Origin of the sequence: Exobacillus caeni (assembly GCF_005747095.1) — a bacterium.
GTDB lineage: Bacteria > Bacillota > Bacilli > Bacillales > Guptibacillaceae > Exobacillus > Exobacillus caeni.
Genome location: NZ_SWLG01000008.1, coordinates 1 through 230,686 on the forward strand (window position 1 = coordinate 1; position 230,686 = coordinate 230,686).

Below are 230,686 nucleotides of genomic sequence, written 5' to 3' on the forward strand. Positions count from 1 at the left end.
TCGTTTTAAAAGATATATGTAGCCGATATAAAATAAACAGGAAAAATTAATTAAACAGCCAAAAGAAAAATCCGAACTGATATAAATTCTGATGAAAGAATTTTGAATCATAGTTCGGATTTTCCTTTGGCTAAAATACTTTTGTCCCAGCCTCATACTTCTTTGAGTTAAGATTCCGTATCGAGCGGATTGTTTATTTTATCATCGTAGACATCAAAATACAGCTGCCCGTTGGTGCCCTTTACACAGTAAAAGATATTATTTAACTGTAGCCCTTTTTTTGTAACCTCGTTAATAACCCAATCCTTTGGAATATTATGCTGCTGCAAATTTTTCCCAACCCATTTTCCGTCCATTATTAATTCGATGGGAAATGCCGAATTCCCTGTCACTATATTTAGATCCTTCACAGTAACATTACGGTAAAGTGGTTTTTTTAAGACTGACAGATGCCCATCTGCTTCTACAACAGCATATTGAACTTCCTCGATATCAAAAACATCCTTTTCTCTAAGACTTTGATTTAATGAATCCATTGTATATTTTAATTTCTTAAGATTTTCTTCTAATATTTTTCCATTTTCGATAATAATCGTTGGCTCACCGGAAAAGAGCGCTCTAGCCTTTCGATTTTTCAATGCAACAATGGTCGACAAATACACCAGGAAACTAAAGAACACAAGAGATATTAAGGCATTCCATGGCTTCATCATCGTATTGAAGGCTAAATTTGCAGAAATCGCCCCCAGGATTAAGGTTGCGATAAAGTCGTGAAGCGTCATTTGGGAAATGGTTGATTTTCCAAGAAAAAAATGCCCTATTACATACAATAAAACAAAAGCAAGGAACGTACGAGATAACACCTCTACTATTTCAATCATAATTTCATTCCTTTTTATTCCATCTACTAATCAAAACTCTTTTTATGTTCTTTCTTTGCTCTTAGTGTTTCAATGGTTACTTTGAGAGAGGAGTAACTTCCAATTGCAGCATAACCATAGAAAAAACCCATAAAGATTCCTGCTACCAGGTTACCGGGATGGCTATAAAAAATCGAGATCGCCAGACCAAAAATAACAGCTACCGTTGGTAAATAGAACCTTGGAACAGTTGTGAACAACTTAATAAGCTCTGTAAGAATCATTACAACAGGAATTGCAAGAACCGCATCCCAAATATTTGTGTGTATTGTCGGAAATTCCATTCAAGTTCCCCTTTATTGAAAATTAATGTTTCTACTTTTACATTCTTAGTCAAATGTAATGACATTATTCAAGCGTTAATCCACAAATATATAAGTAAATCTGCTAGAATAGAGGTCTGGCTTTTTAAGAATGTGTAAGAAGAGGAGATAGTTAATGGCAAATACACTACCGTTTACGATAGCAAAAGACACTAATTTCTTTGAACAGTTAGGGGACTATATCGGGGATGTTTTTTATGATATCTTGCCCGAAAAAGGGTATGAACTACGGGATGAACAAATATATATGGCTTTCCAAATCGAACAGGCCTTCAAAAATAAAGGCACGGTCTTTGCAGAAGCTGGTGTGGGAACCGGGAAAACTTTTGTTTACTTGCTCTATGCCATTTGCTATGCAAGATATATGAGAAAACCAGCGATCATCTCATGTGCGGATGAAACGCTCATAGAACAGCTTGTAAAAGAAAACGGAGACGTCCAAAAACTTGAAGAAGCTCTGGGGCTTAATGTTGATGTCAGACTGGCAAAAGCCCGCGAGCAATATGTATGCATGAGAAAATTAGATCCGTTGTCAACTCGCACAAACGATGAAGACATCTTGCAGGTACATGATGAAATACCAGAATTTGTTTTAGACGGCTCTAGCTCTATGGGATCGTTTGAGCGTTATGGAGACAGAAAAGAATATCCCTGGGTACCTAACGAAAAGTGGGAAAAAATCTCCTGGGATACTCTGCAGCAATGTTCCACCTGCGAGTGGCGACATCGTTGCGGGCAAACGCTAAACAGGAATCATTATCGCCAATCAACAGATCTAATTATTTGCTCACACGATTTTTATATGGAGCATGTCTGGACAAAAGAATCAAGAAAACGTGAAGGGCAGCTTCCTTTATTGCCTGAAGCAAGCTGTGTCGTTTTTGATGAGGGGCATTTATTGGAGTTTTCAGCACAAAAAGCACTAACCTATCGCTTCCAATCCGAAACGTTAACTACCGTATTGACCGGTTATATGAACCAGGATGTGAGGGAAGAGTCCCTTGCTATCATCGAAGACATCCTCGCTCTTCATGATGAATGGTTTGACTTGTTGAGTAAATCAGCAATTCTCTCTGAAGGGTCAAATCGAAAAGAAGTCCCTCGTTCAAAAATAATTATTGGTATGGCGGAAAAGCTTAATAAGCTCGTCCATGAACTTCTCGAACAGCTTGTTTTTGACTCTGAATTGTACGTGATTGAAGATTATCATGTCAAAATCATCGAAGAATACCTGGAGTTCTTCTCCTATGGACTTTCTGTTTTACTAAAAGAAGGGGAAGGCATATACTGGTTAGAGGAAAGTGAAACACAAACATCTTTTGTGATTATGCCTCGCTTAGTAGAAGATATTTTGGAAAAAGAAGTATTTTCGCAAAAGATTCCATTTGTCTTCTCTTCAGCCACTCTATCGAAGGCCGGTGATTTCAATTACATTGCCAGCAGTCTAGGTATTTACGATTATTCTTCATTCACCGTAGAGTCTCCATTTGATTATGAAGAGCAAATGCGAATAATCGGTCACCAGGAAGATGATGAAAAAGATAAATGGAAAAACATTCGAGAAACGTTATTGAAAAAGAAAGGAAAATCCCTCGTTTTATTTTCTACTTCAGAAGAAATGAATCGGTTTAGGCAATGGATCAGCAAACAGCCGATAGAATTTCCAATTTTATTTGAAGGGGACAGGGAGATCAGTGTTACGGTGAAAGAATTCCAACTTAATGAAGCCGCAATACTATGTTCTTATAATCTCTGGGAAGGCTTAGATGTTCCAGGAGAAACGTTAACACAGGTTATCATTTCTTCTTTACCTTTCCCTCCAAACGATCCGGTTTTTAAAGCAAAAAGGAAACACGCAGAAAATGCAAACGAAGAAGTAGATACACCTTACATGCTGCTTCGCTTAAGGCAGGGAATCGGACGTTTGATCAGAACCAGGGAAGACCATGGAATCGTTCATATTTGGATGATGGAAGAACAAAGAGAGCGCTATTTTAATGAAATTAAAAACGTTCTGCCTGTTAAAGTGGATTGGCAGGAATAGAGTGGAAAACGGACTATTGATTAGTCCGTTTTTTTAATTTGAAAATGTTTCCTGCCTTTTTTTACCGGGAATAGATAACAAATACCCTCAAATACAGTCATAAGACAAGGTGGTTTTAAAAGTGTACAAAACACTTTCTTTCGTTACGTTGTTATTTTGGGCCATAGTGGCAGGATGTTCAAACGGCGAAGAACAATCAGGGACAATAAAGGATCCTATTAATGTAGAAGTTTCTGCAGAGCCTGTGGTCAATGAGGATAATAGTATCAAAATTAAAGGAGAAACTAACATACCAGATGGAGCAGAACTATACATTGCAGTCACAAGTAAGGATATAAAATTTAAAGCTGAAAAGAAAGTGATTGTAAAAAACGGGTCTTTTGAAACGGAAAAAATTACAAATGATGGAAAAGGTCTGAAAGAAGGAACATACTATGTTAACGTTACTTTGCCTATCCACAATAAACAACCAGATGACTTTATAAGTAAAGTAGGAAAAAACTATAAAAAGCTCCAGGGTGAGTTAATGGAAGAAGATGAGCTGGGAAAAACGATGTCCTATGAAGAAAAGTTTGTCATAGAATCATAGTTTTGTAAAACAACATTTAGAGGAGGATGAAAGAAGATGGAACAAAAAGCCAATAACAGTTCAATGGCCAGAAACGAAGAAGAAATGAAAATGCTAGGAAAAGAGATGGACGACCTTGATTCCAATAAACAAGTAAAACAAAAAGGAGAATTTCCTGATCCTATTCAATCTGAAACTAACAGGACAAAGGAGTCCAAATAAAAAAGAAAGACTAACATCAATAAAATAACCCATAAAGTAAGCCGCCTAAAAATAGGCGGCTTATTTATTAGTCATCATCGCTTAATTCTTCTTTTACTTCTCCCTTATCCTTTTGGAATTCACCTTTAACCTTATCTTTCTTACCTTCTACTTGCATTTCCGTATCATCGGTTGCATTTCCGACTTGATCTTTTATTTCACCTTTTGCTTTAGAAACAGAGCCTTTCAGTTTATCGCCCAATCCTTTTTCGTCACTCATTACCAACAACTCCTTTTTAAAAAGTTGTTTGATATATTCCCATTGGATTCAGTAATAAAACCTTGACTTATTATTTGAATTATTACAACAGAGAGAGGAAAACTAAAAAGCCTCTATCCTGCAGGATAGAGACCCGGGTTATGATATGAACTTTCTTAAGAAAGTTTATGTCGTCTTCGTTATTTCTACTATAACAGGTTTATTCTCAGCACTTCAATGGATATTTCTTACCATTTCACCTTAAATTTAGAAAAAATAGGTTTAAAATCACAATGGGCAAACAGCATTCTGGTATCTATGGGTTTAAAAATCATATGAAATAGGAAGAAATAATAAGATTTTTAATTTCTAAAAATCTTAAAGCGACAATCGAAAATGAATAATGTTTTAACTTAAAAGGTTTTAGGGAAAATACATGAAAGATATAAATTCCATAAAACTGTGATGTTAGTTAAGGAGTGTATAAGATGTTAAAACTAGATCAGATAAATAAGAGTTTTATAAACGGTGAGTGGACAGAAGGGACCAGTGGAAGAACTGGGGATATTCTAAATCCATTCGATGACTCCGTTATTACTACTGTTAAGTTAGCAACAAAAGATCAGCTCAAAGAAGCATTTGAATCTGCCAGGCATGCCCAAAAAGAATGGGCAAAAACAACTACTGAAGAAAGGAAATCTTATTTGCAAAAGGCGGTTGATTATATAAAAGAAAATAAAGATGATGTTAAAGATCTCGTTATTCATGAATCAGGCGGAACCCATGTAAAAGCAGATGTCGAAATCAACTTGACGATCGGGCTTTTGGAAGAGGCAATCAATTATGCCCATGAATTGCACGATGTGAGGAATGTTGAGGATACGATCGAAGGTAAGGTAAACCATGTCCACAGGCTGCCTTTAGGAGTTATTTCTTCTATATCTCCATTTAACTTCCCGATGAATTTATCGATGAGAACAATCGCTCCTGCTATTGCTTTAGGAAATACGGTAGTTCATAAACCTGATCTACAAACAGGTCTAACGGGTGGTTCGATATTTGCTAAAGCATTCGAGGAAGCTAATCTTCCGAAAGGTGTATTCAATATGATATTAACGGATCTTGAGGAAATCGGTGACGAAATGCTAACGAACCCGATTCCCCGGTTAATCGGCTTCACAGGATCCACTAAAGTAGGGAAGAAAATTGGAGAAATCGCCGGAGGAAGTTTGAAGAGAGTGGCACTGGAGCTTGGGGGAAATAACCCGTTTGTAGTATTATCAGACGCGGATGTAGATCAGGCAGTCGATGCCGCTATCTTCGGAAAATTCATCCACCAGGGGCAAATTTGCATGATCATCAACCGATTGATCATCCACAAGGACCTTTACGAAGAATTTAAACAAAAATTTGTAGAAAGAGCGAAAGAACTACCCTACGGCGATCCTGCAGATCCCCAAACCGTTGTTGGACCGCTTATTAATAAGGAACAGCTAAATAAAGCACTTGGTATTGTCGAAAGGGCGAAGCAAAACGGCACAAATGTTGCTCTTGAAGGAGAAGCCAAAGGCAATGTTCTTTCACCATACGTCTTTTCAGAGGTTGATAATTCAAGTGAGCTAGCCCAAACGGAACTATTCGCACCGATCGCAACTTTGATAAAAGCAGAGTCTGATGAAGAAGCGATTGAAATGGCAAACGATACACAATACGGCTTAAGTTCTGCTATCTTTACAACGAATCTTGATAGAGGAGAAGAATTAGCACTTCAAATCGACAGCGGCATGACACATGTGAATGACCAGACTGTAAATGACAGCCCTATCGCACCATTCGGAGGTAATAAAGAAAGCGGAATGGGAAGATTTGGTTATCCATGGGTGATAGACGAATTTACCGTTACCAAATGGGTGTCACTTCAAACCAAATATAGAAAGTTTCCTTTCTAAAAAAGCAGGGGCAAAAGTCTTAAACCAGAGGGAAATCCGAACTATGATTCAACATTCTTTAATCAGAATTCGAATTAGTTCGGATTTTTATTTTGGCCTTTTTCGTAAAATTTGTTTGTTCTCTTTAAAACGATACTGGTGAACCATGACCCGCTCCATTTAGACTTAAATGTTTTAGAAATGTCCCAGCGTTTCAATTATTTTTTTGTTATATTTAAACGACATAATAGATTAACAGCAGACTGGTTGCCGCTACTGATACCGAAGCGAACAACCCAGTTAAAAGGGGCTTTATTCCAAGTTTCATAAGCTGTTTTATGTTCACCTGCAGACCAACAGCAGCCATCACCATCAGGATAATATATTTGGCTATGTCAGTAACCGAAGCAGAAACCGTTTCGGGTATTAATCCTACCGAATTTATTATACTGACAAGAAGGAACCAGATGACGAACCACGGAAAAGCCTGCTTTAAGGAAGCTTTTGTTCCTTCTCCCTTTTTAGTAAGCATAACACCGAGAATGATAATTACCGGCAGTAAAAACAGTGTCCTTGCAAGCTTTACAGTTGTAGCGACCTGTCCTGCGGCATCTCCATACACGTAGCCGACAGCGACTGCAGAGGAAGTATCATGCACGGCAGTTCCCGCCCAGATTCCAAACTGAGTGGAGGTTAAATGGATCACATGTCCAATAATTGGATAAAGGATAAAAGCAATCAGGTTAAAGAAAACGATAGTAGAAATAGCATAGGCTGTTTCTTCTTCTTTTGAATCCAGAATTCCTTTTACACAGGAAATGGCAGTAGCACCGCAAATGCTTGTTCCAATCCCGATCATTAAGCTTAGCTTCGGATTAACATCAAGCAATTTGCCAAAACCGATTGTCAGCATGATTCCCATTAAAACCGCCACGACCATGATCAGAATTGACTGCTTGCCAACCAGCATGATTTCTGCAAAACTAAGGCTAGCGCCAAGCATTACAATTGCGGCTTTTAATAGTTTTTTTAATGTGAAAGCAAGCCCCGGTTCAAAGACCTGCTTAACTCCAATAAAATTTCGGATACCGATACCAATCATAATCGCAAACAAAATACTGCCTATTAACGGGATCAACATACCCAGAAGCTTTGCAATCGCAGCGATACCTATCAAAAGAAGAACCCCCCAGGTACGGCGGGGGAAATTGTCTATTATTTTTCCATACGTATTTGTTAACACATTTTGCATAAAAGTATAGCTCCTTAAAAAATGCTATTTCTAGTATAATACAAGTTTGAGAGAAAGCCAGTTTACAAGCCTCTTCGCAAACGATGAACAACATAGAAAAGAGCGGCAGGACCTGTCTACACTGCCGCTTAAATCTGGATTACTTTATAAACTGTTTATCAATAAGATTTGAGAAGTCTGGTTGTTCTTTTAAGAATTTTAATTCATAAGAAGAGTTAGCAAACTCTTGGACTGCATCGTCATCTAATTCGGTGGTAAAGCCAATACGTTTCCATGCACTGTCCACAACCGATTTTTCCAGTTTTTGACCAGTGATATTTTCAATATCTTTGATTGTGATTTCTTTTGCTTCTTCAGGATTATCTTCAATAAACGCTGTTGCTTCTTTATGTGCATCTACAATTTTCTGAATTAGTTCCGGATTGTTCTTGATTTCCTCTCCGGATGTCACCAACACAGATGCAGGCAGTGTCTTGCCAAATGAAACTTTATCAGCTTCGATGATTACCTTAGCTCCAGTTTCTTGCTCAAGTACAGATCCCCAAGGTTCAGGAGCAACTGCTACGTCTATCTTTCCTGTTTCGAACATCGCAGCATATTGCGCCGGATTTCCTGTCTGATGGCGCATCGTTCCACCGATTCTTTCAGATTCGATACCCTGTTCTTTCATAAACGTTTCAAACTGAACATCATGAGTACAGCCTACACGCGGTGTGATGAACGTGTTACCAGGAATATCCTCTACTGATTCGATTCCGCTACCTTTGCGTGCTAAAACTACAGTTCCGCCAGTTGAACCTCCGGCAATCATCTTTACATCAGCACCATTGGTATAGTTATTCATCGCTGGACCCGGACCAACAAGCCCTGCCTGGATATCACCGGTTTTTAAGGCAGTCATGAAGGAAGCACCATCAGGAAATGTCTGATATTCGATTGTAATGCCATCACCAAGCTGTTCTTCATAAAAACCTTTTTCTTTAGCTATCATCGCTGGCACGTGGTTAATGTTTGGAAAATATCCGATAACTACTTTTTTAGTTTCACTTTTTCCATTGGTAGATGCATCTGAAGATCCGCACCCCGCAAGAATACCTAATACAGTAACTAGTGTTGTCATTAATAATAAAATTCGTTTCATTTTGTTTCCTCCTTCATTATGAATCAAGTCCCCAGCGACGAATGACTGATTTTTCGATGCGCTGGAAAATTAGCTGATCAACAACTGCGCCAATAACACCGATAATAACCATGACTCCAATAACAAGTGACATATTGCCAAAGTCAGAAGCATACCGCAGTGTATAACCTAATCCAGGACCAGTACTTAAAAGCTCTCCAGCCATCAAGGCACGCCAGGCAAAAGCCCATGCAAGTCGGGAACCAGTAACGAGATAAGGTACAGATGCAGGCAGGATTACTTTTATGAACAAATCAAGGCCACTTGAGCCCATTGTGCGGGCTGCTTTTATATATAAAGGGGAGACGTTTTTAATTCCCACTCGGACATTAAGCGTCATGACAAAGGTTCCCCCCAGTATAACGACAAAGATTATCGCAGATTCTCCAAGGCCAAACCACATGATAGCAAGAGGAAGCCATACTATGCTCGGAACGCTTTGGAAAGCTAAAACGAGAGATCCGATCGTGTCGTCTGCCGTCTTGGATTTCGCAAGTAAGATCCCAAGACTTGTGCCGATAGCAAGTGCAATGGCTAATCCTACAATCAACCTTTTAAAACTTGCGATCAAGTCATAGATAAGTGTCTTATCTTGAATTCCGGTGACTAAAGCTTCAAATACAGAAACAGGGGAGGGAAGAAGTATTTCTGACCATAGACCCGCTTTTGAACCCAGCTGCCATAAACCAATCACGATGACAAAAAATAATATCCGTTTAATTGCTGGTTTCATATGCTAACTCCTCATCCACGACTTTATCGATCTCTTTCTTCAAGAGTCCCATTATTCTTTCCTCAAGCTTAAGCATCCCTTCTTTATGCTCGCCACGGGGACGTGGAAGATCTACATGGATATCAGCCAAAACAGTTCCAGGCCTTGTTCCCATGACTATAATCCGGTCAGAAAGTTTAATAGACTCAGAAATGCTATGTGTAACGAACAGGATCGTTTTCTTAGTTTCGATCCAAATTTGTTCAAGCTGGTCATGTAGGCGGGTTCTTGTTTGTTCATCAAGGGCTCCGAATGGTTCATCCATTAAGAGTACCCCGGGATCCATCGCAAGTGCTCTTGCAATCGCAACACGCTGCTGCATTCCTCCTGATAATTCGTGAGGATAGTGAGAAGCATAGTTGCTGAGTTGAACCATCTTCAAGTGCTCTTTCACACGAAGTTTCGCTTCTTTTTTAGACATTTCTTTTCTCAGCGGGAACATGACATTCTCAAGCACATTCATCCAGGGAAAAATGGCTGCCTGCTGAAAGACCATTCCTCGGTCTTTTCCTGGTTTTGTAACCTTCTTATTATCGACGATTATTTCTCCGCTTGTTGCTTGCACTAATCCAGCTACCATAGAAAGCAACGTTGACTTTCCACAGCCAGAAGGCCCAAGGATGGAAACGAACTCACCTTTCCCAATATCCAGGTCAATATCCTTTAAGACATCTACAGGCAGGTTTTCTTTATTAAGGTATTGTTTATTTAAGTCCTTTATTTGAATAAACATCTAATCATCCATTCTTTAAATCCATAGTTATTTTATCGGTTTACTTTTATAAAGTATAGTAGATAACTTGGAATTGTCAAGAAGTTCACTCCATCCCCTTGCGATAAATGATATTTAAAACCGAGTCATTTAGTTTGATTTAACAGTTATTAGAATACTATTCAGTTGTTTTATTTAAGTGACTAAGAAAGACAGTGATCCTTCTTGGAAATATAAAAGGTTTTCATAAAGGAAATAGAGGGAGAACAGCGAAAGGGATTTCAGTTACTAAATTTGCACTACTTTTTAAAAGAGAGAAAGGAAGAGCCTTTTTGAAAAACGAAGAACTTATTATAGTTGCAAACGGTGTTTCCCATTGGGTAAAGATCGCAGGAGCAGAGCACAATACCATTCCTCTGATCATTGTGCATGGTGGTCCAGGTGGTAACCAACAGTTGATCCAAAAAACGCTGGGTCCAGAGTTAGAAAAGTTTAGTACAGTTATCTTTTATGAACAAAGAGGCTGTGGTAGATCGTCTCGCCCTTGCGATGCGTGGGACTATTCGATGGAAACGATTGTCAGTGACCTTGATTCTATCGTGGATCATCTTCAACTTGATACATTTAATCTGCTGGGAACGTCCTTTGGTGGTGAAATTGCAATGGAATATACAGTTGCCCATCAGGAAAAAGTTCACAAACTTCTCCTGCAAGGTCCTGTGGATGGAAATTGGGAAAGGTTACGATGCATTCAGTTCTTTGGATACCAATTCGTTGCAAAGGGAGAAGCGAAGGGAAAGATCCAACAAATATTAAGCGAAGATGGCACGTATGAAGAACGGAGTGCCAGGGTGAGAGATGTTATCGATCTTTCGACAATCGCCAGGCTTTCCATCTATAAGGAGGAGCTGATCCCTGAAGCGATGAAAGAAATGGAGAAGTTCGAAGGAAATGGTGATTACCATCTGGCGATAACGTCAAGAAAACAGAACAAGCAACCGTTATTAGACAGGATCACTACAATCAAAACGCCGACGCTGATTATAGTTGGCCTTCACGACCGAAACACAGGTATCGAAATGAGCAGGGATATTCATGCTAAAATAGACGGATCTAAACTGGTTATACTCGAGAAAAGTGCACACTACCCAGAAGTTGATGAACCTGAACGCTATATGGAAGAGATCAAACAGTTTATAGAAACACGTGAAGACTTAACACAGGGAGAATGACTGGCCGTCTAACACCATAGCTTTTAGATTTTTTAATAACAAGAGTGCTATCCTCAAAAACCGTGAAATAAGCCAATTTCTGAGAATAACGGAACATATATCCTTTTTCAATCATACAAACAGAAACCGGCTTGCCAACATTGATTGGCAAGCCGGTTTTTAACTTTAGACGGCCTTTTGGTCTTTATGAACTTTTGTGATATTTCCATTGAATTGTAACAGATTGATAATAAGGCAGAACAGAGCAAAAGCAGCTAAAAAAATGAAACCGAGATGATAGTCGCCGGTAATATCTTTTACAATACCAAGAGCGATCGGAGGGAAAAAGCCGCCAAGGCCACCGGCTGCACCAACGATTCCAGTAACAGCCCCCACATTGCCCGGTGCAACTTTCGGTACTAATTTGAATACAGCCCCATTTCCTAAACCTACGAATAAAGCAGCAGATAATGCTCCTACCGTAAACATCGTAAAGTTATTCAACATGATAGAAAGCAAGACAGCAGATGCAAGTATCCCGGCAAATAGGAATGTTAATAATCTTGCAGCTCCCAGTTTATCGGCAATGTAGCCTCCAACCGGACGAATGAAAGTTGCCAGGAACACAAAGCCTGCAGCCCTTGCCCCAGAATCTGCAGCAGATAACCCAAACACACTCTGTAGAAGTGTTGGAAGGTATATGCCAAATGCCACGAACCCTCCGAAAGTTAAGAAGTAAAACAAAGAAAGCACCCAGGTTTCTTTCAATTTTATCACGGAAAGAGATTCTTTTAATGTTTTCGATTCTCCTTTAACCGGATATTCTTTTGTTCCCGCCCAAAAGATTGCCGTTACGATTAAAAGCGCCACAGCAAGAGTATAGAATACCCAGTCAAGACCTAATGCCTGCTCAACTGTTGGGAGGATAAAACCGGCAAGCCCCGTTCCAAGGTTACCGAGTGCTACGAGACCAAGAACCAATCCCTGTTTCTCCGCCGGATACCATTTTGATACATACGCAATCCCGACCGCAAATGTTGTGCCCCCCATACCGATCAAGAAAGCCCAGAACATTAATGAATAATAGGAATGTGAAAGTCCCGCGCCGACCAATGGTATCAGCAAGAATAGCATTGTCATTGTATAGATTTTTTTACCGCCAAATTTATCGGTTAATATTCCCATCGGAATTCGAAAAACCGACCCCAAAATTACTGGAACAGCAATTAGTAAACTTCTTTCAGTTGCTGATAATCCGTATATTTTTTGTATTTCACCCGCAATGGGAGATAAGACAGACCAAGCCATAAAAGAAATCATCATTGCAATTGTAGACAAGATTAAAATACGGCTTCTTCCTCTTAATGTTCTATCCATAATTTCCCCTCCAGATTGTTTGTTACTACTATTGAACCATCTGTAATAAAGCGAAGATGTGACATCACTCACTTTTTAAAACCTTTCATTTTTCCATTTCAAAAATTGTGAGGCGGAAATTTTTATAAAAAATTCTTAATGAGGAAGAATATGTATCAAATCATCAAAGGAGCTTTTACTATGCGGAATGAACATCCTGTTAAACAAACGATCAAACACAAACAAGCGAAAAAAGCAAAAGCGGGAAGAGGACAAAAGCTGCACTGGTGGCAGCTTTCATTAATCGGCATCGGATCGGTTATCGGGGCTGGCTTTTTCCTTGGTACAGGATTGTCTATCGAAAGAGCGGGGCCTTCCGTTCTTATCCTGTATGTTATCGCAGGGATAATCGGTATCATCGTTTTTAGTGCACTTGCTGAGATGTCGGTACATGATAAGGAATCTGGTTCTTTTCGGAAATATGCGAAGCAAGCCTTCGGACACTCTTTTGGTTTTATGAGCGGTTGGATGTACTGGGTATCTGGAATCTTAATCATGGGAAGTGAAATTACAGCCCTCGCTTTATTTACACAATTTTGGTTTCCGAATTTCCCACTCTGGATTCTAATGGCGGTCTATGCTGCAGCAGGATTTGGCATCAATTTACTTGGTGTAAGCAACTTCGGGAAAATCGAATCATTGTTTGCTATCGTTAAAATCTCCACTCTTGTGGCCTTTGTTACATTTGGGGGACTTCTTCTCTTTGGTGTACTCCCACAAGAAACAGCAGTGAGTGATACTACTTTTACAACCTGGTTTCCTAACGGATTCATGGGATCATGGACTGCGATGATTTTTGTCCTTTTTTCCTTTGGTGGCATCGCTATCGTCGGTTTAATGGCTACCGAGCTAGAAAATAGGGAAGAAACCCCAAAGGCAGGCGGTATAATGGTCATCCTTTTAACGATACTCTATGGGATTTCGCTCTTTTTTGTTATCAAGATCGTCCCCTGGAACATGATTAGTGAAGATGAAAGTCCATTTGTTACAGCACTTTCTTCTTTTAACATCCCCTATGTTAGCACGCTGTTCAATGTGATACTAATAACCGCAGCTTTTTCAACAATGGTCGGAGCGTTATTTTCCATTACAAAGGTTCTTGTCTCCCTTGCTAACGATGGTGATGCACCAAAAGGGCTTGCTGTGTTTAATTCAAGAGGCGTAGCAATAAAGTCTCTTGCTGTTAATGCAATAGCCGTTACGGTTGCGATTATCGTCTCGTATGTTTTACCGAATAAAGTGTATGAGTATTTAACAACCGCAGCTGGAATTATGCTTATTTTAAACTGGGCGATGATACTTGGATCTCAAATAAAGAACCGGCCCGAGTATACAATAGAAAAAGAGAAAACACATTTTATAATGATCGGTTATCCATATACTTCTTATCTTGGTATTGCTTTGATCGCTTTAACGATTATCGGGGCTTTTTTCCAGGGAAGTGAACGAATCGGTGTATTGATCAGTTTTGGGATGACCCTATTCATTTTCATCGGCTATTATGTAATGAAGCTTTTTAAAGAGCACAGGTTTAAGGAAGATAAATTGCAGGAAGAGTAAATTAGTACAGGAAAAATTTAAAAAGATGAAAAGAACAGACAAGCCTTTTTATGTAACATCTGCTAAATTCCTTTGCATTCTAACGGGTTAGCATTTAAAATTAATAGAGGATGAAAGAAAAAAAGCTTTCGTCTAATCAGAAAGGTGTCCGTATGGATAAAAAAACAACACAATCGGAAATTTCAAGCTTTGTCGGAAAGTTACTAAGAGACAATTTTGGAAAAGGCCCCGGTTCTGTTTTTGTTTCAATAGCAAAGCCGTACATTACAATATATTTGAAAAATTTTATTTCTCCTATGGAGTCGGTGTTATTAAAACAAGGCCAAAGGGAAACTGTAGAGAGAACAAGAGATCTGCTTATGAATACTCTTATCCCAGAAATCAAAGCACATATACTGGTAACTACAGGGATGCAAATCAACGAGTTCTATTATGATTGGGCCATGCACAACCATGCAGGGATGTTTGTTTGTGTAGCGTCAGAAAGTAATGAACTTGCAGAAGATCCCCCGAATGAATATGACCAGAAAGAACTTTTTGAAAATGAACTGATCAGGGTAAGTAAACGAGTAGAAAAAGCCCCAGAACAAGTTGATTCCTGGGTTGTCAACGCCAGAACACTTATCGCGGAGCGAAAAGGCATCCTGGTACCAATTGAAAAAGAGTTAATTCGTATAGGTAAAGAGGAAACGTTAAAGCTCGCTAAAAGAAGCCTTGAAAAAAACTTTCTGCATAATAACGATCGTTTTGAGGATATTTTAAACACCAAAATTATCGATGTATTTGTTGATTGGAGCTTCAACCAGGATAAAAGCTATACTGTATTCATCTTGAACAAAATTAAATAACGGTGGAAATGAGCTAGACAATAGAGCTAGACATAAGCCGAAAAGGGAAAACCCTTTTCGGCTTTTTTGTTCTTCAAAAATAGAAAAGAGAAATCAGGGGGGAAAAGAATGACTGCATACGATATTCGTCTATCCCATAATAATAAGCAATCGAAAGTACATTCAGAAGACTACGAAACAGTGATTACAATTCTCCAGAGGCTCGAAGAAAATGAACAAGTGACTACAGCGATTAAGGAATCTGAAACAACAAATAATGAACTTATAAGTTTTCAGGCATCCGAAAGCCCGTTGGACACCATTTGCTCTATCGAAAAAGAAAAGCAACTTGTTCATTACATTGATATCTATTTATTCAAAACACTTTGTGAAGCGAATCAGATTCAGATTAACTATTTAAAGTAACCAGCAATCAAATTCTCGCGCATCTTTCTGGCAACACAAAAGTCTAAAATTTAAACACGAACTAAGAACTGGAATAAAAGTTACCGGTTCTTTTTTTATTTTGTAGGTATTTAATGGCTGTTGTTGAATGTTATAATTGAATTTACTTTGATTCAACAAAATACAACGTTATATATATATAAAACATACAGAACGAAAGGGGCAATTAAGGTGAAGTTTTTTCACACAGCAGATTGGCATTTAGGCAAGCTTGTTCAGGGAGTATACATGACGGAAGATCAGCGGGAAATCCTAAAGCAATTCATTGAGGCGATAAAGGAAGAGAAACCCGACGCAGTGGTGATTGCCGGAGATTTGTATGATCGTGCTGTACCGCCGACAGAAGCGGTTAATTTACTGGATGAAGTTCTTGAAACAATTGTCCTGAAGCTAAACACGCCGGTGCTTGCTGTTGCAGGCAACCATGACAGTCCGGGACGCTTAAACTTCGGAAGTAAAATTATGAAAAGCAACGGCTGCCATATCGTCGGTCATCTTTCAAATGATTTTGAACCTATCGTTTTACACGACGAACACGGAGAAGTGCACTTTCATTTGATTCCATATAGTGATCCGAGCATGGTACGGCATTTACTGCAGGATGACGAGATTCGTTCCCATAATGATGCAGCAGAAAAAATAATTGAAAAAATAAAAGTTAAGATGGACCCAAACTGCCGCCATGTGTTCGTTGGACATGCGTTTGTAACTCCTAACGGGGAAGAAAAAGAAAACACGAGTGATTCGGAACGGCCGCTTTCGATCGGTGGTACTGAACATATAAACGCAGGCCATTTCCAGCCATTTCATTATACCGCTCTCGGTCACCTACATCAGGCCCACTATGTTGCAAACGAAAATATTCGATATGCAGGATCTCCTTTAAAATATTCCATTTCAGAAGAGAACCATAAAAAAGGCTACAAGATTGTTGAAATTGACGGGACTGGTAAAGTTTCAGTGGAAAAGCGACTATTAAAAGCTACTCGCGATATGAGAACCATTGAAGCAAAAATGGAAGACCTTTTAAAGCATGATAAAAGTGAGGACTATGTGTTTGTACGCCTGTTAGACGAAACACCCGTTCTATCTCCGATGGAGCAAATTCGTTCCGTCTACCCAAACGCTATGCATGTTGAACGAAAAATACATATCCCTTCTGTAAACTCAGAAGGAGTAAACACTAAGGAACGCCATAATATGGATGACCTCTCTTTGTTCAAAGCGTTTTACCGTGAAGTGAAAGGAAGCGATGTTTCAGTGGAAACAGAAGCGATTTTCAAAGATGTACTTGATGAAATTCTAAAGGACGAAAATGAAACGAAGCGCGAAAACAGGATAGAAAGAACCGTCACAGTATAACACAGAAAGGAGAGAATTCGATTTGAAACCGCTAACGTTAAAGATGACAGCCTTCGGGCCATATAAGAAGACCGAAACGATAGATTTTCACGAGCTAAAGCATAATCGCCTATTCGTTGTTTCAGGCAACACCGGTGCAGGGAAAACAACTATTTTTGATGCCATTTGTTTTGCATTGTACGGTTCGGCAAGCGGTGAAGACCGAAATGATTATAAAATGCTGCGAAGTGATTTTGCCGATGATGATATCCATACTTCCGTAGAGTTTGAGTTTGAGGTTCATAGCCGCATTTATAGGATTTTAAGGCAGTTAGGACATGTGAAACAGGGGAACAAAACAGCAACAGGCGAGAAATACGAGTTTTTTGAAATAATGGCGGATAGAGAAGTTCCTTGTGTTGATAGGCAGATCGTCTCTGAAATCAATAAAAAAGTGGAAGAGATATTAGGTTTAACCCAGGACCAATTCAGTCAAATCGTGATGCTTCCACAGGGAGAGTTTCGAAAACTTTTAACATCGCAAACTGAAAATAAAGAGGAGATTTTACGACGAATCTTTAAAACAGAGCCATACAAACATATCAGCGACCGTTTAAAGGATAAGAAAAAATACGCTGAGGAGCTTTTTAAGCTAGAGTCCCAGTCGAGGGACAACTACATACAAAATATTAGCGCAGCTTTGCCGGAGCGTGAAGAGTCACATTTATTTGCAATTCTTTCCGAGGAACATTACAACATCAATCAGGTGCTTGATGGACTTGAAAAAGAGGCTGCTTTTTATACAGAAAAAATACTACTTGATCGGGAAAAATACGACAAAGCGTTTGAGGCACACAGCAAAAAAACAAACGAATACCATGAAGCAAAAGCATTGAACGAACGTTTTCTGGATTTTGATGAAAAGGAAGAAAGATTAAAGTCTCTAAACGATCAGCAGCCTGTGATAAAAGAGAAAGAAAATACACTTGAAAAAGCAGAACGTGCCGCCAGGATAGAAGTTTATGAAAATAACGCCAAAGAATGGCGCGAAGAGAAAAAAGCGAAAACAACTGCATTGGCGCAATCGAAAAGTGCATTAAAACAAGCGAATGAGCAAACGGAAAAAGCCGAAAAAGATTTTGAAGCAGAAGAGCAACGGAAAGAACAACGGGAAGAAACGGCCAAAAAGCTAGATCGCTTAAAAGATCTGCTGCCTATTGTCCAGGAAATCGATAAAAAGAAAAAGGCACTGACCGATCTGGAAGAAAAAGTTAAACAATTCGAGACACAACTTAAAACGATTGAATACCAGGTAAAATCAACTAAAGAATCAAAGGATCAACTTTTTACTCAGATTAGAGCAAGCGAAAAATCCGTTGATAAGATGCCGGAGAAACAGCAGGGATTAAGCGATCTTCGTGAAAAATGTAAAGTTCTACAGGATTATTTAAAACTCAAAAAAAACCGAGAAGAGTTGAAAAAGGACGTTCAAATAAAAGAAAAGGATTATCAAAGTATCAAATCACAATATACAGAAACCGAAAAAGCCTGGTTAAGCGGGCAGGCTATACTATTAGCCGCCCATTTACATGACGGAGAAGCATGCCCCGTCTGCGGAAGCAAGGAACACCCCGAAAAAGCCAGCACAAAAAGTGGTTACCCTACAAAGGAACAACTTGAAGCAATGAAAAAAAAGCTGGAAGAAAAGGAAGGGGCATACCGAGATGCGTTAGCCCGAATCAATGCAGTTTCCTCCCAGCTTGATGCAAAGGCCGAAGAAGTCACTCAGTACGATGTGGCGTTATCAGATGCAAACGCTGTGTTCACACAGCTGGTCGAACAGGGAAAACAGTTAAAACAAGAAGTGGAAGCGTTAAAGAAAGAACGGGAAGACCTTTCAAAGAAAAAAGAATCCCATGAAAAGCTCGAAAAACAAATCGAAAAGCTAGAAACAAAAAAAGCAGAAGTCGAAAGTACTTTTAACGAACAAAAGTCAGCTTACGCTTCACAAAAAGCCGTTTACGAGGACAACCTGAAAACGGTTCCTGAAGAAATACGCATCTTATCAGAACTGGAAAAGAAAATTAGCGAAACAGAGCGGTTAAAAACAAAGCTCGAAAAAGCCTGGGAAGAAGCGCAGAAGCGACTTCAATTTGCAATACAAGAGCAAACAAAAGCGGTATCTAACGTTGAACACGCCCATAAACAACTCGAGGAAACAGAAAGCAAGAAAGAAAAAACAGAGGAGCAATTTAAAAAAGCTCTCAGTGAAGCTAAATTCGAAACAGAAGAGGCATATCAAACATCAAAGATGCAGGAAGTAAAGCGGCAGCAGCTTAAATCCCAGATCGAGACATTCAAACAGAATTTAGCTACTTTAACATACCAAGTAAATGAACTACAGGTAGCGTTAAAGGAGAAAAAAAGAGTAGACCTATCAGCGATCTCCGAAGAAATGGAACGGTTAAAGCAAGCGTATGAAACAGCATTAAATGCTTTAAACCAATCCAAAGAGTATAAGGAAGAAGCGGTTGAATTAAAAACACACATCATTGAAGCAAATGAAAAAGTTGCCGATTTAGAACAACAGATGAACCGAATTGCCGATCTATATGATATGATACGGGGCCAGAACAGCAAAAAAATCTCGTTTGAAAGGTATCTGCAAATTGAATACCTGGAACAAATAATCGATGCAGCAAACCAGCGATTAAGAAGACTATCAAACGGACAGTTCTATTTGATCAGAAGTGAACGCCAGGAAAGCCGCGGAAAACAGAGCGGGCTTGGGCTAGACGTACATGATGCATACACAGGGCAAACACGGGACGTCAAAACGCTTTCAGGCGGCGAAAAGTTTAACGCTTCCCTTTGTCTGGCACTCGGAATGGCAGACGTTATACAAAGCTTCCAGGGCGGAGTTTCAATCGAAACAATGTTCATCGATGAGGGTTTTGGTTCTTTGGATGAAGAATCTCTTAATAAATCGATCGACACGCTTGTAGACCTGCAACAATCCGGACGTATGATCGGCGTAATATCACACGTTCAGGAACTTAAAGCCGCAATACCGGCGATTCTTGAAGTGAAAAAAACAAAAGAAGGCTATAGTGAAACGAGATTTGTAATAAAATAATTTGTTATGAAGTCAGGAGACTGTACAAACGTACGGTCTCCTTTTTTGTTTTAAGTAAAAATAGTCTAATCGCTTTTAGTTTGTTAGATTATATCACACCAATACGGCGTGGTGTATTTTATACGAGAACTGAAAACCTTTCCATAACAGCAATTACGAAAAAGGGAGTTGAAGTTACAACTTTGTTTACAGTAACTGAAACAAAATATGTTGTAAGGTTATCTTACAATTTTATTGTTTCAGAAAATTTCGAATGCCATAATCATTATTACAAATAAAGTTAGCAAAGGGAGAGTTGAAAGTGGATTCGATTTTTTTGATGAACAACGTCTGGGTAGTTATTGCAGGGATCCTGGTTTTATTTATGCAGGGTGGCTTCATTTTACTTGAAGCAGGATCGACAAGGATGAAAAACGCCGGTCATATTGCCGGTAAAACTATTTTCTCTGTCGGTATCGTTTCACTTGTTTTCTGGGCAGTTGGTTATGGTCTTATTTATGGGGAAGGAAACGCATTCGTTGGACTTTCTAATTTCTTTTATGGTGATTTTACAACGATGGGAGACGGCCTTGCTGCTTCCGTTGATTTCTTTTTCCAATTAACGTTTGCAGCAATCGCATTGACGATCGGCTTTGGAGGTTTTGCTGAACGGGCTAAGCTGTCGGCATATGTTATCTTCGCACTTCTTTTTTCCGTACTGGTGTATCCGGTTGTAGCTCACTGGATCTGGGGAGGTGGATGGCTTGCTGAACATGGTAAACAGGATTTCGCAGGTTCAACAGTCGTCCATTTAACAGGAGCGATGTCAGCACTTGCAGCAACAATAATTTTAAAGCCACGTATCGGTAAGTACAACAAAGACGGTTCTTCAAACGAGATCGCCGGCCATAACCAGGTATTCACTGCACTGGGTGTGTTGATCTTATGGGTAGGCTGGTTTGGTTTTAATGCTGGAAGTACTTTTGGAGTAGATAGTGCATTTTTTGGATATGTTGCACTAAACACACAGCTCGCGGCTGCTGCAGGAGCAGTGGCTGCAATGTTCATCGCATGGGCATACACAGGAAAAGCGGATATTCCGACCACATTGAACGGGGCTCTTGCAGGATTGGTTGCGATCACTGCATCATGTGCTTTTGTTGAACCGTGGGCGGCAGTAATAATCGGTCTTATCGGCGGGCTGATCGTGTTCTTCAGCATGAAGTTCTTCGACAGGGCACGAGTCGACGACCCAATTTTCGCTCTTTCTGTACACGGAACTGCAGGTATCTGGGGAACACTTTCAAACGGTTTTTTTGCGACGCCAGAACTTGCGGAAGCAGTTGGACGACCAGGATTATTTTACGGTGGAGGCTTTACTCAGCTTGGTGTTCAAACCTTAGGAATCGTATCATCAGGGTTATATGCATTTATCGTTTCGTTTGTTATATTAAAAATAATGAACAGTGTGATGGGCGGTATCAGAGTAACAGAGGAAGAGGAAATCATAGGCCTTGATCTGAGCGAACACGGAAGCTACGGATATCCGGAAAGCATGCCAGAACAAGAATCCAAACATGAAAAGCCGGGTGCCTGAGAATGGAAAGTTTAACGACAAGGAATGATCATATGGCGGGTTACCAAAAACTTTGGCAATTAAGAAACGATCAAATTTCTATTGTTTCAAATGATCACAAAAAACTTAATCAGTTTCATGAAGAGTTAATGATGAAGGTTGTCCAAATTGCGATTGACAAAACAGTAAGTGAGCTGGGGCCAATCCCTGCTCACTTTGCTTTTTTTGTTACGGGAAGTGCCGGAAGGCTAGAGCAATCAATATGGAGCGACCAGGACCACGGCATCATATACGAAGAGAAAGAGAATTGCCAGAAATACTTCCTATCATTAGGTAAAGAAATTTCAAAAGGGCTTGAAATTGCAGGATATCCATTATGTCCAGGTAATGTGATGGCTTCAAATCCCATCTGGTGCCAATCTTCAAGCAAATGGGAGAAGCAAATCAGCGAGTGGCTCAATACAGAGACCCTGGAATCCCTCCGTTACTTTTCCACTTTTTTTGATTCCAGGGTTTTGTTCGGCGAAACGAAACTGCTTCATGATCTTAAATCAACAGCTTTTTCTAAGCTTGAAGCGGAACCGAGGCTTTATCTTCGCCTACTGGAAAATGTAAGGCATTATAAAAAGGCACTCGGGCCCTTTGGACAGTTACTTCCTGAACAACACGGCGAATATAAGGGGTATATTGATTTAAAAAAGGCAGTATCATATCCATTTGTTAATGGATTACGACTTCTTTCATTAAAGGAAAAAATTTCATCCCCTTCTACCATTGAACGCTTTAATCAGCTTCCATCGGAATATAAAAGCATTAAAAAATACAAGCCTGACTTCATCGAGCTGCTTGTTTTCCAACTACACATCAAAAAAGACGCTAAAGACTACGAAGACGTCCATTTAATCGATCCCGGTACCATGACAAGGGATGAAAAGCATGTCTTAAAGCACCTGGCAAGAAGCGCGCATAAACTTTTTTCAGAAGTAACTGCAGTTATAGAAAAGGGTGTTGGTGAACTTGATTAATAACATGATCCAATTCTTAAAACAATTGTCAGGAAATCGAGGAGCTAACATTTATTCTTCTACAAGCCAAACAGACCCAAAACAAATTGCATTTATGAGACAAATCGAACGAGAACGAAAAAAGGAACAGGTTCTGGATATACCACTTACCGAATTGAAAATAGTGGTATTCGATATTGAGACTACAGGATTTTCACCTGATCAGGGTGACAGGATTTTATCTATCGGAGCGATAAAAATGAAGGGCAGTAAACTATTAGAAGATGATACGTTTTATTCTCTCGTTTACAGTGAGCAAAGCCCTTCTTTAAAAGTCCAGACTTTAACTGGAATTACACTGGACCAGCTAAATGAAGCACCTAAAATCGAAGAGGTTTTTAAAGCTTTTAATCAATTTGTGCAAGCATCTCCGCTTGTTGCCCACCATAGCAACCATGAAAAGAAATTCATGAGCTATTTTTCATGGACTACCTTGAGAAAAGGGTTTAACAGACGCCTAATCGACACCTCTTTTCTTACCCAAATCGTTAACCCTTCATTGAACTTTGTTACACTTGACGAATGTTGTTCCCATTTCGGGATACCGATCTCCCAACGCCATCACGCTCTTGGAGATGCAATCATGACCGCAAAGCTCTGGGGGGAAAACGTACAGGCTGTTCAGGAAAGGGGCTTTAGAACATTAAGGGATGTATATACTCACCTCGCTCGAAAATAACCCCGATATAGAGAAAAGGAGGCTGCCATTAAGGAAGCCTCCTTAGTAATCAAAGAAAAAGAGAAGGTTGCATATTGGAGTGAAAGGTTCACTTCAGCATTACGATTTCTCCAGACATCATGTAGAGCAGGGTTAATCTTTTCCACGTCCGATTCACTGTTGATTCCGCTTATATCAAATGTTCCAGTCTTCACGAATATACCCCGCTTCTTAAGGAACTTTTTTACCTTTTCACAATAATTTAATCGCATTAAAGCCATACTAGGAACAAAAATCTTAGGGAGGTTTTAATGTGAGGAAACAACTGAAGTTATCTTGCTTTCTCCTTCTTGTTCTCGTCGGATTTCTAGATGGGTGTGCAATAAACGATAACAATAACAATAACTTTGATAATCAACCCGATATCAATAATGTTAATGTAAAAACGCAGAATGAGGATAGATACGATCTAAACGATATCGATGATTCCGACCCGCGTCCAGGGGGTAATAATGATTTTTTGGAAAATGGAGAAATGGATGAGGAAAGACATAAACAGCTTGGACCGCTGCAGAATGATGATGACATTAATTTTAATGACGGGAATGAAAGGGAAACAGCTGATTAAAAATCAAAAAAGCGTGTAAACCTGTACATCGGTTTACACGCTTTATGCTGTTATTTGAATGTGATATACACATGCTCGACAGTATCGATCATCGATAACAAGTCAGAAAAGCTATCTTTGATATCATTTTTTGCCTGGTCTATCTTTTCGTTGTCCTTTGAGATCTCTTTTTTCGCAATTTTTACCGCAAAGTCGAGATGTCTCATACGGCTCTCATCAGAATATCCCGTTGAAAACAGTCCTTTAAAACTATTTGTTTCGGTTTTTGATGTATTAAGTCGAACGTTTAATTCAGGATCAGGTATCGCGATTGACAAAGTTTTAGTTTTCGGATCATATGATACATCATTTTCTGTCACTTTTAAGAGATCACTTCTTAAATCATAAAAAACAAACGCATCCATCTTTACGCTTTTTCCACCGATTTGATGTTTAACTTTATCCCAAAATGAGTTATCTTTATCCATCGTACCAATCTCGATCGGATAGCTTGCTTCATAGGTATTGCTTGTAAGATTTGCTTCTTCATGTATTTTTTCTATCGCAATCTTTCCAACCTTGATATCATCTTCTGAGTCACCGGATACTGCATAAACAGTATCAAGATCATCCTTCGAATATTGGATAAGCTGTAGGGAAACAGCTGTAGCTGCGATACTGAACAAAATTAAAGTCAGAACGGTGGAGATTTTTATTTTCATTAAGATCCTCCCTCAGTTAATCTAACCCCATTATAGAACATAAAACGACAAGTATGGGAAACATTACAAAAAAAGGTAAGGTTTAACTATATCGGAGAAGAGGCGGAGTAATTCTCTAGAGAGTTAAAGTATTTTAAGAAACTCTTTTTACGGCCAAATAGCGATATCACCATCACCGTCCTGTGATCCATACTTATGCAAACATAGCCGTAGATTAGTGCAATTTTGCCATCATCCCAACTGAAAAACGGGTAACATTAGTAGTTATGTCAGATGTTTTTTTAAACTATCCCTTGTATCATTGTCTAGTGTTAAGTGATCACCATTCTCACGAAACGAGGTTTTGTCTTGAAATTAGATGAATACGTTGAATTCTTAAAAACAAACAGAGCAGAGAATTTAAAAAATGCTTACTTGAAGGCAATCAAAGAAAAAAAGAATAAGCAAACAGATGCATACCTTTGCAAACGATGCCCAAAGCAAGCAATATAGCGTTGAGATTAAAACTATGCAGTAAGAAAGAACAGCAGGCCGATCGCCTGCTGTTCTTGTTTCTAAAAAACGTTATATTCGTGCTAAAACTGTAGCGTATTACAATTTGTCATGGTTGTTCGCTTCGTCCTTCACTTCACTCCGGAGCTCCTGCAAGCTATCTTCGCGCCGGTCATTTTTCGCTTCCACCTGCTGATGTTGTACCTCACTATCTGTAAATTGAAGAGACTGTTCTGCTTCTCGCTTATTTTCTACCGTATTTTCAATAATGTGCTGAAGTTTTTCCACCTTTTCATTGTTGTTATTTTGACTTGTCATTGAAAAAACCTCCTTAAGATGTCTTTAGTGTTCGTTTTCCACATGAAAATAGAGTAAAACGTCGTTATAGGGGATGTTACATGATTTGGTAAAATAGTTTTCTCTTCTAAACCAAACACATTGAAAATGCATTACCTTTTTAATCAAAAAACATGTTTGCTATCATAAAACCATATTTAAAGAAGGGGATGAGCAGATAGTGGCAAAAAACGTACGGCTTGGAAAAACAGATCTTTTCGTGAATCCAATCGGCCTTGGAACAAATGCAGTAGGAGGCCATAACCTTTATCCTAACCTTGATGAAGAAGAGGGAAAAGAACTTGTTAGTACAGCTTTAAATAACGGAATAAACTTTCTGGATACTGCTTTCATCTATGGACCGGAAAGATCAGAGGAATTGATCGGCGAGGTGCTGAAAGAAAACGGCAAACGAAATGAAGCCGTCATTGCTACAAAAGGTGCGCATAAGTTCGTTGGGGAAGAAGTGGTCTTTGATAACTCCCCAGCTTTTTTAAAACAAGCAGTGGAAAGCAGCTTAAAACGGCTGAAAACGGACATGATCGATTTATTTTATATCCATTTTCCTGATGAAAATACTCCAAAAGACGAAGCGGTAGGTGCTTTGAAGACTTTAAAAGATGAAGGAAAAATAAGAGCGATCGGTGTTTCAAACTTTTCAATCGACCAGTTGAAAGAAGCCAATAAGGACGGTTACGTAGACGTCTACCAGGGAGAATATAACCTGTTACAGCGTAAGGCAGAGGTTGAGCTTTTTCCATATACGAAAGAACATAACATTTCGTTCGTTCCATACTTTCCGCTTGCATCCGGATTGTTAGCAGGAAAATACAATAAAGATACCGAGTTCAATGATCTGCGCTCAAAAATGCCGCATTTTCAAGGAAAATCTTTTCAACAGAATTTAGAAAAAGTAGACCGGTTGAGGAAAATTGCGAACCGAAAGAATGTAGAAGTCGCCCACGTTGTTCTAGCCTGGTATTTAACCAGGGATTCCATCGACACTGTTATACCGGGTGCCAAGAGAGCAGAACAAGTATTGAATAACTTAAAAACACTCGATGTTCAGTTGACAGAGGAAGAAGTAAAAGAAATCGACCAGATTTTCCAATAATAGAAAAGGAGCTGCGGCTAAAAGCTACAGCTCCTTTTCCATAAATATTTATTTCGCAAAAAAGTTTTCCGTATAGTAGGGTTGAGATTCATCGTTAAAGGCAACGCCGACACCAAGGTATTTATAACCGTCTTTAAGAATATTTTTTCTGTGGCCAAGTGAGTTCATCAGGCCCTCGTGGGCAAAAATACTGCTGTTTTGTCCGTAAGCAAGATTTTCCCCTGCCATCATAAAGGTAATTCCGTCCTCATGCATTCGGTCGAAAGGGGATTGTCCATCTTGATTCTCATGAGCGAAATAATCGTTTTCTGCCATATCATCACTATGGTTCCGTGCTGTTTTTTGAACATTTCCACTCCAGCTCAGGACAGGAAGTCCATGTACTACCCTTGCAGCGTTCGTTAGATCAAAAAGCTGAAATTCGAATCCTTTACGCAGTTCGGGACTTGCATCAGTATAATAACGGTCTTTATTTTGTTCGACTGCTTTATCAATAATTTGAATGGCAGTTACCGTGTTATTTTCGTGCTTGTCATAAAAAACAGTTACATAGCTTCCATCAACTTCAAACACGTCATAGCCGCTGTCTTCCTGAAGCTGGTAAACAACAAAACCTTTTCTTAGCTTTGTCAGAGGTTCTCCAAGTTCTTTGCGAACCGCTTCTTTTGGTGTTTCAAGTTGGATGGAATGGTCGGAAGTGATGAGATCCTGATTGGAAAACAATCCAACTACTTTATCTTCCGCATCATACGCTACCATAATAAAATTCTTATAATTTTTATGATAGGTGGACCATTTAACGCCATATTCATTGAGAGTAGAACGTTGTGCCTGTCCGATTTCACTTTCAATCGCTTGCTTTGTGTCACCAATCTCAATATTATAGATAGAAAAGGAATGTTCAGTAGGATTGGATAACTCAGGTTTCTCGGCCTGTCCAGAATCTGATTGCTGATCATTTTCGGGAAGTTCCTTTAATTTATCACCTACATAACCAACCAGATTATTTAATCTATCATTGAATGTTTCCATCGCTTCTTCATATTCAGGTTTTTCTTTTATGGAATCTATTTTTTTCTTAACGTTTTCCTTCGTTGCTTCGTAGTCAGACTGATCAAGAGAGCTGCCGATATACGGCCAGCCAAGATAAGCCACCAGTATTACAAATAGTAGAAGAAGTAAACGCCTCATAAGATCACCACCATTCTACTTTCATTTTACCCCAAATTAGTAGTCTTAAATTAGAAAGCAGGCATTTTCTAAAATTTTCATTGGAAACCTCATACAGCTTTATTCCAACTAAGATTGAAACATAATAAAAATACAAAAATAGAATTATCTCTCCGTATATGTGGTATTAGAAACTAAGACCAAAAGGGAGGAGTTTGACAAGTGGAGGTTATAACAAAGCTCTTCGGACAGTATAGCTTTTTACAGCTCTGGAATTTCCCCTTACTTTTGTTTTTATTGAGTATAGCTCTTATTTACCGAAAGTGGGATGCGAAAAAAAACAAAAGAGTTTGCTTTTATTGGGCAATCGGCTGTTTTTTTCTTCTTTACGGAACGCCGTTAGCGGTAATTAGTGATCAATACCTTTTTACAGCCAAGATGCTGTTTGAAGGCATTACCTTATTTATCATCTCTCCGTTGCTTTTATTTAGTATTCCAAGAGAACAATTGCAAAATATCGTTTGGAGAATAAGAAAGAGCAAAGCCGCTATGTTTCTCACAAATCCCGTAACAGCATTTCTTTTGTTCTATGGCATTTACTGGATTTATCACTATCCGGCTTTTTCAAAACTCTTTTATGATTCCAGCCTTTTAGAATCTGCTGCCTTTTATATTCTTTTCGTCGCTTCACTTCTGGTATGGCGGCCGGTCGTCACTTTTTTACCTGGATGGCATCCTCTGAAGGAAGGCAACAAGCTTCTTTATCTACTGGCAAATGCAATTGCCCTTGTGTTCGTGACTTCACCGTTACTACTCAGCGATAAGATCTTTTATTCTTATGATACGCTTTTTTCCTGGTCGGCAGTCGATGATGTGCAGGCAGGAGGAGCTATCGTGATGGTTATTCATGAAATTGCTGTTTCTATTATGATCGCCTGGGTAATATCCCAATGGGGGACAAAAGATGGGACGACTGATCCTGTTAACGTTGGCGGCCTTGTTGATAAGTATTATTGGCAGAAAAAACGTCACAAGAACCTGGCAGCCAGCAGTTATAACTGGAACAAGAAAAAATAAGCTGTGTGAGAGAAAATCCCATCACACAGCTTTTTCTATTCCGATTCATTCATTGCTTTTTGTCAGGATCAATTTGATCCAGCGGTTTCACAGCCGGCCCTTCAAGAACTTCACCGTTATAATAAAACCGCGATCCATGGCACGGGCAGTCCCAGGAACGTTCACTGCAGTTCCATTTCACGTCACATCCAAAATGTGTACATGCCGAATTGACAACATGAAGTTCACCATCTTTGTCCTTGTATGCAGCAGCTTTTTTTCCGCCGAGCGAAACGATCGCGCCTTCATCATAACCGAGATCGTCGACTGTTTTTTCAGACAAATCGACCAGGTCTTTCACAAACCTTTTGGCAACATGTGTATTCTCCTTCACAAATTTTTTCACGTTATGTCCTTGATGGGGACGGTCGGGAGAATAGAGATCTGAATATGGATTATCAAAATGAAGTATCCAATCGTGAAGCAGCATTCCTGCTAGCGTTCCGTTACTCATACCCCACTTTCGGTAGCCTGTACCTACAAAAATATTATCATCATCCTTGCTGTACTTTCCGATAAACGGTACTTTATCAAGCGTCTCCGGATCCTGGGATGACCAGCGATAAGGAACGTCTTCAATGCCGAACACCTTATCCCCGAACTCATACAGCTTTTCATAGTTTTCGTCAGTATTGCTCTTATGTCCTGTCGGATGCCCCTGCCCGCCGACGATTACAAGCTGTTCACCATCCAGGCTTGTGTAACGGAGGGAATGCTTTGGTTTGCTAGCACTGATATACATACCGCCCGGGAAGTTTTCTTTAGGTTTTACCGCAAGAGAGTAAGAGCGCTTTGGACGCATGCGAGCAAAATAGAATCCTTCTTTGTCATAAAAAGGGAAGTGGGAGCATACCGCGATATTTTCCCCTGTAACTTTATGTCCGGATTCCGTGATCGCAGAAGGACGATCGCCTTTTTCAATATCCATTACACGGGTGTTTTCAAATACCTGTCCGCCGGCAGCAACGATCTCATCAACGAGTCTTTTTAAGTACTTTACCGGGTGAAATTGCGCCTGGTTCCTCATCACGACCGCGCCTTTTGTTTCTATGTCAAGAGGGAGAGAATCAACAAAACCACCGTCTATGCCCAACTTTTCATATGCCTGGACCTCTTTGTCAATCTTTAGTTTATCTTCTTCCGTTTCTGCAAAAATATAAGCGTCTTCTTCCGCTAAGTCACAATCAATATTTAGATCCACAACTAATTGCCTTACAAATTCGATAGCATCCTGGTTGGACTGGTAATATTGTTTTGCTTTCTCTTCGCCAAACTCCTTGATCAGGTGGTCGTAGATTAATCCATGCTGTGCGGTGAGCTTGGCAGTCGTACGCCCGGTCGTTCCATCCAGAATGTTACCTGCATCAAGCACCGTCACTTTTAGCCCCTGTCTCGAAAGCAAGTAAGCTGTAGTGATTCCAGTAATGCCAGCTCCGATAACAACGGTATCTGTTTTAATATCTGCTGTTAATGGATCGAAAGAAGGTAGTTCTACAGAATCAAGCCAATACGAAGTAAGGTTTTCCGGTATATTTTCTTCCCAACTGTTTTCTACACTCACGTGTTATCCCTCCTATAGATAGTGCGTCTCATGTCCGCTGTACTAGTTTATAAAATGGCTATTCCCGTGCTCGTGGGTAGCAAAACAAAGGGATGCTTCGTCTGGTGGTCTAAAAAGGAGGATGGGGACAGGCAAGATGTACTTAGGACGAAAATTTATACTTTACAAACCTTTGATCGCAACTAAAAACGAGATGCTGGATGCATCTCGTTTTAACAAAGACTAATCTTATTTAGCGAGTTCAGAAAGCAGCTCAAATGAACGGAGACGGTCATCATGATTATAGATTTGCGCCGTTACGATCAATTCATCCGCTTTTGTATCAGCAACGAACTTTCCAAGCTTTTCTTTTACGGTTTCAGGACTGCCGACAACCGCGCCTCCAAGTTGCTGCTCAAGTGCTGCTTTTTCATATGCACTCATCAAACTATCCACGTTTTCAACCGGCGGTTGCAGTTTAGTCGGAGTATTGCGGATCAGGTTTAAAAACGCTTGCTGCAAGGAGGAAGCAAGGAATTCCGCTTTTTCATCCGATTCAGCAACGATTACGTTAACTCCAAGCATCGCATAAGGCTCATCAAGTATATTGGACGGTTTAAAATGGCGCCGATAAAGCTCAAGTGCCGGAAGCGTATTGTTTGGTGAAAAATGACTTGCAAAAGAAAAAGGCAGGCCAAGCTCACCGGCCATCTGTGCGCTGAATCCACTTGATCCCAACAACCAGATCGGAATATCTAGCCCTTCGCCAGGAAAAGCTCGTACACCCCTGGGAGCAGTGCCTAAGTCCGGATCAAAATAGCCCCGGAGTTCTGCTACTTGATCAGGAAAGTCCTCTGCATTTCTTCCAAATCTCCCTCTTAATGCCTGAGCGGTCCGCTGGTCGGTACCCGGGGCACGCCCAAGGCCAAGGTCGATACGGCCTGGATAAAGAGATTCAAGTGTACCGAACTGCTCGGCAATAATGAGAGGCGAATGGTTCGGAAGCATAATTCCTCCAGAACCTACACGAATCGTTGAGGTTTCGCCTGCCACATGGCCGATTACAACAGATGTAGCCGAGCTTGCGATCGATGGCATGTTATGGTGTTCCGCAACCCAGTATCGGTTATATCCCCATTTTTCAGCATGCTGCGCGAGATCGACACTGTTTTCCAATGCATCAGAAGGAGTACCGCCTTCGATAATAGGAGCAAGATCAAGGACAGACAAAGGAATATCTTTAAGTTGTTTTGGTAAATTATTATTTTCAGGCATCATTTCATCTTCTTTCTGCTTTTAATAATTATATTAGGATAAATCCATGACCAATCAGGTACAAGTCCATTTTATCAACTTGCTTTCCGCTATTGAAACAATACGACTTTTAACTTGAATAAGGGACCAGTCTTATATATATTTCTGGATCCAACTATTTTTAAACGAATACTGTAAATGCTATCATTTTATATACAAACATCGAAGCATTTCAAAGGAAGGATGATAAGAATGGGAAATAAGTTGCCTCCAGGACAATTTGAAACAAAAAAATGGCCTGTGCTTCACCAGGGTGATGTTTATAAGTTCGATGAAGAAATATGGAATTTTAAACTTTTTGGAGCGGTAAAGGAAGGACGGTCCTTATCCTTTTCAGAAGTTATGAATTTGCCTAAAACAATATCTACTATTGATATGCACTGTGTGACAACATGGTCAAAATTCGGAACTTCATTTGAAGGAATTGCGCTGCGAGAACTTGTTAACCTGGTTGAACTTGATAAAAATGTTAAATATGTTAAAATATACGGCTATTATGATGGCGATCGCTTCGGTTATTCTGCTAACCTTCCGCTTGATGGCTTATTAGGGGATGATGCATTATTCGTGTTCCGCTGGAAGGACGAAGAAAATGACTGGCAGGACATCACACCAAAGCATGGCTACCCGCTGCGTTTTATACCGCCGGAATCTTTCTACTTATGGAAAGGATCCAAATGGGCATCAGGGATCGAATTTATGAAAGAAGATGATGCAGGTTTTTGGGAGGAGCTTGGCTATTCGATGACAGCAAACCCATTTAAAGAGGAACGCTATCGCTGGGATTGATACCACAACCTTTAGGTTATGAAGAGTTTGAAAGGTTATAGAACAGGGAGGCAATGAATGTTTCATAAAGGGAGCCTTACATTCTCTATAGCTGTCATTGTTTATTTATCTCAAAAAAATAGAATGGTACAATTACAATAACTAAATAATTCTGGTTATGGAGGTCTCTAATGATCACTATTCAATGTACGAAAAAGTTGATAGATAACAGCCCGTTTGAAATTGAACCAGTGAAAGAGGAAACAGATCCATTCTTTTCCTGGCATGCTCATCTTTTCTTTTTTAACCGTAAAAAATGCGTAATAGTTATGAACAATAAAACAAGATATAATTTCGTTCTTTATGGATTGAAAAAGAAAGAATTTGATAATTTTAGTGATCTATTTAAAAGAACACTTACTAAAAATCTTAGAGCAGAACAAATACCAGAAGAACAAATAAAAAAATACATAAGAGAATGTGATTCTTTTATACATACAAAAACCAGTGACCGAAGCATTATAAGCCAGATTAATGAAATATTGTGGTTTGCGAAGGATAGAATGGAAGAAGATAAAATGATGGGAATCGAAACGGATTTCATTGAACTGAACCGTTTCTTAAACGATATTCCGATGACAAAGTTAAATGGATTCCCAAATAATGTTATGTGCAAAGAAATGGAGAGTTTATAAATTCCCGCCTAAAATTAAGTTGAAACAGGTGTTTTTATGAATACGTTTATAGTAGTAGGAGCAGGAATACTTGGAGCATCCACCGCTTACCACCTTGCCAGATCCGGTGTTAAGGTTGTGCTTATCGATCGCAAAGATCCGGGACAGGCGACAGATGCAGCAGCAGGAATCGTTTGCCCATGGCTTTCTCAGCGCCGGAACAAAGTGTGGTACCGGCTCGCCAAAGGCGGGGCGGGTTTTTACCCTTCCTTGATCGAACAACTGAAAGAGGACGGAGAGATGGACACAGGTTACAGCCGTGTAGGAGCAATCAGCCTGCATACGGATGAAAAGAAACTTGAAAAGATGGTGGAGAGGGCACTTAAACGGCGGGAAGATGCCCCGGAAATAGGGGAAGTGACACGATTATCGGCTGAAGAAACAAAGGGGCTTTTCCCGCCTTTATCTGAAGAATACCTTTCTGTCCATGTGAGTGGTGCCGCTCGCGTCAATGGCAGGGCACTAAGGGATGCTTTGATAAACGCTGCTAAAAAGTACGGTGCAGAAGTATTATATGGAGATACAGAACTTGTCTATAACGCCAATTGTGTAACCGGAGTAAAAGTAAGCGAGAAGGCATTTTCTGCTGAAAAAGTAATTGTTACTGCCGGTGCCTGGGCGAAGGAGCTTTTAGAACCGCTTGGCGTCAATTTCTTAGTTTCCTCTCAAAAAGCCCAGATTGTGCATCTTGAAATGCCGGACATCGACACTAGTGAATGGCCGGTCGTTATGCCGCCAAGCGACCAGTATTTGCTTGCTTTTGAAAATGGAAGAATAGTTGTCGGTGCGACTCATGAAAATGATGTCGGCCTTGATTACCGTGTGACTGCCGGAGGACTTCATGAAATCTTCAGTAAAGCCCTCGGGGTTGCGCCGGGATTAGCGAACGCCACCATACTTGAAACAAGAGTCGGTTTTCGGCCGTTCACCCCGGGATTCCTGCCAGTGTTCGGTCAGCTTCCTGAATGGGAGGGAATTTTAGTCGGCAACGGACTCGGTGCATCCGGTCTTACGAGCGGGCCATTTCTCGGATCAGAGTTAGCAAAACTTGCTCTTGGCAAAGAAACTGAGCTTGATCCTGGTGACTATTATATTGCCGGTGCGATTGAACCTGGCGAAGCGAAGTGAATCCGAAAAGAATTTTGTTAAATAAGATATGAGCCACAAGAACAAGCGAGTTAATTATATAAGGGGCGTTCTCCAGAAAAACACACGTACATTCCGTTCGTGTGTTTTTATTTTTTATACGGATGATTTTAAAACAAAATTTATCAGCAAGAGTCCAATCGATAAAATCGTTACCTGCATAAATTATTTTAAACGGGATGAAAGGAGTTGATACCATGAGCTGTTATGGAGGAGGATTTGGTTACGGTGGCGGATTCGCGCTAATCGTTGTATTGTTCATCCTATTGATTATTGTAGGAGCTGCTTACGTTTGGTAATACTAACCGTTAAAATTTAATATCTACAGGGGGAAGTCTTTCCCCTTACATAATATAACCTTACGAACATGCAGAAAGGGCACTGCATGTTTTTTATGTTTGTAGTATTTCTCAAGTAGCAAACTATTAATTGATGGCCAGGAATAGGTCGATTGGACATCAAATTAGAAGAAGGACATTCATAACAGGTGAGATGCCAAAAAAGCATATAAGAGCTTCTGTTATAAGTAACTTTCACTCTGGAAGTAATTTACAACTTTGATCGACCTTCTGTTTTACTGTGTTGTAGAGGGGAATAGTTTTACAAAAGGTGGAGGAGGAACCAAAATGATTTTTTTATTACCAAGCAGAAACAAATCAACAATCGCAATAGAAGTAAGTAGAAGTGTTACGGAAGAAGACAGTAAGTTTGTGGAGAATATTGTTGAAGAGAGGTTCGGTAAGAATGATCCCATAAATGCGTTAGTTATTATTAATGAACTTGATGGAACTTCGCTTAGCGGCATGTTAAAAGGAATAAAGTTTGACATCGACCACTATGACCAGTCCAACAAATTCGCAGTAGTAGCTGATAAAAAGTGGCTTGAAATGTCCGCAAAACTCAGTGATTTGTTACCAAATATTGAAGTGGAGTCTTTTGAACCAAATGAACTAGAGCTAGCCTGGGGTTGGCTAGAATCCAAGTAATATGGGGGATTTTAAAACTTTTCTTATAAACAACCAAAACGATGCTCAGCCATTTTTAAGACTAAACCATTGATACCCGGGCATACTTTTAGTAGTATATATAGTTGAGTCAAAATGTTTAGTTTTGAAAAGAGGGTAATAAATGAAACAATCGATTTATGGGTTGACGTTTGATCAACTAACTGAATGGTTACTAGAACATGGACAAAAGAAGTTCCGTGCACAACAGGTTTGGGACTGGTTATATAAAAAACGAGTCAGACAGTTTTCTGACATGAACAATGTAAATAAAGAGACGATCCAGTTATTTGAAGATAACTTCACTTTATCGACATTAGATATTGAGATTAAGCAAGAGTCAAAAGACGGCACAACCAAATTTTTATTTAAGTTAACTGATGGAAACTTGATCGAAACGGTACTGATGAGACACCACTACGGCCTTTCTGTATGTGTTACGACTCAGGTAGGTTGTAACATCGGCTGTTCTTTCTGTGCCAGCGGCCTATTAACAAAAAACCGAGATCTTACGAGCGGAGAAATTGTAGAACAAATCATGCACGTTCAGCATCACCTTGATGATGCAGGAAATGGGGAAAGGGTCAGCCATATTGTTGTAATGGGTATTGGCGAGCCGTTCGACAACTATGACAACCTGATGGCATTCTTACGTGTTGTTAACTCACAACAGGGCCTTGCGATCGGTGCTAGACATATCACAGTTTCTACAAGCGGTCTTGCGAATAAAATTTACGACTTTGCAGATGAAGACCTACAGGTAAACCTGGCTATTTCATTACATGCACCAAACGATGAACTTCGTACACGAGTGATGAAAATTAACAAAGCATTTCCGCTTGATAAATTAATGCCTGCGATCGATTATTATCTTGAAAAAACAAATCGGCGAATCACATTCGAGTATATTTTGTTAAGAGATGTGAACGACCATAAGGAAGAAGCAAAACAGCTTGCGAAATTGCTTTATAATAAGCGTCACCTCGCATACGTAAACTTGATTCCTTATAACCCGGTCGATGAACATAACCAGTATCAACGAAGCACACCTGAAGACATCATGGAATTCTATGATACCCTGAAAAAGAACGGAATCAACTGTGTTGTTCGCCAGGAGCATGGAACAGATATCGATGCAGCATGCGGACAGCTTAGAAGTAAACAGGTTAAAAAAGCGAAAAGCTCTTAATAAGGGATACCATCAGCCGTTCAAGGGCTGATGGTATTTTTTATTTTTTGTCTCTAATTGTTATTTCTATCCAAATATGACATGAACTTTCTATCTTAATTTCCTGCTAGTTAGTACATCTTATAAACAGCATAGTCATGTTAAGGAGGAATTTAGATGGAAGAACAATGCTTTTACTGCCAGGGTCTTTTAGAAAACGTTTATTACTACGGACAAATCATCCAGCAAGGCGATCATATTGAAAAGCCACTATGCAAAGAATGCTACCATGAATGGCTTGAAGGGATGAAAGGCTGATGCATTAATTTTAAGCCATAAATACAATACAAAAGTAAACCACTATTAACGGGTAGTTTGATAACCAAGCTTCCTGTTTTTTTTAATAGAAGGTATTGGCATACTTTTCCTCTAATACCCCCCTCACTATTCTGATATCATTGAATAAGAAACTTTATTTTTTAATGAAGGTTTCTGGGCTAATCTTAATAAAGTTGATGTTGGATAGAGGATGCATCCCCGAACCACGGATCCATATAGAAGGCATTAAATCAGGAGAAGTCTACATAAATGAGCGGACTATAACAATCGATGAAGAAGCAGCCAATAAATATACAATGGAATTGAACGGAAAACCTATTCAAAACGGGCATAAGGTATCAAAAAACGGACCGTACACGTTAGAGGTTAATGCAAAGCGCTGGTGGAATGAACAAACAGAGTCCATCCAGTTTGAAATAGATAACATACCTCCTGAGAAACCGTCTTTTAAAGAGGAAATAAAAGATGTTTATTTTAAGCAAGCTACATTTAAGCTTAATAAAGAACGAGACGTTAATTATACAATTATGATGGATGGCAAGCCATATGATATTGAAAAGCCTGTTACTAAAAAAGGAAAGCACATTCTTTCAATCAAGGCAGTTAAAGATAATGGCTTGTTTGCTCAGAATGAAGTAAAGTTTGAAATAGACAACCGTACATATTCCAGAGACACTATAGAAACGTTTAAAGGTTTCATTTTTCATAACGAGGACCGCCCGGAAAAAGACCCAAAGATATTAAAATGGAACAAGACTGTTTCGGTATACGTTTATGGTAAACCAACATCCACCGACTTACAGGTATTAAAATCCTATTTAAATAATTTGAGTGAAATTTTACCGATCGATTTAATATACACAGGGAACAACTTTTCAGTGAAAGCTGATTACTCCATACCTATTATTTTTGTACCGACCCATCAATTCAAGGATTATGGATTAAAAGAGAAACTCATTAACGGCACTAACAAGATTGTAGGGTATACAATGCCAACAAAAGACTCTGAAGAAGGACTCCTGAGATCAAACGTGTTAATAGGAACAGATACAAGTCAACAAGTAAGGAAAACAACGATTCTTCATGAGCTAGTCCATTCTCTGGGATTATATGGGCATTTTAAAGAAAATGAAAAAAGTATTTTATATCCCTTTACCAATAATATGGTCACTGACCTTGGCGATATTGACAAAGAAATAATTGAATTGTTATATCGACCAGATATCCTTCACGGAATGGATGAATCAGACGTTGATAAAGTCTTAGCGCCAAGAATTAAAGAATAATAGTGAAATTGTGACAGAAAATATTCTTGTTTTCTTGCCACTAATAGAAATAAAAGTGCTCCTAGAAATCATGGGAACACTTTTCAATTATTTTAAATCTATCTATTTCGAATCTCTTTTAATCGGCAAACGCCTTTTTATACAAGAACAGATAATCTTCTTTCGTAATATCCCTCGCATTACTAGGTGTAGATCCGTTTAAAAAGGCTGATTCAGCTAAGTAATCAAAATCTTCCTCTCTAACTTCTGTAAGTGATGAAAATGCAGGGATAGAGATATCTTTTGCAAGCTGCTTCATTTCCTCAACTAAACGATGTGCTGCCGTTAGCTCTGAATCCTCCGTTGTAGCAATACCTATAGTTCTGGCGATGGTGGCATGCTTATATAAGTCAGCTTCAGCATTAAATTCAATCAGATACGGAAGGAACATGGAATTAGCGACACCATGCGGAGTATCATACAATCCGCCAATCGCCTCCGCCATACAGTGGACTGAGGCAACATCAGCATGGGAAAATGCCATCCCAGCGATAGTTGATCCAATCATCATGTTATAACGTGCTTCTTCATTATCACCGTTGTAAACAGCTTCTCTAAGATAAGGGTAAATATGCTTCATCCCCTGTAAAGCAAGCCCTTCCGCGATCGGGTTAGAAAGCTTACAAGTATAGGCCTCAATCGCATGAACCAATGCATCCATACCGGTTGATGCAGTTAAGTGGGGAGGAAGGCCATATGTCAGTTCCGGGTCTACGATAGCAAGAGCAGGAGCAATATGCACGTCCTTGATTGTAAATTTCGTTTTCTTCCCAGTGTCTGTAATGACAGAAGAACGGGTTACTTCTGCTCCAGTTCCTGCTGTAGTAGGCACTACAACGAGAGGAGTCACCTGTTGAGGAACGTTATCTCTTCCTGCATAATCCTGCGGTTCACCGCCAAGGGTATGTAAGATTGCGATCGCTTTAGCAGAATCTATGACAGAACCTCCGCCCAATGCAAATATGATATCTGCTCCAAAAGCTTTTGCCGCTTCCCCGCCAGCCTTACAATCATAATCTCGAGGATTCGGTTTAACTTGATTAAAGACTTCAGTTTCATAGTTTTCTTTAGCCAGCATAGTTTGTAAACGTTCTGCCAATCCCAACGCTTGAATCCCTGGATCGGTAACAATAAAGATTTTATTTCCTTTCACAAATTGCTTAAGAAAATCCCCGGTCTTTTGAAAAATGCCATTTCCTGTTCGAATAACGGTAGGTAAGTGAAAATCCATCGCTTTCATTTCTTTGACCTCCAATCAGAGATATATAAGCTTTATTATACAATACTTGCCCTCTTTCTTAAGCAGTTGGGCTTGAGTAAGTTAACAAATGGGAAACCAAAATGATTTTGTATTACAATAGAAATATAAACACAAGATGGAGAGATACAGTTTATGAAGCACAGAACGCTATTATTTGATGTAGATGACACACTTTTAGACTTTGGAGCAGCAGAAAAACTTGCGCTTCGACTGCTTTTTGAAGAGCATGGATTCCCCTTAACACCAGAAGTAGAAGAACGTTATAAAAAAGTGAACCAGGAACTCTGGAAATCTTTTGAAAGAGGAGAAATAGACCGTGATGAGGTTGTAAATACCCGCTTTTCGATTTTATTTAAAGAGCATGGTAAAGAGGTCGATGGAGTATTATTGGAAAAAAGCTATCGGTCGTACCTCGAAGAAGGGCATGATCAAGTCCCGGGTGCATTTGAGCTAATTACAGATCTACAGAGGAATTTTGATTTATTCATCGTGACGAATGGCGTTTCAAAGACACAGGATAAAAGGTTGCGCGATTCAGGTTTACATCCGTTATTCAGGGATGTTTTTGTTTCAGAAGACACCGGCTTTCAAAAACCGATGAAGGAATTTTTTGATTATGTTTTCGCAAGGATACCTGAAGTTGATTTAGGACAAACATTGATCATCGGAGATTCTTTGAGTTCGGATATCAAAGGCGGTAACATGGCCGGTATTGATACTTGCTGGTTCAATCCACGAAAGAAACATAACAACACGGATATCATACCAAGCTATGAGATACAAAAACTGGAGGAACTTTATCAGATTTTGGGAGTGAAATAGGAATAAATGTGATAACAATATGAAACCCCGTTGCTTACATAACAGCGCCGGGGTTTTTTGACTTTTACATCAAGAATCAAGTATCAAGAAATGTTTTTCCCTTAATACTATTTAGTGAAAAAATAAATTGCCTTGTTAGTTCAACAGTGTTTTCCAGGTCTTTTAAATCAACCACTTCAAGAGGAGCATGGGTATACCGTGAAGGAATTGAAATCCCGCCAGTTACAATACCTGATCCTGTCATGTGGATTGCACCAGCATCTGTACCAATCCCCATAAAGACTTCTGGTTGAAGCGGAATTTCATAATTTGCAGCAAGATCTTCAAGCAATCCAGTGATTAGAGGATGGGCAATCTGTGATTTATCCATCACTTTTAAACAAGGACCCTGCCCAAGCTTTCTTGTATTCGTCATTAAAACATCACCGGTATCACTTGTAGGAGTCGTATCGATAGCAAGTGCAAAATCAGGATTCACCTCATTTGCCACGACACTAGCACCACGCAAGCCTACTTCTTCCTGTACTGTAAAAGCAAAATGAATATCGCCATGTTCATCGTTTGCATTTAGAGTTTTTAGTAGCTGGATCATCACAGCACAGCCAGCACGATCATCCAGTGATTTCCCCGAAACACGATTACTGCCTTCCGCAAGATAATTCAGTTCGGTTCCATAGCTTATCGGTAGACCGGGCTTTATGCCAAGCTCAGCTGCTTCTTCTACCGAATCCACTCCAATATCGATATACAATTCCCTGTGAGAATTCACGCGGTTTGGATCATCCCACTTCACATAGTGAGCAGATAACGTACCAGTTACACCGCGTATGATCGATTTATTTGTTTTAATTTTAACCGGCTGAGAGAGTAAAATGCGGTCATCATGTCCTCCGACTTTTTCAAAACGTATCAGACCATTATTTTCTATTTTTTTCACTACAAAGCCAACTTCATCCGTATGGGCAGCTAAAAGGAGGGAAGGGTATTCTGGATTTGTCCCTTTCCTGGTGACGATTAAATTTCCTAACGCATCAACTTTCCATTCATCCGCTGTATCCTTGACTTCTTCAAGAATAGATCTTAAAACATCCTGCTCAAACCCGGATGGGCCAACTATATCGCATAATTTTTTTAGAAGATCATACATTTTTTATCCCTCCAAAAAGTGAAAGGGCAGGAGAGCCCTTTCATCAGGATTATTTAGACAATGTTACGTTCGTAAATAAATCATCGTTCATTGGATGTGCTTTAAATCCTTCCACATATTTAGCCTTCGCAAGTGGAGGAGTGGTGTGAACTAGATTTGCCCATGGAGCATCTTTATATAAAATCTCCTGAACTTCTTTATAGATATCAGCACGCTTTTCCTGATCGAGTGTTTGTCTGGCTTTTACTAACAGTTGATGGACTTCTTCACTCTTATAAAATGCTCTGTTATTCGCAGGTACTTCTGCATTTGACTTATCCAGGTTAGGGAAAAGGAAGTTATCAGGATCGGCCATAACTCCAGTCCAGCCGAACAATGCCATCGGATGTCCACCCTGGCTAGTCTTGTCAAGGTAAGTAGCCCATTCATAAGTTACAATTTCAACTTCTATACCGATTTTTGAAAGATCAGATTGTAAAGCTTCAGCGATTTTTTGCGGCTGTGGCAGATATGGCCGAGGATTACTCATTGTCCATAACTGAGTCTTAAATCCATCTTCGTAACCTGCTTCTTTTAAAAGCTTCTTAGCCTTCTCAATGTCCAATTCATATCCTTCAACATTATCGTTATAACCCCATAGGCTCGGCGGTAAAGGATTCTTCGCCACTTCACCAAGTCCACTGTAAAAGGCGTCAACAATTGCTTTTCGGTCGATCGCATAGTTGATCGCTTTTCTTACCTTCACATCATTAAACGGTTCTTTCTCCATGTTGAAGGCCAAATAACCAATATTAAAGCTCGGACGTTCGATAAGGTCAAGTGACTCATTGTTTTTCACACTATCGGCTTTTGATGGATCAAGACCATCCATCATATCGATTTCACCGGTTTGCAGTGCTGTTAATCTAGCTGTGTTATCTGGAATCACCTTGAAAATCAGCCGATCTAGTTCAGGCTTTCCATCAACATAATAATCCTCATTTTTTTCTAAAGTGACGGTGTCATTTCGTTTCCATTCCTTAAACTTGAAAGGGCCAGTACCGACTGGATGCTCATTAAACTTTTCATTATATTTCTTAATCGCATCTGGACTCGCGATACCAAACATTGGAATCGCAAGGTAACTGATGAACGGAGCGGTTTTTTCCTTAAGTTTGAATTCAACAGTCGTTTCGTCGATTGCTTTTACGCTTTCGATCAAATGGTTTTCATCACCTTTAAAACCGCCGTATAAAAATGAATAATAAACAAAGTCACCGCCCTGATGATAAGGATTCTCCTTGTCCATCCAGCGATCAAAGTTAAAAACAACCGCATCTGCGTTAAACTTTGTTCCATCATGGAACTTTACATCGTCTCGCAGTTTGATTGTCCAGGTTAGTCCATCTTCAGACGTTTCATAACCCATCGCAAGCTTTGGCTGTAGTTTCAAGTTGTTATCATAAGTAAATAGCGTTTCATAGATATTGTTGGTGGATCTAATAGATTCACCATCTGTCACGTTAATAGGATCTAGTGAAACTGCATCAGCTCCACGTCCGAAGACTAAGGTGCCTCCTCCGTTTGAAGAATTGTCTTCTGAAGTGCCCGAGGAACTTTCGTTGTTACTGCAGCCAGACAAAACCAAAGCTGCAACCATGATGATACTGAGAAGTACTTTTACTTTTTGCAAATCTATCCCTCCTAATTTATGTATCAGAGGAATTTTAACCCAAATGCTTTAATTTTTCAACACGGTAAAGCGAAAAAATATCAGAAATTTACCAAAAGATACAAAATTTTGTTGTGAATAAGGAAAATAACTCTCATAACTTTCTTTTATAAACTGCCATAACGAAAAACAAATTTAATAGAATAGGACACTAAGTTAAAATTAAAAGTGAAAAGTATACCTACATCTTTTATTTAAGAGAGAAAAGAGGCAGCCGATGAATGTGCAGATCTTATTATTTGAGGGTTTTGATGAACTTGATGCAATTGGACCTTTTGAAGTGCTGAAACGAGCGAATGAATGTGGAGCAAACTTTCAAGTGAAGATGGTGACATTAGGGTTACCGAGAGTGATTGGGTATTATGGCTTAGAAGTGAAGGCAGATGAATATATCAATGAGGAAAACTATCCCGACATCTTGATCGTTCCCGGTGGAGGCTGGAACCACAGAGGAGGAAAAGGTGCGAGAAAAGAAGCTGAAAGTGAAACGATCCCTTCTTTGATCGGAAAGTTTTATAAAGAGGGGTCCATCATTGCCGGTGTCTGTACAGGAGGAATGTTGATGGCCGCCGCAGGAATTGCAAAAGGGCATAAAGCCACGATGCATCATCTTGCCGAAAAGGAAATGGAGTCATATGGTTGCGAAGTAGTGGGTGCACGGGTGGTTGATGATCATGATCTAATTACTGCAAGGGGAGTGACTTCCGGTATTGATCTAGCTTTATGGTTGATAGAACGGTTTGTGGGTTCTGAAGCAGCTTGCCAGGTTGAAAAGAGACTCGAGTATGAAAGGAGAGGGACTGTTTGGAGAAGAAGATAGCATGAAGCGTGGGGATGCACCTTCGAAAAAGAGGGATAAATATTTATAAATATTATTATTTTACCAAAAAACTTAGAACCATGTGAGCAGAGGAGCACACATGGTTCTAATAATACTTACAAATTGTTTTTTAAAGATGGTCCGTTTTCTTGGAGTATTGCTTTTTCCCTGCTTTTCGGTTTTCTTCCATTAAAATATTCTTCTCGTGATTATGTGCGTTATTGTCTCTTGGTTTCTTATCGTCATCTTTAGTGTTGGACATTTTCAGCACTCCCCTCATAGGTTTTCGCTCCTTAGTATTTCCCTGGATGGTAGAATTATGTAAAACCAAAAAGGAGCCAAAGCGGCTCCTTTTTAATAATAAAGCAAGAATCCATAGTGATATTTTTTAAAGTGGGTTAAGTGGAGTTTCATGCAACTCAGGTACTCTCACGTCAGAAACGGGATATTGAAATGTTATCTCAGAAGATTGCTTTGTGACATTGGTTTCAACCTTTTTAAATTCTTCGCTAAGGAAACGTTCAACTTTTTTCCGTCGGCGACCGGCTTTTCTAGCCATGATCAACGCCCTCCTTTTTTAATCATTTAAATTGATTGTAATCGTAAAGGAAATCATCGTTAAAGGAGCCAGAGGAATAGTCTAATGCGTTTGAATCACAGTAATCATCGCCAGCGTATCTTCTCTTCACAATCAACCTTTTGCATTTACTACAGTATGGACTGCCACTCTTAAATACGGAGCGTTCTTGTCCGCAATAAATACAAAAGTCTGTCACACTACATCCCTCCAAAAAATACAAAGTATTAAGATGTACCTTAACTATAAAGAGTGTAACGAAGCAGTTCAACTCTCGAAATAAACCATATTATCTGATTATTTGTAACTTTCAGATATAAAGCGCCTAAAACCGTCTTCTTTCTTAACTTTTCTTTTTTATTGAGGGAAAATGAAGGAGTATCTTATATTATTTAGTAAAGTTATCGGTCTTGGGAACCAGAGGTATTTATCTCTTTTTGTCGAAGCCTATGGAAGAGGTGATTTTTCATGAACATCCATAAAATATTAGTTGTTAGTCCCATGCATAAAGAAATACAAACTGTATTAGAAGAAAAAGGGTTAGGGAAGGCGTTTCGATATTTACCCGAAGAAGAAACAGGTTCTGCTGATCTGGAATGGGCTGATGCTTTTCTTGCTTTTAATACAAAGAATGACTATGACTATTCCAAAGTCAAATGGGTTCACTCGCTTGGCGCAGGTGTGGACCGCTTTTTATTCCAAAAAGACTGGGATGAAGATGTTCTATTAACAAGAACGATTTGTTCCTTTGGCCAACGAATAGGAGAGTACTGCTTAAGTTACATATTAAAAGATATCCAGTACCATAATGAATTTCAATCTTTCCAAGCAGCACAGAAATGGCAGCCGATGACTCCGGCCATGTTAAGGGAACAAAAGGTGCTCATCTATGGAACGGGAGAGATCGGCCAAAAGGCTGCAGAGATTCTTTCTTCTTTCGATGTTAAAGTATATGGGGTCTCACTCAGCGGAAGGCAAAAAGATTTTTTTGAAGAAGTATTCCCGGTTGAAAACCACTTCTCACGATTAAATGAAATGGACTACCTTATTAACACATTGCCGTTGACTAAAAAAACAGAAGGGCTCTTCGATGCTTCTATTTTTGAAAAACTGGATGCAGCTGGTTTTATAAATGTCGGGAGAGGGGCCTCTCTTAAAGAAAGCGCCTTATTGGATGCATTAAAGAATAACCATCTACGTTTTGCGGTACTTGATGTGTTTTCCGAAGAACCACTTTCAAAAGATAGCCCCTTATGGGAACATCCCAGGATATCACTCACACCGCATATATCAGCCGTTACCACAGCAGAAGAGGCAGTAGACTGTTTTGTAGAAACGCTTAAAAACGTAGAGCAAGAAAAACCGCTCAAAAATAAAGTAGATATTTCGAAAGGATTTTAGCCACCTGAAATGAAAGTAGCTAAAGCATAAACAATCTCAAATTATAAAAGGGAGGAGATCATATTGAGTAATCGTGAATACTTGCTTGAACAGATGAACTGGCCAACGATAAAAGAAAAAATTGAAGCAGGAATGGATACTGTTATTATTTGTACCGCTTCTGTTGAACAACACGGCCATCACTTATCTGAACTAACCGACACAGTAATTGGACAGGAAGTTGCGCTTCGTGTTGCCGAAAAGCTAGGTAATGCGCTGGTCTCTCCAGTAATTCGCCCGGGGCTTTCGGAACACCATATGCCAATGGCTGGGAGTATAACGCTCAGGCCGGAAATCTACAGGGGGATAATAGAGGATTTTGTCACAGGCTATAAAAGTCACGGCTTCAAAAAAATCATTATTTTCTCCTCGCATGGCGGCAACTTTAATGAAAATGAAAAAATCGTAAAAGAACTTAAAGAAGTACACCCTGATATTCAATTAAGCAGTGCATTATCACTTACACGGCTGATGGAGCTTATGGCACAGTTTGAAAAGAAATATGGACTGGTTGAAGGAAGCTGCGCGCATGGTGGAGCAATGGAAACGTCCGTAATGCTTCATATCGCACCAAATCAAGTCGATATGGATAAAGCAAAAGCAGGCTATGTCGGCCCAATGACAGAGGAAGTTTTAAACAAGCTGTTTAATCAAGGGATAGTTGGAATTACCGAAGTCGGAATTATGGGCGATCCAACTAAGGCGAAAGCGGAATGGGGCGAATACTTTTTAGATCTCTTTTCGGATGAAATTGTAAAAGCCGTGCGAGATGAATTTTACTTTCAAAATGCCTAATCTATACTTCAAAAGCAAAAAAGTGGGGAAGAGGTGATGGAAATCTTAGCAAAAATGCTAAAAGAATCTAATTATACTGTTGTACTAACTGGCGCAGGGTTAAGTACGGAATCCGGGCTTCCTGATTTCCGTTCCAGTAACGGACTCTGGAATAACCGAAATCCATTGGAACTGGCGACGGTGGACGCAATGGAACATAACCAGGAAGAGTTTATTTCATTTTATCGCCAGAGAATGAAGGCGTTGTTAGACGTTGTGCCCCACGCCGGATATCGTATTTTAGCCGAATGGGCAGATAAGGGAATCATCAAATCCTTTATCACTCAGAATGTTGACGGTTTCCATACCATTTCCGGACATAAGGACGTTGCGCAACTACATGGGACATTAAGAGAGTGCCGTTGCCATAACTGTGGAGAAACTTATCCGATGGAAACCTTCCTGGAGTCTAACGATTTAACATGCGTTTGCGGGGGATTTATCAGGCCATCTGTTGTATTGTTCGGAGAAATGCTTCCCGAAGATGCTATCCACCTTGCAGAGGAAGAAACGAACAATGCGGACTTGTTTATTGTACTGGGTTCGTCATTACAGGTTGCCCCTGCGAACCTATTTCCGCAGATCGCAAAACAGAATGGTGCAAAACTCGTCATAGTAAATATAGAACAAACTCCACTTGACGACATTGCAGACCTTGTCATCAATAAAAGGAAAATTGGTGAAGTGCTGAAAGAAGTTAATGAGTCTATTTGAAGGGAAAATTCTAAAAGGGGAAAGGGGTGAGCAATTGCAAATGCATCCTGCTCACCCCGACTTTATTAATATACTTTATCACCGTTAAAAATAGAGTTCTTTACGACAACGTAATCGACATGGCGAATTGCATCCAGGTTGTCCCCACCGGCATAAGAAATAGAAGATTGAAGATCCTGTTCCATTTCGATAAGAGTATCTTTTAGAGAACCTTTATGTTCCACATACATTTTTTTGCCTTCCACATTTTTTCTTTCCCCTTTTTGAAACTCAGATGCAGAACCAAAGTATTCTTTCACAAGCTTTCCGTCTACCTCAATCGTTTCTCCCGGGGATTCTTCGTGACCGGCAAACAAGGACCCGATCATGACCATGGATGCACCAAATCGAACGGATTTCGCGATGTCTCCATGCGTACGGATGCCACCGTCCGCGATGATCGGTTTACTAGCAGCTTTTGCACACCAGCGAAGAGCAGCTAACTGCCAGCCTCCTGTCCCAAAGCCAGTCTTAATCTTCGTGATACATACCTTACCCGGCCCGATGCCCACTTTTGTTGCATCCGCACCGGCATGCTCCAATTCACGTACCGCTTCTGGCGTTCCAACATTTCCTGCAATAACAAAGCTTTCAGGAAGGTGTTTCTTAATGTGCTTGATCATTTCAATAACTGCATTTGAATGCCCGTGAGCAATATCAATTGTTATAAATTCAGGTGAAAGCTCTTCAGCAGCAACTTGTTCAACAAAGCTATATTCTTCTTCTTTTACCCCAACACTAATTGATGCGATCAATCCGCGAGCTTTCATTTCTTTTACAAAAGAAATTCTCTTCTCCGGTTGAAAACGATGCATGATATAGAAATAGCCATTCTCCGCCAGGAAAGTTGCGATCTTTTCATCGATGATCGTTTGCATGTTCGCAGGTACCACAGGCAGCTTAAACGAATGCCCACCAAGTGTCACGCTAGTATCACACTCAGAACGGCTGTTTACGACACATTTAGCCGGAATTAATTGAATATCTTCGTAATCAAACACATTTTCCATTAATAACACTCCCAAAAACGAATATTAAATTATTAAATTTTAAAAACGTTCGTCCATTAGGTAATTTACATTATTTTTTGACAAAAGTCAAAGTGAAAATAAAGTAAGGGATTAAAAAGCATCTTCTCTACTTATAATCTCTCGTTTTTATAAATTCATCAATCAACTTATTAACTTTTACAACACATCACTTAGTTCTGTATCGGAGTGAATCGCGATCAAAATAACCGCTTTCTGGTCGCCGATGTTTTTCACAAAGTGCGGAACACTGGCATTCCAGCTGAAAGAATCTCCTACTTCTAAAATAAAGGATTCTTCACCCTGTTCAGCCAAGATCTTTCCTTCCAATACCAGATGGCATTCTTCCCCTTCATGTGAATGCGGCTCACCGATAGAGCCTTCAGAAGGAACATCAACAATCATCATCCTTAGACCGCCCCTCGAAGTTAAATGCTGAACTTTTAAGTTATTGTGTAAAGAATTTTTCCTTGAATCTTTTCGTACGACGTGCATTTGTTGTTTTTTTTCTAATAATAAATAGGGTAAGGGAACGCCGAGAAACTCTGCAATTGTACTTAGCGTGTTAATAGAAGGGGAAGTATTGTTATTTTCCACATTACTTATGAACCCTTTCGAAAGACCTGTCCCTTCACTCATTTGAGCAATCGTGATTTTCTTCCTGTTTCTGATCGAGCGGACTTTAGTACCGATATCCAGTGCCATCACCTCAAAGGTTTTCTACTATGAAACATATTTCTATATTAACAAAAATATAATTGACGTTCTACACTCCTTTTGTTAACTTATATATAACAATATTTCATAAAAGAAAACATATAAGGGAGGAATAACTGTTATGATGCCATCTTTTTTTATTGCTCATGGTGCACCATTACTAGCTATCGAAAACAATATATATACTAAATTTTTACATGCTTTAGGCATTGCTTTACCAAAGCCTGTGGCAATTGTGCTTTTTTCTGCTCACTGGGAATCAGCAACACAAAAGGTAAGTGATGTCGAAGATTTTGAGACCATATATGATTTCGGCGGTTTTCCTGCAGCACTCTATCAAATTAAGTATCCTGCGAAAGGTAGCGGGTTAGTCACCAACAAGATTGAGGAAGTCTTTACAAAAAACGAAATACCTTTTGAAGTAGATAACAGGCGAGGACTGGACCACGGAGCATGGGTTGTACTAAACATGCTATATCCAGATGCAGATATTCCTGTCATCTCCATGTCTGTTAACCCGAATCTCCCACCAGAAGCACAATACAAGATAGGAAAATCTTTATCTAAGTTAAGAGAGGAAAATATCTTAATCATCGGAAGTGGCGGGACCGTTCATAATTTTGGAACGATTAAATTTGGCAGCGAGAACGGAGATGCTGACCAATGGGCAGTTGAGTTTGATCAGTGGCTAGATCGCCATATTAATAACTGGGATCTTGATACACTATTCAACTATAAATCCTTAGCACCTGCGGCAGATCTTGCTGTACCACCACATGGAAACGAACACTTTATTCCGATCTTTTATGCGATGGGAGCAGCTGATAACGAAAGAACCGGAAAGTTATTGCATAACAGTTATCGATATGGAAACCTCAGCCACAGTGTATGGCAATTCGGGGTGTGAAGTAATCGGGGAAGGAGTCTAGACTTCCTAAAATCATTATGCAAAGGAAAATGATATACTGTACCTAAAGAAAGACTTGTAGAAGTGTATAAGAACGAAATAGTAAAAAGATATTCAGAAGCAGTATTAGGAGGAAAAATGCATGGAAGGAACAAAAAGAGAGAATATTAAACCCGGTTTGAAAGTAAGGGTAGTCCAAAAACAAGACCAACGGACAGGAAAACTAACGGAAGGTGTGGTTTCCAGGTTACTTACCAAATCTACTACACATCCGCATGGCATTAAGGTCATGCTTGAAAACGGCATCGTGGGTAGAGTGAAGGAAATAGTAGAGTGATTGTTAACAAAAAATAAATTTTCCTCAAAAAGAAGCGTGCAAACACTTTAAGTTTGCACGCTTTGTTCTTAACGTTTATAGCTTCTATTAGGCGGGTTGAACCTTCCGATCCCGAGTTCTCTAGCTTCTCCGTACAAAGATTTGATCAGGCTGATCGTCATGAGCAGCATGATGAACGAGAATGGGAAGGCCGCTGCTATCATGGTATTTTGCAGTGCCTGCAGTCCGCCTGTATAAAGAAGTGCAAGTGCAGTTGCCGAAAGCAGGACTCCCCATGTTAGTTTGATTCCCTTACCAGGTGAAAGAGAGCCGTTAGAAGTCATCATTCCTAACACGAAAGTTCCTGAGTCAGCTGACGTAATAAAGAAGGTTCCGATCAAACAAATCGCCAGAATCGATGCAATCATTCCCAAAGGATAGTTAGAAAAGACACCGAATAACGATTCCTCTGTCGCATACTCTGATATCCTTGCAAGCCCTTCGTGTTCTAGCGAAATCGCTGTTCCACCGAATGTCGAGAACCATAGGAATCCGATAACAGACGGAATAAGCAAGACAGTGAATACAAATTCCCTTATGCTGCGTCCTCGCGATACTCTTGCAATAAAGATGCCGACAAAGGGGGACCATGCAATCCACCATGCCCAATAAAAGACTGTCCAGCCGGTGATCCAGCTTCTAGTATCTTCGTCAAGCGGAGCGATCCGAAAACTCATCGCAGGGAGGTTTTGCAAATAGGTTCCAATGGTATTTGTAAAAAGGTTTAAGATAAACATGGTTGGGCCGAGGATAAACATCACGGCAAAAAGAAGAACCGCAAGCAGCATGTTAGCGTTAGATAATATCTTAATCCCTTTGCTTAAGCCTGACCAGGCAGAATACATAAACAGAACCGTTACTACAGCAACTATTACAAATTGGACGACGATGTTAACAGGAAGACCAAACAAGAACGATAAACCGCCGTTAATCTGCACTGCGCCGAATCCAAGTGTGGTCGCTACCCCGATCACAGTGGCGATAACAGCCAGTATATCAATAATTTTTCCCAACGGACCCTCAGCTTTCTTTCCGAGCACTGGATACAACGTTGCACTGATGAGTCCCGGTTTCCCATGCCTGAACTTAAAATAAGCTAACACGAGTGCGACAATACCGTAAATGGCCCAGGCATGAACTCCCCAGTGAAAATAGGTAAACCGCATCGCGTCTTTTATCGCCTGGTTGGTGCCAGTTTCACCAGTTGGTGAACTGACAGCATAGTGGCTGATCGGTTCAGCCGTCCCCCAGAATACGAGTCCGATTCCCATACCTGCACTAAATAACATCGCAATCCAGGTTGGGCGGGAGAACTCAGGTTCATCATCAGGTTTTCCCAGTTTGATTCGGCCGACAGGGCTGATTAAGAAAAATAAGCAAACGATCACAAAGAAAGTAACTAAAATTAAGTAATACCAACCAAAAGCATTTGATATAAAAGTTTGGATGTTAGCTGTAATCGTCTCAAGAGCATCGGGCATTAAAACACCCGCTAACACCAGCAGAAACATCACCGCTGCTGATACTTTAAAAACAGTTGTTACGTTCTTCACCAAAAAACCCCTTTCCTAAACAACAAAATCTTCTTATTTCCCAAATACATATTTTCATTACCCCAACTGCCGGGTAATAATTCCTTTGTTGCCATGAATAGTTAAACAGGAATAAGTAAAAGAAGTAAAACACGGATGTACCTGCACTTTCTTATTCCTGTACATGAAGGGGATCCTTTTTTACAAACATGTTTAGCTTATTGGTTTGGAGGACAGAAAAGACTAAGAGGAGTTTTACAGCTATTGTAGAAATTACCCACTAAAGTGTGGATCAGAAGCACAACTGAGGTGATAACATTGAAAAAAATCATTTTTCCGGCTATTTTTGTTCTACTTCTTTCCGCCTGTTCAACTGAAAACAACCAGCAAGATGAACAGACAGAGCAGAACGAAGAGGAGGCTACTGAAGTATTTTCAAGACAGGCCGAGGTAATCGCACCGAATCTAAATGTTCCCTGGAATATTAACAAACATGACAATACTTTTTATTTGAGCCAGCGACCAGGAAATATTATAAAAGTCGATGGTACAAACGGAACGAAAACAGAGCAAAATATAGAAGTTACAAAGGATATCCTGCAGACAGGGGAAGGTGGCTTCTTAGGATTTATCCTGGCACCAGATTTTTACAAATCACGTGAAGCTTATGCTTACCATACATATGAACAGCAAGGAGAAGTTCTTAACAGAATCATCGTCCTGAAACTTAATCAAAACACATGGACAGAAGAGAGGATCTTATTAGAGGGAATTCCAGGCGGAAGGATTCATAACGGCGGCCGGATCAAAATTGGGCCAGATGGAAAATTGTATGCTACTGCTGGTGATGCTGGAAACGCTGATAATGCTCAGAACCTTGAAACGCTCGCAGGAAAAATATTGCGGATGAATCTGAATGGGACTATTCCTGCAGATAACCCTTTCGAAGATTCATATGTTTATTCCTATGGCCATCGAAATCCTCAGGGACTCGCCTGGGATACCGATGGAACATTCTACAGTTCTGAACACGGACAGACTGCCCATGATGAAATCAATCTCATCGAACCGGGAAGAAATTACGGATGGCCGGTAATCGAAGGAGATGAAACCGCTCCTGGCATGGTTTCGCCAATCTACCAGACAGGAGATACCACATGGGCGCCATCTGGAATCGCGATCAAAGACAGGAAGATTTATGTATCTAACTTAAGAGGGGAACAAATTCGAATCTTTAATCTGAATGACAACAGCGTGAGTACTTTTTTTGAAAACGCGGGAAGAATGAGGGATGTGCTGATTGAAGGAGATACGTTATATACCATTACGAACAATCGTGATGGCCGGGGAACCCCGAGGAAAGGTGATGACAAATTAATAAAGATTGCAATCGAAGAATGAGTATAAGTATCGGAACAAGGAATAGTTGAAATTATAGTACAATAAACGCAAATTTAACGAAGAACAAACACTAAGAAAAATATCTGAAAATAAAAATAGTTTAGAAAATTTCATTCACCGTATTTAAGTACAAAACTTAAAAAGAAAAAACAAATTATACAACATTATTATTTAAATTTTCAAAATAGAAAAACAACTTAATGGAATCTTTTAAACAGATTCTTTATAATAATGTTGAAAAACATTACTAACAAAAAATGAAAGGATGTGTCAGAATGCAGAAGACGAAGGTGGAAGCCCAACAAACGGTTTATGTGAATGAATTTACGAACGGAATCTTAGACCCTGATAAACCGATGCTCGGACCGGTAAAAGACGGTGGAGATATTATCGCAAATACTACCCCGGGATGCTGGGGACCGATGATCACTCCATGTATCCGTGGAGGACACGAAGTTACAAAACCGGTGTTTGTCGAAGGGGCAGATGTTGGGGACGCAATCGCAATACGGATTAAGTCGATCCAGGTTACATCCGTAGCAACTTCTTCTGGAAATGATAAACCCGTAGATGGCAGATTTCTGGGCGATCCTTTTGTAGCTGTGAAGTGCCCGGGCTGCGGAGAGATGTATCCAGAAACTAAAATCGAAGGAACCGGACCACAGGCGATCCGCTGCGCGAAGTGTAATGAGGATGTCACACCTTTCGTTTTTACTAACGGTTATACAATGGCGTTTGATTCTAACCGAAATGTAGGAGTCACGGTACATAAAGAAGTAGCAGAAGAAATCGCCCGAGATGGCCGTTCCTACATGGCAACACCGGAAAAGTCAGTACAAAATCCTATCGTTACCTTCGCACCTCACGATCTGATAGGGACTATAGCTAGACTACGGCCATTCTTAGGACAGCTCGGCACAACTCCATCCAGGCCGCTCCCCGATTCCCATAATGCAGGAGACTTTGGCCAATTTTTAGTAGGGGCACCACATGAATACGGAATCACAAAAGAACAATTAGAAGAACGCACAGACGGCCATATGGATATTAACCGAGTACGTGAAGGAGCAATCCTTATTTGCCCGGTAAAGGTACCAGGAGGAGGCGTCTACCTCGGTGACATGCATGCGATGCAGGGAGACGGGGAAATCGCCGGCCATACAGCAGACGTCTCAGGTGTTGTTACACTCCAAACGAAAGTAATAAAAGACTTAAAAATAGACGGTCCGATCCTCTTGCCAGTTGTAGAAGACCTGCCATACCTTGCAAAACCAATCACGAAGAAGGAAAAAGAAACTGCTCTGCAGGTTGCAAACCAGTGGGGAGTAAAAGGGCTAGAAGAATCACTTCCCATTTCTTTCATCGGAACCGGAGCAAACTTAAACGAAGCCACAGACAACGGAATGCAACGAGCAGCAGATGCATTTGGTGTAACAGTTCCGGAAATCATGAACCGAGCAACAGTTACCGGATCGATTGAGATCGGAAGACATCCAGGGGTTGTAACAGTAACATTTTTAGCACCGACGATGTATTTAGATAAACTTAATCTGACAGAGTTGATCAAGGATCAGTACCATGAGGCGATAGAATAGTAGGAAGTTTGACACACGGGGCTTTAGAGTCCCGTGTGTTTTTTACTGTAAACTTTTTTGGAGGAATTTAATATCATATCGAAAATAGAGGTTGAGAAAGAGGAAATAGAAACCGTCATATTTAGAGAATGTCAACCTTTACTTTCCAACTACAGTAATACTAAATAGGATAAGAGAATCGGTAGTTGGTGCTTGTGTGTGAGGGAAGTCGATTAGATTTATAAAAAGTAAAATCAAAACCACCAGTGTGAACTGGTGGTTTGCTCTGCGGCTGAAAGCCTTTGTTACCGGCCTTGGCCTTAAAGGCCCACCGAAAGGGTCTCCCACTTGCACCACATTCACTCACTAATTCTAAAGAATCCCTCTATTTCTTTCGGTTTTTCTTCCCAGTAAATGGGTCATACTCTTCGAACAATGTTAACTGGTCAGCCATATAGTCTTCTTTCAGCTGATTTCTAATGTATTCCTGTATTTGTTTTTTATTTCTGCCTACTGTATCGACATAGAATCCTCGGCACCAGAATTTACGATTCCCGTATTTATATTTCAAATTGGCATGTCGATCAAAAATCATGAGACTACTTTTTCCTTTTAAATAGCCCATAAATTGAGATACACTTAATTTTGGCGGGATGCTTACCAACATGTGAATATGGTCCGGACATGCATTTGCTTCGTGTATCTTCACATCTTTCCGTTCACATAAATCCCGAATAATTTGACCTATACTCTTTTTATATTTTCCATAAATAATCTGCCTTCTATATTTTGGGGCGAATACAACGTGATACTTACAATTCCATGTTGTGTGTGCTAAACTGTTCATGTCCTTCATTGGGGACCCCTCCTTCTATGGTGAGATGAAGTGGTCGGGAAACCAACTTTATCCTACCATGAAGTGAGGCTTTTTTATTACCACGCTATAAGCTCTCTGGAACCCCCGGCATAGCCAGGGGTTTTCTAAACCACTAATAAAAAAGTGTTGGGTTTATCCAACACTTTCATTTCTATATAAATAGACACTACTAATATTTATATGATTGACCGCCATCAATAGGAACAACTGCAGCATTAATAAAATCTGCTTGGTCAGATAATAAAAACGCAACTAGGTAACCAATTTCTTCTGGCTTACCAAAACGTTTCATTGGGTTAACACTAACAAATTCTTTTCCGACTTCTTCCCAGTTTTCGCCACCGATTTGTTTGAGAGAACCTTCTACCATTGGAGTCATAATAGCCCCTGGAGCAATGGCTTTAATGCTGACGCCGTATTGTCCATATTCAACACCTGAGTTACGAGTTAATCCTACTACACCGTGTTTACTTGCTGCATACCCAGACTGGTTACCTATTCCACGTATACCGCCAACCGAAGCTGTGTTTACGATGGAGCCAAAACCTTGCTCTTTCATCACTTTTAGGACATACTTCATTCCGTAGAATACACCGTTTAAATTGATACTTACAACACGGTTGAATTCGTCAATCCCATAGTTTTCAGTTTCACTTTGTTTTCCTTCTACACCTGCATTGTTAAAGAAACCATCAATTTTCCCGAACTTATCAACTGTATACTGTACAAATTTTTCAACTTCTTTTTGATCTGCAACGTCCGCTTCTACTACTTCAACTTCTGCTTCAGGAGCAACTGATAGAATTTCTTTTTTACTTTCTTCTAAGCCATCTTTGTTAAGGTCAACCAGTACAAGTTTGGCCCCCTCTCTTGCCACTTGTAGGGCAGATGCTCTTCCTAGTCCGGAACCTCCGCCAGTAACCAGAACTACTTTGTTTTCAAAACGTTTCATTGCACTCTCTCCTTTACTCCTTAATATGATAAGATAATTTTAACCTACCAATTCAAGTGTAAAACAAAGAAACGATGTGCCTCAATCAGTAATAAACGTGATTCTGTTGAGTGAATCAACACTTTTTTAGAAAGTGTTGATTTTTTAATATAAGGAGGAAGCTTTGTATGGAAACAAAGATAAGTTTAGTTTCAAAACAAAGTATAAGAACAAAAGCCCATTTAAAAAAAGCTTTTATTTCCTTAATAAATGAAAAGGGGTATAGTCATGTAACTGTTAAAGATATTGTGAATAGAGCAATGTATAACAGAACTACTTTTTATCTTCATTATTTAGATAAAAATCACTTAACAGAGGAACTACAGGAAGAAATGTTTAATGCAATCAAACGTACTAGCATGGACCGTTACCGAAGAGGAGAGAACATTCCAATCACTAACATGGGCCCTGAATCCTTTGAGTTATTCCATTTCATTTATAAGACTCAAGATTTTTTTAACCTATATTTAAAAAAAGATACCATTCCAGGGTTACATCAAGATCTACCAAAAGCTATTTATGAAATATTAGAAGAACATTTTATATTTACAGCTGATAACTCTGATACAATCAATTCTTCCGAACATAAGCTTTACATGGCGTATGGTACTGCCGGACTCATTACCGAATGGATAAGAAAAAGATATATTACTTCTCCAAACGAAATGTCTCTTCAGCTTATTAACATATTAAAAACATTTGCGGATGGATTTACGATAGTAACAAAATAAATAGTTTTCCACCCATGGGTGATTTTTTAAGTCTTAAGTTTTCCGTTGGGAATTGAATGTTCGATTTCAATAAAAGAGGGTGCGGGTTTTCGAAATAATATGCGTATATGTATGGATAAAATGAGCAGAGGATAAAAAGGAAGATATTAATGCCATTTATAAGCACGATGAATTTGTAGAATTTATAGTTTCTAAGAAAGAATAGTAGGGTTTTAAGGTGCCTCCAACCATGTCAATATTAGACGGGAAAGGGGCACCCTTCTATTTTGATTAAATAACTTCTTTGAAAATACTATTGCCGCTATTTCTGATATAAAAATGGTACTTTGGAGGAATTTAACAATTATTGTCGAAAATGTTGATTAGTAACTTTCCTAACGAGGTGAACCCAATGGATCTTATTGAAATCGAAAAACACTTATTCAAAAACGAATACATAGACCTTGCTTACAATCGCTATTTAAAATTCACACACTCAGAAACCTACGACGAGTCTTATAAACAAGAAGTACTGTCAGAGTTAAATACATATTTTAAAGATATACGCATCGATGAGCAAAGCATTGTAGAGATTTCTAAAAAGTTAAGAGACAGTAACCCACAAACAGGAAGTTTTGTTCATTGGAGTAACACAAGTGATTTAGTTGACTATGCAACAAATCGACCTGCAGAAGTTTCTGCTCTACTGAAACAACTCTACAATGAAAATCTGCCTGTTCAAGAGCGGATCCAGGAGTTCCAGAAATCCGGCAAACAATACAACCCACAGATTAAACTCGGAGCACCGTTGTTTGGCTATCTTCTTGCAGCCAAAAACTATAAAAAGTATCCGATATATAAAGAAGATGTTTTTAAAGAAGTAAAGAAATCTTTTGGAATTGAGAAGAAGTTGGGATTAGTTAGTGCCAATTATCATGATTACTATCAAATTTGTAAGACTGCTTATAATTACCTAACCGATAAAAACCCGGAAATCTCGATGCTGGATGTACAGGATTTCTTCTTTTGTTTGACACAGTATGATGAATTGAAGACTGAGACAGCTGTTGATTACATACAAGCAATAGCCAAACGGCTGCATCGATTTTCTAATGACAGCGAAGATTTTGTAGAAGCAATTAAACAAATGGACATGGAAACATTAAAAGAAAGAAGAGAGTACTATCGAAATACTAAGAAAGTCAATCGGATTAAATTTTTAGCCTTAGATCAGTTTATTGAAAATAAAAAATTAACTGTTGAAGATTTAGAACAGATAAAAGAACAAGTAAACAATGAGTATGATACTAACATTCTACATTCCTGGAGTAACTTCACGATTCTTTTTCAAATATACTATCAACCTATTAAAGCAAAAATCCAACATGAGCTCGCCAATATACACCAGGCTATAAGAAACATTGAAGAGTTTGGAGAACAGGAATTTGCAAAGGATAAGGTACTTAACGGTTTTAGCTGGAATCAAAACTTTGGATGTACAGAATCATGGCTTGCTGTATATCCTGCAGATAAGGAAACTCACAAAAGAGCTGGCCAGTTTTTTATGTCGATTGAAGAAAATAGGATCCGCTATGGTCTGCTATTTGGGACAGAACATCCAAACCACGGTGAAGAAGATCTTGATTCTATTACAGACAGTGAGGAGTTTTCATTTAATCGCTTCAAGGAGAAATTTATTAATGTCTTTCCAGCATATCTAAAAGGGAATGAAGTAAAAAGCCCTAACGGAGGTTCAACCAATAATTCACTTGCGGAACCGTTCAACTTAATTTTTAAAAACCTTGAAGAAGCACATTGGGCATTTGACTTCACACAACAAACTCTTAAAGACCTGGGGGTAGAGGGGCCGGGTGATCCACGGGTTGCAGTTACATATACATACCGTGAATTAGGCGAAGCGCTCCATGTGAACTTTTGCAGATGGTTGTTACTAGGTTTTTATAAAGATGAAGAAGGTAACATTATAGTTCGGATTCCTTTAATGGAAGAAAAGTCGTTAAGCCAGTATCCTGTTTACTACCAGTTCAAGCAGCAGGATTCAGATTCAATAATTAACTGTTACCTAATCCCTTTAAAAGACCTAAGACCTATGGATGCAGCCTTAGAGGAGAATTACAGCAGAGCCTTAACTGTAATCAAAAATCGTTTTGCAACACATACCAAATCACCATATAGGAAACAACACAATTCAAGTGCTTTGGAAATGGGAGTTTTTGATAGAGAAAAAAGAGAAGAGCTATTTAACAATGGATTACATGAGCAGCCTACGGGAGGGTCGATTGAAGAAGATGATGATTATGTCCCGATTCCCGCTCTATCATTTGATCAAGATATCAATATCAATGGACTTCACTTTGAAGAAAAGGACTTCTTACTAAAGCAGATCAAAACAGCCCTTCAAAATGGCAAACACATCATCCTGACAGGGCCTCCAGGAACAGGAAAATCAAAACTGGCAAAAGAGATATGCAATTCATTTGAAGCCGATTATGACATGGCAACCGCTACTTCGGATTGGTCGACCTATGAGACGATCGGCGGATACCGGCCGAATGCAGATGGTACGTTATCGTTTAGTCCAGGTATCTTTTTAAACTGTTTTAAAGACTCGACTACAAATAAGCCGATCAACAAATGGTTGATTATCGATGAAATGAACCGTGCCGATATCGATAAAGCATTTGGTGCTTTGTTCTCTGCACTAACTGGAGATGCTGTCACACTTAATTTCCAGTCTGAGAGCGGCAAGTTGATGTTACTACGTCCGCAAAATGAAGAAAAATCAGTGATTCCAAACGATTATGAATATATTATCCCAAATGACTGGCGATTGATCGGAACGATGAATACGATGGATAAAGCTTCTCTCTATGAAATGAGCTATGCATTTATGAGACGCTTCGCATTTATTCCAGTTGGAGTACCTAGAGAAATCAATGAACATCTTGTTGACTCCTTATTAAGTAAATGGGATTTGCATGACTATCCGTATTCTAACATTCTGGCTGCTGTTTGGGAGCAGATCAACGAGTACCGAAAGATTGGACCAGCGATTGTGGAAGACCTTGCAAAGTATACAATGGTTGACGGTGATTTCACTTCTGCAATCATGTTATATGTACTCCCGCAGTTCGAAGGCTTATTTGAGCACCAGATACTTGAATTTGTTGAACGGCTCGGAAATCTAGATGAAGTGATCGATACAGAAAGGTTACGACTATTTGCACAAGATTTCTTTCACATTTAAGGAGTAATCTATGAAGCGAAATGCTGATGAACTTATCGAAGAAATTAGTGACTTTCTCGTAGTGTACCTAAAGTCAGGAAAAGTCGGGCTGAATTCCTTTATAAAAAAAGCACACCTTGAAATCTCACAGCTGGAGCAACTGCTACAAATCCATTTCTTGTTAAAAGAAGAGGTAAAAGAATTTGTCCGCGAACTGCCATTGATGATCCGGAGATTTAAAACATCAACAAATGTAAAAACAGACACATACCAGGGAGAAGTCAGAGGACAGATCAACTGGCAAAGCACTATAAAAGAGCGATTAAGGTTAAACACTCAGGATAAAACCATCTTTTCTGTAAATGAACGAAACCGGAATTATGCCATAAAGGAAAACCTTATACTGAAAGAGCTCTTACAAACGCTATATTCGATTCTGTTTGAAAAAGTAGATAGTGATTATTATAAAAAATATGAATGGTTCAAGGAATGGGAACCACTTAAAGAGACAGTAGATCATATGGTCCGCAAAAACATTTACTTATCAAGAGTCAATCTAGAAAAGGTAACCGTTACGAACAGAATGATCCAGGAAACTATGAAACACCGAAATCCCTTGTATCGTTCTGCAGCTAACCTTTTGTTTCAGTATAGGCGGCTACTGTCAGGAAAGTTAAACGAGACAGAAGTACAAAAGCTATTGCGAGAAACCTTTGTATTCCCTGAGCAAGAGGACGTTTTATTCGAGCTATACTGGGTGGTTCAATTAATAAAGCACAATTCCCAAAACGCCCAGCTCCAATTAATGGATGGGCGAAACAATCTTGTTGCTCAGTGGAGTGATGAAGAATATTTATATAAGATTTATCATGATTCAACAGGATCAAGTAATTTGAGATTTAACATTTCCGTAGATGAGATAAAGAAAGTGAATCATCCTTTTTTAAAAAGGAAAATCGAATCAATGAACCTTGCCAACCAATTGGCTAAAGAACATTTTGGAAGAGGTTTTGATACTTCTACTTACTGGAGTGGGCGGCCGGATATTATTGTGGAGATTTATAATAGGGAGTCGGATGAACTGAAAAAGGTAGTGATTGGAGAGGTGAAGCATACGAAAAGGGTGGAGTATGCGATTACTGGGCTGCGTGAGCTGGTGGATTATATGAAGCTTGTTAAAGATAGGAATAAAAATAACCTTGAAGAGGCTGTCGAGATTAGAGGAATCCTATTTACCGATAAGATTAAGCAGATACCATTCTCTAACAATAGCATAAAAATTCATCATGATTCTTTTAACGATAATAATGTATCTATCATTTATCTTTAGGCAATTTGTATATTGAATAATGACGTAAAAGTACAAAGTAGAACAAGTTACACACGAGAAATCAGCATATTAGCAGGAATTGATAGACACACAACTTAAAACAATAAGAACCATATTTTTAGGATCATTAAGAATAAGAATTTGGGAAGGAGAAAAGGATATGAGCGTTAGCGTCTATGATAAATTGGAAGCAAAAATATATAAATTAAAAGATATTCTAAGCGAAATTGATACTGAAAATTTGCTTGGGCTAGTTGCTACTGAATTTGGAATCACCTTGGATACTAGCGAAAGTATTTTTAAGAAGACGCAATTAAAATCTCCTTTTAAGCAATACTTATATTTGATTGGCTTAATGCTATCAACAAAAGATAACTGTAAATCATCAAAAAATAATCCTCCAATGGAAAAAATAAAAACTCTCCTTAATGAAATTACAGATTATTATGTAGAATTATTTCTTCCTGTTGAAGGACAAGAAGTAGACGAACGATGGTTAGCATCAAGAAAAATAAGTATGCCCGTATTTTTGAATTATTTTAATACAAACTCCTTAACGTATGAAGAACAAGTTATAGAGAGAATTAGAAACTGGTTTACTCCTTTCGATAAATATATCAAAGAACAAATAGGTATAAGTGTAAATGAACTAATATGTATTTTTACTTTTATTAGGGATAACCTGCAAAAAAGGTTCGATGAGGTACAAGTTTTACAAGGTAAAATGTATGAGGAACGGGAACATTTTTTTGAGTATATGAGAAAAAAGAAGGTTTCATTTGAACAAGCAAAGAAAGAATTGCATCTTCCAAATACAATTAAATTGGGTGAAGAGTTCCAATTAATCCATCAGATTAAGATTGAAGATTTAAAGATAGAGTTTGGAGAAAGTGTAGCAAAGAGTTTTGTCAGTGTTTTTTCAAGAATAAGAGAAGAAAGTGATTTTTTCTATTATACTGAACCAAATCCATTTGAAGCATCTCCTATTTGGAGAAAATCTGATGAAATATTATTTGTGCCAATGTACAAACAAATAATCCATGCGATCCACATACAACTTACTGAGTTATTAGAGAATAGTGAACATAGAACGAAATTTTATAAAAATAGGGACAAAAAATCAGAAGATAAAACCCTAGAAATTTTTCAAGGATTATTTAAGGATTCAGCTACATACTACACCTCTGTTTTTGAAAATAATAAATCCCATAATGAACATGACATACTTATTAAATATGGAGAAACGCTTTTTATAGTAGAAGTTAAAGCATCAAAGGTAAAGGAACCTTTTAGAAACCCCGAAAAAGCTTATAAAAGAATCAAGAGAGATTTTAAAAGCGATGGCGGTATCCAAAAAGGATATGACCAAGGATTGAACTTAAAAAATTTAATATTACAAAACGAAGAAACAACACTATATGATTCAAAAGGTACTGAATTAGTAAAGTTAGAAAAAGATAAAATACAGAAGGTATTTATAATTGTTGTTACCGCCGAAGATATGGGAATTCTCTCAACTAATTTATCCTACTTACTTGAAAAGCCAGAGGAAGAACCTTATGCATGGGCATGTAACTTATATGATTTAGAAACAGCTTTGGATGGGCTTGTCTACACACAAGGTACCATAAGTACGTTTATTCAATACTTGGAGGAAAGAGAAGAATATCATGAATATCTTTTAGCTTCAGATGAATTAGAAATATTAGGCTACTTCTTAGAAAATAGAAGCTTACAAGCATTAAATGCCAATAAAGATAAAATGGTTGGCTTCGCTCCAGATTTTTCAACGATATTCGATGATATTTATTTTGAAAAGAGGGGAATATCTAGAAAACAGTCTAATCAAGAATTAAGACCTGCAATTTATAAAAGTACTAAAAAAGTAACAAATAAAGGCACAAAAAAGAAGAAGCGCAAGCAATCTCGAGATAGCAAGAAAAAAAACAGAAAAAAAAAGAAATAGTAAATACATCTTTAATGGGTCTTCTTTTGTCTTCTATGACAAAGAAATTAGGAGAAATAATAAATAGGCTAATAAAATGATTCTTTTTTATTGGGGACAATACAAGATATGCAGAGAAATAACTCCAAGTAGGATCGTAAAATTTAGGTATTCATAAAAATTTTATGTACATCTAGCATTTATAATCCTCCAATTAATCTTGGAGGATTTTTACATTTTTTGTCGAATTTAATTTTAAAAGCGTCTGTACAAATCTTATAATTGTGAAGTTAATTTCAAAAGCGAGGTACCAATATGATAATTTATAACGAAACTTCGTCTAACTTTCTAATCCATATTTTCGAAAATAAAATCGGATACGTCTTAAAAGAGAATGTATATAAAAGAATGAACAAAGTGGTATCTAACAGTGAACTACAATCCTGGGAAAGATCGCTGCCTCAAATGGCCAAAGTTCTTAGGGATGCAAGATTGGAAAAAGATTCACACGTTTTACTTGAATATAAACTTCCTTCTACCGAAAAGAGAATCGACTTCTTGATCACTGGCCAGGACCAAACAGGTAAAAAGAACGCAATGATTATTGAGTTAAAGCAATGGCAAAAAGCGAAGACGGCAGAAGGTAACGGAATTGTTAAAACACACCTGGGTGGCAGAGAAAGGGAAACTGTTCATCCATCTTACCAGGCATCTTCCTATAAACGTTTTTTACTTAGCTTCAATGAATCATTATATACTGATACATCCATTCAACTTTCTTCCTGTGCGTATTTACATAATTACATACCTAAAACCAATGATGAACCTCTATTAGATCCCAGATACACTGGATATTTAAATGAAGCACCTCTATTCTTTCAATTTGGTGACAGAAAGCTTGCGAAAAGAATTAACAGCTTAGTTTCAGAAGGAAAGGGTGAAGGAATTGCTGATGCAATAGAACACGGCAGGATCCGCCCTTCGAAAAAGCTGGTTGAAACTGTCGGTTCTTTGATTGAAGGTAATGAAGAGTTTATTCTTCTTGATGAACAAAAGGTCGCCTATGAAAAGGTGCTAAACATTTATAACAACCTGAACACAAAGACTGATCAGAAACAAGTTATCATTATTAAAGGCGGTCCTGGAACTGGCAAATCAGTAATTGGACTTAATTTAATGAGCTATTTATTAAAAGATGAAGCTTATGCGGAATATATCACCCCTAATCAGGCATTTAGAGAAATTCTTCGAAAAAAGGTAATCGGCTCTTCCGGATATGTTGAAGTCAGGGACTTATTTAAAGGTTCTGCGTCCTATGTTCATACACCTAAAAACTACTTTGATGTGCTAATTTGTGATGAAGCACACCGATTGAAAGAACAAGGGCATATGAAAAAGAAAATAGAAGGCGAAAATCAAGCAACCCAAATTATCAGATCTTCTAAGGTTAGTGTTTTCTTTGTTGATGACCAGCAAAAAATCTCCAAAAAAGACATCGGAAGCATAAAGTTAATAGAAGAGGAAGCAACCAAACAAGGGGCAGAAACAAACACAGTAGAACTAGAATCCCAGTATCGTTGTTCTGGTTCAGGAAACTATATCTCCTGGTTAGATTCTCTTCTAGGATATAAAGACGAGGATGTTTCGTTAGAAGGAGAGTTTGACTTTCAAGTTGTTTCTAACCCTCATGAACTAACAAAAGAAATTGTTGAAAAACGTGGGGGAAGAATCCTTGCTGGCTATGCATGGGATTGGACAAAAAAATCTTCGGGCGATGGATTGCCAAAAGATGTTGTGATAGAAGAACATGATTTCGCGCTGCCATGGAATGATCCGAATCGAATCGACTGGGCTATTCACCCGGATTGCGCCAATCAAATCGGCTGTATCCATACTGTCCAAGGACTAGAAATGGACTATGTCGGGGTTATAATCGGAAAAGATCTCGGTTATGATCCTGAAACAGATTCACTTATCGTTCGGAGAGAGGAATTTAAAGATAAAGGAGCAAGACCGGCGAAACCAAAGAAAGGGCAGGAAGATCCATTGTTTGATCTTGTTAGGAATACTTATAAAACTTTGATGACTCGTGGAATGAAGGGTTGTTATGTTTATTGTTATGTTGAGGAGTTGGATAAGTATATAAGAGAACAGATTAAACAAAATTAATATTTCCTATGATATAAAATTATTCGACAAGTGACGGGCACCTAACTCTAAGTTCGACCCTTACCACCGGTATCTTTCGATGAAAATGAGAAAATTCAAGAAGTGATAGAACACTCTCAAATGTTCATATACCAATGTTTGTAGGTGTTTTTTGGTTTTGTGGGAATAGGCTGAAAAGGGCATGATTTGAATTTGTTTTACACAAGGATTTTTAATTATTATTTATTATTTAAAGCTGCTTTTATATGTTTGGCGGGCATAACTCAAAAAGAAAATTCACCGAACTATGTTAGTTAAAGGTTTTTAAAAAATTTATCCTTGTATATCTATTGACAATTTTTATAAATACTAGGAGAATATTTTGTAGGAATATAGTGGAAGTTGTCTAATTAAATATCATCTTGTAAAAGCAGAAGTGGCTCTTGAGAGGGGAACCTTCTGCTTTTTTCTTTATCTTAATTAAATTAGACTCATCATTAAACTATGAATAGGGGGGATTTTAGTGATTGATTCATTTAGTTTAAAACAAGTAGCAACTTATGATGAATTTGGAATAAATCTCACAGATTTAAAAAAGATTAATTTTATATATGGAGCAAACGGAAGTGGGAAAACAACTATATCAAACTTTTTATTTGATCCAGATCATGTTCGTTATAACCATTCTTCCTTGAACTGGAAAAACCACATACCTGTGAACATCCTCGTTTACAATAAAGCTTTTAGAGATAAAAACTTTGGAAAGGGAAATATAGATGGTGTCTTTACTTTAGGAGAAGCTACTAAAGAAGAGATTAAACATATTGAGAAACAACAGAATGAATTAGGGGAATTGAAAAACAAGCTTGTTAAGAAGAAAGAAACACTAGATAAACAAATTGAACAAGAAGAACAATTTGGGTTAGATTTTAGAGAAAAAGTCTGGAAAGGTATATATAAAAAGTATGAAAAGGATTTTAAAGAGGCATTTTCAGGTGTAATGAGAAAAGAAGCATTTATGAAAAAAATAATTGAAGAGTTCCAAAGTAATAACGCAAAACATCTATCCTATGACGAGTTAAAAAACAGATCTAAGACTATATTTGGAAAGGTTCCAGAGACACTTTCTATAATACAACAAATTGATTTCAAGAGAATACTTGAAATAGAAAGTAATAATATTTGGATTAAAAAAATAATCGGTAAATCAGATATTGAAATTGGAAAGTTTATTCAAAACCTAAATTTGAATGACTGGGTTAATGAAGGAAGAAACTTTATACAAGATGACACTTGTCCGTTTTGTCAACAAAATACTATTACTTCTAACTTCAAAAAGCAACTAGAAGACTACTTTGATGAATCATTCACTAACCACACTAATCTAGTTAAGTCATATAAAGAAGAATACAACCGGTTGGCTGTAAACCTAATTAACTTTTTACAACAAATTGAAACTAAAGAGAAAAATAATCCGGATTCAAAACTTGATATCGAGACATTTACTTCATATCTAAAAACATTAACAAGTCAGTTTACAACCAACAAGGAAAAACAGAACAATAAAAATAAAGAACCGAGTAGAATTATTGAGTTAATCTCTGTAAAAGATCAGTTAGAAAGCATACAAAAGATAATTATTGATGCAAACGATCGAATTAAGAAGCACAACGATATAGTTGCTAACTATGCTGTTGAAAGGAATAATTTAACAAAGGAAATCTGGAAATATATTATCGGAGAAAATAATGGCGATATTGAAGATTTTATAAAAAAATCTAATGGATTACAAAATGGAATTGACTCTCTAAGGAAACAATTTCAAGATTTAAGGAAACAATATATTGACTTGGAAAGAGAAATAAAAACAGCAACCCAAAATATGACTAGTATTCAACCTTCTATAGACCAAATAAATTTAACACTTAATTCATTTGGATTTGAGAACTTTCAAATTGATTCATCTGAGACAGAAAATAATCAATACCAAATAAGACGTAAAGATGGATCATTAGCCGAGTCAACTTTAAGCGAAGGAGAAGTAACGTTTATAACATTTCTATACTTTTTACAATTAGCAAAAGGCAGCACAGATCAAGATTCAATTACCGATGAAAGAATACTTGTTATTGATGACCCCATTTCGAGTTTGGACAGTAATGTATTATTTATAGTAAGTTCTTTATTGAAAGAAATAATAAAATCAATTAAAAAAGATGAAGGGAATATTAAGCAATTGATGCTGCTTACGCATAATGTTTATTTCCACAAAGAAGTGTCATTTATTGATGGAAGAACTAAAGAATGTGGAGATACATATTACTGGATTTTAAGAAAAAACAACAATGTTTCAACTCTTCAAAAATTCGAGACAAAAAACCCAATACAAAACTCATACGAACTTCTTTGGCAAGAATTGAAAAGCAAAAATAATATCTCAATAGTTACAGTGCAGAATATTATGAGAAGAATCATTGAAAATTATTTTAAATTATTAGGTAAATATGGTGATGAAGATCTGATAAAAGAATTTCCAAGCAAGCAAGAACAAGAGATTTGTAGGTCTCTAATCTATTGGATTAATGAAGGCTCACATACTATTCCTGACGATCTATATGTTGAACATCCAGAAGCTACAAATGAAAAATATTTTAAAGTGTTTGAGAGGATATTTTTCTATATGGGTCATTATGAGCATTATAAAATGATGATGGGAATTCAGGACAAGGAGAAAGTTAAAGAACTAAGTTATTAATTCCAACACCTTTTTCTTTCTTCCTAATTCACTTATTGAAGTATTCAATACAGAGATTAGAGACAATTTTTTTTGCAACCTTTGAAGATCTTACTCAAAATATAGAATCTCTAATGAGCGAGTATATTCTAGGTGAATCTGCGATTTTTATTGTTTAAAACTGATTGAAAAATTGAATCCTATTTATTTGGACAAAGACGAGGAGTGAAATCCTTGTCTTTTTATTTGCCTGCGTGCCCAGCACGCAGTTAGTGGCTAGCCGGTTTAATCCCGGTCCAGGTATAAGGGACATAGGTAAGGGACATAGGGACAGGTACGTTGTCCTAAAGAAAAGCAATAATATCAATGCCTGTCACCTGTCGATTTTTGGCAGAGGATAGGCATTTTTCTTATTTAAACACCAATCATTCCCAAAAATTGTTATAATATTTGGTAATACTATATATCAACCAATATTGCAAGCAAGTAAGGAGGGATTTTGTTGAATCCTACTATAGAATGTCACTATGAGTATGATAAGAAAGTTAGTTTTGCCCTGCAACAGAACCATGTCCCCGTTGTTAAGTTTCTTTCCATCAAAAACACATCTGCTGATTCTCTTTCCAATATAAAAGTCGAGATCACTGCAAATCCGGAGTTTTCCGAAGTCTATTCGTTAAACATTGAAAAGATTGAATCAGACGAAGTTATAGAAATACGACCTGATCTGCAGCTATCCTCTCACTTCCTCAGTGTTCTTGATGAAAGTATTGTAGGAAATCTCCAGTTAACAATTTCAGATGGTGATCGGGAACTTTATAAAGAAAACTTACCGATTGATGTCATGTCTTTTGATTCCTGGCCGGGTTCTTCTGTCTTGCCTGAAATTATTTCAAGTTTTATTACACCGAATCGCCCTTTCGTTAATGATATTGTCAGGCAGGCTGCTTCTATTATGGAAACAAATACAGGGTCAAATGCGATGGACGGTTATCAAAGTGGGGATCCTAACCGTGTACTTGCCCAATTGTCCGCTATTTACTCCGCGATTCAAGCACATGAAATTGCCTATGTAAGTGCACCGGCAAGCTTTGAAGACGAGGGCCAGAAAATTTGTTTTCCTGATCTGATAAAAGAACATAAATTAGGAACGTGCCTTGATCTAGCGTTACTTTATGCTGCATGTGCAGAGGCCGTAGGAATCTATCCTTTGGTGGTGTTCCTGAAAGGTCATGCTTTTCCGGCTTTCTGGCTGAAGGAACAAACGACATATGAAAGTTTTCAAGATGATAAAAGCATTTTAACAAAACATATGGCACACGGAATTAATGAGTTGATAGCAGTAGAATCTACATATCTGACAAAGGAAGATTCAACGTTTAATGAAGCGGTAAAAAACGCAGAAGTTAATCTCGATAAAGTGGATTTCTTCCAATACTTTATCGATGTCAAGAGAAGTAGGATCGGTCAAATAAAGCCAATTGACTTAAAAAAGGTAAGTGGAGATATTGAAGTAGAAGTCAACCAGGAAGAGCCGCTTAACATGCCAAATAAAATGGCTTTTGATCAAGTGGAGGTCATCCCGGAAAAGGAAGATGCCGATCAGCAAGTCCAACAGGAAAGCAAAGTCATCTACTGGCAAAACAAGCTTATCGATATGAGCCTCCGTAACAACCTGTTAAATTATCGTTTGCATACACAGGGCATTCCTGTAGTAACGCCAGACTTATCAAGAACGGAAGACATACTGGCCATGGGCAAAAAAGTCTTTATCAATCCTTTGCCGAATGAGTGGCAAAATAAGGCCAGGGACTTCAGGGAGCAGAAAGAACTTTTGCAATCGAAAATCCTGCAGGGAGATATGCAGAATAACCGGTTACGCTCTACGTTAACGGAGGTTAATCTGGACAAAGAGCTGGTGAAGCTTTACCGAAATGCGAAAAACACGCTAGAAGAAAGCGGGGCTAATTCGCTGTTTGTAGCCCTTGGCTTTTTAAAGTGGTATGAAGAAAAGTCGTACACGAAAGAGCGTTATGCTCCAATTTTATTGCTGCCAGTTGATTTAGTAAGGATGTCTGCGAAAAAAGGATACTATATTCGTGCACGTGATGAAGAAGTGCAAATCAATATTTCACTCATTGAATATTTGAAGCAGAAGTTCGGCATCGATGCTTCGGGCCTTTATGAGATCCCAAAAGATGAACATGGGGCAGATGTGAAAAAAGTATTAACGACGATGCGCCGCCTGATTATGACGATGAAAAGTTGGGATGTGCTGGAGACTGCCAGCATCGGTTTGTTCTCTTTTTCGAAATTCGTCATGTGGAACGACCTTGTGAACAACTCAGAGGAACTAAAGGAAAATAAGGTTGTAAAAAGCCTTATGGAAGGCAACTATTTAGTTGAAACCACGGAATCGATGAATAAGCCCGTAACAACTGAAGTCGATGAAGAAGAGACGATTTATGCTCCTTTAAGCTCTGACAGCACTCAAAAAGAAGCGATACTGGCTACAGGCGCAAACAATAGTTTCGTGCTGCACGGACCGCCGGGATCGGGTAAGTCGCAAACAATCACGAATATGATTTCCCATGCTCTGGCTAATGGGAAGACAGTATTATTTGTGGTTGAAAAAATGGCTGCGTTAAGCGTTGTGCAGAAAAGGCTCGCAGACATCGGTTTAGCAAACTTCTGCCTCGAGGTTTACTCAAATAAAGGGCAGAAAAAAGACATCCTTGCCCAGCTTGAAACTTCTTTTAACGCACAGCATAAAACAAAGGGAACAAACTGGAGTGAGAAATCAGAAGAGATCAAGAAATTAAAGAAAGAGCTAAACAGCTATGTCAAGGACCTTCAGTTTATTTTTGACAAGTAACATGTGGTTTTCCATTATATAATAGGGAGGTTTTAACGATGGCAGAATTAAAATATGAAATAAAAGAAACAATAGCGGTTCTTTCTGAATCACCAAAAGGATGGACGAAAGAATTAAATCTTATCAGCTGGAACGGCCGTGCTCCTAAATACGACCTTAGAGACTGGGCGCCAAATCATGAAAAGATGGGCAAAGGAGTTACATTGACAAAAGAAGATCTAGAGAAGTTGAAGGAAGTGTTAGGTACATCATTCTAGTTCTTGATTTACAAAAAAAAGACAATACCTGTTAACCTGTAACTGACCAGGAGAATACTTCTTTTAATTACCAATAGTAACTATCTCTCAAAAAGAACTTTCCAAAAAAAGTCACAAAAAAACCTCAAAACACTCTAGCCAAACAAAATTAAAAAATGATAAGATGATGTGAGTATTTTTACAGAACCTATAATGCTTCGGAAAATACATCGATTTTAAAGAGTGAGAGAGGCGATTACAGTGTTAGATGTTCTATTGATTTTCCTGGTACAAATAATCTTCGTTCCGATTCTGACCCTGCGTACTGTGTTTATGGTGAAAAATGAAAATAAAAAGGCTTCGGTTGTTGGAGCGCTTGAGGCAGTTGTCTACATCTTTGGTGTATCCCTTGTTTTGACTGGTGAGCAAAGTATTGCAGCGATGATCGCGTATTCTTTAGGCTTTGGAATCGGGATTTATATCGGCGGAATAATCGAAACAAAATTAGCGATCGGTTATACCGCATATAACGTAAACCTCCCTTCGAAAAACCAGGAACTTTTAGACCGATTAAGAAATGATGGTTATGGTGTTACGAACTACACCGGAGAGGGAAGAGACGGCTATCGTTATAAAATGGAAATTCTAACGAAACGTAGTCGTGAAAGAGAATTAGAACTCATCATCGAAATGTATGAACCGAAAGCATTTATCATTTCCTATGAACCTCGTAAATTCAAAGGCGGATTCCTTGTTAAATCCATGAAAAAGCGTCTGAAGAAGAAGCAACAACAAGAACAATCAAGTGCAACTTCTGCTTAACAAAAAAAGCATCATGAAAGTACTATTTATAAACCATCAAGTTACAAACTAGTAGTTTGATGGTTTTTTTATTGAACAAATTTATTAATAAAATAATTACAACTCTATTTGTTTAACAGGTGATAAGATTTTCTATATAATCTGTGTTACATATTAAAAAATTAAAAGTGTTCATACAAGGGAGTACAACTATAGCTTCGAGTAAACACACAGCAACAGGAGGTAAGAAAATGAGTGAACCAGTTATAATTATTGGGGCAGGTATAAGCGGTCTTCGTGCGGCGTCTCTTCTTATTTCAAAGGGCATCGAGTGCAGAGTCCTGGAGGCACGGGGACGAATTGGAGGCAGAGTTTTAAGTGAGACGACCGTGGACAGGCCTGAGCTCGGCAAGTTTGATCTCGGACCAACATGGTTCTGGCCGCAACATGAGCCTGTCATCTCTGATCTTGTCAGAGAACTCGGTTTACAGACATTCGATCAGCACACCGAAGGAGCAATGCTTTTAGAGCAATCAAAGAACGGACCAATACAGCGGCATGTACTGCCAGAAGGAGCTACTGAGAGGTCGGTTCGGTTCAATGGCGGTGTTCGGACCCTTATTGATGCCGTAGCGGATACTCTTCCTAGCGAGATGATCGAATTAGACACGCGTGTAACGGAAATCCGTATGGAGGAAGAAGGAAGAATCACTCTTGACGCAGAGCTTTCCGGTGGAGAGAAGAAAAGTATAAGGGCAAAAGCAGTTATCTTAGCGCTACCGCCCAGGATTGTTGCTAGTCGCATCGCATTTTCGCCTTCTCTCTCTGCTGATCTTATGAGGAGCCTTGTGGACAAGCCCACCTGGATGGCGGGACAGGCCAAGGCGATTGCGATTTACGATCGTCCTTTTTGGCGAGAGGATGGACTTTCCGGCCAGGTAATGAGCTGGGCTGGTCCCTTACAGGAGATCCATGATGCATCACCTGATACAGGTTACGGTGCACTCTTTGGTTTCTTCGGGATGCCCGCAAAGATGCGCCAGGCGCTCGGGAAGGAAAGGGTACTTCAACTTGTCGTAGATCAGTTGACGAGGCTATTTGGTTCATCCGCTGAGAAACCGATTTCTCTCCTTTACAAGGATTGGTCCACTGATTCTGATACGGCAGTTGACGAAGACGCCAGGCCGCTTACCGATTTTCCAAACTATGGCCAACCGGCAAGTAATGGCGCGTGGGAAAATAAGCTTATGTTTGCTGGTACAGAAACCTCACTCGAACATGGGGGACATCTTGAAGGAGCACTTCGATCAGCTGAACGTGCGGTTTCTGAAGTTATGAAGTTATATTGAGCTAATCTATGATAAGCTTAATAAGACGATATACCTCCTCATGAAAAAAGCATATCCCCATATGGATCTGCCTTGTTGCAACCTGTTCATTATAATTATCGTTTTGTAGGCGGTTATTTTAATAGAAAGAATGTAATACCTTGAAATAACAGGGATTTAAACGGTTAGTGAAGCTCGAACAGCAGGCTGTTTTTTGAAAGGTGGGCATACAATGAGCAGGATTGTTTTATCGACTGAGAGTGGAGCGGATTTACCAGGTGATATAGCTGACAAATATAACGTTCATGTGGTTCCGATGCACATCATCATGGATGGAAAGGATTATTTAGACGGTTCTTTACTTGTTAAGGATATTTATGACTACTATGATCGTACCAAACAAATACCATCCACAACGGCCACGAATGTTCATGAGTATCAGGAATTTTTCACGAAGATAAAAGAGGATTTTCCTGATTGTATCATTGTTCATATCGGTTACACGTCAAAGGCATCTTCTTCCTTTCAAAACGCGGTACTCACAGCAAAAGATTTTGAAGACATTTTTTTGATCGATGCTTTGAACGTTACAGGCGGATTAACTGCGATTGTGATGTATGCTGCAGATTTGTTAGAGAAGGAGCCTGCTATAGAACCTGTTCAATTAGTAGAAAGAATAGAATCGATGGTTCCTAAATCAAGACTTGCTTTTATTCCAGGAAGCCTGGATTTTTTAAGAGCGGGAGGACGAGTAAGCAATATTGCTTATCTCGGAGGAGCTTTGTTAAGAATAAAGCCCTGTATAGAACTAGTAGATGGAAAACTGGTTTCGACTAAAAAGTATCGTGGAAAAATGAGCGTCGTTGCTGAAAAACTCATGCAGGATTATTTAAATGAATACAACATTGATAAAGAACAACTTTATCTTATATACTCAGTCGGTCTTGATGAAAGGATCAAAGAGCGGATGGATGAAGTCGCCAGGGAAACTGGATTTAAACATGTAAAATGGATGCAAGCCGGTGCCGTGATTTCCACACACTCTGGTCCTGGAGGGTTCGGAATCGCAGGATTAGAACTTTAGGAACGGATTTATAAAGCGGATGACGTAACCCTAAAAATAAAAAGGTTTAATAGAAGGCCCCGGGCGATTCTATTAAACCTTTTTTGCTTTGACTATGAAGCGAAAATAGACCATCTGTTTAGTTCTGCAATTTTGACCATATCTTCTTTTGGATTGACAAGGATTGGGTTGGTGACATATCTCAACAAGGGAATATCACTTTCGCTGTCTGCATATGCCCAGGTTTCTTTTGGCGGATCCTGTGTTAGGTGTTGCTGTTGCCCCATCCATTCTTGTAATTTTGATACTTTTACATCTCCGTTGACAATTTGTCCGATTTCGCCTGTGCAGAGGCCATTTTGGTCAAATAGTAGTTCTGTGCTTAACACATGTACGTCTAATTCAAGCTCCTTTATAAAAGCTTTAAGAAATGGTTGAAGCGCGCCAGACAATACAATGACCGTATCTCCGTTATTTTGATGCTCTTGAATCTTAAGAACAAGGTCTTTATGTACTTCCGATTTTCCGTATTCGACGAGTTCTTGAAAAAAGAGATCTAATTCTTCCGTTGTTTGCCCCTTAAATGTCTTCGCAAAAGCCCGGAAAAAATCATGCCGAAATTTATTTTTCCCTTTGAGCAAACCGCCGGCTGAAGCCTTCACCAATCCCGCTGATACAACGGCCCATTGCTTTGTGGTGAATCTCTGTTTTCCGACCTGGAACATTGCTTTAAAAGAGTTTCCTTGATAAAGCGTACCATCAAAATCTACAGTGACAATTGCCAATACAGAACACCTCGCTTTTTTGTAAGTATAGGACAGTTGGCATCTTTTGTAAATGAACTGGAAGAATCAGATTTATGTTTAATAGTCCAAAATAGTCCAAACTTATCATGGAAGGTAGGAAGAAAGGTACCCAGGGATAAAAACTTCTCCCTTTGCGTGCTATTCCTTATTTTGGGATACCCTTTATACTGCTTTGCTCGATATCTTAAATAATATTTTCATAGGATGCTTACATGTTTTTAACAATATCCCTCTTTTTTTAATATACACTTAAAACTGCTGTGTTTTAATAGTTTTGTATTAAAAAATTAGGAGGTTATGAAATGAAAAAGCGACTCTCTATCGGACTATCAATGGCGTTAATCGCCTCTTCCTCATTAACTGCAATGGCCCATAATGACTCCAACAAACACGATTTTAAAAACTGGAATAAGAATAACCAAATCCAGAGTGTAGAATTCATATCAATGAAAGCTCCATCAACCATTGAAAATATGGTTAAAACGTATACTGAATCTACTGTTAAAGTTACCTTTAAAGACGGAACTGTTAAAGAGGTCCCGCTAAACTATGATCAGCTTTATCTTACAAAAGACAAGATTGTTGAAAACAAAGGGGAAATGATTCCTGCAGGTACACCGATCGACGTCAATGGCGATCCTATTGTCGATAACAGTATTCCAGAAGACCCATCTTACTTTATTTCGGACGCTCCTGATTCTAACAGCCTTATTACCAAAGGGAACAAAACCTATATGATTTCCCATTTTGAATATGACTCTCAAAATAATGCTGGTGAAGAGGTTTCTGGTCTTCCTGCATCCATGACCCTAACAGAGCTTAATCGTGATAAGAAAACTGGAAAACTTACTGTAGAAAATGCAAAAAAAATTGATTTTTCCGATGTGAATGGATTATGGATACCATGTAACGGATCAACTACCGACTGGGGAACACATCTTGGTTCAGAAGAGTATGAACCAGACGCAAGAGCTTTTGAAAATAAGGAATCTGGTGCTTACAAAGAAGTAAGCAATTTTGCAGAGTATTATTTCCATGATTCTTCAAAAGCAAACCCTTATTTTTACGGATGGATCCCGGAGATCTCTGTTTCAAACAAAGGGGAGACTTCCGTAGTGAAACATTACAGTACAGGTCGCTTCTCTCATGAATTGATGAAAGTATTGCCTGATAACAAAACAGCATTGTTTGGAGACGATGGCGGGAACACAATGATGTTTATGTATGTGGCAGATGAAGAAACGGATTTCTCTGCCGGCACATTATATGCAGCAAAATTTGACCAGACTGGTACTGAAAACGGTGGTTCCGGTAATCTTGATTGGATCAAACTTGGACATGCTTCCGATGAAGAAATTTTGGATCTTATTGAGAGCGGGGTTACTTTCAGTGATATTTTTGAAACTGCTGAGGAGCCTACAGATGGCTTTACTGCAGTCAAGACAAACTCTCATAAAACAGTTGAATATTTAAAAGTTAAGCCAGGAATGGAAAAAGTTGCTGCATTTTTAGAACCGCGCAGATACGGAGCGATTCTAGGTGCTACTGCTGAGTTCAATAAAATGGAAGGGCTCGCTGTAAACGAAGAAGATAGCAAAGCATATGTCGCGATCTCTTACCAAAATGGCAGTATGGAAAAACAGGAAAATGCAGTGCAAGACGACATCCAACTGCATAAGATCGATTCAGGTGTTACTTACCAGCTTAACCTTGAAAAAGACCAAAACGATCACTCTGGTGCTAAAATTCCAAGCAGTTATGTTCCTGCTAGCATGGAAGGATTAGTATTAGGAGAAGACCTTTCATCCCCGGATGAATTCGGAAACACAGCAGATCCTGACAAGGTTGCAAATCCGGATAACCTTAGCTTCTCAGAACAGTTAGATACCCTATTTATCGGGGAAGACAGCGGTATGCATACCAATAACTTTGTCTGGGCTTACAATATGGAAACGAAAAAGCTATCCAGGATTCTTTCCGTACCGGTTGGAGCTGAAGCGACAGGATTAAGTGCAGTTGAAGGTGTAAAAGGATCCAGCTACGTATTAAGTAACTATCAGCACCCTGGAGCCGATCTAGGCGAAAAAGAAATAACTGCAGTGGATAAAGATAAACTAGAGCAAGCGATGAAAGAAACACTTGGTATCATGGAGACTGGCGGGGTTGGTTACATCGCTGGAATCCCGGAAATTAAGGGAAACCAAAAGTGGAACGAACATGCTGCAAAAAACAGGGACAATCATAAAAAACATGAAAACTCTAAAAGAGCATCAGGAAAAAACGAACAGGAATAAGTTAATTAAAAACTATTAGAGAAAATGCCCTTAAGATTGGTTGTTAGAATGCCAACTGAATTCTTAAGGGCATTTTTCGTTTTAGTAGAATGAATACAAAAAGAAACGAATCCCCTGTTTCAAAATAAAACTGGGGATTCGTCTTTTATAAATTATTACTGTTTACTTGCATTGGTACTGTAATAGAACTTTGCAGTAATGGACCCATCTTCATTCTCGACGATGTCTGTAACATTAATGCCAGAATCAGCAGGAATATCACTGTTATCTTTCCAGAAATAGTACGAACCGCTATGAACGTTCTTAGAGTTAGGTGTTAGCTTATCACCAGTCTGGAAGAAGTCACCTGAGTCACCACGGTTCACGTACTTTTCAAGATCATATTTTCCATCCGCCTGAAGAACAGAGAGGCCATAGTGAGTTACAACTGTGCCGTCACTTGCCGTTTGTGACTGGTTGTACTGGAATCGCTTGTTCATCCAGTTCTCAACATTATTTGGACGGAAGCCAGCCGACTGGTAAAGATTGATGATATTTTCATCGACATGCCATGCAACCAATCCGTGGGAGTTTTCACCCTGGCGGATTAGACCTTTGTTAAATCCGCTTTGCTGAACGTTTTCGAACAAGAAATATTCCGTACCATTTGAACCAGGGACTTCCATCTTAACGAGACCATTATCGGCATTTGCCTTATCGATAGAAGGTAAGGTGATTTTTTTCACGCCATCATCTGGTTTAACACTAACAGGATCTGCCCATCCTAAGAAAACTTTGGAGAACGGGTCAAAGTGTGTCGGTGAGTTACCTGAATAGGCAGCAGCATTCGGATAACGCATCCAGGAACCGCCTGCCATCATGGAGTAGTTACCAACGCCTTCAGAAGTGTAAAGTGTGTCATAGAAATCAGGCAAACCAAGAACATGGCCAAACTCATGAGCGTAAACTCCTGTTTGAGCCGGGTATGGACCTTGTTTTAAAGCTTCATCATAACCACCAGTCGCAAGATTATAACCTGCAACGTTACCGCCGATACCAGGCTGGATATTGTAATTATTTACGATAACACCGTCATACGTCATATCTTCTGCAACTGTTTTATTGATCCATTCTGACTGACTCATTCCGGCATAAGCATCCGCTGGTTTACCAGTTTCATAGTATTTACCATAGTAAAGTGCACTTAATAGAGACCATTTATGCGACCAGAACTGTGCAGGGTCACGGCTGAACTCAGCGCCTGTTCCTTCATGGATAACGAATACGTTTGGTACTTCTCCATTTACAGCATATTTAGAGAAGTCAACCTGATCGTCCGCAGCTTTCAAAAGGTCACGGACGAATTCACCTGTGTGAGCGTCACCGTTTTCATTTCCAAGTTTATATTTTCCGCCTTCAGCATACTTACCTTCCTGGTCTAGATAATAGGAAGCACCCTTTGGCATTTCAACCCAAGCAAATTTTGTATTTTCTTTACGCACAAGGTTAACTTGTCCATAACTGGATTCTTTGTATGCATTTTGCATCGTACGATCCGTTGGAACATCCTCACCGCCGTATTTCTTAAATTGCTCTAGTTCATAAGGATTGTATTCAGTTCCGAAAATTAAATCTTCATAGTAATGTGCTGGAACCTGTCCTTTCATGTCTCCAATAGGTTCATCACCTTCAGGATACTTAGCTAAGAGCACAAGAACTGGAACATCGCCTGATGTCTTATTGTAGGCAACATGGTTATCACCGGCCTGCTGGAACTTTGCTCCTTGATTCGCAATTTCTTCAGCAGGATCCGCTTTTGAGACATCCACTCCCAAATTTTTAGCCTTCTCCGCTAATTCAGGAGATGCTCCTACATAATGGGCAAGGTTTAGATCATATTTACTCGATTCTTTTACTACTGGTGTATCACTTGTCTGAAAGCCTGCCAGTGCAACTCCTCCGGCTAATGCAAGGGATAGGCCTGTTTTTGATAGAACTTTTAACAAGAAAGTCACTCCTTTTGTTTATATAAGGAAAATATATCAGAATAATCTGCCTTCAAGCAGAGGAAATATTACTAAAAAATTAAAATTTTTACACAATTTTCACATAAAAAGAAAGTTTTCCACGAATAAAGTCCTATTTTGATCTTTTACTTTTACAAGAAATCTATAAAGGGTTAACTCGTTCTGAAAAAACTTTAAATGTTTTTCTAACCAATATTTAGGCAAAATAAATACTAACAACAAAAGAGGTGATGGAATGAATATATTTGAAGTTGACGGCAAGATAAACAAGGCCAAATTAGCTAAAGATATCCTCGTTCCCGTTTTAGGCGGAATGGTTACTGGGTTTTTGGCTACTAAAAATGCAAAAGAGATTTACAAGAACTTAAAGCAACCGGATTATTCTCCACCTTCCTGGGTCTTTCCGGTAGTATGGACGAGTCTTTATACAATGATGGGTATAGCTAATTACAGAATTTCGCTGAAAGAAAAACCAACAAAGTTAGCAAATGGGCTTTATGACATCCAGTTAGGATTGAATTTTTTGTGGTCATTTCTCTTTTTCAGATGGGGACTACGCGGAACGGCTTTTACTGAGATCGCTGCTCTTTTGACTACAATCACGCTAACCACTTACAAGTATTATCAAAAGGATAAAGTGGCAGGAAGTTTGATGGTTCCCTATGTTCTGTGGGTAGCATTTGCACTTAACTTGAACTATAGTGTATGGCAGCTGAACAAGTCGTAAACTATTTAATATATATAATCTATTTAAACATTAAGAGGGGCTTCTCTTAATGTTTTTTTCATCTTTGTAGGGAACTAAGGGTTGGTTCTTTCTATCCTAATAAAGTAATATTTAATTGAAATACTTTTGTAGTGAAAGGTTGTGCGAAATGAATCAAGATACGTCCTCAAACAAGAAAAAAGCAGTGTCTTTTTTAAAGCTTGTTGCTTCAGGAAAAGTACAAGAAGGATTTCAAAGTTTTGCAAGTTCCGACCTCAGGCATCATAACCCATTCTTTCCCGGGGATGCAGAATCACTTATGTTAGCGATGGAAGAGAATGCATCGGAGAACCCTGACAAGATATTTAACGTTAAACGGGCGATCGAAGAGGGAGAACTCGTAGCAGTTCACTCACACGTTAAACAAAATCGGGAAGACCTCGGAGCGGCTGTTGTCCATATCTTCCGCTTCGAGGATGATCGAATTGTTGAATTGTGGGATTTAGGACAACCCGTACCAGTGAATTCGCCTAATGAAAATGGGATTTTTTAACCGGACTATAAATTTTGAAACACAGCTCGAAAGCCCTTACATATTACTGAGTAAAACAAAAGGAGGATACTAATATGACTGAGAGAAATAAGGAGTTATCACAAGCGCAACGTGAAGAACTACTTAGCACTTTGAAAGCCCGTTTTGAGAAAAACACGAACCGGCATAATGATCTGGAATGGGCTAAAGTACAAGCAAGGCTGGAAACTAACACTGATAAACTGTGGTCTCTCAATGAAATGGAAGCTACTGGCGGGGAACCGGATGTTGTTGGCCATGATAAAAAGACGGATGAATACATATTTTATGATTGTTCAACGGAAAGCCCTAAAGGTCGGAGAAGTGTTTGTTACGACCTTGAAGCACTGGAATCAAGAAAAAAACACAAACCAGACAATAACGCTATAGATATGGCAACTGTAATGGGCATTGAACTTTTAACGGAAGAGCAATACCGGGAGCTACAGAAACTCGGAAATTTCGATACGAAAACGTCGAGCTGGGTGCAAACACCTGCTAACATAAGAAAACTTGGTGGCGCCATCTTTTGTGACCGTCGCTACGACACTGTTTTTGTATATCACAATGGAGCAGAATCTTACTATGCTGCAAGGGGATTTCGTGGTTCGCTAAGAATTTAAATTTGAATTTAGGAATTTAACACCACGATGTGTTCCTCCAAGAAGGAGAGCACATCCTTTTTTATTGAAGTAATAGGAAAGTTGTAAGAAATGGAGGGGCAGTTTGGTGGAAAGAAGTAGCTTCTAAAGTGTTATCCACCATGAGGACGGTTGCATTTCGTTAAGTAGAGAAACAACCGGGCATATTCGTATAATCACGAGGCAGGTGTAGACACTATAGGGGCTTACGTGTGTTAGTGTAGAAGAAAGAACATTATAAATCTGATAGCATTTAAATAAAAAATCCTAATACATGTAAAGGAGGATACGATGACAAAGAGTAAAGAAAGTAATGAACAGGGCTGGAACTTACATACCAGCTATACCAACTTACCAGAAGCATTTTATTCCACTATCAACCTTAACCCTGTAAGTTCACCTGAATTGCCTGTTTTCAATGACTCTCTTGCTAAAACACTGGGATTGAACCCTGATGAACTAAAAAGTGATGAGGGAGTAGAGGTTCTTGCTGGAAACAGGATGCCTGAAGGTTCGATACCCCTTGCTGAAGCATACGCAGGGCATCAGTTCGGTAATTTCACCATGCTGGGGGACGGGCGTGCTTTGCTGATTGGCGAGCAGGTCACACCAGATAAAAAGCGGTTTGACATTCAGCTTAAAGGATCAGGACCAACACCTTACTCTCGTCGAGGTGACGGACGTGCTTCATTGGGACCGATGTTGCGGGAGTATATTATTAGCGAAGGGATGCACGGACTTGGAATTTCAACTTCACGCAGCCTGTCAGTCGTGACAACCGGGGAAAAAATACGAAGGGAGACTTTCGAAACCGGTGCAATCCTAACACGTGTAGCATCAAGCCATCTTCGAGTAGGTACGTTCCAGTATGCTTTGGCCCTCGATGACGTAAAAAAATTGAAAGCACTTGCTGACTATACTATGTACCGTCATTTTCCAGAAATAAAAGATGATGAAGATCCATATTTGTCATTGTTACGAAAAGTGATCGAACGACAGGCTGAGCTAATCTCGCAATGGATGCTAGTTGGTTTTATTCACGGTGTGATGAACACCGATAATATGGCGATCAGCGGAGAGACGATCGATTATGGTCCCTGTGCGTTCATGGATACGTATCACCCTGGAACCGTATTCAGTTCCATCGATGTACAGGGACGTTATGCATATGCAAATCAACCTCCGATAGCTGGATGGAACCTTGCGAGGTTTGCAGAAACTTTGCTACCGCTTTTGCATGACGATCAGGATGAGGCTGTTAAAATCGCCCAGGAAGAGATGGGTGTTTTTACTGATCTATACCGGGAGAACTGGCTTACCGGGATGCGAGCAAAGCTTGGACTATTTAACGAAGAGGAAGATGACCAATCCCTTATTCAAGACCTGTTTAAATTAATGGAAGAGTATAAAGCGGACTTTACGAATACATTCCTTGCTTTAACGTTTGATAAAGAAACAGATGGAGTACAAGTACTGTTGGGGACTGATGAATTTAAAAAATGGAAAGAGCGGTGGAAGGAAAGACTGGGAAGGCAAGAACAATCGATGGAAGAATCCCATGAATTGATGCGGAACCATAATCCTGCCCTGATTCCAAGGAATCACAGGGTAGAAGAAGCACTTGAAGCAGCGGTAGAAAAGGAAGACTACAGCATGATGGAACGGTTGCTAAATGCTCTTTCCAACCCATACGAACACACAACCGAACAAGCAGAATACGCAAAACTGCCGCCAGATTCTGATCGGCCGTATCGTACCTTTTGCGGAACATAAAAAAGAAGGCTTATGCTGTCTGTTTCCTATCCATATTTAACAGGAAGCAGACAGCTTTTTACTTTTATATAGCAATTGTGCACCAAAATCACCTTATCAATTTAGTTATTTGCTATCATACTTTACTCTTACTTTCAGAGATTATCGAAGAAAGAAGCTCGATATCAATCATGATTTCTTTTTTAAGGAATTCATTTTCACACCTTTTATAATCTTCCTCAAGCCTCAGAAGTTCCTTTATGAACATCGCCATTTCAATATAATTGGTCATGTTAAAAATCCTTTCTCTTAAGATGCAAAGCTTTTATACTCGTCTAATAGTTATCTATATGTTGTACAAGTAACTTGTTATTCACAAAATAGAAAAAGCCGAAAAGAACAGGGACGATTCCTGTTCTTTTCGGCTTATGGATGGCACATTTTGTCCATTTCATTACTGCCTAGTTATTTGGTTTCAAGATGAATGCAATCACACTATTATCAAGAATGAAATCCCAGTCGACAAAAACATCCTGTACCCTGGCATCCAGGATAGAAGGGAAGTGAGTATTGTTAATTAACAGTTCTCCTTCTAGTTGTCGTTTTGCCACACGCAGGTTTTCATCAAAGCCAAGTGTGATCAGTTGCTTTTCGATAGGTACCAGAATCCCTTCTCGGATAACGAGCAAGGAACGTGAACTAAGCATATAGGAGTCCACTGAATCAGGAGCTTTTTCAGCCTGTTGGCTGATACTTGCAATTTCTTGATGGACATCTTCTTTTCCAGTGTATTTCCTTCTCGAATCTTCTCCGTCTTCAGGAATAGCAGGACTCACGGCCACAAATATACCTGTTTGTCTGGAAAGATTCCAATCATAATATATATGTTGAATTTCTATATCGGTAATCCCTTTTATTTGTCCCCGGATTTCTGGATCCAGAGACTTCATTAAGTATTCCCGAGTAGTTTTCACAGTTATATCTTGCCCCTGGTCCAATAGCACTTGTTCCGTTGCAGAAAGAAAACCGCTAACATAGACCAGAACATAGGGGTTGGATATGGTCACATGGATCGCTTCAGGACCTTTACCAAATTTATCCCGCAGCAACTTTCCAAAATTATTAGCCAATTTTGTTTGCTGTGCTTTAATATCCATAAGTTTAAATCATCCTCATTTTGTAAGAAAGAAGCATCATATCTTCTGTCCTACTTTTATTTTAATATTTAACATGTTCTATGTAAACTATTAGTCGGCTATATTTAAATTTTCCCGGAAGACATAATAAAAAACGTTTTTTTGAAGCAGGAACTAGTTTTTATTTTTATTATGGAAGCAGATTACACTGTCACTAATTGATAATCGACTATACGAAAAAGGAAACCCCGACAAAAAGGGTTTCCTTTTCTCTTTGAAAACAAGTTGTTTTACATAATCTTCTTCAGAGAATGTTATTGTTCTTTCCGTAATAAAGGCATCGTACAGCAGCGGAAAGATCCGCCAGACTTAATGATTTCAGAAATATCCACCTCAATTACGTCAAAACCTTTATTTCGAAGCTGTTTATTTACTTCTTTATTGACCGGAAGACTGAAGATTTTATTATCGCCGATTGCTAGTACGTTTGTCCCAAGGGTGAATTGTTCACCTTTCGAAACTTCGATTAGATCATAACGAGAAGAAAATAAATCGATATCCACTTTAGTTAATGCTTCAGGATAAATCAATGCTACTTCTGGCGAAATAACATTGAAGACACAGTCCAAATGAAGATAGGTTTCTGTAAAAGGAACGGCCTTCACTTCAAACTGGGTTAACAGGCTTTGCAAACGTTCAACTGCTTTCCGGTTCGTACGATTGCTCAATCCAACATAGATAGTATTGCGGTCAATAATGACGTCTCCGCCTTCAATTCTATCTTCAGCCAGGTTAAAGTAAGAAATTTCTTCATCATCTAGCCATTGTTTTAAAACATCTTCCTCGCCACTTCGAACCTCACTTGCCATTTTAGCAATAAAAACCGTTTGGCCCAATGTAAATCCAATATCCCTTGTAAAAACTTGTTCGGGAAACTTCTCGTGATACGGGAGCAACACCACCTCAACACCCTGGCTCCGCAACTCTTTCACAAACCGGCCATGCTGCTCTACAGCTTTATCAATGTTAATTCCTTCGTTTTTGTATTGCTTTTGGGTCTCATTAATAACATCCCGAATGGTCATATAATGAGGCTCACACAGGACCACCTTCTGTAAGGAATCATACTCACTGTTACAATAGGCTAGCTTGCCTTTATGAGGTTGAGTTTCCATAAACCGCCCTCCTGAAAATATAATTACTATATATCATTACCATTCATTGGGTAAGATATTTGAATTCTGAAAAAGGGAAGAGAAGGGGCTTGAAATTTGATTACACGAACATATGTTTGTATAATTAAATCAGGAATATAATTCCAATAAAAATAGAAGGGAAGGTATTTTATGAAGAAACGGACGATGGAGATTTCTGAAATGATCAGGAAGTATCAGGAGGGGGAGAGTACTACCGTAATTTCAGAGCAGGCAAATGTTTCTCCCAGATATGTTCGACAAGTTTTAACAGATAACAATGTCCAAATACGCCCCAGAGGACATTGGAAGCGGCAGTATAGACTAAATGAACATTACTTTAAGACCTGGTCCAACAACATGGCTTACATACTTGGTTTTTTTGTTGCGGATGGAGTAATTAATAAGGATATGCAGAGTGTCGGATTTGCTCAAAAGGAAAAATATCTTCTAGAAGATATAAAACGAGAATTAAATTCCAATCAACCGCTTTATAAGAATAATTCAAGAGACGTCTATATTCTGATGCTCCATAGCAAGATTTTAAAGGTAGATCTTATGGAGATACATGGAATAACCCCGGCAAAATCAAATGTTGTATCTTTTCCTAATATTCCAGATGAATTTATGCACCACTTTGTAAGAGGTTATTTTGATGGAGATGGACATGTGAATTATGAAAGATATAATGTTAGTTTTGTAGGTGGGTCGTATCACTTCATGGAACAGTTAAAAACAGTTTTAGAAAATCAAAAAATTACTTCCCGAATAAAAGTCAAGGGAAAACATGTACGGCTTTTCATTACTGGAAGAAGAACAATAAGTAAGTTTGCTGATTGGATTTATAAAGACAAAGATATATATTTAAAAAGGAAGTTCCAAGAATTCGAAAAAGAAACTTTGCCTTTAAATTTGTTAAAAGATAGACCATTGAAAAATAATAAAGAAGCAGTTGCAAAAAGAAAAACAGATTTTTTAACTGATTATGCTAAAAACGGTTCTATAGAAACTGCATGCAAGAAAATAGGCATTAAAATAACAACATTTGAGCTATGGTTAAAAAAAGATTCAGTGTTTAAAACTCTTTTTATGGCATTAAATAATAAGAATAGGTTATAAAGAGAGGGTTATTAATTTAACTCCCTTTTCTTTTTGTTTTTTTACGGGTTTACATAATCTAAATTATAGGCACCTAAATTAAGAAAGTGGTTCCTTGTCTCAATTACTAAGTAAACTTTAGATAGTGAGACAAAACAAAAAATTCACTAAATACGTCATTTATTTTGGATTTTATTAAATCATTTAACAACCCAAAAAAATTCGCATCCAGATCAAGATGATCAAGATGCGAAAAATTTTCTAATCATTACTTTTTTCCTCACGATCTTTTCCAACTTCATTATCCAACAACATTCCACGTGCAAACTCAGCTCCAAAATTTCCAGCTGTTGCTGCATCTCTAGGATTTTGATCTGGTAACTCCTTATCGGTTCTTTCATGTTTTTTTGCCACTGTCATTGCCTCCCTTTAAAATTCATTTTTCTTTAAAAGCGCCACTGAATTGTGGCGCTCGTTGACTTTATAATATATTTTTATTGTTGGTTGTTATTTCGGTTAGTTACGTTCCTTACTGCTTTAGCTGTTTGATCTACTGCGTTCATTGCAGCATTCTCAGTTGCTTCAAGCGCATCATGAACAGCATGAAAAGCAGCTCCGGCCGTGTTTTTAATCTTATTTTTTACACCGTTTTGTTGATTTTGTTGATAATTGTTGTTTGCCATATCTTCACCTCCTATACAGGTATTAAGATATGTACTTCCCCTTATTTTATCCCTCCCTCGCTCTCTGGATATTTCCCTAATTATTTCCCATATCTATTTGCATAGTTTTTCTATTTCAACCTGATAATTTATGGTAAAATTTTGGTGATAATAGGCCTTTAAAACAGGAGGTATTTCTTTGAATGTAAAAATACTCCTTCCCATTTCCTTAATATCATTACTGCTACTTGGTAGCTGCTCTCTGGAAACCTCGAAGAATGACGATATAAAAGTTATACCTCACACAGAATATACACCAGATGACTCAATGATTGAGAAATTTAAAGAAATGAAACAAAGTGCTGATGCTGATCAAGCGCTCCATCAAACATACAAAGATTTGCCCATTATTGATGTACATAACCATGATGCCAGCGCAATGCCTCTTGATTATTGGAATGAATACGGAATTGATCGAACAGTCTTATTCGGCAATATATCTGAGCCAGCTGCACAGGTGACAGACAGCGCATCCTGGAATCATTATATAGACCATACAGATCGCATTTTCCCTTCATTTGCAGGTATTCCTTTAGATGAGGAAAATAATATGGAATTTAAAAAGGTTATGAAGGAGCATTTAGAACAGGGATATCTGAATATCGGAGAGATTGTGGCCGCTTCTACATACTCTCGTCTCACCTCTAATCTGAAATGGAAAGCAGAAAACCCTAACTGGGGAAATCTCCCTGGATTATATGAGCTTGCTGAAAAGTACAAGGTACCTGTTTTGCTGCATATCGATCCACCCAAAGGTGCACCGATCGCTCATTTAAAACGAGCGCTGGCAGATCATCCGAAAACGATTTTTATATTTGGTCACGGAAATGTGTTTAACTCACCAGCAAATCTTGCAAAGCTTTTAAAAAATCACGACAACCTCTATATTGATTTTTACGCAGGTTTTACTCGCTATGATAAAGGTAGCAGCCACAAGTTGGAGGATTTTGTTCCAATCATCGAAAAGTACCCGGACCGTTTTATGCTTGGGTCGGATTCAGGTTCAGGTATCGGTCTTTCAGATGGCTATGAAGCCATGTATGAAGTTCTTAATATGCTGGCCCCCGAAACTGCTGTAAAAGTTGCTTATCAAAATTATGAACGATTAATTGAAATTCAACCGCCGACAAAAACACAGATAAGAGAAATTGGAAAACTCACAGATAAGCTCAATATCCAGGATAAAAAGTACAAACTGAATAAGCGAGAGGCTAATGAATTGCTCTTTCAACTCCAAAAGCAAGTAGAAAACCAAACTTCCGCTGAATGAAGAAGTACCATGCCTAACGATTTAAAAGCAATGGTACTTTCTTTTTGTCTTATCCATTCCCATTTTAGAAGGAATCCATCATTTAGAATCGAAGTATTATTACGATGACCGAAATAAAATAAATGAGGTGAAATGTGTGAAGTCCTATTCAATTGACTCGATTCGACAAAAGTTTCCAGCTTTACAATCCAGCGATGCCCCTATTTACTTTGACGGACCAGGCGGAACTCAAATGGTTGAAAATGCAATCCATTCGATGACTGATTATATTACAAATGGCATGGCTAATCTCCATGGCACTTTTGATACAAGTGTTCGCACCGACCAGTTGCTCGATGAAACACGGAAAGCTGCCGCTAACCTGCTGGGTGCAAAACCAAAAGAAATTGCTTTTGGTCCTAACATGACTACCCTCGCCTTTTCGATTGCCAGAAGCATAGGAAAAATGCTAACTAATGAAGATGAAATCATTGTAACGGAGCTAGATCATCGCGCTAACGTTGACCCATGGGTGACACTTGCAAAAGATGTTGGAGCAACAATAAAGTATATTCCGCTTCACGTTGAAACAATGACTCTAGATATGGAGGCTCTAGACGATCTTATAACTGAAAAAACAAAATTAGTTGCGGTTGGAATGGCTTCAAACGTCACTGGTACAATAACAAATGTGAAAGAAGTCATACGCCAGGCAAAACGCGTCAGTGCTTTGACTATAGTGGATGCAGTACATGCTGTTCCTCACTTCCCGATCGATTTCACCGAGCTTGGTGCAGATGTATTGCTATGCTCTGGATATAAGTTTTTTGGACCTCATGTGGGGATTGCCGCGATACAAGAACAATTGTTCGAGAAGCTGGAAACATATAAGCTTGCACCCGCTCCTTCCTACTATCCAGATAAATTAGAGACAGGAACACAAAACCACGAAGGAATCGCCGGCCTTAAAGGGGCGATAAAATTTCTCGAAGATCTCGGGAAGGGCCAGACAACTCGCGAACGTATTGTAGATGGCATGAAACAAATTGATGCTTATGAAGAAAAACTTGCAGCAAAACTGGAAGAATTCTTTAGAACAACTCCTTCAATCACCTTATACCGGGCTGATAAAAATGTTCCTAAAACCCCAACGTTTGCATTCACTGTAAAAGATGCAAATTCAAGGGAAATCACAAAATGGCTTGCCGATCATTACAATATGAACGTAGCAGATGGTGACTTCTATGCTTCCATTATGGCTGAGAAGTTTGATGTTTATAACAATGGGGGTTGGATCCGAATAGGCCTTGCACCTTACAATACGATTGAGGAAATTGAACAATTTATAAAAGCGATGGATAACGTGCTTATTAACAAAACTCTTTCAGAAACCACTTAAAATTATCCGATTCACTACTAAGAGAAACAAAAACAATCAAAGCCTGGACGTATGCACCAGGCTATTTATTATAATGCTTTTTCTTGGTATGGGTGAAGAAATTAATTTGCACCTTTCCCTTTTAAAAAAAGTATTCTGAGTAAATCAGCTGTTTTCTTCCTGCGTTGAAACCTGCCAGGTTATACCGAATTTATCTTTTACTTGTCCATAGGAAGGGCTCCAAAATGTTTGTTGAAGTGGCATCAAAACTTTCCCATCTTGTTGCAACTTTTCGAAAACTTTTTCTGCTTTCTCCGCATTGCTAATCATAACGGCAACCGTGACTTGTTCTCCTATCTGATATGGCTGGCCAGGAAAAGTATCAGAAAGCATTAAGTCTGTATTTCCCACTTTTAAATGAGCATTTAAAACACGGTCTTTTGCTTCAGGAGGAGTTGGAAATTCCGGGTTATCGGGCATGTCCCCAAAAGTTTGTACCCCAAGCACTTCCGCTTCCAGCGCTTCTTCATAAAACTTAACTGCTTCCTGACCGTTACCGTTTAACACTAAGTATGGATAAATCGATAAAACCATGTAGAACCCTCCATTTCACAAGGCTTTAAGTTTAAATGTTATACCTCAAGGAACTAACGATACTCTTTTTGCTTTCTAATGTGCCTTTCCGTAAGTAAAGAAAGATATGCCACTGCGGCCAGGCCAATTCCTCCCATAATAATCGCTACTATACGGGGAATTCCGTTTTTGAAATTAATAAACAATGTTATAAAGCTAAACGCAACAAGAGAAAAAGAAAACCAGTGTGAATACCTTGAAAGAAACTTCCTCATATGTGAATTCTCCTTACTATAAATTCTGCAAAAGGTCAGTTATTCCTTTTTCTACTATTGGATTACTATACTTCTTAATCTTCTTATGAAATTTAAAGAAACGATAATGGTAAATAGCTAAGGTCAGCGAGGATTCACATTAGGAATTGGCAATTTAATCGTGAAAGTAGTTCCTTGATTTTCTTTACTTTCTACTTTAATTTCACCTTTCATACGCTTTACAATCTGGTAGCAGACAGTTAATCCAAGGCCAGTACCCTTTTCTTTTGTAGAATAGTAAGGTCTTCCTAGCAACTTAAGTTGCTCTTTTGGCATGCCACCCCCATTATCTTTTACAGTTATGATAATTTGGCCATGTTTGTTTTCAAGCGCTTTAACCATTATTTCTCCGTTTTCTTTAATCGCCTCGATAGCATTCTTAAGAAGGTTGATCAGTACCTGCTGCATCTCTACCTTTAATCCTTGAATCGAGAGGTTTTCTGCAACATTTTTTTTAATTTTTATACTACTCATCACCGCATATGTCGACATAACTTCCACTGAATCGTTAATAACTTCTGTTAAGCTGAACACCTCGAACTCTTCTGTTTGCGGCTTTGCCAATGAGAGATACTGGTTGATAACTTCCTGTGCCCGATCTAATTCTTTAATTGAAATACTGATAAATGTTTTTTGTTCATTTGATAGGACTTCCCCCTGTAAAAGTTGCATAAAACCTCTTACAGTCGTCATAGGGTTTCGTATCTCATGTGCAACAGACGCAGCCAATTGACTGACAACATTCAGTTTCTCTGCTTTTAACAACTCTTTTTTTATCCTGATTTGCTCCATCCTGTTTTCAATTAAATAAACGATCAGCACAAGGGTTATCCAAATAATTATTGTGGAACTTATCATAAACGGTATTTGCTCCAATTCATTTTCGTAGATCAAGTAGATTGTTCTTGTGAACGGAATTGCTAAATAAAATAGAGAAATGGTCAACAACTTTCCCCGTGAGTCATAGCGACGGTAAAGCTTTGATATAGGAACCAGCAATAAACAAAAAACAGCATAATTGCCGAATAACTTTACAAAAACATGATCAGTGAAAAAACTGACAAGCAGCATCGCCAGAAATGTTAAAAATCCAACTCTGATTCCACCGTATAAAAACGCTATTATAATCGGAATAACTTTAAAGTCATAAACATACCCGCTGGAATAAATAACGGGAAAACCCATTGTGAAAATGAGAATAACAATGTTCATTAAAAGAAACCCTGTGTTAACTCTGTTTGGATCGTTTTCCTTTTCATCACTAAACATTTGGTATAGTAGGATAGTAAACAAAATAAATACCACGTGTAAAATTAAGTGGTGAATAGTCTCTACCATAAAAATATCTCCTTAACACATAAGTGTGAATTGGCAAGTTATACCTATTCATTCGCCACCTTTTCCAAAATATCCTTTTAAACAGACAAAAAACGCGCAATTTAGCGCGTTTCTAATTTTTTTTGATTAAAATCTTTATCCGTTAAAGCTTGCCACTCTTCCTTTAGCAACCCATAAACAACATGATCAACATAATGATCATACAACCATTCTGCGTGTCGAATAAGCCCTTCTTCCTTAAATCCTAACCGCTCTGGAATAGCTCTGCTTTTATAGTTTTCTTTAGCAACTCTTATCTCCATTCGATTCAGTCTAATATCATTGAACCCATAAACAATTAAAGCATTGCATGCTTTAGTCACTATGCCTTTTCCCTGGAACTTTTCTCCGATCCAGTAGCCTATGATTGCTGATTTATTGGAATGATTTATTTCATTAAACCCTATTACTCCGGCAATCGATCCCTTGTAGATCATAGCAACCGTTTTTGGAAAGCCTCCAGTATCTGCAATGCTTTTTAATGTTGCTTCTATAAATGCCTTTGAATCATTTACTTCTTTGTTGTAGTCCAACCATCCCAGCCATTTTGAAAGGTGCTTTCTTGAGGTATCCATCAACTGAAAAAACTCTTCTGCATCATAGGTATTTAATAATCTCAAAGACAAATCTTCATCAATTTTATATACAAACATTTTATCCCCCTCTAGAACTGTCTAACTTGTGTTGTTTATGGTGTATTTAAACACTTGATCGTTTTGTTTCCGAACTCTCTAATATAGTAAAGGTATCCTTCTTTACCATCATAATTGTAGCGTTTATTGAACATCCGAACGACAACAAGGTCTTGTTCCGGAACAACCAGTAGCATCGGCCCTGTAACACCAAGGATCTGGAAAGATCCTAACGGAACATCCTTTCCAATCTCGTTCATTTTTGCATCGAATTCTTTCACAAACCATAAAAACCCGTTTTGAGGAAGTTCCCTGTCTACCATTAAAGGACTTTGGATACCAGTTGCCATTTTGAACACTTCTTTAGGCAAAACTTGTTTTCCATCGATCATTCCTTTTTTCAAATGAAAGTATCCCCAGTAAGCTAGCTCTTTTGCAGAAACATAAAGCTTTTTCGCGTTATCTTTCATCGAATCCGATAGTGGATCTGTTTCCTGCCCGGCTTCCCCAATGACGGATACTAGTTCTTCATCTTTAACAGCGGGCCAACCTGTTCTAGTTAATTGAAGCGGCTGAAAGACCCGTTCCTGAAGTAGACTGGCAAGCGATTTATCAAAAACCCTTTCGACTATTTCAGTAAGCATTCTAATATTGGAATCTTCGTATGCCCAGTTGGTACCCGGGGCAAATCGCCTTATTAATTCTCCGCTTCCGTTTTCCGACAATCCATGTGTGTGTGTCAGCAAGTGACGCAATGTTGTATTAATCACAACGTTTTTATCATAATCAGGCAGATAGTCTAAAACGTTATCATCTATGCTGTTTATCTTCCCTTCAAAAACAGCGAGTGCAACGGCAAAACCTAGATAACTTTTTCGAACAGATGCAACATGGAAGCGTGAATGTTCATCTACCTGTCTTGATGCTTGATTATGAGAGTGTGTGCCTCCATAATATTCCGTTACAACTTGTCCATCATGAATAACGAACACAGCTTCTGCTGAACCACCGTTTAGCTGGTTGATCTTTTTTGCATAATCGACAAGAGAATCAAATTGATCGGTATTAGAATTTGGCAATTGCATAATATGTGAATCCCTTCTATCACTTTCTCCATTCTACCTATTCTGTTCGTTACTCGTAAATTCCTTTATCCATTTCATCCAACATTTACCTGTATAGAAAAGAAAACGGTTACAGATAATGATATCAAGCAACATCAAAACTATAAAAAGACTACACAGGAGGTAATATCGAATGGCAAACAACGCAAGAAATAACAACAATAATGAACTTCTTGTAAGTGGTGCAGCACAGGCGATTGATCAAATGAAAATGGAAATTGCTCGTGAGTTTGGTGTTCAACTTGGAGCGGATACAACTTCCCGCGCTAATGGTTCTGTAGGTGGAGAAATCACAAAGCGTCTTGTAAGAACAGCTCAGCAATCAATGGGCGGGTATGGCCAATAATTATTAAAATAAGTTGAGGAGGCAAAGCATTTTGCCTCCTTATTTTTTTGCCATGTATGGACCAGGAAAAAGTATTATCACTCCCCGTATTCTTCTGCAGCCAACAATCCTTTAACAATAAGAGTCACTCTTTCTTAAAAACAAATCCTTGCAGGTCTCATTTTCCACTTAAATATATTCCGAACTAAAGGATGTACATAGAGTAAACTTTTGTTTTGATATTCTTCATAGCCTTTTTATCTGCATCACAAGTCATTTCCACCCCCATTACTATAGATAACGACAAAAACTATAATGATTTGTTTACATGATGAGTTCCGAAGAGATTCAAATTAAGACAGCTAAATGAACTCTCTTTTCTTCCCGTATAGGATAACATTTTGATGCTATTGATTGTGATAGTAGATTTGCTTAGAAATTTCCAAGCAGGGTATACATAGGTGGGGTATCTTACAGAAAAACGGAGGGAGGTTACTTTCTTATGTCAAACTACAAAAAGAACAGTATTTCTTTAGTGGGAGCAGTTGGCCTTGGGACCGGAGTTATGATCAGTGCAGGTATCTTTGCGCTGCTGGGGCAAGTTGCAGAACTCTCCGGAACATGGTTCCCTCTCATATTCTTTATTGGAAGCATTGTTACAGCTTTCAGTGCCTATTCCTATATTAAGTTGAGCCAGCAATATCCATCAGCAGGTGGTATCGGCATGTTTCTGGTCAAAGAGTATGGAAAAGGAACGATTAGTGCTTCTGCATCTCTTATGATGGCTTTTTCAATGATCATCAATCAGAGTCTGGTAGCTCGTACGTTTGGAACTTATACTCTCCAACTCTTTGAGGGAGAACAGCCAAAATGGTTAGTCCCTTTGTTGGGTGTTGTGTTGGTGGTCGTAGCATTTTTAATAAACATTTCAGGGAATTCGTTTATTCAAACATTTACATCTGGTGCATCGCTAATTAAAATAATAGGACTAGTTGTTTTTGCAGTTGCCGGAATTTGGGTCGCAGATTTTGCACTAGCACCCGCTGAACCTGGAAGTAATCCGCCAGATCCGACTTTTATTAGTTATATAGCTTCGGTTGCACTAACCATTCTCGCTTTCAAAGGGTTTACAACAATAACAAACAGTGGTGCTGAAATAACGAAACCGAAGAAAAATGTTGGAAGAGCAATTACGTTATCGATCTTAATCAGTCTTGTCGTTTATGTTTTATTGGCATCAGCGGTCTCAAGTAATCTATCGATAACCCGAATTATTGAAGCAAAGGACTATGCCCTTGCGGAGGCAGCACGTCCGGCATTCGGTGACTATGGCCTCTGGTTAACGGTAATCCTTGCAATAATCGCAACAGTTACAGGCATTATCGCCAGTGTTTTTGCTGTTTCAAGAATGCTTGCGATGTTAACAAACATGAAGTTGATCCCGCACAGTCACTTTGGAATGCCTGGATCCATTCAGAAACACACGCTTGTCTACACGGTTGCACTGGCAATGATTCTTACCATTGCCTTTGACTTGAGCAGGATTGCTTCCATGGGTGCTATTCTTTATCTCATTATGGATATGATGATCCACTGGGGCGTGTTCAAAAATTTAAGAATAACAGTGAAAGCAAATCCAGTGATTGTACTATCGGCTTTCGTGTTGGACGGAATTGTTCTAGTCGCCTTTATATGGATAAAACTAAAAACTGATTTGCTTGTTGTTGCGGTATCAGTAATCTTTATTATTCTTATCTTTATTGGTGAACGTTTCTTTTTAAAAAATGAAACGCAAAGCACATAATTAACACCAAAGAGGTTCAACCTGAATCCATCGTCTTACTTAATACGTTGGGTTATTCAGAGATGAACCTCTTTAACAACCAATATCTTATTAATAATTTTAGTTGCTATATCCCTGCTGATTGCTGAAGTCTTCTCGCAATCTCCATAAAATCTTCTTCGGAAATCCCGGGTGCGAATTCTTCCGGAATTTCTTCCAGGTTGGGAACAGGTCCTCCCTGCGGAGTACCAACAACCACCTCCAGTTGATCACCGGATCTCGGATCTTTCCCTTTCCATATTTTCGAAACATCCTTATAATCAGTCTGACTAAACGTATAAAGTTTTCGATGGACACCTTGTTCCTCAAATTTACGAGCTGTTTCAAACGCACTGTTATCAAGATTTGGGATTGGAATCAGCTTAGTCATATCAACTCCGGTAGCTATCTTCAAAGCCTTTGCATAAGCAAGAACATGCACCCCACCGCGTACAAGAAGGTAACCGATCATTTCACGCGCAACTTCATTCGTAGTCATTTCATACACACGCATCTTATGGGTTCTAGCTCCACATTCAAGGAAAAAGTTATGAAGTAAGTCCAGAATCAAATTTCCGCTATTAAAAACATAGTCTCCACGCCAGGAATTCCCCATAGAATCTCCGGGAATAGATGTTTGAGCCGTTCCGATGAAATGATACGTATTTCTCAGATCTTTTGCTTCTTGCATAGGAGCAACATTCGGATTGCCGTTAAAAGTTGTACCGGTGAGCATAAGGTTAATCGTTGTCGATACAAGCTCTACGTGTCCCATCTCCTCTGCTGTAACGCTTGCGACCAAATCATAGAATGGCTTGAATTTTTTCTTGTTGCGGAAATTAAATGATTGATACATGTAATTATTTAAAGTAGACATCTCTCCAAATCGGCCACCGAGGAGTTCTTGGACAGCTGCAGCAGCATTCGGATCAGGCTGCTTTGGCTTCGGTAATTCTATCAGCAATTTATTGCTTCGCTTAAACAATAAAATCCCCCCATCATCATAGTTGGGAAAAGGCAATTAATCACTATGATGTATGAGAGGGAATGCTTGTTCTATGACAACTTATTCGGGCATAATCCAGACGATCTGTTGGATTCTTACAAAGAAAAGCGTTCCTTCTGAATCGAGTACAACATGATCCGGCAACACATTTTTCACGATTCCCTTTACATTTCCTCTTGTAGTATCCACAATAATCTTCTGTCCCATGACATTTAGAAGTGTTTGATAAAAATACGGGTCGACCATCGATACCATCGAAGGTGTAGTCTGATATTGATTAGCCACTGGCCTATTGTTATAACTCATGAATAAAGCTCCTTTCCACTCTCATCGGTAAAATGTATGAGGGAAAAGAACAACTCATGATAATTTTTCTTGCCTGCATTTTCACTTAACTTGGGTCGTCTAATTTCGGAATGAAGAAAAGAATAATGAAAAGCAAAACACTTGTACTGATGATCCCTTTCCATGCAAAATGATCCCAGAGCTTTCCGACTGCTGTACTTCCGATTGCTACACCAACGTAGTAATTGATTAAGTAGAAACTTGATGCACCGCTTTTATGATGTGTCGCCGTCCGGCTAACAAGAGCAGCTGCCATCGAATGGGAGATAAAGAACCCTGTACAGATGACTCCAAGACCTATCAAGATGAGCGGGGTATAATGGAAAGCAGTGAGCCATGTTCCGATCGCTAGTAAAATTATTCCTCCGAAAAAAACTTTAGGAAGTCCGACTCTGGAAGAGATTCTTCCCGCAAGGGGTGGTGCTAGTACACCAAGAGAATAGGCGAAATATGTGAACGATATCGTTCTCAACGTCCAACCAAAAGGTTCATCATGTAAATAGAACGGTAAGTATGTCCAGATAGCAGTGAACACCGTTTGCAATAATAGCCCCGTGATAAATAATGGTATCAAGCGAGTATCTTTTAAATGAACAAACATGCCCTTTATATCCGATTTAAGGGAAGCGGGCTTTTTCTCAAACAGTCGTTCTTTCGGCAAAAGAAAGAGAAACAAGAAAATAACGATTACTCCAAAAGCAGATAGAGTTAAAAGTGTCGTCTCCCAATTGAAAAGATCAGTGATATAGCCGGCGAAAACTCGTCCCCCCATTCCTCCAAGGGCATTGCTCGCGATATAAAACGTCATCGCCAGGCTTAAATGGCGTCTATCGATTTCATCCCCCAGGTAACCCATCGCTGCCGCCGGAATCCCTGCGATAAAAAATCCCTGCAAAAAACGAAGAGTGACGATGAAGGTAAAGTATTTTGCAAACGGCATAGCTAATAAAGTAACGACAGTAACGATGAGAGAAAGTATCATAATCGGTCTTCGGCCATACCTGTCAGCCAAAAAACTAAGTACAAAAAGACCTACCGTCATCGTAATAACAGACGATGACACCAACAAACTGGAAGATGTCGGTGTTATATTAAATTCCTTTACAAAAACAGGCAGTAACGGCTGGAAGACATACAAGGTTGAAAATATCAGTAACGAGGCGACAGTAAAGGCAGATATGATTCGCCAAAATTCAGGGTTTTGCTTTGTATATGGCAATACTTTTTCAGGTTGGACATCCATCGCTTTTCATCCTTTTATTATATCGAATACATTATTTTTCGATTTAAAGTTTTAATCTACTGATTCGTTAAAAGAAAAAAAGAAGAAAGGCAAAGAAACCTTTCTTCACACCTCTCCATCTTTTACTTTCTGAAAGCATCTGGGGAGTCTGTTATATCGATTCCCCATACGCATGGCAGATAGAAATAAATGACTATTGTAATAATAACAATAGAAAAGGTATTGAGCCAAAATCCTGCTCGCGTCATATCCGGAATCCTTAAATATCCAGAACCGAACTCGTTTCTGTTTGGATGAACAGCAACAGGTAACATGAAAGCACAGCTGGCAGTTAAACCAGCTGTGCTCATCAATGCATATGTGACTAAAAAAACAGCCGTAGCCAGGGATGCCATGATCGGATATATCAATGTTGCTGTGGCAGTATTTATTCATCGGATATGTGCTTTCACAAAAAATCCGTGATCGCAAACAAGATGATAATCCCTCTACTACATCTGTAACAATTTATTATGTTGTACAGGCCAAAAATTTGCTTTTACTCATCCGTGGCCTTACAGTTGCGATAGATAAATAAATAGAAAGGAATGTCGAGTATGGCACAATCGATTGAAGGTAAAACCGCATATGTGACAGGCGCCGGCCGAGGAATCGGAAGGGCAGCGGCTTTAGAGCTTGCGCGTGAAGGAGTTCATGTAGGTATGATCGCTCGTACGGAAAGCGCACTCGAAAAAGTTGCAGAGGAAGCTAGATCCTTTGGAGTAAACGCAAGTATAGCAATCGCTGATATTTCGAATCTGGAACAAGTAGAAACGGCAATAGGAATGTTGAAAAATGAACTGGGTCCCGCAGATATTTTGATCAATAATGCTGGCATAGGAACGTATGGGCCTTTTTTAGAAATTGATCCAGAAGAATGGAAAAGGACCTTTGAAGTGAATGTCTTTGGAACATACCATGTAACACGCACTGTTCTGCCTCAACTTATTGAAAAAAACGGCGGTGACATCATCACTATTTCGTCCAGCAGCGGCTTAAAAGGGACCGCGAAAAGCACAGCATATAGTGGGTCAAAGTTTGCTGTTCAGGGGACAATGGAAGCCTTGATGCAGGAGGTTCGCAAAAATAACATCCGTGTCATAACACTTAATCCAAGTCTGGTCGCTACAGAGATGACTTTTGGGGAGGAACTTGAAAAAAGCGATAAAGAAAAATACATGCAACCAGAAGATTTGGCGGAACATATGGTTTCCCTGTTAAAATTGCATCCACGTATCTTTATCAAACAGTCTCTTCAATGGGCAACAAATCCATTTTGATGAAATAAACATAAATGTAAATATAAAGATAGAAAAATAGAGAATAGGGCATGCCCATTCTCTATTTGTTTTTAACTAGCTGATTTCCAGTTATATGCTAGTTGTTTAGCGATTTTGTAGAATCTTGTTGCACTTTAAACATCATTAGCCCGCTGATCAGAAAGAATATCGAGCCAACATAGAAAATAGCATGAATGGTAAGATAATCGATTAAAAACCCACTTCCCATCACAGCAAGTGCTGAACACATCGTTGTCCAGAAATGATAGTTCCCGATCAACTCCCCTTGTTTTGATCCTGCTGTAAATTCCGTTAGCATGCTTTTTTCACATGTTTTTTGCATGGCACCCAGAACGCCGAGAAATACTTGAAGCATATATACCTGCAATAATGAACTAACAAGTGGAAGGGTGATAAAGGCAACAGCCATTCCCCAGGCGTGAATAATAAGAAACACCTTGCTCCCCACCTTATCAGAAGTTTTACCGATCCATCGGTGGACCAATGCGGAAGTCAAAGTGAATAAACCATAAGCAAGGCCAAACTGTGCAAAGCTAGAACCGACGTTTTTAATGAACAAAAGATAATACGGAAAAACAATGCTGCTTGAAATCAATGCGATACTTTGAGAAAAAATGAAGATCCTCATTTGCCATACTCCTCATAAAACATATTTACAAAGCGCTCTTCGGGATCTAACTTCCGTTTCATAGAAAAGAATTCTTCTGTTCGTGGATAAGCAAGCTTCATTTGTTCTTTTGTCGGATAAGAGTAATACGGTAAATAGTAGCTTCCTCCATGTTCTAACGTCACGCCGATCATCTTTCGCACCACTTTTTGTGTTTGCTTTTTATCCTCTTCAGCTATTCCTTGATTAATTAACAGTACAAGGGCAAACATATCGTCTTTCGCAAAAGATAAGACAGCATCTTCATTGTGGCCGACATAGCGGATCGTAATATTTACTAGATTAAATTCTTCTTCTGACAATATCCCACGCAAGTCTTCAATATAAGACGAGAACTCATCAACTGGCACAAAGTATTCCTGTAAAATATCAGTGTTCTCTTCATCTTTGTATTCGAGAAACTCCGACTCAGAGCGCATGCTGTTGTTCCTGGAAACATAACTTCCGTCTTTTTTCTCAAAATATTTATTTTGCAGCTTCCAGAACATTTCTTTTCCCCAATCAAAGTCTCTTGAAAGACCGAGCAATGGCTTTGTGAGCCAAGTTCCTCTGTCAGATTTCAGTTCATTATAATTCTTTAAGTCTTCCTGTTTTTCTGCTAATTCATAGTCAGTTACATACATGTCTTTTAGAAAAGAATCCGGAGAGGTTGAGATCCTTGCAAGATGCATGCGAACATTTTTGTTTCCCTTTACGTTTTTCTTAAAATAAGATGGGTAGTCTTTGTAGTCCATTTGTTTTGTTCTCATTTGATATAACTCATCATTCGTCAATTCAATCTCCACGTCCAAGATCATGCCAAACAATCCATAACCACCGATGACTAACGGAAAATATTCACCATTTTCGGTTCTTGATACGGTGATCACCTCGCCGTCTGGTTTTAACAGCCGAAAAGATTTCACCGTTTCAATTAAAGAACCGTTTCTTATATCTCTGCCATGGACGTTAACAGACAAAGAACCGCCAATCGTAAAGATATTCTGCGATTGCATTACCTTTATCGAGAGGCCATAAGGGTTGATCGCTTGTTGGATATCATCCCAGGTTGCTCCGCTTTGCACACGGACTATTTTTTTCTCAGGATCAATTTTCAGAATTTCGTTATAGCCGGTTGTATCCATCACAACCGCGTCTTCGTAGTATGTATGTCCTCCCTGACTATGCATTTTGCCCGCGATCGATACTTTTAAGTCCTTTTCATTCGCTTCTTTTACTGTGTTTATAAAGGATTTCTCTTCATTGCCTTTAACAACTCTCTTGACCTTTACGGGCATCAACCCGCTCACATCACTTATCGTCGATTTGCTATCCGTTTTCTCTTGTGAAACTGAATATAAAAAGAAGCTTCCATATCCGATTAGAAAAAGGATAATAGCTATGTTACTTTTGATTCTCATTAAAGGCATCCCCCTTTACCTTTAAACAGACTTCCTTTATGAGTTCTACCTTTTTGTAAGTGAATGAAATTTATTAAAAGCCATATCTTGATCAAACGTGCTGTACCAGCGATAATCATCTTCGTCTAAAATCCGGTAGTGCTGGCTGATCATGTTTCGTTGAAGTCTAAAGCAACCATGTTTCTCGACCTCAACCCACCATACTTTACCTCCCATCGTCTTTTCCTTTGGCTTTTCGATCGATTCATGGGCAAGGGTTTCTATCATATCTACTGGATCTTCACCCAAAGCATTCCGTAATACTTCGCTGTCTCTAAACAAAGCACATACAGCAACTGTTAGCGTCCAACTAGCTTTTGTTCGTCCTTTTTCTATCTGGACAAGCGTTTTTTTGCTGACACCAAGTAGCTCTGCCATCTTAATCTGTGTTAAGCCGTCTTCCGTACGGATCAGCTTTAACTTTTCACTAATCAGCTTCACAACATCATCCTGAGTCATCAGGACACCTCCCATTTACACCTTATGTGTAATTTTACACCTTTTGAATATTTTTTCAACTCTTCATATTAAAAAAAACACTACTTAAAAAAGTAGTGCTTTAAACTTTATTTACGAAATAACTATTTTTTCACTTCATAGTGCAATTGCGCCATCTGGTTATAACGAGAAATATCTTTTAGCTCCAGGTCGATTTCATAATCTCCCCTTTTAAACAATGGTATGCCTTTACCTATCAATGATGGTGCAATTTGTATATAGATTTCATCGATTAAGTTTTCTTCTAAGAAAGCATGAATTAACTCTCCGCCACCAACAAGCCAAATATTCTTTCCCTCCTCCCTCTTCAGTCTGTTTGTAAGTCCCACGATATCATTGTTAACAAATGTCACATTCTCATTCTTTACAGTCGTTGAACCAGTCATCACATAACATTTCTTCTCTTTAGATGGATAATTGCCATTCTCATGCTCCATCACCCAATCGTACGTTCTTCTCCCGACTATTTCCGTATCAATCGTTTCATGAAATTTTCCGAAACCGTTGTCTCCTTCCCCTTCCATTCTAAACAGCCAATCCAATGAATCATCTTCCGTCGCAATATACCCATCAAGGCTTTGCGCAATGTACAAAACGATTTTTCTTCGTTCCTTCATACTCATCCTCCTCTTTTCACCTTGTAATCTTTCTTTTTGTTATTATAATAAAACCATATAATTCAAATATGACATCTGTTGTCATATTATAAATGAAAGGGGAAATACATTGCGTGCAGACCGATTGATTTCAATCTTACTCTTACTCAAAAAAAGAGGAAAAGTTACAACAAAAGAACTAGCCCAGGAATTAGAAGTAACACAGCGTACGATCCATCGTGACATGGAAGCTTTAATCTCTGCAGGCATTCCCATCTTCTCGGAAAGAGGAAAAGGCGGCGGATGGAGCATAATGGACAACTGGCAAAATCGACTTAGCTGGTTGAAAAACGAAGAAGTGCAATCCTTATTTATCCCTTCTTCTAACAACCTATTAGCGGATCTCGGTTTCAACGAAATCTCAGAGAAAGCCAGGGAAAAGCTGTATTCCTCTGTTCCGTATCAACATAAAGAAGAAGCTATAAAATTATGGGAAAGAGTGTACATTGACACAAGTACCTGGAAGGACAGAACCGAACACCAGGCTTTTATTACGGACATTAAACGTGCCCTGTTCAACGAAAAAAAACTAAAAATTATTTACGAAAAATACAATGGAAAATCAGATGAAAGGATAATTGAGCCCCTGGGATTAGTTTCAAAGGGTGATAAATGGTACCTTGTTGCATTAAAAAAGGGGGAATACAGAAACTATCGAGTATCCAGAATAAAATCGGTTATCATGCTTGATGAAGAATTCACTTATCCATCCTATTTTAACCTTCAAAGCTACTGGAAAAAATCAAAAAAAGAATTTGTAAATAATCTTCCCCGTTATATCGTACAAGTAAAAGTTTTAAGCTCGATAATACCAAGATTAAAATTCACCGGAAAATTTGTGGAGGTTATTGAAGTTGGAAATAATGATATAGACCAATGGCTCCCCGTAACACTAAGCTTTCATTCCGAAGAGGAAGCGGTTGAATACATATTCGGATTCGGAAATAAGATGAAAGTTGCTAATCCCGTACATCTTAAAGATACATTAATCATCATGGCAAAAGATGTTATTGATATGTATAAAGAATAAGATAAACATTAAAAAAGGAAGAGACAGTAGGCTTCTCTTCCTTACTAATAGTCAAGCTCAATAAATCCTGTTCTATGTTATTTTTGTTCAAACGCAAGTCTAATTGCAAAAAAAGCAAAGATAAGTCCCTTTGATTTATTAATCACATTAAACATCCCTGGACGGCTCCACAGTTTTTCACCAAGACGCCCTGCAAGAACAGAAACAACTCCAAAAATGGCAAGGGCCTGGATGATAAACAGCACACCTAACGCGATCATCTGGAGTGGTACATTACCTGATTCAGTAGTAACAAATTGAGGAAGGAAAGCCAGAAAAAAAATCGAAACCTTTGGATTCAACATGTTCATAAATATCCCCTTTTTATACAGGGAGGTAAGGTTGTACCTTTTCACAGATTGCACTTCAGGATCCAGCCTCCCTTCTCTGAATGCCATGACTGCAAGATAGAGCAAATAAATAGCACCGGCATATTTGATCAACTGAAACGCCAGAGTGGATTGATATAGAATTGCGGATATACCTACTGCCGCAGCCGTAGTATGTGCGATTAGTCCCGTGCAAAGTCCAAGCGCCGTTGAAATACCTGCCTTTTTCCCGTATGAGGCACTTTGCGCAAATACGAACATCAAATCCGGTCCTGGTGTTACTGTCAATAACACCGATGCAGCTAAAAAGTAAAAAACCGTTAGTAAATCCATTAGCATTCCTCCGAAAGATTTTAAATTATTAAAAATTTTACTACAATTAATCGATAGTCACAATGCCTGATGAAAAGCCTCCTAACAAGAACCAAAAGCTTTTGGATAAAACTCCAGGTAAAGTCAAAAAACTCATAATAAAGTACATTCAGAAATGACAGCGGTTCCTTTTCTTTTTAAAATAAAAGGGAAGAAACTATGGTTTCTTCCACACAGGACTATGCCTATTCCTTTGGACTGGGAATAGGCCTTTTTCTATTCTTTTTCCAGTGCGAGTTTTAGTCCCAATAAAATCATCACTGAACCGGTCATAAAGTCAAAGAACCTTCCTGTCGATGGCTTTTCAAACCAAACTTTAAATAAATCAAGCAAAAAGACATATAAAAACAGCCAGATAACCAAAAGAACAATATAAGTCATTCCAAGGAGTAAAAATTGCTGGACCGTTTGATCGCCAGGCGTTACAAACTGAGGTAAAAACGTTAAGAAAAACACAGTGATCTTAGGGTTAAGAACATTTGTTAATACACCCTGCAGGTAACAGGATTTCGTCGAAACTACTTGTGACTTTTTCGTAACGGCGATTTCTTTTTGAGCTGTAAAACCTGTTATGAAAGATTTAACACCGAGATAAACCAGATAAGCTGCTCCGATCCATTTAATGGTCTCATAAATAACGGAAGAAGCTGCAAGAATCGCAGAAATTCCAATAATCACGGCACATGTATGAACAAAAATTCCAGTCGCCGTTCCAAGCGCTGTTGTTCGCCCGCTTTTACTGCCAAGTGCAAGCGTGTTTCTGGTCACAAGAACTGTGTCAGCCCCGGGAGTTAAAATTAACGTAACAGCCACCAACACATATAACCAGTAGCTCTCCATCCTTTGTCTTCCTTCCATCTTTTTTTCAACTATTGTATCATCTTCATAAAAAAAAGTTAATTTTTCTCTAATATAATTAAATATTGCTCTTTTCGGGAAAGAGAAAAGTATATATACACCCCCCACCCTATTTTTGAAGAGAAAGGAGCAATATTTTGCAGAAACAACTAACGATAGTCCAACAAAACGATACGCATGGTCACTTTAAACCGCATTTAGAATTTGTTTGGAATGCGAGCGGTTTCGAATTAAAAAAGACAAGGGGAATTGGAACTGCTGCAGGTTATGTTAAAGGTTTAAAAGAAACTAACCCAAACCTCCTTTTTATGGATAGTGGTGATATTTTCCATGGCACCGCGCCTCTCGTACAATCAAAGGGAGATGTTGCCGTTCCTATTCTAAATGCCCTGGAATTGGATGCATTTGTCCCCGGCAATTGGGACTTTGCCTATGGTAAGGAGCAACTTGGAAAGTTAGTCAAAGAACTGGATGCTTCTGCAGTTGCCTGTAATTTGTTAGATGATTCAACAGAAACTCCATTTCTTGAACCATATGTTGTTAAAAAAACTGACAATGGACTAAAGATAGGCGTGATTGGCCTGACGTACCCATATGAAGATAAAATTATGCACAATCATTTTTCAGAAGGATTAATATTCTCAAAAGGATTGGAACAGCTTCCAAAACATATCGATAAGCTGAAGGCCAACGAAAATGTCGATTTAATCGTAGTTTTAAGCCATATGGGCCTCCCCCTTGATGTAAAGCTCTGTTCTGAGGTGAAAGGGATAGATGTTTTATTAAGCGGGCATAGCCACGACCGAACAAGAAAGCCAATTGTTAAAAATGGAACAATCATTATCCAGTCAGGCTCTCATGGCTCGTTCCTGGGTAGATTGGATTTAACAATTGAAAACAAAAATGTGGTGGACTATTCCCACCAGTTCATTTCTTTATATGAACCTTCTATTCCTGATGATCAAACGGTGACAAGCCTTGTCCAGGAATTATTCGAGCCTTATGAAAGAGAGCATAATGAAACGGTAGGCAAAACGGCAACAACACTGCATCGGATGACGTTAGAAGAAGCGCCTATGGACCGCTTGATCACAGATGCATATCTTCATTCGGTCGAAGGAGATATGGCATTATCACATGGATGGCGTTATGGAGTACCGGTAGCTCCGGGAAGTATCACTCTGAACGATTTGTTTCAAATCATTCCAACTAATCCGGAATTATTTACAGTTGAACTCAAGGGTTCAGAAATCTATGACATGTTTGAAGCGAACCTTGATCATGTTTATGCAAGAGATCCCTATAACCAAATGGGCGGCTATGTTCTGAGAACAAGCGGTGTTCGAATGACTTTTAAACCATATAATCCCAGGGGTGCCAGGATACAAACTATCTTTATTAACGGCAGACCTCTTGATGAAAATACAACCTATAAAATTGTTGCGGCCGGCCAACAAACGTTAAAGAAGTTTGAGAAATTGAAGAACTATCAAAACATCCATTCGATCGAAGTATTGAAAAAGTATATAAGCTCCCTTTCTCCAGTAGATGTAAAAATGGGAGACATAGAGTCCGTATAAGAAAAGTTGCTGACTCAAAAGCAAAGTGCCAGGCTCCTCTAACATAGTATCTAGATGAACACTTGTACAAGTTCATCTAAATACTATGCTAACCAGAGAGAGCCAGACACTTATGAGTCAGCAGTTTTTTATAACGTTGTATTAGCAATTTGAAATGCTCAGCGTAAGGACAATATATTTTCTAACGTTTCCTTATTAACGGCTCCTGCAATTACTTTTTCTACATTGCCATCTTTATCAAGAATATAGCTCGTCGGATAACTTTGGATTTGATACACTTTCTCTACTTTACCCTTTTTATCCAAAATGACCGGGAACGTCAATCCGTATTTTTCCACGAACGGATCAACATCCTTCTCGCTGCGTTCTATTTTTGTTAGATTGACCCCGATTATCTCTACTTTATCATTTCCGTTTTCTATGTAGTATTCTTGTAGCTCTGGCAGTTCTTTTTTACATGGGGGACACCATGTAGCCCAGAAGTTAAGTACTACTTTTTTTCCTCTGTAGTCACTTAGCTTTACCTTTTTACCGTCAATAGTCTGTAATGAGAAGTCCGGCGCTTTACTTCCTTCCTTTATCCCGGCTCCATTACTATCAGACAATGAATAACCTTTTATCGCATCATTATTAATTGTGCTGTTATTCATAGGGATACCGCTTATTTCTAGCAGCAAAACAATGGCTAAAATCGCTATGATCGCAAAGGGAAAAATCTTTCTCACTAACAAATCATGACTCCTCCGAACTAATAATATTATCATTTTAAGGATAAACATGATTTGTTAAGAAATGATGAAGTAAAACCTATTAAATAAAAAGAACATATAAATACCATAATGAAACTATACTTAATCCGCTTAACACAAATCCTTCCTTTGAAGATCCTGTTTTTATAAAAATTGGAAAACGAACTCTTATAGGCAAAGGATAAAAGAGCTTGATTCCTCTAACTGTTAAAGCATCCAGGATATAATGGCTGATCATTCCTGCCAATATCCCGTTTTGGACAACATCATTACTTGCCAACGGCAAATAAGATACAAGCCAGTTAACAAAGAAAAGAAAAAATAAGCTATGCGTTACCGTCCGGTGGCCAAAAAAAGCAGCGATCCGTTTGGATAACGCCTTAGTTTTTCTCCCTGCAGTTGAGCCCGGGTGGCATATATCTGGGAGTATGGAGCCTACTAAACTGCTTCCTATTAACAGGAAGCTTTGAGAAATTTCAAGTGAAGTGCCAAAAGAATAATAGTGGACAACAGAACCAATGCAGATGCCTCCAAGTAAATGTGTTTTACCTTCCATTTACTCCTCCCCCTTTCATTCTTAGTTGATAAGATACATAATGATGTTATGGTAAACTAATGAGATGGAGTTTTTAAACGTTGTATTTTATATTGTTAATCTCTTCTTTCTTTTGAAAAGCAGTGTGAAGGTCCACTCCATACACATTGGCAAGTGCAAGAACATAATATAAAACGTCTGAAAGCTCTTCATCTATTGTGCCTTTAATGCTAGATTGTTGGTCATAGCGCTTTTCTTTCCGTATCGCTTCAGATAACTCTCCTACCTCTTCAATCAATTTCTGGAAGTAGCCATGTGCCATTTCAGTGTTAAAATCTTTATCCTTTATGTATGTTTGAAGCTCTTTAAGTGTCATCCTTATCTCTTCCCCTTCTCGTTAAAGAAATAGAGCAGCCGACCGGCTGCTCATTCTTCATTTGTTTCTTTTTCTTCCTTCCATACTTTCGAGACATCACCTGCAACACTCACATCAACAACAAACGAGCCATTGCTGTATCGGTCATTTGATCGCAATGTGGTCGGGTCTACTTCGATGAGTTCTCCTTTTTCTGTTTTAATCATAACAAGGTCATTTTTCGTTACTAGCTTAAGTCCTACCACTCGATGTGGATTGGATTTTAGTTCCCTTAGCATCACTACACCACGGTTCGTACGTGATCCTTGTTCAAATTCGGTTAGCGGCATCTTTTTTACTGCCCCGCGATGTGTTATTAACACAAGATTAGCAGGCACATCTGGTTCAATCACACAGGCACTTACGACATAGTCTTCTTTCTTCAGGTTAATGCCTTTCACTCCTGAAGCACGCTGGCCTACGATATTGACTTCTTCTTCTTTGAAGCGAAGTGCATAGCCTCCATGAGTTGCCACCATTAACTCATTGTTGCCATCTGTCTGATAAACATCTACTAATTCGTCGCCTTTTTTCAGCTTTAACGCCATCAGCGGCTTGGAGTAGCGCTGGGCTTTATATTTTGATAGTTCTGTTTTCTTGACCATTCCCTGTTTTGATATAAATAAAAGGAACTGATCTTCCTTAAATTCTTTTATCTCCATTGCTTCGATGATCTCTTCATCTGAATCGATGCTGATCAGGTTAGCAACATGCTGGCCGAGATCTTTCCACCTAATGTCTGGCAGTTCATGAACAGGAAGATAGAGGTAACTGCCTTTGTTTGTAAATAAAAGTAGCGTATTTGTCGTATTACCTTCAAACATTCTTAGTATACGATCCGTTTCTTTCATGCCAAAGTCTTTTCCGTTGGAGGCAGCATACGAACGAGGGCTTGTCCGTTTCACATAACCATCTTTCGTTACCGTTATGATTACATCTTCAGAAGGAACGGTAACTTCGAGGCTCACTTTAATTTCCTCAATCTTGGCTTCAATCTTTGTCATCCTGTCATCTGCATACTTTTTACGTATAGCGGAAAGTTCCTTCTTAATAACTCCGATCAACTTTTTCTCGCTGTTTAAAATTGCTTGCAGACTCTTAATAGTCTTCGCAAGCTCTTCTGCTTCTTTTTCAAGTGTTGTGATGTCCGTATTTGTTAAACGATAAAGCTGCAATGTAACGATTGCTTCAGCCTGTGCTTCTGTAAATTCATATGCTTTGATCAAATTATTCTTCGCGTCCCTTTTATCTGTGGAAGAACGGATCGTTTTGATCACTTCGTCGAGAATAGAGATAGCTTTGATCAAGCCTTCCACAACATGCTGGCGCTCTAAAGCTTTTCTTAGCTCGAACTCTGAGCGGTTCGTTACAACTTCTTTTTGATGCCCAATATATGCTTTCAAAATCTTTTTTAATCCCATTAGCTTTGGGGTTTTATTATAGATTGCTACCATGTTGTAGTTGTAAGTGATCTGTAGGTCTGTTGCTTTATATAGAAAATTCAAGATTCCGTCTGCATCCGCATCCTTTTTAAGTTCGATAACAAAGCGCAGTCCAGTGCGGTCAGTCTCATCCCGGACTTCAGCAATTCCTTCTACTTTCCGGTCAACGCGAAGTTCATCGATTTTCTTGATGAGATTCGCTTTATTTACTTCATAAGGAATTTCAGTTATTACGATTTGCTGGCGGCCACCGCGCACTTCTTCTACATCAGCTTTTCCACGCAGGATAAACTTTCCTTTACCAGTTTCAAAGGCCTTTTTGATTCCGTCCAAGCCCTGGGCGATACCCCCGGTTGGGAAATCAGGGCCTTTAATATGCTTCATTAAATCATCGACCGAGCAATCCGGCTTTTCCATTTGCATGATTGCCGCATCGATCACTTCCCCAAGGTTATGAGGTGGTATATCAGTAGCATATCCAGCGGAAATACCAGTTGAACCGTTAACTAGCAGGTTCGGGAACCTTGCCGGAAGAACGACAGGCTCTTTTTGAGTGTCATCGAAGTTAGGCGCAAATTCTACTGTGTTTTTCTCAATATCACTGAGCAGCTCAGAAGCTATGGCCGAAAGGCGTGCTTCTGTGTAACGCATTGCAGCTGGAGGATCTCCGTCAACACTACCGTTGTTCCCATGCATTTCTATTAAAACATTACGAACCTTCCATTCCTGACTCATCCTCACCATCGCCTCATAGACCGAAGAATCTCCATGCGGATGGAAGTTTCCGATCACGTTACCAACCGTTTTGGCTGATTTCCGGAACGGTTTATCATGTGTATTGTTATCCTGGTACATCGCATATAAAATACGGCGTTGTACCGGTTTTAATCCGTCCCTTGCATCTGGCAGCGCACGGTCTTGAATAATATATTTACTATAGCGCCCAAAGGCGTCGCCAAGGACGTCCTCAAGCGGCAGGTCTAAAAACTTCTCTGCTTGCGCCAAAGTTACGCCTCCTCAATGACTGAAATATTTTCATTGTCTAAGATATTGGTATCTTCATCGATGCCAAATGCAACATTGGATTCGATCCATTGTCTCCTTGGCTCAACTTTATCACCCATCAATACAGAAACACGGCGCTCTGCACGGGCAACATCTTCAATTTTCACTCTTACAAGAGTACGGGTCTCAGGGTCCATCGTCGTTTCCCAGAGCTGATCGGCATTCATCTCGCCAAGGCCTTTGTAACGTTGAATGGTATAGCCTTTACCTACTTTTTTAATCGCTTCTTTCATGCCGTCTTCATCCCACGCATATTCTACCACTTCTTTTTTGCCTTTTCCTTTGCTTATTTTATAAAGCGGAGGAAGAGCGATATATACTTTTCCAGCTTCGATCAACTGTCTCATATAACGGTAGAAGAACGTCAACAACAATACCTGGATGTGGGCTCCATCAGTATCGGCATCCGTCATGATCACCACTTTATCGTAGTTAATATCGTTAATATCAAAGTCAGGTCCTACACCTGCGCCGATCGCATGGATAATCGTATTGATTTCTTCATTTTTAAAAATATCCTGAAGCTTTGCTTTTTCGGTGTTAATAACCTTACCTCTAAGAGGAAGGATCGCCTGGAAACGTCTATCTCGTCCCTGTTTTGCCGAACCGCCTGCTGAGTCACCCTCTACAAGATAAAGTTCATTTTTAGCAGGGTTCCTTGAAGTGGCAGGTGTTAATTTACCACTGAGAATCGTTTCTTTCCTTTTGCCTTTTTTACCTGAACGAGCGTCTTCACGAGCTTTCCTTGCAGCTTCTCTTGCCTGTGCAGCTTTGATTGCTTTTCGGATCAGCATTTCACTCGTTTGTGGATTTTCTTCAAGGAAGTAAGAGAATTGTCCTGAAACGATTGAATCAACAGCAGAACGCGCTTCACTTGTACCGAGTTTACTTTTCGTTTGCCCCTCGAATTGAAGCAGCTCTTCCGGGATCCTTACAGAAACAATCGCTGTAAAGCCTTCTCTGATATCGTTTCCATCAAGGTTTTTATCTTTTTCCTTTAAAAGGCCTACTTTACGTGCGTAGTCATTCATAACACGGGTGACTGCTGTTTTCATTCCTGACTCATGCGTACCGCCGTCTTTTGTGCGAACGTTGTTTACAAAAGAAAGTACGTTTTCCGTAAAACCATCGTTATACTGAAACGCTAACTCAGCCTCAATACCATTGCTTTCGCCTTCAAAGGAAACGACTTTATGAAGAACATCTTTTTCCTCATTTAGGTACCCGATGAACGCTTCGATTCCTGTTTCGAAATGAAACACTTCTTTCCGGTCATGGCGTTTATCTTCCAGTTCAATTTTTAATCCTTTTAAAAGAAATGCCGCTTCACGGAGACGTTCGGTTAACGTATCGTAATTATAATTTGTCACACTGAAGATAAGTGGATCAGGTTTAAAGTGGATCGTGGTTCCTGTCTTCCTCGTCTTACCGATATTTTCAAGCGTAGTAACAGGTTTTCCGCCGTTTTCAAAACGCTGCTTAAATGTATGGCCATCACGATGAATCGTTACTTCAAGCCATTCAGAAAGTGCATTAACGACGGAAGCACCAACTCCGTGCAAACCTCCACTTGTTTTGTAACCGCCCTGGCCAAATTTACCGCCTGCATGAAGTATAGTTAAAATGACTTCTGGAGTCGGCTTGCCAAGCTTGTGCATTCCAACAGGCATACCCCGGCCATTGTCCGTCACGCTTATACTGTTATCTTCATGAATTGTTACTGCAATTTTATCGCCAAACCCAGCAAGCGCTTCATCAACAGAGTTATCTACGATTTCATAAACCAGATGGTGAAGCCCGCGTGAATCTGTACTTCCAATATACATACCAGGCCTTTTTCGAACGGCTTCAAGTCCCTCGAGCACCTGAATAGTATCGTCATTGTAATCAAACATTGGTTTTGTTGCCAAAAGATCTTGCTCCTTTCAACATCTCTCTACCTATAAGACTACCATAAGCGAACGGATGTTTCCATTTTTTTATCCGATTCGAACTCAGCGATTATAAAAGTATAAAAAAATCCTGCTCTACGGCAGGAAGAGGTTTTATATCGTTCTGATTTTACCCTATAATCTAATTCTGTTCAATCGTTTTCAGAATATGTACGTTTTTCTTTTCATACCCTACCATTACTTCATTGCCCTCTTCGTATGCTTTCCATGTTTCGAAATCAGTTAAGAACGGGGTGTTATCAATGATTAAATAATAATATGGCTTCATTTCTGAGTCGATCTGATCAGTTTTCGTCTCTTCCGGGTTATCTTTTTCATTTTCGTCAGTTTTGATATCGTCGTTAGCTTTTTCTTCTTCCTTAGCGTTTCCACTTACTTCCATAACAGGTTTTTCATACCGGACTATTTTTGCATCTATTTCCCCGGCCGTATATTCAAGGTCATCGTCCCTGTTTTGGTCGAACGCTGTGACTCCTGTTAATAGAATCAAAAGAATTGCGGTAAAGAGCAGTGTCCCTTTTAAATATGCCATCGAGGAAGCTCCTTTCTTTCTACTATGTTTAAAAGTTTACCACAAAACACTTTTTTGAAGGAGCCAATTCCAACTTGCTAAAAAAACCATATATTTTTAGGAGCATGATCTTATCTCTGGAACTTCCTATTCTGCTCTCCAATATGTTGTATTGAAATGCAAATAACCGCATGTCCCAATTACTTTATCAATTTCTTTATCGGCTATCCCAAAAAAGAATTTCAGTCATTTCGTTACTCTCTCAGCTGAATATATGCCAAAACTCTGTTCATTTTAAAGCATTGTAAAGCAGGAAATTTTTTAGGAACTACTTTCACAGTCACATTATCACCCCGCTCGTAAAACTTAAAAGCAAATCTTTTAAAATAGTATGTTTTACCTAGTTCTATACAACTTCCTTATTACCTTTTTGGACTTACCGATATCTAAGAAGTATTTCGCAACCAATGAATTTTTTTGTCTAAAAAACAGGAACTATATTCGTTAGCTCCTGTCTTTTCGCATTCCCCTTTTCAACCCGACAATCATCATTTAAAAACTGAACAAACGTCGTCTCTTGCCCCCTTTATGTGTTTACCCAATACTGACTGCAATCCCTGTTGCGTAACATAAATCCATATTCAATCAAGTAGCGGCGAATCGTTACAAAATCATGAAACATTGCTTTGAGCTTTTCGCTTACTTCTTTTTCTGTGTACACCTTGTCGGGGTCAAAACTTTTCAAAATATGTTGTAAGATAATGATTTTTCGCTTTTCTTTACTCGGAAACTGGCTAAGTGGTCCATCCAGCCCTTCTTTAAAATAAGTTTTCAATACCTTTTCTCTTTCCTGATTTGTAATCGCGTACCGTTCGTCCACCATGGTTGCCCCCCTGTGAATATTGATTAGTTGTTCTTCTTTGTCCTCGTGCTTTTGGCCAAATTCCCTGTTTTCATCTTTGTCGTTTAGCAATTCCATGATGGTGAGGAATACTTTGGCCTGTTTTTCTTTTTCCTTAAGCTTAAAGCGATGTGTACGAATCGTAGAGGTACTCCCTGAACCGAGTTCATTGACAATTTCTTTATCTGATAATCCACTCTTAAAATGGCTAAGGATTTCTTTTTGCAGCTCTGTTAAACCAGTGTATTTCTTATTCATACTCAATAAGTATTCAAACATAGAGCCGTGATCTTCTTTAACATGGTTTTTCACTGCAAGCTCTGCTTCATACAATACGCCTTCAGAAGGATAGATAACCCCTTTTTGAAAGAATTCGTTGCAAACAATACAAATAAACCGCTCATTATGTTCGTCAAAGACATAGCCTCTTTTCAGCTCTTCAACAGAGGCGTTCCAAAATATTTCTTCAGCTGGCATTTTAAATACACTTCCAATCCGTTTATTAATTTAGCAAACGCATTAAATTTTTGTTTATCATATAATAGACATGATACAGTAACGTTTACTAAATAACAATATTATTATACGATCTTACTTTCTAATATATTTACCATCAGCTTAGCTATTTTCTTGGAACTGTAGGATCTATAAGGTTGTTAGTAAAACTTCACTTTCAAACATTGCTTAACTCCGCTATAATCAAGTTTGGTGTACAAAAATTAAAGAGCTTTTTATATAGATTGCTAACTTACCTAAAGTTTTGATTACATCAAGAAAGGTGTTTTTCATGAGTATATTAACGGTTAAAAATCTTAGCCACGGCTTTGGAGACAGGGCTATTTTTGAAGATGTTTCCTTTCGCCTCTTAAAAGGTGAGCATATTGGTTTAATCGGTGCCAACGGTGAAGGTAAATCAACGTTTATGAATATCATCACTAGAAAGCTTGAGCCAGATGCAGGAAAGGTTGAATGGGCTAAAAATGTGAGGGTCGGATATCTTGATCAGCATACTGCACTTGAGCGTGGCATGTCGATCAGAGATGTCTTAAAAAGCGCCTTTCAATATCTGTTCGATCGAGAATCAGAAATGAATCAGCTGTTCGGTAAAATGGGTGAAGCTTCCCCGGAAGAGTTAGAAAAGCTTCTAGAGGAAACCGGAACGATCCAGGACATGCTGACAAATAACGATTTTTATGTGATTGATGCAAAGGTAGAAGAAATTGCTCGTGGTCTTGGCCTTGAAGATCTTGGCCTTGATAAAGATGTGGAAGACTTAAGCGGTGGCCAGCGTACGAAAGTATTGCTTGCAAAGCTTTTGCTTGAAAAACCTGACATTCTGTTGCTGGATGAGCCGACAAACTATCTTGATGAACAGCATATTGTCTGGCTGAAACGTTACTTGCAAGAGTACGAAAATGCATTTATTTTGATCTCCCATGACATTCCATTTCTTAACAGCGTGATCAATCTTATCTACCATATGGAAAACCAGGAGTTGAACCGCTATGTAGGTGACTATGATAACTTCATGGAAGTATATGAAATGAAGAAGCAGCAACTCGAAGCTGCATATAAGAAGCAACAGCAAGAAATCGCCGGTTTGAAAGACTTTGTAGCTCGTAACAAAGCTCGTGTTTCCACTCGTAACATGGCGATGTCCCGTCAAAAAAAGCTGGATAAAATGGATGTTATCGAGCTTGCGAAAGAAAAGCCAAAGCCAGAATTCCGCTTCTTGCCTTCTAGAGCATCTGGAAAAATGGTGTTTGAAACAAACGAACTGGTCATCGGCTATGATAGCCCACTTTCTAAACAGCTTAACCTCCGGATGGAACGCGGCCAAAAGATCGCTCTTACTGGAGCTAACGGTATCGGTAAAACGACTTTACTGAAAAGCATCCTTGGAGAAAACAGGCCTATAGAAGGAAATGTTGAGCTTGGAGATTATCTGGAAATCGGTTACTTCGAACAAGAAGATAAGAGCGGATCAACGAACACTTGTATAGAAGAAGTGTGGCAAACCTTTCCACATTATGGCCAAAGAGAAGTTCGTGCCGCACTTGCAAAATGCGGACTTACTACCAAGCATATCGAAAGCAAGGTACAGGTGCTGAGCGGAGGCGAAAAAGCGAAGGTCCGTTTATGTAAGCTGATCAACAAAGAAACAAACCTGCTTGTTCTGGATGAGCCTACCAACCACCTTGATGTAGATGCAAAAGAGGAGCTTAAACGCGCCCTTAAAGAATATAAAGGCAGCATTCTATTGATCTGCCACGAACCTGAATTTTACCAGGATGTGGTTTCAGATGTATGGAACTGTGAATCCTGGACAACAAAACTTGTTTAAACAACAACACCTCCGAACCTTTCCGGGGGTGTATTTTTTATTGCTTAGTTTAAAAGTTATTATTTCTTATGTTTTTCTTTTTGATTTTTTATTATTTGTTATTTGTTATTTTTAAAATTTAGATCCTGTTTTATTTTAATTTCAAATTTTTTATTTAAATACGGTAATTGAAATTTCAAAAGAAAGTTATCAGGAAAAATCTATGTTAAGTACTAGCTGAAATCTATAATCAATAAAATCCAAAAGTGCATCAAAGACCTTAACTTTCATTTCAAATCCCCAAAATACTCTTCACTTCTCCTATAACTGCTACTCTTCTTAGTTTATACATGGTTAACCCTGCTATAATCTTACTTTTTGGCGTGGATAAAGCAGTTCATAACCATAAAATACCCCCGTCATATAACGGAGGTATTTTCTTATTTAAAATGAACAGCTATATATGCTTCTTCCTCTGTTTTGGTCATAGGCCCTGTTGCTTTCCCGATTGTTCCACCGTTCCATTTCCAGATGGTATTATGGACGGTTACTGCATTGGAAAAGTCCCCTCCACTCCACTGATTTAAAGCATCTTCATAAAACTCCTGATGCTCATACTCATTAGTGGTTCCCTTAACAGTGTTTAGTACTTGAAGCATTTGATCAATTCTTTCCTCAGTAATTTGCATTTTCCCCCATTTCTCACTCGCTTTTACCTTCTGGTGGGTCATCCAATGAAGTAAAGATTGAAACCTATCTTCAGAAGGAACACCTTCCTCATCAATTGAAATCGAATCTGATTCGCTTATCTTTGGTTCATTTGATGTTGAAGTTTCATCCGCCTTTTGCTGTGAATGAGCACTCTTTCCTATTCCATTTACAGATTCTGAAGCCTCCAAAATAGCCCAGTACATTACTCCGCAAGCTATTACAATGATCGTTATGAAAATCAAAAAAAGATTTTTCGTTTTCATGATATTTCACCTCTGTAACTGATTATTTTGAGAGCTAACGTGATTTAAGCGAGTATTGAACAGTTTCGTTTAATTTTTGCAGCCGTTTTACCATTGTTTGATACTTTTGTTTTTTCAATGTTATCAATGTCTGACTGTTTCTGGCGGTCCATCTGCATCCCCCCTGACACACAAATAGACGACTCCGAACCCACAAGGTTCCTTTTTTTATAAAATAATTATGAAATATTTCCCCCATCCTCTTAAAAGATCGAATAAAATTTATTTTAGTATCGTTTCCTATCCCTTCCAAGTGTTAGAATAAGAGAGTTGGTTTTTGTATAAAAACCTTTAATCTACTAGATAGCATCACATACATAAAGGAAGTGTTATAAATGAAAAAGTTCAACCTGGTTATTGCAAGTGCACTACTTGCTTCAAGCCTCGCAGCATGTTCAAACCCGACATCCAGTTCATCCGGAGAAATTGAAAAAGCTGAACAACAAACGGATAACCAAGAACAGAAAAATGCAACAAGTGACCCGAAAGATTCAGGGGAAAAGCCAGCTAATCCGGACAATACTTCGAAAGAAAAACCTGAAGTAGAAGAAAAAGCAAAACCGGTTCAACCATTTGAAGCCCTAGAGCCTGCTAAGGATGCAAAACCTTTAAAACAAACAATGTCCGAGGAAGACTTAGCTAAAATGCCTGTTGTCGAAGCACATGGGGAAGACCGAACCAGAAAAACACCAGTCGGCCAATTGTTAATCGAAGGAAAGACAGATGAAACCGATGGCCCCTTGAAAGATCATCGCCTGGTGACCTTTTATGGACATCCCGACTCTACTAAAATGGGCATCCTGGGCGAGATGCAGCCGGATGCTTTGATGGCAAAGCTAAAAGAACAAACCCAGAAGTATTCGAATGCCGACCCTGCCCATCCAGCAGTTCCTATGATAGAACTTATTACAACTGTCGCACAGCGAACACCGGGGCCAAATGGCCTTTACTACCATATGACCTCTGAAGAAGATATTGAAAAATACGTCCAGCTTGCAAAGGAAAATAATGCACTGCTTATGCTCGATGTTCAGCTTGGCCGGGACAACGCGTTACATCAAGCAAAGTTAGTTGAAAAGTGGTTGAAACTCCCATTCGTGCACCTGGCTATTGACACAGAATTTCACGTTGACGAGGGTCAGACACCGGGAATCGATCTTGGCCAGGTAGATGGTGCCGAAATTCAAGAAACTGTTGAATACGTATCAAAACTGGTGGAAGAAAACAACTTACCTGATAAAGTTGTCCTTGTGCACCAATTTACAGATAAGGCTGTTGCCAATAAACAAGAAATAAAACCTACAGAAAACGTTGAAGTTGCCCTGAATTTTGACGGTTATGGACCGTCTGCAGTGAAGATGTCACTATACCGCAAGTTCGTTCGAAATGACGCAGTTCAATATGGCGGCTTTAAGATATTCTATCAAAAGGACAATCCTGTTCTTACTCCGGAAGAAGTATTAAAACTGGATCCAAATCCGGCCATTATAAATTATCAATAAATCGTTTGAGTAATCTATAAGAAACTTACTATGCAACTAAAGCAATCGGCACAGTCGGTATTCATTTCAGATCAACGGTATTAGTCGTATGCTATAATCAAGCTTCCCTGTCACAATATGATGAAGAATGAACTTTTCAATTTAATCCTTCAAATTAATTATTCAGTAACCAGCAGGAAAAAAAGATACCAGGTTGAAATTATTGAAGTATTTTATTTAATAAAAATGGAGGATATCACATTGGCAGATGAAAAAATTGTAATAGGTGCCGAAACAAAATACCCACTTAATGGAATGTTAAGTATTCCAAATAAAACTAACGGATTACTTCCGGCTGTTGTTTTGATTCATGGTTCTGGTCCAAGTAATATGGACGGAAAAGTAGGAAATAACTATCCTTTTAAAGATCTTGCCGAAGGTTTATCCGCAAAAGGTATTGCAGTTCTACGGTATGACAAGCGAACTTTTGTCTATGGTAAAGAAATGAAAAAGGATACCGGTATATCAGTAAAAGAAGAAACAATTGAAGATGCTATTCTAGCAGCAAATTACTTGCGAAAAGATACACGTATTGATCCAAGCAATATTTTTGTTATAGGGCATAGTATGGGCGGGATGTTAGCTCCTCGAATTGATGCTGAAGGCGGAAATTTTTCCGGAATTATTATTATGGCTGGTTCCCCACGTAAAATGGAAGACATTATGATCGACCAAAATAACACAGTTTTAGATTCACTTAATAAACTTTTAAAATTAGTTGCAAAAAAACAGATTGCTTCATTATCTTCTAAGCTTGCCAACATGTATAACCTTACCGATGAAAAAGCAAAATCAACCAAAATTTTAGGAAACATAAGAGCGTATTACTTTAAAGAAATGGGCGAACATCCAGCTCCTAATTATTTGCGTGAATTGACTAAACCAGTTTTAATCTTGCATGGAGAAAAGGATTTCCAATCATCAGTGGAAAAAGACTTCAATGGCTACAAAAATATATTAAGTGAAAAGCCACACGCTACATTTAAACTTTATCCGAACTTAAACCATGCGTTTATGCCATCTGTTTATGGGGAAATTTTAAAAGCAAAAAAAGAGTATAAAGTTGCACAACATGTAGATAACCAAGTAATAAATGACATTTCTGATTGGATTCACTCAGTAAAGAACGCCCAAATCGCACAAACCTCCAGTCAACAACATACCTAAGAATTTCTCTGAGACAATAAAACGACGTGCCAAAAATGGCGCGTCATTTTTCTATCATTTATTTTCATTTCTAAAAATAGGGTGAATCCGTTGTCGTATATGAAGGCTTTCATTATTAATAATAACGAGTTCATTCATACTTAGAAGGATCAACAACTAAAGTATAAATTAAATAGACGATAAAACAGGCTGCCATCGTCAAAAATCCCCATCCAAGTGTTACTTGCTCCTTTAATAGATAATTGTTACATAATTCAACAGGTGACAGCGTATATACCAATCCCAACCCTACAAACAAGAACGAAAAGAGAATAATAACTGCATTTTTAACAGCTGTAGTAAGCTTCATCCAGCTATCCCGTAACGGAACCCCTGCTAAGAACGGCAGGCTGACAAACTTAAAGATTTCAATCATTTGAACAGAGAGTGCCTCATCCATCGTCCTTGGTAACATCCAATAAAGGTTTATAACAACAAACAGTAATATGCCAGCGATTCCATCTTCATTCCATTTTTCTAAAAAGGCAGGGAATCTTAGCAGAAAAAACTTTCCCATCAAAAAACCAGCAACTATCAATAGCGGCATCTGCATATGCATGTGAAAGATCATAATCGACTCTAACAGATCAGCCACCGGAGGAAGCATCAAGAAAAAAAATAGGATCAAGCCAAAGACCGATTGTTTCATTGATTTACTCCCCCGTTTCTTTAAGTATAGTCAAGACTTTTTGAGCTGCCTCATCGACCTTTTTATAATCCATCACATCGATAAGCTTTCCTTTTTTGTTAACTAAATAAAATGCCGAGTTATGTGTAAAGTTTCCGAAGCCATCTGGAATGACGATCACACCAAACTCCTTTAGCAACATTTCCAGGTCCTTTTTATCAGGAATCCTTGCCATTCGCCATGTCTCACCATCACTATTAAAATAGCCTTTGTATTTGTCCAGCGCTGCCGAAGTATCACGGGCAGGATCAAAGCTTATGCTTAAGAATACAATATCGTCGCCAAGGTACTTTTGTGGTATCTGGCTATATACATGGGACATATTCATTTCTAGTTTTGGACAAACGGTCGAACAGTAAGTATACATAAAGGTGATAAAAACATACTTATCCTTAAATTCTGAGAACGTATAAGTTCTGATCTCACTATCCTCTAACGTTACTGCTGGAAATTCTGGTTTGTTTTCAATCAAACCGTTCACTCTTGCTGTCTCAGAAGTAAAAGCTGTAAATTCATCAGTTCCTGCATAGAGCAAAACGAAACCAAAAATCAGGACTACGATGACCGATATAATTTTTTGCCGGCTTTTGATCATTTCAGATCACTTCCTACAGTCTTCATATTAGTATTGAGGACAAAAGAGATAACTCCACTTGAAGAGTTATCCCTTCTCGTCTTTGATTACCATGTTTTAAATGGCGGAGAACCCGGTGGTGCATTTCCGATAAAGTCTACAAGCGGAATGACATAACCCATCGCGATCAACAGTAGCATCACAACGATCCAGGTTCCCCAGCGTTCTGTCCAGTAAGGTGTTTTCATTTCTTTATCCTCAGCTTCAGCTATCGGGAATTCGGTTTTCCCTTTTGGAGCCCGGAACATGAGATAGAATACAGCATAGACCTGCATGACCACACCGATAATTAAAAGCGTTCCCCCTACTGCAAGAAACATAAGATATGGATTCCAGCTTAAAGCTGTTGCGTTATCAAAATAGGTAGTATAAGAAGTCCGGCGCGGAGCACCAAGTAATCCGACCCAGTGCATCGCTCCAGACATAAACAGCATTCCTGCAGTCCAGATAAGTGTCTGGATAACTCCTAGTTTATTAATTTTCGGTGTCAATGTACGGCCAGAAATATACGGAACAAGCCAGTAACTGATGCCGAAGAAAGTCAGCACGACAGAGGTTCCTACTGTTAAATGGAAGTGACCTACGATCCATAAAGTATTGTGGGCTACCTGGTTCAACTGGTTCGTTGTTTGGGCAATACCTCCTGCTCCTCCAGGGATAAAGGCGATCATAGCAATCATTGGAGCGAGGAATCGTACGTCACCCCACGGCAGCTTCTTATACCATCCAAGCAGCCCGGTGCCGCCTTTTTTCCTTGCTGTACGTTCAAATACGGAAAACATTGCATAAGCAGTCATTAATGATGGAAACGCAATCGCTAAACTCATGAACACGTGCAAATATTTTACTGGTTGTGAAATACCCGGGTCGATGATCTGATGGTGGAAACCACCCGGAATATTCATTACAACTAACAGGATAACGACAACCCTTGTAATGGTATCGCTAAACCTTCTGCCTCCGATTATTTTAGGAACTATGACATACCATGCAGAAACGGCAGTTAAATACCAGATGTTTACGAGTGTATGTCCAAAAGCCCAGAACAGTGTACGGCTCAGCATCACATTAACTGTTTCTGTCCATCCGAAAGACCAGGGGATCAGGGTCAACACTTCGATTGCGACCGGAATACTTCCGAAGAATAAAAGTACAAACACAGCTGTAGCAAAATACGAAAGGATCGGAAGGTTCTGTCCTTTGTTTTGTTTTCTCCAGTGGGCAACATTCATAAATGCTCCAAATGCACACATCCAGACGCCGAGAACGATCAATGTAAGACCTATATAGAAATACGGCGATGCTGCCATAGGAGGATAAAAAGTATATAAGACAGACGCTTCATTCATTAAAATCGGAATGACTGCAAAGACAAAACCGATGATTTTCATCGCAAAGCCGATCCACGCCATCTTTCTTACTTGTGGAAGCAACCCTCCAAGATTATAGGAGAGAGCCGCATAAAAATAACCGATCGTAAAGAAGGCCGTCAATACCACAACTAAAAGTACTCCGTGAGCTGTAAGTATTTGATAATAGTTAAGCCAGTGAGGCAGTTCCAGAAGACCTGCCCGGTTTAATCCCTGGAATAATCCAAGGAATCCTCCTAACAATAATGCTGTGAACGCAACGATCATATAGACCCTGGATATCATCGCATCCTGTAAACTTATCCCTAAAGCTTTATTTTCATTTTTCTTAAAAGGTATTGGTTGAACTACTTCTGCTTTTGCTCCCACAATAACTTCCCTCCCTTATTTAACGATGATCTTCATTGTCATCGCCTGATGCCCTGCACCGCAATATTCATTACATAACACCAGATATTCTCCTGGCTTATCAAATTTTTGCGAAATCTTTTGAATATATCCTGGCGGAACCATTGCATTTATATTTGTTCCTACCACCTGGAAACCGTGGACAACATCTTTTGAGGTTAAGGTAAAATGGACTGTAGAACCTGCTGGAATCTCTATTTCGTTCGGATTAAAACTAAAAATTTGCATTGTCATTACTGCCTCATATTCTTTTTCACCGACTTTTTTAAGACCTGGATTATCAAAAGGAGCAGTTTGATCTACTTTTTGCGGGTCAATCGTTTCCTGGTTACTGGGCGGTCCCATCCCAAGTGCGAATGTCTGATAACCTGTAATGAGCATGAAGCCAAGCAACATTCCAAAACTTATTGTCAGCCAAATGATTTCGGAGCGATGCATCTTCATCTCGTCACCCTCCTATCCTGGACATATACAGCCAGAAGAACAGTACATAGGTAAGAAAAATAACTGCTCCTACAACACCGACTGAAAATATGGTCCCTTTGTTTGATAGTGACTCCGGAGTTTTTGCTTTCTTCTGGTGAGCCATTAAAATCAACCTCCTAAATTGTGGTGTTACAGTAATCTTATATGAGAATTATTTTTAATGGCGTGAGGCGTATCACTTACTTAAAACTTTTTATTTGCATTAAAGAGTGTTTTTAACGAGGCGGAGAAAAAACAAACAAAAAAAACAGAGTACGCGCATCGAGATACTCTGTTCGATAAAAAGCATTTTTACAAAAAAATGCCTTTTATTATATAATTGCAAAGGGGAAAGGAGTTTTTTTATGTGGAAAACCCTTTATGAAGTCTTTTTGTTTTTATGTGTCATACTATCCGTTTCTACAATCTGGTACGATTCTCCCTTTCAAACGGAGATTTTATATAGCACATGGATTGTTTTCTTCTGTGATTATATTGTAATGCTCTATCTTTCTGAAAAAAGATGGGAATATATAAAGAAGCATCCATTTGATTTAATCGCTCTTATTCCTCTTGATTCCATTTTCCAGGGAGCAAAGTTAGCGCGCTTATACAGGCTGTGGCGAATTAAAACAATCGCGAAACGATTTAGTAATCCGATGGTCGGAAAGGCGATGAAGTATACTCCTAAACACTGGTTTTTAACCAGCTTCATGGCTGTTGTTCTTTCTACAATTCCGTTTTATTTCTTTGAACCACTTGTGAATTCGGCAACTGACGCGTTAAAGTGGTCATTCGGATCGATCCTGTTTTTTGGCAACAGTGATGTCGAACCGGAAACGTTTATTGGAAAAGTGTTAATTATATTGCTTACAATTATCGGATTAGTGATGCATGCCTTGATTGTTAAGCTTATGCTTATTAATATTGATCGAGTTAAAAATTACAGACAAAAGAAAAGATCAAAGACAGATGCCGCTTGAAATAACGAACCGGTTCTACGGTTCGTTTTATACCAAGACTTCCTAATCGAATTAAAGTTTTATAGCAGAAAGAACATAGTTCATAATCGAAAAAATTTACCCAGCTATGTTTACTTGTTTCATTAAGATCCTTTTACCATCATATTAAACTTTCGGAAGGTATTTTTGATACCAAGTATCAGCCAATGCTTTTAACTCATCTAAATGCCCCATAAAGCTATGGGTCGCTCCTGAAATCACTTCAAGTCTTGAGCTGGTGGGAAGATAGTCCATTCCTTTTTTGGAGTTCTCTAACAACATCAACTCTTCTTCATCGTTTTTGTTATCTCCATGGATAATCAATACCGGACATTTCACTTTGCTTAACAGCTCTTCTTGGTTAACACTGGCAAAGTCATCTAGCATTTGTTTTTCTATCACTACCTCTGATCTGTAAGGCTCATTTCTCTTTTCTGTTATAAGACTAGTTTCGGCCAGCTCATTCATTTGTTCCATCGTAAAAAATTCATCCCAGTTATAATGCATCGGACCGGTCCCGGCTCCTGACAGGACCATCGTTTCGATATCACCGGAATACGCTTTTAAGCAAACGAGTGACCCGAGGCTGTGCCCGTAAAGCCCGATCTTTCTAAACCCTTTTGACTTTGCATAGTTAATTGCTGACTGAAGATCTTCCACTTCTTTCTCAGCATTTATACTGTCATCATCGCTTTCACCGCAACCAGAAAAGTCAAACGTCAACACATTAAATCCAGATTTATTAAAGGCTTCCGCCAGTAATGGAAATCTTCCTCTTGAATATTTATCGGAGGTAAAACCGTGCGCCATGATGATGCTCGACTTAGATGGTGCAGGATATAAAATGCCTTTTAAAATTTTGCCTCTTCTGTTTTGAAATTCAATTTTTTCCATTTTCACATCTCCACTGTCTATCTGAAATGATCTAGCTTCGATCTTTATGTAACAGAAAAACCCATTTCCCGCTTAAGGTAACGATCTTTGCAGAAAATGGGTTAGATGATCAAAATAAAAATGTTCTTTTAAGAGGAAGGTTATTGGATAACCTTTTGTGCACACATGTATAATTTCTTAGTCATTTCCTTTAAGGTAAATATCAATCGCTTCCTTATAACGCTGATAGTACCTTGGAATGTGGTTGATCAATAACAGTTCGGCATATAAATGGCTCTTCATATTAAAATCTTCAAAATCGATATTCGTTATTTCAACGATTTGTTTTAACCTGTAATTTAATGTATTAGGATGAATATAAAGTTGTTCAGCCGTCTTCTTTGCCTTGCCGTTGTTAGCAATATAAAGTTCTAGAGTCTTAAGAAATTCTGTCTGACTTTCTTCATCTTTTTTTAACAACTCTAACAGTTGCCCATTCACATATTCTTCCGCATTATTTTTTTCATAAATGGAAGCTAAGTAACGGTAAATTCCCAGTTTTGAAAATTCAAATGGGATACGGTTAAACTTTTCGCCTGCAAAATTAGCCGTTTCAATTACTTCTAACGCTTCAAGGAAGCTTTTTCGCATATTGATAAGCTGAGCGTATTCTTTTCCGACACCGATTATTAGCGGAATGTACTCTTGTTCAGTCAAATTTCCCTGAATATGATCGATCAAGTTTCTTGCAACCTCTGTCGGAGTAGATTCGTTTCTTCTATCTTTTCTGATAATCGTCACTGTTTGATATTCCGTTTTCAGGATAAGAAGCCTATCCCTTTTGGAGAAGCTATCAAAGATTTTAGCGACTTTATCTACAAGTACGTTATCCCCCGGTGTTGTAAGCGAAACAACCAGAACGGCAAACTTGTTCGGTAATGACAGATTTTCGATAGCTGCTTCCCTTAGAATCTGATTTTCACTCAAATACTCATGATGCAGTACTTTCCAGAGGAGTTGTTCTTTTTTCCCTTCCTTCTCCTTAGCTTTTGAGTAATATTTATAGATCAGCTTGCCGATATGTGGTGAAATGTCCTGCAAAAATTTCAATTCACCTTCCAATAGAATGTTGTTAGATTCCTGTACCCATATGTATCCCATCGTTTTCCCCCGATGCCTGGCACTGATCACGATACGCTGATAAAAGCCAAGTTCTTCTATGGGGGCTATTCGAATCGGGTCTGGTTTTCTTTCAAGCTGCTGCACGATCCCTTCTTTTTTCAAACGATCAATAATAAAAATAGGACATTTTTTGGAGAGGATAGTTTTTTGCTGCGTCTGGTCGAATTCTTCGTCCTCCGCTGAACTATACGCAAGCAGTTCGAAGTTCTTGTTTTCTATAATTACCGCTTTATTCAAGAAAGAACTGATTAAGTCGGTTGCAGTATTTATATTTTCTACTTGAAAAATTCGTTCTGTGTTTTCCATTTTTTTCTCCTACTTTTTCAATCCTGGCACGTTTCTTCAAAACGATTATTTTGTACCATTATATCCTTTATGAACCAAAAGAAAAAGGAAGAACCACTCTTAAAAAAGAAATCAGATCTAACAGATAGAAAAATTAAAGACGCAGCATTAAGCTACGTCTTTTAACACAGTTGTTTCATTATCCTTAAAACATTTCAGAGATTGTTTTTGCCTGCATGTGAAGGATCAAGTAATCCGGTCCGCCTGCTTTGGAGTCAGTACCAGACATTTTAAAGCCGCCGAACGGATGGTATCCAACGATCGCTCCTGTACAGTTACGGTTGAAGTAAAGGTTACCTACCTGGAACTCATCCTTCGCTCTTTCGATATACTCACGGTTGTTTGTGATCAACGCGCCAGTCAAGCCGTATTCTGTGTTGTTTGCAACTTCCATCGCTTCATCAAAATCTTTTACTTTTGTAAAAGCAACAACTGGTCCAAAGATTTCTTCCTGCTGGATGCGTGCCTCAGGGTCAAGATCTGCGAACACAGTCGGCTGAATGAAGAATCCTTTTGAATCGTCCCCAGTTCCGCCTGCAACAAGGCGTCCTTCTTCTTTCCCGATTTCGATGTAACTCATGATCTTGTCATAAGCTCCCTGATCGATTACAGGTCCCATGTAATTTTCATGGTCAGTCGTATCCCCTACAGTCAGTTCGTTTGTAAGTTCGATTACGCGATCAAGTACTTGATCATAAACGTCTTCATGTACTACAGCACGTGACCCAGCGGAACACTTTTGCCCGGAGAAGCCAAACGCTGAAACAGTGATCGCCTGCGCTGCTAATTCAAGGTCTGCATCCTTTTCAACAACAACAGTATCTTTCCCGCCCATCTCAGCGATAACACGCTTCAGGTGAGTTTGGCCAGGATGAACCTTTGCAGCACGTTCGAAAATGCGTGTTCCTACTTCACGCGAACCAGTAAAGCTGATAAGAGCAGTCTTCGGATGGTCAACAAGGTAGTCTCCCACTTCAGCTCCACTTCCAGGAACGAAGTTAAGAACGCCTTTCGGAAGCCCTGCTTCTACCAATACTTCAACAAACTTAGCTGCTATAACAGGTGTTGCACTAGCTGGTTTCAATAGAACCGTATTTCCTGTAACGATTGGAGCTACTGTGGTTCCAGCCATGATCGCAAATGCAAAGTTCCATGGCGGGATGACAACTGTAACACCAGTCGGCTTGTATACGTAGCGGTTATCTTCACCAGGACGGCTATTGATCGCTTTTCCTTCGCCAAGCTCGATCATCTGGCGAGCATAGTATTCCATGAAGTCGATCGCTTCTGCTGTATCTGCATCCGCTTCTTTCCAAGGTTTACCTGCTTCGTATACAAGGTAAGCAGAGAATTCATGCTTACGGCGCCGAACGATTGCTGCGGCACGGAACAATAGCTCGGCTCTTGCTCTAGGAGTCCATTTTCTCCAGCTCTTAATAGCTTCATCTGCAGCCTGGATCGCTTGCTCAGCAATGTCTTTGTTCGCTTTTGAAACGCGGCCGATAACCTGTTCTTTGTTTGCCGGGTTAACAGAAACGATTTTGTCATCCGTACTGATGCGCTCACCGTTTACAAGAAGATCATGATCCTTGCCAAGTTCCCCTTTCACCTTTTCTAACGCAGCTTCAAACTCTTTTTTGTTTTCCTCAACAGTAAAATCTGTAAATGGTTCATGTTTGTATGGAATCATCTTAAATCCCCCTTAGTTTAATTTATTTATCAAAAATATAAATTGATAGCAATGCTATATATGCTTGAATGCTTTAAAAATTGGTACTACAGAACGATACTTCATTGCTCCCCTTAAAAATGATTAGACAAAATCTTATTTTTAAGAGCGTAATCGAACCAGTCTTGTTGTAAACGTGGATACGTCATGTTCACAAGTTAGAATCCGCTTTTACATAAGAGCCACCGGGAGAGCAAAAACTAGAAATTTGCCAATGCTGAAAGCTATTACTTCTTAAACATCCCCTTCAACACAAAAGCGATATTCGCCGGGCGTTCTGCCAGCCTTCTCATAAAATACCCGTACCAGTCGTTCCCATAAGGGACATACACTCTCATATTATATCCCTCTTTTACAAGCTGATACTGAGTTTCTGTGCGCATTCCGTATAACATCTGGAACTCGAACTGATCCTTGGGAATTTCATGCTCCTTCACTAGCTCTTTCGTATATTCAATAATCGCATCATCATGACTTGCAATAGCCGTGAAATGCCCGTTCAACAGATGTTTCTTTATTAGATGCTTCAGGTTTTCATCCACCTTTGCTTTTTCAGGAAAAGCTACTGATGGCGGTTCCTTATATGCTCCTTTAACAAGCCTTAATCTTGGTGCAAGACGGTCCAGGTCATCAAGATCTTTAGCCGATCTGTACAAATAGGACTGAATTACAGTACCGATATTATCGTATTTCTCTTTTAATACTTTGAATAACTCTAGCGTCTTTCCACATCTTGTTGAATCTTCCATGTCGATCGTAATAAAAACATCATGCTTTTGAGCTTCCTCCATAATCATCTTCATGTTTTCAAGTACAAGCTCTTCACTAATATCAAGTCCAAGTGATGTAACTTTCAATGATAATTGTGAATGGAGATGATGTTTATCGATACTCCTGACTGCTTCAATTACTTCAAGAGTACGCTCTCTTGCTTCTTCTTTGTTGTGTACGAATTCTCCTAAGTGATCTACCGTTGCAAGGAGCCCCTGACTGTTCAGTTGCTGAATCAGTGGAATTGCATCCTCGAACGTTTCTCCGCCAACAACCTTATCTGCTCCAATATGGAATCCCCATTTTCTAGCAAGACGGTTCAACAACTGATTATTTGAAAGGTATAAAAAGAAGCTTTTACTGATCGCTTCCATAGCCACCATCCTTTCCAGGGTACATATTCTAGAAAGAAATTGTTAGAAAACTTTTTCTCTTACAACAACTATACCCGGAGGATGGAAGGGTTTACAACGTGTCGAAAACACAACGTTTCCTGTCCGTTTTTGTGGTTTATCCACAATAGCTCGATAAGTGGTTAATAAAGCCCGCTCTTATAAGGTTTTCTTTTCATTCGCAAAATAAAAAAGCACCCATTATAGAGTGCCTTTCACATAAATAAATGGTTAAATTATTCTCTTCTTGTCTACTTTTAACAAAGTCCTAAAAAGAATATCCGCCCCTACAGCGACATCTTCTTTATCTGACCACTCTTTCGGGTTATGGCTGATACCATCCTTCGAACGAATAAAAATCATGCACATTTCAGCAATCGATGCCATCACCATCGCATCATGGCCTGCACCGCTCGCTAACATATACGGACGAATACCCAATTCTTCCACACTTTCTTTCACCGCATCCATTAATATCGGGGAACTTTTTGCCGGCTTAAGTGTATGGAGCTCCTCGATTTGATAATCTATATTGCGTTGAAGACTTGTTTCGTGGGTGTAATCCTTTATCATGCCGATGATTTTGTTAAGGTTGTCTTCTGAAAGGTCCCTGACATCCAGAGAAAACTCAACTTCTCCCGGAATAATATTAACCCCTCCTGGACTAGCATGAATACGCCCGACTGTCGCAACAGTTCCCTCTTCTGCTGCAGCAATCTCTTCAGCATAGCTAATTATTTTTGCTGCTGCAGCGAGCGGATCCTTTCTTAAGTTCATCGGCGTTGTGCCAGCGTGACCAGCCTCTCCCCTAAGTTTGACACTTAGCCACTTTACTCCAACGATTCCCGTTACAATACCTGCAGGCAGGCTCTCATTCTCAAGCTCTTTCCCCTGTTCGATATGGAGCTCCAGATAAGCTTTAACTGTTGAAGGGTTACGTTCTGCTTTTTCAACCAGTTCCGGATGATATCCCATCTTTTTCATTGCATCTGCAACTGATATTCCATCATTATCTTTTAACCGATGCAGCTCCTGTTGAGACAACTGCCCTGCAATAGCCTGGCTGCCAAGCATTCCTGATGAAAACCTTGCTCCTTCCTCGTCCGTGAATGCAATGACTTCAATTGGCGAGTCTGTTTCAATTTCCCTGTCTTTCATTGTGTGAAGCGCCTCTATTGCAGTCAAGACACCTGCAGGACCATCGAAAAAACCGCCGCTTAGTACACTATCGATATGGGAACCTACGATAATAGCAGCTTCAGAGGGATTCTTTCCATCCTTTCTGCCGATCAGGTTCCCGATCTCGTCTTCATAAACATTCAGACCTGCCTCTGTCATAAGCGAAGAAACGAATTCCTTCGCCTTTTTTTCCTCCGGTGTAAAGGAAAGTCTTGTAATGCCGCCATCCTCATTTCGTCCAATCTTGCTTAGTTCCATCATATTATTCCATAACCGTTCTTTATTAATATCCATATTAGAACCTCCCTTTAGTAACATTTGATATGTTAAGCTTCAAATTAAACAGCTTACACGAACTGCTATCTATCAATCAGTAGAAAAGGAGGCCGCTTAAAGCCTCCTTTAATCACTTAAATAATTCCCTGCGCACGGAGAATGATCTCTGCAATAACCGCCGAACCAAGGAAGGTTCCGATAAATACGAAGCTTGCAACAACAATACTTCTCCACCCTAACTGGACGAAGTCAGTCCAGCTTCTCCCAATCGCTATTCCGGCGTATGCTAGAATCGGCGTTGTAAGAGCTAAGAGATTAACTGATTCTGTTGATCGAATGACCCATTCTGATCCAGGCATCCATGGCATCGAAACAACAATTCCGATTATGCCTATATATGCGACACTCGGCAGCTTCCATGGCAATACTTTTGCAAGTATTAATCCTGCCAGTGCAATTCCTATCAATACTAGCATCCCGGGAATTGCTTCTAATGGAAGAACATCATATCCAATCCAGTTTCCAATTAAAGTAGCAACCCCGAAAATCCCTAATAATAATATCCACTCTTGAACATTCTTCATGTTGGTTATCCCCCTATTTTCTTTTTCATTTTTGGCTGCGGCTGAAGATTGCCTTTCCTGCTTCTTACTCTGTCCAGTGCATTATACAGCTTTACTGTTAACGGCAACCCGATGAAGATACTCATATATAGGCCAGTCGAAAGTGACAACAAGTTACTGGCACCCGCAAAAGCGATAATATCTTTTTCCATCGAAGGAAACGCCGCAATCAGCGAACCGCTTGCAGCTGCCATCATACTGCCACTGCCTATTCCTGAAGCCATCGCAAAAGAAAGAGGGTTCAAAGGTGTTATTGTCGCCAAAAATCCTGATATGAGGCCCATGAAGATCGCGCCGAAAACAGTTCCAAAAATATAAATAGCCATAACCCCTCTGCCTTCAGGGGAATTAAATCCATATTTATCTACAATTAATCCTACGTTTGGCTCCCGCGCAACGGAGTGGGTCATCCCGATGCTTTCTCTTTTCAAACCAAGAAAAACGGCTATCGGAAGCGCCAGGAGAATCGTTCCAAGATTCCCAAATTCCTGCAGCAGTAATGCTGGACCTGCTTCAATAATCTGAGGCAGAGATGGCCCGATGATTACTCCTATCTTTGCGATCAGTAAAGTTACCCCAAGAATAATAAGCGGTTCTGCATTTTTTGCCTGCTTCTCTTTCACAATCGGCGTAAAAAATAAAATAAGTCCAATGACCATCGCGTAAAGCATCGGCAACAGCAGTATTACTCCAGGACCGACTGTAAATTGATGTGTTCCGATCAATTCGGTTAGCACAACAACCGCTAACACAATCGTATGTAAGCGCCAGTCCATCCATATATTTTTTTGTTTTTCATTCACCAATATCCCCTCCTGTTGTTTGAAAACATTGTTTAGAAGTTGTCACACTTTTTAAATGATTCTATTATTCTAGCACTTAGTATACTTTAAGTCCACATTGAAAATACAAGTGTTCTTACCGAAAGAACGATCAGTTTGATTATTGCAGTCTTCTCCTGTTCAAATCTGATATTCTTTTGTTTCAAAAGTTTCTACTAAACTATTTGAATTAGTTTTACTACGAGAGGGGGAAAGCCGTTTTTTAAAATCGCCTGTTCCCGTAAACAATGTTGCACTTGGAGGGAAAAGCAGTTGAGGCAGAGTTCCTTTCCGTGATCAGATCGTTAGCTACTCCACACAAAGCATCACGAAGGTGGCTAATGTCCCATCTCCATTATTCCATCACTAATTGAGGTCATCATATTCTTTATTTTTGACACGGGGCTATTTTTTGAAATTTATAGGTCACTGGTGGGCGTGAAAAACAGCTAAGTAGATACCATGATCAACAATCTTGCTATTGATCCAATCGGCCCCCTTAGATTCTCGCACCTTCCACTTACATCATCCTCTTGTCAATTTCTGTCTCTTTAAATGAATAAAAACCTTATAATTAACACTAAAAAAGGGAATGCCAGGCATTCCCTTTTTTATTTACTAAACCGAAAATTGATCTTTTTTGAAATCCGATATTTTTTCTCGAGTAATATTCCGGTGCCTGTATCCCCATTCAGCCATTTCTTCCAATAGACCGATGACAGACCTTCCGTACGTGGTTAATGAATACTCTACTTCCGGGGGGACGGCCTTATATGACTGTCTATGTACAAGACCGTCCTTTTCCAGTTCCTTTATTTGCTTGATCAATGATTGATGAGGTATCTTGGGAATTCTTTTCTTTAATTCTCCGAATCGAAGGGTTTCTTCATATAACGTAACCAGGATCGCCCATTTCCATTTGCCGCAGATTACATCCAATGTTAGCTTTATATGCTCCATTTTTTCTTTTTTCACTATTTTCCCTCCTGAAGTATATTAAAATATACTACTTTTAAACCTTCTTCACAGCTTATACAATTAATAAAGAGAAGAGTTTGAGTTATAGATTTTTACCCTCAAAATTGCTTCTTTAAGCATTTTTTACTAAAAAAAACAGGGGAATCTAGCTAAAGGGGGATATAATGGGTGATTTTACCGTTATCGAGAAGGAAGTTGAAAGAGTTAAAAACAAAATAATTAAAAAAGTTGTAGTCTCCCGGACAGAAGCCCAAAAAGAAAATCTTTTTTTAAAGAATATGTTTGCGGCTTTTTTAAGCCTTTCTTCAGAATCTTTTAGAGCTTCAAACGAACTTATCGAGAAGCGATTTACCGACTGGGCAGTTGATAACGCTCATAGAGCAATAGAATGTGGTTTAACTCTGGAAAGAATATTAGAACAGTTGGATAAATGTAATGAAGCATTCTGGGAAGCTACAAGCGATGTAGTGATTGAACAAAATATATCAAGAGATAAATACATTAAGAGAGCCCTCTATGTTGGTTCCATGTTGAATAACGGTATTCATTCCTTTACTCTGGCCTACAGTAACCTTTATCAAAAAAAGCAATTGAACGGAAAAAAAATCACTCTAAAGATGAGTGATTTGATTCTGCCTATTACAGAGAAGGCTGGAGTCCTCCCGTTGGTTTTGGACCTGAACACTCAACAAATCTGTATTCCTTTAAAAGAAATAATGGAAAAAGTTTTGCATGAAAGATTGCAAATGTTAATCATCGATTTGTCCGGTATACAAAAAATAAACGCGGGCACAGTCAATGAACTCAACAAAATGATTGCAAGTCTTTCGATACTCGGTGTTAACATAATGCTGACAGGAATCCAACCTGCAACTGCTCAATCCATGCTTAAACTGGAAAAAAACTTTTCAGATGTGACGGTACACAGCACTTTGAAACAGGCAGTGCAGCACATCCTTGTTTAACAATTAAATACGGAAGGATTTACATTAAAAGTATTGTTCTTCTTCTCCAGGGAAGAACACGCCTTCCATTCCTTTAATTGTATAGATGACGATGTTTCTTTTTGTATCAATGCATACGAGAATATAGTCGCCCTTTTTGTCCACTAACCGATGTCCATAAGGCAAGCTGGGATAGTTTTGAATAGTAATCCCCCTTAAATCCACTTCTGAACTGATCCAATCATTGATTCTTTGCTTTGCATCCATCTTTACCCCCATCCTGCTTTTCTTTATCACAGCTGAACTTCCAAATCTCTAGTTTCCGAATTCTATTGGGCGCCTTCCGAATGCATATAACTTTTTATATCGCCAACTGTTATTTGAATACCTTCTTCCTCTACATCCCAAACGTTTTTTTACAATAAAGTTTCAACTTTATATCAATTTTAAAGATAATATGTAAAAAAAGCCAAATTCTGCAATATTGCAAGAACTCAGCTTCTTTTGGTTTAAAGCAACCTTTCTTCTGCCTGCTTAATTTGTTCTAAAACCTGAACCTTGCCCGTTCCTCCCGCACTTTCACGTGCATTCATCACATTTTCAGGATTCAGGACTTTGTAAATATCTTCTGTAAAAAGCGGACTGAACTGATTAAATTCTTCCATTGATAAACCTAACAAATATTTGTTTTGCTGAATTGCATAAAGAACGATCTTCCCGATTATTTCGTGGGCTTCCCGAAACGGAAGTCCTTTGTTTACAAGATAATCCGCTATATCGGTAGCATTTGAGAAGTCTTCTTTCACTGCCTGCTTCATGTTATCTTTCTTCACTGTCATCGTGTCGATCATCGGTGCCAGGAGTTTTAGCGACCCTTCTAGCGTTTCAACCGTATCAAACATTCCTTCCTTATCCTCCTGCATGTCTTTGTTGTAAGCAAGGGGAAGTCCTTTCAATACTGTTAACAGCCCGAACAGATCTCCGTATACCCTGCCCGTTTTTGCTCGTAAAAGTTCAGGAACATCCGGATTCTTCTTTTGTGGCATGATGCTTGAGCCTGTACAGAAAGAGTCATCCAGTTCGATGAATTGGAATTCCTGGCTCGACCAGATGACCATTTCTTCAGATAATCTAGAAATATGCATCATCATGATGGAAGCGTTCGAGAGAAACTCCACAATAAAGTCACGGTCACTCACGGCATCCATGCTGTTCTGGTAAATGTTATCGAAACCTAGCAATTCTGCAGTGCGCTCCCTGTTGATCGGAAATGTTGTACCTGCCAGCGCTCCTGCACCAAGCGGTGAAATGTTCACCCGCTTCAAGCTATCATTCAGGCGCTCTTTGTCTCTTTCAAGCATCCAGAAGTATGCCAGAATATGATGTGCAAAGGAAACGGGTTGGGCACGCTGCAGATGCGTATAGCCAGGAAGAATTGTATCTGCATTATCCTTTGCCTGGTTTAAAATCCCCTGCTGTGTATCTTCTACCAGCCCGATAATTTCTTCTATTTTCCTCTTAAGGTACAAATGCATGTCTGTCGCAACCTGGTCATTTCGGCTTCTCCCGGTATGAAGTTTTCCTCCGATCGGTCCGATTTCGTCGATCAGCAGCTTCTCAATGTTCATATGGATATCTTCATGCTGAACGGAAAATTCCACTTCCCCGTTCTCAATTTTCTTTTCGATCGCTTTTAAACCCTGCTTGATCTTATCAGCATCTTCCTCTGAGATGATTCCCTGTTCCCCGAGCATTTGAACATGTGCAAGGCTGCCCTCTATATCCTCTTTTGCAAGTTTATGATCAAAGCCAATAGAAGCTGTTAACTCTTCAACGAGCTGGTTTGTTTCTTTTGCGAACCGCCCGCCCCATAACTTAGACATCAAAACACCTCCAGGGGTCTGACCCCTCTATTTCTGTGGATAACTTTAAAAATGGAAAACCGGCTGTGTTGCAGCCGGTTTATTTTGCTGTAACTGTTTTCTTCTTGTGCACTTCTGAATGAACTTTTGTTGGCAGTCCCCATAGCTTGATGAAGCCAACTGCTGCATCGTGGTCGAACATATCTCCCTTTAGATATGTTGCAAGCTCTTCATTGTATAAGGAGTGATTCGACTTTCTTCCAACCACCTGGTGATTTCCTTTGAACAGCTTCACACGAATCGTCCCTGAAACCACTTTTTGTGTTTCGTTGATAAAGCCGTCCAGTGCCGATCTTAGCGGTGAATACCATAATCCGTCATAAATGATTTTGGACATCTGCTGATCTACAGTAGTTTTGAACTGGGATACTTCACGAGTTAAAGTCAAAAACTCAAGCTCTTTATGAGCGTTAATTAATATTAATGCACCTGGATTTTCATACACTTCTCGAGATTTGATCCCTACTAATCTATTTTCGATATGGTCGATTCGCCCGACCCCATGTTTTCCTCCAAGCTCATTTAGTGTTTCGATCAACTCTACGAGCGGCACTTTTTCACCGTTCAATCCAACCGGTGCGCCTTCTTCGAAATCGATCTCGATGTATTCAGGAACGTCAGGTGTCATATGAAGCGGTGCCGTCCAGTCAAACGCTTCTTCAGGAGCTTCCGCCCATGGATCTTCTAAAACGCCTGCTTCACATGCGCGGCCCCATATGTTTGCATCGATCGAAAACGGATTCTCCAGCTTGATCGGTATCGGGATGTTCTTTTCTTTCGCGTATGCGATCTCTTCATCTCTTGTCATTCCCCATTCACGAACAGGAGCTACAACTTTAAGATCAGGATTCAGCGCTTGAATCGATACTTCGAAACGAACCTGGTCGTTTCCTTTTCCGGTACATCCGTGCGCAACCGCTACAGCTCCCTCTTCCTCTGCAACTTTTACAAGTAGTTTGGAAATCAAAGGTCTTGACAATGCCGAAGATAATGGATATTTTCCTTCATACAAAGCATTCGCTTTTAATGCAGGTAAAATATATTCATCAGCAAGCATCTCCTTTGCATCGACCATTATCGCCTTGATCGCGCCTACTTCTAAAGCCTTTTTCTTAATCCCCTCAAGATCCTTACCTTCGCCTACATCTAGTCCGAGTGCGATTACATCATACCCATACTTTTCCTGAATCCATTTTATTGAAACGGAAGTGTCTAATCCGCCTGAATATGCTAAAACAATCTTTTCTTTTGCCATGGTTTCTCTCCCCTTTTATCTGCTGTTAATGAATTAATATTTATGATAACGCATTTTTATTCATTTTGCATCAAAAAAATAAAACTTTTTTTATTTTTTTTCCATTAATAGCTTGAGAATGGCTTTTTGGGCATGCAATCTGTTCTCTGCTTCGTCGTATACAACGGAGTGAGCGCCGTCTAAAATACCCGCTGTGACTTCTTCGCCTCGGTGTGCCGGCAGGCAGTGCATGAAGATAAAATCGTCTTTTGCATGCTTGCATAATTCTTCATTCACCTGATATTCCTGAAAAATTGGAAGCCTTTCAGCCAGCTCTTCTTCCTGCCCCATGCTCGCCCATACATCAGTAACGATCACGTCTGCTCCTTCAACTGCCTTAACCGGATCATTTACAAGCTCGATCACGGCATTTGCTTTGTATCCATCTTCAATCGCCTTCTGCATAATTTCGTCTTCGGGTTCATAGCCTTCCGGACTTGCAACGGTAAGATTCATCCCCACTTTTGCTGCACCTTCTATCAAGGAGTGGGTCATGTTGTTATCACCGTCACCTAGATAAGCCATTTTCAAGCCTGAAAGCTGGCCTTTATGTTCTAAAATGGTCAAAAGGTCGGCCATAACCTGCGTCGGATGGTGTGTATCGGTCAGGCCGTTGATAACAGGCACATCAGCTGCCGCAGCGAATTCTTCGATCTTGTCATGCTCAAAAGTGCGAATCATGATGCAATCTACATATCGGGACAGTACCTTTGCAGTATCGTAAACCGACTCTCCTCTTCCTAGCTGGATGTCCTTTGAGCTAAGGAAAAGCGCCTGCCCACCAAGCTGTGTCATCCCTACTTCAAACGAAACCCTCGTTCTTGTTGATGACTTTTCAAAGATCATCCCCAACGTTTTTCCGTCTAACACGTTTTGCTTTGTTCCCTGCTTTTGTTCCTTCTTTAACTCGATCGCAAGCTCGAGCATGTATAAAATCTCTTCAGAATTAAAATCGGATAACTTTAGAAAATCTTTTCCTTTCAGGTTCGGTTCAATAACCGACTTTACGGTAGTTAGTTTTGCGGTATGCATGTTGATTCCCCCCGGGTTAGATTGATAGCTTTATGCTTTCGTTCATTTCATTTATCGCTTTTACGGACAGCGGCATATCTGCAGGTATTTGCAGGATTGCATTCACTGTATCCAAACTTGTGAAACACGGAATCGAAAAACGGGAAGCAAGTGCCCTCAGTTCAAAACCGAACTTTTCTTTTATTCTTCCCTGGTTCGGGATATTGATCACTGTGGAAATGTGCTCTTCTTTAAAATAAGTTTCGACTGCCTTGATGTTTCTGCCAACATTTTCGACTGAGATTCCCTGTTCTAATAAAAATTCAGCTGTTTTGCCAGTCGCCATCAACTTATGGCCGTTTTCACTAAGCTCCCTTGCAATCGTAATGCTAGCCTCTTTCTCTCTGTCGGTTATCGAAAGGAGAATGAATTGTCCCGCATTCATTGTAAAAGGATTGGGTTTATTAGGAAATAGAGCCTTTTCGAGTGCTTCTTCCGGCGTTGCGCCGATTCCCAGTGTTTCCCCGGTCGATTTCATTTCCGGCCCTAAAACATGATCTACATCCTTTAACTTGCCGTTTGAAAATACTGGTGCTTTTACCGCATAGTAGCCCGGTTCTTTTAGCAATCCAAAATTTGTACTCAGTGAATCCAGTGAATCCCCAACCTGGCAAAAAACTGCCCAGTCTACCATCGGAACTCCAGTAACCTTGCTCATTATCGGTACTGTCCTCGAAGAACGCGGATTGACTTCAAGTACATAAACGATTCCTTTCGAAATGACAAACTGGATGTTCATCATCCCGATTACACCAATCTCTTTAGCGATTCGGCTGCTATATGCAACAATCATCTCCTTCATCACTTTTGACAGGGAAACGGGTGGAAAGATGGAAATGCTGTCTCCGGAATGGACACCAGCCTTTTCGGTATGTTCCATGATCCCTGGAATGACGATATCCTCTCCATCGCTGATAACGTCTACCTCGCACTCTAATCCTGGCAAATATTTATCGATCAAAAGTGGCCATATTCTGCGGTTCTCTTCGTCCTGAAGATGCTTCATATATCCTTTTAGTTCTTTTTCATTATAAAAAATAAACATCGATTGTCCGCCGATTACGTAGGAAGGCCGAACTAGAACAGGGTATCCGAGTTTTTTCGCAGCCGCCTGGAGTTGGCCAGGTGTTTCGATCGTTTCCCCTTCGATATGCGGGATCTCCAACTCTTTTAACAACCCATAAAAAGAATCTCGGTCCTCCACCCGATCAATGCTCTCGATCGAAGTTCCCAGGATCTTTACACCTTCTTCTTTTAAGGCTTCTGCAACGTTGATCGCAGTCTGACCGCCAAACTGGATCATAACGGCTTCCACCTGTTCTTTTTCGACAACATGTAAGATATCCTCTGATGTGAGCGGCTCAAAGTATAATCGGTCAGCGATCGAGTAATCGGTGCTTACCGTTTCAGGATTATTATTGATGACAATCGCTTCATACCCTTTCTTTTGTAAAGCAAGCGCTGCTTGAACCGAGCAAAAGTCAAACTCGACACCCTGGCCAATACGAATCGGGCCTGACCCGATGACTAGCACTTTTTTGGAAAATGGAACTGTAACCTCATCAGCTCCCGACCATGTTGAATAAAAATAGGGCGTGATCGCCTCAAACTCTGCAGCACAAGTATCCACCTGCTTGTATCCAGGTATCAGCCCGAGTTGTTTCCTTCTGTTGCGTATATCTTTTTCGTTAACACTATAAAGTTTTGCAATGTATGCATCACTTATGTTCTTTTTCTTGGCTTGTTTCAACAGTTCTTCAGGAACATGTTCCCATTCAATTGATAGAAGCTTTTGTTCCAGTTCGATCAAGCCTTTTATTTTTTCTAAAAACCAGATATCGACCTGTGTTTTGTTGTGAAGCTCTTCTGTTTCCATCCCTCTTCGAAGCGCCTCTGCAAGCGCGAATAAACGAATATCAGTCGGTTCTTCTAAATTGGCATTCAACGTCTTACTGTCTGCCTTTTTAAAAAACGGCAGCGAAAGACCTGAAACGTTCATTTCGAGAGACCGGATTGCCTTATTGAGAGCACCTTCAAAGCTTCGGTCAATCGCCATCACTTCACCGGTCGCTTTCATCTGTGTACCAAGTGAGCGGTCAGCTTCCGTGAACTTATCGAAAGGAAAACGCGGGAGTTTCACAACGATATAATCCAGCGCTGGTTCAAACGATGCGAAGGTGTTTCCGGTTATCGGATTTTTTATTTCATCAAGATGGTAGCCAATCGCACACTTTGCTGCAATTCGGGCAATCGGATATCCGGTCGCCTTTGAAGCAAGTGCAGAGGAACGGCTTACACGAGGATTGACCTCAATGATATAGTACTGCTGGGATTCAGGATCAAGCGCAAACTGGATGTTGCATCCTCCGATGATTTCCAGCGAACGGATTACCTTTAAGGATGCATTTCTGAGCATCTGGTACTCCCGGTCAGTCAATGTTTGTGAAGGGGCAACAACGATCGAATCGCCTGTATGAACGCCTACAGGATCCATGTTTTCCATATTGCAGACGATGATGCACGTGTCATTCTCATCACGGATCACTTCATACTCTACTTCTTTCCATCCTTTTATACTTTTTTCTACGAGTACCTGGTGAATCGGACTAAGTTGAAGTCCTTTTTTCAGTATTGTTTCGAGTTCCTCTTCACCGTAGGCAAATCCTCCGCCTTCACCGCCAAGCGTATACGCCGGCCGGACGATCACCGGGAAACCGATTTTCTCGGCAAATTTTAATCCTTCTGCAACCGAAACGATGATCGATGATTCAGGAATCGGCTCGTTTATTGCTATCATCTGGCTTCGGAACAACTCTCGGTCTTCGCCTTTTTTTATCGAATCGACAGATGTACCAAGAAGTTTTACATTATATTTGTCAAGAATCCCCTGTTCCTTAAGCTTTACTGTTAAGTTCAGTCCAGTCTGGCCACCAAGGGTTCCGATAACGCCATCAGGGCGCTCGATGCTGATGATCTTCTCGATCACTTCGACTGATAACGGCTCCATGTATACTTTATCTGCGATCGACTGGTCGGTCATGATCGTTGCCGGATTGTTGTTTACGAGGACGACTTCTATTCCTTCCTCTTTCAAAGCAAGGCAAGCTTGTGTCCCTGCATAATCAAACTCAGCTGCCTGGCCGATCACGATCGGTCCAGAACCTATCACTAATACTTTGTGGATTTTTTTACGTAATGGCATAATTCATGTCTCCTGATTGTACAAGTTGTTGGATAAATTGTTGGAATAAATATTCGGTATCACTCGGTCCTGGATGAGATTCCGGGTGAAACTGTATTGTCTGAATCGGGTAAAAGGAATGCTTTAAACCTTCGATAGACCGATCATTAACGTTGATGTGTGTAACATCAAAACCGGTTTTTTTTAGGTTTTCATTGGTTACTACATAGCCGTGATTCTGTGGGGTCATATATACCTTGCCTGTGACCAGGTCCTTAACAGGATGGTTTCCACCTCTATGTCCGAATTTAAGTTTCTTCGTCGTTGCTCCGTATGCAAGGGCAAGCAATTGATGCCCCAGGCAAATACCCAGCGTGGGAAATACCGAGCTGATTTTTTTAAATTCATTCAGATAGCCTGAAAGCGCGAGAGGATCTCCAGGTCCATTGCTGATCACGATTCCGTCAGGCTTCATCTTATTGATCTCATCAAACGTCGTGCTATAAGGCACTACTCTGACAGAACAACCTTTGTTCAATAGTGCATCGAGGATCGATTTTTTGTATCCGCAGTCGACCAAAACAACATGCGGACCGTTTCCCTGATAAAAAGCGGATTTGTTCCCTGCTACTTTATCTACCCAGAAAGTGTGGAAGGATTTTTCCATAAAAGGCGTCTGCCAGTACGGCTTAGAATTCAGTTCATCCGTTTGTGGAGGTTCCGCGACTATATGTCCCTTCACTGTCCCTTCAGCTCGGATCAGTTTTACTAGCGAACGTGTGTCGATTCCCGCGAGCCCGCTTATTCCAGCAAGCTTTAACTGTTCATTAAAAGAGGTTTCAGAAAGGTGGTGGCTCGGTGTTTCACAGAGCTCTCCGATTATGATCCCGGAAAGATTAAGTTTTGTACTTTCATTATCAACATGGTTTACTCCATAGTTTCCGATCAGGGGATAACAAAATGTAACGATTTGCCCTGCATAGGAAGGATCCGTTACGATTTCCTGGTACCCCGTCATGCTTGTGTTAAAAACTACTTCACCTGCAGCTTCCTTTTCTGTTCCGATTAACTGTCCCTCAAAGATATGGCCTGTTTCTAATGCTAAAAAACCTTTTTTCAAAAGAGTGGCCTCCTTTCTAGCTGACTGTATATAGTTTTTCAAACACCGAATCTAAAATCGTGATAAACGTTTCAATTTCTTCTTTTGTAGCCGTTAACGGAGGCAGGATACGTACAACATCCTGGCCAGCCGGAAGGATCAGCACTTTTTCTTTACGCGCCGCGGTAATAATGTCCGCCGCTTTACCGGGTATGAGCAAACCAAGCAAGAGCCCTTTGCCGCGGACTTCCTCTATAACCGGATACTTTTCCTTTAGTCCATTTAAGCTTTCGGTTAGTTGAGCTGAAATAGATCGAGCAGTGAATAAGATGTTTTCGTTTAGAATATGGGAGACTGTCGCATATCCGGCGCTGCTTGCAATCGGGTTTCCCCCAAATGTACTGCCGTGGCTTCCGGGCCCAAATACTTTTGCGGCTTCTTCTTTTGCCAGGACTGCTCCGATAGGAAACCCTGATCCAAGCCCTTTCGCGAGTGTGATCACATCTGGTTGGATTTCATACTGCTCATATGCAAACAGCGTTCCCGTTCTTCCGATTCCGGTTTGAACTTCATCCACCATGATGAGAATATTATTCTCTTTGCAAATGGCAGCAAGCTGTTTGACCCACTCTTTGTCAGCCGGAACGACACCGCCCTCTCCCTGCACTAACTCAAGCATTACTGCACAGGGGCTTAAAAAGTCAATCTCCTTAAGGGAATCCAGGTCGTTGTAAGGTAAATAGTGAAATCCCTCGACAAGCGGCTCGAAGCCTTCGTGAAGTTTCGGCTGCCCTGTAGCTGATAAGGAAGCCATCGTTCGGCCATGAAAGGATTGTTCAAATGTCACGATTTCAACCTTTTCCGCTTTTTTTACTTCATGCGCATATTTTCTCGCCAGCTTAATCGCCGCTTCATTCGCCTCTGCCCCACTGTTGCAGAAAAACACCCTGTCAGCGAAGCTGTTTTCCGTTAGAACTTTTGCCAGTTTTTCCTGGATAGGAATTTTATACAGGTTGGAACAATGCCAGAGTTTATCTAACTGGACGCTTACTTCCTTTTTTACTTCTTCAGGGGCATGGCCGAGATTGCAAACCGCGATGCCTGAAGTAAAGTCCAGGTATTTCGTTCCTTCATCGTCCCACACATAGCTGCCTTTTCCTTTCACTATGGAGATCGGCCATCGATTGTACGTGTTCATCAATGGAGATATGTCTGTCCCCTCATTCGTTCTGACTGCGGTTTTAAGTTCAGGCATGAACCTGGTCCTCCTTTTTGATTATTTTAGTACCGGATTTTTTTCCGTCATAAAATTTAAGCAGGCTTTCTTCCTCGAGTCCGTTTAAAATGACAGCTTCGGTAACTTTTTCGGAAAGGGAGTCTAAAGCAGCCGTTACTTTCGGCAACATTCCTCCTGTAATCTGCTTCTCTTCGATCAAACATTTTATTTCCTTTTCACTCACCTGATGAAGTACTGATTTTTTGCCATCAGCTTCTGTGTAAATTCCAGGAATATTACTGATTAAGCAAAATCTTGCTTTTAATGCCCTGGCGATTGCCGAAGCTGCCGAGTCCCCGTTAATGTTATATCGCTGCCCCGATAAATCAATTCCGATCGGAGAGATGACAGGTATCATGCTGTGCATGCAGATGTTACGGATAAAGGGACCGTTCACCTTTTCTACTTCACCAACAAAACCGATGTCTGCTGCATTTTTAACTGGCTTAGCTTGAATCAGGCCGCCGTCTACACCACTTATCCCAACTGCTGTTCCTCCTGCTTTTTTAAGTTGGGATACAATTTTTTTATTTACCGAACCGCTAAGCACCATTTCAACCACGTCAAGCATCTCATTTGTGGTGACACGTAAGCCATCAATGAAAGTTGAATTAACGCCAAGCTTTTCTAGCACCGAGGAAATAAGCGGCCCTCCACCATGTACGATTACCGGCTTCACTCTTCCCTCTTTTTGGATTGCTACGACATTTTTATAAAAAGAATCAGGAAGCGATTCAAGTACACTTCCACCGCATTTGATCACTAAAAATTCCATCTGATTCCTCCTTACGTACGATACGATGCATTGATTCTGACATAGTCGTAAGAAAGATCACAGCCCCATGCCACAGCAGATTCGTTCCCTTGTGCCAGGTCTACAGTGATTTTAATGGTGTCATTCATTAAGTAGTTATAAGCATCATCTTCATCGAATGGAACAGGCAATCCATTTTCCACGACCTTGATGGATCCCAGCGAAATCGATACAAGGTTCGGATCGATTTGCTGGCCGCTATATCCAACAGCACAGATGATACGGCCCCAGTTGGCATCGGCCCCAAAAACAGCTGTTTTAACAAGAGAGGAACCTACGATCTTTTTAGCGATAACACCTGCCGCTTCTTTGTCCCGTGCATCTTTCACCTGCACTTCGATCAGCTTTGTCGCACCCTCTCCGTCCCTTGCGATCTTTTTAGCGAGCTCTTTGCTGACCATCTCCAGCCCTTCGAGGAACAATCCCCAGTCCTTATGCTGTTTCGTTAGTTTTTTATTTTCAGCAAGTCCGTTAGCGAGTACCATCACCATATCGTTCGTACTTGTATCTCCATCCACCGTGATCATGTTGAAGGTGGAATTTGTCACTTGCTTTAGGGCTTCTGATAGGTCGTTGTGATCGATCGCTGCATCTGTCGTAATGAATCCAAGCATCGTTGCCATGTTTGGATGGATCATCCCTGACCCTTTTGCAGCCCCGCCTATCATCACTTTTTTTTCATCGATTTCAAGCTCGACTCCAATATGCTTCACACATGTATCTGTTGTTAAAATCGCTTCTTCAAAATCATCCGCATTGCCATCTACCTCATAGTCTACTAACGCAGCGATTCCATTCAAAATTTTTTCCATCGGTAGATGTTGGCCGATCACTCCTGTGGAAACAACAGCCGCAAGGTGTTCCTGGATACCAGCATGGGCTGCAAATTCTTTTCTCATTTGATACGCATCCTGTAACCCTTTCTCTCCGGTACAGGCATTTGCGTTTCCGGAGTTTACTAGAATCCCCTGAATCTTGTTCTCTACACTGACACTTTCACGGGTAACAACAAGTGGAGCTGCCTGATAGGTGTTGGTAGTGTAAACGGCCGCCGAATCTGCCGGAACCTCAGAGTAAAGCCAGCCAAGGTCCTTTCGCTTTCTTTTCAAACCAAAATGAATACCACGAGCATGGAAGCCTTTCGGGGTTGTCACTCTTCCGTCCTCAAGAACTTTTACTTGTTTCTTTATTGCAGTCTGGCTTTCACTCATTCCAACTTCTCTCCTTTTTAATATAGATTCATAGTTTTTAAGGATATACCGGTGACAGGTTAAGACCTGTTTTTGCATCCAACCCCATCATGATATTAAGATTTTGAACTGCCTGGCCTGCTGCTCCTTTTACCACGTTGTCAATTACAGAGACGATCGTAAGTCTTCCTGTTCTAGCATCGGACATAAAGCCTATGTCGCAGTAATTTGAAGCGGAGACTTCTTTTGTTGTTGGCCAATGATCCTCAGGCCTGATCCTTACAAAAGGTTTTCCTTCGTAAAACTGTTTATATAGATCGATTATCTCTCCGGTTGATTTATGTTCTTGAAGGTCTGCATACATTGTACACATGATTCCTCTTGTCATAGGAACGAGATGAGTAGAGAAAGTGACGTTGCTCTGGATGCCTGATTCTGTATGTAATATCTGCTCGATCTCAGGGATATGCTGGTGTGATCCCAGTTTGTATGCTTTTAGATTTTCGTTTGTCTCTGCAAAATGTGTTCCTATGCTCACGCTTCTCCCAGCTCCAGATACACCGGATTTGCCATCGATAATAATCGAATCGCTTTTAATCCATTTTTCTTTTAGTGCCGGCAATAATCCTAAAAGAGTTGCAGTTGGATAACAACCGGGATTGGCTATCAACGAGGCTTCTTTTACGTCGTTTTCGTAAATTTCGCTGAGTCCGTATACTGCTTTTTCTAAGTTCTTTTCTGAAGCAGATGAATTTTTATACCATTTCTCGTATAACAAAGGATCCTTAAGCCGAAAGTCTCCTGAAAGATCGATACATTTTACACCATATTCCAGGAATTCAGGAACAAAGTTTTTGCTTACACCAGAAGGCGTGGCAAAAAATACTACATCTACTTCTTTTGCGACTTTCGGGATATCTAATGTTTTCAACATACTCTCTTTTACGCCCGAGAAATGAGGATAAACCTCTGACAACTGCTTATTGCTTTGAGAATTAGAAATAAGATACGTAAGATTTGCTTCCGGGTGGTTTAATAAAAGTCGTAACAATTCGATTCCGCTGTATCCTGTTGCACCAACAATGGCAATATTCACGATCTCTCGCCCTCCAATTTCTCTTTATGTTGAATTATTATACATATGTATGAATTAAGATACAATAGTAAAATTAAAAAAAGTTGAAAAATTTAAAATATGCATTCTCTTTACTTTAATTTTATGCAAAAAAAAGAGCCCTCCTTTTTGTGAAGAGCTCCTACTCGCAATACTAATTAAGACCGACAAACCCTGCTTTTTTTAATTTACCGAGCATCCTTCGTATTACAACCGGATTTGTATTAACGCTTACTGCAATCCAATCAGAAGTACACCTGCAGCTTTTATCTATAGAAAACAACGAAAGGACGTGAACTGCTACTGCAAAACGGCTGCTGATTCTCATACCGTGTCCACTCCTGCAAACTTTGATCAAGGCTTTCTTTGCTTATATAATAAGCCCATCGAAAGTGTGATGATTGTAAAGCAAATAAAAGCAAGCAGCGGAATGGTAATAAAGCCTGCCCAATTAATATACTCTCCGGAACAGGGAACGCCACTTGTGCAGGATTCGAACTTTTTAAAAGCAGGAACCTTTTGAAGTGTATAATGATATACAGAGAGGATCATTCCAATAACTGAAAACGGCAGTACATACCGATAGACTGACTGCTCATTATAGAAAAATGCAATACCTAGAATAAAAGCTAACGGGTACATCAAAACCCGTTGATACCAGCAAAGAGTACATGGAACAAAATGCAGGAGTTCACTAAAAGACAGGCTCCCTAACACAGCAACAATCGCTGTTATCCATGCAAGTAATAGCGTCCGGTTCATTCTTTTTCTCCTGCTGCTTCATTTACCATATCCATAAAGTCCTGTGTTGTATTCCCTTCAAATCGCTTTCCGTTGATGTATACCGTAGGAGTGCTATTGACACCAAGTTCCTTCACGATAGCAAGATCTTTCGCAACCTGTTCTTCCGCTTTTTCACTTTCGAATGTTTGTACAACTTTATCGACTTCTCCCTCATCAGCCACTTCTTTTAAAGTCTCGATGAGAAAATCTTTTGTAAAAATATCTTGTTTTTCATACTGTGGATCTTCCGGCTGTTTTTCAAATAAAAGATCATGGAATTTCCAGAAGGTTTTATCACCAAGTTCCAGGTAAACGGCCTCGGCAAATTTAGCTGAACGAGTCGAGTCTACGTTTATAAACGGGTAGTTTATAAAATAGAACTTGGCTTTACCAGTTTCGATAAGTTCTTTCTTGACCTGAGGAACAAACGATTCATTGAAATTTTTGCACACCGGGCACTTATAATCGCCGAATTCTACAATCTTGACAGGAGCAGATTCTTCACCCATAAACGGCTGGTTTTCATAGTCGAATACCGTTTCTTCCTCGCCTGGATTCGAGTTGTTTCCTAAAAAGATGAATAGTAAAATAATCACTGCAATAACGACTACTCCACCGAATACCCACCCAGTTGCACTTGAATTATTCCTGGTTTGTTGCTTCCTGTTTTTCTTTGACTTTTTTTGGGACTTTGCCATTGTTTCACCTCGTCACAAATCTATTTTTTCACTAGTCGTAACCATTATAGTTACAACAAACACACCCGTCAAACGTAAATCATACAAAAATAGAACGCGGCTTTTTATGTTAAAAACCGCATTCTGTCGTTTATCTAGATTTGATTCTGGGATTTTCTATTTTGTATGCCTCTTCTCCTAATCCACCACTGAAGAACAGGCAGCGCAACAAAGATGATAAAAAACAGCCTGAACAGCTGATATCCACTTATCATCGATAAATCCGCATGGACTATTGTCGCTGTAACTCCCATCTCAGCAAGTCCTCCCGGAGCAGTACTGAGAAAAGCAGTCGGAAGATCGATCGATGTAATTTTAGTCAAAAGAAACGCAAGAACAAAAGAAAAGGTCACTAGCAATAGACTGGTTATAATGGATAGCACGCCGACCTTTTTCATAACCGTGATCATCTCTGGCTTTATATACAATCCAAGATGGATGCCAAGTAAGAACTGCGAAACGATGATTACTGGAGAAGGAAGTACAGGCGCCGACTGCCAGAAAACAGATAAAACGGCGACAGTCACTAATGGTCCGGTTAAAATGGCTGCAGGCATTTTGATTTTTTTTGCCAGCCATGCTCCAGCCAGTGCCAGGATAATAAATGTCACCAGCACAAATGGACGGGATGCAGTCAGCTCAATGCCTGAAGCGGCACTTACTCCTGCTGACGCTGAGTTATGGTGGATTACATTGATTGTAAGAAACGGAATTACCATAATAACTGTTACAACCCTTACTGTCTGTAATATGACGATCATTCCCGTGTCGATTTCTTCCGTTTCTTCACTTAATGCAGCAACCTGTGAAAGCCCTCCGGGAATACTGCCAAAGAGGGCATCCCCTAATGATAGATTCGTACTTTTTACAAACATCATTCCTATCAGAAAACTAAACAAAATAGTTAACACAGTAATGCCGATAATATATGGAAAATGCTCTGTAATTTCTTCGACCGTCCTTCTTGAAAAAGATGATCCGAGCATATAACCAATTACTATTAAAGCAAGCTGGCGAAAAGCTACAGGCCAATATAACCGCCTTTTGGTCACCAGATGCCATCCCATGATGCTCGTAAGCGGACCCAGCATCCATGGAAGAGGACCATGCAAAACAATAAAAAGCATCGCTCCAGCGAGCCCTATTCCTCCTGCTTCCAACATTTGAAGGCTATTCTTTTTCGAGATCATCCTCTCCCCCTATTCTGGTTCGCCATCTAACAATTAATTATATCGTTTCGTGCCCCTAAGAAAAAGAGAGTTGCCTGGTGAACATCAATTGATTGAAGAATAACCTGCAAACCGCTAAACTAAAGGAGCCTAACTATAATCTTTTGTCAGAATATCGACAGAAATATGATGGAATATGGAATTTTTTCTAACATATACTACACTTATATACTCGTAACCTGGAGGAAATGCTGTGTTTACAATTGCAAAATTCGCGATAATCTTTTTCATAATAGTAGCTTTATTGGGAACCATGCTTGTTGCTGGGAAGAGCTCCCAGGATTATATGAAAAAATCCAAACAAACATCGATTACCATCTCAGTGATCTACTTTATTGCCGGTCTAATAGGAGTCGCCGTGATTGTATTATACTTTTACTTTTTTTAAGAAGGTATAAAAAATATTCGTTTGCAGGACTATTCAACTATTTAAAACCGGGACTTTTTTACAATTCTTAAAAAAATCTATTTTTCTTGCATATTTATAGCCTATCCGGGAATACTATAAGCAAACACAATTCCCCCTATTTAACTGCTCGTTATCGACGGGCAGTTTTTTTTGCATTGTTTCAGTGAACTGCTTGATGCAAAACCACTCTATGGCAGGCTGAGTGGATAACAAGTCATATTGATATTGCAAAAGTAATGGATAGATCAGTCTAGCATTTTGAAACGTATTTAAGTTTCCGCAAAAGGTTCCTGGTTCTATCTATTTTTATTTCTCCGTTATTTAGCCATAAGAAAAACACCCCAATTGTTCGGTGATGTCCAACAATTGGGGTGCAGTTAAAAAACGTGGTTCTCTTTAAAAGTTCAGGTTCACTGGCTTAATGTATTCGTTGCCTGGTTTTGTTGGGCACGAATATGCCGAATGTTCACACGGATTAATAAAGAGATCGCCAGTGCGACCACAAATGCTCCTACGAAAATATAAAGGGTTAAGGAGTAACTATTAGTCGTTTCTCTAATCCATGAGACCACAATCGGGCCAACAAGTCCTGCTGCTGCCCAGGCAGTTAAGATATAACCATGAATGGCCCCTAATTGTTTTGTTCCGAACAAGTCTCCAATATATGCTGGAATAGAGGCAAAGCCGCCTCCATAGCACGTAAGTATCAAAAAGATCAGCAACTGGAAGATCAGGGCCGCTGTTACGTTTGGCAGCAATAAGAAAGCGATCGTCTGGATGACAAAAAAAGTGGTGTACACGTTCGGACGGCCAATGTAATCCGAAACAGAAGCCCAGCCAATTCTCCCGAGACCGTTGAACAGTCCCATGAGCCCTACCATTGTTGCAGCAGCAGTTGCGCTTAATCCCGCTATATCCTGTGCCATCGGGGAAGCCACTGAGATTACTGCTATCCCGCAGGTAACGTTAATGAAGAGCATGGCCCATAGCGCCCAGAAACGAACGGTTTTGACCGCTTCGTTTGCAGTAGACTGGGAAAGGTCTTCTGTCCGTTCCTCTTCTTCTTTTTCTGTATCAAATCCCTCCGGCGACCAATTCGCAGGTGGAGGAGCAAGATAAAGAGAAGACGCAAACATCAATACAAAATATACTGCGCCAAGTATATAAAAGGTCGAAGAAATGCCTACGCTTTTAATCAAAGCGGCAATAATCGGGCTTGCGATTAACGAAGCGAAACCAAAGCCCATAATCGCGAGTCCTGTAGCCATGCCCCTCCTATCAGGGAACCATTTAACGAGCGAGGATACAGGCGTGATGTACCCGATCCCGAGGCCAATTCCTCCGAGCGCGCCGTAGAAGAAATACAGCAAATACAGTGAATCGATACCTTCAGCAAATCCAGCACCGATAAGGCCGAGGCCAAAACAAATCGAAGCGATGATCCCTGAAGTTCTTGGCCCATACTTCTCTACAAAATGACCCATAAATGCTGCTGACAATCCAAGAAATAAAATTGCGATACTGAACGTGAACGATATTTCACTTAGTCCCCAGCCATGCTGGTCCCGGAGCGGATTTGTAAACACGCTCCAGGAATAAACGGAACCTATCGAAATATGAATACCAACAGCTGATGCCGCTATCAACCATCTATTTTTTGTTTTCCCCATCCTACTTTCCCCTTTCAAAGGAATAACTTATTTTCCTAACCCTATTCGAAAACAGTTAAGGAAGCGAATCGTCTTTCCTCTGTGTCTGATTTGGGGGAGGGCCATCGGTGTTCTTTTGCATTGGAGTCGTTTCTTGCCCCATTCCTTTTAAAAAGCTTAAAATCAGTGTGATCGCCCGGTTGATTTCAGGGTCTTTTAAAGAACGGACGAGATCAAAATAACCTGTTTTTTCATCCGTATCCGGTTCTTTCGACATATTGGCAATTCCCGCATCGACTTTCAATAAAATCGGTTCAAGCTGCTTTACGTTGATCATTCCCAGCGTTCCAAGCATCAGTAAAAGGTTTTTTATCGTGTTGGTGTTTTCCGGTTTGTCCGCTGCTTTAACCATGATGTCGAGCACTTTATCTCCCTGGCCGAACATGCCGTTCAACAATGAAGTGATACCACGCTCATGCATATGATTGATCACTTCAAGCGACTCGAGGATCGCTTCTTTGTTTTTCACAAGGGCATCCTCAACTTCCTCAAGGTCTTTCTTCTTTTTCTCCTCTTCTGTCAGCTCCAGTTTGTGTATCTTTTTTATCGCTTTAGCCATGTTGTTTTCGCTCCTTTTTCACAAGGTCCCCAGGGAATATATAATCGTCTCTATCCCATTTTTTCTGAACCTGGACTCCTATTTGAGGCTGCGGGTTTCCATAGCGATGGTTGATTTTAGGCAACGGGTTGATGCCTTCGCCTTTTAAAATTTCCATTTTAGCTTTCGTTTCTTTATAAGCAGGTGTATCAGTGTCTTTGTCGGAATAACTGCTTGTCAAAAGGTTGATCGCAGCATCTCCTGAATCATTCATAGGCAGGTATACTTCTTTCCCGCTTACACGATCGGTAATGAGACATTGTACTTTAACATTTCCGTACGGCGAGGAAAGCCTTACGAGCGTTCCGTCTTTTATGCCTCTTTCTGCAGCAAGTTCCGGTGAAATCTCAAGGAAAGTCCTGGGAGTCTTTTCAGAGATTCCTTCCGATTTATATGTCATGTTTCCTTCATGGAAATGCTCGAGCAGCCTGCCGTTATTAACATGGATATCATACTCTTCCTCATACTGGACAGGTTCTGTCCATTTTACTGGCCAGAACTGAGCTTTACCGTCAGGAAATGGGAATCCGTCAGTGAAAAGCAGCGGTGTGTCTGTTCCGTCTTCAGCAACTGGCCATTGCAGGCTTTTATATCCCTCAAGCCTTTCATAATTAACTCCGGCAAAAAGCTCTGTAAGCTGAGCGGCTTCTTCCATGATTTCTCCCGGGTGCTCATATGCCCATCCTGCTCCTAAGCGGTTAGCAATCGCCATAATGATCTGCCAGTCAGGTTTCGAATCGCCAAGCGGCTCCATTACCTTATAAAGGCGCTGGAAGCGGCGTTCCGTATTGGTAAACGTACCGTCTTTTTCTAAACTCGGGCTTGCTGGTAGAACAACATCAGCGAACTCGGCGGTCCTGGATAAAAAGATATCCTGCACCACGAAAAAATCAAGTTTTTCATAGGCTTCATGGACATAATTGATATTTGAATCAACGATCCCCATTTCTTCACCTTTAAGATACATCGCCTTAACGGTACCCTCATGAATACCTGCGACCATCTCATGGTTGTTCAGTCCTGGATGTTCCGGGAGCGGGACACCCCATGCCTTTTCATACTTTTTACGGACTTTTTCATCAGTGATCTTCTCGTAACCAGGCATACGATCTGGCATGCTTCCAAAGTCACTGGCACCCTGTACATTATTATGGCCCCTGAGCGGATAAGCTCCTGTTCCAGGACGTCCATAATTTCCTGTAGCAAGAAGGAGATTTGAAATCGCTGTACTTGTATCGCTTCCACCGAGATGCTGGGTTACTCCCATCGCCCAGAGTGTTACGACACTGTTCGCTTCATGGATCATTTCAGCCGTTTTGATAAGATCTTCCTTTGCGATTCCGGTTATCTCAGCAGCATAGTCCATCGTATATTGCTCAAGGCTTTCCTTATATTCCTCATATTTATTTACTTTGTTTTTTATAAATCCTTCATCTGCCCAGCCCTGGTCTATAATATATCTTGTCACTGCAGACAGCCAAACGATATCAGTTCCGGGACGAGGCTGGATGAACAAGTCTGACCTTTCAGCCATTTCATGTTTTCTTAAATCTGCTACGATCAATTTTTGCCCGTTTAGTTTATGGGAACGTTTGACTCTTGTGGAAAGGACCGGGTGAGACTCTGACGTATTGGAACCAACTACGATGACGAGTTCCGACATTTCGATGTCCTTGATCGATCCCGCATCTCCACCGTGCCCAACTGTTCTAAATAACCCCATCGTAGCCGGTGTCTGGCAATATCTTGAACAGTTATCAAGATTGTTCGTACCGATGACTCCTCTAGCAAGCTTTTGCATTAAATAGGATTCCTCATTTGTACATTTAGAAGAACTGATAAAACTAAATGCATCGGGTCCGTTCTTTTCTTTTATCTCATTGAATTTTCGAGTGATCAGATCAAGCGCTTCATCCCACTCCGCTTCCCGGAATGCATCACCTTCACGGATTAGCGGTTTCGTTAATCTCTCTTCACTGTTTACAAAATCCCAGCCGAACTTACCTTTTACACATGTTGAAATCCCGTTGGCAGGTGCTTCCACTTGAGGGTCGACCTTTAAGATTTCACGACCTTTTGTCCAGACATCAAAGCTGCAGCCTACACCGCAGTATGTACAAACTGTCTTTGTTTTCTTAATGCGTTCGTCACGCATCGCTGATTCCATATCGGAGATCGCCAGAATCGAACCGTAGCCAGTTTCAACATTTTTTGTAATCTCAATCATCGGCCGAAGCGTTTCTTTGTTGATGCCGGTCATGTAACCAGCTTCCCCTTCCATCCCCTTTTCCATCATGGCATTACAAGGGCAAACAGTTGAACAATGTCCGCACGAAACACAGGAGGATTCGTTGATCGGAACATCATTATCCCAGATAACGCGCGGTCGCTTTCGTTCCCAGTCAATCGTCAGCGTTTCCGTAACCTGAACGTCCTGGCACGCTTCAACACATCTTCCGCAGAGGATGCACTGGTCAGGATCATATCTGTAAAATGGATGTGAATTATCAACAGGGTCAGGTTTTTGTTCAAACGGAATACTTTGATGATTGATCTTCATTTCCTTTACGGTGTTATGTACCTCGCAACTTCCGTTATTGTAATCGCAAACTGTACAATACAATTCATGGTTATACAAAATTCGGTCCATCCCAATAACCTGGGCATCTTTCACTTCTTTTGCAACGGTATCAATTACATCACCGTCTTTTAATTCGGTGGAGCATGAGCGCACCAGCTCGTCGTTAACCCGTACTATGCAAGTGTCACAGGTCTCTATCGGCCCAAGACTCGGATGATAGCAAACATTCGGTACCTCGATCGAACTATCTGACAATAGCTGGAGGACTGTCTGGTTTCCTGTTGTTTTCATATCGACACCATTAATATTCACTGTTATTGTGTCTGCCAAAAGTTCTTCACCCTTTCCCTTAATAGTTTTATGACCAAATCTTCTGAAACTCATTCTTTTCAATACCCTCTTGCGTATGGCTGCAAACCTTTAAAAGTATTAATTTTCTGCATTCGGTTATAGTCATGATCTAAAATTATTGAAAAATGGCAGGATGTTTTTTTTCTGGTAAAACGAGGGAATATCAAAACTTAAATCATTTGTTAGGGAATGTGATATCTTTTTATGAGAAACTCAACTTCTATTATTATTGTTGTCATCATGCTGGGGGTAATCGTTTTTTCATTAGTGTCGCCATTTATGCCTCAGGAGGAAGAACAACACCAAAAAGACGCTAAAATGCCGGATAAATTGCATCCTGTTGTAGAAAAAAAGAAGAACAAGCTTATCAGGAGAGCAGAAGATAAAGGAATCAATGTAGTTATTACAGAAGGATTTCGTTCAGTTGAAAAACAAAATGAGCTTTATCAACAGGGCAGATCAGACGAAAGTAATATTGTTACAAATGCTAAAGGCGGAGAATCTTACCATAACTATGGACTTGCAATCGACTTTGCCCTAAAACGAAAAGATGACGTTATTACCTGGGATTTAGAATACGATGGAAACAACAATGGGAAATCAGACTGGCTTGAGATTGTAAAAATTGCTAAATCATTAGGTTTTCAGTGGGGTGGCGATTGGCAGCATTTCAAAGATTACCCTCATCTGCAGATGGACTTCGGATTAACGATAAGAGAGTTGCAAAACGGTCGATGGCCACCAAAAGAAGATGCCTAGCCACCGCCGATTTTCTTTTGGTTAACGGTTTGTTGGCCAAGATCCTTGCATTTTTCTTAATTGAATTATTTGCCCAGTATGATAGGCATCATGAAGCATTATATCTAATAATTTCCTCTCAAGTGAATTTTGGTCAAGTTGTTCATCCGACATACTACTCACCGCCTGAATCAATTTACGCTGAGCATTTTCGGAACGTACAACCACTTTCTTCCATACCTGATCATCATTAAATTGATCCGTAAGAGAAAAGGTTTCATCGCCATCGAGATTATTGGTCCATTCCCGTCCTTCCAGGTGCGCAGTGAGTCTTTCTTTATAATAGATTAAATGATTCACGTTCTCCCATATACTTTTAGTTGCCTCTCCAGAGGGTTTCCAGATGGCCTGTTCGGGTGTTAGTCCTTCGATCGCATCTTTGAACGGTGCATACCAACTTTCTTTGTCGTATGTAGTATATAACAAGTTTAATAGCAAGGTAATTCTTTTCATAATCGACTTCTCCTTGAACGTTTAGTATTTTTAACAATTTAAACTAACTTTTGTAAAAAGATAAAGACTTAAATCACTTTAACCTGCCAGGTTCTTCTCTATGAGTTATTACTTCGACTTGCATAATCATATCCCTTTTTAAGTTTAAAACTGCTTAACAAAACAAAACGGTAAACATTTTTTTACGAACTTTATTAAATTAGGTAAAGAAAAACTATAATGGTTCTTTCTCTTGTTAGTTATATAGAAAATAATAGATAATTAAGTTGTCGGACCGACAGAATCATCTGAAAGGAGGTCGATTATATTGATCAAGTGTGAAGAGGTGACTTCCGTTTAGGCGGAAATCTCACCATATCGGAAAGGGGCTGTGATTCGCAGCCCCTTTTATAATTTTCTGACTTTTCATGTTTCGAAAATCAATTTATAATGAATATATGGCTTACTGTTTCTGAATTTAAGTGAAGTTTTTCAAATACACAATGAAAGGAGTTTTAAACAATGTCTGGATTTTACAAGTCAGTAAACGTACACCTTGATCTAAATAAGGAGGACGTAAACTTTGCAATACAAAAACGGAAAAGAGGTGTTCCCTCCTAATTTGCTGAAGGAGCTGCAGAACTACATCGAGGGTGAACTCATTTACATCCCAAAGAAATCGGACCAGCGGGCTCGATGGGGGGAGCTTAGTGGATCACGGAAATTAATCACCAAAAGGAACGAGGAAATTTTTCAAAATTATAAAGAAGGCTATACTTTTAAAGAATTAGAGAAGAAATACCATCTTTCGATTGAGAGTATTCGGAAAATCATCTATAAAACAAGAGAAAAGGACGAACAGAAGAAATGAAACGAAGGACGTGCTCATGATGGATACGGATCGTATTCAGGACATGAGTGGCGTCCTTTTTCACCAGGATTAAATCTATAATGAATGCAGCAATGTCTTTCCTTTCTTGTAGTCCTCTACCATAATCTTTTCAGGCACAAGACTCCCTCCTGTTGCCCACACAAGCTGGGTTCCGCTGGCTAAACTGTTGTTTAGTTTAACAAGAGATACATCATCCGTCTTTGAAAGTTGAACAGGGCCATACATACCTGCAAGCGCAGAAGGCTCAAGCTGTATGTTCTCGCAATCAACAAGAAGTGCAAGCATTTTAAAGAGCTCATCATCATCGACTGTATAGACACCACTGATCAATTTCTTCACTATTTGTCCAACAAACCTCGATGGTCTCCCTACCGCAAGTCCATCAGCTGCCGTACGGTTATCAATACCAAAGTCCTGAACTGAAATCTGATCATGCTTATCTGTCATCAAACCCAGCAGCATCGACGGCGAATGAGTTGGTTCGGCGAAGAAACAGTGAACGTTTTCTCCAAACACCTTTTTTAATCCATATGCAACCCCGCCGGGACCTCCCCCCACACCACAGGGCAGATATACCACAAGCGGGTGGTTTTCATCTACATGAATTTTCATACGGTCTAGCTGTTTCTTTAAACGGAAGGCCGCCACTGCATAGCCAATAAATAAGTCTTTTGAATTCTCATCATCAATAAAATAACAAGTATCTGACTTCAGGCATTCTTCACGGCCCTTTTCAACTGCCTTGCTAAAATCAGACGCATGCTCTACAACCTTTACTCCCTTTTCTCTTAGCAATTCCTTCTTCCATTCCTTCGCATCATGCGACATATGTACCGTGACATTAAAACCTAGCTCTGCACTTATGATCCCTATACTTAAACCAAGATTTCCTGTCGAACCTACTGCGATTGAGTAATCAGAAAAAAACTCTTTAAACTCTTTTGATGACATTTTTGAATAGTCATCGGTAATGGAAAGCTTTTTATTTTCAATCGCAAGTTTTTCCGCATGCTTTAACACTTCATATATTCCACCACGTGCTTTGATTGAGCCCGCTATCGGAAGCTCATTATCGCATTTAAGCAGGAGGTTTCCCTTGATCCTGCAATCATATGTATCTTCCAGTCGGTTTTTCATCAGCTCGATATCAACAAGCGGAGACTCGATCAACCCGTTGGACGATTCTGTTTCAGGGAAAGATGCCTTAATAAACGGCGAAAAGCGATGAAGGCGGGTTTCTGCCTCCTTAATCTCTTCTATTCCTACGGCCACATTATCTTTCGTTTGATCCTGACTATTACGGTTGATCCAAAAGACTTCCTTTGTTTCAACCAACTCTTTAATCAATGGATATTCCTCTATCCATTTATCGATTGGCTTTCCTGCAATCATCAAAGACTCCACTCCTCCCTGATAAAAGTTAGAATTAAACTAAGCATAACACTGCGACACAAATTTTGTAGCAAAAAAAGAAGCCGCCGAAGCGACTTATCCTAAACCTGTTCATCTAACCCTTGTTCATTTAACAAACCATACCTTTGAAATCTTTTCATTCTTAACTCCATAAATCGCTATGGCATCAACTTCTATGCCATTTGCCCTTCCTGTGACAAACTCTTGATCAATGATGATATTTTCTTTCACGATTCTTGAAAGCAATTCAGCATGGTTATTCGGATTTTCCTTAAATAACTTAGTGTATCGCTCCCTCATTGCCTCTTTTCCGGTGTAAACAACACTGTTGGTAGGAAAATTAAGAACAGTAACGTCTTCACTATACTGTGCTAAAAAAGCTTCAATATCCTGGCTGTTATAGGCATCAAGTTGTGCCTGGGCCAGCTTTTTTGCTAGTTTACTCATTACGCTCCCTCTTTCAATTGGTTTTTAAGATGATAGCCTGGGAAAGCGTAGCTGTAGTTGAGATATTTTCAAAATTTAAACCAAGCTGTACAGCAGTCTGTGCGATTTCAGGCCTGATTCCTGATAAGGTGGTCGTGATTCCAAGCAACTTTAATGTATCGATCAATTGAAACAGTTGATGTGCTACCATCGTGTCTACCATAATTACTCCCGATAAATCGATAAATAAATGGTCAAGCCCTTTTGCAGAACTTTGCTGCAACGTTTTTTCTAAAACAGTCTTCGCCCTGTATGTATCAATCTCCCCTACTAAAGGAAGCAGCCCAGTCTTATTATTAAGCGAGATAACAGGCGAACTCAACTCGTTGATCACTGCTTTTTGTGACTCTAACTGGCTGTTTAGATAGTTTGCCTTTTCCTCCGTAAAACGAAGAATTGCAATATCAAACACATCTATTATGCTTTGATTGTAAATTTCCTCTTTCTGTCGGCTAACCTTGTTTTCGGAAACAAATTCTTTTAAAAAGCTTAAATATTGCTCCCTCACATTGATGAATTCTCTAATAATAAAGTGAGTTGGAGTTTCCAAATGTTCTTTGTCTGCAGCCAGGTTCAGTATCCACTCATCAAACTCCTTAACGAAAGTTGCTTTTTCTTCTATAAAAATTTTACATGCATGCAAATGGAATTCATAATTATGTTCTTTTAACCGTTCTATTATTTCAGGATCTGATGAGGCATAGACACCTTCAGGATCACTTTTATCAAGAGACTCGTACCATTCTTCCGTAAGCCGTTTAGCTTTATCTAACAGAAAAGCATATAATTCACGGTTTCTATGCATTTTATCTTATCCCCTCCACACACATATATAACAAAACTATTGTTTAGCAATTTTCCAACTGCCTCTGCTAAGTATACCCTAAAGAAAGACCTTTGGTATATATAATGTATCTTCAACCAAAAATGCGTGCAGAACAGCACGCAATATCTGATTCAAAAGGCTTTCCACTTTACTTTCCAGGCTTCTTTATACCGCTTCTCAACCTCTTTCCAATTTACTATATTCCACCAGTTGTCGACATACTTGCCTCTATTGTTTTCATACTGGAGATAATAAGCGTGTTCCCAAACATCAAGCGGGAGAAGAGGAATAACGTCCCACTGGCTGAGATTTTGATGCTTTTCTGCCTGAAGGATTTCGAGCCGATGTGATCGGGGAGACCAGACAAGAATCGACCAACCTACTGCTTCCACTTTCTTAGCTGCTTCAGAAAAGTGGTCCTTAAACATTTTAAAACTGCCAAAGGAACGCTCGATCTCTTGCATTAAATCCCCTTTTGGCTCTCCACCTCCTTCTGGGCTCATCACATTCCAGAAAATTGTATGCAAGTAATGCCCCGCTCCGTTAAAAGCCGCCTCACGTTCCCAGTGTTTAACTAACGTAAAGTCATTGTTATTCCTGGCATTTTGCAATTCCTTTTCCGCTTTGTTTAAACCGTCTACATAGCTCTGATGGTGCTTATCGTGATGAAGTTGCATGATTCTCCTGTCAATGTAAGGTTCGAGCGCATCATATGCATACGGTAACGGCGGCAGTCTATGTTCCCCGATTGGAACCGGGGAACCTTCACCAATATTTTCCTGATCGCTCACCATGCTAAACTGTCTCTTGAAATGAAGATCATGCGCCCGCTGGTTCAGGTAAAAAGCCATTTTAGAGTCGATGGGGCTGCCCCTCCATTTCAAGTAATTAAGTTCGGTAATGAAAGTATTTAATGCAGCGTAATATTCCTGTGGGACATTTTCTGAATTGATTCCCCTTCTTCCTGCTTCTTCCACTTCTTTTGTAAGTTCTGTGACCCATTCATCAAGGTCGTATAAATATGCCTGTAAATCATTTGATTCCCTCAAAGAATCCCTCTCCTTTCGTTCGTCGTTTTTACTATATGTAACAGGCGCCTGGAAGGAAGGTTGTTTCATAAAGACAAAAGGCTTTCCCAGCGAGCTAACTTTCTCAGAACATACAGGTATATAACCAAGCACTTATCCATTCTGCAGTTAAAAACCTCTTTTAATATGTTTTAAACAAAGCTTCTGCAAATAAAAAATGACGCGCTTATTCGCACGCCATTTCTTATACGTTATTTTGTAACGATAGCTTTTTGTTCAAATTGCCCGCTAACATCTTTACTCTTATCAAGTACACTTACAACCACAAACACGATTGTCGAAAGTGGAAGAGCGTAGAATAATGGGTCAATGTGTGTCCATGGAAAAGCGAAGAGAGCATCTTTCCCAAAAATCGCCTTAGATAGTCCTATTGGTCCGGACTCGGCAGCATGCATAAACAAGAAACCAAAAACACTTACGCCAAAGCCAGTGATCATACTGTAAATCGCTCCGGCTCTTGTAGCACCTTTCCAGTAAAGTGCTCCGATTAGGACTGGCAAGAATCCTGCTGCACAGATGCCGAACCAGAATGCTGTTGCACGAGCGATGATACCCCCTGGTAAAAGATAAGCAAGAATAATTGCTGCTAATACTCCTATAATTACGCCGAGGCGAGAAAGGCTCTGCTTGTTTTTAAAACCTGCCTTGATTCCCATCGTATTCATTATATCTTCACCAAAAGCTGTTGCCTGTACATGAATCAAGGAACTTATGGTAGAAATTGTTGCTGAAAGCAATGTTAGTGTAAACAAGTAGATAAACCATTCCGGCATAATGGCATTGATAATTTTAGGGATGACTAGATCTGAATTTCCTCCAGCTACACTTATCGCAAGCTGACCACTATTTTCCATAAAGTATACATTACTCAGAGGTCCAATCATGAAAGCAGCACCAGTCATGAAGAAGATGAATATACCTCCAACAAGAACAGAACGGTATAATGCCCTGTCATTTTTAACCGTCATACAACGCATTGCAAGCTGGGGCTGAGCAAGAACTCCGATCCCTACACCCATGATGATTGTACTGACAAGTGTCCACCACAAAGGGGAACCTAACACAGGCATGCTTGTCCATCCCTGATGGCCGCCTTTAGCAAGAGATTCAGGCACCATATCCTTTAAAGCGGATAAAGCGGCATGGCCATCAATAATTCCGCCAACAGCGTTATATGTCACCACAAGGAATACGATCATACCGACGAGCATTATCACTGCCCCGAATGCATCGGTATACATAACCGCTTTAATTCCACCGCTGATAACATACATTGCAACAATTGCACCAAGAAGCAATAATGCAACGTTAAAGTTCATCGAAAGCGACTCTTGAAGGAAGCGGCCGCCCCCGATCAACACAATACTCGTATAAGCTGGCATAAAAATAAAAATCATTGCTCCTGCAAACACGGTGATAAATTTAGACTCGTACCTTTTACCTAATAATGTTGGAAAAGTCGTTGCATCAAACTTGATAGAGAGCCTTCTGATCCTGGTACCAAAGACTGCAAATGCAACAAAAATTCCGAGAACGATATTTAGGAATGCTAACCATAAAAGCCCCATCCCAAAGATAGATCCGGCACCGCCAAATCCAACAAGGGCAGAGGTACTGATAAACGTGGCCCCATAAGAGAGTGCCATGACAGTCGGGCTGATGCTTCTCCCTCCTACAAGGTAATCCGCTTCACTCGTCGTCTTCTTATAACCATAATATGCAAGTCCAGTCATTATTGCCATGTAAACAAGAACTAGAGGGATTAAAATTGCCATATTCATTCAGCGTCACCCCCGCGATTCCACATTACCGCACCAAAAATAACACAACCGACAGCCGACAGAACAGTCAAGATCCAAACCAACGCAATCGATGCGCTTTCCATACCTAACATTCACGATTCCTCCCTAAAAAATTATCAAGTCTTTAACCCCTTGTTCTATCTATTGCAACACTCTTCTCATCGAACAGCGTAACAATCCTTTTAAGCACCCTTTATGAAAGCGCATACAAAAATCATCGTTAAAAGAGCCGCACTTCTCCTCTTTTAAACAAGCACCTTTTCATTAATCAGGCGGCTCAACTGAATTGATATTTATGGCCGGAACTAGTAGGTACCTCCTCATCCGGGCATTTCTTAATCCATTTTATTTTCACCATTTTGCCATCATAACTATCTAAATATTCGAATAATTTAACACCGACGAATTCTTTATTTCTTATGGGGTCGACATCTGCTATCCCTTTATACTTCTTCCCTTCTACTTCCAACTGGACTTCATAACTGCCCGTAGATGGAAGTAAATAGTTTTCATCAATGAATACTTCGACAAACTTTTCTTTTTTTCCTTTAAGGTAAAAGGGCTCTTTAGCTTTACCTACAAACAGATAATAGTCACCAAGAAAAAGTGGAATATCACCAACATTTCCTTCTGAAAGTAATTCACGGATCTTAGTAGAACTGATCTTCTCGTTTTGTTCCTCCATCTTAGATACAGTGGTGACATCGAAAGAGCCTGCTCCATCCTGTTCGATGGTTTGCATAGATCCTTCACCCTTAAAGCCATATCTAAAATCAAAACCTGCCACAACATGCCGGCAATTCAACCCAACAAGGTATTGCTTAACAAAGTTAGCATGGTTTACTTTTGCAAAATCCAGGTTGAAATCAACGATGAAAAGCTGCTCCACTCCCTGTTCTTTAAACAGTTCCATCTTAATGGGAAGGGGGGAAAGATAATGGGTGATCTTTTCCTTACCTTTAATCAATTGGCTTGGATGTGGATAAAAGGTCATCACCGAAAGCTTCACTTGCTTTTGCTCGGCAATCTTTTTCGCAGTTTCTATAATACGCTGATGACCACGATGCACTCCATCAAAAAATCCAAGCGCCATCACACATGGTGCATTGTTTTCCAGAGCCTTTGCATCGATCGGATGTTTCAAACGAGTTACCCTCATATCTTCCACCCCCTTTAAATCAACTGATATTGCAATATTTCCCTTCGAAAAACGCGAGCGGCGCCCCTTCTTCTTTCACAAAAATATCTTCCACTTCACCGATATACAGCGTATGGTCCCCTGCTGGATGTGCCTCATAAACACGGCACATAACATTTGCAAGCGAACCGCTGATTACAGGCAGGTCGTTGAACCAATCGAACTCAATTTCACGCTTATCTTTGATCTGGCCAGCAAAATACATCGACATTTCTTCCTGCTCATCGGACAAAATACTTACTGCAAATCTTCCTGCTTTTTTGATCTTCTCATGCATCGTCGCATTGTGCCCCACTGAAACAACGACTAACTTCGGATCAAGTGACACCGACATGAACGCATTCGCCGTCATCCCATGAACATCATCGTCACACTTCGTGGTAATCACCGTTACTCCTGTCGCAAACTTCCCCATCGCGTTACGAAACAAACGACTATCCACTTCAATCCCTCTCTTCTTTTATCTTTTTTTGCTGGTAATGAGTTTTTCTTAACTCTTAAAATGAGACCTCGGAGCGGAACATCTTCGCTCTCCCTAAAAAAGATTAGCATACTGATCTTTTGTAAGAGCGCACCGATAGACTCGTTGTAACATGGGCTTTGTCATGTTTGGAATCAAAGGGTTCTGTCAATCGAAAATAACTCATTTACCTTTTCAAAGATCAAATTACAAAAGTTGGCTTATGCTGTGCCAGGGCAGCTTCTTTCGTTTCGATCGGCTTTCCTGTCTGGATATCAAGTACGGTCGATGCTTCTTTAAACCAGCAATCCGGCGCTTCATGGCCCCAGAATGTCTGTCTTCTTGGATCGTTGATATCCCAGCGAACCGGTTCAAAGTCAGGATCTCCAGTAAAGTAGTCACCTGTATAAAGTTCGATGCGATGGCCGTCCGGATCGCGGAGGTAAAGGAAAAACGCGTTCGATAAACCGTGGCGTCCAGGGCCACGCTCGATGTTAGGGCTGTAACCGATCGAAGCAAGTACATCACATGCATGGATGATACTCATCGGATCGCTCAACCAGAACCCGATATGGTGAACACGAGGCCCTTTGCCGTTCATGAAGGCAACATCATGTACGGTAGGCTTGCGGTGAAGCCATGCTGCCCAGATTTTATCTTCCTCTGTAGCCGTATACTCTGAGCAAGCGAATCCAAGCTTCTCAATGTAAAAGTTATACGCCTTTTCTACATCCGGCACCATACAGTTGAAGTGATCGATTCGCTGCACCCTCGCTCCACGGTACATTTCGTAACGCTGAAGGAGGCGATCGACTGTTTCCATCTTTGCAAAGAACTCAACCGGGATCCCAGAAACATCCTGGACGCGGAAGGAACGTCCTATAGCCCGCTGCGTACCTTCTTCCATCCATTTCACTTGAAAGCCATCTTTTTCAAAGAAAGAAGCCAGTTCTTCAAGGTCATCCTCTGAACGCATTTTATAGCTCAATACCTCAACGTTTGGCTGATCCGCTTTTTTCAAAACAAGGCTGTGATGGATATGCTCTTCAAGGCCGCGAAGATAAATATGGTTATCATCAGCTTCTGTCTCCACAAAACCAAGTGCTTTCACATAAAACTCTCTTGATTTATCTAAATCAGTTACATGAAGAATCGCCCTTGCTGTACGGATAATATCAAAACCTGCCATGAATGCTCCCCCTTACACCCCGGCAAAATCCGGTTTTTTAGATTTGGTGTTGCTTAAGAAGTCTTTCACGAATTCTTTGTAAGGTTCTTTATCATAATTATCAAAGTAGGTCATGCCCATCTTGACCGGATCACCGAAGAAGTAGTACTCATAGTGCATCTGGCGGCCGCCGAATGCGCTCAGCGTCAGATCCCATGCCAGACGGAACAGTTGTACACGATCGTACCCCTCCAGGTTCTTCGCCTGTACAGCACGATTTAACAACGGACCGATCTCTTCATGCTGGAAGTCTGCTTCTGAAGGGATACCCATCAAGCCGGAAGCGCCAAGAATCCTTAAGATCTCTACAAGGCGAGGATAAATTCTAGGGTACCAGTTACGAGCTGCATCTAGTGCTTCATAATCCGGCGTCATAGTGCCTGATTTGTCCAGCTTCGCGTTATGCTCCGCTCTATAAAGGTGGGAACGCATCGTCTCTAGCACAAGCATGATTTCTGTACCTTTGTCTTTTACGTGCTGGAACTGGTCGATACCTATCGAATCCATCAGGCTAAGCACTACGCCAAGGATAAACTCCGTTTTGACAACGTTTTTCGCAACAACCTGGTGAGCCATATGAACAACCGCATTCGTCTCACGGAAAGTACGGTTACAAATGGAAGAATCTTCACAAACGAAAACGCGCTCCCATGGAACAAATACATTATCAAAATATACAATCGCATCTCCTTCTTCAAAACGAGAAGAAAGCGGATGATCCCAGCTGCTCTTGCCGTAGTCAAATGATTCACGGCTGAAATATTTTAGTCCAGGTGTGTTGTTAGGAATCGCAAATGCAAGCGAATACGGGTCGTCCTTCTCGCCGGAGCGTTTAACCGTTGATGGGAAAACAAGGATTTCATCAGTGATGCCACCCTGAGTCGCTAACAAACGAACGCCATCAACGATGATTCCGTCTTCTCTTTTTTCCACAAGGTGAAGGGCGACATTTGCATCCTTTTGCTCATGCTGTGCCTTCGCACGGTTCACCTGCGGGTGGATAAGTGTATGGGTTAAGCTGATATCGTTCTCACGGCAGTACTCGTAATACTTCCTTGCGTTTTCAGCAAACATCGGATCTGCTTCAGCAAAAAGCTCGTTGTTCATACCCATCGCCATTACTTCTGCGTTCAAGTAATCCGGAGATCTACCCATCATGCCTCCAGAAGTTCGAGCCCATTCCTGGATCGCTTCACGGCGCTTGATCAAATCTTCGATCGTTTTTGGCTGAAGGAACGTCATGCCGACCTTGTTTCCAGTTGTAGGAGATGTATAGAGCATTTTTTCCTGTTTTTCATATTGAAGGTCATAAAGGTTCGCCATGGAGTTGATCACATTTTTAAAAGCTGGATGCTCTGTTACATCGTCAACTCTTTCCCCATGAATATAGACGTTATTGTTTGCTTCTTTTAACCGTGCTTTATATTCGCTGCCTGTTTTTGCTGGCATTGTTGCTCCCCCTTTAATTTAGTTTTTCTTCTTTCCAAACTGTGGAATATGATGGTCGCCGATCGCCACATGGATGACTTTCGGTTCTGTGTAAAATTCAAACATCGCATAATAGCCGCCTTCTCTGCCGATACCGCTCGCTTTTGTTCCACCGAACGGAACGCGAAGGTCACGTACGTTTTGTGCGTTGATCCAGAGCATTCCTACTTCGACTGCCTGTGCCACACGGTGGCCTCGCTTGATATCGTTCGTCCAGACGTAACCGGCAAGCCCGTATTTCACATCGTTGGCTGCTTCGATCACTTCTTCTTCTGTTTCGAATTCAATGACTGCCATAACCGGACCAAAAATTTCTTCCTGAGCAACCTTCATATCGTTCGTCGCATTTAACAGAAGCGTCGGAGGCACGAAGTTACCTGCTTTCACTTCCTCAGGAACCTCGCCCTGGATTACTTCACACCCCTCATGCTTTGCGACTTCGATGTATTCCGTTACTTTATCAAAGTGTCCTTTGTCGATCAGCGGTCCAAGTTGTGTAGACGTATCCATCGGATCCCCGACTTTGATATTTGTAACGCGTTCTTTTAATGCTTCAACGAACTTATCCTTGATATTTTTGTGCAGAAAGACACGGGAATTTGCTGTACAACGTTCTCCGTTGAACGAAAAAATTCCCCAGACCGCCGCATCGAGCGCCCTGTCAAAGTCAGCATCATCAAAAACGATCAACGGAGACTTTCCGCCAAGTTCCATCGAAGTTTTCTTTAGAGAATCTGCTGCGTTTTTAATTATCGTGGAACCTGTTACCGTTTCTCCTGTGAATGAGATCGCTGCAACGTCTTCATTTGCGACAAGCGATGCACCAGCTGTTTCACCGAATCCGTGAACAACGTTGAAGACACCCTCAGGGACCCCCGCTTTGTCGATCACTTCGGCAAGCTTATTCGCTGTTAAAGGAGAAAGCTCAGCCGGTTTAAGAATGACTGTGTTTCCCGTTGCAAGCGCCGGCGCTACCTTCCACGTCTCGAGCATGAACGGTGCATTCCACGGTGTGATCAGCCCGACTACTCCTACCGGCTTGTAGACCGTATAGTTGATGAACTCGTCATCAACCGCATACGCATCACCATGAAGTTTGGACTGAACCATCCTTGCGTAGAACCGGAAATTCTCCGCCGCTCTTGCCGTCATTTTTCTTGTCTGGCTGATCGGCAGCCCTGTATCAAGTGACTCGAGCACTGCTATTTCTTCTACTTCTTCATCGATCAGGTCAGCGATCTTGTTGATGTATTTCATCCGGTCAGCGAGCTTCATCTTGCCCCATGGTCCGTTTTTAAACGCGTTTTTCGCTGCTGCTACCGCCAGGTCCATATCCTCTTCACGGCCTTCGGCAACACGGTTTGTGACTTCATTGGTAAAAGGGTTCACGTTCTCGAATGTTGCCCCCGCCTTGCCGTCTACGAATTCGCCATCGATATATAACTTTACATCGTCAACTTTTTTATGTTCTGCTTTTCCTTTTTGGTCAACTACTTTACTTTCCACAACGGTTCACCGCCTTCTTGAAACTTTTATTTGCTATGAATATGTAGCCATTTTTTATTTTGCAGCAACTTCGTCAGGAAGCTGGACATACTCTTTCAGCACTTCGCGGATCTCGTCCTGCAGCTCCTGGGTCGGAACATCCATCGGCAAGCGCAATACCGGTTCAATCTTGCCCATCATACCTAATGCAGCTTTTAATGGTGCAGGATTCGTATCTTTGAAAAGAACATCGTTTAACGGCATCAAGTCATAATGTAGATCCTGTGCACGCTTCACGTCTCCTTCTTCCCATGCATTGTAGATCTCTGCAACTTTATCAGGAACAATATTCGCAGTCGCACTGATATGTCCCGCACCGCCGATCGCTAACATTGGGTAGCAAAGCAATTCGATTCCGGAATATAGTAGGAAACCTCTTCCGCAGTTCAACAACACACGGTTCACATGCTCGAAATCTTTATTCGATTCCTTCACACCGATAATGTTCTCGCAGTCTTCATTCAGCTTTGCAAGTGTCTTCACATCAAGGTTCGTTGCCGTTCTGCCAGGAATGTTATAGATAATGATCGGAATTTCCACTGAATCCGCAACCGCTTTGAAATGCTTATAAAGCGCATGCTGGGAAGGTTTATTGTAATAAGGAACGATTACCAGCGCCGCGTCAGCACCGATTTCTTCTGCCTTTTTCGTCAAATAAAGCGTTTCTTCATGATTTGTGGAACCTGTACCAGGTACGAAAGGAACTCTTCCGTTAACTGCCTTTGACGCTGTTTCCATCACCTGAACGCGCTCATCTACCGTCAAAGAGCTGGGCTCACCAGTTGTACCCGTGACTGAAATCGCATGTGTTCCACTTTCAATATGCCAGTCGATCAAATTCTTCAACGTATCGAATTCAATGGAACCGCTTTCAGTAAACGGCGTAATAATAGGCGCAATAGACCCTCTCAACCTCTTCTTCGCCTCATCATATCTACCCAATCAAACTCACTCCTTTAAATATTTGTTATTTAAGTAATTACCTGTTAAAAAATGAAGACCACAAAGCGACACATCTTTGCTCCCCTTAAAAAAGAAGAATTCTACTTCTTTTTGATGGAGCGAAGCGACCGGCTCGTTTATGTTAAAGAACTTTGTCATGCTCGCATGTAAAAAGTCTTAAACATAATAAGAGTCCCGGGGAGCAAATCCGCCCCACCCCAACACGTTCCGCCAACAAACTTCGACACTATTCAAAATTTGGCGACTTATCTGAAATCTCTCAACAATCTTAATGTAACATGTGTTATGATATATGAAAAATATTCAAAAAGTTTCGTTAACATATAAAAAAAGTATACATAAAGGAGCATAACCATGAATATAAAACAACTTCGCTATTTCTCCACTATCGCTGAAGAAGGCCAGATCACCAGAGCGGCGAAAAAGCTCTACATGGCTCAACCCCCATTAAGCCAACAGCTAAAACTCCTTGAAGAAGAACTAGGCGTAAAACTTATGCAGCGAAACGGTAGAAACCTGGAGCTAACAGAAGCTGGCATCGTATTATATAAAAAAGCAAAAAAAATCTTGCAGGAAGTCGATGAAACGATAACTGAAGTAAAAGAAACAGGCGAGGGCCTTCGAGGAATGCTTTCTATCGGTTCAGTAAAAACGTGTTTTTATCATGTTCCTCCCCGGATGCTAGCTTTCCGGCAAAACTATCCGAAGGTAACGTTTAAATTAATTGAAGGAGATACGTTCAGGCTTCAGCGGTATTTGCTCAATCGAGATATTGAACTCGCAGTAGTAAGGCTGCCGCTGGATATGAAGGAGTTTTCATCACTTCCTCTCCCTGACGATAAGTTTGTTGTAGTAATGTCTGAGGAATGGGGAGAGGAATTTCTTTACGATAAAATTTCAATAGAGAAACTCTCAGAGATGCCACTCCTTCTGCTTCACCGGGCAGGAGTAAATGAACCGGGACTTTACGAGCTGGTATTGGAAAGCTTTAAAGAAAGAGGATTCGAACCAAATGTAGTGTGTGACTGCCCTGATGCTGCCATGCTATTGGCATTAGCAAAAACAGGTGTAGGCGCTGCTCTTCTTCCAGCTTCTACACTAAGGTCATTCCCTCCACAGGGAGTTAAAGTGCTTGAGATCGAAAATGCGGTAATCCAGTCCGAGTCAGCGATAATCTGGTTAAAAGATCGTTACCTATCGAAAAACGCTGCACGTTTTCTTGAAACATTTAAGGGAGACCCGGATAAGTGGAGCGCCTCACCCTGATCTCCCTTCTTACTCTTTTACCTTTTTATGCCTGTCCCTTTAAAAGAGCGGAAACAGCCTCGTCATGCTTTAGGATCTCATATTTCTGGATTAACTGATCCAGCGATTCTAAAAAATCTCGCTCTACTATGGTCAGTTTCACTTTCTGCTTAAGATTTTGCTTTATATCTAAACCAAGTACAATACACGTGACTAAAAAATCTTTAAAATCATTAATTTTGTCTTTTTCTGAAGCAATAACTTCATCCAGAATAGCTAAAAGTTTATTAACCTTTAAGACAAAATTCTTTTCACATTCGTTTAATTCTCCCGCGGATTTTTCTGAAAGTAACTCAAGGGATAGTCTAGTTGCTTTTATGATATACCGTTGTGCGACCCTTGTTTCTTCATTAGAAAGCAAATTCATTATAGACAACCCTTTCCTCCATTTTAATTGAATTATAACAACTCATTTATCATTCGACAAAGATAACCACACGAAACAAGGGGCAGACCCATTGAGCCAGCCCCTTCTTAAACTTATTATTTAAAACGCTTGTGGATATTATTGTGCTTATAAGTCTTATTTTCGAACTCTGAGATTTCCAAAGACAATGCCAGGTAACGCTTGTCGAACAGTTCTGCAAAGTGATCCTTCATAACAGCAAAGAGCGCTTCACAGGCTTCCTTCTTTTCTTCTTCTGTCCGCCCTTTACCTATTTTCAAACTTGCATGGACGAATGCATCGTCCTCTTCTCCATCAGCAATACAATAATCGTGAAGCTCGATCGCTCTGGAACGAATCCCGCCGATCGGAAAAGTATCTCCTCGTTCGATAAGCACCCCGTTGACTTTCTGAAGTAGATTCTTTATATTGGCCTCCGCCTTGATGTTATCTGTGTATTCGATCGTAATATGCGGCATGCACATCCTCCTTTCTATTTTCGAAGGAGTAGTTGTTCTCCAACGTTTTTAACAATCCTTATAAATGAGACGCTTCATCGCCGACAATTGTATTCTTCAATCTTCCGACGCCTTCTATCTCGGTTATTACTTCATCTCCTACTTTCGTATCTACTGTGCCTTTTGGTGTTCCTGTTAATATCACATCTCCAGGGCTCAGCGTCATGAAACTGCTCAGATACTCAATCAGTTCCGGAATGCCAAAGATCATATCTTTTGTAGAGCCTTCCTGTGTGATTTCACCGTTCACGTATGTTTTTAACGATAAGTTCATCGGATCGGAAATCTGGTCTGCACTCACCAGCCATGGACCGATCGGCGTACAGTTGTCCCTGTTTTTCACACGAAGGTTCGGGCGGTAATAATTTTCTAGATAATCACGAAAAGCATAGTCGTTCGCAACTGTATAACCTGCCACATACTCATAAGCATCTTCTCTTTTTACTTTACGGGCCTGGCTACCGATCACAACTGCAAGCTCACACTCATAGTGCATGTTCGTAACGTCTGAGGGGCGCCTTGTAACAGAACGGTGTCCGACAAATGTGTTAGGCCCTTTTAAAAATACGAGCGGCTCTTCAGGAGCATTAAATGACAGCTCGCTCGCATGGTCGGAATAGTTAAGGCCGAGGGCAAAGACTGTTCGCGGCTGAACCGGAGGCAGCCAGACCACCTCTTCTTCTGCAACGATTCGGCCATCCTGCAGCTTTAGTCCTTCTTCCGCTTCTGTCGCATGATAAATTCCACCGGCATATGCAACGCGTGTCTGTTTCATTGTCCATCCCCCCCTGACATCAGCTCTTCTTCATGTACAATTACATTTTCCAGCATTCCTACATTTGAGATTTCAATCCGGACCCGATCCCCGTTTTTTGCAAGAGGAGCATTTTCAGGAACACCTACAAGAAGAATATCTCCTTCATCAAGTGTCATGAATTCACTCACATCTGCAATAAGCTTTGAAACAGAACGGACTAAGTTCGCTGTTGTATTATCTTGCTTTAATTCATTATTGATATATACACGTATGCTTAATGCATCGGGATTTTCCACCTCATCACCCAAGATAACCCATGGGCCGATCGGGCAGAATCCATCACGCGCTTTATATTTTACAGCGGGTCGGAAAACACTTTCATGTGGAATGCTGACATCGTTCACCACTGTATAACCCATTACATAATCAAGGGCTTCAGACTCTGTTACTCGTGTGGCGCGCCTTCCGATAACAACGCCAAGGCTCGCTCCCATTTCAAGAAAAGTTTCCCCTGCCGGAATCGGAATTGGACTTTCATGGCCGCTCACGGTATTTGCAGGTTTTATGTATAAAACTGGTGCTTTTGGCGCAGCTTTATATGGCGGTTCTGTCAGCGCCCCTCCCATTTTTTCAATCGCGCCTTTAAAATTCAATAATGTACCGTAAATTGTTCCAGACACTGGCGGCTCCCAGTATAAAGTCTTTGCCGGAACCCTCTTTTGGTTCAATAAAATCATGTTATCGGCCAGATTCACTTCTACTTCTTCCGTTTGAAGAGTTCCATGGAATTTTGCAATAGCTTTCCCCATCACATTCACTCCTTATATGTTTTAGCAGCTAAATCTGTTTGAGTTATCAGAAATATCGCATAATTATACTGTAACATTATTAAAGAGTATACTGAAAATATTTATATTGTTCTTTTGCCATATGGAAAAAGTATATATACCTTGAATTCTAATGAACTGGTCATCAGGAGATATCCCTTTTTTGATTTATATCTTTTTTAGAAATGCGAGTTATTATTTAGTTTTATTGGTTATTCTATTTTTTGTGGAGTTTTGTGATTTCTCCACCAATAAATGACGCAAAGGATGGCATTTTTCCATTTTGAGAAGATGTTACCAGAGAGAAGTCCTCATATTTTATCTTCCAAAGAACCATTCTATAGATAGGAGGTGATACAAATGGCACAACAAAACCAACGTAGCAACAACAGCAATGAATTGCTAGTAGAAGGAGCAGCTCAAGCAATCGACCAAATGAAGTATGAAATCGCTCAAGAATTTGGTGTAAACCTTGGTGCTGACACAACTTCTCGCGCTAACGGATCTGTTGGAGGAGAAATCACTAAGCGTCTAGTATCTCTTGCTCAATCTCAAATGAGCGGACAACCTCGTTAATAACTGAATACAAAATGGATAAGAGGATGGCCCTGGGCCATCCTCCTTTACTTTCTGTGATTTACTTCAAAAGCAGCCCGCACCCCTGACTCAATCCCTCCTTCAATCCATCCATGAAAATTGGATGTATGCTCTCCCGCAAAGTGAAGCTTACCTTCTGGCTGGCGAATAAAATCAGCAATATCTGTCTCCTGGTTTGGTGTAAAGAGTGTAAAACAGCCAGCGGAAAAAGGATTCCTGCTCCAATTGAAAGATACTCCACGAATATATTCCCTATACACGACATTCCCATACACTTTGGAAAGGTCTTTTAGGACGTATCGAATAATATCTTCTTCGGAAAGGCTATTCCATAATAATGCATTTGCAGCCCAACTATAGCTTGCAAGGAGAATTGCAGGACCACTACTTCCTTTATTGTGACTCGGAGTATACGTAAACCTTGTAGGCTTATCAGAAATAATATTTCCGATTCCAAAATTTTCCCAAAAACGATTCTTGAATTCAATTCCTACTTTTACTGCAGGAAGAAGCATTAGTTCTCCTATCGCCTGCCACTTTTTAAATGAGATAGAATGGTATGGAACAACATCAATAAACTGAAAAACCGGAAAAGGAACGGTAACAATCGCGATATCTCCATGAAAGTTTGTGAACTCTCCGTTTGTCGGGTTCCGCGTTTGAAGCGTAACTCCTGATTGATCTTGAATGATCCGTTCAACTTTTTGGTTAAGAAAAATATTCCATCTAAGCTCGGGTAAAAATGATAACGGCAATCTGTCGTTCCCTCCGACAATCTCAAAAAACTTTGTTTCTTCATTAAAAATTGGATAGATGATATCAGTTAAAATGTCTACAAATGAAAATTCAGGAAAACCTTCGATTCCAAGCAGGACGTTTATTTTCCGAATCGCATTCAGTGAAAGAGGCCGTCCTATAGGATTGAACCGCAGAAACTCTCCCATCGAATAACGAGCATATTCCTTTTTCATTGCCTCTTTTTGTTCGTCCGTACTGTTTTGATATTTATCAATGAAAGGCTTTACTGCAGAAAGGAAAAGTTCTGTTGCTGTTTTCCCCTTTTCCCATTCTGCAACCGGAAATGCCAGGACATCAGGATTTTCTTCATAATAAGCTCTACTTGTAATAACATTATTTACAAAAAAGACATCTCTCGGAGATGTATTAATAAACTTGGCTGTTTTCAGTTTAAAGCGTCGGATATATTCAAATGCCAGGACGTGGGTGTTCGGAATACGCATTGCTCCCATATCAAGGTAATACCCTTTACTAAAAGGCTCTCTAACGGTATAAATCCTTCCCCCTATCCTGTTATTTCCTTCAATAATTGTTACCTTGTGACCAGCCTGCTTCAAAAGAGATGCTGCAACTAACCCGGAGATACCTGCTCCAATTATGAGTACTGATTTGGGAACAGAGCCTCGCCTTAATCCATTTCTTATGATAGAAAGTATATCTTCGGGATAATTCAATTCCGAATACTCCGCCTGTCTATATTGACTCAAAGCACTCTCCTCCCTTCTATCCTAAAAATATGGATTTTTTTATGGTGTATTCCAGTAAATACTTTTTTCTCACATAAAGACTTATCCTTTCATAAAATAAAGTATTCCTTTTAGGCTTTTCTTAAAATCCTTCCAATTTCTTATTGAAACTAATTCATATTAATTTTTTTTACGCATATATAAAAAAGGATTTTACACATCATAATTCGAAATTGTCTTTATAAGTTGTTTTAGGTTATCCTAATAAGTGAATAGTACAATTATCACAAAGAAGGAGGAATGATTTAAATGGAAGACAAGAAAACATTCGTTATTGAAAGTTCAATCTACTCGTTTTATGAAAACAAGTCTTATTCGATCTTTAATTACATCACTGCCAGCAACGAATCTGAAGCGAACAAGATAGCAAAAGAAACGATTTTAGAAATTGAATCTCAGCATAATCATGAGATCTTCCCAAGCCTCATTTGGTTTGATCATTGCCCTTACTTTGAAGATGAATCTTTAATCAAAGCAGCTTCTGAGTATTACGAAAGAGAAGTGTTTTTGCAAAAACGTGGAGAAGATTGGTTTTTATATGACGATCTTCTGAATGAACCACTGGAAAAATTAACGGTTAATCAATTTGCATTACAATAAGTATGAATAGCTTTGCCAAAGAGGTGTCGAAGTAGAATCGGCACCTCTTTCGTTCACTTTACTGTATTGATAAAGGCACGGCGGAATAAACCAACTAAAAACCTTCCTTGCTCAAAACCTTACTAAACGGTTGTTTTTTTCTTTTAGCAGGAATCTTTATTAGATTAGCCGAAAGATTTAGTAATTAACTTTGTAAAAGGATGGGATCATATGCAACAAACAGTGAATACTGAAACGCTTGTTAAATTGGATGAAGCGCTTCAAAAGTTCGTTCGTCCTGATACGTTTCCACTGGCCATACGTGTATTGAAAAAAGGGGAAGAACTCCCTGACCGTGTTAAACAGCCTCACAAAGAAATGGGAAAACGATTCAGTATTTGCCAGGGTGTTACGATGGCAAGGCGATACGGTTGGGCACTGGCGATGGGAAAAGAGGACCTCTCCTGCCCTATCGCTAAAATTGCATTCGGGTTTGAAGATGAACTCGAATATTATAAAGAAGGAAGCTTGACTGACGGAATGTATACGAAAACATGTGATCTTGGTGCACTAACAGAAGCAGCGGTACCAAAGTTTTCTAAAGAAGAATCTGGAACCGTATTGATTGCTCCCCTTACTCGTGCAGCTTTTGAGCCAGAAGTGATCGCAGTTTATGGAAATTCTGCTCAGGTAATGCGAATGGTGGCAGCTGCCCTCTATACTACTGGTGGCGAAATTTCTTCGACCTTTACTGCTCGAGCAGATTGTGCGGATATCGTTATTAAAACAATGAAAACTGACAAACCTCAAGTTGTTCTCCCGTGCTATGGAGACCGGGTTTTCGGACAAACACATGACCATGAAATGGCGTTTACGATCCCCTACTCTATGACAGGCGAATTTATGGAAGGGCTGATAGGGACCCATAAAGGCGGTGTACGTTATCCGGTACCTACTTTCTTAAATTATGAAGCGCAATATCCAGAAACTTACGAAAGATTGAATGATATGTTTAAAGGGAATAAGGCATAGCAAACAATAAAAGCCTCACCTCTAAATCAATAGAGGGAGGCTTTTTCGATTGAACTTTTTTACAGGAAATACATGAATGTCCAATAACATTCTTCAGAAAAAAATCGGACCGAGTTCTTTCTCTGACTCCACCAAATTTCAATACTTATCCTCGTTTTGCTATTTAGTTAAAAGCCCAGAAATGTTATACCGTCTTACTCTTCCAATATTGACCTCATATCTTTTTTTGTTTAATAATTTGGGATTTCAGAAGTTGTACGAGTTCTTTCATGCGGATTGTATAGGTATGATTAGCCTTTGTTCTTCGGTAGCCATTAAGTGCAATTTCATTTCTTAATTTATCATTTTTCAAATAGTAGTCAATTTTATTTTTCAAATCAGATACCGAACTGAAGGTAATCAATTCTTTATCAATATTGTAAAGGTTTACTATATCTGCTCGGTAGTCAGCAAGTTGAAAAGCCTGGCAGGCAGCTATATCAAACGTTCGATTGTTTGGTGTATTTGCAGGAATCAGCTCCGGGTTGCGATTAATATCATTTAGGTCTCGGTGAATGTTCAACACTATTTTAGCCCCATTGTAGTACTTCGCCACCTCTGTCGGAGAAATTGATTTTTTAATTATCCCTGCTTTTAAAAGATTGTAATTCGTAAGGCTATCCCATTTGGGGCCTATGATTATAAAATCAAGATTTTGAAGAAAAGGCGTTAGTTCATCAAATAGCTTTATCCGATTCTTTAAGCCAGTGCCGACAAAACAAATATCGTGTTTATATTTCGCAGGGACATCTTTAATTGGATGGTAAAAATTCGGGTTAACTGCAAGAGGGAGATAAATAGCTTTTATGTTGGCCTGGTTGTATGCGGACACACAGCTTGATTCTTGAGTAATAACAAAGTCATAAGGCGCTGCCTTCCTGATATGATTGGTTATATTATAAGGATCATCAACTAGCCAGATACCAATGGGTATACCGAATTTTTTTAGCCTTTCAACAATTTCCTTCTTCAATTTGGCCGCTCTTAACGTAATAATTATATCTGGCTTGAAAAACGATACTTTTCTTATTAGCATCGTAGGATGCATCTTGTCACTTTTAAATATTTCGACCCGGAAGTTTGGATCCTGTTTTTCAAGTGCTTTAAAACTACTGACAATGTTGGGATCAAGATAAGATAATGAATCAATTCCTGAGGTTATATAAAGCAAGCGCATTATTATTTCACTCCATCATTATTAAAGTACTTGCCATATAGTTGAAAATACAGCTCATGTAAGTTGTTTGAAAACTCCGCTGAATTAAAGAATTCTTTATCTTTTTCTGCTCGAATGATAAGTTGATAGAGTTTAAAGATATGCGGGAATTCTGTGGTCTTTTGCTTTAAATCTTCAATACTTGATTTATTATGTTGTAATGAGGGACTAAGAAATTCTTTGATTGAATCACTTATATCACCACGCCATGGAATTGATAGATCGGTACTTACATTTTTCAAAGGTACCTCCCAATTTTCTAGTAGACTCTCATAGGTTATCATGGTTCTTTCCTTATTTTCGGTATATAAGAAAGCTGATAATGTGTATAGAGCCCAAATTCTTAAAGATTTTTCAAGAAGAAACCCATTCCTTTTTGCTAATGATGCAGCAACATCCAATGGATTTCTAACTACGATAACATAGGAAGTATCCATATTTAACTCTCTAGTGGTTCTTTCCCATATAGGGAGTAGAAGGCATGTTCGAGGATCCTTCCAGCCCCAGAGCTTACTGTTACCGAAATTAGCTCTCACAACTTCTTTTAATTTCTTCACCTGGTTCTTTACTCTAAAGTTCTTCATCCAATTTTCTTCCAATGGTTCTGTTCGATCCCACGATGTAAAAAGGATTTTTAGAATTTTTTGCTGTGTTCTCGTAATTTGGGTAAATTCCCAAAATCCTTTTGGATTTGCTTTACCGGAACCTGTAAGGTTTTTTTTATTCCCTAAATCAACACCGAGTAGATTTAAACATCTAGAAACAGTCGAAGTACCGCTCCTATGCATGCCTAATATGCATATAGCTTTTGGTTTTTTTTTCAAGACACCCACCCCGTCCTAAAGCTCTATTTTAATTTTATCGATTAGTTCTTGAAGTCTGGCGTAATACGTATGTTCTCGCAATGTTCTCAAGTAGGCAAGATTTGCGATATTCTCTCTTCTTTCATTTTTTTGAAGATATAAATCAATCTTTTGAAGTAAATCATCATGGTCATGGTAACTAACAATTTCCTTGTCCAGATTATAATATTTCTCAAGATCTTTTCGATGGGTTGTAACTTGAAATGCTTTAGCAGCAGCGATATCAAATGTACGATTATTAGGTGTATATGCAGGTAGATTGTAAGGGTTTTTGTTAACGTCATTTCGATCTCGATGGATATTCAAAGTAATTTTCGTTTGATTATAGATCCTGGAAACTTCATCAGGTTCAATCGTTTTCTCTAAAATATTGTGTTGTATCAAATGGTAATTTTTAAGTTTATGCCAACCCTTACCAATAAGTATGAAATTTCTCTTTGATAAGTGAGGAATCAACTTATCTAGAAAAGGAATTCTTCCTGGCCAGGCATTCCCTATAAAACATACATCATATTTTTTTTCCAGATCCATCGGATAATAGTTACTGGGATTAGTAGCTAACGGTAAATGAATACAGGGTTTTTTCTTTATTTGTTTATAAAATTCTACCATGCCCGAATCCTGTGTAATCATAAAGTCAAATTTTCCAACTAATTTTTCATAGTTGCTCATACTATATGGATCGTTTACCACCCAAAGTCCCACTGGAACGTTAAAAGGAGTTAGCAGGTCCACAATATCATGTGTAGTATGTCCAAAGTTCACAACATAATCAGGTTTGAATTCTTTCATTTTACGAATTAGCTCTGAATCCTTTTCTTGTTCCGTATAATGATAAGCAAATGAAAAACTAGTTAGATCCTTACTTAATTTTTTGAAAGCCGAAACAATACTTGGGTTTAAATCAGACAAAGTCTTTTGTCCGCTAGAAACATATAATAATCTCACGCGATACCTCCTAACACATCTACAATTATCTTCACTTTCACTTCCATCACTATTTATGTTTATGAGTAAATATCTCTTATTGTATAGGCCGTTGTACAAACATAGAAACAAAATCAAGAATATGTTGATAAAGAGTAAATAACAAAATTATTATGTAAAAACTTAGGGAGAGGATCCATTTGGCTGGTACAAAAAATCTGGAATTACTGTCTATCATACTAAGTTGGAATCGCTCTGAACTTTTAGAAAAAACTATTCGATCCTACCTGGAAACTGTCTCCGTTCCACATCGTTTAGTAGTGGTAGACAATGCATCGGATCCTACAACAATCGAATGCATCAAAAGTCTTCAGGACCAGTATAAATTCAAAGTAAAATTCCTTAGAAAGAATGTAGGTGGAAATGCCTTTAATATTGTACTGGATGAAGAAGATGTAGACTTGTTTAAGTTTGTTCACTTCTCCGAAAATGATGTTGAGTATTTACCTGGTTGGGACCTGGATCTAATAAGTAAATTTGCATCTTTTCCAGAGCTAGGTCAACTTTCACCATTTTCTCCATATCCAGAGAAAGGCAAAGGCGAGGTCTGGACTCCAAAAAGGGCAAGGAAAGTATGCAGGGAAAATAAAACTGTATACATGGCTAGAACTGTCGGAACAACGTGTGTAGTAAGGAAAGAAATCATTCAAAACGGACTTAGATGGCGCACACATAGACGAGGATTCCTGTTGCCTAAAGACAGACATTTCTCCATTCAAATAAAAAAACTTGGCTGGAGAGTAGCATGGAATGACCGGTATGTTGCTACGAATTGGGGACACAATATAAAATCCTTCCAGGAGAATCCAGATTACTATGTGCAAAATTACAATAGCAAAAAGGTAAAAATTAAGGGATTTCAAAAAAGATTAAGAAAAGAGGGCTATCAATTAATTGAGAAAGATGATGGCTCCTATGATATTAAACCAATGGATAAAAAGAATGAATGATACTATCCTGGAGCATTATTGTGTCAACTTAAGGAGAGATTTGTATGGTATCTGTTATTACAAGTACTGTTAGACAGGAGTTTATCGATAATGTGTTCCAAAATTTCGAGTGCCAACTATGGGAAGACAAAGAATTAATTATTATACTGAACAGAAATGATATGGACATCACTGAGTGGAAGGAGAAGGCATCAGGAAAGGAAAATATCCAAATTTATCAACTACCACAGCATTATACCTTAGGAGATTGCCTAAATTTTGGAGTTGAAAAGGCCAACTATGATTATATTGCAAAATTTGATGATGATGACTATTATAGTCCGTACTATTTAAAAACGATGCTGCCAATATTTAACGAAGTAGATACTGATATAATCGGCAAAACAACCTTTTACGCTTATATGAACAATGAAAAGAAGCTTATTATTAAACGGCCCGGAAAGGAACATACATTCACAAAATGGATTGCAGGTGGAACGATCATTTTCAAGAAAGCCGTCTATGAAACTGTAAAATTCGGTAAAAGAAGGGTTGGATCAGATGTCGATTTTTTAAAAGATTGCCTTAATAAAGGGTTTAAAATATACGCTGGTTCTAAGAATAACTATGTGATGATCAGACGAAACAGCAGAGAACATACATGGAAAATCGATAATGATTTGTTTATGAGAAGAAAAGGAAAAATTGTTGCTTATACCAATGATTATAAGGACATTACCACAAAAGACGATATCTATTAAATCTTGCAGGAAGTGGCGTTAATGAAAAAAATAAACATTACAAAACCTCTTATCGGAATATGTGTTTCGAATGAAAAGCCAATGATGGTAAAGTTAGCTAAAAGAAGAATTGTTTCCTTCGATGAAAATGCACAGCTTATTACTTTTATGATCAATGATGCAGATTTTAAAAACTTACGAGTGAAAGGTGAAGCTTGGAACAAGGAGGACCAGGAATGGATACAAGGAAGATTTCCGTTTCCAGATGTTATTTACATTCAGGCCCCCCTCCCGCTCCATACCATAAATAAGATGAAACAAATAACCGGTCACAGGGTATTTAATAGTTTTGTATTTGACAAATGGGAAGGCTGGGAATTACTTGCTAGTGACAAAGAGGTAAAAAAACATTTACCCGAAACGAAAAAGTTACTTAATAAAAGGGATTTAAAGAAATTTCTCTTTCGCCATAAAGAAGTATTTCTTAAACCTATCAATGGAAGTACAAGTAAAGGAATTGTTAGAATAAAGTTAGATGATCAAAAAGGAATTGAAGCTTTTTATCGAATAAAAAAAACCATAATGAAGCACGATCGCTTTCCAAACTTCATTAACTTTTGGAAGTGGTTTTCAAACAAATTTTTTAATGAAAAGTATTTAATGCAGCAAAGCATCCAACCTTTTAAATGGAGAAACAAACCAACTGATATTCGGATCAACCTTACAAAAAATAAAGATGGCAAATGGGAGGAAGCCCTTTCATTATTACGTGTTGCATCTAATGACAGTCATATTATCCCGGGATTATTGACCGCATTTCCACTACAATATTTTAATACAACATATAAGAACTTAGGCAAGGATCTGGAATGGATAGAACCAGCAGCTAAGGAGCTTGGATATAAAATATGTAAAGCTCTAGACAATTCAGGCCATCATATTGGTGATATCGGAATCGATATGGGGCTTGATGAGCAAAAAAATTTATGGGTCTATGAAGTAAACTCTCTCCCCTTCCCATTGCCAGGAGTAAAAGATGTATCCATGACCAGACCCCTGGAATATGCCCAATACCTTGCTTCAAATTAATTGATATTAAAGTATCTACAAACTAAAAAATAACTTTACAGAGATAAATTAATTAAGGCTGTGGACAAAACCACAGCCTTAATTAATTTAATATAAGATTTATTTAGAGAATTCTTAATGGAAGGTGAAAGCAAAGTTAAAAAGCAACAGACAAATTAAATGTCTGCAGCCTTTTTTACATTTATTGAAATTGTCGTATGGTTTTCTTTTATTTGTTACTGCGGTAATACACAAAAAATTAAATTTTGACTACAATCTAATAATGCAGCTAATTGATTTGCTTCACCTGTTTCTTGTAACGCAGCTCCCATACAGTTCACGAAATCTATAACACAAGCTTGACATTCAGGTTCAACGTTAGGACACAACTCTAATACACATGCAATTAGGTCAGTACTACATTGTATTAGAGCATCCAATTGAGCATCTACTGACGGTAACTGCATTGCAGCGTCTACACAACGAGAGAAATTTTGAACACATGCTGCACAAGTATTTGGACCAACACCCATAATGACACCTCCTTTAATTATTCTGAGTTTAGAGTGGCATTAATCAGGGGGAATCATTAAATATAACTCCCTATCCACCGTTCCCTGAGATTCCCATCTCAATATCAATATATGCATGGCAAGTAGTGACTGTATGGACAAGAGCATAACAATTTGATGGTCATTTGAGTTTTTTTGATAAGAAAACCAATTAACATAAAATTTCCCTGCACCGGAATATTGCCTTGAAAAAAGGAGTAATTTTCATATTCGTTTTTTTTTTGGCAATTTACCCAGTGACATGCGGCGACTATAAAGGTAGTAAATGTTTTTCTTGATTATGCATAATAATCTTAGTAAATAAAAAGCACATAAACCACAAAAAAATGATGTGCCAATCAAATAGCACATCATTTCCAATGTTATTAACTGTTTTCCACTGCAGAATCTTTCTTATAACATTTTTTACAAGTCACATTCGCCCTTTAACCAATTTATAAACGAGTATCGCAGCGGCTATCACGAGCAAAATATGAATAAGGCCGCCAACAACGTTAAGTACCAATCCGATTAGCCAGATCGCAAGTAAGATTCCTATTATTGTCCAGAGCATATTTGATATCCTTTCCTTATTTTGTCATAGTATATATATTCCACAAAACTGGCTTTTATAAAACTTTCTTTACGATTTTTCCTCTTTGATAAAAAGAAATAACCTGAAATGATCTTCCGAGTATACTTTATTGATTCTATATGCCGCTCCCTGGTCTTATCCTTCAAAAATATAAACTGAACGATCTCTAATCGTATCAATCGCAATTAAGGTAGTGTTAATAGTCCGTTCTTACCGATATAATCAAAATCTGTTATATCTTTCCTTTGTCAGGGTAAATCATAAATAAAATCAATAAGGAGTGATACATTATGGCAGTAATTGAAGAAGTCATGACTAGAAGTGTAGAAACATGTTCACCCTCTAGTTCTGTTATAGAAGTAGCTAAAAAAATGAAAGAACTAGATGTTGGTGTCATGCCCTTAGAGGAAGGAAACCAGCTGGTAGGACTTGTTACAGACCGTGATATTGTAATAAACGGACTGGCAGAAAAAGAAACTGGAGACTTTAAGGCAAGGGATGTTATGACAAAAGATCCGGAATGTGTACACCCTGATACGGATATAAATGAAGCCTTCAATCTTATGTCAGAAAAGCAAATTCGCCGCCTTCCTGTAGTAGACCAGAACAATCAGCTGGCAGGTATTGTATCGATCGGTGATCTTGCCGTAAAGCTTAATGAAAATAGAGAATCCGGAGATGCACTCGACCAGATTTCAAGACCCGCTAAACCAGAAAAATAAGATAGTTTATTAAAATTCATTTTGAAAGAGTTATTTATTCCAGGCTGTCTGTTTATAAGACAGCCTGGTTTATTTTCACTTCTAATCACAAAAGATTAAGTTACCCTGAACAATGGACTCTTTTTCAATCCTTTTATGTTTTAATGTTGTAGGGATGAAAGTCATCGGAACAGCAACAGTTTCTGTTTTTTTAAATATTGGAAAAAGAACCGTCCTTCCAGATGAATTTATATAAAATGAAAGGAGTAAGGTTTTTTGCTCCATTTTCCGATAAGAAAGCGAAGTAAAACATTTAAAAAGAGGCAGCTTTCCAAGCTTGCCTCCTACTGTATAAAAACGTTATTTAAACCAGCCCTTTTCCTTAAATCGTGAAATAGCTTCGATTCTGTTGCTGACGTTAAGCTTATCAAGGATAACAGAAACATAATTTCTCACTGTACCGGTAGTAAGGTATAGTTCATCGGCTATTTCCTTCGTATTTTTCCCATCGGCTATAAGCTTGATCACCTGCTCTTCACGCTCAGTCAGCGGGTTTTCGTTTTCTGTCCCATACGCCATATCGATCAGTTCCGGAGCATAGACCCTGCGGCCGTCCATGATAACGCGAATTGAATTTGCCAGTTCCTCGCTCGGGCTATCTTTTAATAGATATCCGCTGACTTCGGCATTTCGGGCACGTTCAAAATATCCAGCACGTGCAAATGTAGTTAATATAATAACTTTGCAGGAGTGCCCCTTCAGTTCCTCAGCAGCGTCAAGACCGCTCTTCACCGGCATTTCTATGTCCATAATACAAATATCCGGGTTGTGCTCCCTCACTAAATGAATTACTTCTTCTCCATTTCTCGCTTTCCCGACCACTTCCATATCATCTTCCAGATCCAGAAGCGATCCCAGTGCACCAAGAAGCATCCTTTGATCCTCGGCTATGACAATCCGTATCACACCAATTCCTCCTGTTTCGTTTGTTGAACCACATTTGGCACCCGAATCTTAAGGGTCGTTCCTTTCGATGATGATATCTCAAGGCTGCCGTTCACAAATTCAAGCCGTTCCCTCATCCCCTGTATGCCGTGTCCGGATGAAGGATTGAGGTTATCTGAAATGCCAATTCCATTATCATTCACTTTAATTATTGATTCATCAGGTGTTTGCTTGATAATCACATTGCAAACTGATGCCTTGCTATGTTTTACAACATTGGTGACAGCTTCTTTTAAACACATGCTCAGTACATTTTCGGCCAATAGAGGAGTGTTCACAAGTTCCGGATCTCCCTTTAAACGGAAATCAACTCCAGCCACTTTTAACATCTGCCGAACATGTATGATTTCATCTTTTAGCTTTGTTGCCCGCATGTCAGAAACCATCTCCCGAACCTCTTTCAAAGCCGTTCTTGCAGTCTGGTGAATATCATTGATTTCACTCTTAGCTGAAGCAGGATTTTTCTCAACAAGCTTTCCTGCCAGGTCACTTTTCATTCCAATAAGGGAAAGCTTTTGACCGAGTGTATCATGCAGGTCCCGGGCGATCCTCTGACGTTCTTCAATAATCATCAAACGGGAAATCCTTTTGTTCGCATCCTCTAATTGATTTTCTAACTTTTCACGCTTAATCCGATTATACATCGTTAAAGGCAACAAAATCACGCTGACGATCGTTATGATGATGAAAGGAAACTGAGACAGGAACAACTCATAATGGGTGATAAACAATATCGTAGTCACCCCAACTGTTGTAACGAGTTGGACGATGTACAAGACAAAAAATCTAACTTTCATCTGGATGTTACCGATAAAGAAAGCGATGAACAACGCAAAATAAACATACCCCAGGGCAAGCGTCATGACCATATTAATCACCATTTCAACACTTACCCAGACATAAACAGGCCAACCCTGAGATAAAAAAGACAGCCGGTATGCGGTAAAGAACAATAAAATCATCAAAATGCCGAAAACAATTTCTAAAATTGAAAACGACCTTACGATAAAATAGAAAGGCAATACACAAAAGATTATCCAAACGTATATGTTAAGCCCCGTGTTTTTCGGGATAATATGATACCATTTTTGCATAGAAGTCCCCTTTTTCCCTTGATAAGCAGGTAATTCATTTATAAGCATACGGACAGTGTTACTCAAATTATATACTTATTTTTTCATAAAGAAAATTCACCGATCGCCAGGCTTAAGGTGAAGACAAAGATGTCATTTGCCCTTTTACTTTAGATGTCGACTCCCATCTGTTTTATATTAAAACTTCTGAAAGTGCAAGAAAACCCTCCAGTATGAATGGAAGGTCATTTGCTTTATTCTTCTTGAAGGCCTGGCCTTCTACTATTCAGCCGTACGCTCGCATCTTCTTTCCTTAATAAATTCGAAACTTCTTTAAAGCTCACAAACGTTTTGTTTTTCTCGTCATACAGACGAAAACGTATAGACTGTAAACTGGAAAGGAACGTAATCGTTGTTGCTTTTTGTAAGGGCGGTGTAGATTCATGGGCCTTTTCTAGATGATAGTTCGGCACTCTTGGACTTAAATGATGCACATGATGGTAACCGATACTACCTGTTATCCATTCGATTACTTTTGGAAGCTTATAATAAGAACTCCCATCTACCGCAGCCTTTACATAATCCCACTCATCTTCATTTTCAAAGTAAGAATCTTCAAATTGATGCTGGACATAAAACAGCCAGATGCCCAGTACTCCTGAAACAAACAGAATCGGAAGCTGCACGATCAAGAAAGCCTTCCATCCGATCGCCCATATTAACAGTGCATAGATCAATACGATCGAAACGTTCGTTAAATACGTGTTCATTCGTTCTTTTCGCCTCGCGCCTTTTCTGTTCACCCGATTGGTTATTAGGAACAAATAAAACGGCCCCAATCCAAACATAATAAACGGGTTGCGATATAGTCGATATGATATTTTCTTCCAGAATGAAGCCTTTACGTACTCATCAACTGTCATTACCCAGATATCACCAGTTCCACGCTTATCCAAATTGCCGCTTGTCGCATGATGAATCGAATGTTCGCGTTTCCATTTATCAAAAGGAAAATGGGTAATAATCCCAGTAATCGTTCCGAGAATTCTGTTCGCTTTCTTGCTTTTAAAAAACGATTGGTGGGTGCAATCGTGGAAAATAATAAATGCCCTTACAACAAAACCCGCCGCAACTACAGCAAGTGCGAGTGTGAGCCAGAACGAAACAGATAAGCTCTTGTATGAAAGAAACCATAACAAGAAAAACGGTGGAATCGTATTTATCAATTGTTTTACGCTTGTCGTATGATTGGACTTTTCAAATGCTGCTACATTTTTTCTTAGTTCTGCTGTTTTTTTTCTGCTCAATTTTAGTCCTCCTAAAGCAATTCCTTTTTATTACTCAATCATCTAATTTAAGCATAGAAGAATATAGGTAGGTTTGTAAGTCATAAACGTCAGTATACATATATGACAAGTGTCATGTCCAATTTGAAAATCATGGTATTCCCACGGTATATTTTCAGATCTATTTATTTAAATCAAGTCAAAACATTTGCCTTGAGCCTTATCAACTGTCAAGCTATGGGAGAGAATAACTTTAAAAAAAGATACGCAGGTGAAAATAGTGATAGAGATTAAGACATCGAAGCTTAGTAATGGAGAGTTCAACAGAGGAGTATTTGCAATCAGGGATATCAAAAAGGGAGAGCTTATCCACGAAGCGCCTGTTATTCCCTTTACGAATGAAGAACATATTTTGATCGAGCATACGTTACTGGATGACTACGTTTTTGAATATGGAGAAAATCACACAGCAATACTTCTTGGATATGGCAGTTTATTTAATCATTCCTATACTCCCAATGCCACATTTTATATTAATTTTAAACAGCATACGTTTGACTTTTATGCTTATAAAGACATAAAAGCAGGCGAAGAAATTCTTATCAACTATAACGGAGATGTAGATAATAAAGATCCCCTTTGGTTTTTAGAAGATGAAGACAATAAGAAAAAAGATTGATATAAAAAAGTACAGAGAGCATGCTACCTATTCCGGTGTAGCATGCTCTTTGTTTGTTAGGCAAGTTTTTCAAAATAAAATTTTATGTTTCTCTTCTTATTTTGTATAATTCTAACTAATTAATTCGTTATACATAATGAGTCCGAAAAAAAGGGGGATCATATGGAAACAAAGGAAGACAAAACACTACAGTTTTCTGAAAAAGCTAGAGAACTAAAATTCGATTTCAACGAATTGATCGCAGAATATCGTGAAGACTTGTGGAAGTATTGCCGATATTTAACAGGGTCACCCTGGGATGGCGAAGATCTTTACCAGGAAACATTGATCAAAGCGTTTGGAGCATTTTATCAACGCTGGCATCCTACGAATCCTAAATCTTATATCTATCGGATTGCGACGAACACCTGGATCGATCAGTGCCGGAAGGAAAAGCGCCAGATAGGATATCTTGAGGAAGAACATGAACCTGTCCAAGAGTTCATCGATACGCTCCATCTAGAGGATGCCCTTGAACAGCTATTTTCCCTTTTTACCCCCCGGCAGACAGCGGCGTTTTTACTAATGGACGTGTTTCAATTTACAGCAGATGAAGTTGCAGGAATCGTAAAAACAACTCCCGGGGCTGTTTATGCAACGGTACGAAGAGTTAGAAATAAACTCCAGGATTCGCCGAAAGATGAAAAAAAGAAATATTTTGTCTCGCAAAAGCGATCTCCCGGTGAAGAAAAGGTCATCCAGACATATCTTAAAGCGCTTAACCAGGGCAATATCGATGACATGCTCTCATTGATAAGCGATTATGCCGTTAATGAGGCAGACATGGGATTTCAAGAATTTTCGAAGGATGAAATGCGTAAAGGCTCTGTTCAACACGGGCTCCCAGGGTTCCGTGCCGAAGAAAAAATACTGTGGGGAAAGCCGGTTATTGTTGTTTTTGCTAGTAGTGCAGATGGGCCTCAAATACACGACATTCAATATCAAGAAGTTGAAAACGGTAAGATCGTCGCACACCGGAGTTTTTTCTTCCGAAAAGAGTTGATTTTTGCTGCATCAGAAGAACTTGGAATCCCTCCGCAGCTTGATAAACCGCCAGTAAAATGGTGATTTCATAACCATTAGCTGTATCAAAAGCGGAATTATCAATATGTTTATTCCAGTCCAGTAAGCCTTTCCTGTTCTGGGATCCGGATGGAAGCAGGTAGATGACCAGTTAGAAACAGTACTCAAGAAAAATAGTCCTCCATGTTGGATGGCTCTTTTTCTTGCCAATTACTTTTCCAGTTCAATATATTCCCTTAATATTTTCCATTCATCCCCTTCTTTTCGCCAAACTAGCATGCATACCGCATGATTAGTTGTGCCGTTGATTAGGTTCGTTTCAGTACCATTGACCACGATTTCTTCTCCTTCTTTTCGATACTTTATTGCTTCAGATTCAATGCTTTTTACTGCATTATCATACTGATTAAGTACACTTTTAATATCATAGTTATAATCATAAGTATACGGACTCTCCATGCCAGAACGCCCCCAATACCCAACAAAGTGCTTTGACATGAAAGCTCTGATAGCCTTTTCGTCCTTGCTTTTAAATGCCTGGTTCCAGGCATTATAATAGTCATTTAAAATTTCTTTAAAGTCCTCCATCTAACTCCTCCTACTATTGAAAAAATTCACTTTCACTTTCCACATGTCCTCTGTTCACTCTGACACATGCCAAAGTGGCCATTTTTACATTGACACTCCCATAGCTAAAGCAATGGGATTCTGAAGTACTAAACCGTTCGCAATTCGTTTCCGCTTTGAACTAGCCTTCAGGTAAAAGACCAAATCATAGATGATTTGGTCTGATAACGAAGGAATAATTGGCTATGCTTCTACTACTTCAGAATGGGCAAATAATTTTCTAGGGTTTTCTTCCATCATTTGAGTGATTTCTGCATCTGTAACGCCTGCCTGCTTCAGTTTAGGAAGGATATTTTCAAACAGGTGTCCCGGATGCCAGTTTTCCATCATCTTCTCGATCGGCTCCGGCATGACAGCAGGCCTTCCCATCCAATAATTCACGGAATCATGTGCAAGCATGATCCGATCAGCATATCCCGATTTAACCAGCCCTATCAAAGTGGCTATTCGTTCATTGTCGAACGGCGCTCCTACCATGCCCTGGATTCCAAATCGGTCGAACGCAATATTAACCCCTGTGCTCAATGTTTTTAAATGGTAGGCAATATCAGTGTTCCCGCACATATGGCCGATCACGATGCTATTCGGGTCTGCTCCGTTCTCAATGAGCAAGTTGGCCTGTTCAGGACCCATCGTTCCTTCTTGTGTATGCGTCATGATGATGACACCTGTTTCCTTCTGCACTTTGGCCGCAACTTTGAAGAACATTTTCTCATAATCTGTTATTTGATCTTTGCTTGAAGCGACTTTTATAACTCCAGGTTTTATTCCGGTTCGGCCGATGCCATCGGTGATCTCCTTCATAAACATGTCATAGATGTCGGTTTCAGCTGTTCCCAGCAACTGTCTCAGTTTATAGTACGGAGTGGCCCCTTCTCCTTCATAATAGTATCCTGTTGCGCAGATGATCTGCAGGCCTGTCTCTGTTGAAATCTTTCGAAGCAATTCAGGATTTCTGCCGCATTCATTCGGCGTTGGATCGACAACTGTTTTGATTCCGTGCTTCATCACCGTTTCTGCTACTGAAATGCCAACCTCAAGCGCTTCTTCTTCTCGATATTCTCCCAGCGTTATATCACCGCTAAAGCCCGGATATCCGAAAACGAAATGCTCATGGATCAATGTCTTTCCCAATTCTTCTGCAGAAATTGGCCCTGTTACTGTTTCGATCTTCATTATTTAACCCCCTCCGCTTTTTTCTTTTCTTCTTCCTGAAGCTTTCGCCATAAGATCTTTCCGCTGCTCGTAGTCGGGAACGCCTCTTTGAATTCAACAAAACGCGGATACTTGTAAGCCGCCATTTTATCTTTAGACCATTCGATGATCTCTTCTTCTGAAACTTTGCCGACATAATCATCGTTTAAGATCACAAACGCTTTAACTGTTTCCCCCCGGCGCGGGTCAGGCACACCGACAACACATGCCTGCTGTACGGCAGGATGGTCATATAAATAGGACTCGACCTCTGTCGGCCATACTTTGTATCCGGAAGCGTTGATCATCCGTTTGACACGGTCAACGATGAAAAAGTAGCCTTCTTCATCATAGCGGGCGATGTCACCTGTCCTGAAAAAAGACTTTCCAGCCAACTCAATAAAGGAATTTCGATTTTCATCATCCCTGTTGTAATAACCGATCATCACCTGTGGCCCATTTACGACAATTTCACCGATCTCATTAGGTCCGAGCTCCTCCCCTGTCACCGGATCGATGATTCTTGCGTCAACATCAAAGGAAGGAACTCCAAGACAGGCCATCTTCGGTCTGTCAGGCGGATTAAAATGAGTCTGCGCAATCGTTTCAGATAACCCGTAGCCTTCGACAAACTCAAGGCCGGTCAGCTTAAACAGCTTTTCCCCGACCGCTTTCGGGAATGCGGCTCCCCCTCCGGAAATGGACATTAACGAAGATAGGTCTTCGGCTTTCAGTTCGCTGTTCGCAAGGAAATCGATCAACATCGTGCTTATTGTGACCCAGTGTGTACAACCCTGTTCTTTAATAAGCTTTGCTGCCGTATTACGGTTCCACCTGGTCATGAGCACCATTGTGCTGCCGCCAAAAATCGGCATATGCATGCTGTGGATCATACCTGTGACATGAAAGATCGGAAGTGTCATGAGATGTTTTGTATTCGTTGTCGCCCTGGACCAGTAGTAGGATCCCACCGTATTTGCCTGTACAGTGCTGTTCGTATGCATGCAGCCTTTTGGAAGGCCGGTTGTTCCGGACGTATATGGAAGAACGGCGAGATCATTGCCCGTTCGATCGTGCGGTCCTGGCTTATAACCTGCCTGAACTGCGTTTTCCCAGAGAAAATGATTCGGCTCATTGAACAGAGCCCTTGATGCCTTCACTTCTTCGGGGAGTTCTCCGTCAAAGTTATCGCTTAGATAATCCCCATAAGCTGCGATCACGAGATTTTTTAGTGAGGTTCTGTCTATCAGTGGTTGGACATTCTGATAAAGCTCCTGTCCAAGGACCGCATTCTTGATCTCACAATCTTTTATATAGAATTCAAGCTCATCAGCGGTAAGCATCGGATTGATCGGAACGACGACTGCGTTCGCCCGTAAAATCGCATAAAATGCGATGACGAACTGAGGGGAGTTTTGCATGTATAACAATACTTTTTCATCAGGTTTAACCTGTAGAACCTCCTGCAAATATCCTGCAAGTGCTTCGACCTCTTCATCTAACTGTTGATAAGTGATCGACGTACCATAATAATAGATTGCTTCATGTTCGGGGTAACGTAATGCTGTTACTTTAAGGTTGTTGTATAAAGAGGTTTCCGGAACAATAATCGACTTTGTTACTTTCGGCCAGTACTCATAATGTCTCGCTTGCATACGATCTCTCCTTTTTGGATTCATTCAGACGCGTTGACGATTCGCGGCCCTTTCGGAAAGCTTCTGTTTTAATGCCTTAGCTGCATCTATGATTGCCTTTTGACCATCCTCTATCGCTTCTGTCATACTTAAAAAGCCATGTATCATTCCCGGGTAACGTACATATTCCGTCTTTACTCCGGCAGCTGACAGTTTTTTAGCATAAGCCTCTCCTCCATCACGGAGCGGGTCATATTCCGCAGTTAAAATATACGCTGGGGGCAATTCCACAACTTCTTCATCAGGGATCAACAATGGTGCTGCCAGTGGATCCATCATATCTTCAGGACTGTTCAAGTACTGCTCAGTAAACCAGTTCATCGTAGCTTTCGTTAAATAATACCCTTCACCAAATTTTTCGTAGGATTCTGTACGGTCGAAACCGACTGACGGGTAAAACAACATCTGACAGGCAACGTGAGGTCCCTTCCGGAGATAGGTTAGATAACTGACCACTGCAGCCAGGTTTCCACCTGCACTGTCGCCTCCGACTGCAAGTGACGTCCTGTCGATCTGGAGCTCCTCTGCATTTTTATAAACCCATTCTAATGCAAGATAGGCATCCTCAACTGCAACCGGAAACTTTTCTTCAGGAGCAAGCGAATAATCCACAGAAACAACGATACATTCTGCCTTATTCGCAAGGGAACGGCAAAGCGCATCATAGGAGTCGAGGCTGCCGATCACCCACCCTCCCCCGTGGTAATAAACAAGAACAGGCAGGACCCGATTTTCTACAGGGGTATAAATTCTTACCTGTATCTCGTTCTTATATCCTGGGATGGTTTTATTTTCTACTCGGGCTATCGTCTCGCTTTGATTCAACTTTTGGCTCATCACGTCAAAAGATGCTCTCGCTTCTGTCAACGGCAACTCTTCGATAGGCGGTAAACCTCTGGAATCCATAAACTCTAACAGGGACTTTACCTGGGGATGCAAGCTCAACATTTTCCCTCCTTCATTTTTGAAAGCGCTATCATTTTGAAGCGCCTTTCACTTTATTTAGTATTCAGTCTACTAAATGTGCAAGAATACTTCGGCCTCGCTTCTTCATCACCACCTTATTTCCCTTTAAAATCTGGATTTCGTTTCTCTTTAAAAGCATTCACTCCCTCTTGATGGTCTTCGGTTGTCACAATGGAGGACTGAGTGATTCTTTCCTGTTCAAGGATTTCTTCGAGTGAAGAAACAAGTGACTGATCGGCAATCTTTTTTATGAAGCCGTAAGCTCTTGATGGACCCGATGCCAGTTTTTTCGAATAATCCTCCAACTCCTGCTTAAAACTCTCAAGTGGGTATACTTGATTCACGATTCCTAGCGACCGTGCTTCCTGCACATCGATCGGCTCTGCATTGAACAAAAGTTCCTTTGCTTTGTAGGGGCCTACGAGTCTCGGCAGAAAATACAGGCCACCTCCATCTGAAATCAATCCGACTTTTGAGAAACTCAAAACAAATTTACTTCCCTCTGCCGCTAAAATAATGTCACATGCGAGCGCAAGGTTAAATCCAGCGCCTGCCGCAAAACCGTGAACAGCAGCTACGATCGGTTTTTCCAGATTCCGCATCGCCAGGATCAGCTCATTCAGCTTTCCGATATGATCATACACAGCAAGCGGTTCTGTCTTCCCCATCGTTTTCACATCTCCGCCGGCACTGAACGAACGCCCGGCACCGGAAAGTGTCACGACCCGAATGTTACCATCATCTTTCGCCTGTCCGATCGCTTCCTTTAAACCGAGGATCATCTCCGGGCTGAAAGCGTTCAACGCATCCGGCCTGTTTAAAGTGAGATTCATAACGGAACCCTTCACATCGACAAGAAAGTCTTTCGTTTCGGTTTGCTGCATAACCTTCCTCCTTTTAATTAGTCTTTCTGTATGTAAATGTCATAGGATGTTTACGTAATCAACCAGCCTCCGTCAACAAGAACATCAGAGCCTGTCATATAAGAAGCTTCACTTGATGCGATGAACGCGATGATATTAGCGATCTCTTCCGGTCTGCCAACTCTTCCAAGCGCAGTATTCCGCTTTATCGCTTCTTCAACTTTTTGGTTCTTCAGTCCCTCTTCGGTAAGCGGCGTCTCCACAAATCCCGGAGATACGGAGTTCGACCGTATCCCGTACTGTGCAAGCTCTGCGGCAAGAGCCTTCGTAAAATTGATCACCGCAGCTTTCGAGGCACTGTAATGTGGTATCTTCGCTCCTGCTTTATGGCCTGACAGGGACGCAACATTTACGATCGACCTGTCCCGGCTTTCGGTATCACTCGCTTCAGCCATCAGTTTCCCGAGCGTTTTTGACACAAGAAAAACGCTTTTCGTGTTTGTTTTCTGGATCTGATCCCATTCTTCTGATCCCAGCTCTAAAATGGATGATTGCCCTGATTCCCCTGCATTGTTGACCAGCACATGAAGATCTCCATACTCCCGTCTGACAAACTGCCCTAATTCGTTCACATCACTCTCATTCGTGACATCGGCTGGAAAAATGGCTGCTGCCTGCTCTTTAAGAGATTCATTGATTTTGTCAGCGACCCTTTCAAGCTTTGAAGCGGTCCTGCTTACTAAGATGAGTTTTGCTCCTTCGTTTGCAAGGCGTGTTGCAGCCATCTCGCCAATGCCGCTTCCGGCACCCGTAATGACTGCGATCGTATTTTTAAACCTGGACACACCTTCCCCCTCCTTTATAATTGGTATCTAGTAATCCCGAATTTTTTCCTGTATGAAAATAAAATTATGCCCCCATTGCAAGCTGTCCCTGAAGAATATCCCGAAGCCTGTCAGGGATCGGTTCGGTCTTTTGCTCCCGGAAATTGAAACAAACGATAACGGCCTCTCCTCTGGCGATCAGCTCTCCTGACTCAGCTTCTCTAATTAAATGGCCGATCCGGAAACTTTTTGTGCCGATATGGGTAACAAACGTGGAAACTTTTAACCCCTGATTAAAGTAGGCCCGGGCTAAAAAATCGCATTTCGTTGATGCCATAATGAATCGGTATGAATCCTCACCTGGCTTAGGACCAAAGCCAAGAGCGCCAAAGAATTTAGAACGAGCTTCTTCCATGTAAATAAAATAGCTTACACTATTGACATGCCCCGCTGCATCCGTTTCAGCAAACCTGATATAAATATCGGTCTCATGGTTCAATTCTTCTCACATCCCAGTGTTAAAGTTTTCTCAACTAACCGGTTAGTATACAGAGTGGACAGCACCGTATTTCTGGTGCAAAGGAAAGAATGGTGTGGTTCAATCGCCTGTTGAAATACCGTGCAAGATCAATTCTGTATAAATATCTGTTAATTCTTCTTCAGAAACTTCCCCGTCAGCTTTATACCAATAATAGCTCCAGTTCGTCATTCCAAGAATTGCCCTCGTCAGCATATCAGGGTTTAACCGGCGGCTGAACTCACCCTTTTCAACCCCTTCTTCAATAACAGCCTGCAAATTCTTTCGAAACAGATCCCTGTAGGACTTAATCATTTCAACATGGTCATCCTTCAGGTTTTTTCTTTCCCGAAAGAAAATCCGCGCGCTTTCTTTTCTGTTCTTGATATTGTGGATGAGAAGGAAAATAACTTCTCTGAGTTTCGTGTTGGTGTCTTTTGCCTCGTCGGAGAAAATCTTCTCCTGTTGTTTTACGAGATCTTCAATATAGCCCAAATGGATATCCTTCAGTAACTCTTGTTTACTATTAAAATAATAATAGAACGTTCCTTTGGTTACTCCAACGGCCTCAACGATATCCTGTACGGATGTTTCTGTGAATCCATTTTTGTCGAACAGTTCGATGCTTGTTTCTAATATTCTTTGTTTCATTGCCGAAATCCTCTCACTTTAAATATGATAGTAAATTATATCATATTTCCAATTGTCCAAAACGGATGGGAAAGCATGATAAAGCCTATTCACGCTCAATGATAGTGGCAATTCCCTGGCCGCCTCCAATGCAGGCGGTGATAAGAGCATACCGTCCTCCAGTGCGCTTCAGTTCATAAATCGCTTTTGTCGTTAAGATCGCACCGGTTGCTCCAAGCGGATGGCCGTGCGCGATCGCCCCTCCATTGATATTCACTTTTTCAGGATCCAGTTGAAGCTCCCTGTCACAGGCGATCACCTGTGCTGCAAATGCTTCATTGATCTCGATTACATCCATGTCATCGAGTGAGAGACCTGATTTCTCCATCACTTTCCTGGTGGCCGGTACCGGACCGATCCCCATAATGTTTGGGTCTACACCTGCTACAGCGTATTCCCTGATCGTCGCGAGCGGTGTCACGCCAAGCTCCTCCGCTTTTTCCCTGGACATCACTACGAGGGCTGATGCAGCATCATTTAACCCTGAACTGCTTCCAGCTGTAACGGTTCCATTCTCGAGGAACACTGGACGGAGGCCTGCTAATGCTTCCATTGTCGTTTGCTGCCTCGGATGTTCATCGGTTTTAAATTCGACAGGGCTGCCTTTTCGAACCGGAACATTTATCGAAACGATTTGTTCATCGAACCGGCCTTCTTCCATCGCAGCCGCCATTCGCTTCTGGCTGCGGTAGGCAAACTCATCCTGTTCCTCCCTGCTGATGTTGTACTTCTGGACGAGGTTTTCAGCGGTAATCCCCATCGGAGGATCTCCTATCTCTTTCGGTGACAGCTGTGATTTTCTAAATTTAGGCGGGACAGGACTGTATGGCTTTTCAGGACGGTCCATCAAGTAAGGCGCCCTGCTCATGCTTTCGGTTCCGCCTGCGACATAAATATCTCCGTCCCCTGCCCTGATCGCCTGGGCAGCAAGATTGATCGCATTGATCCCTGAACCGCACTGCCGGTCAATCGTTAATCCCGGCAAATCGATCGAAAGGCCTGTCTGCAACGCTGTTAACCTCGCAATGTTGCCTCCTCCGCTCAGGACGTTTCCCATGATCACATCATCGATCGATCCCGGGTCTACGTTTGCCCTTTTCACCGCTTCCTTGATCACTTCTGCTCCGAGCACATGGGCAGGCACCGTCGCCAATACTCCCCCCTGCCTTCCGATTGCTGTGCGGACAGCAGATACAATAACAGCGTCTCTTTTCATTGGTCTATCACTCCCTGATTAGTCTCTCTACATCGCATGTGTGCCGCCATCTACGATCACTACATCTCCTGTTATATAGTCAGAGGCTCCTGAAGCAAGGAACAATGCCGCTCCTTTCAGGTCGTGTTCTGTTCCAACTTTCCGTAGTGGCGTTCTTTCGATAATGTCACTTCCACCTTTTTCGATCAGCACCTTCGACATTTTTGTCGGGAAAAACCCGGGAGCAATCGCATTCACGTAAATACCCTTCGGCCCCCATTTAACGGCAAGATCCTTTGTGAACGTGATAACCGCTCCCTTACTCGAGTTGTAGCCGATCGCATCCATGTATTTAGGATTGGAACCCCTTAATCCGGCAACAGAAGCAATGTTGATGATCTTTCCGGATCCCTGCTCCAGCATCAACTTTCCTGCCGCCTGTGACATCAAGAAAGTTCCTGTCACATTTACGTTCATCACTTTCTGCCATGCTTCAAGCGGCATGTCTTCTACAGGCGCCCCCCATGAAGCGCCGCTGTTATTGACCAAAATATCGATTCTGCCAAATCGTTCTACTGTCGTATCGACGACGTTTTTAATGTCTTTTGGATCCGTGACATCGCATTGTAGTGCCAGTGACTCAACACCGAGCTTTTTTAAGCTCTCGCTGACCTCCTCGCAAGCTTCATGTTTCCTTGAACAAACCACAACATTGGCTCCGGCCTCTGCCAGGCCTTCAGCGATCTGCTGGCCGAGCCCTCTTCCTCCGCCAGTAACAATAGCTGTTTTTCCTGAGAGGTCGAATAATTTCATTACATGCATGATAACTTCCTCCTCGCACCTTTTGCTTACTGACTAATGAATAAAATCTGCTGAAACCCGATTAAATTTCTCTGAAATCAGAATAAATTTCTTTGAAGCGAGAATAAATCGCCCTGAACCAGGAATAAACTGCTTTGAAGTCAGAATAAGTTCTCCTGAAACTAGAATAAATGTTTTTGAATCAAGAATAAGCTGCTCTGAAAAGCGAATAAACTTCCTGTAACTTCTATCCTTCCTTCCCCGTCGTTCCATCGACAGAGTCTATACAAGATTAGTAGGTTGAAAGAACGACCTTCCCCTTAATCACATCCTTATCATGCTGATTGACTGCTTTCACTTTAAAAGTCAGCTTCTCTTCATCCGTTTCGGCCAATTCTGCCTTTAACGTCACGACATCGTCCAGAAACACCATGCCTTTAAAACGGATCGAATAGTCCTGGATGAAGTAGTCTTCATAGTAAGGAGTAAACAATTTAGCAAGGTTCCCCATCGTCCACATACCGTGCGCGATGATGCCCGGTAAACCAAGTTTTTCCGCCTCTTTGTCGATGGTGTGAATAGGATTGTAGTCTCCTGATGCTCCGGCATATTTAATAAGATCAAGCCTTGTAACCGGTGACAACGTGATATCTTGCAGCGATTCACCGATTTGCAATTCTGCTAACGCGTTCATACCATCAGCTCCTTCTTCACAGCCTCGGTTATGATGACTACCTGCTCTTCTGTAAAAATAGTTTTTCCGTCGTTATCCTCGCCGCGTCTAGTTAAAACAAGGAAACTCAATTCTCCGCTGCTTCCTTTGCGTTCATAGTAGTTCTTGATTTCAGTAGAACAATATATTTCTTCCCCGACGAAGAGCGGCCGTTCGTAATGATAGATCTGTTCGCCATGGATGAGTCCCTTGTTCGGGAGGTTCATCCCTTCGATCTCGCCGTAATCCAGAGCCCTTGGAAAAGTAGGCGGGGCAATGTTTTGCTTGAATCGTGATTTCTTCCCATACTCTTCCGAAACGAATAGAGGATGCGGGTCGCCGATCGCCTCCGCAAACTTTTTAACAGCACCTCGTTCGATCACATTCTTTACTTTCTCAGATTTCTTTCCGATAAAATCGTGAAACATCATGCCACCCCGATTTCTTAGTTAATTTTTTGGGCCTCCTGCTACATACATCACCTGTCCGCTAATAAACGAAGACTTTTCATCTGCAAAAAACGCAACAGCATTTGCGATGTCTTCCGGCTTCCCGCTTCTTCCTACCGGTATGCTGCTCACGCTCGCCTTTACAAGGTCTTCAAAGGAAATGCCGATCCGCTCAGCGGTTTGCTTCGTCATGTCAGTTTCGATAAAACCGGGTGCAACTGCGTTCGCTGTGATTCCAAACCGGCCCAGCTCGATCGCTAACGTTTTCGTGAATCCCTGCAGTCCCGCTTTGGCTGTCGAGTAGTTCGCCTGTCCTCTGTTTCCGAGAGCGGAAGTTGACGAGATGTTTATAATGCGGCCGTATTCCTGTTCCACCATATACTTTTGAACTGCCCGAGCAGCGTAAAAAGAACCTTTCAGATGAACTTCCATCACGGTATCCCAGTCTGAATCTGTCATTTTAAACAGCATGTTATCGCGGATAACACCGGCATTATTTACGAGGATATCGATCGATCCGAACGCCTCGTTCACCTCATTAGCAGCTGCTTCGATCTGTTCCGCATCTGCTACGTTCGCTGCCTTCGTAAAAATGTCATAACCGCGTTCTTTAAATTCAGACACCGTTTCACTTAAAGCTTCTTCGTTAATATCGATGATCGCTACCTTTGCTCCTTCTTCTGCGAACCTCCCTGCGATCGCTTTTCCGATCCCACGGCTTCCGCCTGTAATAAATGCCACTCTTCCATCAAATCGATTCGCCATGCTAGCTACCTCCAGTTTGTATGTAATACTTGTTTTAATAGAGATTTACTTCCTTCATTTAAACGCTTTCATTTTCATAAAAATTAATACGGGCAAAAATCAAACGTACTGCCCAACCTTCACATGCCCTTTCAGCAAGTTTCTTGAGATGATCAAGCGCTGGATCTCATCCGTACCATCGTATATTCTCCACAACCTTGCTTCCCGGTACCACCGTTCGATCGGCAGTTCCCTCGTGTAACCCATCCCGCCATGAATTTGAAGGACACGGTCTACTACGCGGTTGCCCATGTTGGAGCCGTATAGTTTTGCCATCGATGCCAGGTGGCGGTTATCCTCACCCTCATCAAGTGTAAAAGCGGCATTTAGGACGAGCCATTTTGCAGCTTCGATCTCGACTGCAGAGTCAGCAATCTGCCATTGGATCGCCTGCCTGCTCGCGATCGGCTTTCCAAACGTTTCACGTTCGTTCGCATAATCGATCGCCATGTTCAACAACCGTTCTGCCGCTCCGACCGCACGGGCACCGACGATCCAGCGGGCGAATCCGATCCACTCAAGGCCAAGATTATATCCCCCGTTCACTTCTCCTAAAATATTCTTTTCAGGAACCCGGACGTTATCAAAGATCAATCCGGCAGGTCCCCATTCTCCCATCGTATGGATGTACTCGGATTTCCAGCCCATCTCACGGTCAACGATGAAGCAGGTGACTCCTTTCCTTCCGTGAGAAGATTGGTGCAGCTCTTTGTCGGTGATCGCGATGACCATGACAAAATCGGCTTCGTTTCCGCCTGTGATAAACGTTTTTTCGCCGTTTAATACCCATTCGTCGCCGTCTTTAACAGCGGTCATCTTAATGTTTCTCGTATCAGACCCTGCACCAGGTTCGGTTATGGCAAAGCAGGATTTTTTCTCACCATTGATCGTAGGGATCAGGTACTCTTTCTTTTGTTCTTCGTTTGCACGATATAAGATGATGTCAGCTGAACCTCCAAATTGAAACGGAACAAATGTCTTCGACGTCTCCATCAGCACGATAGCCATCATCATCTGTCCGAGGTCCGCACCGGCATATTCCTCCGGCGTGTTGATTCCCCAGAAGCCAGCATTTTTTGCTTTTAACTGCAGTTCTTTCAATTTTCCCGGCGGCAGGCTCGGCCGCCCTTCTCTCTCATTTCTCAACACCTCGTTCTCCAGCGGCATCAATTCATTTTCTACAAACCTTCTGATCGTTTTCTGAACCATCTTTTGTTCATCTGTTAAACGCAAATACATGAGACCATCCCCATTCTCCATAGTTAAATGAATTTGCAACACTGTATACCAACCGGTTGGTATGTTATAGTTTTATTTTATTTTTAATTTTCAGAAAACACAACCCTATTTTACGAATTTTTCTTCCATACCGGCGCTTACTGGTTGTATTCCTTACGGAGCTGGCCTGCAATGATGTTTTTTTGAATCTCAGAAGTTCCTTCATAGATTCTTGTGATCCTTGCGTCCCGGTAAAATCTTTCTATCGGATAGTCAGAAATATACCCGAGCCCGCCATGCACCTGAAGCGCTTTATCCGCTACTCGGTTGTAAACTTCAGAGCCATAAAGCTTAAGCATCGCTGCTTCTTTGATCACCTTTTTCCCTTCTTCCACCATCCAGGCAACACGGTAAGTGAACGAACGGAGTGCCTCGATCTCGACCGCCATTTCTGCAACCATGTGCGCGACCGCTTGATGTTCGATGATCGGCACGCCGAACTGAACTCTATCCTCAACATACGCCAGGCTCATATCAAGCAGCTTCTGGCAGGATCCCAGATTCCTAGCGGCAAGGCCAGCCCGTCCGTTCGCCAGTATTTTAAGCGCGTTCACATATCCTTTTCCGAGTTCCCCGAGCACATTTTCTTCCGGTACTTCGCAATCCTCAAATATTAATTCCGCTGAGTGAGAGCCTTTCAAGCCCATCTTTTCCTCCACTGCCCCCAGATGGAATCCCGGAAACCCTTTTTCCACGATAAAAGAAGTGATTCCCTTCGCCCCTTTAGAAGGGTCGGTTACCGCCATCACCGTGAACACATCTGCTTCAGTCGCGTTCGTGATATAATGCTTTGTGCCGTTCAGGATATATTTATCGCCCTTTTTAGCAGCGGTGGTCTTCAGGTTGGAGGCGTTCGATCCTGCTGCAGGTTCCGTTAAAGCGAATGCGCCGATCTTCTCTCCCGCCGCCATGGCAGGCAGGTACTTTTCCTTCTGTTCATCGTTTCCCATCTCTACGATCCCGACTGTTCCGATCCCTGTGTGCGCACCGATCAAGGTCGTAAATCCATTGTGCGTTTTTCCGAGCTCTTCATAAAGCGCGCATTTCCCGACCATTCCAATTCCCAGGCCGCCATATTCTTCCGGAATACTCAGCCCAAACAAACCCATTTCCTTCGAAAGCTGGATGATACGCTCCGGAACCCTGTCTTCTTTTTCGATCTGCATCGCTACTTTTTCAACTTCCTCTTCCACAAACTTACGGATGTTACTTTTTAAAAACTCGATATCTTCGTCCAGACGAAAGTCCATACTCTTTTCCCTCCTATGTAAAAAATCTTTATCTCCGTTTGGTTGCCTTAAAGGTCCCAGTCCCTTTTGCAAGCAGGTTGCCTTCCCCGTCAAATACTTCCCCCTCCCCCATTTTAATTTTTCTTCCGTTTCCATAAGTCCTGGCTTTTGCAACGACCTTACCGCTTTTCACTTCTGCAATGTACTGGATATTGAGATCGACCGTAACGACAGGAAGGCCGATCTCAGACCTTAACTTCAGGCTGATGATGTTGTCTATAATCGTTGCGTAAACACCTCCATGAAGGCTTCCGTGTGTGTTTAAAAGTTTTTCCTCGACCGGCAGTTCCAGCGTCACTTCCTCTTCCGTTAGCTTGATCAACCGGAAACCGAGCAATTGAAAGAAGGGACTTGTTTCAAAATCTTGCCTGATCTTGTTTAATTGAATATCTTGATTTGTTTCCATTTCCATTCCCCTTTGTTTCATAAAATCCACGTTCCTTCCTGCATTTACTCCTGGTTAAGCCTCCCCATAATGATGGTGCCGTAGTAATTCCCGTCAGACAGTACTTTGTCTCCCTTCAAAATCCCCTCTACTTCAAAGCCGTATTTCTTGTAGAGCTTGATCGCTTTTTCATTCGTTTCGAGCACACTCAAGGTCATTTTTTTGATTTCGTTTGAATCTGCCCAGTGAATGCATGCTGCCAAAAGTTTTTCTCCCATTTTGTATCCCCAGTAATCTTTTAAAACAGCGACTCCAAATTCTACTTTATGGGAAAAGCGTTTTAGTTTGCTCCCTTCGCATCTGGCAAAACCTGCTATTCTCCCGTTTACCTCCGCAACTAAGAAGAGGTTATTCCTGCTTTCGGTATCCTCCTTAATCAGCTTTTTAAATCCTGGTTCGTCAATGACTGCCTCTCCCTTCTCTCTATCTAGATTTTCGGTTTCACCATCTGCCTGAAGCCTTACTTCGGACAACATTTCCGCATCTTTCTCTTCTGCTGATCTTATAACGTAAGATAAATCTCGAACCGCGAAATCTCCTGGTTGAATGACCATTTTTCTTGTACCCCTCGCTGATCTCGTTATTTTTACATAATAAACAGGAGTTGAATGAACAACTCCCTGGCTTTAAGCTTATAAATTTATATTCTACAAACTCGCGCTTTCTCCTTTTCTTCTACCAACCCTCTCAGGACATGAAGCTTCCACTAGTCCTTTTCATTCAATTCTTTCAATCTCTTCAGAGCGACAATCATTTCATTGTTCTCTAATTTCTGGCGTTCGAGCATACTCGATATCGTTCTTACTTTGAAAAAAAGATAAAACAATATGCCGAACTGGATGATTGTAAGCAATATCGTCATTAAAACCATTTCTATCCCCCTGTTATTTCAATAAACTTTATCTTAAGTGTGCAAAGCGTTTTTCTTCATACAGTCCCGGAAGATAAGCTTCCATCAGGTTCCCGTCTGGATCAGTGAATTTAAAATGTGCTTTGCTGCCTTCCAGCACGTTTACACCCTTACTTATTAGTTGCTCCCTGCATTGTTCAGCCTGCTCTTCTGAGATCGCAAACACCGGGTGCGTGCCATTCGCACCGTTATCAGACAGATCTTCTCCCTCTGCTAGCTCGATCAAACAAACAAGTGTCGACGGATTAGTGCTATGTTCATCAAATGCCAGAACAACCGTTGTCCCGTAGTCATGTTTTACGGCAAGTCCAAGTATTTCCTGATACCATTTACTCGCCCGGTCTATTTCTTTTACTCGAAAATTAATCTGGTTAACGCCTGAAAATAAGTTCATCGTTAAGTATCCTTTCCTTGATAGATGTATCCGTTTAGATGGGCTGAAATTCCCAGTTCTTTTGCAGCTTTCTCCAACAGGTCATTACAAAAATAATAGTCACGCTTTTTCATAATCAGACTTTCCTCTATTTCGAGCTGGATTAAATCGTATAATGTCTCTTTTCCTTCGAATTCTGTGAGCACAACGATCGTCGGCTGGTTCCAAAGATATTTAAGATAGCCTTTCATCGGCTTCGGATCATTGGCCCAGCCCTCAAGTGAATGTTTCCGAACGATATCCTTGCCATGCTCCACTGATGTATGGACAATATCATTCACTACATTCTCATCCATCAATCTAGCAATAGCATCTGGATCACGCCTGTTAAAAGCCTCGATGTAAGACTCGACGGTACGCTGCTGTCCTTTTGTTAAAGTTTCTTGTCCTGGCACCTCTGATAAAGGTACTTCACGGGCTTTTTTCAAGGAAGTTCTTGCTCGATACAGCATTTGCTTAACCGCTCCTTCTGTTGTGCCGATGATTTCAGCGATCTCATTGCCGGTAAAATCGAACACATCACACAAGAGAACGACTACCCTTTGACGAGGCGGCAAGTGCTGGACCAGCGTTTCCATCGCTTCTCTCGTTTCATGATAATAAGGCTCCTCAAGTGAATATTCCAGTTCAACTAGTTCTTTCAACACAGGCTGTTGTTTCTTCTGAATGTTGATCCACGTATTCGTAGCGATGCGAAACAGATATGCTTTCGTGACTACTGGCTGAACAAGGCGGGCGATCGCCCCGTAGGCTTTTAGTAACGTTTCCTGGACGAGGTCTTCGGCATCCCATGGAGACCCTGTGGTCATTAAGCAATAGCGCCATAATGCGGGGCGGTAAGGTTCTACCAGCAGATCAAATTCTCTTTTTATTTCTTTCATGGCTCTTTGATAATCGCTCAAGTTCGCAGTTTCCAGCATTAGCTCCTCCTTTCCATTCCTTCACCTTTATAAACAATGCATAGATCCAAAAAGTTACGGTCATTCTGATTTTTTTATTTCGACAAAAAAGAGGCGCTTCCTGTTTGATTAGGAAAAGAGCCTCTTTCTCTCGCTCACTATACTGCGCGATCATAACGAGAAAAAGTAGTTCGGTTTACAGGCAGGCAACCTTGATCCGAACTACTTTTTTCGTAATATATATTTGTAGGACAAAAGTTAAATGTATTGCTCACTTATTTTCGCATCCTATAGGTTAATCATTTAATCCCTTGCCATCAAGAATATGCTGGGTATATTTTTCGACCCTGGACTCTCTCGTTTTAGATTGTTTGGCTTTAGAAAAGTAAAGAATGTATGCTCTTTGCCGTCCAGGCGTCAATGCTTCGAAAGCAGTTTTCAAATCAGGAATCTCGTCGAATTTATTTTGCAATTCTTCAGGCATACTATATTCTGTCGTCTTTTTAAAATCCACTTTCAAGCCTGCTTTTTCCACTTCAATGGCTTCATCAATATAGTCTTTGATGGCGCTTTCCATTTCCATTATTGCCTGTACATTAGTGAAACGGATCTGGCGTGCTGCCTGTACATTCTCTGTTTGTTGAATCAATATCCCCTGAGGGTCCTTTAACAGAGCTCCTTTATGAAACAGAAGCGCACAATATTCTTTAAACCCATGGATGGTAACGATGTTATTATCCTCAAACATATAAGTCGGATGCTTCCATTTAATTTCTTCGGTCAGATCACAGGCAAGAACAATATTTCTAAGCTTCTCGAACTCTTCCTTCCACTGTTTCGATTTTCTTATAAATCCATCTACCTTGGGATTGGTTCTACTATTGGCCATAAACAAACACCCCCTCTTTGTACATTCGTTTTTGAATATTATTTTCCTTTTTACAACATATCTGACCAAAAAGCAGTCTCTTTAGCCAGTATTACTCTTTCTTTAACCTTTTAAAAATCAAAAACAGAACTGCCAATGCAAGGAATGCTGCGAGCAGCCAGACGAAACCTGCCGTAAAACCGATTCGCTCAATCCCAAAGCCAAACAACGGAAAGCCGATCATGATGATGAAGCTTTGCGTCAAACTGATCATTGAAAAGAACGTGGATCGGACATTGCTCTCAAGCAGCTGCTGGATATATGACGAGAATATCGGCTCGAACAGGCTCAGTAACTGTCCGAGGATAAGGAAGGACAACAGCACCGCCCAATCGACCGCAAAGATAAACAATAAAAAGAACAGGATATACAGACCGAAACCGTAATAAAGAATAGAAAAGAACTTGAACCTGGCCTCGATTCGATAAGCGATCTTCGCCATCACCACTCCGAGCAGCGTTTCTACAGTAAACACAATCCCTATTGCAGCAGGAGTATATCCGAGCTGGATGAAGTATTCCTGTCCGTAAAAAATAATGATTGTGAGAACAGCACTTGCCAAAACGAACAATGCGACCGGCACATGGATAGACGGATTCATTTTCCAGATCCTCAACCCCTGCTTAAACTGGTGGTTGAATTTGTGGTACCAGCGTCCAGCCAATTCTTCAGTCTTCTCGCGTGGCGGTTCTTTAATTAGAAACAGTGGAATTAGTGCAATTAAATGGGTGAAAATCATCGACCCGTACACAACAGTCCAGCTGATATTCGCCATAAAGCCTCCCAGGAAGTTGGCAAGACTCAACGACAACAGCGCAATCGCCGTCATGTTTCCAACCACCCTCGTATATTGTTTCTCCCGGTTCTCTTGCTTCAAAGTATCATAAGCTATCGCCTGTTCCGCCCCTGAATGGAAAGTTACGACGAGTCCCATCGACATAAACGCGAGCGTGAACATCGAGAAGCTTCCGCTCAGGAGCATAAATGTTCCGTACGCCAGGCTGCAAAAGTTTCCAAACAACAAACTGACCTTTCTTCCGTACAGATCAGCGATCATGCCTGTGGGGACTTCAAACATCACGATAGCAAGATGCAGCACCGCTTCCAGGATACCGATCTCCCCAAAGGTCATTCCTTTATCGCGCAGGTAAATCACCCAGAGTGCCCTATCGAAAAACAACTGGGCAAAGAATAAATAAAAATAAAGTACATTATTATTTGTTTTATTTTTCATCATGTAAACCGTCCTCTCTTATACATCAAAAAAGCACATAAAAAGCCGCAGGAAAGTAAACTCCTGCGGCTAACCGATATTCAGGAAAACTACTTAACGCTCAATACAATTTTTGGAATTTTATTTAAAAAAGGACACACTTGTCCCGAGGACGGTCAAAATTCCAAAAATGGACATCATGAACACGATAAACTTTTTCTCTTCCATGACACCCAGGTTGAACGTAAGCATGCTTTTCCCTCCCCATATATAAGATAGTTTCATTATAAGTTTTTGTTTTGCTTTACACAAGGAGGAAAACCTACTTTCCCTAACCTTGCAACAAAATCGTTCAATTTTTCGAGTGAGGTAATATTTTCGTTGCATTGTTCACTATCCTGGCAGATATAAGTCCCACGGCTGACATACGTTCCTTGAATCACACCTTTCTTTTCAGAGCTAAATAACCTACCTGAAAAATGACACGCTCCAACCTGGGAAACGTGCCTGTAAAGCCTCTTAAATTTCAATGATGATAGGAAGGATCAGCGGCTTTTTCTTAGTCTTCGCAAAGATATGCTTCCCTACTGACTTTTTGATATTATGCTTGATTTCCTTCCACTGATTCTTATTGGACTCCTGGGCATCAAGAACAGCATTGACAATAAGGTTGTTGATGTCTCGCAATAATTTTTCCGAGTCTCTAAGATCAACGAATCCCCGTGAAATGGTATCCGGATCAGAAAGCATCTTCTTATCATTTTTACCGATCGTTATGACGGTTACGAGCATGCCATCCTCAGAAAGCTGTTTGCGGTCCCGCAACACGAAGTCCCCCACATCGTCGATCGCAATGCCGTCTACATACGTATTTCCAGACGGGATCCTCCGCGTCTGGCGGGCCTCGCCGTTTACAATATCGACAACATCACCGTTTTTTAATATGAAGGTGTTGTCTTGTTCCACTCCAACCGACTCTGCTAATAAACGATGATGGTGCAGCATCCTGAACTCACCGTGTATCGGGATAAAATACTTTGGCTGCATCAGTGTGAGCATCAGTTTTAGATCTTCTTGATAGCCGTGTCCGGAAACATGCATGCCCGACGAACTTCCAGTGCCATAGATCACCTTCGCTCCAAGGCTGAACAGGTTGTCTACGATACGGGAAACACTTTTTTCATTTCCGGGAATCGGCCCTGCCGCCAGGATCACCGTATCATCAGGTAAAACGTCTACCCCCCGAAAATTGCCGGTCGACAGGCGGGAAAGCGCAGCTAACGGTTCTCCCTGGCTTCCGGTACAGAGGATCGTTACTGTTTCAGGAGGCATCTGGTTGATTTCATTTTGATCGATCAGCATACCATCAGGGACGTCCAGATATCCCCTCTCCATCGCAACATCCACAACGTTCACCATACTTCTACCGAGCAGTGCAAGCTTCCGGTCGGTCTTCCTGGATGCCTTCACAATCTGTTGAACGCGGTTAATGTTAGAAGCGAAAGTAGAAACGATCACTCTTCTGCTTGCCTTCATGAACGCCTCTTCCATATGTTCCCCGACCATCTTCTCTGAAGGGGTCGCACCCGGACGCTCGGCGTTCGTGCTTTCAGACAGCATCAGCAAGACGCCTTCCCTGCCGACCTCCGCCATTTTATGAATTTCAGAATATTGATCGTTGACTGGCGTGAGGTCAAACTTAAAGTCACCGGTATGTACGATGTTGCCCTCAGGTGTGTTAAACACAACTCCAAGACAGTCCGGGATGCTATGGTTCACCTTGAAAAACGACACGCCAACTTCTCCGAATGTCAATTTAGAATCAGAATGGATCTTGTTCAGTTCCGTTTCTCTTAAAATCTTATGCTCCCTTAATTTCAGTTCGATTAATCCGAGCGTAAAACTCGTCGCATATACAGGAACATTGACCCTTTTCAAAAAATAGGGAATGCCGCCGATATGATCCTCGTGTCCATGTGTGACGATCAATGCCCGCACTTTATCTTTGTTTTCCTGCAAGTATCCGACGTCCGGAATAATCAAGTCGATCCCCAATAAACTTTCATCAGGAAATTTGTTACCGCAGTCTATAACAAAGATATCTTCTTCATACTCGATAGCATACATGTTTTTACCGATCTCATTGAGTCCGCCTAACGCGTAGATGGATATTTTACCATTCACATTCATATGACCGCTCCTCTCTAAAATGAATGGTAATATTATACCCATCAGAAAAATCATTATAATAAGCAACAAAACCTCCACATAAAACAGGGCATAAATTCGTAGGCTGCCCTGTTTTTTTCTATTAAGCGCAACTTTTTCTCTTACCAAAAAGCCTGCTACCCACTTTGGATAACAGACTTTTAGTTATTTTTGGACACTAAATTCTCTGTGATTACTTTCCGCTTTTAGATCGTCACAAGCAGTCGTACATGACTTGTTCAACTCACAGGCCGCGCATTTTCCTTTCCTGCTTTTCTTAACGAATCGGAAAAGCGTCCATCCTGCATAGCCGAAGATCAGAACTCCGATCAATATATTCACTAACATAAAAACATCTCCTTAAGCTAAACCGAGTAGTTTGCCGCCCTTGTAGATCAGGAACACGAGTGCATAAGCTATCGTAAGCCCGTACACGATCGATAAAAAAGTCCATTTCTTTGAATGGGTTTCCTTCTGGATCACGGCAACTGTTGCTAAGCAAGGAACATACAGAAGAACGAACACCATGAAGCCATAAGCTGCCAGCGGTGAGAATTGTTCCGCCATAAATCCCTGCAACTGTGCTTCAGGGACAAAATAAATGATGCTCATCGAAGCCACGACTACTTCTTTTGCAAGAAAACCTGTTAAGAGGGAAGCGGCAGCCTGCCATGTCCCAAAGCCGAGCGGCGCAAAGATCGGAGCGATCGCCCCACCGATCATCGCCAGAAAGCTTTCATTCATATCAACGTTGACTCCGCCTGGACCCGCATACGACAAGAGCCAGATCAAAACGGAACCTCCAAAAATAAATGTTCCTGCTTTACGGATAAAGCCTTTTCCTTTTTCCCAGGTGGAACGCCATAACGATTTGGCCTGAGGCATACGGTATGGCGGAAGTTCAATAACAAAAAGGGATTGTTCCCCTTTAAAAACGGTAGAAGATAAAACTTTTGCCAGTACAAGCGCTACTACAATTCCGAGTACATAAAGAGAAAGAACGATCAGCGCTTTATGTGCTGCAAAAAACGCTCCTACAAACAGAGCATAGACCGGAAGCCTTGCCGAACAGGACATGAACGGGGTCAGCAGAATCGTTAACAAGCGTTCTTTCGGCTGCTCGACTGTTCTTGCTGCCATAACACCCGGAACATTACATCCGAATCCGATAATCAAAGGGATAAAAGCTTTTCCGTTCAGGCCGATGCTCTCCATCACACGGTCCATAACCATCGCTACCCGGGCCATGTAACCCGAATCTTCAAGAAGCGAAATAAAGAAAAACAGGATAAAGATTTGCGGTACGAAAACAAGTACACCGCCGACTCCGGCCACGATTCCGTCGAGGATCAGTGCCCTGATAAACGTGCTTGCTCCAATCGCCGTTAAACCAGTTGCGATCCATTCTGTAAGCTGACCGCTCATAAATCCATCAAGCCCATCCGACAACGGGAAGCCGAGCCAGTCAAACGTCAACATAAACATCAGATACATCAACAACAGGAAGATCGGAATCCCTAAAATTCTGTTCGTCACAATTGCGTCCACTCGATCAGTGAAGGTCCGTTTCTTTTCTGCCTTTACGTTGATCGCTTCAAAGATAACCGATTCGATGTATTGATCCCGAACATTAGAAATATGCTGATGCAGGGACTTCGCTACGTTTTGTCCAACTAATTGTTCTTCTGCCTGTTGATAGATTTCTTCCAGTTTGCCGCTGTTTGTTAGCGATTCAAGCTGATGCTTCATTCTCGAGTTGCCTTCTAAGTATTGAATGGCCATCCATCGCTTCGGAATTCCTTTATATTCTGGAAGGACCAGCAGAAGGTCGCTTATCGCTTTTTCAACAATCGGGCCGTAATCGATTTCCAGGGCCTTTGTGTCGCGGTTTTTAACCTCTGTTAAATGATTATTAAGCTCCTCGCAGCCTTTGCCTGTTCTCGCTATGATCGGAAGGACCGTAACATCCAGCACTTTGGATAACTTTTTATGATCAACAAGAATCCCACGGTTCTTAGCTACATCTATCATGTTCAATCCGATCGTGATCGGTTTCCCGAATTCCAGCAGTTGTACAGTCAAATTGAGATTCCGCTTTAGCTGTGAAGCATCGACAATATTCAACACTTCTGAAAAAGACTCATTTAACAAAAAGTCTGTAACTACCCCTTCATCCCGGGAAAGAGGGCTAAGCGTGTAGACTCCAGGCAGGTCGATGATCTCGCCCTGTTTGTTCCTGAATATCCCAACCTTTTTTTCAACCGTAACACCGCTCCAGTTTCCTACATATTCATACGAACCAGTCAGTGCATTAAAAAGGGAGGTCTTCCCTGTATTCGGATTTCCAAAAAGCGCGATTTGATGCTGTGTCATAGTTTTTCAATCCTGATATTCTTCGCTTCGTTCAATCGGATGCTGATGCCCTGCCCGCATGCTTCGATCATACATGGACCGCCGAACGGCAGCTTTCTTTTGATGCAAACTTCCGTGTTTTCTTTCATACCAAGATGAATAAGTCTACGCTGAACTAATTCATTCACTGTTGAAAAATCCGTTATCTTTGCCAATTCTCCGCGACTTAGTTCAGTTAAAACCATCAGAGTTACCTCCATTTTTATGAAAATGATAATTATTATCATAAGCAGTTTTTTAAAAACAAGTAATCTGTTGACGGATTACTTGTTTCCAGGAATTTCATTGAAATCATTTCTCAATTATTTCTATAACTATTCTAATTGATTTTATAGTAGAAGGATGTGATAAACGTCACTTTCGTAAATTACACTATTATTCTACTCCTTCTAAATTCACTTAACAAGTTATTTTGTTGAACTGTTGATTGAAAAATAATATCATTTTTGCAAAGCACTAATATCCTTTAACAGCCGTTGACATTTTTGACAAACGAATGTTAGAGGCTTCATATCGACAAGTGGAGTCTTATCATATACCTTCTTTAATTCCAGCTTTTCTGCCCCTTATCTCCACGGCTACAGCTGAATAGTCGCCGGATACAACGGTTCTTGAATTTCCTTCGGTTAGTCAGAACGTATTGCATAAAAGAATCCCTCCACTTTTTCAAAATAAAAAGCCAGCTCCATATCTGATTAAAGATACGAAACCGGCCCATTCACAGAACGAGAGTGGAAATATCCACGGTTTATCAGTTCGCAAGGATCGCTTTATGTAATGATAAGATATTTATACAAAACAGTGAGTAACAGTCAATATATTCCTGTCATTTTTAAAGCTATCTTACAATAAACCAGTATACAAACATGATACCGAGGTCTCCCAGCGCATGGCTTACAATCGTTCCGATAATCGTGCCCGTCTTTTCCCTGATATATCCCCAAAAGACTCCGGCAATAAAGACCGGAAGAACCGCGACAATATTCAACGGCCGCTCGAACATGGGGATAACGGATAGAAAATGATACAGCGCATAAAAGAAAGAAGTGATCCAGACCGTGTGAAAAGCAGTAAACTTACTTTTCAGTTTCACATGCATAAACTCTCTCCAATAAAATTCCTCGAGGATCGGATTGATCACTAACAAAACAAGGACCAACAAGATTACGCCATTCCCAGAAAAGCCCCACTGGTCTAGCAGATCCGCAAGATAGTCGATATCGATAAAATAGCCATGCAGCCAGTTTAATCCACCGACGATAAAGAGGAAAAAGATAAAACCGCTGACCAGGCCGATCAGAAGGGATCTCCCAACGCTGTTCCCTTTTTCGTAGAAGCGTCCCTCTTTATTGATCAGTGGTACGGCAATCAACCAGCCGTAAAATACTAGAAACGTAAGCGGAATGCTCGAAAAAATTTGCAATCCTGTAAAAATCATGGCGGTTGGACCGATCAAATAGATTAAAAACTTCATATTTTCCTCCAAACGTTTGCCCCTTAAGAAAAAAAGAACCTCTGGTTGGTGTTGTAGCAGGTGTCATTATTCGGATGCAGCAAATACTGTCCATAGCGTAGTGCTTATTGTCCGTAACGTCCCATTTATTTGGCCATATTAACATAAATTTAAACCAAATCCGTATCCGAGTTGTTATTCTTCCTGCAGCTCATTCACAATTACGAAACGATACCCTCTTTCGGACAGGGACTGTAATACCGCACGGTTGTTTTCAGTTCTTCCCTGTGTCATCGGACATCGGGTGCAATAAGAAAATGTCTCCAGGCTCCACATGATCATATCGATCTTTTGCTTGTTCAGGTAGTACGGCAATGCTTTGATCTTCTTTCCATTTAGCGGGCGGAAATCTATTTCGCCCTCATAACCTGTCTCGCGGATTAACTCGTTCCTCTTCTCCACTTCTTCATTAATGAAAGAAGTCTTTTTAAAAATCATACGTTGATGCGAATAAGTGTGATTACCGATTTGATGCCCTGCTTCAGCCACTGCTTTCCCTTCTTCAAAATTCTGTTCGAGCTCATTGCCACTCAGAAAGAAAGTAGCTATGACTCCCTCCTCTCCTCATGTATGTACCTCCATTTACTAAAAGTATATCTAGATCATTATTAAGTTTCCCTCCAGGCTATAGCTTTAAGTTAGCAAGTTACAATTATTTCAGCAGAGCATGCAAAACAACAAGTATGAAAGAGTTGGACATGAGATAGGTAGCCTATCGCTATATAACTTCCTGTTATGTATGATAGACTACTTATATAATTCGCAATCCGAAATAAATTCCGAATAAAAACTATTACTTAAGGTGTTGTCTAATGAACAAATTGGTTTTGTTAATCGCCGCTTTTATTGGTGGCTATTTATTTAACTTTTTCAACATTCCTGCAGGATGGCTATTAGGCGCAATGCTTGTCGGAGCTTTTTACAGGCTTTTTATTGGCGATGTTTCTTATTCTCCAATGCTCTTTGACCTTGCTCTTGCTGTCATCGGTATCAGTATTGGACTGACAATAAAAATCATCATGTTCAAGCAAGTGGCCAGTTTCTTGCTCCCGCTTGCAGTATCCATGTTCACTTTACTGGCAGCTAGCTGGCTGCTTGGGAAACTTCTTGAAAGAAAGTCTAGCCTTGATCCAAAAACGGCCCTCTTTTGCTGCATACCGGCTGGAGCATCCGTTATGATGGCACTTAGCAGAGAATACAAGGCAAATCTCAGTATGGTCGCAGCCTTTCAAACGGTTAGAATCATGTTGTTAGTATCTACGATTCCAATCACCGCAGGCTTTATGTCCTCCTTTATCGAAACAGACGAAGTTCAAAAATCCAGTATTGGAGCAAGTGTGGGTGTAGGTCTCCCATCATCATGGCTCGGATTTGTCCTGTATGCTTTTCTGATAGGCGTAACGTTATTTATCGCAGGAAAATGGAAAATTCCAATTGCTCCATTTTTATATGCTATTATCCTCGGGTTTTTGTTTAACACGTTCATCCATGCCCTTCCATCTATGCCGAACCTGCTGGTTGGTGGAGGAATGGCTATGCTGGGAGTAATCATAGGTCTCAGATTCGACCGGGAATCTGTTGCAGAGTTTAAAAGTATCGGCTGGACTAGCCTTGGAGTTTTGATGGCATTTTTCATCCTTACATTTTTGTCTACATTTGTATTTTATTTATTGACTCCACTCGATTTTATCACGAGTCTGCTTGCTGTCGTCCCGGCCGGAGCTCCGCAGATGGCATCTGTTGCTTCTCTTCTTCACCTGGATGCAAGCATCGTAGCCGCCATGCAAGTAATCAGGCTGTTAGCTATTGTAGTTTTGATACCTCTGATCATCCCATTTTTAGTAAAAACCGAAAAAACGTAAGCCAAAATCCCTATGGTTATGCCCAAAGGGATTTTTCTTTCCAACTATATGTATTTTGGAATAAACAGATGACGCAATTCCTCAATTTCATCCTACATGGTAGGTATCCTTGATGAGAATATGACATCATTGTAAGCTTCTTAATTCATTGCTTTTCTAAGAACTATTTTCCGATACATTCCATTCAGCATGATCGGAGAATCTTCCTGTAATGTTAATGTCCTTCCATGCTCTTCAAATATCGCTTTGAAAGCTATTCCGATATCGGTTCCTAAGACACTTATGATTGGTCTCAGCAATCTTTTATGAAACGGAAGAGCCTTGTTATCAGGTGCGAACTTATCAAATATAACCATTACGCCATTAGGCTTTAACAATCTCTCCATCTCTCGAAAACATCTCGGTGCATCCGGAACTACCGAAAGTATTAAGTGAGCGAACACAAAATCAAATGATTGGTCATCGAATCCCATATCCTGAGCGTCCATTTCGAAAAACTTCACCGTCCCGTTTCGGTCCTTCGCTTTTGCCTTAACCAGCATATCAGCTGAAAAATCTATGGCTGTAATATTGAACTTTTCATAATCTATCAATTCTAGATCTGCACCGGTTCCTACTCCAACAAACAATATTTTATGTTCCGGAAGAAGTGTAATCTTTCGAAAAATTTCCTTTCTGGCATTTAGAAACAAACCAGCATTAAAAACCTTATCGTAAACTGGTGACCAAATTCTGTATATAATTTTGTTCCAGGAATTTATCACCTGCGCTTTCCTCCTTTAAAATAACTTAACCTGAACGAATGGAGAGTTTATATCGATAAAGCTTTTCATAAAACACTCTTTACTTATTTCGAAACCGTGCAAGATAATTCCTTTTAATAAAATAAAAATTTACGTCAGGAAAACAAGGACAATTTTCACATTTTATTCCTCACTAATAATTAAAATAGTTAAAATTTTCTTAAAAAAAGGTTCATTTTACCCACATCCCTTTTATATACTTAAAGTGATACATACTTTTATCTAGGAGGTGAATGTGTTGAAATTAGGTGTAGCTTTCTTAAAAATCGCTGCTGTATATTTTTTGTTCGGAGTTGGAATGGGAATAACAATGGAAATTCTACAGGATCATCGACTGGCTGGAGCACACGCCCATATTAACCTTGTTGGCTGGGCATCCATGGCATTGTTTGGTGTTATGTATGTCCTGTTCCCCAAAGCAGGCGAATCCATTTTAGCAAAACTTCATTTCTGGCTTTATAACATTTCTTTGCCATTATTCATGCTAGGACTTTCTTTCTTACTTTATGGTAACGAATCCTTAATGTTCTTACTGATGATTTTCCCTAACATCCTTGTGTTGAGCGTCGTACTTTTTGTAATTAACGTATTTATGCATGTAAAAGCTGATAATATTACGAAGATATTTAATAAAGATCAAAAATCTGCGGTATAAAAAATGCCCGCATGGATTTTCCATGTGGGCATTTTGTTATTTATTGATTAGAAAACAGCGCTTTTTGATCAAGTGTTAAATTGGTATTTTGTTTTTCTCCATCTCGATAGTATGTTACTTTTACCTCTTCTCCTGCTTCTGTTTTATTATATAGATATTCTCTTAAATCGAGGCTATTTTTTATCTCTGTTTCTTCGATCGAGACAATGATATCTTTGGCCTGCAAACCCGCGTTTTCTGCTGGAGAATCTGGTTCAACCGAACGGATAACAATACCTTGCTTTACATCTTCAGGCAAGTTAATTTCTTTCTCTAACATTTCTCGCGGTATATCCGATAGATTAAGAATCGATACACCCAAATATGGGCGTTTAACCTCTCCCTCAGATTCTAGTTGTTCTATAATCGGCTGTGCAACATCGGCAGGGATAGAAAACCCGATTCCTTCTACTGTTGTTCTGGCAATTTTAGAAGAGTTTATGCCTACAACTTCCCCGTTGATGTTTATTAACGGACCACCGCTGTTTCCAGGATTGATCGACGCATCGGTCTGTAGTACCTGCGCTTCCCAATCCGGCGTTTTGTCTCCATTTATATCAACCGGAATAGACTCGTTTACATTAGAAATAACACCGGTCGTTACTGTTCCTTCCAAAAATCCTAACGGGTTACCAACTGCGATAGCTGGTTCTCCTACATTTAATTTGCTAGAATCTCCAAAGTCAGCAACGGTTTTAACATTTTTAGCATCGATCTCCAAAACAGCAATATCCATCAGTGGATCAGTACCGAGAAGTTTGGCAGACACGGTTGTATTTTCCGCCAACTTCACCACAAGGCTGTCTGCTTTTTCGACTACATGATTGTTTGTCGCTACATAGGCTTTTCCGTTTTCTTTCTTATAAATGAAACCTGAACCCGCTCCAACAGCCTGCTGCTGGCCATCACTTTCACTACTATCTCCTCCAAATATGGAGCCCTGTTGAGGAGTTCTCTTGTTGATTACACTGACCACAGCATCCCTCACTTCCTTGACTGCTTCGGTCACATCTGTTGTTACTCCGGTATTTTCCGTTTCTGACGTTTCTTCCTTGTTGTTTGCTTCAGCAGAGGAGTTTTTATTGGAAGAATCTTCACTTGAATTATCGTTAGAAGATTCTGCCGTGGAATTATTACTTGAATCCCCCTCTGAAGACGTTTGATCATCACTTACACAACCGGTCAACGGCATAATAAGCATCGCACTCATAAGAATTCCAGTGATCCCTTTCCGTGACCACTGTTTCGTGGCTTCTATTCTACTATTGTCCTCTCCCACTACTATCACATCCTTATCATTTCTTTTATACTATTTTCCCTACCTTCACTGAAAGAAACATAGCTATATAAAAAGAAAGAAAAAATCCATCCTGTGGACTGGAAGGGAAGTGTTTATTGCAATATGGTTTTTTTTAGAAAAATTTAAAGACACCATTTTTCGTTCATTCACCAATTATATTACCCAGATTCCATTTTTTGATGTTGAATGAAGTATTTCTCAACGATTCAAACTGAATGCTCTCATCATCTGGAACAGGGTAGAACCTGGCGGTAAAGGTTTCCTCACCATTATTGATAAATACTTCAATCGAAGATGTATCAATAAAGATTCTTAATGAGTTAAGGTCATCTAGATAACATTGTCGTTTTTCAACGGTTCCGTCAACATAACTTTTCCGCTCCAGAGAAAAGAGATTTTGCTTTTTCGAGTATACTATTCTCGCAGCCCCGCCTATTGTAATAGAGAACCATCCTTCTGAAACCTGAATGTTATCTAACAACAGCTCAACAGCTTTTCCACTTACTTCTTTCAGTTTCACATTTTCATAATTCAGTACTACTTTATGTTCAATCGCCTCTCCAAGACGAAGGCTTTCAAGTTCCTGAACCGGTAGTTGAACAACTTTCCCACCAGTTAGTCTCAACTCTCGCGGAATCGTCATGTTGTGTAGCCACTTATGTCCTATCGTTGGATGGTCCTGCTCATTCTGGTCCGGTACGCTCATCCAGGCAAAAAGAATCCTTCTGCCCTGTTCGTCTTCGGTTGTTTGCGGCGCATAAAAATCGAAACCTCGGTCAAGTTCTTCGAATTCTCCATGCATGAATACACCACTCACCGGTTCGAAAGTACCGATAACATAACCTGATTGATAAACGTTCTGATACTCCATTCCTTCCGGCTTTAGTCCCTGGGGAGAAAAAACCAAAACATCGGTCTCATCAAGAGAAAACAAATCCGGACATTCAAACATGTATCCAAAGTCATTTAGCGGGGGCTTTCCTCCTCCTGCTAACATTCCAAGGTGTTCCCAATCAATAAGGTCCTCAGAAGCAAACAGGGCGACTGCACCCTTCAAGTCACTCGTTTGAGCACCGACAACCATGAAGTACCGGCCATCTTGTTCCCACACTTTTGGATCTCGGAAGTGTGATGTATAACCTACAGGAAGTTCAATTACAGGACCTTTTTTATCGAAGTTAACTCCGTCCCCGGACACTGCAAGACACTGGTACGTCTCTCTGTTTCCTTCCTTATCTTTTACATTTCCGGTATAAAACAAATGAAGTTCATCATTATGTCCGATCGCGCTCCCGGAGTAACAGCCGTTCTTTTCAAACCATTCGGATGGAGTCAATGCGATTTCTTCATGCTTCCAGGTCACAAGATCCTTTGAAACGTAATGCCCCCAAAACTTTGCACCATGACCAGTCTTAAACGGCATCCATTGATAAAAAAGGTGATAATTTCCGTCCCATTGGATAAAACCATTAGGATCATTCAACAAGCCGACCGGGGGCATCAGGTGGTACTTTAAGCGATAAGGGTCCTGTTCCACAATATCTTTATTTAGTTCTATCTCTTCGTATGCCTTACGCCGAAGCTGTTGATCTCTCGACAAGATCACTCCACCTCTTTCTTCAGGTGTTCTTTGACTTCATCCCGAGTTGGAAGTGCTGTCATTGCACCTTTCGTTGATGCTGCCAGTGCACCAGAAACAGACGCGAATTTAACCATTTGGACAGCTTTCTCAAGAGATAGAGAACGAATATTTCCATCGTAGTTATTCAAGGAGAAAAGTATGCCTGAAACAAAGGCATCCCCTGCACCTGTAGTATCGACTGCTTTTATCTTCATAGCAGGTACATGTTCAATTCCTTCGGAAGTGCTGACATAGCTTCCCTCCGCTCCAAACGTGACGAGGATGATCGGTATTTCATACGTTTTTAATTTCTCAATTCCCTTCTCGATGTCTTTTTCTCCAGTGATAAATTCAAGTTCTTCTTCTGAAATCTTTAAAAGATCTGCCAGTCCTAACATAGATACAATCGTTTCCCGAGCCTGTTCCTTCGAGTTCCATAGCCCTAAGCGCAAATTAGGATCATAAGATATGAGCATCCCTTTTTCTTTTGCCACCTTTACCGCATGGTGGGTCGCCTCTTTCGCCGGGCTGGTGATCATCGAAATCGATCCAAAATGCAGTATTTTGTGATCATCAAAATCAGCTTCCTCTATCTCCTCTACCTTTAAAAATCGATCCGCACTGGGATCAATATAAAAATCAAAGCTTCGTTCTCCGTCTTCGGCGTTTGTTACGAAAACAACTCCTGTCCTAACATCCTCTGTCAAAATCATTCGTTCCGTACGAACACCATATTGTTGTAACGTTTCTTTTAAAAATCGACCCAGAACATCATCCCCTACCTTTCCTACAAAGGTAGATTTCAATCCTAACCGGGCTATACCAACTGCTACATTGGCAGGTGCTCCACCAGGACTTTTTTGATACGTGATGTTTTCTTGATCAAGCGGAATAAAGTCAATGAGTGCTTCCCCTAATGCGATAACTCCATGCTTTTTCATCTTTTCCACCTACTTAAGCTTTATTTAGTCTCTTTTATTTTAAAAAGTACCTTTAAAAAAAGAAAGGGGGCCAACACATCTAGTATGCCAGTTCCCCCATAGCTTTGTTTAAGAAGCCTGTCTTGTTGCTCCGTCATTAGCCGTTTCCTTTTTTTCTTCTTTCCAGCCCAGCAGCAAGGCCGCAATGAATGCACCAGCTACTGCGATGATAAATCCTATGCCGTAGTTAATCGGATCCTGGGCGATCGCAAACATCGGAATACCAGTTAACCCGATACCATTCGCCATCACCTGTGAAGTTACTACATAGGCACCACCAAGCGCACCACCTATTGCCGCTCCAATAAACGGACGACGGTATCTTAAATTAACACCGAAAATAGCGGGTTCCGTAATTCCAAGAAAAGCAGATACTGCAGCTGGAATCGCAATTTCTTTCGTCTTCTGGTTCTTTGTTTTGAAAAATACTGCCAGTGCTGCTCCACCCTGTGCCACATTTGCCATGGCCCAGATCGGCAGCAAATAGTTTCCTCCGATTTTAGCCAATAGCTCCGCTTCGATCGCATGGAAGCTGTGATGGACTCCCGTCAACACAATCGTTGAATAAAGACCTCCAAAAATAAACCCTGCAATCGGACCAGCAATATCATAGACAAGATTCAATGCTGTAGTGATTCCATCACCAAGAATGCGGCCTAACGGGCCTACCACTAGTAGTGCAATAAAACCAGTAAAGATAACTGTCAGGAAAGGTGTTAAAAGTAAATCTACAACATTTGGAATCACTTTACGCAAAGCTCTTTCAAGTTTTGCCATAATATAAACTGTTAATAAGACCGGGATAACTGTTCCCTGATAGCCAAGCATCTCTACCCCAAAACCGAAAAAGTCCAGTGTAGAAGGCTGTGCATCAGCAAGCCCCCATGGGTTAAGCAGAGCCGGGTGAGTCATTATCCCTCCGATAACAGCACCAAGGTACGGGTTACCGCCAAATTCTTTTGCAGCACTATAACCGATTAAGATAGGCAAAATGATAAATGCTGCAGAAGAAAACATATCCAGCATGACAAATAGTGTACTTTCTGGATCCATCCACTCGTAGGTACGCATCAGGCCAAGAAGTCCCATCAGCATACCAGAAGCAACAATAGCAGGAATGATCGGAACAAAGATATTCGATAACGTTCTTGCAAACCGCGCAAACGGATTCATTTTCTTTTTCGCTGCATCACCATGTGATACATTAGAAGATTTATCTTCTTCCATGGAGACCCCTACGAGAGGAGCAAATTCGGAATAAACTTTATTGACAGCGCCTGTACCAAAGATTATTTGAAATTGACCTGAACTGGAGAATGCTCCCTTTACACCTTCTATTTCTTCAATCGCTTCTTTATTGATTCGGCTTTCGTCTTCAATCACTAGACGAAGCCGGGTTGCACAATGTGTCGCGCTTATTACATTGTTTTTGCCGCCTAATAGAGTGACAAGTTGTTGTGCTACTTCATGAGTATCCATATTAGTTTCCTCCTCGATTTTGTTGATTGCAGGCTTTTTTTAAGTATTTTGAATGTTGAACTCGGATTAAAGAATCTTTCTTAGTGTTTCACGGTGTTTTATTAGTACCTCAGGACAATCAGTTATAACCTTTTTCAGATTCCAAACCCAGCCCAACAAAAAAAGACCTAAAATATACAAAGTATACATAGGTATCTCAAGAGAGACGCATTACCTATGACGCCTTATACATTCTAGGTCTTGCCTGCATTACCAGTAACAATCCTGCAATATGAACTTTTTACTGTTTATTATTCTACAATGTGAAAGCGCTATCGTCAACTACTAAAGCATATTTTCTTCTTACTTTTGGATAAGCCTCTGGAGATGCAGCGAAATATAAGCGATTTCCGTTTCAGGTAAATCCACACTGTATTCTTCTTGTAAATACTTTGCAATTTCCTTTGATGTTTCAAACGCTCTTTCATATTTTATTTTTATTAATTCCATCATATCCACATCCATCGGTTCAAACTCGCTTCCCTGATCGATTCTATTTAAGGCAAACCGCAGATGAGTCATCAGTCTCTGATAATTGATACTGGATTCTTCGATCGTAAGATTCAACTTCATTTCAACTCGCTCGATAAATTCTCTTAAAATAGTTGCTCTTTCAAGTGATTCACTCATCGAGAGTCCGCCAAGTTTCGCTGTATGTATGTGAAGCGCAATATGGGCAACTTCATCAAGAGGAATTTCAACACCGATCTCCTTTTTAATCTCTTCTTTTGCCCACAATCCTATTTCATACTCTTTCTTATACAATAATTTTATTTCATTTGTTAACTTGTTTTGTATGGGAAAGCCCTGTTCCAGCCTTTCCAATGCAAAAGAAAGATGGTCTGTTAGGGCAATATGAATGTGATCATTTAACGGTGAGTTCAAATATCCCTCAGCATAACTAATGACTTTTTCTGCGAGCTCGATATGTTCTTCAGGCAGTGTTGCCAGCAGCTGCTGGAACTTTTCTGAAGAATTATCGTGTAACAGGAAGATCTTTTCAATGTTTTGTTTTTGGATGATGTCATTTTTCCGTTTTTGGAACGCGATGCCCTTTCCCATCACAATCTTTTCCTGGGGACCATCAATGACGACGACAGCATTATTATTTAAAATCTTGAAAATCCGCATACTGTATCTTCCTCCGGTGAATTGCTATCTATCATCATACCTGAAAGAGCAACCACTAAACAAGCGTATGTTCTTTATTACCTTTTAGCAGTTGCTTTCATTTAAGCTTTCTATATTTTTCACCTGGACACTGGCACTAATACCTATGTCATGAATATTTTAAAACAGAGTATAAGAAGAATGGAGTGCCAACAATGTCCATAATTGAAGGAAACCACTTTATATACACTGTCCGGCAAGGTGATACGCTTTATGATATAGCCAGACGACTGGGAAGCAATGTAGAGATGATTACCCGGGCCAATGCATTATATCCCCCTTTTACGGATGTGGGATTAATTTTCCCGGGAGAAGTTCTTATCGTTCCATTGACAACAGCTTCGCCACAGCCTAATCGAGTCTATCAAATTGTTAGTCCAGGAGACACATTAACTCAATATGTCACCAGATATTCCACCAGTTTGGACTTACTCACGGGGATCAATCCAGCAATACAGGACCCAAACTTGATCAATGTTAACTCTGTGGTACTGGTACCTGCTTTCATTTATGAAGTGGAACCGAATGATACTATTTTTAAGCTCTCAAGAAGATTCGGGCTATCGATGAATTCTATTATCGAAGCTAACAGGGGCCGAACTGGCTTCTCACCTGATTTGATTTATCAAGGATACCGACTGATAATTCCTCTTCCAACTTCTAGAAACATTGTTGTTTTCCATCCAATGCCCGGCACAACGATTAGCAACAGGGAGTTCTTAGAAGGGTATGCCCGGGTGTTTGAAGGAGTTGCTCTTTATAGAGTGGTTGACGACAATGGCCAGGTAGTGGCAAAAGAAACGGCAATTCAAACAACGGCCGGTGCACCTTCATACGGATATTTTGGGACACAGATCAGGTTTGACAGAACACCATCTACCCGTACCGGCGAACTTTGGGTTTATTCGCGCAGCCCTCGGGATGGAAGCATTCAAGATCTTGTTCAAATAAGAATTATGTTCTCATAAAAAAGGCTTTTTTCGCATATCTTGTTGCTTTACAAGCTTCAAATTTGAGATGAACTGCGACATAACGGATGGTTGCCCGCGGAAAGCGAACTGCCCGGAGTGGAAATCAATGCTGCATTTGAGCCACAGTATATCACTTTTGTGCATAGACAATAATCCTTTGAAAAACAGCAAAAAAATTGCTTTCGTAATATACAAATTAGTGTAAGCTAATACTAAACCTGATAAGTAACCGACAAACCAGACAGGAGATTTTACATGGGCAATATAGAAAAAGTCGTCGATCGTTTGTCATGCTGGGAGGAACCGATCAGTTTTCAGACACCTGTAGAAAAAACAGCTGACATTGAAGCATACCTCGATTTCTATGGATTTGATCTAAAGGATATCGATCTTCATTTTGGAAAGGTAGATATCAACGAAACCAAGATTATGGCACAAATTTATGTGCCGAGAAAAAGCAAAGGGAACATTTTTCTTCTGCATGGATATCTTGACCATGTAGGAACATTAAAAAATGTCATCAAGAATTTAACCAAAAATCATTATACGGTGATTAGCTACGATCTTCAGGGCCATGGGCTTTCCGGAGGGGACTCAGCCTCAGTAGCCGATTTTTCTGACTATGTGAAAACGCTGGAAAAGTTAATAAGCATTGCAAAAAATGAAATGGCTGAACCCTTTTATATTATTGGCCATAGTACAGGCGGAGCGATTGCGATCAATTATGTATTAAAAAACCATGACCACCACTTCAAAAAAGTTTTGCTTATTGCCCCCCTCGTAAGGTCGAACCACTGGAATTTAACAAAGCTCGGGTTTCATCTGATGGAGCCTATCCCATTCCTTGACGACATTCGAAGAAAATTTCGGGAAAACTCTTCCGATACGGCATACATTTCTTTTATGAAAAACGATCCTTTACAACCTGCTGCAATTCCTTTGCAATGGATCGATGCATTAATGAACTGGAACAAAGAGATACAAACATACAGCCCTACAAACACATCGGCATGTGTCATCCAGGGGGATAAGGATAAAACGGTTGATTGGAAACATAATTTAGCGTTTATCAATGAAAAGTTTACTCAGTTAGAAGAACACCATATAAAGAACGGCAGGCACGCACTGCTTAATGAAAAGAAAGAAATTCGAGAAAACGTTTATGCCAGGATTCTTCGATTTTTAGAATCCAATTGAGTTGCAAAACAAACTGGCACCCAATTTATGGAGTGTTGCCAGTTTATTTCGTGGTGAAGATTATTGGAAAAAGTTCATGAAAAAAGTTGTCTGTCTTTGAAGTTTCTTCATTGTAGTAAGTCTTCTAGAATGAACTAAATACATAACATGCAGGGTCTTGTTTATTGACCATTATCCTTTCAAATGTTAATAATTAGTTAACAGAAAATTTAGAAATAGGGTGAAGGTCGATGACGGAAGAAGAAGTTAAACGGTACAATGAACTGCTAAAACAATTTCAAACCTTTGTGAACCGGTCCCTTACTAAAAAAGAAATCGAATTTATAAAATGGATAGTGAAACGCAGCATGGAAGTAGAATATATAGAGCCCTCAAAGGAATGAAAGATTTTACTTCTATAACATCTTTTAATTGATTTTAAAGTCATTGTTTCTGTGTATTAGTTCTGTTTAGTCAACAATAGGAG

General features: G+C 40.1%; 222 protein-coding genes and 2 pseudogenes. 81 read left to right on the top strand and 143 right to left on the bottom strand.

Translation table 11 applies throughout. The annotated features are described in order from the left end of the window. Window positions 1-167 precede the first annotated feature (167 nt). Entirely contained in the window at window positions 168-881 is a 714-nt protein-coding gene (locus FCL54_RS12350) for a DUF421 domain-containing protein (protein ID WP_138126872.1), read from the bottom strand. A gap of 26 nt (window positions 882-907) precedes the next feature. Beyond that, complete coding sequence (locus FCL54_RS12355) at window positions 908-1,204, bottom strand: hypothetical protein (RefSeq protein WP_138126874.1); 297 nt, start codon at window positions 1,202-1,204, stop codon at window positions 908-910. A gap of 154 nt (window positions 1,205-1,358) precedes the next feature. Between FCL54_RS12355 and FCL54_RS12360 the strand changes: the two genes are divergently transcribed. From FCL54_RS12360 to FCL54_RS24030, 3 genes are all read left to right on the top strand, one after another. After that, window positions 1,359-3,287 (top strand): ATP-dependent DNA helicase, encoded by a 1,929-nt coding sequence (locus FCL54_RS12360; protein ID WP_138126876.1) that lies wholly within the window; start codon window positions 1,359-1,361, stop codon window positions 3,285-3,287. A 121-nt stretch (window positions 3,288-3,408) separates the two neighbouring features. Beyond that, a complete protein-coding gene (locus tag FCL54_RS12365; RefSeq protein WP_138126878.1) occupies window positions 3,409-3,876 on the top strand; it encodes a hypothetical protein in 468 nt (155 codons plus the stop codon). A 36-nt stretch (window positions 3,877-3,912) separates the two neighbouring features. Beyond that, window positions 3,913-4,077, top strand: coding sequence for a hypothetical protein (locus FCL54_RS24030; protein WP_171016822.1), 165 nt, complete (start codon window positions 3,913-3,915; stop codon window positions 4,075-4,077). 67 nt (window positions 4,078-4,144) lie between these two features. Here FCL54_RS24030 and FCL54_RS12370 read toward each other — a convergent pair whose 3' ends face one another. Next, window positions 4,145-4,336, bottom strand: coding sequence for a CsbD family protein (locus FCL54_RS12370; RefSeq protein WP_138126880.1), 192 nt, complete (start codon window positions 4,334-4,336; stop codon window positions 4,145-4,147). A 467-nt stretch (window positions 4,337-4,803) separates the two neighbouring features. Between FCL54_RS12370 and FCL54_RS12375 the strand changes: the two genes are divergently transcribed. Further along, complete coding sequence (locus FCL54_RS12375) at window positions 4,804-6,264, top strand: aldehyde dehydrogenase family protein (protein ID WP_138126882.1); 1,461 nt, start codon at window positions 4,804-4,806, stop codon at window positions 6,262-6,264. Between the two features lie 214 nt (window positions 6,265-6,478). Here the strand turns inward: FCL54_RS12375 and FCL54_RS12380 are convergent, their stop codons facing one another. From FCL54_RS12380 to FCL54_RS12395, 4 genes are all read right to left on the bottom strand, one after another. Beyond that, window positions 6,479-7,495, bottom strand: a complete 1,017-nt coding sequence (locus FCL54_RS12380) for a YeiH family protein (RefSeq protein ID WP_138126884.1) — start codon at window positions 7,493-7,495, stop codon at window positions 6,479-6,481. 139 nt (window positions 7,496-7,634) lie between these two features. Continuing rightward, on the bottom strand, window positions 7,635-8,636 hold the full coding sequence (locus tag FCL54_RS12385; protein ID WP_138126886.1) for an aliphatic sulfonate ABC transporter substrate-binding protein: 1,002 nt from the start codon (window positions 8,634-8,636) through the stop codon (window positions 7,635-7,637). A gap of 16 nt (window positions 8,637-8,652) precedes the next feature. Next, window positions 8,653-9,408, bottom strand: coding sequence for an ABC transporter permease (locus tag FCL54_RS12390; protein ID WP_138126888.1), 756 nt, complete (start codon window positions 9,406-9,408; stop codon window positions 8,653-8,655). Further along, a complete protein-coding gene (locus FCL54_RS12395; RefSeq protein WP_138126890.1) occupies window positions 9,392-10,180 on the bottom strand; it encodes an ABC transporter ATP-binding protein in 789 nt (262 codons plus the stop codon). The genes FCL54_RS12390 and FCL54_RS12395 overlap by 17 nt, the downstream gene beginning before the upstream one ends. A gap of 311 nt (window positions 10,181-10,491) precedes the next feature. Here FCL54_RS12395 and FCL54_RS12400 point away from each other — a divergent pair, with 311 nt between their 5' ends. After that, a complete protein-coding gene (locus FCL54_RS12400; protein WP_171016823.1) occupies window positions 10,492-11,391 on the top strand; it encodes an alpha/beta fold hydrolase in 900 nt (299 codons plus the stop codon). Between the two features lie 165 nt (window positions 11,392-11,556). Here FCL54_RS12400 and FCL54_RS12405 read toward each other — a convergent pair whose 3' ends face one another. After that, window positions 11,557-12,747: an MFS transporter gene (locus tag FCL54_RS12405; protein WP_138126894.1), complete on the bottom strand. Its 1,191-nt coding sequence runs from the start codon at window positions 12,745-12,747 to the stop codon at window positions 11,557-11,559. Window positions 12,748-12,927: 180 nt separating this feature from the next. Between FCL54_RS12405 and FCL54_RS12410 the strand changes: the two genes are divergently transcribed. The 9 genes from FCL54_RS12410 (at window position 12,928) to FCL54_RS12455 (ending at window position 24,020) form a co-directional block, all read left to right on the top strand. Next, on the top strand, window positions 12,928-14,346 hold the full coding sequence (locus FCL54_RS12410; RefSeq protein WP_138127190.1) for an amino acid permease: 1,419 nt from the start codon (window positions 12,928-12,930) through the stop codon (window positions 14,344-14,346). 152 nt (window positions 14,347-14,498) lie between these two features. Continuing rightward, window positions 14,499-15,194, top strand: coding sequence for a Na-translocating system protein MpsC family protein (locus FCL54_RS12415; protein WP_138126896.1), 696 nt, complete (start codon window positions 14,499-14,501; stop codon window positions 15,192-15,194). 108 nt (window positions 15,195-15,302) lie between these two features. Beyond that, complete coding sequence (locus tag FCL54_RS12420) at window positions 15,303-15,599, top strand: hypothetical protein (RefSeq protein WP_138126898.1); 297 nt, start codon at window positions 15,303-15,305, stop codon at window positions 15,597-15,599. Between the two features lie 210 nt (window positions 15,600-15,809). Continuing rightward, window positions 15,810-17,000, top strand: coding sequence for an exonuclease SbcCD subunit D (locus FCL54_RS12425; protein WP_138126900.1), 1,191 nt, complete (start codon window positions 15,810-15,812; stop codon window positions 16,998-17,000). A gap of 22 nt (window positions 17,001-17,022) precedes the next feature. Further along, window positions 17,023-20,115, top strand: a complete 3,093-nt coding sequence (locus FCL54_RS12430) for an AAA family ATPase (RefSeq protein WP_138126902.1) — start codon at window positions 17,023-17,025, stop codon at window positions 20,113-20,115. Window positions 20,116-20,416: 301 nt separating this feature from the next. After that, complete coding sequence (locus tag FCL54_RS12435; RefSeq protein WP_138126904.1) at window positions 20,417-21,691, top strand: ammonium transporter; 1,275 nt, start codon at window positions 20,417-20,419, stop codon at window positions 21,689-21,691. Window positions 21,692-21,693: 2 nt separating this feature from the next. Beyond that, on the top strand, window positions 21,694-22,695 hold the full coding sequence (locus FCL54_RS12440) for a DUF294 nucleotidyltransferase-like domain-containing protein (RefSeq protein ID WP_246055228.1): 1,002 nt from the start codon (window positions 21,694-21,696) through the stop codon (window positions 22,693-22,695). Then, window positions 22,688-23,413, top strand: a complete 726-nt coding sequence (locus FCL54_RS12445; protein WP_425467124.1) for an exonuclease domain-containing protein — start codon at window positions 22,688-22,690, stop codon at window positions 23,411-23,413. The genes FCL54_RS12440 and FCL54_RS12445 overlap by 8 nt, the downstream gene beginning before the upstream one ends. A 292-nt stretch (window positions 23,414-23,705) precedes the next feature. Next, window positions 23,706-24,020, top strand: a complete 315-nt coding sequence (locus tag FCL54_RS12455) for a hypothetical protein (protein WP_138126910.1) — start codon at window positions 23,706-23,708, stop codon at window positions 24,018-24,020. 50 nt (window positions 24,021-24,070) lie between these two features. On the opposite strand, the gene FCL54_RS12460 is transcribed toward FCL54_RS12455, so the two are convergent. Next, the gene (locus FCL54_RS12460; protein WP_138126912.1) at window positions 24,071-24,721 is read right to left on the bottom strand and encodes a hypothetical protein; all 651 of its coding nucleotides are present in this window, start codon (window positions 24,719-24,721) and stop codon (window positions 24,071-24,073) included. 591 nt (window positions 24,722-25,312) lie between these two features. Then, entirely contained in the window at window positions 25,313-25,531 is a 219-nt protein-coding gene (locus tag FCL54_RS12465; RefSeq protein WP_138126914.1) for a small acid-soluble spore protein Tlp, read from the bottom strand. A 199-nt stretch (window positions 25,532-25,730) separates the two neighbouring features. On the opposite strand from FCL54_RS12465, the gene FCL54_RS12470 reads away from it, so the two are divergent. Then, the gene (locus tag FCL54_RS12470) at window positions 25,731-26,663 is read left to right on the top strand and encodes an aldo/keto reductase (RefSeq protein ID WP_138126916.1); all 933 of its coding nucleotides are present in this window, start codon (window positions 25,731-25,733) and stop codon (window positions 26,661-26,663) included. Between the two features lie 48 nt (window positions 26,664-26,711). Here FCL54_RS12470 and FCL54_RS12475 read toward each other — a convergent pair whose 3' ends face one another. Next, entirely contained in the window at window positions 26,712-27,854 is a 1,143-nt protein-coding gene (locus tag FCL54_RS12475) for a CAP domain-containing protein (protein WP_138126918.1), read from the bottom strand. A gap of 201 nt (window positions 27,855-28,055) precedes the next feature. Between FCL54_RS12475 and FCL54_RS12480 the strand changes: the two genes are divergently transcribed. Further along, window positions 28,056-28,910: a cytochrome c oxidase assembly protein gene (locus tag FCL54_RS12480; protein ID WP_138126920.1), complete on the top strand. Its 855-nt coding sequence runs from the start codon at window positions 28,056-28,058 to the stop codon at window positions 28,908-28,910. 49 nt (window positions 28,911-28,959) lie between these two features. On the opposite strand, the gene FCL54_RS12485 is transcribed toward FCL54_RS12480, so the two are convergent. Further along, window positions 28,960-30,510 (bottom strand): FAD-dependent oxidoreductase, encoded by a 1,551-nt coding sequence (locus tag FCL54_RS12485; RefSeq protein ID WP_171016824.1) that lies wholly within the window; start codon window positions 30,508-30,510, stop codon window positions 28,960-28,962. A gap of 228 nt (window positions 30,511-30,738) precedes the next feature. Beyond that, a complete protein-coding gene (locus FCL54_RS12490) occupies window positions 30,739-31,764 on the bottom strand; it encodes an LLM class flavin-dependent oxidoreductase (protein WP_138126922.1) in 1,026 nt (341 codons plus the stop codon). Window positions 31,765-31,995: 231 nt separating this feature from the next. Between FCL54_RS12490 and FCL54_RS12495 the strand changes: the two genes are divergently transcribed. From FCL54_RS12495 to FCL54_RS12525, 8 genes are all read left to right on the top strand, one after another. Next, on the top strand, window positions 31,996-32,592 hold the full coding sequence (locus FCL54_RS12495; RefSeq protein ID WP_138126924.1) for a molybdopterin-dependent oxidoreductase: 597 nt from the start codon (window positions 31,996-31,998) through the stop codon (window positions 32,590-32,592). A gap of 170 nt (window positions 32,593-32,762) precedes the next feature. After that, on the top strand, window positions 32,763-33,266 hold the full coding sequence (locus tag FCL54_RS12500; RefSeq protein ID WP_138126926.1) for a DUF6933 domain-containing protein: 504 nt from the start codon (window positions 32,763-32,765) through the stop codon (window positions 33,264-33,266). Window positions 33,267-33,302: 36 nt separating this feature from the next. Further along, window positions 33,303-34,433, top strand: a complete 1,131-nt coding sequence (locus tag FCL54_RS12505; RefSeq protein WP_138126927.1) for an NAD(P)/FAD-dependent oxidoreductase — start codon at window positions 33,303-33,305, stop codon at window positions 34,431-34,433. A gap of 215 nt (window positions 34,434-34,648) precedes the next feature. Then, entirely contained in the window at window positions 34,649-34,750 is a 102-nt protein-coding gene (locus FCL54_RS12510) for a YjcZ family sporulation protein (RefSeq protein ID WP_138126929.1), read from the top strand. 327 nt (window positions 34,751-35,077) lie between these two features. Continuing rightward, the gene (locus tag FCL54_RS12515) at window positions 35,078-35,437 is read left to right on the top strand and encodes a SpoIIAA family protein (protein WP_138126931.1); all 360 of its coding nucleotides are present in this window, start codon (window positions 35,078-35,080) and stop codon (window positions 35,435-35,437) included. A gap of 142 nt (window positions 35,438-35,579) precedes the next feature. Further along, a complete protein-coding gene (gene rlmN, locus FCL54_RS12520) occupies window positions 35,580-36,644 on the top strand; it encodes a dual-specificity RNA methyltransferase RlmN (RefSeq protein ID WP_138126933.1) in 1,065 nt (354 codons plus the stop codon). Between the two features lie 156 nt (window positions 36,645-36,800). Then, window positions 36,801-36,941, top strand: a complete 141-nt coding sequence (locus FCL54_RS24035; protein ID WP_171016825.1) for a hypothetical protein — start codon at window positions 36,801-36,803, stop codon at window positions 36,939-36,941. Window positions 36,942-37,141: 200 nt separating this feature from the next. Further along, window positions 37,142-38,248, top strand: coding sequence for a DUF2927 domain-containing protein (locus tag FCL54_RS12525; RefSeq protein ID WP_171016826.1), 1,107 nt, complete (start codon window positions 37,142-37,144; stop codon window positions 38,246-38,248). A gap of 118 nt (window positions 38,249-38,366) precedes the next feature. On the opposite strand, the gene FCL54_RS12530 is transcribed toward FCL54_RS12525, so the two are convergent. Then, window positions 38,367-39,527, bottom strand: a complete 1,161-nt coding sequence (locus FCL54_RS12530; RefSeq protein WP_138126937.1) for an iron-containing alcohol dehydrogenase — start codon at window positions 39,525-39,527, stop codon at window positions 38,367-38,369. 153 nt (window positions 39,528-39,680) lie between these two features. Here FCL54_RS12530 and FCL54_RS12535 point away from each other — a divergent pair, with 153 nt between their 5' ends. Further along, a complete protein-coding gene (locus FCL54_RS12535; protein WP_138126939.1) occupies window positions 39,681-40,370 on the top strand; it encodes a YjjG family noncanonical pyrimidine nucleotidase in 690 nt (229 codons plus the stop codon). A 76-nt stretch (window positions 40,371-40,446) separates the two neighbouring features. Here FCL54_RS12535 and FCL54_RS12540 read toward each other — a convergent pair whose 3' ends face one another. Beyond that, complete coding sequence (locus FCL54_RS12540; protein WP_138126941.1) at window positions 40,447-41,517, bottom strand: M42 family metallopeptidase; 1,071 nt, start codon at window positions 41,515-41,517, stop codon at window positions 40,447-40,449. Window positions 41,518-41,566: 49 nt separating this feature from the next. Next, window positions 41,567-43,156, bottom strand: coding sequence for an ABC transporter substrate-binding protein (locus tag FCL54_RS12545; RefSeq protein WP_138127193.1), 1,590 nt, complete (start codon window positions 43,154-43,156; stop codon window positions 41,567-41,569). A 289-nt stretch (window positions 43,157-43,445) separates the two neighbouring features. On the opposite strand from FCL54_RS12545, the gene FCL54_RS12550 reads away from it, so the two are divergent. Beyond that, window positions 43,446-44,048, top strand: coding sequence for a DJ-1/PfpI family protein (locus FCL54_RS12550; RefSeq protein ID WP_138126943.1), 603 nt, complete (start codon window positions 43,446-43,448; stop codon window positions 44,046-44,048). A gap of 130 nt (window positions 44,049-44,178) precedes the next feature. Here the strand turns inward: FCL54_RS12550 and FCL54_RS12555 are convergent, their stop codons facing one another. Both FCL54_RS12555 and FCL54_RS24040 read right to left on the bottom strand, forming a co-directional pair. Beyond that, on the bottom strand, window positions 44,179-44,310 hold the full coding sequence (locus FCL54_RS12555; RefSeq protein ID WP_138126945.1) for a DUF3941 domain-containing protein: 132 nt from the start codon (window positions 44,308-44,310) through the stop codon (window positions 44,179-44,181). 126 nt (window positions 44,311-44,436) lie between these two features. Beyond that, entirely contained in the window at window positions 44,437-44,607 is a 171-nt protein-coding gene (locus tag FCL54_RS24040; RefSeq protein WP_171016827.1) for a hypothetical protein, read from the bottom strand. A gap of 486 nt (window positions 44,608-45,093) precedes the next feature. Between FCL54_RS24040 and FCL54_RS12560 the strand changes: the two genes are divergently transcribed. The 3 genes from FCL54_RS12560 (at window position 45,094) to FCL54_RS12570 (ending at window position 47,613) form a co-directional block, all read left to right on the top strand. Then, window positions 45,094-46,026: a D-2-hydroxyacid dehydrogenase gene (locus FCL54_RS12560; RefSeq protein ID WP_138126947.1), complete on the top strand. Its 933-nt coding sequence runs from the start codon at window positions 45,094-45,096 to the stop codon at window positions 46,024-46,026. 63 nt (window positions 46,027-46,089) lie between these two features. Continuing rightward, window positions 46,090-46,860 (top strand): creatininase family protein, encoded by a 771-nt coding sequence (locus FCL54_RS12565; protein ID WP_138126949.1) that lies wholly within the window; start codon window positions 46,090-46,092, stop codon window positions 46,858-46,860. 36 nt (window positions 46,861-46,896) lie between these two features. Beyond that, window positions 46,897-47,613 carry an NAD-dependent deacylase gene (locus FCL54_RS12570; protein ID WP_281281372.1) on the top strand — a complete coding sequence of 239 codons (717 nt, stop codon included), beginning with the start codon at window positions 46,897-46,899 and terminating at the stop codon, window positions 47,611-47,613. 65 nt (window positions 47,614-47,678) lie between these two features. On the opposite strand, the gene guaC is transcribed toward FCL54_RS12570, so the two are convergent. Beyond that, window positions 47,679-48,662, bottom strand: a complete 984-nt coding sequence (gene guaC, locus FCL54_RS12575) for a GMP reductase (RefSeq protein ID WP_138126951.1) — start codon at window positions 48,660-48,662, stop codon at window positions 47,679-47,681. 177 nt (window positions 48,663-48,839) lie between these two features. Next, window positions 48,840-49,379 (bottom strand): helix-turn-helix domain-containing protein, encoded by a 540-nt coding sequence (locus FCL54_RS12580; RefSeq protein ID WP_138127195.1) that lies wholly within the window; start codon window positions 49,377-49,379, stop codon window positions 48,840-48,842. 139 nt (window positions 49,380-49,518) lie between these two features. Here FCL54_RS12580 and FCL54_RS12585 point away from each other — a divergent pair, with 139 nt between their 5' ends. Together FCL54_RS12585 and FCL54_RS12590 are read left to right on the top strand one after the other, a co-directional pair. Beyond that, window positions 49,519-50,304: a dioxygenase family protein gene (locus tag FCL54_RS12585; protein WP_138126953.1), complete on the top strand. Its 786-nt coding sequence runs from the start codon at window positions 49,519-49,521 to the stop codon at window positions 50,302-50,304. Window positions 50,305-50,446: 142 nt separating this feature from the next. Then, a complete protein-coding gene (locus tag FCL54_RS12590) occupies window positions 50,447-50,641 on the top strand; it encodes a YwbE family protein (protein WP_138126955.1) in 195 nt (64 codons plus the stop codon). A 68-nt stretch (window positions 50,642-50,709) separates the two neighbouring features. Here the strand turns inward: FCL54_RS12590 and FCL54_RS12595 are convergent, their stop codons facing one another. Next, window positions 50,710-52,233 (bottom strand): glycine betaine uptake BCCT transporter, encoded by a 1,524-nt coding sequence (locus FCL54_RS12595; RefSeq protein WP_181954885.1) that lies wholly within the window; start codon window positions 52,231-52,233, stop codon window positions 50,710-50,712. Window positions 52,234-52,521: 288 nt separating this feature from the next. On the opposite strand from FCL54_RS12595, the gene FCL54_RS12600 reads away from it, so the two are divergent. Together FCL54_RS12600 and FCL54_RS12605 are read left to right on the top strand one after the other, a co-directional pair. Beyond that, complete coding sequence (locus tag FCL54_RS12600) at window positions 52,522-53,613, top strand: PQQ-dependent sugar dehydrogenase (protein WP_342773887.1); 1,092 nt, start codon at window positions 52,522-52,524, stop codon at window positions 53,611-53,613. Window positions 53,614-53,903: 290 nt separating this feature from the next. Continuing rightward, window positions 53,904-55,208 carry an acetamidase/formamidase family protein gene (locus FCL54_RS12605; protein ID WP_138127197.1) on the top strand — a complete coding sequence of 435 codons (1,305 nt, stop codon included), beginning with the start codon at window positions 53,904-53,906 and terminating at the stop codon, window positions 55,206-55,208. Window positions 55,209-55,572: 364 nt separating this feature from the next. Here the strand turns inward: FCL54_RS12605 and tnpA are convergent, their stop codons facing one another. Both tnpA and FCL54_RS12615 read right to left on the bottom strand, forming a co-directional pair. Further along, on the bottom strand, window positions 55,573-56,043 hold the full coding sequence (gene tnpA / locus FCL54_RS12610) for an IS200/IS605 family transposase (protein WP_138126959.1): 471 nt from the start codon (window positions 56,041-56,043) through the stop codon (window positions 55,573-55,575). A 190-nt stretch (window positions 56,044-56,233) separates the two neighbouring features. After that, the gene (locus FCL54_RS12615; protein ID WP_138126961.1) at window positions 56,234-57,016 is read right to left on the bottom strand and encodes an SDR family oxidoreductase; all 783 of its coding nucleotides are present in this window, start codon (window positions 57,014-57,016) and stop codon (window positions 56,234-56,236) included. Window positions 57,017-57,183: 167 nt separating this feature from the next. Here FCL54_RS12615 and FCL54_RS12620 point away from each other — a divergent pair, with 167 nt between their 5' ends. The 11 genes from FCL54_RS12620 to FCL54_RS12670 all read left to right on the top strand — a co-directional run bounded on the left by FCL54_RS12620 (window position 57,184) and on the right by FCL54_RS12670 (window position 75,493). Next, window positions 57,184-57,786, top strand: a complete 603-nt coding sequence (locus FCL54_RS12620; protein WP_138126963.1) for a TetR/AcrR family transcriptional regulator — start codon at window positions 57,184-57,186, stop codon at window positions 57,784-57,786. A 391-nt stretch (window positions 57,787-58,177) separates the two neighbouring features. Continuing rightward, window positions 58,178-61,033 carry an AAA family ATPase gene (locus tag FCL54_RS12625; RefSeq protein ID WP_210238524.1) on the top strand — a complete coding sequence of 952 codons (2,856 nt, stop codon included), beginning with the start codon at window positions 58,178-58,180 and terminating at the stop codon, window positions 61,031-61,033. Window positions 61,034-61,043: 10 nt separating this feature from the next. Then, window positions 61,044-62,342: a hypothetical protein gene (locus tag FCL54_RS12630; RefSeq protein WP_138126965.1), complete on the top strand. Its 1,299-nt coding sequence runs from the start codon at window positions 61,044-61,046 to the stop codon at window positions 62,340-62,342. 160 nt (window positions 62,343-62,502) lie between these two features. Then, on the top strand, window positions 62,503-64,308 hold the full coding sequence (locus tag FCL54_RS12635; RefSeq protein WP_138126967.1) for a hypothetical protein: 1,806 nt from the start codon (window positions 62,503-62,505) through the stop codon (window positions 64,306-64,308). Between the two features lie 294 nt (window positions 64,309-64,602). Continuing rightward, on the top strand, window positions 64,603-66,456 hold the full coding sequence (locus FCL54_RS12640) for a DUF2075 domain-containing protein (RefSeq protein WP_138126969.1): 1,854 nt from the start codon (window positions 64,603-64,605) through the stop codon (window positions 66,454-66,456). A 502-nt stretch (window positions 66,457-66,958) separates the two neighbouring features. Further along, a complete protein-coding gene (locus tag FCL54_RS12645; protein WP_171016828.1) occupies window positions 66,959-69,190 on the top strand; it encodes an AAA family ATPase in 2,232 nt (743 codons plus the stop codon). A gap of 481 nt (window positions 69,191-69,671) precedes the next feature. Continuing rightward, window positions 69,672-72,044, top strand: coding sequence for a DUF4011 domain-containing protein (locus tag FCL54_RS12650; protein WP_138126973.1), 2,373 nt, complete (start codon window positions 69,672-69,674; stop codon window positions 72,042-72,044). Between the two features lie 38 nt (window positions 72,045-72,082). After that, on the top strand, window positions 72,083-72,301 hold the full coding sequence (locus FCL54_RS12655; protein ID WP_138126975.1) for a YdbC family protein: 219 nt from the start codon (window positions 72,083-72,085) through the stop codon (window positions 72,299-72,301). Window positions 72,302-72,541: 240 nt separating this feature from the next. Then, window positions 72,542-73,102, top strand: a complete 561-nt coding sequence (locus FCL54_RS12660) for a DUF2179 domain-containing protein (RefSeq protein ID WP_138126977.1) — start codon at window positions 72,542-72,544, stop codon at window positions 73,100-73,102. Window positions 73,103-73,332: 230 nt separating this feature from the next. Then, on the top strand, window positions 73,333-74,430 hold the full coding sequence (locus tag FCL54_RS12665; protein WP_138126979.1) for a flavin monoamine oxidase family protein: 1,098 nt from the start codon (window positions 73,333-73,335) through the stop codon (window positions 74,428-74,430). 211 nt (window positions 74,431-74,641) lie between these two features. Next, entirely contained in the window at window positions 74,642-75,493 is an 852-nt protein-coding gene (locus tag FCL54_RS12670) for a DegV family protein (protein ID WP_138126981.1), read from the top strand. 92 nt (window positions 75,494-75,585) lie between these two features. Here the strand turns inward: FCL54_RS12670 and FCL54_RS12675 are convergent, their stop codons facing one another. After that, entirely contained in the window at window positions 75,586-76,257 is a 672-nt protein-coding gene (locus FCL54_RS12675) for an HAD family hydrolase (RefSeq protein WP_138126983.1), read from the bottom strand. Window positions 76,258-76,580: 323 nt separating this feature from the next. Here FCL54_RS12675 and FCL54_RS12680 point away from each other — a divergent pair, with 323 nt between their 5' ends. Beyond that, a complete protein-coding gene (locus tag FCL54_RS12680) occupies window positions 76,581-78,572 on the top strand; it encodes a PhoX family protein (protein WP_138126984.1) in 1,992 nt (663 codons plus the stop codon). Window positions 78,573-78,727: 155 nt separating this feature from the next. Here FCL54_RS12680 and FCL54_RS12685 read toward each other — a convergent pair whose 3' ends face one another. Next, the gene (locus FCL54_RS12685; RefSeq protein ID WP_138126986.1) at window positions 78,728-80,557 is read right to left on the bottom strand and encodes a M6 family metalloprotease domain-containing protein; all 1,830 of its coding nucleotides are present in this window, start codon (window positions 80,555-80,557) and stop codon (window positions 78,728-78,730) included. 256 nt (window positions 80,558-80,813) lie between these two features. On the opposite strand from FCL54_RS12685, the gene FCL54_RS12690 reads away from it, so the two are divergent. The 4 genes from FCL54_RS12690 to FCL54_RS12705 all read left to right on the top strand — a co-directional run bounded on the left by FCL54_RS12690 (window position 80,814) and on the right by FCL54_RS12705 (window position 84,269). Continuing rightward, window positions 80,814-81,305, top strand: a complete 492-nt coding sequence (locus FCL54_RS12690) for a TspO/MBR family protein (protein ID WP_138126988.1) — start codon at window positions 80,814-80,816, stop codon at window positions 81,303-81,305. 148 nt (window positions 81,306-81,453) lie between these two features. Next, the gene (locus FCL54_RS12695; protein WP_138126990.1) at window positions 81,454-81,837 is read left to right on the top strand and encodes a nuclear transport factor 2 family protein; all 384 of its coding nucleotides are present in this window, start codon (window positions 81,454-81,456) and stop codon (window positions 81,835-81,837) included. Between the two features lie 74 nt (window positions 81,838-81,911). Continuing rightward, complete coding sequence (locus tag FCL54_RS12700; RefSeq protein ID WP_138126992.1) at window positions 81,912-82,478, top strand: DUF4256 domain-containing protein; 567 nt, start codon at window positions 81,912-81,914, stop codon at window positions 82,476-82,478. A gap of 309 nt (window positions 82,479-82,787) precedes the next feature. Next, on the top strand, window positions 82,788-84,269 hold the full coding sequence (locus tag FCL54_RS12705) for a protein adenylyltransferase SelO (protein WP_138126994.1): 1,482 nt from the start codon (window positions 82,788-82,790) through the stop codon (window positions 84,267-84,269). Window positions 84,270-84,384: 115 nt separating this feature from the next. On the opposite strand, the gene FCL54_RS24045 is transcribed toward FCL54_RS12705, so the two are convergent. From FCL54_RS24045 to FCL54_RS12715, 3 genes are all read right to left on the bottom strand, one after another. Continuing rightward, a complete protein-coding gene (locus FCL54_RS24045) occupies window positions 84,385-84,540 on the bottom strand; it encodes a hypothetical protein (protein WP_171016829.1) in 156 nt (51 codons plus the stop codon). A 169-nt stretch (window positions 84,541-84,709) separates the two neighbouring features. Further along, window positions 84,710-85,405 carry a Na-translocating system protein MpsC family protein gene (locus FCL54_RS12710; RefSeq protein WP_138126996.1) on the bottom strand — a complete coding sequence of 232 codons (696 nt, stop codon included), beginning with the start codon at window positions 85,403-85,405 and terminating at the stop codon, window positions 84,710-84,712. A 293-nt stretch (window positions 85,406-85,698) separates the two neighbouring features. After that, window positions 85,699-86,559: a dimethylarginine dimethylaminohydrolase family protein gene (locus FCL54_RS12715; protein ID WP_138126998.1), complete on the bottom strand. Its 861-nt coding sequence runs from the start codon at window positions 86,557-86,559 to the stop codon at window positions 85,699-85,701. Window positions 86,560-86,730: 171 nt separating this feature from the next. Between FCL54_RS12715 and FCL54_RS12720 the strand changes: the two genes are divergently transcribed. Then, window positions 86,731-87,696 carry an LAGLIDADG family homing endonuclease gene (locus FCL54_RS12720; protein ID WP_246055230.1) on the top strand — a complete coding sequence of 322 codons (966 nt, stop codon included), beginning with the start codon at window positions 86,731-86,733 and terminating at the stop codon, window positions 87,694-87,696. A 240-nt stretch (window positions 87,697-87,936) separates the two neighbouring features. On the opposite strand, the gene FCL54_RS24050 is transcribed toward FCL54_RS12720, so the two are convergent. Both FCL54_RS24050 and FCL54_RS12725 read right to left on the bottom strand, forming a co-directional pair. Continuing rightward, entirely contained in the window at window positions 87,937-88,089 is a 153-nt protein-coding gene (locus FCL54_RS24050; RefSeq protein ID WP_171016830.1) for a hypothetical protein, read from the bottom strand. An 80-nt stretch (window positions 88,090-88,169) separates the two neighbouring features. Further along, a complete protein-coding gene (locus FCL54_RS12725; protein ID WP_138127000.1) occupies window positions 88,170-88,358 on the bottom strand; it encodes a hypothetical protein in 189 nt (62 codons plus the stop codon). A gap of 178 nt (window positions 88,359-88,536) precedes the next feature. Between FCL54_RS12725 and FCL54_RS12730 the strand changes: the two genes are divergently transcribed. Then, entirely contained in the window at window positions 88,537-89,667 is a 1,131-nt protein-coding gene (locus FCL54_RS12730; protein WP_138127002.1) for an amidohydrolase family protein, read from the top strand. Between the two features lie 136 nt (window positions 89,668-89,803). Continuing rightward, window positions 89,804-91,045, top strand: coding sequence for a cysteine desulfurase-like protein (locus FCL54_RS12735; RefSeq protein ID WP_138127004.1), 1,242 nt, complete (start codon window positions 89,804-89,806; stop codon window positions 91,043-91,045). Between the two features lie 144 nt (window positions 91,046-91,189). Here the strand turns inward: FCL54_RS12735 and FCL54_RS12740 are convergent, their stop codons facing one another. The 5 genes from FCL54_RS12740 to FCL54_RS12760 form a co-directional block, all read right to left on the bottom strand. Next, on the bottom strand, window positions 91,190-91,618 hold the full coding sequence (locus tag FCL54_RS12740; protein WP_138127006.1) for a VOC family protein: 429 nt from the start codon (window positions 91,616-91,618) through the stop codon (window positions 91,190-91,192). Between the two features lie 53 nt (window positions 91,619-91,671). After that, the gene (locus tag FCL54_RS12745) at window positions 91,672-91,872 is read right to left on the bottom strand and encodes a hypothetical protein (RefSeq protein WP_138127008.1); all 201 of its coding nucleotides are present in this window, start codon (window positions 91,870-91,872) and stop codon (window positions 91,672-91,674) included. Window positions 91,873-91,995: 123 nt separating this feature from the next. Beyond that, window positions 91,996-93,249: an ATP-binding protein gene (locus FCL54_RS12750; protein ID WP_138127010.1), complete on the bottom strand. Its 1,254-nt coding sequence runs from the start codon at window positions 93,247-93,249 to the stop codon at window positions 91,996-91,998. Window positions 93,250-93,350: 101 nt separating this feature from the next. Beyond that, window positions 93,351-93,941 carry a GNAT family N-acetyltransferase gene (locus FCL54_RS12755; protein ID WP_138127012.1) on the bottom strand — a complete coding sequence of 197 codons (591 nt, stop codon included), beginning with the start codon at window positions 93,939-93,941 and terminating at the stop codon, window positions 93,351-93,353. Between the two features lie 35 nt (window positions 93,942-93,976). Beyond that, window positions 93,977-95,005, bottom strand: a complete 1,029-nt coding sequence (locus FCL54_RS12760) for a serine hydrolase domain-containing protein (RefSeq protein WP_138127014.1) — start codon at window positions 95,003-95,005, stop codon at window positions 93,977-93,979. Window positions 95,006-95,177: 172 nt separating this feature from the next. On the opposite strand from FCL54_RS12760, the gene FCL54_RS12765 reads away from it, so the two are divergent. Together FCL54_RS12765 and FCL54_RS12770 are read left to right on the top strand one after the other, a co-directional pair. After that, the gene (locus tag FCL54_RS12765; protein WP_138127016.1) at window positions 95,178-95,390 is read left to right on the top strand and encodes an alpha/beta-type small acid-soluble spore protein; all 213 of its coding nucleotides are present in this window, start codon (window positions 95,178-95,180) and stop codon (window positions 95,388-95,390) included. A gap of 481 nt (window positions 95,391-95,871) precedes the next feature. Next, the gene (locus FCL54_RS12770; RefSeq protein ID WP_138127017.1) at window positions 95,872-97,173 is read left to right on the top strand and encodes an APC family permease; all 1,302 of its coding nucleotides are present in this window, start codon (window positions 95,872-95,874) and stop codon (window positions 97,171-97,173) included. Window positions 97,174-97,279: 106 nt separating this feature from the next. Here the strand turns inward: FCL54_RS12770 and FCL54_RS12775 are convergent, their stop codons facing one another. The 4 genes from FCL54_RS12775 to FCL54_RS12790 form a co-directional block, all read right to left on the bottom strand. Continuing rightward, a complete protein-coding gene (locus FCL54_RS12775) occupies window positions 97,280-98,176 on the bottom strand; it encodes a manganese catalase family protein (protein ID WP_138127018.1) in 897 nt (298 codons plus the stop codon). 81 nt (window positions 98,177-98,257) lie between these two features. Continuing rightward, window positions 98,258-98,503, bottom strand: coding sequence for a YuzF family protein (locus FCL54_RS12780; RefSeq protein WP_138127019.1), 246 nt, complete (start codon window positions 98,501-98,503; stop codon window positions 98,258-98,260). An 85-nt stretch (window positions 98,504-98,588) separates the two neighbouring features. After that, entirely contained in the window at window positions 98,589-99,785 is a 1,197-nt protein-coding gene (locus FCL54_RS12785) for an MFS transporter (RefSeq protein ID WP_138127020.1), read from the bottom strand. A 122-nt stretch (window positions 99,786-99,907) separates the two neighbouring features. Next, a complete protein-coding gene (locus FCL54_RS12790) occupies window positions 99,908-100,171 on the bottom strand; it encodes an anion permease (RefSeq protein ID WP_246055250.1) in 264 nt (87 codons plus the stop codon). Here FCL54_RS12790 and FCL54_RS24415 point away from each other — a divergent pair. Both FCL54_RS24415 and FCL54_RS12795 read left to right on the top strand, forming a co-directional pair. Further along, complete coding sequence (locus FCL54_RS24415) at window positions 100,098-100,250, top strand: hypothetical protein (RefSeq protein ID WP_246055263.1); 153 nt, start codon at window positions 100,098-100,100, stop codon at window positions 100,248-100,250. The two genes, FCL54_RS12790 and FCL54_RS24415, sit on opposite strands and share 74 nt — an antisense overlap. 131 nt (window positions 100,251-100,381) lie before the next feature. Further along, on the top strand, window positions 100,382-101,104 hold the full coding sequence (locus FCL54_RS12795) for a 3-ketoacyl-ACP reductase (protein ID WP_138127021.1): 723 nt from the start codon (window positions 100,382-100,384) through the stop codon (window positions 101,102-101,104). Between the two features lie 97 nt (window positions 101,105-101,201). Here FCL54_RS12795 and FCL54_RS12800 read toward each other — a convergent pair whose 3' ends face one another. From FCL54_RS12800 to FCL54_RS12815, 4 genes are all read right to left on the bottom strand, one after another. Further along, window positions 101,202-101,753: an MFS transporter gene (locus tag FCL54_RS12800; protein ID WP_138127022.1), complete on the bottom strand. Its 552-nt coding sequence runs from the start codon at window positions 101,751-101,753 to the stop codon at window positions 101,202-101,204. Further along, window positions 101,750-103,192, bottom strand: coding sequence for an FAD-binding oxidoreductase (locus tag FCL54_RS12805; RefSeq protein ID WP_138127023.1), 1,443 nt, complete (start codon window positions 103,190-103,192; stop codon window positions 101,750-101,752). Before FCL54_RS12805 ends, FCL54_RS12800 begins: the two co-directional genes overlap by 4 nt. Window positions 103,193-103,237: 45 nt before the next feature. Continuing rightward, window positions 103,238-103,690: a helix-turn-helix transcriptional regulator gene (locus tag FCL54_RS12810; protein WP_138127024.1), complete on the bottom strand. Its 453-nt coding sequence runs from the start codon at window positions 103,688-103,690 to the stop codon at window positions 103,238-103,240. 122 nt (window positions 103,691-103,812) lie between these two features. Next, window positions 103,813-104,346, bottom strand: a complete 534-nt coding sequence (locus tag FCL54_RS12815) for a dihydrofolate reductase family protein (protein WP_138127025.1) — start codon at window positions 104,344-104,346, stop codon at window positions 103,813-103,815. Window positions 104,347-104,455: 109 nt separating this feature from the next. Between FCL54_RS12815 and FCL54_RS12820 the strand changes: the two genes are divergently transcribed. Continuing rightward, window positions 104,456-105,415 carry a helix-turn-helix transcriptional regulator gene (locus FCL54_RS12820; RefSeq protein WP_138127026.1) on the top strand — a complete coding sequence of 320 codons (960 nt, stop codon included), beginning with the start codon at window positions 104,456-104,458 and terminating at the stop codon, window positions 105,413-105,415. A 77-nt stretch (window positions 105,416-105,492) separates the two neighbouring features. Here the strand turns inward: FCL54_RS12820 and FCL54_RS12825 are convergent, their stop codons facing one another. After that, a complete protein-coding gene (locus tag FCL54_RS12825) occupies window positions 105,493-106,116 on the bottom strand; it encodes a LysE family translocator (protein WP_138127027.1) in 624 nt (207 codons plus the stop codon). Between the two features lie 255 nt (window positions 106,117-106,371). Next, entirely contained in the window at window positions 106,372-106,995 is a 624-nt protein-coding gene (locus FCL54_RS12830) for a LysE family translocator (protein ID WP_171016831.1), read from the bottom strand. Between the two features lie 155 nt (window positions 106,996-107,150). Here FCL54_RS12830 and FCL54_RS12835 point away from each other — a divergent pair, with 155 nt between their 5' ends. Further along, a complete protein-coding gene (locus tag FCL54_RS12835) occupies window positions 107,151-108,593 on the top strand; it encodes a bifunctional metallophosphatase/5'-nucleotidase (protein ID WP_138127029.1) in 1,443 nt (480 codons plus the stop codon). A 158-nt stretch (window positions 108,594-108,751) separates the two neighbouring features. Here the strand turns inward: FCL54_RS12835 and FCL54_RS12840 are convergent, their stop codons facing one another. The 7 genes from FCL54_RS12840 to FCL54_RS12870 all read right to left on the bottom strand — a co-directional run bounded on the left by FCL54_RS12840 (window position 108,752) and on the right by FCL54_RS12870 (window position 116,640). Further along, window positions 108,752-109,318, bottom strand: a complete 567-nt coding sequence (locus FCL54_RS12840) for a peroxiredoxin family protein (RefSeq protein ID WP_246055252.1) — start codon at window positions 109,316-109,318, stop codon at window positions 108,752-108,754. Between the two features lie 85 nt (window positions 109,319-109,403). Beyond that, window positions 109,404-109,898: a metal-dependent hydrolase gene (locus FCL54_RS12845; RefSeq protein WP_138127031.1), complete on the bottom strand. Its 495-nt coding sequence runs from the start codon at window positions 109,896-109,898 to the stop codon at window positions 109,404-109,406. Between the two features lie 73 nt (window positions 109,899-109,971). Then, window positions 109,972-110,253, bottom strand: coding sequence for a MazG nucleotide pyrophosphohydrolase domain-containing protein (locus FCL54_RS12850; protein ID WP_138127032.1), 282 nt, complete (start codon window positions 110,251-110,253; stop codon window positions 109,972-109,974). Between the two features lie 50 nt (window positions 110,254-110,303). Next, window positions 110,304-112,739, bottom strand: a complete 2,436-nt coding sequence (gene parC, locus FCL54_RS12855; RefSeq protein ID WP_138127033.1) for a DNA topoisomerase IV subunit A — start codon at window positions 112,737-112,739, stop codon at window positions 110,304-110,306. Window positions 112,740-112,741: 2 nt separating this feature from the next. Further along, window positions 112,742-114,709, bottom strand: coding sequence for a DNA topoisomerase IV subunit B (parE, locus tag FCL54_RS12860; RefSeq protein ID WP_138127034.1), 1,968 nt, complete (start codon window positions 114,707-114,709; stop codon window positions 112,742-112,744). A 163-nt stretch (window positions 114,710-114,872) separates the two neighbouring features. After that, a complete protein-coding gene (locus tag FCL54_RS12865; RefSeq protein ID WP_138127035.1) occupies window positions 114,873-115,283 on the bottom strand; it encodes a hypothetical protein in 411 nt (136 codons plus the stop codon). A gap of 565 nt (window positions 115,284-115,848) precedes the next feature. Further along, window positions 115,849-116,640: a DUF2087 domain-containing protein gene (locus FCL54_RS12870; protein WP_138127036.1), complete on the bottom strand. Its 792-nt coding sequence runs from the start codon at window positions 116,638-116,640 to the stop codon at window positions 115,849-115,851. 310 nt (window positions 116,641-116,950) lie between these two features. Here FCL54_RS12870 and FCL54_RS12875 point away from each other — a divergent pair, with 310 nt between their 5' ends. Then, window positions 116,951-118,507, top strand: coding sequence for an ABC-F family ATP-binding cassette domain-containing protein (locus FCL54_RS12875; protein WP_138127037.1), 1,557 nt, complete (start codon window positions 116,951-116,953; stop codon window positions 118,505-118,507). 419 nt (window positions 118,508-118,926) lie between these two features. Here FCL54_RS12875 and FCL54_RS12880 read toward each other — a convergent pair whose 3' ends face one another. Continuing rightward, window positions 118,927-119,460 carry a DUF6241 domain-containing protein gene (locus FCL54_RS12880; RefSeq protein ID WP_138127038.1) on the bottom strand — a complete coding sequence of 178 codons (534 nt, stop codon included), beginning with the start codon at window positions 119,458-119,460 and terminating at the stop codon, window positions 118,927-118,929. 374 nt (window positions 119,461-119,834) lie between these two features. Here FCL54_RS12880 and FCL54_RS12885 point away from each other — a divergent pair, with 374 nt between their 5' ends. Further along, complete coding sequence (locus FCL54_RS12885; protein WP_138127039.1) at window positions 119,835-121,001, top strand: hypothetical protein; 1,167 nt, start codon at window positions 119,835-119,837, stop codon at window positions 120,999-121,001. Between the two features lie 240 nt (window positions 121,002-121,241). After that, window positions 121,242-122,207 (top strand): alpha/beta hydrolase family protein, encoded by a 966-nt coding sequence (locus FCL54_RS12890; protein ID WP_138127040.1) that lies wholly within the window; start codon window positions 121,242-121,244, stop codon window positions 122,205-122,207. 130 nt (window positions 122,208-122,337) lie between these two features. Here FCL54_RS12890 and FCL54_RS12895 read toward each other — a convergent pair whose 3' ends face one another. From FCL54_RS12895 to FCL54_RS24055, 5 genes are all read right to left on the bottom strand, one after another. After that, window positions 122,338-122,895 (bottom strand): hypothetical protein, encoded by a 558-nt coding sequence (locus tag FCL54_RS12895; protein ID WP_138127041.1) that lies wholly within the window; start codon window positions 122,893-122,895, stop codon window positions 122,338-122,340. Between the two features lie 4 nt (window positions 122,896-122,899). Further along, window positions 122,900-123,529, bottom strand: coding sequence for an SCO family protein (locus FCL54_RS12900; protein ID WP_138127042.1), 630 nt, complete (start codon window positions 123,527-123,529; stop codon window positions 122,900-122,902). A gap of 86 nt (window positions 123,530-123,615) precedes the next feature. Then, window positions 123,616-125,223 carry a cbb3-type cytochrome c oxidase subunit I gene (locus FCL54_RS12905; RefSeq protein WP_138127201.1) on the bottom strand — a complete coding sequence of 536 codons (1,608 nt, stop codon included), beginning with the start codon at window positions 125,221-125,223 and terminating at the stop codon, window positions 123,616-123,618. Between the two features lie 99 nt (window positions 125,224-125,322). Continuing rightward, entirely contained in the window at window positions 125,323-125,790 is a 468-nt protein-coding gene (locus tag FCL54_RS12910) for a cytochrome c oxidase subunit II (protein WP_138127043.1), read from the bottom strand. Window positions 125,791-125,794: 4 nt separating this feature from the next. Next, window positions 125,795-125,935: a hypothetical protein gene (locus FCL54_RS24055; protein ID WP_171016833.1), complete on the bottom strand. Its 141-nt coding sequence runs from the start codon at window positions 125,933-125,935 to the stop codon at window positions 125,795-125,797. Between the two features lie 241 nt (window positions 125,936-126,176). Between FCL54_RS24055 and FCL54_RS12915 the strand changes: the two genes are divergently transcribed. Then, on the top strand, window positions 126,177-126,794 hold the full coding sequence (locus FCL54_RS12915) for an ion channel (protein WP_138127044.1): 618 nt from the start codon (window positions 126,177-126,179) through the stop codon (window positions 126,792-126,794). Between the two features lie 144 nt (window positions 126,795-126,938). Here FCL54_RS12915 and FCL54_RS12920 read toward each other — a convergent pair whose 3' ends face one another. The 8 genes from FCL54_RS12920 to FCL54_RS12955 form a co-directional block, all read right to left on the bottom strand. Further along, a complete protein-coding gene (locus tag FCL54_RS12920) occupies window positions 126,939-127,706 on the bottom strand; it encodes an alpha/beta hydrolase (RefSeq protein ID WP_138127045.1) in 768 nt (255 codons plus the stop codon). Window positions 127,707-127,883: 177 nt separating this feature from the next. After that, the gene (locus FCL54_RS12925) at window positions 127,884-129,173 is read right to left on the bottom strand and encodes a PucR family transcriptional regulator (RefSeq protein WP_138127046.1); all 1,290 of its coding nucleotides are present in this window, start codon (window positions 129,171-129,173) and stop codon (window positions 127,884-127,886) included. A gap of 184 nt (window positions 129,174-129,357) precedes the next feature. Beyond that, window positions 129,358-130,902 (bottom strand): L-glutamate gamma-semialdehyde dehydrogenase, encoded by a 1,545-nt coding sequence (gene pruA, locus FCL54_RS12930; RefSeq protein ID WP_138127047.1) that lies wholly within the window; start codon window positions 130,900-130,902, stop codon window positions 129,358-129,360. 266 nt (window positions 130,903-131,168) lie between these two features. Continuing rightward, window positions 131,169-132,086: a proline dehydrogenase family protein gene (locus FCL54_RS12935; RefSeq protein ID WP_138127048.1), complete on the bottom strand. Its 918-nt coding sequence runs from the start codon at window positions 132,084-132,086 to the stop codon at window positions 131,169-131,171. A gap of 249 nt (window positions 132,087-132,335) precedes the next feature. Then, complete coding sequence (locus FCL54_RS12940) at window positions 132,336-133,577, bottom strand: Zn-dependent hydrolase (protein WP_138127049.1); 1,242 nt, start codon at window positions 133,575-133,577, stop codon at window positions 132,336-132,338. 116 nt (window positions 133,578-133,693) lie between these two features. Beyond that, a complete protein-coding gene (locus tag FCL54_RS12945) occupies window positions 133,694-134,143 on the bottom strand; it encodes a hypothetical protein (RefSeq protein WP_138127050.1) in 450 nt (149 codons plus the stop codon). Window positions 134,144-134,148: 5 nt separating this feature from the next. Next, window positions 134,149-134,958, bottom strand: a complete 810-nt coding sequence (locus tag FCL54_RS12950; RefSeq protein ID WP_171016844.1) for a DUF3100 domain-containing protein — start codon at window positions 134,956-134,958, stop codon at window positions 134,149-134,151. Window positions 134,959-135,621: 663 nt separating this feature from the next. Next, window positions 135,622-135,978: a winged helix-turn-helix transcriptional regulator gene (locus FCL54_RS12955; protein WP_281281373.1), complete on the bottom strand. Its 357-nt coding sequence runs from the start codon at window positions 135,976-135,978 to the stop codon at window positions 135,622-135,624. 167 nt (window positions 135,979-136,145) lie between these two features. Between FCL54_RS12955 and FCL54_RS12960 the strand changes: the two genes are divergently transcribed. Next, on the top strand, window positions 136,146-136,946 hold the full coding sequence (locus tag FCL54_RS12960; RefSeq protein WP_138127052.1) for an STAS domain-containing protein: 801 nt from the start codon (window positions 136,146-136,148) through the stop codon (window positions 136,944-136,946). A gap of 24 nt (window positions 136,947-136,970) precedes the next feature. Here the strand turns inward: FCL54_RS12960 and FCL54_RS12965 are convergent, their stop codons facing one another. From FCL54_RS12965 to FCL54_RS13030, 14 genes and pseudogenes are all read right to left on the bottom strand, one after another. Then, window positions 136,971-137,192 (bottom strand): hypothetical protein, encoded by a 222-nt coding sequence (locus FCL54_RS12965; RefSeq protein WP_138127053.1) that lies wholly within the window; start codon window positions 137,190-137,192, stop codon window positions 136,971-136,973. A gap of 242 nt (window positions 137,193-137,434) precedes the next feature. Further along, window positions 137,435-138,808 (bottom strand): argininosuccinate lyase, encoded by a 1,374-nt coding sequence (gene argH / locus FCL54_RS12970; RefSeq protein ID WP_138127054.1) that lies wholly within the window; start codon window positions 138,806-138,808, stop codon window positions 137,435-137,437. 79 nt (window positions 138,809-138,887) lie between these two features. After that, the gene (locus tag FCL54_RS12975; protein ID WP_138127055.1) at window positions 138,888-140,102 is read right to left on the bottom strand and encodes an argininosuccinate synthase; all 1,215 of its coding nucleotides are present in this window, start codon (window positions 140,100-140,102) and stop codon (window positions 138,888-138,890) included. A gap of 90 nt (window positions 140,103-140,192) precedes the next feature. After that, window positions 140,193-141,173: an ornithine carbamoyltransferase gene (gene argF / locus FCL54_RS12980; RefSeq protein WP_138127056.1), complete on the bottom strand. Its 981-nt coding sequence runs from the start codon at window positions 141,171-141,173 to the stop codon at window positions 140,193-140,195. Between the two features lie 16 nt (window positions 141,174-141,189). Beyond that, the gene (carB, locus tag FCL54_RS12985) at window positions 141,190-144,414 is read right to left on the bottom strand and encodes a carbamoyl-phosphate synthase (glutamine-hydrolyzing) large subunit (protein WP_138127057.1); all 3,225 of its coding nucleotides are present in this window, start codon (window positions 144,412-144,414) and stop codon (window positions 141,190-141,192) included. Further along, on the bottom strand, window positions 144,401-145,513 hold the full coding sequence (locus tag FCL54_RS12990; RefSeq protein ID WP_138127058.1) for a carbamoyl phosphate synthase small subunit: 1,113 nt from the start codon (window positions 145,511-145,513) through the stop codon (window positions 144,401-144,403). The genes carB and FCL54_RS12990 overlap by 14 nt, the downstream gene beginning before the upstream one ends. A gap of 16 nt (window positions 145,514-145,529) precedes the next feature. Next, on the bottom strand, window positions 145,530-146,747 hold the full coding sequence (locus tag FCL54_RS12995) for an acetylornithine transaminase (protein WP_138127059.1): 1,218 nt from the start codon (window positions 146,745-146,747) through the stop codon (window positions 145,530-145,532). Further along, window positions 146,740-147,543 (bottom strand): acetylglutamate kinase, encoded by an 804-nt coding sequence (gene argB / locus FCL54_RS13000; protein ID WP_138127060.1) that lies wholly within the window; start codon window positions 147,541-147,543, stop codon window positions 146,740-146,742. The genes FCL54_RS12995 and argB overlap by 8 nt, the downstream gene beginning before the upstream one ends. Window positions 147,544-147,554: 11 nt before the next feature. After that, window positions 147,555-148,793 (bottom strand): bifunctional ornithine acetyltransferase/N-acetylglutamate synthase, encoded by a 1,239-nt coding sequence (argJ, locus tag FCL54_RS13005; RefSeq protein WP_138127061.1) that lies wholly within the window; start codon window positions 148,791-148,793, stop codon window positions 147,555-147,557. Window positions 148,794-148,830: 37 nt separating this feature from the next. Then, the gene (gene argC, locus FCL54_RS13010; RefSeq protein WP_138127062.1) at window positions 148,831-149,868 is read right to left on the bottom strand and encodes an N-acetyl-gamma-glutamyl-phosphate reductase; all 1,038 of its coding nucleotides are present in this window, start codon (window positions 149,866-149,868) and stop codon (window positions 148,831-148,833) included. A gap of 184 nt (window positions 149,869-150,052) precedes the next feature. Continuing rightward, window positions 150,053-150,214 (bottom strand): annotated as a pseudogene (locus tag FCL54_RS13015) (Rrf2 family transcriptional regulator); the annotation flags it as partial. Window positions 150,215-150,240: 26 nt separating this feature from the next. Beyond that, window positions 150,241-150,648 (bottom strand): disulfide oxidoreductase, encoded by a 408-nt coding sequence (locus tag FCL54_RS13020; RefSeq protein WP_138127064.1) that lies wholly within the window; start codon window positions 150,646-150,648, stop codon window positions 150,241-150,243. Beyond that, complete coding sequence (locus tag FCL54_RS13025) at window positions 150,645-151,367, bottom strand: DsbA family protein (RefSeq protein ID WP_138127065.1); 723 nt, start codon at window positions 151,365-151,367, stop codon at window positions 150,645-150,647. The genes FCL54_RS13020 and FCL54_RS13025 overlap by 4 nt, the downstream gene beginning before the upstream one ends. A 134-nt stretch (window positions 151,368-151,501) precedes the next feature. Beyond that, a complete protein-coding gene (locus FCL54_RS13030; protein ID WP_138127066.1) occupies window positions 151,502-152,596 on the bottom strand; it encodes an AbrB family transcriptional regulator in 1,095 nt (364 codons plus the stop codon). Between the two features lie 232 nt (window positions 152,597-152,828). Here FCL54_RS13030 and FCL54_RS13035 point away from each other — a divergent pair, with 232 nt between their 5' ends. After that, window positions 152,829-153,023 (top strand): hypothetical protein, encoded by a 195-nt coding sequence (locus FCL54_RS13035; RefSeq protein ID WP_138127067.1) that lies wholly within the window; start codon window positions 152,829-152,831, stop codon window positions 153,021-153,023. A 431-nt stretch (window positions 153,024-153,454) separates the two neighbouring features. Here FCL54_RS13035 and FCL54_RS13040 read toward each other — a convergent pair whose 3' ends face one another. From FCL54_RS13040 to fdhF, 3 genes are read right to left on the bottom strand one after another with little or no spacing between them, the layout of a single operon-like run. Next, a complete protein-coding gene (locus tag FCL54_RS13040) occupies window positions 153,455-154,714 on the bottom strand; it encodes an L-lactate MFS transporter (RefSeq protein WP_138127068.1) in 1,260 nt (419 codons plus the stop codon). A 55-nt stretch (window positions 154,715-154,769) separates the two neighbouring features. Further along, entirely contained in the window at window positions 154,770-155,312 is a 543-nt protein-coding gene (locus FCL54_RS13045) for a helical membrane plugin domain-containing protein (protein ID WP_138127069.1), read from the bottom strand. Next, complete coding sequence (gene fdhF / locus FCL54_RS13050; protein ID WP_425467125.1) at window positions 155,305-158,316, bottom strand: formate dehydrogenase subunit alpha; 3,012 nt, start codon at window positions 158,314-158,316, stop codon at window positions 155,305-155,307. The genes FCL54_RS13045 and fdhF overlap by 8 nt, the downstream gene beginning before the upstream one ends. A gap of 171 nt (window positions 158,317-158,487) precedes the next feature. Here fdhF and FCL54_RS13055 point away from each other — a divergent pair, with 171 nt between their 5' ends. Then, window positions 158,488-159,042, top strand: a complete 555-nt coding sequence (locus FCL54_RS13055) for a M15 family metallopeptidase (protein ID WP_138127070.1) — start codon at window positions 158,488-158,490, stop codon at window positions 159,040-159,042. A gap of 21 nt (window positions 159,043-159,063) precedes the next feature. On the opposite strand, the gene FCL54_RS13060 is transcribed toward FCL54_RS13055, so the two are convergent. Beyond that, entirely contained in the window at window positions 159,064-159,534 is a 471-nt protein-coding gene (locus FCL54_RS13060; protein WP_138127071.1) for a DinB family protein, read from the bottom strand. A 562-nt stretch (window positions 159,535-160,096) separates the two neighbouring features. On the opposite strand from FCL54_RS13060, the gene FCL54_RS13065 reads away from it, so the two are divergent. Beyond that, entirely contained in the window at window positions 160,097-160,384 is a 288-nt protein-coding gene (locus tag FCL54_RS13065) for a CD3324 family protein (protein WP_138127072.1), read from the top strand. Window positions 160,385-160,459: 75 nt separating this feature from the next. Here FCL54_RS13065 and FCL54_RS13070 read toward each other — a convergent pair whose 3' ends face one another. The 12 genes from FCL54_RS13070 to hpaI form a co-directional block, all read right to left on the bottom strand. Then, the gene (locus FCL54_RS13070; RefSeq protein WP_138127204.1) at window positions 160,460-161,797 is read right to left on the bottom strand and encodes a D-serine ammonia-lyase; all 1,338 of its coding nucleotides are present in this window, start codon (window positions 161,795-161,797) and stop codon (window positions 160,460-160,462) included. Window positions 161,798-161,923: 126 nt separating this feature from the next. Next, complete coding sequence (locus FCL54_RS13075; protein ID WP_138127073.1) at window positions 161,924-162,265, bottom strand: nuclear transport factor 2 family protein; 342 nt, start codon at window positions 162,263-162,265, stop codon at window positions 161,924-161,926. Window positions 162,266-162,278: 13 nt separating this feature from the next. After that, window positions 162,279-163,109, bottom strand: coding sequence for an STAS domain-containing protein (locus FCL54_RS13080; RefSeq protein WP_138127074.1), 831 nt, complete (start codon window positions 163,107-163,109; stop codon window positions 162,279-162,281). 152 nt (window positions 163,110-163,261) lie between these two features. Next, window positions 163,262-164,179 (bottom strand): superoxide dismutase, encoded by a 918-nt coding sequence (locus FCL54_RS13085; protein ID WP_246055232.1) that lies wholly within the window; start codon window positions 164,177-164,179, stop codon window positions 163,262-163,264. A gap of 230 nt (window positions 164,180-164,409) precedes the next feature. Continuing rightward, entirely contained in the window at window positions 164,410-165,999 is a 1,590-nt protein-coding gene (locus FCL54_RS13090) for a sodium:solute symporter family protein (RefSeq protein ID WP_138127076.1), read from the bottom strand. Further along, window positions 165,996-166,112, bottom strand: coding sequence for a symporter small accessory protein (locus FCL54_RS24810; protein ID WP_425467126.1), 117 nt, complete (start codon window positions 166,110-166,112; stop codon window positions 165,996-165,998). The genes FCL54_RS13090 and FCL54_RS24810 overlap by 4 nt, the downstream gene beginning before the upstream one ends. 185 nt (window positions 166,113-166,297) lie before the next feature. Next, window positions 166,298-167,179, bottom strand: a complete 882-nt coding sequence (locus FCL54_RS13095) for an adenylyltransferase/cytidyltransferase family protein (protein ID WP_138127077.1) — start codon at window positions 167,177-167,179, stop codon at window positions 166,298-166,300. Between the two features lie 19 nt (window positions 167,180-167,198). Then, window positions 167,199-167,660 carry a flavin reductase family protein gene (locus FCL54_RS13100; RefSeq protein ID WP_138127078.1) on the bottom strand — a complete coding sequence of 154 codons (462 nt, stop codon included), beginning with the start codon at window positions 167,658-167,660 and terminating at the stop codon, window positions 167,199-167,201. A gap of 220 nt (window positions 167,661-167,880) precedes the next feature. Next, on the bottom strand, window positions 167,881-168,867 hold the full coding sequence (hpaD, locus tag FCL54_RS13105) for a 3,4-dihydroxyphenylacetate 2,3-dioxygenase (RefSeq protein ID WP_138127079.1): 987 nt from the start codon (window positions 168,865-168,867) through the stop codon (window positions 167,881-167,883). 12 nt (window positions 168,868-168,879) lie between these two features. Continuing rightward, complete coding sequence (gene hpaB, locus FCL54_RS13110; RefSeq protein WP_138127080.1) at window positions 168,880-170,355, bottom strand: 4-hydroxyphenylacetate 3-monooxygenase, oxygenase component; 1,476 nt, start codon at window positions 170,353-170,355, stop codon at window positions 168,880-168,882. An 18-nt stretch (window positions 170,356-170,373) separates the two neighbouring features. Beyond that, window positions 170,374-171,900: a 5-carboxymethyl-2-hydroxymuconate semialdehyde dehydrogenase gene (hpaE, locus tag FCL54_RS13115; RefSeq protein ID WP_138127081.1), complete on the bottom strand. Its 1,527-nt coding sequence runs from the start codon at window positions 171,898-171,900 to the stop codon at window positions 170,374-170,376. Window positions 171,901-171,954: 54 nt separating this feature from the next. Continuing rightward, window positions 171,955-172,881, bottom strand: a complete 927-nt coding sequence (gene hpaI, locus FCL54_RS13120) for a 2,4-dihydroxyhept-2-ene-1,7-dioic acid aldolase (protein ID WP_138127082.1) — start codon at window positions 172,879-172,881, stop codon at window positions 171,955-171,957. A 375-nt stretch (window positions 172,882-173,256) separates the two neighbouring features. On the opposite strand from hpaI, the gene FCL54_RS13125 reads away from it, so the two are divergent. Further along, entirely contained in the window at window positions 173,257-174,168 is a 912-nt protein-coding gene (locus tag FCL54_RS13125) for a LysR family transcriptional regulator (RefSeq protein ID WP_138127083.1), read from the top strand. A gap of 25 nt (window positions 174,169-174,193) precedes the next feature. On the opposite strand, the gene FCL54_RS13130 is transcribed toward FCL54_RS13125, so the two are convergent. From FCL54_RS13130 to FCL54_RS13145, 4 genes are all read right to left on the bottom strand, one after another. Beyond that, complete coding sequence (locus tag FCL54_RS13130; RefSeq protein WP_138127084.1) at window positions 174,194-174,583, bottom strand: hypothetical protein; 390 nt, start codon at window positions 174,581-174,583, stop codon at window positions 174,194-174,196. A 107-nt stretch (window positions 174,584-174,690) separates the two neighbouring features. After that, the gene (locus tag FCL54_RS13135; protein ID WP_138127085.1) at window positions 174,691-175,071 is read right to left on the bottom strand and encodes a 5-carboxymethyl-2-hydroxymuconate Delta-isomerase; all 381 of its coding nucleotides are present in this window, start codon (window positions 175,069-175,071) and stop codon (window positions 174,691-174,693) included. A gap of 58 nt (window positions 175,072-175,129) precedes the next feature. Then, the gene (locus FCL54_RS13140) at window positions 175,130-175,885 is read right to left on the bottom strand and encodes a fumarylacetoacetate hydrolase family protein (protein ID WP_138127086.1); all 756 of its coding nucleotides are present in this window, start codon (window positions 175,883-175,885) and stop codon (window positions 175,130-175,132) included. Further along, window positions 175,882-176,676, bottom strand: coding sequence for a fumarylacetoacetate hydrolase family protein (locus tag FCL54_RS13145; protein WP_138127087.1), 795 nt, complete (start codon window positions 176,674-176,676; stop codon window positions 175,882-175,884). The genes FCL54_RS13140 and FCL54_RS13145 overlap by 4 nt, the downstream gene beginning before the upstream one ends. A 378-nt stretch (window positions 176,677-177,054) precedes the next feature. Here FCL54_RS13145 and FCL54_RS13150 point away from each other — a divergent pair, with 378 nt between their 5' ends. Beyond that, the gene (locus tag FCL54_RS13150; protein ID WP_138127088.1) at window positions 177,055-177,270 is read left to right on the top strand and encodes an alpha/beta-type small acid-soluble spore protein; all 216 of its coding nucleotides are present in this window, start codon (window positions 177,055-177,057) and stop codon (window positions 177,268-177,270) included. Window positions 177,271-177,317: 47 nt separating this feature from the next. Here the strand turns inward: FCL54_RS13150 and FCL54_RS13155 are convergent, their stop codons facing one another. Further along, window positions 177,318-178,796 (bottom strand): flavin monoamine oxidase family protein, encoded by a 1,479-nt coding sequence (locus FCL54_RS13155; RefSeq protein ID WP_138127089.1) that lies wholly within the window; start codon window positions 178,794-178,796, stop codon window positions 177,318-177,320. A 288-nt stretch (window positions 178,797-179,084) separates the two neighbouring features. Here FCL54_RS13155 and FCL54_RS13160 point away from each other — a divergent pair, with 288 nt between their 5' ends. Both FCL54_RS13160 and FCL54_RS13165 read left to right on the top strand, forming a co-directional pair. Further along, window positions 179,085-179,435: a hypothetical protein gene (locus FCL54_RS13160; protein WP_138127090.1), complete on the top strand. Its 351-nt coding sequence runs from the start codon at window positions 179,085-179,087 to the stop codon at window positions 179,433-179,435. Window positions 179,436-179,645: 210 nt separating this feature from the next. After that, the gene (locus tag FCL54_RS13165; protein ID WP_138127091.1) at window positions 179,646-180,446 is read left to right on the top strand and encodes a DUF169 domain-containing protein; all 801 of its coding nucleotides are present in this window, start codon (window positions 179,646-179,648) and stop codon (window positions 180,444-180,446) included. Window positions 180,447-180,660: 214 nt separating this feature from the next. Here the strand turns inward: FCL54_RS13165 and FCL54_RS13170 are convergent, their stop codons facing one another. The 3 genes from FCL54_RS13170 to FCL54_RS13180 are packed head-to-tail and all read right to left on the bottom strand — an operon-like array spanning window position 180,661 to window position 183,512. Further along, window positions 180,661-181,662 (bottom strand): CgeB family protein, encoded by a 1,002-nt coding sequence (locus FCL54_RS13170; RefSeq protein WP_138127092.1) that lies wholly within the window; start codon window positions 181,660-181,662, stop codon window positions 180,661-180,663. A 2-nt stretch (window positions 181,663-181,664) separates the two neighbouring features. Further along, a complete protein-coding gene (locus tag FCL54_RS13175) occupies window positions 181,665-182,525 on the bottom strand; it encodes a sulfotransferase family protein (RefSeq protein ID WP_138127093.1) in 861 nt (286 codons plus the stop codon). A 15-nt stretch (window positions 182,526-182,540) separates the two neighbouring features. After that, entirely contained in the window at window positions 182,541-183,512 is a 972-nt protein-coding gene (locus FCL54_RS13180; RefSeq protein WP_138127094.1) for a CgeB family protein, read from the bottom strand. Between the two features lie 179 nt (window positions 183,513-183,691). Here FCL54_RS13180 and FCL54_RS13185 point away from each other — a divergent pair, with 179 nt between their 5' ends. From FCL54_RS13185 to FCL54_RS13195, 3 genes are read left to right on the top strand one after another with little or no spacing between them, the layout of a single operon-like run. Further along, window positions 183,692-184,501 (top strand): glycosyltransferase family 2 protein, encoded by an 810-nt coding sequence (locus FCL54_RS13185; protein WP_171016834.1) that lies wholly within the window; start codon window positions 183,692-183,694, stop codon window positions 184,499-184,501. Between the two features lie 44 nt (window positions 184,502-184,545). Beyond that, on the top strand, window positions 184,546-185,241 hold the full coding sequence (locus FCL54_RS13190) for a glycosyltransferase (RefSeq protein WP_138127096.1): 696 nt from the start codon (window positions 184,546-184,548) through the stop codon (window positions 185,239-185,241). 21 nt (window positions 185,242-185,262) lie between these two features. Next, window positions 185,263-186,309 (top strand): YheC/YheD family endospore coat-associated protein, encoded by a 1,047-nt coding sequence (locus FCL54_RS13195; RefSeq protein WP_138127097.1) that lies wholly within the window; start codon window positions 185,263-185,265, stop codon window positions 186,307-186,309. Window positions 186,310-186,524: 215 nt separating this feature from the next. Here FCL54_RS13195 and FCL54_RS13200 read toward each other — a convergent pair whose 3' ends face one another. After that, complete coding sequence (locus tag FCL54_RS13200; protein WP_138127098.1) at window positions 186,525-186,821, bottom strand: hypothetical protein; 297 nt, start codon at window positions 186,819-186,821, stop codon at window positions 186,525-186,527. Window positions 186,822-187,272: 451 nt separating this feature from the next. Further along, on the bottom strand, window positions 187,273-187,413 hold the full coding sequence (locus FCL54_RS13205) for a lmo0937 family membrane protein (protein WP_138127099.1): 141 nt from the start codon (window positions 187,411-187,413) through the stop codon (window positions 187,273-187,275). A gap of 311 nt (window positions 187,414-187,724) precedes the next feature. On the opposite strand from FCL54_RS13205, the gene FCL54_RS13210 reads away from it, so the two are divergent. Then, a complete protein-coding gene (locus FCL54_RS13210) occupies window positions 187,725-188,156 on the top strand; it encodes a CBS domain-containing protein (RefSeq protein WP_138127100.1) in 432 nt (143 codons plus the stop codon). 339 nt (window positions 188,157-188,495) lie between these two features. Here the strand turns inward: FCL54_RS13210 and FCL54_RS13215 are convergent, their stop codons facing one another. The 3 genes from FCL54_RS13215 to desA form a co-directional block, all read right to left on the bottom strand. Further along, window positions 188,496-189,101: a response regulator transcription factor gene (locus tag FCL54_RS13215; RefSeq protein WP_138127101.1), complete on the bottom strand. Its 606-nt coding sequence runs from the start codon at window positions 189,099-189,101 to the stop codon at window positions 188,496-188,498. After that, window positions 189,098-190,234, bottom strand: coding sequence for a sensor histidine kinase (locus FCL54_RS13220; protein ID WP_138127102.1), 1,137 nt, complete (start codon window positions 190,232-190,234; stop codon window positions 189,098-189,100). Before FCL54_RS13220 ends, FCL54_RS13215 begins: the two co-directional genes overlap by 4 nt. Window positions 190,235-190,467: 233 nt before the next feature. Then, the gene (gene desA / locus FCL54_RS13225) at window positions 190,468-191,520 is read right to left on the bottom strand and encodes a Delta(5) desaturase DesA (RefSeq protein WP_138127103.1); all 1,053 of its coding nucleotides are present in this window, start codon (window positions 191,518-191,520) and stop codon (window positions 190,468-190,470) included. Window positions 191,521-191,779: 259 nt separating this feature from the next. On the opposite strand from desA, the gene FCL54_RS13230 reads away from it, so the two are divergent. Then, complete coding sequence (locus FCL54_RS13230) at window positions 191,780-192,178, top strand: SET domain-containing protein (protein ID WP_138127205.1); 399 nt, start codon at window positions 191,780-191,782, stop codon at window positions 192,176-192,178. Between the two features lie 162 nt (window positions 192,179-192,340). Then, window positions 192,341-193,285, top strand: coding sequence for an RNA polymerase sigma factor (locus FCL54_RS13235; protein ID WP_138127104.1), 945 nt, complete (start codon window positions 192,341-192,343; stop codon window positions 193,283-193,285). 165 nt (window positions 193,286-193,450) lie between these two features. Here the strand turns inward: FCL54_RS13235 and FCL54_RS13240 are convergent, their stop codons facing one another. The 28 genes and pseudogenes from FCL54_RS13240 to FCL54_RS13370 form a co-directional block, all read right to left on the bottom strand. Then, window positions 193,451-193,828, bottom strand: coding sequence for a nuclear transport factor 2 family protein (locus tag FCL54_RS13240; protein ID WP_138127105.1), 378 nt, complete (start codon window positions 193,826-193,828; stop codon window positions 193,451-193,453). A 222-nt stretch (window positions 193,829-194,050) separates the two neighbouring features. After that, window positions 194,051-195,043 (bottom strand): phosphotriesterase family protein, encoded by a 993-nt coding sequence (locus FCL54_RS13245; RefSeq protein ID WP_138127106.1) that lies wholly within the window; start codon window positions 195,041-195,043, stop codon window positions 194,051-194,053. Then, the gene (locus FCL54_RS13250) at window positions 195,043-196,716 is read right to left on the bottom strand and encodes a long-chain fatty acid--CoA ligase (protein ID WP_138127107.1); all 1,674 of its coding nucleotides are present in this window, start codon (window positions 196,714-196,716) and stop codon (window positions 195,043-195,045) included. Before FCL54_RS13250 ends, FCL54_RS13245 begins: the two co-directional genes overlap by 1 nt. 24 nt (window positions 196,717-196,740) lie before the next feature. Beyond that, entirely contained in the window at window positions 196,741-197,700 is a 960-nt protein-coding gene (locus FCL54_RS13255) for an alpha/beta hydrolase (RefSeq protein WP_138127108.1), read from the bottom strand. Between the two features lie 116 nt (window positions 197,701-197,816). Further along, the gene (locus FCL54_RS13260; RefSeq protein ID WP_138127109.1) at window positions 197,817-198,605 is read right to left on the bottom strand and encodes an enoyl-CoA hydratase/isomerase family protein; all 789 of its coding nucleotides are present in this window, start codon (window positions 198,603-198,605) and stop codon (window positions 197,817-197,819) included. A gap of 50 nt (window positions 198,606-198,655) precedes the next feature. Continuing rightward, window positions 198,656-199,429 (bottom strand): SDR family NAD(P)-dependent oxidoreductase, encoded by a 774-nt coding sequence (locus tag FCL54_RS13265; protein WP_138127110.1) that lies wholly within the window; start codon window positions 199,427-199,429, stop codon window positions 198,656-198,658. A gap of 64 nt (window positions 199,430-199,493) precedes the next feature. After that, window positions 199,494-199,907, bottom strand: coding sequence for an acyl-CoA thioesterase (locus FCL54_RS13270; RefSeq protein WP_138127111.1), 414 nt, complete (start codon window positions 199,905-199,907; stop codon window positions 199,494-199,496). Between the two features lie 99 nt (window positions 199,908-200,006). Further along, a complete protein-coding gene (locus FCL54_RS13275) occupies window positions 200,007-200,576 on the bottom strand; it encodes a TetR/AcrR family transcriptional regulator (RefSeq protein WP_138127112.1) in 570 nt (189 codons plus the stop codon). An 85-nt stretch (window positions 200,577-200,661) separates the two neighbouring features. Then, on the bottom strand, window positions 200,662-201,831 hold the full coding sequence (locus FCL54_RS13280; RefSeq protein WP_138127113.1) for a thiolase family protein: 1,170 nt from the start codon (window positions 201,829-201,831) through the stop codon (window positions 200,662-200,664). Window positions 201,832-201,858: 27 nt separating this feature from the next. Then, entirely contained in the window at window positions 201,859-202,632 is a 774-nt protein-coding gene (locus FCL54_RS13285) for an SDR family oxidoreductase (protein WP_138127114.1), read from the bottom strand. A 271-nt stretch (window positions 202,633-202,903) separates the two neighbouring features. Then, complete coding sequence (locus FCL54_RS13290) at window positions 202,904-203,305, bottom strand: MaoC/PaaZ C-terminal domain-containing protein (protein WP_138127115.1); 402 nt, start codon at window positions 203,303-203,305, stop codon at window positions 202,904-202,906. Further along, a complete protein-coding gene (locus FCL54_RS13295; protein ID WP_138127116.1) occupies window positions 203,302-203,751 on the bottom strand; it encodes a MaoC family dehydratase N-terminal domain-containing protein in 450 nt (149 codons plus the stop codon). The genes FCL54_RS13290 and FCL54_RS13295 overlap by 4 nt, the downstream gene beginning before the upstream one ends. A 21-nt stretch (window positions 203,752-203,772) precedes the next feature. Next, window positions 203,773-204,537, bottom strand: coding sequence for a 3-oxoacyl-ACP reductase FabG (gene fabG, locus FCL54_RS13300; protein WP_138127117.1), 765 nt, complete (start codon window positions 204,535-204,537; stop codon window positions 203,773-203,775). Window positions 204,538-204,636: 99 nt separating this feature from the next. Further along, window positions 204,637-205,815, bottom strand: coding sequence for an acyl-CoA dehydrogenase family protein (locus FCL54_RS13305; protein WP_138127118.1), 1,179 nt, complete (start codon window positions 205,813-205,815; stop codon window positions 204,637-204,639). A gap of 137 nt (window positions 205,816-205,952) precedes the next feature. Next, window positions 205,953-207,104: an acyl-CoA dehydrogenase family protein gene (locus tag FCL54_RS13310; protein WP_138127119.1), complete on the bottom strand. Its 1,152-nt coding sequence runs from the start codon at window positions 207,102-207,104 to the stop codon at window positions 205,953-205,955. Window positions 207,105-207,132: 28 nt separating this feature from the next. Next, complete coding sequence (locus FCL54_RS13315; RefSeq protein ID WP_171016835.1) at window positions 207,133-207,549, bottom strand: PaaI family thioesterase; 417 nt, start codon at window positions 207,547-207,549, stop codon at window positions 207,133-207,135. Window positions 207,550-207,593: 44 nt separating this feature from the next. After that, a complete protein-coding gene (locus FCL54_RS13320) occupies window positions 207,594-208,142 on the bottom strand; it encodes a GNAT family N-acetyltransferase (RefSeq protein ID WP_138127121.1) in 549 nt (182 codons plus the stop codon). 152 nt (window positions 208,143-208,294) lie between these two features. Further along, window positions 208,295-208,459 (bottom strand): hypothetical protein, encoded by a 165-nt coding sequence (locus FCL54_RS24060; protein WP_171016836.1) that lies wholly within the window; start codon window positions 208,457-208,459, stop codon window positions 208,295-208,297. Between the two features lie 28 nt (window positions 208,460-208,487). Further along, entirely contained in the window at window positions 208,488-208,892 is a 405-nt protein-coding gene (locus FCL54_RS13325) for a VOC family protein (RefSeq protein WP_138127122.1), read from the bottom strand. Window positions 208,893-208,894: 2 nt separating this feature from the next. Continuing rightward, entirely contained in the window at window positions 208,895-209,851 is a 957-nt protein-coding gene (locus FCL54_RS13330) for a sigma-70 family RNA polymerase sigma factor (RefSeq protein ID WP_138127123.1), read from the bottom strand. 274 nt (window positions 209,852-210,125) lie between these two features. Beyond that, window positions 210,126-210,719, bottom strand: a complete 594-nt coding sequence (locus FCL54_RS13335; protein ID WP_138127124.1) for a YdeI/OmpD-associated family protein — start codon at window positions 210,717-210,719, stop codon at window positions 210,126-210,128. Between the two features lie 91 nt (window positions 210,720-210,810). Then, window positions 210,811-211,995, bottom strand: coding sequence for an MFS transporter (locus tag FCL54_RS13340; protein WP_138127125.1), 1,185 nt, complete (start codon window positions 211,993-211,995; stop codon window positions 210,811-210,813). Window positions 211,996-212,490: 495 nt separating this feature from the next. Further along, window positions 212,491-214,161 (bottom strand): ribonuclease J, encoded by a 1,671-nt coding sequence (locus FCL54_RS13345; protein ID WP_138127126.1) that lies wholly within the window; start codon window positions 214,159-214,161, stop codon window positions 212,491-212,493. A gap of 183 nt (window positions 214,162-214,344) precedes the next feature. Further along, window positions 214,345-214,527 (bottom strand): FeoB-associated Cys-rich membrane protein, encoded by a 183-nt coding sequence (locus FCL54_RS13350; RefSeq protein WP_138127127.1) that lies wholly within the window; start codon window positions 214,525-214,527, stop codon window positions 214,345-214,347. Window positions 214,528-214,539: 12 nt separating this feature from the next. After that, window positions 214,540-216,552: a ferrous iron transport protein B gene (gene feoB, locus FCL54_RS13355; RefSeq protein ID WP_138127128.1), complete on the bottom strand. Its 2,013-nt coding sequence runs from the start codon at window positions 216,550-216,552 to the stop codon at window positions 214,540-214,542. Next, complete coding sequence (locus FCL54_RS13360; protein WP_138127129.1) at window positions 216,549-216,776, bottom strand: FeoA family protein; 228 nt, start codon at window positions 216,774-216,776, stop codon at window positions 216,549-216,551. Before FCL54_RS13360 ends, feoB begins: the two co-directional genes overlap by 4 nt. Window positions 216,777-217,429: 653 nt before the next feature. Next, window positions 217,430-218,065, bottom strand: coding sequence for a CPBP family intramembrane glutamic endopeptidase (locus tag FCL54_RS13365; RefSeq protein WP_138127130.1), 636 nt, complete (start codon window positions 218,063-218,065; stop codon window positions 217,430-217,432). 174 nt (window positions 218,066-218,239) lie between these two features. Beyond that, window positions 218,240-218,650 (bottom strand): annotated as a pseudogene (locus FCL54_RS13370) (polysaccharide deacetylase family protein); the annotation flags it as partial. 266 nt (window positions 218,651-218,916) lie between these two features. Between FCL54_RS13370 and FCL54_RS13375 the strand changes: the two are divergent. After that, entirely contained in the window at window positions 218,917-219,966 is a 1,050-nt protein-coding gene (locus tag FCL54_RS13375) for an AbrB family transcriptional regulator (RefSeq protein WP_138127132.1), read from the top strand. A gap of 140 nt (window positions 219,967-220,106) precedes the next feature. On the opposite strand, the gene FCL54_RS13380 is transcribed toward FCL54_RS13375, so the two are convergent. Next, window positions 220,107-220,730, bottom strand: a complete 624-nt coding sequence (locus FCL54_RS13380) for a class I SAM-dependent methyltransferase (RefSeq protein WP_138127133.1) — start codon at window positions 220,728-220,730, stop codon at window positions 220,107-220,109. Between the two features lie 277 nt (window positions 220,731-221,007). Here FCL54_RS13380 and FCL54_RS13385 point away from each other — a divergent pair, with 277 nt between their 5' ends. Further along, on the top strand, window positions 221,008-221,424 hold the full coding sequence (locus FCL54_RS13385; protein ID WP_246055234.1) for a cytochrome-c oxidase: 417 nt from the start codon (window positions 221,008-221,010) through the stop codon (window positions 221,422-221,424). Window positions 221,425-221,464: 40 nt separating this feature from the next. Here the strand turns inward: FCL54_RS13385 and FCL54_RS13390 are convergent, their stop codons facing one another. The 5 genes from FCL54_RS13390 to FCL54_RS13410 form a co-directional block, all read right to left on the bottom strand. After that, window positions 221,465-222,742 (bottom strand): S1C family serine protease, encoded by a 1,278-nt coding sequence (locus tag FCL54_RS13390; RefSeq protein ID WP_138127134.1) that lies wholly within the window; start codon window positions 222,740-222,742, stop codon window positions 221,465-221,467. A 163-nt stretch (window positions 222,743-222,905) separates the two neighbouring features. Continuing rightward, window positions 222,906-224,363, bottom strand: coding sequence for a glycoside hydrolase family 32 protein (locus FCL54_RS13395; protein WP_171016837.1), 1,458 nt, complete (start codon window positions 224,361-224,363; stop codon window positions 222,906-222,908). Window positions 224,364-224,365: 2 nt separating this feature from the next. Further along, complete coding sequence (locus FCL54_RS13400) at window positions 224,366-225,325, bottom strand: aminoimidazole riboside kinase (RefSeq protein ID WP_138127136.1); 960 nt, start codon at window positions 225,323-225,325, stop codon at window positions 224,366-224,368. Window positions 225,326-225,433: 108 nt separating this feature from the next. Then, complete coding sequence (locus FCL54_RS13405; RefSeq protein ID WP_138127137.1) at window positions 225,434-226,843, bottom strand: sucrose-specific PTS transporter subunit IIBC; 1,410 nt, start codon at window positions 226,841-226,843, stop codon at window positions 225,434-225,436. A 342-nt stretch (window positions 226,844-227,185) separates the two neighbouring features. Beyond that, window positions 227,186-228,013, bottom strand: a complete 828-nt coding sequence (locus FCL54_RS13410) for a PRD domain-containing protein (RefSeq protein ID WP_138127138.1) — start codon at window positions 228,011-228,013, stop codon at window positions 227,186-227,188. Between the two features lie 194 nt (window positions 228,014-228,207). Here FCL54_RS13410 and FCL54_RS13415 point away from each other — a divergent pair, with 194 nt between their 5' ends. The 3 genes from FCL54_RS13415 (at window position 228,208) to FCL54_RS24065 (ending at window position 230,603) form a co-directional block, all read left to right on the top strand. After that, window positions 228,208-229,020 carry a LysM peptidoglycan-binding domain-containing protein gene (locus tag FCL54_RS13415; RefSeq protein WP_138127139.1) on the top strand — a complete coding sequence of 271 codons (813 nt, stop codon included), beginning with the start codon at window positions 228,208-228,210 and terminating at the stop codon, window positions 229,018-229,020. Window positions 229,021-229,278: 258 nt separating this feature from the next. Continuing rightward, window positions 229,279-230,220 (top strand): alpha/beta hydrolase, encoded by a 942-nt coding sequence (locus FCL54_RS13420; protein ID WP_138127140.1) that lies wholly within the window; start codon window positions 229,279-229,281, stop codon window positions 230,218-230,220. Window positions 230,221-230,450: 230 nt separating this feature from the next. Continuing rightward, complete coding sequence (locus tag FCL54_RS24065) at window positions 230,451-230,603, top strand: hypothetical protein (RefSeq protein WP_171016838.1); 153 nt, start codon at window positions 230,451-230,453, stop codon at window positions 230,601-230,603. Window positions 230,604-230,686: the final 83 nt, after the last annotated feature.

Bases quoted from the DNA above. Each gene is read 5' to 3' on its own strand.
- FCL54_RS12350 (WP_138126872.1), bottom strand. From the start codon at position 881: ATGATTGAAATAGTAGAGGTGTTATCTCGTACGTTCCTTGCTTTTGTT.
- FCL54_RS12355 (WP_138126874.1), bottom strand. From the start codon at position 1,204: ATGGAATTTCCGACAATACACACAAATATTTGGGATGCGGTTCTTGCA.
- FCL54_RS12360 (WP_138126876.1), top strand. From the start codon at position 1,359: ATGGCAAATACACTACCGTTTACGATAGCAAAAGACACTAATTTCTTT.
- FCL54_RS24030 (WP_171016822.1), top strand. From the start codon at position 3,913: ATGGAACAAAAAGCCAATAACAGTTCAATGGCCAGAAACGAAGAAGAA.
- FCL54_RS12370 (WP_138126880.1), bottom strand. From the start codon at position 4,336: ATGAGTGACGAAAAAGGATTGGGCGATAAACTGAAAGGCTCTGTTTCT.
- FCL54_RS12375 (WP_138126882.1), top strand. From the start codon at position 4,804: ATGTTAAAACTAGATCAGATAAATAAGAGTTTTATAAACGGTGAGTGG.
- FCL54_RS12380 (WP_138126884.1), bottom strand. From the start codon at position 7,495: ATGCAAAATGTGTTAACAAATACGTATGGAAAAATAATAGACAATTTC.
- FCL54_RS12385 (WP_138126886.1), bottom strand. From the start codon at position 8,636: ATGAAACGAATTTTATTATTAATGACAACACTAGTTACTGTATTAGGT.
- FCL54_RS12390 (WP_138126888.1), bottom strand. From the start codon at position 9,408: ATGAAACCAGCAATTAAACGGATATTATTTTTTGTCATCGTGATTGGT.
- FCL54_RS12395 (WP_138126890.1), bottom strand. From the start codon at position 10,180: ATGTTTATTCAAATAAAGGACTTAAATAAACAATACCTTAATAAAGAA.
- FCL54_RS12405 (WP_138126894.1), bottom strand. From the start codon at position 12,747: ATGGATAGAACATTAAGAGGAAGAAGCCGTATTTTAATCTTGTCTACA.
- FCL54_RS12410 (WP_138127190.1), top strand. From the start codon at position 12,928: ATGCGGAATGAACATCCTGTTAAACAAACGATCAAACACAAACAAGCG.
- FCL54_RS12415 (WP_138126896.1), top strand. From the start codon at position 14,499: ATGGATAAAAAAACAACACAATCGGAAATTTCAAGCTTTGTCGGAAAG.
- FCL54_RS12420 (WP_138126898.1), top strand. From the start codon at position 15,303: ATGACTGCATACGATATTCGTCTATCCCATAATAATAAGCAATCGAAA.
- FCL54_RS12440 (WP_246055228.1), top strand. From the start codon at position 21,694: ATGGAAAGTTTAACGACAAGGAATGATCATATGGCGGGTTACCAAAAA.
- FCL54_RS12460 (WP_138126912.1), bottom strand. From the start codon at position 24,721: ATGAAAATAAAAATCTCCACCGTTCTGACTTTAATTTTGTTCAGTATC.
- FCL54_RS12465 (WP_138126914.1), bottom strand. From the start codon at position 25,531: ATGACAAGTCAAAATAACAACAATGAAAAGGTGGAAAAACTTCAGCAC.
- FCL54_RS12475 (WP_138126918.1), bottom strand. From the start codon at position 27,854: ATGAGGCGTTTACTTCTTCTACTATTTGTAATACTGGTGGCTTATCTT.
- FCL54_RS12490 (WP_138126922.1), bottom strand. From the start codon at position 31,764: ATGCCTGAAAATAATAATTTACCAAAACAACTTAAAGATATTCCTTTG.
- FCL54_RS12495 (WP_138126924.1), top strand. From the start codon at position 31,996: ATGGGAAATAAGTTGCCTCCAGGACAATTTGAAACAAAAAAATGGCCT.
- FCL54_RS12500 (WP_138126926.1), top strand. From the start codon at position 32,763: ATGATCACTATTCAATGTACGAAAAAGTTGATAGATAACAGCCCGTTT.
- FCL54_RS12505 (WP_138126927.1), top strand. From the start codon at position 33,303: ATGAATACGTTTATAGTAGTAGGAGCAGGAATACTTGGAGCATCCACC.
- FCL54_RS12510 (WP_138126929.1), top strand. From the start codon at position 34,649: ATGAGCTGTTATGGAGGAGGATTTGGTTACGGTGGCGGATTCGCGCTA.
- FCL54_RS12515 (WP_138126931.1), top strand. From the start codon at position 35,078: ATGATTTTTTTATTACCAAGCAGAAACAAATCAACAATCGCAATAGAA.
- rlmN (WP_138126933.1), top strand. From the start codon at position 35,580: ATGAAACAATCGATTTATGGGTTGACGTTTGATCAACTAACTGAATGG.
- FCL54_RS24035 (WP_171016825.1), top strand. From the start codon at position 36,801: ATGGAAGAACAATGCTTTTACTGCCAGGGTCTTTTAGAAAACGTTTAT.
- FCL54_RS12530 (WP_138126937.1), bottom strand. From the start codon at position 39,527: ATGAAAGCGATGGATTTTCACTTACCTACCGTTATTCGAACAGGAAAT.
- FCL54_RS12535 (WP_138126939.1), top strand. From the start codon at position 39,681: ATGAAGCACAGAACGCTATTATTTGATGTAGATGACACACTTTTAGAC.
- FCL54_RS12540 (WP_138126941.1), bottom strand. From the start codon at position 41,517: ATGTATGATCTTCTAAAAAAATTATGCGATATAGTTGGCCCATCCGGG.
- FCL54_RS12545 (WP_138127193.1), bottom strand. From the start codon at position 43,156: ATGGTTGCAGCTTTGGTTTTGTCTGGCTGCAGTAACAACGAAAGTTCC.
- FCL54_RS12550 (WP_138126943.1), top strand. From the start codon at position 43,446: ATGAATGTGCAGATCTTATTATTTGAGGGTTTTGATGAACTTGATGCA.
- FCL54_RS12555 (WP_138126945.1), bottom strand. From the start codon at position 44,310: ATGTCCAACACTAAAGATGACGATAAGAAACCAAGAGACAATAACGCA.
- FCL54_RS24040 (WP_171016827.1), bottom strand. From the start codon at position 44,607: ATGGCTAGAAAAGCCGGTCGCCGACGGAAAAAAGTTGAACGTTTCCTT.
- FCL54_RS12560 (WP_138126947.1), top strand. From the start codon at position 45,094: ATGAACATCCATAAAATATTAGTTGTTAGTCCCATGCATAAAGAAATA.
- FCL54_RS12570 (WP_281281372.1), top strand. From the start codon at position 46,897: ATGGAAATCTTAGCAAAAATGCTAAAAGAATCTAATTATACTGTTGTA.
- guaC (WP_138126951.1), bottom strand. From the start codon at position 48,662: ATGGAAAATGTGTTTGATTACGAAGATATTCAATTAATTCCGGCTAAA.
- FCL54_RS12585 (WP_138126953.1), top strand. From the start codon at position 49,519: ATGATGCCATCTTTTTTTATTGCTCATGGTGCACCATTACTAGCTATC.
- FCL54_RS12590 (WP_138126955.1), top strand. From the start codon at position 50,447: ATGGAAGGAACAAAAAGAGAGAATATTAAACCCGGTTTGAAAGTAAGG.
- tnpA (WP_138126959.1), bottom strand. From the start codon at position 56,043: ATGAAGGACATGAACAGTTTAGCACACACAACATGGAATTGTAAGTAT.
- FCL54_RS12615 (WP_138126961.1), bottom strand. From the start codon at position 57,016: ATGAAACGTTTTGAAAACAAAGTAGTTCTGGTTACTGGCGGAGGTTCC.
- FCL54_RS12620 (WP_138126963.1), top strand. From the start codon at position 57,184: ATGGAAACAAAGATAAGTTTAGTTTCAAAACAAAGTATAAGAACAAAA.
- FCL54_RS12625 (WP_210238524.1), top strand. From the start codon at position 58,178: ATGGATCTTATTGAAATCGAAAAACACTTATTCAAAAACGAATACATA.
- FCL54_RS12630 (WP_138126965.1), top strand. From the start codon at position 61,044: ATGAAGCGAAATGCTGATGAACTTATCGAAGAAATTAGTGACTTTCTC.
- FCL54_RS12635 (WP_138126967.1), top strand. From the start codon at position 62,503: ATGAGCGTTAGCGTCTATGATAAATTGGAAGCAAAAATATATAAATTA.
- FCL54_RS12640 (WP_138126969.1), top strand. From the start codon at position 64,603: ATGATAATTTATAACGAAACTTCGTCTAACTTTCTAATCCATATTTTC.
- FCL54_RS12655 (WP_138126975.1), top strand. From the start codon at position 72,083: ATGGCAGAATTAAAATATGAAATAAAAGAAACAATAGCGGTTCTTTCT.
- FCL54_RS12665 (WP_138126979.1), top strand. From the start codon at position 73,333: ATGAGTGAACCAGTTATAATTATTGGGGCAGGTATAAGCGGTCTTCGT.
- FCL54_RS12670 (WP_138126981.1), top strand. From the start codon at position 74,642: ATGAGCAGGATTGTTTTATCGACTGAGAGTGGAGCGGATTTACCAGGT.
- FCL54_RS12680 (WP_138126984.1), top strand. From the start codon at position 76,581: ATGAAAAAGCGACTCTCTATCGGACTATCAATGGCGTTAATCGCCTCT.
- FCL54_RS12690 (WP_138126988.1), top strand. From the start codon at position 80,814: ATGAATATATTTGAAGTTGACGGCAAGATAAACAAGGCCAAATTAGCT.
- FCL54_RS12695 (WP_138126990.1), top strand. From the start codon at position 81,454: ATGAATCAAGATACGTCCTCAAACAAGAAAAAAGCAGTGTCTTTTTTA.
- FCL54_RS12700 (WP_138126992.1), top strand. From the start codon at position 81,912: ATGACTGAGAGAAATAAGGAGTTATCACAAGCGCAACGTGAAGAACTA.
- FCL54_RS12705 (WP_138126994.1), top strand. From the start codon at position 82,788: ATGACAAAGAGTAAAGAAAGTAATGAACAGGGCTGGAACTTACATACC.
- FCL54_RS24045 (WP_171016829.1), bottom strand. From the start codon at position 84,540: ATGACCAATTATATTGAAATGGCGATGTTCATAAAGGAACTTCTGAGG.
- FCL54_RS12710 (WP_138126996.1), bottom strand. From the start codon at position 85,405: ATGGATATTAAAGCACAGCAAACAAAATTGGCTAATAATTTTGGAAAG.
- FCL54_RS12715 (WP_138126998.1), bottom strand. From the start codon at position 86,559: ATGGAAACTCAACCTCATAAAGGCAAGCTAGCCTATTGTAACAGTGAG.
- FCL54_RS12720 (WP_246055230.1), top strand. From the start codon at position 86,731: ATGAAGAAACGGACGATGGAGATTTCTGAAATGATCAGGAAGTATCAG.
- FCL54_RS12725 (WP_138127000.1), bottom strand. From the start codon at position 88,358: ATGGCAAACAACAATTATCAACAAAATCAACAAAACGGTGTAAAAAAT.
- FCL54_RS12740 (WP_138127006.1), bottom strand. From the start codon at position 91,618: ATGGTTTTATCGATTTATCCATACTTAGTGTTAAACGGTAACGGTCAG.
- FCL54_RS12745 (WP_138127008.1), bottom strand. From the start codon at position 91,872: ATGAGGAAGTTTCTTTCAAGGTATTCACACTGGTTTTCTTTTTCTCTT.
- FCL54_RS12750 (WP_138127010.1), bottom strand. From the start codon at position 93,249: ATGGTAGAGACTATTCACCACTTAATTTTACACGTGGTATTTATTTTG.
- FCL54_RS12755 (WP_138127012.1), bottom strand. From the start codon at position 93,941: ATGTTTGTATATAAAATTGATGAAGATTTGTCTTTGAGATTATTAAAT.
- FCL54_RS12760 (WP_138127014.1), bottom strand. From the start codon at position 95,005: ATGCAATTGCCAAATTCTAATACCGATCAATTTGATTCTCTTGTCGAT.
- FCL54_RS12765 (WP_138127016.1), top strand. From the start codon at position 95,178: ATGGCAAACAACGCAAGAAATAACAACAATAATGAACTTCTTGTAAGT.
- FCL54_RS12770 (WP_138127017.1), top strand. From the start codon at position 95,872: ATGTCAAACTACAAAAAGAACAGTATTTCTTTAGTGGGAGCAGTTGGC.
- FCL54_RS12780 (WP_138127019.1), bottom strand. From the start codon at position 98,503: ATGAGTTATAACAATAGGCCAGTGGCTAATCAATATCAGACTACACCT.
- FCL54_RS12785 (WP_138127020.1), bottom strand. From the start codon at position 99,785: ATGGATGTCCAACCTGAAAAAGTATTGCCATATACAAAGCAAAACCCT.
- FCL54_RS24415 (WP_246055263.1), top strand. From the start codon at position 100,098: ATGAAAGCACAGCTGGCAGTTAAACCAGCTGTGCTCATCAATGCATAT.
- FCL54_RS12795 (WP_138127021.1), top strand. From the start codon at position 100,382: ATGGCACAATCGATTGAAGGTAAAACCGCATATGTGACAGGCGCCGGC.
- FCL54_RS12800 (WP_138127022.1), bottom strand. From the start codon at position 101,753: ATGAGGATCTTCATTTTTTCTCAAAGTATCGCATTGATTTCAAGCAGC.
- FCL54_RS12805 (WP_138127023.1), bottom strand. From the start codon at position 103,192: ATGAGAATCAAAAGTAACATAGCTATTATCCTTTTTCTAATCGGATAT.
- FCL54_RS12810 (WP_138127024.1), bottom strand. From the start codon at position 103,690: ATGACTCAGGATGATGTTGTGAAGCTGATTAGTGAAAAGTTAAAGCTG.
- FCL54_RS12815 (WP_138127025.1), bottom strand. From the start codon at position 104,346: ATGAAGGAACGAAGAAAAATCGTTTTGTACATTGCGCAAAGCCTTGAT.
- FCL54_RS12825 (WP_138127027.1), bottom strand. From the start codon at position 106,116: ATGGATTTACTAACGGTTTTTTACTTTTTAGCTGCATCGGTGTTATTG.
- FCL54_RS12830 (WP_171016831.1), bottom strand. From the start codon at position 106,995: ATGGAGAGCTACTGGTTATATGTGTTGGTGGCTGTTACGTTAATTTTA.
- FCL54_RS12845 (WP_138127031.1), bottom strand. From the start codon at position 109,898: ATGGAAGGTAAAACACATTTACTTGGAGGCATCTGCATTGGTTCTGTT.
- FCL54_RS12850 (WP_138127032.1), bottom strand. From the start codon at position 110,253: ATGACACTTAAAGAGCTTCAAACATACATAAAGGATAAAGATTTTAAC.
- FCL54_RS12865 (WP_138127035.1), bottom strand. From the start codon at position 115,283: ATGGCATATTTAAAAGGGACACTGCTCTTTACCGCAATTCTTTTGATT.
- FCL54_RS12870 (WP_138127036.1), bottom strand. From the start codon at position 116,640: ATGCCAGCTGAAGAAATATTTTGGAACGCCTCTGTTGAAGAGCTGAAA.
- FCL54_RS12875 (WP_138127037.1), top strand. From the start codon at position 116,951: ATGAGTATATTAACGGTTAAAAATCTTAGCCACGGCTTTGGAGACAGG.
- FCL54_RS12880 (WP_138127038.1), bottom strand. From the start codon at position 119,460: ATGAAAACGAAAAATCTTTTTTTGATTTTCATAACGATCATTGTAATA.
- FCL54_RS12885 (WP_138127039.1), top strand. From the start codon at position 119,835: ATGAAAAAGTTCAACCTGGTTATTGCAAGTGCACTACTTGCTTCAAGC.
- FCL54_RS12895 (WP_138127041.1), bottom strand. From the start codon at position 122,895: ATGAAACAATCGGTCTTTGGCTTGATCCTATTTTTTTTCTTGATGCTT.
- FCL54_RS12900 (WP_138127042.1), bottom strand. From the start codon at position 123,529: ATGATCAAAAGCCGGCAAAAAATTATATCGGTCATCGTAGTCCTGATT.
- FCL54_RS12905 (WP_138127201.1), bottom strand. From the start codon at position 125,223: ATGATATCCAGGGTCTATATGATCGTTGCGTTCACAGCATTATTGTTA.
- FCL54_RS12910 (WP_138127043.1), bottom strand. From the start codon at position 125,790: ATGAAGATGCATCGCTCCGAAATCATTTGGCTGACAATAAGTTTTGGA.
- FCL54_RS24055 (WP_171016833.1), bottom strand. From the start codon at position 125,935: ATGGCTCACCAGAAGAAAGCAAAAACTCCGGAGTCACTATCAAACAAA.
- FCL54_RS12915 (WP_138127044.1), top strand. From the start codon at position 126,177: ATGTGGAAAACCCTTTATGAAGTCTTTTTGTTTTTATGTGTCATACTA.
- FCL54_RS12920 (WP_138127045.1), bottom strand. From the start codon at position 127,706: ATGGAAAAAATTGAATTTCAAAACAGAAGAGGCAAAATTTTAAAAGGC.
- FCL54_RS12925 (WP_138127046.1), bottom strand. From the start codon at position 129,173: ATGGAAAACACAGAACGAATTTTTCAAGTAGAAAATATAAATACTGCA.
- pruA (WP_138127047.1), bottom strand. From the start codon at position 130,902: ATGATTCCATACAAACATGAACCATTTACAGATTTTACTGTTGAGGAA.
- FCL54_RS12935 (WP_138127048.1), bottom strand. From the start codon at position 132,086: ATGGAAGCGATCAGTAAAAGCTTCTTTTTATACCTTTCAAATAATCAG.
- FCL54_RS12940 (WP_138127049.1), bottom strand. From the start codon at position 133,577: ATGGATATTAATAAAGAACGGTTATGGAATAATATGATGGAACTAAGC.
- FCL54_RS12945 (WP_138127050.1), bottom strand. From the start codon at position 134,143: ATGAAGAATGTTCAAGAGTGGATATTATTATTAGGGATTTTCGGGGTT.
- FCL54_RS12950 (WP_171016844.1), bottom strand. From the start codon at position 134,958: ATGGACTGGCGCTTACATACGATTGTGTTAGCGGTTGTTGTGCTAACC.
- FCL54_RS12960 (WP_138127052.1), top strand. From the start codon at position 136,146: ATGGGTGATTTTACCGTTATCGAGAAGGAAGTTGAAAGAGTTAAAAAC.
- FCL54_RS12965 (WP_138127053.1), bottom strand. From the start codon at position 137,192: ATGGATGCAAAGCAAAGAATCAATGATTGGATCAGTTCAGAAGTGGAT.
- argH (WP_138127054.1), bottom strand. From the start codon at position 138,808: ATGTCTAAGTTATGGGGCGGGCGGTTCGCAAAAGAAACAAACCAGCTC.
- FCL54_RS12975 (WP_138127055.1), bottom strand. From the start codon at position 140,102: ATGGCAAAAGAAAAGATTGTTTTAGCATATTCAGGCGGATTAGACACT.
- argF (WP_138127056.1), bottom strand. From the start codon at position 141,173: ATGCATACCGCAAAACTAACTACCGTAAAGTCGGTTATTGAACCGAAC.
- carB (WP_138127057.1), bottom strand. From the start codon at position 144,414: ATGCCATTACGTAAAAAAATCCACAAAGTATTAGTGATAGGTTCTGGA.
- FCL54_RS12995 (WP_138127059.1), bottom strand. From the start codon at position 146,747: ATGCCTGAACTTAAAACCGCAGTCAGAACGAATGAGGGGACAGACATA.
- argB (WP_138127060.1), bottom strand. From the start codon at position 147,543: ATGGAATTTTTAGTGATCAAATGCGGTGGAAGTGTACTTGAATCGCTT.
- argJ (WP_138127061.1), bottom strand. From the start codon at position 148,793: ATGAGTGAAAGCCAGACTGCAATAAAGAAACAAGTAAAAGTTCTTGAG.
- FCL54_RS13020 (WP_138127064.1), bottom strand. From the start codon at position 150,648: ATGAACCGGACGCTATTACTTGCATGGATAACAGCGATTGTTGCTGTG.
- FCL54_RS13025 (WP_138127065.1), bottom strand. From the start codon at position 151,367: ATGGCAAAGTCCCAAAAAAAGTCAAAGAAAAACAGGAAGCAACAAACC.
- FCL54_RS13030 (WP_138127066.1), bottom strand. From the start codon at position 152,596: ATGATCTCGAAAAAGAATAGCCTTCAAATGTTGGAAGCAGGAGGAATA.
- FCL54_RS13040 (WP_138127068.1), bottom strand. From the start codon at position 154,714: ATGGGGAAAACAAAAAATAGATGGTTGATAGCGGCATCAGCTGTTGGT.
- FCL54_RS13045 (WP_138127069.1), bottom strand. From the start codon at position 155,312: ATGGCTAAAGCGATAAAAAAGATACACAAACTGGAGCTGACAGAAGAG.
- fdhF (WP_425467125.1), bottom strand. From the start codon at position 158,316: ATGAGTTTCAGAAGATTTGGTCATAAAACTATTAAGGGAAAGGGTGAA.
- FCL54_RS13055 (WP_138127070.1), top strand. From the start codon at position 158,488: ATGAGAAACTCAACTTCTATTATTATTGTTGTCATCATGCTGGGGGTA.
- FCL54_RS13060 (WP_138127071.1), bottom strand. From the start codon at position 159,534: ATGAAAAGAATTACCTTGCTATTAAACTTGTTATATACTACATACGAC.
- FCL54_RS13070 (WP_138127204.1), bottom strand. From the start codon at position 161,797: ATGATTGCAGGAAAGCCAATCGATAAATGGATAGAGGAATATCCATTG.
- FCL54_RS13075 (WP_138127073.1), bottom strand. From the start codon at position 162,265: ATGAGTAAACTAGCAAAAAAGCTGGCCCAGGCACAACTTGATGCCTAT.
- FCL54_RS13080 (WP_138127074.1), bottom strand. From the start codon at position 163,109: ATGCATAGAAACCGTGAATTATATGCTTTTCTGTTAGATAAAGCTAAA.
- FCL54_RS13090 (WP_138127076.1), bottom strand. From the start codon at position 165,999: ATGAATATGGCAATTTTAATCCCTCTAGTTCTTGTTTACATGGCAATA.
- FCL54_RS24810 (WP_425467126.1), bottom strand. From the start codon at position 166,112: ATGTTAGGTATGGAAAGCGCATCGATTGCGTTGGTTTGGATCTTGACT.
- FCL54_RS13095 (WP_138127077.1), bottom strand. From the start codon at position 167,179: ATGAGGGTAACTCGTTTGAAACATCCGATCGATGCAAAGGCTCTGGAA.
- hpaD (WP_138127079.1), bottom strand. From the start codon at position 168,867: ATGGCAGGTTTTGATATTATCCGTACAGCAAGGGCGATTCTTCATGTA.
- hpaB (WP_138127080.1), bottom strand. From the start codon at position 170,355: ATGCCAGCAAAAACAGGCAGCGAATATAAAGCACGGTTAAAAGAAGCA.
- FCL54_RS13125 (WP_138127083.1), top strand. From the start codon at position 173,257: ATGAATATAAAACAACTTCGCTATTTCTCCACTATCGCTGAAGAAGGC.
- FCL54_RS13135 (WP_138127085.1), bottom strand. From the start codon at position 175,071: ATGCCGCATATTACGATCGAATACACAGATAACATCAAGGCGGAGGCC.
- FCL54_RS13140 (WP_138127086.1), bottom strand. From the start codon at position 175,885: ATGAAACAGACACGCGTTGCATATGCCGGTGGAATTTATCATGCGACA.
- FCL54_RS13145 (WP_138127087.1), bottom strand. From the start codon at position 176,676: ATGGGGAAAGCTATTGCAAAATTCCATGGAACTCTTCAAACGGAAGAA.
- FCL54_RS13150 (WP_138127088.1), top strand. From the start codon at position 177,055: ATGGCACAACAAAACCAACGTAGCAACAACAGCAATGAATTGCTAGTA.
- FCL54_RS13160 (WP_138127090.1), top strand. From the start codon at position 179,085: ATGGAAGACAAGAAAACATTCGTTATTGAAAGTTCAATCTACTCGTTT.
- FCL54_RS13165 (WP_138127091.1), top strand. From the start codon at position 179,646: ATGCAACAAACAGTGAATACTGAAACGCTTGTTAAATTGGATGAAGCG.
- FCL54_RS13170 (WP_138127092.1), bottom strand. From the start codon at position 181,662: ATGCGCTTGCTTTATATAACCTCAGGAATTGATTCATTATCTTATCTT.
- FCL54_RS13190 (WP_138127096.1), top strand. From the start codon at position 184,546: ATGGTATCTGTTATTACAAGTACTGTTAGACAGGAGTTTATCGATAAT.
- FCL54_RS13195 (WP_138127097.1), top strand. From the start codon at position 185,263: ATGAAAAAAATAAACATTACAAAACCTCTTATCGGAATATGTGTTTCG.
- FCL54_RS13200 (WP_138127098.1), bottom strand. From the start codon at position 186,821: ATGGGTGTTGGTCCAAATACTTGTGCAGCATGTGTTCAAAATTTCTCT.
- FCL54_RS13205 (WP_138127099.1), bottom strand. From the start codon at position 187,413: ATGCTCTGGACAATAATAGGAATCTTACTTGCGATCTGGCTAATCGGA.
- FCL54_RS13210 (WP_138127100.1), top strand. From the start codon at position 187,725: ATGGCAGTAATTGAAGAAGTCATGACTAGAAGTGTAGAAACATGTTCA.
- FCL54_RS13220 (WP_138127102.1), bottom strand. From the start codon at position 190,234: ATGCAAAAATGGTATCATATTATCCCGAAAAACACGGGGCTTAACATA.
- FCL54_RS13235 (WP_138127104.1), top strand. From the start codon at position 192,341: ATGGAAACAAAGGAAGACAAAACACTACAGTTTTCTGAAAAAGCTAGA.
- FCL54_RS13240 (WP_138127105.1), bottom strand. From the start codon at position 193,828: ATGGAGGACTTTAAAGAAATTTTAAATGACTATTATAATGCCTGGAAC.
- FCL54_RS13245 (WP_138127106.1), bottom strand. From the start codon at position 195,043: ATGAAGATCGAAACAGTAACAGGGCCAATTTCTGCAGAAGAATTGGGA.
- FCL54_RS13250 (WP_138127107.1), bottom strand. From the start codon at position 196,716: ATGCAAGCGAGACATTATGAGTACTGGCCGAAAGTAACAAAGTCGATT.
- FCL54_RS13260 (WP_138127109.1), bottom strand. From the start codon at position 198,605: ATGCAGCAAACCGAAACGAAAGACTTTCTTGTCGATGTGAAGGGTTCC.
- FCL54_RS13275 (WP_138127112.1), bottom strand. From the start codon at position 200,576: ATGAAACAAAGAATATTAGAAACAAGCATCGAACTGTTCGACAAAAAT.
- FCL54_RS13280 (WP_138127113.1), bottom strand. From the start codon at position 201,831: ATGAAAAGAGACGCTGTTATTGTATCTGCTGTCCGCACAGCAATCGGA.
- FCL54_RS13285 (WP_138127114.1), bottom strand. From the start codon at position 202,632: ATGCATGTAATGAAATTATTCGACCTCTCAGGAAAAACAGCTATTGTT.
- FCL54_RS13290 (WP_138127115.1), bottom strand. From the start codon at position 203,305: ATGAACGCGTTAGCAGAATTGCAAATCGGTGAATCGCTGCAAGATATC.
- FCL54_RS13295 (WP_138127116.1), bottom strand. From the start codon at position 203,751: ATGTTTCACGATTTTATCGGAAAGAAATCTGAGAAAGTAAAGAATGTG.
- fabG (WP_138127117.1), bottom strand. From the start codon at position 204,537: ATGGCGAATCGATTTGATGGAAGAGTGGCATTTATTACAGGCGGAAGC.
- FCL54_RS13305 (WP_138127118.1), bottom strand. From the start codon at position 205,815: ATGTATTTGCGTTTAACAGATGAACAAAAGATGGTTCAGAAAACGATC.
- FCL54_RS13310 (WP_138127119.1), bottom strand. From the start codon at position 207,104: ATGGACTTTCGTCTGGACGAAGATATCGAGTTTTTAAAAAGTAACATC.
- FCL54_RS13315 (WP_171016835.1), bottom strand. From the start codon at position 207,549: ATGGAAACAAATCAAGATATTCAATTAAACAAGATCAGGCAAGATTTT.
- FCL54_RS13320 (WP_138127121.1), bottom strand. From the start codon at position 208,142: ATGGTCATTCAACCAGGAGATTTCGCGGTTCGAGATTTATCTTACGTT.
- FCL54_RS24060 (WP_171016836.1), bottom strand. From the start codon at position 208,459: ATGGTTTTAATGACGATATTGCTTACAATCATCCAGTTCGGCATATTG.
- FCL54_RS13325 (WP_138127122.1), bottom strand. From the start codon at position 208,892: ATGAACTTATTTTCAGGCGTTAACCAGATTAATTTTCGAGTAAAAGAA.
- FCL54_RS13330 (WP_138127123.1), bottom strand. From the start codon at position 209,851: ATGCTGGAAACTGCGAACTTGAGCGATTATCAAAGAGCCATGAAAGAA.
- FCL54_RS13335 (WP_138127124.1), bottom strand. From the start codon at position 210,719: ATGGCCAATAGTAGAACCAATCCCAAGGTAGATGGATTTATAAGAAAA.
- FCL54_RS13340 (WP_138127125.1), bottom strand. From the start codon at position 211,995: ATGATGAAAAATAAAACAAATAATAATGTACTTTATTTTTATTTATTC.
- FCL54_RS13345 (WP_138127126.1), bottom strand. From the start codon at position 214,161: ATGAATGTGAATGGTAAAATATCCATCTACGCGTTAGGCGGACTCAAT.
- FCL54_RS13350 (WP_138127127.1), bottom strand. From the start codon at position 214,527: ATGTTAGTGAATATATTGATCGGAGTTCTGATCTTCGGCTATGCAGGA.
- feoB (WP_138127128.1), bottom strand. From the start codon at position 216,552: ATGACACAGCATCAAATCGCGCTTTTTGGAAATCCGAATACAGGGAAG.
- FCL54_RS13360 (WP_138127129.1), bottom strand. From the start codon at position 216,776: ATGGTTTTAACTGAACTAAGTCGCGGAGAATTGGCAAAGATAACGGAT.
- FCL54_RS13365 (WP_138127130.1), bottom strand. From the start codon at position 218,065: ATGAAGTTTTTAATCTATTTGATCGGTCCAACCGCCATGATTTTTACA.
- FCL54_RS13375 (WP_138127132.1), top strand. From the start codon at position 218,917: ATGAACAAATTGGTTTTGTTAATCGCCGCTTTTATTGGTGGCTATTTA.
- FCL54_RS13400 (WP_138127136.1), bottom strand. From the start codon at position 225,325: ATGAAAAAGCATGGAGTTATCGCATTAGGGGAAGCACTCATTGACTTT.
- FCL54_RS13405 (WP_138127137.1), bottom strand. From the start codon at position 226,843: ATGGATACTCATGAAGTAGCACAACAACTTGTCACTCTATTAGGCGGC.
- FCL54_RS13410 (WP_138127138.1), bottom strand. From the start codon at position 228,013: ATGCGGATTTTCAAGATTTTAAATAATAATGCTGTCGTCGTCATTGAT.
- FCL54_RS13415 (WP_138127139.1), top strand. From the start codon at position 228,208: ATGTCCATAATTGAAGGAAACCACTTTATATACACTGTCCGGCAAGGT.
- FCL54_RS13420 (WP_138127140.1), top strand. From the start codon at position 229,279: ATGGGCAATATAGAAAAAGTCGTCGATCGTTTGTCATGCTGGGAGGAA.
- FCL54_RS24065 (WP_171016838.1), top strand. From the start codon at position 230,451: ATGACGGAAGAAGAAGTTAAACGGTACAATGAACTGCTAAAACAATTT.